This is a genomic window from Streptomyces sp. NPDC051214, assembly GCF_040682375.1.
Taxonomy (GTDB): Bacteria; Actinomycetota; Actinomycetes; order Streptomycetales; family Streptomycetaceae; genus Streptomyces.
On sequence record NZ_JBFBAT010000002.1, the window covers coordinates 564,661 to 790,718 of the forward strand.

Genomic DNA, 226,058 nt, shown 5'->3' on the forward strand with positions numbered 1-226,058 from the left:
ACCGCTGATCAGTGCCGTGGTGAGGATCGCGAAGGTCAGCTGGAACGTGGTGAAGAGGAGGGTGGGGACCGTCCCGGTGAGGGTCTGCGGGCCGATGCCCACCAGGCCGAGGTGGTCGACGCCGCCGATCAGGCCCGCGAACGCGTCATCGCCGAACGCGAGCGAGTAGCCGGCCAGCAGCCACACCACCGTGACCAGGGCGATCGAGACGAAGGACATCAGGAGCATGTTGAGGACGCTCTTCGTGCGGACCATGCCGCCGTAGAAGAGCGCGAGGCCCGGTGTCATGAGCAGGACGAGTGCGGTGGCCGCGAGCAGCCAGGCCGTGTCGCCGGTGTCGGGGCCCTCGGCCGCGGCCAGGGTGGTGAGGGAGTGCGCGTACTGCACGGACTGCACGGGGAATCTCTCCTCCGGGTGGGGGCAGAGGGAGAGCGTCACCGCCCCGCGTTTCGGAACGGGCACCCGGGCGTTTCCGGCGTGTTTCGTGTTGCGCGAGGGTTTCCGGACGCTCACGAACGGCCTGTCGGTGCCCGATCAGGGGTCCGGGAGCGCCTCGGGGTGCTGCGGCCCTCCGGCGATCAGGGAGAATGGGCGCCATGAGCGTTCGTACCGAGTCATCCGAGCCGTCCGAGGCCACCCATCGCGCCGGTTTCGCCTGCTTCGTGGGCCGCCCCAACGCGGGCAAGTCCACCCTCACGAATGCTCTGGTCGGCCAGAAGGTGGCGATCACCGCGAACCAGCCGCAGACCACGCGGCACACGGTCCGCGGCATCGTGCACCGGCCCGACGCCCAGCTGATCCTGGTGGACACCCCCGGGCTCCACAAGCCGCGCACGCTGCTCGGCGAGCGGCTCAACGACGTCGTGCGGACCACGTGGGCCGAGGTCGACGTCATCGGCTTCTGTCTGCCCGCGAACGAGAAGCTCGGCCCCGGTGACCGGTTCATCGCCAAGGAACTGGCCGGCATCAAGAAGACGCCGAAGATCGCGGTCGTGACGAAGACCGACCTCGTCGACAGCAAGACGCTCGCCGAGCAGCTCATCGCCATCGACCAGCTCGGCAAGGAGCTGGGCTTCGAGTGGGCGCAGATCGTGCCGGTCTCGGCGGTCGGCGACAAGCAGGTCCAGCTGCTCGCTGACCTGATCGTCCCGATGCTCCCGAAGAGCCCGCCGCTCTACCCCGAGGGTGACCTCACGGACGAGCCCGAGCAGGTCATGGTCGCCGAGCTGATCCGCGAGGCCGCGCTTGAAGGTGTGCGGGACGAGCTGCCGCACTCCATCGCCGTCGTGGTGGAGGAGATGCTGCCGCGCCAGGACCGGCCCGCGGACAAGCCGATGCTCGACATCCACGCGAACGTCTACATCGAGCGCCCCAGCCAGAAGGGCATCATCATCGGCCCGAAGGGCAAGCGCCTCAAGGAGGTCGGGATCAAGTCCCGCCAGCAGATCGAGGCGCTCCTGGGCACCCCGGTCTTCCTTGACCTGCACGTGAAGGTCGCCAAGGACTGGCAGCGCGACCCGAAGCAGCTCCGCAAGCTCGGCTTCTGACAGTCGGCACGCTGCTTGTTCCACTTACTCCACGCCCCTGATCCGGGTCACCAGCAGCGCCCCCGCCAAGCCGATCCCCGCCGCCATCAGATACAGCACCCGGTAGCCCCCCAAGTGCGTCACGAGTGGGGCTGCCAGGGCGGGGGCCGCTACCTGGGGGAGGGAGTTGGCGATGTTGATGACGCCCATGTCCTTGCCGCGGTCCATGGCCTTCGGCAGGACGTCCGTCATCAGGGCGAAGTCCACCGACGTGAAGACGCCGAAGCCCACGCCGAGCACCGCCGCCGCGACGATCGCGCCCGGCCAGGTCTGCCAGCCGGACAGCAGGGCCGTCGCCACCGCCATCAGGACGCCGGACCAGAGCACGAACGGTTTGCGGCGGCCCACGCGGTCCGACCAGACGCCGCCCACGACCACGGTCGCGAGCAGCGTCACGCCGTTGACCGCGGTGAGGATCAGGACGCCCTCGTCCGGGTCGGAGTAGTGCAGGCGGTCCCGCAGGTAGTAGAGGAGATAGAGCAGGACCAGGGCGTTGCTGAGGTTGATCAGGAAGCGGGTCAGCCAGGCCCACCCCAGGTCCGGGTAGCGGCGCGGGCTCAGCCAGAAGGCGCGGGCGAACGAGCGCCACGCGAACGGTGGCCTGTCCCGCGGCGCGAGGCGCAGGTCCCGGTGGCGCAGGACGTACGGGAGCACGCCCGCCAGCGTGAACACCGCGCACGCCGCGTACCCCGCGCCCACACCCCCGGCAGCCGTCGCCAGGCCCGTGCCCACGACCACGCCCAGGATCTGCGCCGCCCCCAGCCAGCCGCCCACCGCGCCCCGCTGGAGCCGCGGCACCCTGTCCGGCACGGCTGCCGTGACGGCGGCGAACGCGGCGTTCAGGGTGAGCTGGACCAGGCACCAGCCCGCCGCCATCCACCACACGGACCCGGCGGCCGAGAGCAGCAGGAGCGCCGCCGCGCCGCCCGCCGTGCCCGCCACGATCCACGGGGTACGCCGCCCGAAGCGCGACACGGTGCGGTCCGAGAGCGCCCCGAAGAGCGGGTTCGAGGCGAGGGACACCACGGCCCCCGCGCCCGCGACCCACGCGAGGACCGTCTCCTTGGAGGTGCCGGCCGGGGCCAGATCCTCCGCCTGCACGGCGAGCAGGATCTGCAGCGGGCCGTACCAGCCCACCCAGATCGCACCGTTGGCGAGCGACAGGGATGCCGTCCAGCCGCGGCCGACCCGGTCGACCGGCTCCCGCAGCGCGTCGGCCGTCATGCCCGTTGGGCCCGCAGCGTCTCGCGCAGCCACGCGTACGACGCCTTCGGGGTGCGCTCCAGGGTCGTGTGGTCGACGTGGACGAGACCGAAGCGCTGACGGTAGCCCTCCGCCCACTCGAAGTTGTCCATCAGGGACCAGACGAAGTAGCCGCGTACGTCCACTCCCTCCTCCAACGCCCGGTGCAGTGCCCGCAGATGGCCGTCGAGGTAGTCGATCCGGCGTTGGTCGTCGATGCCCTCGTACGAGCAGCCGTTCTCGGTGATCACCAACGGGGGCAGGCGGTCGCCGTACCGGTCGCGGAAGCCGGTGAGCAGTTCGGTGAGCGACTCCGGTACCACCGGCCAGCCGAAGTCCGTCACCGGGCGGCCCTCGATCTGCCGTGGCGAGAAGGGGAGTTCGGGCGGCAGGGTGAGGCCGGAGAACTCAGTCGGCGCCGCCGTTGCCGACGCCGGGAGCGGGGCGCCCACCTTGGTCGGCTGGTAGAAGTTGATCCCGTACCAGTCGACGGGCTCGGCGATGACCTTCAGGTCGGCCTCGATGTCACCGCCGCCCTGCATCAACTCCGCGATGCCGTCCGGGTATCGGCCCAGGATGAGCGGGTCCGCGAACAGGCGGTTGAGGAGGACGTCGTAGAAGTCCGCCGCCTGGGTGTCCTCGGCCGAGGACGACGCCGGCCAGGTGGGGCCGTGCGAGTTGGCGATGCCGATGTCCGTGACGCCCGCCGCGCGCAGCGCCCGTACGGCGAGACCGTGGGCGAGGAGCTGGTGGTGCGCCACCGGCAGCGCGTCGAACATGAGCTGCTGCCCGGGTGCGTGCTGGCCGAGCGCGTGACCGAGGAGGGTGTGCTCGGCGGGTTCGTTCAGGGTGATCCACTTCTTGGCGCGGTCGCCGATGCGCCCGGCCACCACCGCCGCGTACTCGGCGAAACGCTCGGCCGTGTCGCGCCGCAGCCAGCCGCCCTCATCGGCGAGGGCAAGCGGTGTGTCCCAGTGGAAGAGCGTGGGGACGGGGCTGACGCCCGCCGCGCACAGCTCGTCGACGAGGCGGTCGTAGAAGTCCAGGCCCGCGGCGCTCACCTCGCCAGCCCCGCTCGGCAGGACGCGCGGCCACGACACCGAGAAGCGGTAGGCGTCCGCGCCCAACTCGCGTATGAGCGCGACGTCTTCGCGGTAGCGGTGGTAATGGTCGCAGGCGACGGCGGCCGTCGTGCCGTCCTTCACCCGGCCCGGCACCGCCGTGAACGCGTCCCAGACCGAGGGGCCGCGTTCGTCGACGGCGCCCTCGATCTGGTGAGCCGAAGTGGACACGCCCCACACGAAGTCGCGGGGGAACTGAGGGAGTGGTTCGCGCGCATCGCTCGCTGCCATGGCCGCGATCTTCCGTACGGCCGCGTACGGAAGTCAATGGGCGTGCCTCAGAAAAGGTGAACACTTCTCACGTCTTGCGCGTTCTCCCGATTACGCCCCCTCCTTGAGGACGCGCGTGATCAGCTTGCGCTGTGGATCGGTCAGGCGGGGATCCGAGCAGTACACCGTGTGTCCGTCCACGGTGAGCTGGTAACTGAAGCCGTCCGGCACCCCTATCGGTGGCGTGCTCCGGCCCTCTGCCACGGCCTCTTCGGCCAGGGCCTGCCACTCGTGGGCATCGGGCAGACCCGAGGTGTCGACCTCGGCGTGCCGCTCGATGCCCGCGAATCCTCCCGTGCGCTTCACCTGGATACGCATGGAACCTGTCTACTCCATGGGGAGGTCGGTCGGTAGGCGGTCGGTGGGCGGGTCAGTTGGTGGGCACGCCGACCTGGGACCACGCCTTCACCACGGCGCCGTGCTCCTCGCCCTCGCCGTACTTGGCGCGCGCCGCGGCCACGGTCAGCTTCGCGAAGTCCGCGAAGGACGCGTCCTGGGCCAGCTCGCCGCCGGTCAGGACCGCGTACCAGATCTGTCCGGCCCGCTCCCACGCGTTGCCGCCGAGCGCCTCGGCCAGCAGGTAGAAGGCGTGGTTGGGGATGCCGGAGTTGATGTGCACGCCGCCGTTGTCGCGGCCCGTGCGGACGTAGTGGTCCATGTCGGCGGGCTGCGGGTCCTTGCCGAGCACGTCGTCGTCGTACGCCGTGCCCGGGGCCTTCATGGAGCGCAGCGCCTTGCCGGTCACGCGCGGGGCGAGCAGCCCGGCGCCGATCAGCCAGTCGGCCTCGGCGGCGGTCTGGCCGAGCGTGTACTGCTTGATCAGCGAGCCGAAGACGTCCGCGAAGGACTCGTTCAGGGCACCCGGCTGACCGAAGTACGTGAGGTTCGCCGTGTACTGGACCACGCCGTGCGTCAGCTCGTGGCCGATGACGTCCACCGGAATGGTGAAGTCGAGGAAGATCTCGCCGTCACCGTCGCCGAACACCATCTGCTCGCCGTTCCAGAAGGCGTTCCCGTACTTCTCGCCGTAGTGGACCGTCGCGTTCAGCGGCAGACCGCTGCCGTCGATGGAGTTGCGCTGGTACGTCTTGAGGAACAGCTCGAAGGTCGCGCCGAGGCCCGCGTACGCGCGGTTGACGGTCGCGTCCTTGCCGGGCTTCTCGCCCTCGCCGCGGGTCTTGCGGCCCGGCAGCTCGGTCTTGTGCCGGGCGTCGTAGATCGTGCGGTGCGGTTTGCTCTCCGCGGCTTCCTTGGGCAGTGAGACGGAGGGGGCGCCGATGACCGTGGTCAGACGGCGGTGGGTGCGCTCGATGGAGTCCCGTTCCAGGGTGCGGCGGGCGGGACCGGCGAGCGTGGCGTCGTCACTCTGGGCCAGAGTGTCGAGCACGTGGGGCGGAATGATGGTGCAGAAGACAGGCTCGAAGCCTGGGTTGGCGGTCATGGCGGCAATGTGGCACTGGGTCATGCCGCTGTCACTACCTGCAACCATGATTAATGAAATAGAGGTATTGATCACCTCATACCCGTTACCTGGCGGCGATCCCGCATACTGATACGCACCCGCGCACACAGCGCGGCTCGGCTAGGCTGCGGAGCATCATGCGTTACGGGCTGCTTCTCCTTAGCTGCCGCGGCGAGGGCCTGTAGTCGAGGCCGACCCCCTCCCCGCGGAGTTCGGTGTTGCTCGCGAAGCGACCGTCGGCCGTCCTTAAGGACACTCCCGAGGAGCCCCCGCATCATGGCGATCAAGCCCAATCTGCAGCGCGCCACTTCCATGCCGATCCACAAGTACGGGCAGTACGACCAGGTCGACATCCCCGACCGCACGTGGCCCGACAACCGGATCACGGTCGCTCCCCGCTGGCTCTCCACGGACCTGCGTGACGGCAATCAAGCGCTGATCGACCCGATGTCCCCCGCGCGCAAGCGCGAGATGTTCGACCTGCTGGTCCGCATGGGCTACAAGGAGATCGAGGTCGGCTTCCCCTCCTCCGGGCAGACCGACTTCGACTTCGTGCGGTCGATCATCGAGGACGGCGCGATCCCGGACGACGTCACCATCTCCGTGCTGACGCAGGCCCGCGAGGAGCTCATCTCCCGCACGGTCGAGTCGCTGGTCGGCGCCAAGCGCGCCACCGTCCACCTCTACAACGCGACCGCGCCCGTCTGGCGCGAGGTTGTCTTCCGTGGCTCTAAGGACGCGGTCAAGCAGATCGCCGTCGACGGCACGCGCCTCGTCATGGAGTACGCGGAGAAGCTGCTGGGCCCCGAGACGGTCTTCGGCTACCAGTACAGCCCCGAGATCTTCACCGACACCGAGCTGGACTTCGCCCTGGAGGTCTGCGAGGCCGTCTGCGACGTATGGCAGCCCGAAGAGGGCCGCGAGATCATCCTGAACCTGCCCGCCACGGTCGAGCGCTCGACGCCCTCCACCCACGCGGACCGCTTCGAGTGGATGTCCCGCAACCTGACCCGCCGCGAGCACGTCTGCCTGTCCGTCCACCCGCACAACGACCGCGGCACCGCCGTCGCCGCCGCCGAACTGGCCATCATGGCCGGCGCCGACCGCATCGAGGGCTGCCTGTTCGGGCAGGGCGAGCGCACCGGCAACGTCGACCTGGTCACGCTGGGCATGAACCTGTTCTCGCAGGGCGTGGACCCGCAGATCGACTTCTCCGACATCGACGAGATCCGCCGCACCGCCGAGTACTGCAACCAGATGGAGGTGCACCCGCGCCACCCGTACGCAGGTGACCTCGTCTACACCGCCTTCTCCGGCTCCCACCAGGACGCCATCAAGAAGGGCTTCGAGGCCATGGGCGTCCGGGCCGAGCAGCAGGGCAAGACCGTCGACGACATCGAGTGGGCCGTCCCGTACCTGCCCATCGACCCCAAGGACGTCGGCCGTTCGTACGAGGCCGTCATCCGCGTCAACTCGCAGTCCGGCAAGGGCGGCATCGCCTACGTCCTGCAGAACGACCACAAGCTGGACCTGCCGCGCCGCATGCAGGTCGAGTTCTCGAAGATCATCCAGACGAAGACCGACTCCGAGGGCGGCGAGGTCACGCCGGACGCGATCTGGGGCATCTTCCAGGACGAGTACCTGCCCAACCCCGAGAACCCCTGGGGACGCATCCAGGTCAAGAACGGCCAGACCACCACCGACAAGGACGGCACGGACACGCTGACCGTCGAGGCGACGGTCGACGGCGCCGACACCGTCCTGACCGGCACCGGCAACGGTCCGATCTCGGCCTTCTTCAACGCGCTGCAGGGCATCGGCATCGACGTACGCCTCCTGGACTACCAGGAGCACACGATGAGCGAAGGAGCCTCCGCGCAGGCCGCGTCGTACATCGAATGCGCCATCGGTGACAAGGTCCTGTGGGGTATCGGCATCGACCCCAATACGACACGTGCCTCGCTGAAGGCCGCGGTCTCCGCGGTGAACCGCGCCGCGCGCTGACGCCTTCCGGCCGCCGGGCAGGCCGAAAATGAGCCTGCCCGGCGATCGTCTACCGGCCATCTCTCGCACAGGGTGCTGACGCCACATCAACAATGTGGCTAACATCACGCCCAACGCGGCAATGTTGCCGGGGCGTTACGGAGGTGCGCGGTGCAGCCAGATCGGGGACGAAACGGCCGGGAATCCCGTATCTTCGCCGCGCCCGTTTCCCGCGGGCGAGTCCTGCGCAGGCGCGTGATCGGCGTGCACACGGCCTGGACCACGGTCGGGGACGGCGAGTTCTTCTGCCCCGGCTGCGGCGGCGACCGCAACTACCAGCGCCGCACGGGCAAACGCCGCTTCGTCCTGCTCGGTGTGCCGGTCCTGCCGCGCGGCGCCGCGGGCCCCATCGTCGAGTGCGCCGCCTGCGGCGACCACTTCGGCACGGACGTTCTCGGCCATCCCACCACCACACGTCTCTCGGCCATGGTGCGCGAGGCCGTGCACACCGTCGTCCTCGCCGTCCTCGCCGCGGGCGGCACCTCCTCGCGCACGACGCTCGACGCGGCCGTCGGCGCGCTGCGCGGGGCCGGCTTCGACGACTGCCGCGATGAACAGCTCGTCGCGCTCGTCGACGCGCTCGCCGCCGACACCGGACGGGCCACCGTCCCGGACTGCGGGCCCGGCCTGGCCATAGAACTCCACGAGGCGCTCGGCCCGTTGGCCCCGCACCTGGCCCCGGCCGGACGCGAGGCGCTGCTGCTCCAGGGCGCGCGGATCGCCCTCGCCGACGGCCCGTACACCCCCGCCGAGCGCGAGGTGCTCGCCACCGCGGGCGGCGCGCTGACCATCGGCGCGGACGAGGTGACGCGGCTGATGGTCGCGGCGCGGACGACGCACTTCTGACCTCAGGGGTGTAGAAGCGCTACTCCCCAGGGAGTACTGCGGCCCGGATGTCTCCCCGCGCCGTACTCCCCAACTCGCCCTCGCGCCCGACGGATCGCATCGCTCCCTCCGGAAGGGTTGGCACCGAACCTGCCAACCTGCCGGAAGGAGGCCCGTCATGCGGGCCGAACAGACCACCTCACGCCGGCGTCGAGCCGTGCCCTGGGGGCTCCTGGGGCTGTGGATCGCCGTCCTCGCGCTCGCCGGGCCCTTCGCCTCGAAACTGGCCGACACCCAGCAGGACCGCGCTGTCGACTACCTCCCCGCAAGCGCCGACTCCACCCACGTCGCCGAGCTCCAGGCCCAGTTGCCCGGCGGCGAGGCCACGGAACTCGTGCTCGTCTACCACCGTGCCAACGGTCTGACCGCCGCCGACCGCGAGACCGCGGCCGCCCAGGTCGCCGAGATCGGCCGGGACCACAAGCTGACCGGCACCCCGCGCGCCGTACCGTCCAAGGACGGCACCACGCTGATGTACCCGGTGGCGAGCAACGAACCAGGCCAGGACGAGAAGGCCAGGGACGCGCTCGTCGACGACGTACGCGAAGTCGCCGAGGGCAAGGCCGGGTTGAGCGTCGACGTGGGTGGCCCGGGGGCCCTCACCACCGATGCGGGCAAGGTCTACAACTCGCTCGGCGGGCCGCTGCTCTACACCACCGCCGCAGTGGTCGCGCTGCTCCTGATCCTCATCTACCGCAGCCCGTTCCTGTGGCTCGTGCCGCTCGCCGTGGCGGGCATGGCCGACTACCTGGCGATGGGCGTCGCGTACGGGCTGCACGAGGGCTTCGGGACGTCCGTCACCGGCCAGAGCAGCGGCGTGATGACGATCCTCGTCTTCGGCGCGGGGACCGACTACGCCCTGCTCATCGTCGCCCGCTACCGCGAGGAGCTGCGCAGGATCGAACGCCCCTACGACGCGATGGTGGCCGCGCTGAAGGGATGCGGTCCCGCCGTGCTCGCCTCGTCGGGGACGGTCGCGCTCGGCCTGTTCTGCCTGCTCGCCGCCGACCTCAACAGCAGCCGGGGCATGGGCCCACTGGGCACGGTCGGCGTGCTGTGCGCGCTCCTCGCGATGCTGACGCTGCTGCCCGCGCTCCTGGTCCTCCTCGGACGGCGCGTGTTCTGGCCGCTCGTGCCCACCTTCGGCAGCGAGCCCAAGAAGCGCCGCAGTCTCTTCTCCATGATGGGAAGCTCCGCGGGGCGCAGGCCCCGCACCGTGCTCCTGGGCGGCGCCGTGCTGCTCGGCGCGCTCGCCCTGGGGGCGTTCAGCCTGCCGGGTGCGCTGAAGCAGGAGGACTCCTTCACCAAGACACCCGACTCCGTCACCGCGATGGAGACCCTCGCGAAGGCCTACCCCGAACAGGGCACCCGGCCCCTCACCGTGATGGCCCCCGAGGACCGTGCCGCCGCGGCCCTGTCCGCCGTCAAGGACACGAAGGGCGTGGAGAGCGCGCGGCAGGGGCGCTCGGGGAAGGGCTGGACGGAGATCTCCGTGATCGCGAGGGCCGCGCCCGAGTCGGCGGCCGAGACGGCGACGATCAAGGCGCTGCGGGCCGGCCTCGACGGCTCGTACGTGGGCGGTGCCAGCGCCCAGCAGCTCGACCTGAAGGAGACGAACGACCGCGACACGATGATCATCGTGCCGCTTGTCCTCGCGGCGGTGCTGCTGATCCTGGTCGTGCTGCTCCGGTCACTCGTCGCGCCGTTGCTGCTCCTCGCCGCCGTGGTCGCGGTGTGGGGGGCCTCGCTGGGCATCGCGGGCCTCGTCTTCGAGCCGCTCCTGGGCTTCGAGGGCACCGACCCGGGACTCGGGCTGCTGTCCTTCGTCTTCCTCGTCGCCCTGGGCGTCGACTACGGCATCTTCCTGATGCACCGCATGCGGGAGGAGTCCCTCGCCGGGGCGGAGCCGAGGGAGGCCGCGCTCACCGCGCTGCGGACGACGGGCGGCGTCATCGCGTCGGCGGGTCTGGTGCTCGCGGCGACGTTCGCGGTCCTCACCAGCATGCCGCTGGTGCAACTGGTCGAGCTCGGCTTCGTGATCGCGGTCGGCGTGCTGCTCGACACGTTCCTGGTACGGACGTACCTGGTGACGAGCGCGAGCGTGGCGCTGGGGCGCAAGGTGTGGTGGCCGGGCAAGCTGTCGCGGCCCGCGACCGCCACCGACCCGGTCCCGGAAGCGGAGCCCCAACGGGTGCCTGCCTCCTGACCGTCGGCCACTTCAGGACGCCCCTTCCCTGCCGGAGGGGCGTCCTCGTACGGGAGGATGCAGCGGTGGGGAGAGAACCGCAGGTGCAGATCGGCCGGGGTCCGTCGGCGCCGCGTGGCGTGCTGCCCTTCACCGGGGCCGTGCCCGGCACCTCGCGCGCCCTGCGGGACGACGCCGTGTTCGCGGCGGGCCTCGCGGTGCTGTCCGCCCTGCTCGCGGTCTTCGTCGTGGACGGGCGCCGGCCGGACGCGCTGGGGTGGGCCCTCCTGCTCGGCGCCCACCTGCCCCTGGTGTGGCGGCGAAGCCGTCCCGTGCCCGTGCTCCTCGCCGTCGTGGCCTGCATCGCGCCCTACCACGCCGTCGATTACACCCACGTGGCCGCGGTCCCCGTCGGCATGGTCGCCCTCTACACCGTCGCCGTGTCCGGCCGTCCGCGCCGCGCCCTGATCACCGGCACCCTCGTCGTCGGCGTCACGATGTCGGTCAACGCGAGCGTGGCCCCGCACCAGGTGGCCGAGGTGCTGAGAATCGCCGGGTGGATCGTCGCGGTGCTGCTGCTCGGCGTGTACGTGCGCATCCACCGCCAGTACGTCACCTCCGTACTGGAGCGCGCCGAGCGGGCGGAACGCACGCGCGAGGAGGAGGCACGTCGGCGGGTCGCCGAGGAACGGCTGCGGGTCGCCCGCGATCTGCACGACCTGCTCGCGCACAGCATCACCCTGGTCGGCGTGCAGACCTCCGTCGCGGCCCATGTCCTGGCCGCCGATCCCGAGCGGCTCGACCGGGCGGCGGTGGCCAAGGCCCTGGACGACATCGCCGACACATGCCGCTCGGCGCGGGGCGAACTCCGGGCCACACTCGAGGTGTTGAGGGAGACGGGCACCGCGGAGGAGTCGCGAGGACCGCTGCCCGGCCTCGACGGCCTCGCCGATCTCGCGGAGGCGGCGCGTACGTCCGGGGCCGAGGTCGACCTCGCGGTACGGGAGGCCGACGCGCCGCCCGCCGTGGGCGCGGCGGCCTACCGGATCGTGCAGGAGGCGCTGACGAACGCGGTGCGGCACGGCGGGCCGGGACTCACCATCCGGGTGGGAATACGCACGGAGGGGGCCGAGCTGCGGGTGACGGTCGAGGACGACGGCCGCACCCCCGACGACCCCGCGCACACCCCCGGGTTCGGCCTCGTGGGGATGCGGGAGCGGGCCCGGAGCGTGGGCGGCACCCTGGAGGCGGGGCCTCGCTCCGAAGGCGGTTTCATGGTGTCCGCCGTACTGCCGCTGGTGCCTGTGGGAGGGCTTCGATGACGATCCGTGTGCTGCTTGCCGACGATCAGACGCTGGTACGGGCGGCCTTCGCGATGCTGGTCGAGTCCGCTCCGGACATGGAGGTGGTGGGGCAGGCGGGGACGGGGCGCGCGGCGGTCGAGCTGGCCCGCTCGGAACGGGCCGATCTCATCGTCATGGACATCCGCATGCCGGACCTGGACGGGATCGAGGCGACGCGGCTGCTCGCGCGGGACGAGGATCTGGCCGGGGTGAAGGTGCTGATGCTGACGACTTACGACACGGATGAGCATGTCGTGGAGGCGTTGCGGGCCGGGGCGTCGGGGTTTCTGGTGAAGGACACGAAGCCGGCGGAGCTGCTGGATGCGATTCGTGTCGTGGCGGCGGGGGAGTCCCTGCTGTCGCCGGGCCCGACTTCTCGGCTTGTCGCGCGGGTGTTGCGGGCGCCGGCGGAGGTTGCTCTGCCGGATGCGCTTTCCGGTCAGTTGAGCGAGCGGGAGTGTCAGGTGCTTGCGCTGGTGGCGCGGGGGCTCAACAACACGGAGATCGCGGAGCGGTTGGGGCTCAGTCCGCTGACCGCGAAGACGCACGTGAGCCGGATCATGGGGAAGCTGGGGGCCAGGGATCGGGCGCAGTTGGTGATCGTTGCGTACGAGTCGGGGTTGGTGCGGCCGGGGGTGGAAGGGGCCAGGTAGGGGCGGTCCCTGCGGGGCCTTCCCCAATCCCGCCCCTTCCCGAAACTGGGGCTCCGCCCCAGACCCCGCTCCTCAAACGCCGGAGGGGCTGAATCTTGCGGCCCTCGCGCCGAGCGAGTTTGTGGGAAGGGGCGGGGTTGGGGACTCAAAAGACCGTTACAGCAACCCCGCCCCCGCCAAGAACTTCCCCACCCGCTCAACCTCCCCGGGGGCCAGCGGAACCTGTGGCTCCGCCGTAGCGGGGCACGCAATCACGCCCCGCAGATGCAGCGCCGCCTTGAACGCGCCCAGCGCGGACGAGCTGCCCCCCATCCGCCCCGCATCCCCCACCCGCACCATCCCGAACAGCCCACACAACCGCTCCTGTTCGGACCGAGCCCGCACCCAGTCCCCCTCCCGGCAGTAGCGATACAGCCGCGCATAACCCTCGGGGTCCACGTTCCCCAAGCCCGGCACCACCCCGTCCGCCCCCATCGCCAGCGCCGAGTCCACCGTCGTCTCCGAACCCGTCAGGACGCTGAAGCCCGCGATGTCCGTCCGGCCCCGCGCCCCGAGCACCACCTCCCGGAAGTTTCCCTCGTCCCCGCTGGAGTCCTTCAGGCCGGCCAGGACGCCCTCCGCCGCCAGTTCCAGGATCAGTTCGGCGGGCAGCTTGGAGTGGACCGAGGCCGGGAGGTCGTACGCGAAGACCGGGACCGGTGAGCGCGCCGCGAGGAGGCGGAAGTGGCGCGCCATCTCCGCCGGGTGCGTGCGCGTGTAGAAGGGGGCCGTCACCACCACGCCGTCCGCCCCCGCGTCCGTGACGGAGCGGACGTGGTCCAGGACCCTGGGCGTCGCCATGTCGATCGCCCCGGCCAGGACCGGCAGTTGGCCCCCCGCATGGACCGCCACCGTCTCGATGACCTGCCTTCGCTGGGCGTCCGTCAGGTACGCCGCCTCCGACGACGAACCGAGGACGAACAGGCCGTCGACCCCGCCCGCCACCAAGTGGTCGACCAGCCTGACGAGCGACGCCGTGTCCACCTCGCGGTCCGGTGTCAGGGGCGTGCAGACGGGCGGAACGACACCGGTCAGCGGGGTGGGCAGTGTCATGGGGTCTCCCTGGGGCTCGCGTCCGTGGCGGCGGACTGGATCACTAGCTCGTGCGTGGACTGGCCGTACGGCACGGGGTGGTGGCAGCGGTAGCGGTGCCCGGACCCCGGCGTCGACTCGACGTCCGGCATGGTGGCCGCGCAGGCGTCGTCCGCCTTCCAGCACCGCGTACGGAACGGGCAGCCGCTCGGCGGGCGTGTGGCCGACGGCACCGGGCCGACGAGCGGGATCGGGTCGATGGGGTCCAGGAGGCCGGGCGTCGCGGAGAAAAGGGCCCGGGTGTACGGGTGCCGCGCCCTGTCCAGGATCTCCTCGGCCGGTGACTCCTCCACGATCCTGCCCAGGTACATGGTGATGACGCGGTCGCTCATCCGCCGCACCGTCTGGATGTCGTGCGACACGAACACCAGGGCGAGGCCGAGCCGCTCCTTCAGGTCCAGGAGGAGGTTGAGGATCTGGGCGCGCACGGAGACGTCGAGCGCGCTCGTCGGCTCGTCCGCCACCACGAGCTCCGGTTCGAGGGCCAGGGCACGCGCGATCGCCACGCGTTGACGCTGGCCGCCCGACAGCTGGCCGGGCAGGCCATCGGCCAGGACCTTGGGGAGGCCGACCAGGGACATCAACTCGCGGACGCGCGCGTCACGTTGGGCCGGTGTCCCCCTCCTGTGCACGTCCAGGGGGTCGCGGAGGATCTGGCGTACGGTCAGCCTGCGGTTCAGGGCCGTCGACGGGTCCTGGAAGATCATGCCGGTGTTGCGGCCGATCGCGGTCCGGCGCTCGGCCGGCTTCATCGTCCACAGGTCGCGTCCCCGGAAGGACACCGTCCCCGCCGTGGGCTGCTGCACCCCGACGAGCACCTTCGCGAGCGTCGACTTGCCGCACCCCGACTCGCCCACGACGCCCACCGTCTCGCCGGGCGCGATGGTCAGGTCGGCGCCGGTCAGGGCGTACACGCGCTCCCGCGAGAAGAGGCCGCCCGAGCGTGCGCGGTGCACGACGTGCGCGTCGGACAGGGAGAGGAGAGCGGTCATTTGAGGGCCTCGTTTCCCCTGGGCCGCGGCACCCGTGGCGGCTGCTGCGCCGGGTGGTGGCAGGCGATGGAATGCCGTGCCCCGCCCACGAGTTCGGGCGCCGTCGTGCGGCACACCTCGCTCGCCAGGGGGCACCGGTCCGCGAACCGGCAGCCCGCGGGGAAGTCGGCCGGCGAGGGGACGACGCCCTTGATCTGGGTCAGGCGTTCCGCCGCCGATTCGAGCGAGAGGACCGAGCCGAGCAGGCCGCGCGTGTAGTGGTGCGACGGTGCCTCGACGAGGTCCGCCGTCACGCCCGTCTCGACGATCTGGCCGCCGTACATCACCACCACGCGGTCGGTGACGTCCGCGACCAGGGCCAGGTCGTGCGAGACGAGGATCAGCGCGAAGCCCAGTTCCTCGCGCAGGCGCAGGAGGAGCTGGATGACCTGGGCCTGGACCGTGACGTCCAGGGCCGTCGTCGGTTCGTCGGCGACGATCAGTTTCGGGTCACGGGAGAGGGCCATGGCGATCAGGACGCGCTGGCGCTGGCCGCCGGAGAGTTCGTGCGGGTAGCTGCGCAGGGTGCGGTCCGGGTCGAGGCCGACCAGTTCGAGGAGTTCGACGGCCGTGCGGCGCCCTCCCCTTCGTACGACCTGCTTGAGCTGGGAGCGGACCGTCATCGCGGGGTTGAGGGAGGACAGGGCGTCCTGGTAGATCATCGCCATGTCGTGGCCGAGGAGCCGTCTGCGGACGCGCATCGGCATGCCGAGCAGTTGCTCGCCGTCGAAGGTGACCCGGCCGCCGATGCGGGCGCCCTTGGGTTCCAGGCCCATCACGGTCAGCGCGGTGAGCGACTTGCCGCAGCCCGACTCGCCCACCAGGCCGAGGACTTCGCCGGGCCGGACGTGGAAACTGATGCCGTCGACGATGTCCACGCCGCCGTGGCGGGCGTCGAAGCCGATGGTGAGGTCGGAGACCGTGAGGACCGGGGTGCCCTCCGGCAGCGGGCGCGCCCGTGCGCGCAGGCGTTCGGCCGCCTCCGTCAGGCCCGGCAGCTCGAGGACCTTGCCGCTGCCCGGCTCGGGCGCTTCGAGACGGTCCTCCTTGCGGGCCTCTCCCGGCACGTCGCGGGTCGCGGGCGCCGCCCACGCGTCCGACACGCCCTCGGAGAGGATGTTCAGGGCGAGGACCGTGATCAGCATGAGCAGGCCGGGGAAGACCGTCGCCCACCAGCCGCCGAGAAGCACCATGTTCTTGCCGTCGGCGATGACGCTGCCCCAGGACGGGTCCGGCGGCCGCACGCCCGCGCCGATGAACGACAGCGAGGCCTCGAAGACGATCGCCTCGGCGACCTGCACCGTGCAGAACACCAGGATCGGCGCCGCGCAGTTGATGGCCACGTGCTTGATCAGGATGTGCGGGGTGCGGGCGCCGACGATGCGCTCGGCGACGACATAGTCCTCGCCGTATTGATCCATCACGTTCGCGCGCACGACCCGCGCGATCGGCGGGGTGAACAGGAACGCGATGGCGCAGATCAGTACGAGGATGCCGCCCCCGAAGACCGCCACGAGGACGGCGGCGAGGGCGATCCCGGGGAACGCCATGACGATGTCCAGGCACCGCATCAGCGTCTCGTCGACCGCCTTGCGCGAGGTCGCCGCGATCGCCCCGAGCGCGGCCCCGACGACCAGGGCGAGCAGCGTCGCCCCCAGCCCGATCGCCAGGGACCAGCGCGCCCCGTACATCAGCCTGCTGAGGATGTCCCGGCCGAGGCTGTCCTGCCCCATCCAGTGGTCGGCGGTCGGGTGGCCGGTGCCGTCGGCCTGCGGCTGCTGGTCGAGCGGGTCGTGCGGGGCGATCAGCGGCGCGAGGAGCGCCACGAGGACCACCACGCCGAGCACGCCCACCGCGATGCGTGAGAGCACGGGCAGGCGGCGCAGGGAGCGCAGCCGGATGCCGGGCCGCGAGAGCCGCTCGGCCAGGGCCTTGCGCGACGTGATCATCAGGCGGTCCCCCTCAGGCGCGGATTGACCAGCAGATAGAGGATGTCCAGGACCAGGTTCACGACCACGAATCCGACGGCCGTCGTGATGACGACCCCTTGCACGACGGCCGGGTCGCCGTTCTTCACCGCGTCGATCATCAGCTTCCCCATGCCGGGCAGCGAGAAGATCGTCTCGATGACGACGGCGCCGCCGAGCAGATAGCCCACGCGCAGGCCGAGCACGGTCAGCGGGTTGATGAGGGCGTTGCGCAGGACGTTGCGGCCGACCACCACGACCGGTGGCAGACCGCTGCCGATCGCCGTCCGCACGTAGTCCTTGTCGAGTTCCTCGACCACCGCCGTGCGGATGATGCGGGTGAGGCCGGCGGCCACCGGCAGGGAGAGCGCGAAGGCGGGGAGCGTCATCGTCTTCAGCCAGCCGGTGAAGGAGTCACCGGGGTTGACGTACCCGCCGGTCGGGAACCAGCCCGCCTCCACCGCCAGGTACTGGATCATGAGCAGCGCCAGCCAGAAGCCGGGCGCCGCCACACCGGTCAGCGAGATGACGCGGATCAGCTGGTCCGGCAGCCGGTCGCGGTAGATCGCGGCGGTCACGCCGAGCAGCAGCGAGATGACCACCGCGATGCCGAGCCCCAGGAACGTCAGCTGCAGGGTGAGCGGCAGCGCGGTGGTGACCTGCTCCATCACCGGCGAGCGGGTGAGCACGCTGATGCCCATGTCGCCCTGGACCAGATCGCCGACGAACGCCACATAGCGCACCGGCAGCGGATCGAGCAGCCCGTTCTCCTCGCGGAAATCGTGCAGCTGCTCCTCGGTCGGATTGGCGCCCTGGAAGAACGCCGACGCCGGGTCGACGTCCGAGAACCGCATCACGAGGAAGACGAACAGGACGATGCCGAGCAGCAGCGGGACGAGCAGCACCAGGCGGCGGACCAGGATGCGGAGGACCGCGATCACGTCGCCCACTTCGCCTGGAGCAGGTTGATGCCGGGGTAGGGCTGGGCCTTGACGCCGGTGAGCTTCTTCGGGTCCCAGGCGGTCATCAGCTCGTTGTGGACGACCGGATAGATCACCGCCTGTTCGGCGACGGTGTCGATGTAGTCCTGGACCATGGCCTTCTTCTTGGCCGCGTCCGGCTCGCGCGTCGCCTGCTCCATGTCCTTGAAGAGCTTCTTGGCCACGGAGTTGTCCGCCCAGCGGGCGTAGCCCATCCACAGGTTCTCGGGCCCGTAGTTGTAGTGCATGATCAGATCGGGGTCGATGCCGAACTGGTTGGGATTCGATGCGGCAGCGACGACCTGATAGTCCTTCTTCTGGTCCATCTTGGTGAAGACGGCCGTGGTCTCCTGCGGGTCGAGCGTCGTCTTGACGCCGATCGCGTCCCACGAGGCCTTGATGGTCGGCAGGCAGTCGATGATCCAACTCACGTTCACCGCCATGAGGTTGATCGACAGATCCTTGACCCCTGCCTCCTCCAGAAGCTTCTTCGCCTTCTTCGGGTCGTACGCATAGACCGTCTTCGCCGGCCGGTAGGCGGGGTTGGACTCGTTGAGGAAGGAGCTCGACGCCTTGCCGTGGCCCTTCAGCGCGACCTGGATCATCTTCTCGGTGTCGATGGCGTAGTGGAGCGCCTGGCGCACGCGTACGTCGTCGAAGGGCTTGTGCGCGGTGTTGAACATCAGGAACAGGTTGTTCATCCCCGCCCCGCCCTCGACGGTGAGCCCGCCCTTCTTGAGCTGCTCGATGTTGGCGTACGGGATGTTGTCCGCGATCTCCGAGTCCGCGCTGCCGCCGGAGATCTTCGCGACGCGGGGTGCCGCGTCCACGATGGTCAGCCAGTTCATCTTCTTGAAGGCGGCCTTGCGGGGGCCGTTGTAGTCGTCGAAGGCCTCGAAGGTGGTGTTGGACTTCGGCGCGTGCGACGCCTGCTTGTACGGGCCCGAGCCCACCGCCTTGCCCTTGGTCGCCTCGTCCCAGGCGCCGGGCTTGGAGAACACGTGCTTCGGCATGATCTTGGCGAGGGAGAGCCGTGCGAGCCCGTCCGGGAACGGAAATTTCAGCTTCAGCTCAACGGAGGTCGCGTCGACCTTCTTGACCTCCTTCAGCCAGCTCTCGAAGAAGCCCTTGGCCAGCGTCTGCGTCTTCGGATCGAGAATCCGGTCGAAGACGAACACCACGTCGTCGGCGGTCACGGGCTTCCCGTCGTGCCACGTGGCGCCGGGCCGCAGCGTGAACTTCCAGGTGGTCGCCTTGACGTCGGTGGGGATCTCCGTGGCGAGCGCGGCATACGGCTCGCGGGTGAGGGGGTCGGTGTTCAGCAGACCCTCGTAGATGTGCTCGTTGCCGGCCATCGCGAAGGCAGACGCGGTCTGCGTGGGGTCCCAACTGCCGTCGTTGCCATAGCCGATGACGGCGGTGAGGGTCGAGTCACCGCCCTTGCCGCCGCCGTCCCCGGCCTCGTTCGTGGACTCGGGTCCCGAGCAGGCGGAGAGCGTGGTGGTGATGGCGGCGGCCGCGCCCAGCACACCGGTGTACTTGAGGAAGGAGCGGCGGTCCGGTGCGGGCCCGGTGTGTCCGGCGGATGCGATCGCCCCGCCGGAGCCTGTGCTGGTCGTCTGGTCGCTCACTGTGTCTCCCCTTGCTCCCTCGAGAGATCCCACGTCCTACGTCATGGTGGCGTGGCGACCATAAAAGGGGCCGGGAGGGCGGTCAAGGCCCTGGACGGGGGACTCGCGCAGACGCAGGTTGCCGAGCGCATGGGGGTGAGCAAGGGGAGGGTGTCGCCGATCGGGAGTGGGCAAGTGTCAGGTACGGACGTGCTGGCGCGGTACGTCGAAGGGCTCGACGGCCATGTGGTGACGGTCGCGGTCTTCGACGACGGGGAGCTACGAAAGGTCGGATGGCATGGGCCGGGAGCGCCTCGCCGAGCGATTACGTTCGCGGTTGTCGTCGATCGGGTACGGCGGCGACTACAACCCCGAGCAGTGGGGCCCCGAAGTCCACGCCGAGGACACGGAATTGATGCGCGAGGCGGGGGTCAATCTCGTGACGCTCGGGATCTTCTCCTGGGCGAAGACGGAACCGGCCCCGGGCACGTACGACTTCACGTGGCTCGACGGCCACATGGACCGCCTCGCGGAGGCGGGCGTCGCGGTCAGCCTGGCGACGATGACGGCGTCCCCGCCGCCATGGCTGACGCGCCTGCACCCCGACACCCTTCCGGTGACGGAGGACGGCGTACGCCTGCACCCCGGCTCGCGCCAGCACTGGTGCCCGTCGAGCCCCGTCTACCGCACGCACGCCGTACGCCTCGCGGAACGCCTGGCCACGCGCTACGGCGAGCACCCCGCGCTCGCGCTCTGGCACATCGGCAACGAATACGGCTGCCACATCGGCAACGAATACGGCTGCCACATCTCACGCCACTGCCACTGCGAGGTGTCGACGGCGGCCTTCCGCACGTGGCTGCGGGAGCGGTACGGGACGGTGGCGGCACCCAACGAGGCCTGATCGACGGACTTCTGGTCGCAGCGCTACGGCACGGAGATCCACACCCCGCGCAAGGCCCCCTCCTTCCGCAACCCGGCCCAGCAGCTCGACTACTGGCGCTTCTCCTCGGACGAGCTCCTCGCGTGCTACCTGGCGGAGAAGGAGGTCCTGACCCGCATCACCCCGCACCTCCCCGTCACCACGAACTTCGTCCCGGTGGCGAAGACCCTGGGCCTCTTCAGTTGGGCCCCGCACCTGGACGTGGTGTCGTACGACTCGTACCCGGACCCGCACGACCCGGACTCCCTCCACTGCACGGCCTTCTCGTACGACGTCATGCGCGGCCTGAAGGGCGGCCAGCCGTGGCTGCTCCTGGAACAGGCGCCGGGCGCCGTGAACTGGCGCGAGCGCAACGGCAGGAAGCCGCGCGGGGCGAGCGTGGAGGTGCGGCGTGGGGGCAACTGCAGGTAAATCCCGCCCGCGGGGGCGTTCACGTGGGATTTCGCTGCAGTGAGCGCCCCCCCGACGACGTTAGCGAGGCGTTAGTGAGACGGCGACGGATCACCAGCGGCGGCGGACAGTCTTGTTCTCACGAGCACGAACACCGCACAGAACGGGAAGACCATGTCGCACACCACCCTCCTCCACGCCCGCAAGGCCGCAGCCGCCATGGTCATCACCGTCGCCGCGTTCGGGCTCACCGCCTGCCAGGGCAGCGGAAACGACGCCTCGTCGTCCTCCGCCCCCGCGTCCGCTTCCGCGTCCGAGGCCGGGAAGAGCGGCGAGTCCGCCGCGACCGGCAAGACCGGTGCCGACTCCGCCGCCGTCAACAAGGCGTCGGGTACGCCGGCCAAGTCCGGCAAGAGCTGCACCGACCAGATCAACTACGCGGGCGACCCGCGCTCGAACGCGGAGATCAACAGCATCGGCGCCGACACCGGCACCTGCCCCACCCCCGAGAAGGGCGACAAGGCGGGCAAGAGCTGCACCGACCAGATCAACTACGCCGGTGACCCGCGCTCGAACGCGGAGATCAACAGCATCGGCGCGGACACGGGCACCTGCCCCACCCCGGAGAAGGGGGACAAGCCGGTGGGTACGCCCAACAAGCCCGGCGTCAGCTGCACCGACCAGATCGACTACGCCGGTGACTCCCGGCCGAACGCGGAGATCAACAGCATCGGCGCGGACACCGGCTACTGCCCGCCGGTCGAGAAGTAGGGGGAGCAGGGGGGCGGGAGGACGCGGCTAGACGCCGAGGTTCTCGCGGAGCGCGCCGACCACGTACTCGGGCGAGAACTCGAGGAACCAGTTCATGAACCGCAGCCCGTACTCGTCCCGCGCCCGCTCGATGATGGGGTCGGCGGCCTCGGGCGCGGTGAGACCGAACCGCTCCTCCAGCCAGGCGAGATACGCCTCGTGCCCCGAGCTGTGCTCCTCGTCGACGTCCCACTCCTCCTCGGGGAGGTACCACTCGTGGTCGATGGCCAGCAGACGGAACAGCTCCCGCAGGCCCGACGCCACCACATCGAGATCGCCTTCGTCACCGAAGAGGACGACCGGCAGCGTCGCCAGATCGGCGCGGTCGTCGCAGCGCCACAGCGCGTAGAACGACCCGGAGCCGGTGGCCTGGGCGAAGGGCACGAGCCGGTCGAGGCGGGCCCGCAGCTCCGGGGAGTCGGTCATGTCCAGCCACTGGACGAGGCCGGCATCGCGCCTGCCGTACTCATACATCTCGAACCCGTCGGAGAAGCCCGCCTTCCCCGGCCCGTCGTGGAACGCCTTGAGCAGATTCAGCTCGGGTATGGGCGAGTAGGCGTCGGGCACGGAATCTCCTCGGCGTGGGGGCAGCAGACAGAGGACGGACGCTACCGGCTCCCACTGACAGGGCTTGACCAACAGCGTGGGACCACAGCGCGGACGAAAAGGCGAGGCGGCGAGCGGTGGGCCGCGGCTACGTTGCCGCCATGCCCGAACTCCAGCGCCTGCGCGCCGATCACGCACCCGCCCTGCTCGCCTTCGAGCGCGCGAACCGCGCCTACTTCGCGCAGCACGTGCCCGACCGTGGCGACGCCTACTTCGCCGACTTCGACGCGCGGCACGCCTCCCTGCTGGCCGAACAGGACGCGGGGACCTGCCACTTCCACGTGCTGGTGGAGAGGGAGGGCGAGGGTGAGGGTGAAGAGCGGGAAGTGGTGGTGGGGCGCGTGAATCTTGTGGACGTCGCGGACGGTGAGGCCGAGCTCGGGTATCGCATCGCCGAGAGCGCGACGGGGCGTGGGCTCGCCACGGATGCGGTACGGCGGGTGTGCGGGCTCGCCGTTGCCCAGTACGGGCTGCGTTCGCTGCGCGCGGCGACGGACGTGGACAACGCCGGGTCGCGGGCGGTGCTCGTGCGTGCCGGGTTCGTGGTCGTGGGTGAGGTGGAGGCCGACGGTGAGGGGCGACGGGCCGAGGTGCGCTATCGCCGTGCGCTGGCCGCTGGTTGACACATGATCCGGTGCGCGTCAGAGTCGCGCCGGTGGAGATCAGGGATCTGAGCGAGGCCGAGCGGCGGGTGTGGGAGGCGTTTCCGCTGGGGCGAGGCGTCGACTTCCGGGAGCGGCACAGGGAACCCGCCGATGCCGGCGCGGACTGGGGCCCCGAGCGGACCGTACGGGCCGAGGTGCTGCGCGCTCTGCTCATCGACGGGCCCCGCCAGGAGGGCGAGACCCCCGTCCTGCGGCTGCACGGCGCTCGCATCACCGGCAAGCTCGACCTCGAGTACGCGGAGGTCGCCGGGGCGATTCACCTGTGGTCCTGCTACTTCGACGAGGAACTGGACCTCTACGGGGCGCAGTTGCGTCAGCTGAATCTGGGCTGGTCCGTCTTTCCCGACCTCTACGGCACGGGATTACGGGTCGACGGCTCGCTGCGCATGACCGGTGTCCGCGTACGGAGGTCCATCCGGCTCGGGGGCGCGCGGATTGCCGGGGCGGTCTTCCTCGACGGGGCGCGGCTGGGCGAGGACGGTCTGTCGGACGCCTTCGACGAACCCGTCCTCGCGCTCAACCGCGCCACCATCGACGGTGACCTCCACGCCGACGACGGCTTCACCGCCCACGGGTTGGTCCGCCTCGCGGGCGCGGTGGTCGCCGGGACCATCACCCTCAACGATGCGGTGCTCAGCAACCCGGGCGGCACAGCCTTGCATGCGGCGAACCTCAGCGCCGGGGACGATGTGCATGCGATGCGGCTCACGGCTCACGGGCGCCTCAACCTGCCGGGTGCGCGTATCCCCGGCCAGGTCAACCTGGAGGGCGCCCGCCTCTCCAACCCGGGCGGCATGGCCCTGCGCGCCAGCATCACCGGGGGCACGCTGTGGCTGGACGGAGCCGCGCCGGTCGACGGCACCGTCACACTGCGGGGCTGCCAATTCGATCTCCTGCACGTACCCCCCGAGGTCTGGCCGGACAAGGTCCGCCTCGATGGCCTGACGTACAACAGGCTCAGCCCGCACGAACCCGCCGAGCGAAGGCTTCAGGTACTGGAGCGGGACACCGAGGGCTACGTCCCCTTCGCCTACGAGCAGCTCACGGCCGCGTACCGCCGTGTCGGCGACGACGCTGCCGCTCGTACGGTCCAACTCGCCAAGCAGCGCCGCCATCGCACGACCCTGCCCTGGTACGCCAAGGCCTGGGGGTATCTCCAGGACCTCACCGTCGGCTACGGCTTCCGGCCTACGCGCGCCGCGATCTGGCTGCTCTCGCTGCTGCTGGCCGGCTCCGTCGTGTACGCGGTGCGGGAGCCGGTGGCGTTGAAGCCGAAGGAGGCGCCGGAGTTCAGCGCCGTCTTCTACACGTTGGACCTGCTGCTTCCGATCATCGACTTCGGCCAGGAGCATGCGTATGCCGCGCGGGGGGCGTTGCAGTGGTTCGGGTACGCCCTGGTCATCATGGGGTGGACCCTCGCCACGACGATTGCCGCGGGCATCACGAGGGCGATCAGTCGTCAGTAGGGGGCGTTTTTGCTGCGGGCCGGTGGGGGCTGGTCGCGCAGTTCCCCGCGCCCCTACGGGGCGCTCACCTCGGGCGGCCTCCCACGTTCCCCACAAACGCCGACCACGCTTCGGCGCGGATCAGTAGGGCGGGGCCTTGGGGGTCCTTGCTGTCGCGGACGGGGACGCTGCCGGTGAGGCCGTCGGCCACCTCGACGCAGTTGTCACCGTCACCGTCGCTGTACGTGCTCTTGCGCCAGCGGGCGTTGCTCAAGTCGTACTCGCGCATTGTCTGTAGTCCTCCGCCACCGAGTCGATGAGGGTCAGGGACGCCTCCGGCGACAGCGCGACGGCCCTGAGTAGATCGTAGGACGCCTGTACGCGCTTAACCACCGCTGGATCGTCGAGCAGGGTCCCTGAATACACCCCCTCTGTATAGACAGTTGGCGGTGCGTCCTCGAACTCCATGAGCTTGAACATCTTGCCCATCTTGGAGTGCGCCCCGGCGGCGAACGGGATCACCTGCACCAGCACCTTGTGCTCCCGCGCCATCGCCGCGAGCTGCTCCAGTTGCCCGACCATGGTGGCGGGGCCACCGACGGGAATGCACAGAGCGGTCTCGTGCACGATCGCCCAGTACACGGGTCTTGTGGCGTCCTTGAGGAGCGGGGCGCGGCTGATGCGCGCCCTGAGCAGCTCCTCGATGTACTCGTCGGAGGCCAACGGATTGCTCGCCACGAAGAGCGCTCGGGCGTACTCCGGTGTTTGCAGCAGCCCCGGAACCAGTGCCGGTTCGAACTCGCAGATCTTCGTCGCCAGCCGTTCCAGCTCCACCGCGTGCGCGAAGTACTCCGAATACGGCTGGTCCTTGATGAGCGTGCGCCACATCCGCTCGAAAAAGCCATCGGTTTGTAGAACTTCGTCGAGCCGCTGCGCAACATCCAACTGCGGTTTGCGGATTGCCTGTTCGAATTGGCCGATGTATCCGCCGGAGACAAAGACCTGCATCCCCAGTGCCGACTGGGTGAAACCGGAGACCTCGCGCCGTCTCTTCAGCTCCGCCCCGAAGAACTCCCAGGCCGCCTGACGTGAACCATTGGCCATGGCCAACCGCCTTTCGCTGCCTCGCAGTTGTAGGAGACAGACTCCTGACGAGTCTAGGTGGATTCCGTCACCGTAGGGATGCGAAGAGTGAGATCCGACGGCAAAGGGGAGCCACCCGATGGGTGAGAAGAAGGCGCACGCGCCGGTATGCGTCGAGGACGCGGAGGAGACCATGAAGGAATTGCGCACCGCACTCGCGCGGGCGGGAATTACTTTGCCGTCATTGCGGATCGACCCCACATCTTTGGCCCGGGAGGCGCCTTGCCCGATCATCGAATTGGGTGGATGCCGGGTCGAGACGGCGGCCCGCCTGGTCGCCGCGCTGGGGGTCGCGCCATGAACCTGTATCTCCCCGTCGGCGCGTACGCCGTGGACACCCGTACCGGGCAGGTCGGCAGGGTCATGGGGCACGAGGGGCCCTATGTCCAGCTGCGGCCCTTCGGTGGCGGGCGGGAGTGGGACTGTGCGCCGGACGCGCTGCGGACCGCCACGACGTCAGAGCGGCTGAGGGCGGCCACCGCCTATGCGAATGCCCGGAGTCGGGGGGAAGTGCCGTGACGTAGGGTGCGGCGCCATGGCCATATGGAAGTGGAGCAAGCCGAAGGTCGAGTCCAGATACCCGAGACCGCTCACCATGCACCAGCTCTGGATGGTGTCGCTGAGCGCGCCGGTCAGCCGGGACAAGGACGCGTCCCGGACCACCCTGTATCCGTTCACCCGCATCGACGACGGCAAGGCGCGGAAGTGGCTGGCCGAGCAGTGGGAGATCACCGCGCCCGAGCAGTTGCTCGGGCGCCTGAGCGGGCTTGCGAGTACCGGGTATCGCGCCATGGCGCAGAGGTCTGTCGGCGTCGCGCCGCTGGCCTGGGACATCGCGCTCTATGTGGACATCTCACGGCGCGGCTTCGCCTGCGGGATGCTGAGTGAGGCCGACACGTGGAACCGGCTCAAGAACGTCGTGCCGACGGTGGTGGGGACGTACTCCTCGTGGGAGGAGTACGCCGGTCACTACCTCCTGGGGAGGAAGGTCTGGCGGGACAGTCTGCAGGGCACGCAGGACGCGGACTTTCCCGCGCCGCAGGCCGCGTCCGACACCCACCTGCGCAACCTCCTGGACCCGGCGAACCGCTCCAGCGCGTGGAACCTCGCTCCCTGGGAAGCGATCAGCCGCCCCGACGTCAGCCGTACCAGGTGATGTTGCAGACGTAGACGCACTCGTGGCGCGGTAACTCCTCGCTCGGGTTCCAGTCCCAAGCCCAGTCGCTCACAGACCGGCCTCCGCTTCCGCGGTTTCCCGGATCTGACGGATCTCCGTGATCACGGCCGTGGGGTCCTGTTCGCCCGCGTCCACGATCCGCTCCAGCTCGCGCAGTCGAGCCGCGCGCTGCGGATGCCGTTCGATCGCGATGAACACGGCCCACGAGTGGATGAAGGCGCGTAGGGGGGCGAGGCTCTGCGTTTGCTGGGCGTTGGTGGTCGCCTCGAAAAGGTGCTGGGTGAGCGCGGGGGCCCGGCTGGGCGCGATGCGGGACACCGCGGCCCGCAGCGCGTCGGGTGTCAGCTCAGGCATCGGGATCAGCGGCCCGTACGGGCCGTCGGGCTGTGCGCTCACGGAGTCCTCCGGTGCGGGTGGGGGTGGGCGGACGGGGCTTCGTACGCTACCGGTCCACCGGGGGAGGTGGGCGGCATACGGGGCCGAGTGCAGCCCGGGGAGGGGCCGGTGCGACCCCCGCCACGGCTGTCGGTGCCGTACGCGAGAATGGGGCCATGAGTCTGTTCCGTGATGACGGCATCGTGCTGCGCACCCAGAAGCTGGGTGAGGCGGACCGCATCATCACGCTGCTCACCCGCAGTCACGGCCGGGTCCGTGCCGTCGCGCGCGGCGTGCGGCGCACGAAGTCCAAGTTCGGGGCGCGGCTCGAGCCCTTCTCCCATGTGGACGTGCAGTTCTTCGCGCGCGGCAGCGAACTCATCGGGCGCGGCCTGCCGTTGTGCACGCAGAGTGAGACCATCGCTCCGTACGGTGGTGGGATCGTCACGGATTACGCGCGCTACACCGCCGGCACGGCCATGCTGGAGACCGCCGAGCGGTTCACCGATCATGAGGGCGAGCCCGCCGTGCAGCAGTATCTGCTGCTCGTGGGCGGCCTGCGGACCCTCGCCAACGGTGAGCACGAACCGCATCTCATCCTCGACGCGTTCCTTCTGCGCTCCCTCGCCGTGAACGGGTACGCGCCCAGCTTCAGCTCCTGCGCGAAGTGCGGGATGCCGGGCCCGAACCGGTTCTTCTCCGTCGCCGCGGGCGGCTCCGTCTGCGTCGACTGCCGGGTGCCCGGCAGCGTCGTACCCTCGATGGAAGCCCTCGGCCTGCTCGGCGCGCTGCTCACGGGAGACTGGGAGACGGCGGACGCGTGCGAGGCACGGCATGTCAGGGAGGGCAGCGGGCTTGTTTCCGCCTATCTGCACTGGCACTTGGAGCGCGGGCTCCGCTCATTGCGGTACGTAGAGAAAACCACGTAAGCACGTAGCACGCAGCACGTCACGTACAGAGATCAGCTAGGTAGGAGAGAGCCCCCCATGGCACGACGCGGAATCCTCGGACGGTCCCGCCGTGAGTACAAGGTCCCCGAGCCGCACCCCTCGGGCGCCACACCGCCGAAGATCCCCGGCGAGCTGGTGCCGCAGCATGTGGCGATCGTCATGGACGGCAACGGCCGCTGGGCCAAGGAGCGGGGGCTGCCGCGCACGGAGGGGCACAAGGTCGGCGAGGGCGTCGTCCTGGACGTGCTCAAGGGCTGCCTGGAGATGGGCGTCAAGAACCTCTCGCTGTACGCCTTCTCCACCGAGAACTGGAAGCGCTCGCCCGACGAGGTCCGCTTCCTGATGAACTTCAACCGCGACGTCATCCGGCGCCGGCGGGATGAAATGAACGAGCTCGGCATCCGGATCCGCTGGGTGGGACGCATGCCCAAGATGTGGAAGTCCGTCGTCCAGGAGCTCCAGATCGCCCAGGAGCAGACCGTCGACAACGACGCGATGACCCTGTATTTCTGCGTGAACTACGGCGGTCGCGCGGAGATCGCGGACGCCGCGCAGGCCATCGCGCGCGATGTGGCGGCGGGCAAGCTCGACCCGTCGAAGGTGAACGAGAAGACCTTCGCCAAGTACATGTACTACCCGGACATGCCGGACGTGGACGTGTTCCTGCGCCCGAGCGGCGAGCAGCGCACGTCCAACTACCTCATCTGGCAGTCCAGTTACGCCGAGATGGTCTTCCAGGACGTGCTGTGGCCGGACTTCGACCGGCGCGACCTGTGGCGGGCCTGCCTGGAGTACGCCGGGCGCGACCGCCGCTTCGGCGGGGCGATCCCGAACGAGGAAGAGATCGCCAACAGCTAGGGCCGGACGTACCGCAGACGCCCTGTGGGCCCGCACCGAAGCCGGTGCGGGCCCACAGGGCGTTCAAGGCGTTCTGGCTACTTCTGCGCGCACTCCGCGCACGTGCCGAAGATCTCGACCGTGTGCGCCACGTTCACATACCCGTGCTCGGAGGCGATGGCCTCGGCCCACTTCTCGACCGCAGGGCCCTCGACCTCGACCGCCTTGCCGCACACCCGGCAGACCAGGTGATGGTGGTGGTCGCCGGTCGAGCAGCGGCGGTAGACCGACTCGCCCTCGTCCGTGCGGAGCACGTCGACCTCGCCGGCGTCGGCGAGGGACTGGAGCGTGCGGTAGACCGTGGTCAGGCCCACCGAATCGCCCTTGTGCTTGAGCATGTCGTGCAGGTCCTGCGCACTGCGGAACTCGTCCACCTCGCCCAGGGCCGCCGCCACAGCGGCGCGCTGCCGGGTGGATCGGCCTCGTACCGGGGGTCCCGCAGCCGTTGTCACAGGTGCCTCCTCAACTGAAAAACTCGCACGATCGCCCGCACATCTGTCATATCCCGTCGGGCCATTGTGCCAGCTCGCTCTCAGACGGTGACCTCGTCCGCCGGGCGCCGCGCCCCGGGGACGTCCTTGGCGACGTCCGCCGTACAGGTCGCGTCCGCGGTGGCCACGGTCCGTGCCCGGCGCCGGGCCAGCGGGGTCGCGAGCGCCGTCAGGACGACGAAGACGCCGATCGCCATGAGGACGATGGTCGCCCCGGGCGGCACGTCCTGGTAGTACGAGGTGACCGTGCCGGACAGTGTCACGGCGGTGCCGATGACCACCGACAGGATGAACGTCACCTTGAACGAGCGGGTGATCTGCTGGGCCGCGGCGACCGGCACCACCATCAGCGCGCTCACCAGGAGCAGGCCCACGACGCGCATCGCCACGGTGACCGTGACGGCCGCGGTGACCGCGATCAGCAGGTTCAGCGCCCGCACCGGAAGACCCGTGACCCGCGCGAACTCCTCGTCCTGGCTCACCGCGAACAGCTGCTTGCGCAGGCCGACGGTGACGAGGACCACAAAGGCCGCGAGCAGGCAGATCGCCGTGACGTCGGAGTCCGAGACCGTCGACAGCGAGCCGAAGAGGTACGAGGAGAGGTTCGCGTTGGAGCCGGTGTCCGAGAGGTTGATCAGCAGGACACCGCCCGCCATGCCGCCGTAGAAGAGCATCGCGAGGGCGATGTCGCCGCGCGTCTTGCCGTACGCCCTGATCAGCTCCATCGTCACCGCGCCGACGACGGCGATCAGCGTCGCCATCCAGACGGGGCTGGAGTTGAGCAGGAAGCCGAGGCCGACGCCCGTCATGGCGATGTGGCCGATGCCGTCGCCCATCAGGGCCTGGCGGCGCTGGACGAGGTAGATGCCGATGGCGGGGGCCGTGATGCCGACGAGCACGGCGGCGATCAGCGCCCGCTGCATGAATTCGGTCTGGAAGATTTCCATCATCAGGTCAGCAGTCCCGTCCGGATCGGCTCGTACTCGTCGGCCGAGTGCGGATGTACGTGGTCGTGGCCGGGCAGCGCGTGCTGTCCCGTGGCCTTGGGCGGCGGACCGTCGTGGGTCACGCAGCCGTCGCGCAGGACGATCGCGCGGTCGATCAGCGGCTCCAGGGCGCCGAGCTCGTGCAGCACGAGCAGGACCGTCGTCCCGGCCGCGACCTGCTCGCGCAGGGTCTGGGCGAGGATCTCCTGGCTCGCCAGGTCGACGCCCGCCATCGGCTCGTCCATGATCAGCAGCTCGGGCTCGGAGGCCAGCGCGCGGGCGATGAGCACGCGCTGGTGCTGGCCGCCGGAGAGGGCGCTCACGGAGTCCTTGGCGCGGTCGCCGAGGCCGACGAGCCCGATGGCCCGGTCGACCGCCGCGCGGTCCGCCTTGGTCGTCCAGCCGAGCTTCGTGAGCTTCGTGCGCGAGAGGCGGCCCGACGAGACGACCTCGCGGATCGTCGCGGGAACACCGCTCGCGGCCGTGGTGCGCTGCGGTACGTAGCCGATGCGGGCCCACTGCCTGAAGCGCTTCAGGGGGGTGCCGAAGAGGTTTATGTCGCCGCCGGTCAGGGGGACTTGGCCGATGACCGAGCGGACGGCGGTGGACTTGCCGGAGCCGTTCGCACCGAGCAGGGCGACGACCTCGCCGCGCCTGACCGTGAGGTCGATGCCGCGCAGGACCGGGCGCGCGCCGAGGGTGGCCGTGGCCGCCCGCACGGATATGACGGGCGGGGTGGTCTCTGCCGAGGCCGTGGCTTCCATGGCGTGCGCCTCCGATGCTGCCGCTAGCGGTTCTTTCACTTCGCGCCGAGTGCCTTCTCCAGGGCGCCGAGGTTCGACTCCATGACCTCGATGTAGTCATCGCCCTTGGACTTGTCCGTAATTCCCTCGAGGGGGTCCAGGACGGCCGTCTTGAGGCCCGCGTCGTTCGCGAGGGTCTTGGCGGTCCTGTCGCTGGCGAGGGTCTCGAAGAACACCGTGGAGACCTTGTCCTCCTTGGCGATGTCCTGGAGCTCCTTGATGCGGGCGGGGCTCGGGTCCGACTCGGGGTCGATGCCGGAGATGCCCTCCTGGTCCAGGCCGTAGCGCTCGGCGAGGTAGCCGAAGGCGGAGTGCGTGGTGATGAACGTCGTGGACTTGGTGTTCATCAGGCCGCTCTCGAACTGCGCGTTCAGGCCGTTCAACCTCTCGACCAGGGCCTTCGTGTTCTTCTTGTACGCCGCCGCGTGGTCCGGGTCGGCCTTCTCCAGCGCCTTGCCGACACCCTGGGCGACCTCGGCGTACTTCACCGGGTCGAGCCAGACGTGCGGGTCGGCGCCGGCTTCGCCCTCTTCGTCGTGGCCGTGCTCTTCCTCGGCGTGCTCTTCGCCCTCGTGGCCGTGGTCGTGACCGACGCCCGTGCCGTGCTTCTCCAGCTTGGTGAGGGTCGCGGCGTCCACGGTGTTCTCCACGCCGGACTGGCCGATGGCGTCGTCGACGGCGGGCTGGATGCCCTTGAGGTAGAGGATGACGTCCGATTCACCGAGGGTGGCGGTCTGCCTCGGGCTGAGCTCCAGGTCGTGCGGCTCGACACCCGGCTTGGTCAGGGTGTCCACGGAGACGTGATCGCCGCCGATCTCCTGGGCGAGGTACTGCATGGGGTAGAACGACGCCGTCACGCTCAGCTTGCCGTCGCCGTTCTTGTCCGCGGCGCTGGAGGAGGAGCAGGCGGTCAGGGCCGTGAGGCCGAGCACCGTGGCGGACGCGAGGGCGGCGGTGGGTATCAGGCGACGTACGTTCATGACACTCATTTTCAACAAATCTGGAAACGATTGTCAACTAGCGCTCGTCGCGGGGTCCGGCCGGAGGCCGTCGGGGACTCTCATCCGGAACCGATTTGATTAGGGGGGTAAGGCCGCCGGTAACCTGAGTCATTCGCTTCGCCCACCGTCGTAATGAAGAGAGCACCGTGGCCGCCGACAAGATCGACAGCATCGTCAGCCTGAGCAAGCGCCGTGGCTTTGTTTACCCGTGCAGTGAGATCTACGGCGGCCAGCGTGCCGCCTGGGATTACGGGCCGCTCGGCGTCGAGCTCAAGGAGAACCTCAAGCGTCAGTGGTGGCGCTACATGGTCACTTCGCGCGAGGACGTAGTCGGCATCGACTCGTCGGTGATCCTGGCCACGGAGGTCTGGCAGGCCTCGGGTCACGTCGCGACGTTCTCCGACCCGCTGACCGAGTGCCTGTCCTGCCACAAGCGTCACCGCGCCGACCACCTTGAAGAGGCGTTCGAGGCCAAGCACGGCCGTCCGCCCGAGAGCCTGGCCGAGGTCAACTGCCCGCACTGTGGCACCAAGGGCCAGTTCACCGAGCCCAAGCAGTTCTCCGGCATGCTCTCCACGCACCTCGGCCCGACGCAGGACAGCGGCTCCGTCGCCTACCTGCGTCCCGAGACCGCGCAGGGCATTTTCACCAACTTCGGCCAGGTCCAGCAGACTTCGCGCAAGAAGCCGCCGTTCGGCATCGCGCAGATGGGCAAGTCCTTCCGCAACGAGATCACGCCCGGCAACTTCATCTTCCGGACCCGCGAGTTCGAGCAGATGGAGATGGAGTTCTTCGTCAAGCCGGGCGAGGACGAGAAGTGGCAGGAGTACTGGATGGAGCAGCGCTGGAACTGGTACACCGGCCTGGGCCTGCGCGAGGAGAACATGCGCTGGTTCGAGCACCCGAAGGAGAAGCTCTCCCACTACTCCAAGCGCACCGCTGACATCGAGTACCGCTTCCAGTTCGGCGGCAGCGAGTGGGGCGAGCTCGAGGGCGTCGCCAACCGCACGGACTACGACCTCTCCGCGCACTCCAAGGCGTCGGGCCAGGACCTGTCCTACTTCGACCAGGAGGCCGGCGAGCGCTGGACTCCGTACGTCATCGAGCCCGCGGCGGGCGTCGGCCGCACCATGCTGGCCTTCCTCCTCGACTCCTACATCGAGGACGAGGCCCCGAACGCCAAGGGCAAGTTGGAGAAGCGGACGGTCATGCGCTTCGACCACCGCATCGCCCCGGTGAAGGTCGCGGTGCTCCCGCTTTCCCGCAACCCGGAGCTGTCGCCGAAGGCCAAGGGCCTGGCGACCGCCCTCCGGCAGAACTGGAACATCGAGTTCGACGACGCGGGCGCCATCGGCCGCCGCTACCGCCGCCAGGACGAGATCGGCACGCCGTACTGCGTGACGGTCGACTTCGACACCCTGGACGACAACGCGGTCACGGTCCGCGAGCGTGACTCGATGAAGCAGGAGCGCGTCTCCCTCGACCAGATCGAGGGCTACCTCGCCTCGCGCCTGGTGGGCTGCTGACGCTGGCCCCCTCGGCCGTCGGCTGAGTGAAGGTTGAAGGAAGGCCCCGGTTCCGCATACGGAACCGGGGCCTTCTGCTGCACACTGTTCGCCATGCCTTCGATGACCACGAGCAAGGTCAGCAGATGGGACCAGCACGGGCGCGCGCATGTGGTGCACGTGCGAAAGGCGGGTGTGCAGCGGCAGTTGAGCTGTGACACGTGCGCCTGGAAGAAGCGGGTGCAGTTCCTGCCGTGGCTGAAGGCGGAGGAACACCTCGCGGAGGAGCACCAGGCGACGGTGGACCCTTCGGTGCCGTGACCTTCGGATTCTCGACCAGCGGTGGTCAGCTGAAGCGCCGCACGAACGTCCGCTGCCACGGTGTCTCCACCGCTCGTGGCGCGTAGTGCTCCCGTACGTAGGCGACCGCCTCGCCGCCCGGCACTCCGTCCAGGACCGCCAGGCACGCCAACGCCGTTCCCGTACGCCCCTGTCCGCCGCCGCACGCGACCTCGACCCGCTCGGTCTCCGACCGCTGCAGGGCCTCGCGCAGGGCGGCGGCAGTCGCCGCGCGGTCGGTGGGCAGGCGGAAGTCGGGCCAGCGCAGCCAGCGGGACTCCCAGGGGACGGCGGGCGGCTCCTTGCCAAGGAGATACAGCGCGAAGTCGGGCGTCGGGCCGTCCGGCAGCGGATGGCGCAGGCCGCGGCCGCGGACGAGCCGTCCCGAGGGGAGTCGCAGTACGCCCGGTGCCGTGGGGTCCCAAGTAGCGGTCACGGCGTGAGCGTAGTGCGGGAGTCGGTGCCGGTGCCCGGCTTTTGGGGTGCGGCCTCCAGGCGTTCGGCGGTGCGCCGGGCGGTCTCCCTCGCCCAGGGGCCGCTGGTCAGGGCGCCGAGGAGGAGGACCGCGAGGCCGCAGCCCGCGATGATCCACCAGGCGGGGCGGCTGGCCTCCGTGAAGGTGGCGGCGTACGACGAGGAGCCCACCCCGGAGGCGAGGACCGCGCCGATGACGGCGACGCCGAGGGTCTGGCCGATCTGGCGGCTGGTGGAGGCGACGGCGGCGGCGACGCCGGCCTGGGAGCGGGGCATCCCGGAGACGGCGGTGTTGGTGATGGGGGCGTTCACGAAGCCGAAGCCGAGGCCGAAGAGCACGTAGCCGAGGAAGAGCGTCGCGTTCGTGGTCTCCGCGTCGAAGGCGGCGAACAGGACGCCGGACGACGTCATCGCGACACCGGCGACCAGGAGCGGGAGGCGCGGGCCCCGGCTGCCGACCAGGCGGCCCGAGAGCGGGGCGCAGACGAAGGTCATCGCGGCCATCGGCAGCATCCACACGCCCGCGTGCAGGGCGTTCAGGCCGCGTACGTTCTGGAGGTAGAGCGTGGAGAGGAAGAGGAAGCCGCCGAGCGCCGCGAAGGCGCTGACCGCGATGACGGTGGCCCCGCTGAACGGGGCGGAGCCGAAGAAGCGGAGGTCGATGAGGGGGTCGGCGCGGCGGGGCTCGTAGGCGAGCAGGCCGACGAGGGCGAGGAGCGCGGCGCCCGCGAAGGCGATGATCAGCGGCGAGGTCCAGCCTGCCGTCGGCGCCTCGATGATCGCGTACGTCAGGGCGCCGAGCAGCACCATGACCAGGAGCTGGCCCACGGGGTCGGGGCGGCGCGGCCTGGGGGCGCGGGACTCGGGGACGTAGCGGATGGTGAGGAGGAGGGCCGCGAGGCCGACCGGCAGGTTGATCCAGAAGATGGAGCGCCAGCCGACGGAGTCCACCAGGAGGCCGCCCACGAGCGGGCCCGCCGCCATGGAGATGCCGACGACGCCGCCCCAGACGCCGATGGCGCGGGCGCGTTCGCGTGGCTCGGTGAAGGTGTTGGTGATGATCGACATCGCGACCGGGTTGAGCATGGACCCGCCGACCGCCTGGGCCATCCGGAAGGCGACCAGGGACTCCAGGTTGGGCGCGAGGGAGCAGGCGACGGAGGCGACCGTGAAGATCACGAGCCCCACCTTGAAGATCTTCTGCCGCCCCACGCGGTCCGCCGTCGACCCCGCGAGCATGAGGAGCGCGGCGAGGACGAGGGTGTAGGCGTCGATGGTCCACTGCATGCCGGAGATGCTGGTCCCGAACTCCCGCGCCATCGAGGGCAGCGCGACGTTCAGAACGGTGTTGTCGAGACTGACGATGAGCAGACTCATACAACAAATCCCGAGAACAACCATGCGCCGACGGTGCGTGAGCTCTTGCTGGGGCATGAGTTCGACGGTATCCCGGGGGGATGGGCGGCGCGCTCGCCAGGGCCGCCGGGGGCGCCCCGTAAGGGGCGCGAGGAACGGCGCGAGCAACCACGACGGGCCCGCACCAGGAATGCGGCCGGCCGGAGGCGCCCTGCAGGGGCGCGGGGAACTGCGCGAGCAAGCACAGCGGACCCGCACCGGGACGGCGGCCCGCGCCCTGCAGGGCCCCGGGGCCAGAGAGACGCACCGCCCGGCAAAGGCGGGCGCAAGGGCACGCCCGCGGATGGGGGACAATAGGAGGTCTGCCCTCGCCATAGAACCGCTCGCACCGGAGGATCCCCGCGCCATGGAGCCCCAGCTTCAGATCGGCCCGCACGCCGTGCGGCCGCCCGTCGTGCTCGCCCCCATGGCGGGCATCACGAACGCGCCGTTCAGGACGCTGTGCCGGGAGTTCAGCGGCGGCAAGGGCCTCTTCGTCAGCGAGATGATCACCACTCGGGCGCTGGTCGAGCGCAACGAGAAGACCATGCAGCTGATCCACTTCGACGAGACCGAGAAGCCCCGGTCCATCCAGCTGTACGGCGTCGACCCGGCGACGGTCGGCAAGGCGGTCCGCATGATCGCCGAGGAGAACCTCGCCGATCACATCGACCTGAACTTCGGCTGCCCCGTCCCCAAGGTCACCCGCAAGGGCGGCGGCTCCGCGCTCCCGTACAAGAGGCCGCTCCTTCGCGCGATCCTCCGCGAGGCGGTCGCGGGGGCAGGTGACCTGCCCGTCACGATGAAGATGCGCAAGGGCATCAACGACGAGCACATCACCTTCCTGGACGCGGGCCGCATCGCCGTCGAGGAGGGCGTCACGGCGATCGCCCTGCACGGCCGCACCGCCGCCCAGCACTACGGCGGCACCGCCGACTGGGACGCCATCGCCCGCCTCAAGGAGCACGTCCCCGAGATCCCGGTGCTCGGTAACGGCGACATCTGGTCCGCCGACGACGCGGTGCGGATGATGAAGGAGACCGGCTGCGACGGAGTCGTCGTGGGCCGCGGCTGCCTCGGCCGCCCCTGGCTCTTCGCCGACCTGGTCGCCGCCTTCGAGGGCACGGGCGCGCCCAAGGCTCCTGACCTGCGCGAAGTCTCCAAGGTCATGCTGCGGCACGCGACCCTGCTCGGCGAGTGGATCGGCGACGAGGCGCGCGGTGTCATCGACTTCCGCAAGCACGTGGCCTGGTACCTGAAGGGCTTCGCGGTCGGCTCGGAGATGCGCAAGCGTCTCGCGATCACCTCGTCCCTCGCCGAACTGGAGGACGGGCTCGGCGAGCTGGACCTCGACCAGGCCTGGCCGACGGGCGCGGACGGCCCGCGCGGCCGCACGTCGGGCAACAACCGCGTCGTCCTGCCGGACGGCTGGCTGAAGGACCCCTACGACTGCGCGGGCATCAGCGAGGACGCGGAACTGGACACGTCGGGCGGCTGAACCGCCGCACGTGCGGGATTTGGCCTGAACACCTTTCGTGGCCAGGGTGCCGCTGCCACCCCAGCGCTGCACCCTGCCCTGCTCGGCGCGTACGCGGCCTCTGACCGGCGCGCCAATCGTCTCGTCACGCGTCCGGATACTGACATCGGGCCGCCTCAAACGGCGTGATTCTCGCCACCCCTGATAGGTCTTGCGCTCAGATGAGCGGTTTCAGGGTGACTGCACTTCTCCAAGGGGTGGCACTCAGTGCCACTGCTCGATCATTCATGAGATGAACTCACATCTGAGAATAAGCCGCTCACATGAGCGAAACCCGGGGTCTACGGGGGTTGCGTCTTCAAGAGTTGAACGAATGATCGTCCGTCCAGCTACCGCTGAGTCACTTTCGATCTACTGGCGGACGGGTGGTTACGGCCGCATGACGCACAAGTGGACGTACCCATGCGCCTTCGATCTGGGTATGTTCCTCGCCGTCAGGGCAGCCACCGAGTCCTCGAGGAGTCGAGACCCGTGTCGGAAAACAAAGATCCCCACGTAGCGCAGAACGACGCGAACGACGCGAGCGACGCGAGCGATGCGGCGGTGAAGTTCGTTTACGACTTCACCGAGGGCAACAGGAACCTCAAGGACCTTCTCGGCGGGAAGGGCGCGAACCTCGCCGAGATGACCAACCTCGGGCTGCCCGTCCCTCCGGGCTTCACGATCACCACTGAGGCCTGCAAGACCTACCTCGCCAGCGGCGAGGAGCCGGCCGAGCTGCGCGACGAGGTGAGCGCGCACCTCGACGCCCTCGAGAAGACGATGGGCAAGAAGCTCGGTCAGGCCAACGACCCGCTGCTCGTCTCGGTCCGCTCGGGCGCCAAGTTCTCGATGCCCGGGATGATGGACACCGTCCTGAACATCGGGCTCTCCGACAAGTCGGTGACCGGTCTCGCCAAGCAGTCCGGCGACGACCGCTTCGCGTGGGACTCCTACCGCCGCCTCATCCAGATGTTCGGCAAGACCGTCATGGACGTGGACGGCGAGCTCTTCGAGGACGCCCTGGAGGCCGCCAAGGCCGCCAAGAAGGTCACGGTCGACACCGACCTGGAGGCCGCGGACCTGAAGAAGCTGGTCACGAAGTTCAAGAAGATCGTCAAGACCGAGGCCGGGCGCGACTTCCCGCAGGACCCGCGCGAGCAGATGGACCTCGCCATCCGCTCGGTCTTCGAGTCGTGGAACACCGACCGCGCCAAGCTCTACCGCCGCCAGGAGCGCATCCCCGGCGACCTGGGCACCGCGGTCAACATCTGCTCGATGGTCTTCGGCAACCTCGGCCCGGACTCCGGCACGGGCGTCGCGTTCACCCGCGACCCGGCCAGCGGCCACCAGGGCGTGTACGGCGACTACCTGCAGAACGCGCAGGGCGAGGACGTGGTGGCGGGCATCCGCAACACCGTCCCGCTCGCGGAGCTCGAGCAGATCGACAAGAAGTCGTACGACCAGCTCATGCAGATCATGGAGACCCTTGAGACGCACTACAAGGACCTCTGCGACATCGAGTTCACCATCGAGCGCGGCCAGCTGTGGATGCTGCAGACCCGCGTCGGCAAGCGCACCGCGGGTGCCGCCTTCCGCATCGCGACGCAGCTCGTCGACCAGGGCCTGATCGACGAGGCCGAGGCGCTGCAGCGCGTCAACGGCGCCCAGCTCGCCCAGCTGATGTTCCCGCGCTTCGACGACACCGCGAAGGTCGAGCAGCTCGGCCGGGGCATCGCCGCGTCACCCGGTGCCGCGGTCGGCAAGGCGGTCTTCGACTCGTACACGGCCATCAAGTGGTCGCGTTCGGGCGAGAAGGTCATCCTCATCCGCCGTGAGACCAACCCGGACGACCTCGACGGCATGATCGCGGCCGAGGGCATCCTCACCTCCCGCGGCGGCAAGACCTCGCACGCGGCCGTCGTCGCCCGCGGCATGGGCAAGACCTGTGTCTGCGGCGCCGAGGAGATCGAGGTCGACACCAAGCGGCGCCGCCTGACGGCCCCCGGCGGTGTGGTCGTCGAAGAGGGCGACGTCGTCTCGATCGACGGCTCGACCGGCAAGGTCTACGCCGGTGAGGTGCCCGTCGTGCCGTCGCCGGTCGTCGAGTACTTCGAGGGCCGCATGCACGCCGGTGCCGACGACGCGGACGAGCTGGTCGGCGCCGTGCACCGCATCATGGCGTACGCGGACCGAGTACGCCGCCTCCGCGTCCGGGCCAACGCCGACAACGCGGAAGACGCGCTGCGTGCCCGCCGCTTCGGCGCCCAGGGCATCGGCCTGTGCCGCACCGAGCACATGTTCCTCGGCGAGCGCCGCGAGATGGTCGAGCGGCTGATCCTCGCTGACGCGGACGGCGAGCGCGAGGAAGCCCTCAAGGAGCTCCTGCCGCTCCAGAAGCGCGACTTCGTGGAGCTCTTCGAGGCGATGGACGGCCTTCCGGTCACCGTCCGCCTCCTGGACCCGCCGCTGCACGAGTTCCTGCCGGACATCACCGAGCTGTCCGTCCGCGTCGCCCTCGCCGAGTCCCGCAAGGACTCCAACGAGAACGACCTGCGCCTCCTCCAGGCCGTGCACCGCCTGCACGAGCAGAACCCGATGCTGGGCCTGCGCGGCGTACGCCTGGGTCTCGTGATCCCCGGCCTGTTCACCATGCAGGTACGGGCCATCGCCGAGGCCGCGGCCGAGCGCAAGAACGCCAAGGGCGACCCGCGCGCGGAGATCATGATTCCGCTCGTCGGCACCGTCCAGGAGCTGGAGATCGTCCGCGAGGAGGCCGAGCAGGTCATCGCGGAGGTCGAGGCGACGACCGGCGTGGCCCTGAAGCTGGCGCTCGGCACGATGATCGAGCTGCCGCGTGCCGCGCTCACGGCGGACCAGATCGCGGAGGCCGCCGAGTTCTTCTCCTTCGGCACGAACGACCTCACGCAGACGGTCTGGGGCTTCTCGCGCGACGACGTGGAGGCGAGCTTCTTCACGGCGTACCTGGAGAAGGGCATCTTCGGGGTCTCGCCCTTCGAGACCATCGACAAGGACGGCGTGGGCAAGCTGGTGCGGGACGCCGTGGCCGCGGGCCGCGCCACCCGCCCGGACCTGAAGCTCGGCGTCTGCGGCGAGCACGGCGGCGACCCGGAGTCCGTCCACTTCTTCCACGAGGTGGGCCTGGACTACGTCTCCTGCTCCCCGTTCCGTATCCCGGTGGCCCGCCTGGAGGCAGGCCGCGCCGCCTCCGAGTCGGCGGGCAGCGACCACCGGTAGTCCTGACGGGCCACCGGTAGAACTCCGGGACCGACGCCGTGTCCCCGACCCTCACCGATGCGGTGTCGGTCCCGGTTCACCACGAAGGGGCAGTTCCCTGTGCGGGGGAGCTGCCCCTTCGGCATGCCACGCTCGAACTCAGTCCGTTCTCGGCTCGCGGCTGTTGGCCCGGTTCTTCGCGATGTTCCGCGTCTTCTTGGTGCGGGCCGACTCGGCGACCACGGCGAGTACCGCAGGCGACGTCGACCCCTCGGCCAGGTAGCGCTGCATCCAGTCCGTGACCTCCGCCAGCTCGTCCGGTGTCGGCACGTGACCGTCCTTGACGGACAGGTAGAACTGCCAGTCCTGGATGCGGCGGCGGATGAAGTCGCGGAAGCCGTCCACGGGGAGCCGGTCGATCTCCGGCAGCAGTTCGTCCGACCACTGGCGGAACTCGGCAGGACCGCTCACCTTCCACGCGATCCTGTCCACGAGGGCGACCACCGCCGTCTTGGCCCCGCTCGCGTCGGGGTCGCGCAGGATCGTGGCCACGAGCGCGCGGTCCCGGTCGCGGCTCGGCGAGTCAGCGATCACCGAGACGACGCGGAGGTACGCGGACGTTCGGGCGTGGTCGTCCGCGACGGCCTCGTCGACGTCCACGTCGACGATCCCGGCCTCCGCCAGCAACTGGGCCACATCGGAATGCAATGTCATCGCTTCATCCCTACTTGCAGGGTTTCTTGGCGGCCTCGGCGGCCTCGCGCTGCTCCTTCGCAGCCCGCTCCTCCGCCTGGCTTCGCTTGCCGAGCTTCCTGACGGCGGTCCTGATCTGCGGCTTGAAGTGCTCCACCGCCTGCCGCTGCTTGCTCGAGAGCTCCGGCTGGTTGTGGAGGGGTTTGCCGTTCGGGCCGATCCTGACCTCGCGGCCTCCGCCACCGGTGACGTGAGCGTGCGCCGGCTTGTCGACGTCGTACTCGTGCACGACGATCTTCACGCCGTTCTTGCTGACGTCGAGGAGGGAGAGGCCGAGCGGGTCGATCCACATGAACGGGTTCGGGACGTAGTTGTGCGGCGCGAAGCCACCGGCCAGGCCGATCGGGTCGGGGGTGAGGTAGCGGGCGCTCTCGGGGTCGTAGTGCCGGAAGTAGTTGTAGTGCAGCCCCGTCTCGGGGTCGTAGTACTGGCCGGGGAAGCGCAGGGGTGTGTAGGCGGTGGCGCCCCGGTTCCAGACCGTGGTGCCCCAGAGGGTGGTCCGGGTGCGCCAGGCGATGTCGCCCTGTTCGTCGAGGAGTTCGGTCGGGGTGCCGACGAGGTCCGTGACGATGGCGTAGAAACGGGCGTCCACCTCCTCGTCGGTGAGGTGTTTGCGCTCGGTCTGGGCCAGGGGGCACAGTCCGTCATGGTCCCATGTGAGGGTCACCGATTCCGGTGCGCCCGGGGCGTGGCTCGTCTGTTCGCAGAGAGTCATGTCGTCCCAGGTGAAGTCGGTCTGTTCCGCCACGACCTGCTCCGCCACCCCCTGTTCCGTCATGCGCTGCTTGGACACGCGGCGGCCCAGCGGGTCGTAGAGGTAGCGCCACCGTGTGCCGTCGGGGGTCACCACGGAGGTGAGGCGGTCCTCCGCGTCCCAGGTGTAGCGCCAGGTGTCGGGCTTGCGGGACAGGCGGGTCTTCTGGCGCAGGGTGGTGCGGCCCGCCGCGTCGTGTTCGTAGCGGACGTTGCCCGCCGCGGTGATGCGGGTGCCGGTGTAGGTGCGTGCGCCGGTGGCCTCCTGGCCCGGCATGGGGGCCGGCCAGGAGGCGTCGGTCTGGTTGCCCGCCTTGTCATAGGCGTAGGTCTCCGTCCAGCCCGCCGCCTGGACCGCCGTGACGCGGCCTGCCGCGTCCAGGTCGAAGCGCCGCGCGCCGCCCAGCTGGTCCTCCACGCCGGTCAGATGGTCGTCGGCACGGTAGGTGTACGTACGCCGCTGGATGTGCCTGCGGCCGGGACCCGTCAGTTCCTGTTGCGTCAGGCGGCCCACGACGTCGTACCCGTTCGTCAGCGTCAGGGCCTCGCCCACCGTGCGGGTGAGTTCCCGGCCCGCCCCGTCGTGCGTGAACGCGAGCCTGCCGCCGGACGCGGTCAGTTCGGTGCAACGGCCGGCCGCGTCGTACGCCCAGGTGCTCGTCGCGCCGGACGGTGTGGTGCGGCCGGTGCGGCGGCCCAGTGCGTCGTAGGTGTGGGCCAGCGTGCGGCCGTTGACCGTTTCCGCCAGGAGACGGCCCGCCCTGTCCCGCGTCAGCGTCAGGGTCACGTCCGGGCCCACCGCCTTGGTGAGGGCGCCTGTCGCGTCGTACGTGTAGCGCGTGATCGCGGAGCCCGCCACGTTCTGCGTGACCGTCCGGCCCAGCGCGTCCCGTTCGAAGGTGATCACGTCGCCCATGGCCGTCGTACGGGACACCAACTGGCCCGCGGCGTCATGCGTGTACGTCAGGGTGCGGTCGTCGAAGTCCGTCTCCGCCACCAGGCGGCCCGCCGGGTCGTACGCGTAACTCCACGTCAGCCCCTGCGGGTTGGTGACCCTGCGGAGCTGGAGCTGGGTGTCGTGCTCGAACTCGATGCGGGCGCCGTCGGGGCCCGTGCGGGCCGCGATCAGGTCGAAGTGCGTGTACTCGTGGGTCGAGACCGCGCCCATCGCGTCCGTGTGCGAGACGCAGTTGCCCTCGCCGTCGTACGTCCACGACTCCGTCGAGCCGTCCGCCTCGGTACGCCGCGCCAGCTTGCCCTCCACCGTCCACTCCAGGCGTGTGGTCGCGCCCGTCGGGTCCGTGATCGCGGTCGGGCGGCCGAAGGCGTCGAGGGCGTAGCGGGTCACCGCGCCCAGCGGGTCGGTGACTTCCAGCGGCAGGCCCGCCGCGTTGCTGCGCAGCTCGGTGGTGTGGCCGAGGGGGTCCGTGACGGTGGACACGGCTCCGGTGGCGTCGTGGGTGAAGTGATGCGTCGTGCCGTCGGGGGCGGTCATGCTGGTGCGGTTGCCGCGCTCGTCCCATGTCTGGCGCTGGACGGCGCCGTCCGGGCCGACGATCTCGACCAGCAGGTGGAGGTCGTCGTACTCCGCCCTGGCGTACGTGCCGTCCGGACCCCGGGTCGCGATCAGGTTGCCGTGCTCGTCCCAGGTGTTCTCCGTGCGGTGCCCCAGCGCGTCGGTGCGGACGAGCAGGTCGTTCCGGCTGTTCCACTCGGTGTGGACGGTGCCGCCCAGCGGGTCCGTCTCGGACAGGAGCTGGCTGAGGTCGTTGTAGCGGTAGACGGTGGTCTCGCCGAGGGCGTCGGTGTAGCGGGTCTCCTGCTCGTCGCCGCGGTACTCGACGGTGCAGGACAGGTGGCCCGCGGTGCTCTGGCCGCGTACGCAGCGGTCTTCGTCGTCGTAGGTGAAGCGGTACCAGGTCTGGTTGCTGTCGGTCCAGGACGTGACGCGGGCCCGGTCGTCGTAGTCGAGGCGCAGCCTCAGCGCGGCCGAGTCGTGGACCTCGGCCAGATTGCCGACCTCGTCGTAGCCGTACGCGGTCACCAGCGTGCTGCCGGTCTCGGTGGCCGTGCCGGTGCCGGGGGTGAGCAGTCGCAGCGCGGTGATGCGGTGGTCGTCGGTGTCCACCGCCAGGTGGTAGCCGCCGGTATGGCGGATCGCCGTGGGGGCGCCGGTGGGGTCGCGGTCGATGTCGATGCGGTTGCCGTTGCGGTCGGTGATGGCTCGCAGCGGCAGGGTCGTAGTCGTCGTGGCCGTTGTGTCTGACGCCTCCGTCTTGCCGTCGGGCGTGACCGGCAGGAAGCGGCGGACGCGGCCGGTCTGCGGGTCCGCGACCGTGACCGTGCCAGAGGCGTCGACGGTCAGCGGCCAGCGGGGGCCGTGGGCGGGGAGCAGCGGTTCGGCGCCGGGGGAGGGGTGGGGGTAGGACAGCAGCTGGCCGTCCTCGGTGACGTAGATCAGACCTTCGTCGTCGATCTCGACCCGCTCGTCCAGCGTCGAGGCCCATGAGTCGCCGTACCAGTGGCCCCAGCGGTACGTGGACAGGTGCGTGCGGTGGAGGACGAGCGGGAGCAGGCCCGGCAGGGCGATGTCGGTCTGCTCCATGAGCATCTCGCCGGAGACCATGTCGATGGGGTCACCGTTCTTGCAACGGCCCTTGGCCGGCTTGCCCTTGCCCGCCACCTTCTTCATACCGCCCGAGAGGGCCTTGCGGAGTCCCCCGGCCCCGGAGCGCAGTCCGCGGGCCGCGGACTTGAGCCCCTTGGCCGCTCCGGCGAGGCCGCGGAGGCTGGTGAGCGCCTTCATGCCGGGGATGCAGTCCAGGGCGGCGAAGGCGACGTCGAGCAGCCCGGCTTCCCCATTCGCGTATTTATGGAGGGTGTCGGCGAGTACGACGAGGGCAGCCACGAGGACGATCGCGGCGAGGATGGGTCCGCCGATGATCATCGCGATGACGCCGAGGACGGCGACGACGACCTTGCAGACGGCGACGATGGTGTCCCAGTTGTCGGTGACCCAGTCGCCGACTTCCTCCCACCACTTACGGTTCTGGATGCCCGCGTCCGAGGCCTCTTCGAGCTTCTTCTTCGCCGTCCCGGCCGCGTTCTCACGCATCTTACGCGCGTCCTCGGCCATCTTCTTCGCCGCGTCCAGGTGGCTCTTCGCGGCGGAGACGTCCGACTTGGCCGCCGTCTGGGCCTTCTCGGCGGAGTCGGCGTTGCGGGTGGCGGCCTTGACCTTGTCCGGGTCGGGTTTGGGGACGTCTTTCCCGCTGTCCTTGTCGTCCTTGTACTTGTCGGCTTCCTTGCCCGCACGCTCCATCCAGGAGTCGGCGGAGGTCAGGCGGGACTGGGCGGCGGAGAGGCTGGTCTGCGCTTCACGGCCCTGGGCCAGGGCCTTGTCGGCCAGGGCCTGGGAGCGTTCCAGTTCGGGCCAGTAGGCGGAGAGGGCGTCGCCGGCCATTTCGTAGCTCTTCTTGAGCTTCTTCAGCTTGCCCGGGGCGTCCTCGAACTCTGCCGTGAAGGACTCCGCGGTCTTGCCCGCCCAGGTGAGGATCGCGTCCTCGCCCGCCATCCCCTTGATGTCCCGCAGCACCTTGGATACGTCGTCGGCGAAGTCGTGCAAGTTCTTCGCCAGGTTCCGGACCCGGTCCGGATCACCGGGCGTTGGGTCCTTGTCCAAGTCAAGGACATGCCAATCCGCTGGACGGTTCGACACCGAAACATTCCCCCGTTACGTCACACACGTACGTCCTGAGACGCACCAGAAGCTCATCTGGCAGTGCTCGGGCAACGTTATCCGGTCAAGCGGGCCATCTGGCGTGCGCAGATACCGCCGCTTCGGGCGTCAGCGGCGTGCCTCGCGCAGCATGATCGCCAGGGCGCGCCGTGTGGGGCATTCGCGCCAGTTGCACTGGCAGCGGGTGCAGTTCAACGCGTGGGCCAGCATTGCGCGGTACGCCAGATCCGCCGGGTCCTGCGCCGGCCCGGCAGTGCTCCTGCGCCCGCCGTGCTCCACCATGTCGACTCCGTCCAGTCTCCCCGTGCCCCGGCCGGCTCGCGGTGGCCAAGGCCTTACCGCATCACTTCCGTCGAACCGGCGCCGATGGACGCAGCGAGGAGGCATATGCGGCCGAGCACTGGGTGTGCGCACCACGAAGTGCGCCCCCTCCGTGTGCCCGGGGTGAGCGGTGGGGCTGATCGGGCGCGCCGTCTCACCCTTTCAGCGCGGTGTACCGCACCCCCGTGAGTCCCTCCGACGCCTCCCAGAGGCGTTCCGACGCCGTGTCGTTCAGGGTCCACTTCGCTCGCCAGGACCGTGCCGGTGCGCCCTGCCAGCCCAGTACCCGGGGCCCGGTGAACGAGTCGGGGCGGACCGCCGGTGCCGTGGCCGCGTACAGGGTCGGCAGCGCGCCCTTCGCCGCGGGCTGGGCCGCGACGCGGTTGCCGAGCCACATCACGCGCTCCACGACCTTGCGGCCCTCCATCCTGGGCGCCGTCGCCTGGAGGTTCGTCTGCGCGTAACCGGGGTGTGCCGCCGCGGCCACGACGCCGGAGCCCGCGGCCGCGAGGCGTCGTGCCAGCTCGTGGACGAAGAGGAGGTTCGCCGTCTTGGAGCGGGCGTAGGCGATCCAACGCCGGTAGTCGCGCTCGCTGTTGAGGTCGCCCATGTCGATGTTCGCCAGTACGTGGACGGCGCTGGACACGGTGACGACCCGGGCCCCCGGTGTCCGCAGGAGCCGGGGCAGGAGGAGGCCGGTGAGCGCGAAGTGGCCCAGGTGGTTGACCCCGAACTGCGTCTCGAAGCCGTCCGCCGTCTGCCGGTAGGGCAGCGCCATCACGCCCGCGTTGTTGACGAGGAGGTCGAGTCCGCCGCCGTTCGCGTCGTCACGGTCGTACGACTCCGCGAACTCCCGTACGGAACCCAGGTCGCCCAGGTCCAGACGCCTGAACTCCGCCTGTGCCGACGGCACTTCGGAGCGCAGTCGGACCAGTGCCCGCGTCCCCCGCTCTTCGCTGCGGCAGGCGAGCACCACGCGCGCGCCACGACGGGCGAGTTCGCGTGCGGTGACATAGCCGATGCCGCTGTTGGCGCCGGTGACCACGGCGCTGCGGCCGCTCTGGTCGGGGATGTCGCTCGCGTTCCAGCCCGTCATGACACAGCTCCCTCGGCTCTCTGCTCTCTGCTTGGGCGCACGCCTTACCCGAGAGTAGGGGTGCGAGCCCGAGGCAGGGAGGGCAGAGAGTGCGGGGAGGGTGGCGAGTCAGGCCGCGGCGCCCCCGTCGATCACCAGGTCCGCGCCCACCACCGACGCCGATTCGTCCGAGGCGAGGTACAGCACGGCGGCCGCGACCTCCGCGGTCGAGGAGACGCGGCCGAGCGGCGTCGCGCTCTTCATCCGCTCCGCTCGCCCGGCCTCGCTCTCGCCCGGACGCAGCGACATGGTGGTGTCGGACGCGCCGGGGCTCACCGCGTTGATCCGCACCCCGTCGCCGATGTGCTCGATCGCGGCGCCCTTGGTCAGCGCGGAGACGGCGGCCTTGGTGACGCCGTAGCCGATGGTGCCCGGCAGGCTGGTGTGGGCGCCGAGGTTGGAGGAGATGTTGACGATCGCCCCGCCGCCGGGCTGCGCACGCATCTGCCGCACCTCGGCCTGGAGCGCGAGCAGTACGCCGGTGACGTTGATGTCGAGCATCGTGCGCCAGTCCTCCTCGGACAGCTCCGCGACCGGCTGCCCGGCACGCAGGACGCCCGCGTTGTTGACGGCCACGTCCAGCGAGCCGAACCGCTCGACGGTGGCAGCGACGAGCGCCGCGAGGTCCTCGGAGCGCGATACGTCGGCCGGGACGGCGAGCGCCGTGCCGCCCGCGTCCTCTATGAGGCCCACGGTCTCCTTGAGGGGACCTTCGGTGCGCCCGGCGACGACGACGTTCGCGCCCTCGGCGGCGAAGGCGAGTGCCATGGCACGGCCGAGGCCGGAGCCGCCGCCGGTGACGAGGGCGGTGCGGTCGGCGAAGCGGGTGCGCGGTCCTGAAGTCATGTCACAGCTCTTTTCTTGAACGATCGGTTCAGTATCAGGGCATAAAAAAAGAGGCCAGGGAGATCGAGGAAACGGGGCTCAGTCGAGCAGGGTCAGTGCTTGTTCCGTCGCGTCCCGCACCCGCGCCGGGTCCTTCGAGGCCTTGCCGACCACGCGCACCCCTTGCATCAGGGTCAGCAGCATGCGCGCGAGGGCGAGCGGGTCGCGGCCCTCGGGGAGTTCGCCCTGCGCCTGGGCGCGGACGAGCGCGGAGTGCAGCAGCGTCTCCATGTGCTCCCAGCTGCGCTCGACGCGGCGGGACGCCGCCTCGTCGTGCGGGCCGAGCTCGGCCGCGGTGTTGGTGATGAAACAGCCGTTCAGGCGGTCCGTTTCGGAGGCCGCCTCAGCCCCGAAGCGGCGGACCACCGAGCGGACGGCGGGCAGTGCGGGGCCGGGCTGCGAGAGCTCCGCGAGCAGCCGCGGGTTCTGGGACTCGGCGTACCGCTCCAGCGCCTTCAGGTACAGGTCGTGCTTGTTGCCGAAGGTCGCGTAGAGGCTGGCGCGGCCGATGCCCAGCTCTTCGACGAGGTCGGCCATCGACGTCGCCTCGTAGCCGCGCCGCCAGAACAGCTCTAGGGCCGACTGGAGCGCGGCGTCCGGATCGAATTCCTTGGTCCTGGCCACGAGGGGAGACTAGGGCTGTCTGGAACGCTTGGTCAAGTAAATCTGTTAGGCAAGACGGACCCGGTGCGTCTGGACCGTCACCGAGTCGTCGTCCAGGCACCGCCCCGTCTCCAGGTCGAACCGCTGCTTCAGAAGCGGTGACGCGACGAACGGCCGGCCCGCCGCCGCGCCGATCAGGCCGCGCGAGAGCACCGCGGCCCCCGTGAACGGGTCACGGTTGTCGATCGCGTACGCGCGGCCCGCGCGGTCGAGGAAGAGCGCGGCCTGGCGGCCGTCGGGGAGCAGCGCGGCGATGCCGCGGCCCGGCTGGAGCTGTGCGCGGTCGCAGACCTCGAACCAGTCGTCGTCCAGGCGGAGTTGAATGCTCATCGGGATGCAGCACCTTCCAGGTCGCGGGGGCGGGAGCCGATGGAGAGCAGCGGCAGGTCCGGCTTGATCTGGTCCCGTTCCGGTACGAAGCTCACGGTCGGGTCCGGGACGTCGGGCGCGTTCACGAAGGACACGAACCGTGCGAGCCGCTCGGGGTCGTTGATGGTCTCGGACCACTCGTCGCGGTAGTGCGCGACATGGTCGGCCATCAGGGCCTCCAGCTCGTCGCAGAGACCGAGCGAGTCATGGACGACGACGTCCCGTACGTGGTCCAGGCCGCCCTCGATCCGCTCCAGCCAGGTCGAGGTGCGCTCCAGGCGGTCGGCCGTACGGATGTAGAACATCAGGAACCGGTCGATGAGGCGCACCAGTTCGGCGTCGGACAGATCCTGCGCGAGCAGGTCCGCGTGGCGGGGTGTCGCGCCGCCGTTGCCGCCCACGTACAGGTTCCAGCCGCTCGATGTGGCGATCACCCCGAAGTCCTTGGACTGGGCCTCCGCGCACTCGCGGGCGCAGCCCGAGACGGCCGACTTCAGCTTGTGCGGGGAGCGCAGGCCCCGGTAGCGCAGCTCCAGGTCGATGGCCATGCGGACCGAGTCCTGCACGCCGTAGCGGCACCAGGTCTGTCCGACGCAGGACTTCACCGTCCGCAGGGACTTGCCGTACGCGTGGCCCGACTCGAAGCCGGCGTCCACCAACCGCGTCCAGATCAGCGGCAGTTGCTCGACACGTGCGCCGAACATGTCGATGCGCTGGCCGCCGGTGATCTTCGTGTAGAGCCCGAAGTCCCGTGCCACCTCGCCAATCACGATCAGCTTGTCCGGGGTGATCTCCCCTCCCGGAATACGCGGCACGACCGAATAGGAGCCGTTCTTCTGGAGGTTGGCGAGGAAGTGGTCGTTCGTGTCCTGGAGGGATGCCTGCTCGCCTTCGAGGACGTAGCCGTCGGCGCCGATCGTCGGGGCCAGCGAGGCGATGATCGAGCCGACCGTCGGCTTGCAGGTCTCGCAGCCCTCCGTGCCACGGGCGGACTCGCGGCCGTGGGAGTCCAGGAGCCGCCGGTAGGAGGTGATCCCCAGGGTGTGGACGATCTCGTACAGCTCCTGGCGCGTCTGGGCGAAGCAGCCGCACAGGCCCTTGTCGACCTCGACGCCCGACGCCTCCAGCTCGTCGTTGACGAGCTGGCCGAGCACCTTCACGCAACTGCCGCAGCCCGTACCGGCCTTGGTGCACTTCTTCACCTCGGGCACGGTCGTGCAGTTGTGCTCGGTGACGGCGCCGCGGATGGAGCCCTTGGTGACGTTGTGGCAGGAGCAGATGACCGCCGAGTCCGGCAGCGAGGACGGGCCGAGCGCCACCGGGCCGCCCGCGCCCGCGGGAAGCACCAGTTGCTCCGGTGAGACCGGCGGCACGCTGCCGGTCATCGGCCGCAGCACGCCGTACGCCTCCGCGTCACCGACCAGGACGCCGCCGAGGAGCTCGCCGCCCGCGCCGATGACCAGCTTCTTGTACGTGCCCGAGCGCGAGTCGGAGTAGACGACGTCCAGGCAGTCCGGGGTCGCGCCGTGCGCGTCGCCGAAGGACGCGACGTCCACGCCGAGGAGCTTCAGCTTGGTGGACAGGTCGGCGCCGGTGAAGCTCGACTCCTCCGCGGCGATCGAGGCGGCGACCGTCTCGGCCATCTCGTAGCCCGGCGCGACCAGGCCGTAGACCCGGCCGTCCGACGCCAGGGCGCACTCGCCGATCGCGTACACGGCCGGGTCGCTGGTGCGGCACTGCTCGTCGACGGTGATGCCGCCGCGCTCGCCCACCGGAAGACCGCAGTCGCGGGCGAGCTGGTCGCGGGGCCGGACACCGGCCGAGAACACGACCAGATCGGTGGCGAGTTCACTGCCGTCCGACAGCTTCATCCCGCTGACGGCGCCCTCCGTGCCGACGATCTCCTGCGTGCCGACGCCCGTGTGCACGGTCAGGCCCATGCCGGTGATGGTGCGCAGGAGCGCGGCGCCGCCCCCTTCGTCGACCTGCACGGGCATCAGGCGCGGCGCGAACTCGACCACGTGCGTGTCGAGTCCGAGCCCGCGCAGTGCGCCCGCCGCCTCCAGGCCGAGCAGCCCGCCGCCGACGACGACGCCGGTCGTGGCGTACGTCTTCGCGTACTCCTCGATGGCGAGCAGGTCCTCGATGGTGCGGTAGACGAAACAGCCCGTGGTGTCCTTGCCCGGCACCGGCGGCACGAAGGGGAAGGAGCCGGTCGCGAGGACGAGGGTGTCGTAGGCGAAGGTCTGCCCCGAGCGTGCCGTGACGGTCTTCGCCTCGCGGTCGACGGTCTCGGCCGGGTCGCCGACGTACAGCTCGATGCCGTGCTTCTCGATGAACTCCGGGTCCGTGAGGGAGAGTTCGTCGGGCGTGCGGCCCGCGAAGTACGAGGTGAGCTGGACGCGGTCGTAGGCGGGCCGCGGCTCCTCGCACAGGACGACCACGCGGTGGTGGTCGGTGAGGCCGCGGGCGGCGATGGCCTCGAGGAAGCGCTGGCCGACCATGCCGTGCCCGACAAGGACGATGGTGTTGTCGTGCGCGCCGTGTCGGGGGCTGGGGGTGTCCGTGGGCATCTCAGAGGCCTCCGTCGTGGGTGAGCAGGTGGAGCAGGGGGCTGCCGTCGTCGGGCAGCGGGTCGTCGGCCTCCCAGGCGCGGGCGAGCGCGCCGACGGCGGTCAGCTCGCCGAGCAAAACGCCGCCGACGAGCCGGTCACCGCGCACGACGACCTTGCGGTACGTGCCACGGGTGGCGTCAGCGAGCTGGACGACGTCGTCGTCGGGCCGGTGCTCGGGGTCACCGAAGGCCGCCAGGTCCAGGGGAGCGGAACCGGGGCGTCCGTTGTGCAGGGTGAGGCGGGTGAGGGCGCGGGTGCCGGAGTAGGGGCGCGCGTCCCGGGGGGAGAGCAGGGCGTCCGCCAGGGCGTCGGCCTGTTCCAGCGCGGGCGCCGCGAGGCAGCGGGTCTCGCCGGAGTGCTCGGCGCAGTCGCCGATGGCGCGGATGTGCGGGTCGGAGGTGCGCAGCTCGTCGTCGACGACGATGCCGCGGCGCACGTCGAGGCCCGCGGCCTGCGCGAGCCCCGTGCGGGGGCGGACGCCGCAGGCGAGGACGGTGACGTCGGTGCCGAGTACGTAGCCGTCGGCGAGCTCCACGGATCGGACGGCGCCGTCGGACTGCCGTACGCCGCGCACGCGGCACTCGGTGTGCACCTCCACCCCGAGGTCGGTGAGGTGCTGGTGCACGAGCGCGCTCGCGGCGGGGTCGAGCTGGCGCTCCATGAGGCGGTCGCCCTGCTGGGTGAGGACGACCTGGGCACCGCGCACGGCCAGCGCGCGAGCGGCCGATACGCCGAGGAGGCCGCCGCCGATGACGACGACGCGGGTGCCTGGGTCCGGCCGCACGGCCTCGGACAGGGCGAGACAGTCCGCCATCGTGCGGAAGGCGTGCACGCCGCGCGGCAGTTCGGTGGCGCCGGGCTCGAAGAGGCCGCGCAGGGGTGGGAGCACGGGGTTCGAGCCGGTCGCGAGGACGAGCGTGCCGTACGGGACGACGCTGCCGTCCGCGCAGTGCACGACCCGGTCCTCGCGGTCGACGCGGACGGCGCGGGTGCGGAGGAACTCACCGGGGACGGGCGGGAGGCCGATGACCCCGGCGCCGAGGCGCCCGGAGAGGACGTCGGCGAGGAGCACGCGGTTGTACGGTGCGTGCGGCTCCTCCCCGATGAGGGTGACGGCGCGGGTTCCGTCGCCGGAGCCCCCGAACCGCTGAGCGAGGCGGACGCCGGCGAGGCCGCCGCCGATCACCACCACGGGGGGCGCGGGGCTCGGGGTCGATGAGGTCATGTACGGCAGCGTGCGGGGGCGGTGTTACCCGGCGGCATCCTGACTGTTTCCCTGCGGGAACGCTGCGCTCAGCGGGGGCCGGGGTGGGGTGTGAGGGTGCCCCGCGTCCTGCTCTGGCCGAACAAGCCCTTCCCGCCCACCCGCCCGTTCACCCCGCATCCGATCCTGGACGAACAGGCCTTCCCGCCCACCCGCCCGATTGCCCCGTAGACGCCTTGTGAACGAACAGGACTTAACCCTCGTTGAGGCCATCCTCAAGGGGGCCTTAAGGATCAGCCGTGTGCGGCTGACCAGGCGTTTTTCCGGTCGCCCTGTGTCTAGTCTGCGGCCGTGACCATCGACGTGACCGCAACCCGACCCGACGCGCACCCCGCGCCGTCCGTTCCGCCGATTCGCGTCACCCCCGCTGCCCTGCGCAACGGGATCCTCGGCACGGCGCTCGCCGTCACCGCGCTCTGGGCCGTGCAGGTCGAACCCTCGGCCCGGCTCGACGTGCTCTTCGCGACCGGCGCCCACCTCACCGGCCTGCTCGCCGGGTACGGCGTCCTCGTCATGCTCTTCCTGATGGCCCGCGTCCCCCCGGTCGAGCACGGGGTCGGCGCCGACCGGCTCGCCCGGCTGCACGCCCGGGGCGGCCGCCACGTCCTCACCCTGTGTCTGGCCCACGCCCTGCTCGCCCTGTGCGGATACGCCGCCCACGCCGGCACCGACCTCCTCAGCGCCGGCCTCGACCTGCTCGGCTACCCGGGCCTCGCCCTCGCCGCCGTCGGCACGTCCCTGCTCGTCGCCGTCGGTGTCACCTCGGCGCGTGCGATGCGGCGCCGCGTCCCGCACGAGACCTGGCGGGCCGTGCACCTGCTGACCTACCTCGGCGTGGCGCTCGGCTTCGTGCACCAGCTCGCGGGGCCCGACGTGGCGGGCAGCATCCTGACGGTGTGGCTCTGGTCGATGCTGCACGCCACGGTGGCCGTACTCCTCGTCTGGTACCGCGTCGTCGTGCCCGTGCGCCAGGCGCTGCGGCACAGCCTGCGCGTCATCGACGTACGCGACGAAGGACCCGGTGTCGTGTCGGTCGTGATGCAGGGCATCGGGCTCGACGAACTGCGCGCCGAACCCGGGCAGTTCTTCCGCTGGCGCTTCCTGCGGCGCAGGCTCTGGCGCACCGCGCTGCCGTTCTCGCTGTCCGCGCCCGTGCGCGACGACACCCTCCGGATCACCGTGAAGGCCCTCGGCGACCACACGCGGCGGATGCGGCGCCTGAAGCCCGGGACGCGGGTCCTCGCCACCGGGCCCTTCGGGGCGCTGACCGCCCACCGGCGTACGCGGCGGAAGGTGCTGCTGCTCGCGGGCGGGGTGGGGATCACCCCGATGCGGGCGCTGTTCGAGACGCTGCCCGGCGGGCCCGGGGACCTCACGCTCCTCTACCGGGCGGGCAGCGCGGAGCAGCTCGTGCTGCGGGCGGAGCTGGAGGCGATCGCCCGGAGCAGGGGAGCGGGGCTGCACTATCTGCTCGGCCGGTCCGACGCCTCGTTCGATCCGCTCGCCCCGCAGGCCCTGCGCAACCTGATCCCGGACCTCGCCGAGCACGACGTCTACCTGTGCGGGCCGCCCGGAATGGCCGCATCGGCCACCGTGTCGCTCGTACGGGCCGGAGTGCCCCAGGAGCGCATCCACGCCGAGTGCTTCACCTTCTGAGAGTCATAGGTTTCTTGAACCCTGGAGAGGGGCTGACGTGGGACGTCACCGCAAACCCGTGGGCCCGGCCCTGAGCCCCACCCCGCAGGCGCGCCGCAGACTGGCGGCGGGCCTCGCCGGAGCGAGCGCGCTGGTCGCCACCGTGCTCGCCCTCACGGTCGACCCGGCGGGGCCACCGGCCCCCGACCGCGCCCCGGCGGGCGTCCCCGCACCTCAGGCGGCGCCCTGATGAGGGGCAACGAAACCTCTGAAGTCCCTCAACTCTCCCTCTTTTCATGGACGGCGTGATCAGCCCCTCCATAAGGTCGCGATCATGCCCGACATATCTCTGACCACCGTCGTCGTCTTCTGTGTCGCCGCACTCGCGGCCGGCTGGATCGACGCGGTGGTGGGCGGCGGCGGGCTCCTCCTGCTGCCCGCCCTGCTCCTCGGCCTGCCGGCCGGGACCCCGGCCGCGCACGCCCTCGGGACGAACAAGGCCGTGGCCATCGTCGGGACGACCGGTGCCGCGGTGACCTACGTCAGGAAGACGCCGGTCGACGTGCCCACCGCCGTGCGGATCGGCCTGGCCGCGCTCGCGGGATCCATGGGCGGCGCCTTCTTCGCCGCCGGCATGAGCACCGAGGTGCTGAAGCCCGTGATCATGGTGGTGCTGCTCGGCGTCGGCGCCTTCGTCATCTTCAGGCCCGCCTTCGGCACCGCGCCCTCCGCGCGCCCCGCCTCGCCGAAGCGCATCCTCGCCGCCATCGGCCTCGCGGGCCTCGGCATCGGGTTCTACGACGGCCTCATCGGGCCCGGCACCGGCACTTTCCTGGTGCTCGCGCTGACCGCCGTGCTCCACCTCGACCTGGTGTCCGCCTCCGCCACCGCCAAGATCGTCAACTGCTGTACCAACGCGGGCGCCCTCGCGATGTTCGCCTGGCAGGGCGCGGTCCTGTGGCAGCTGGCCGCGCTGATGGCCGTCTTCAACCTCGCGGGCGGCATGTTCGGGGCGCACACCGCCCTGAAGAAGGGCAGTGGCTTCGTACGGATCGTGCTGCTCACCACCGTGTTCGGGCTCGTGGCGAAGATGGCGTACGAGCAGTGGTTCGCGTAGCAATGCCCGGGGCGGGGCCGGCCGCACCCCGCGGCCGGTCGCGGATCAGCGACGCACGCCCGTCAGGTGCGCGAACACCACGACGTTGCCCTCGTACCCCGTCTTCTTCGAGTAGCCGCCGCCGCACGTGATCACCCGCAGCTCCGGCCGGTCCGCCGCCCCGTACACCTTGGCGTCCGGGAACTTCTTCGCGTCGTAGACCTCGTTCGCGTCGACGGTGAACACCGCGACGCTGCCGTCCCTGCGTTCGATCTCGATGGTGCGGCCCCGGGTCAGACCGCCCAGGTCGTAGAAGACGGACGGGCCGTCCGCGTTGTCGACGTGCCCCGCCACGACGGCGGTGCCGGTCTCGCCCGGCGTGGTCCCCGACTCGTACCAGCCCGCGAGATTCGTCTTCTTCGGCGGCGGTACGTCGAGGCTGCCCTGTGGCGTCAGGCCGAGCCCCATGAGGGGCGCGTCGATCCGGAGAGAGGGAATCCGGATCCGGTCGGGCGGGGACGGGGGCAGCGCCGCGGCACCCGGGGCGTCGCCGGACCGGGGGTGGGCCGAAGCGGCCTGCTCGGCGGACGGCTGCGGCGGGGGATGGGACTCCGTGCCGTTGTGCAGCAGCCACGCGCCGGAGCACAGGGCAAGCACGGTGACCGCGCCTATGGCGGAGTTGACGGCCTTCCCGCCGGGCTGCCTTCTGCCGGGCTGTTTCCCGCCGGGGTGCTTGCCCCCGGGCTGCTTCCTGCCGGGATTCTTCCTGCGCGTCAATCGACTCGTCCCCCTCAGGGTTCGGGGAGGCCGGTCCCCGCATCCCCCTCCGGATCCACGAGGGACCGGTGGACCCGGAGAGGGAGGGGGCTGGCGGTACCGGTGGACAGCGGAGGGTGTCCGTCAGATCCTGTCGCCTCTCGCCCGGCGATGCAGGAGCCAGGTACCGCCCGCGGCGGCGACGGCGAGCGCCGCCACTCCCGCCGCGGTCTGCACGGGGTCGGGGCCGAGAGCGCCGCCGACCCCCGTCTTCACATGGCCCTTCGGGGCCACCTGCTGCTCGTCGCGGGCGGCGGCGGTGGAGGTGATCGTCACGACCAGGTCGCCCGCCACCTGCTTGCCGTCCGCGCCGGATCCCGAGCACTGCGCGGCGATCTCGTAGGTGCCGGGCTGGGCCGACGGCGGCACCTCGAACGTGCCGGTCGCGTTCTCCTTCTGCGTGTCCGGGGCGAGCGTGAAGGTGCCGGCGCCGACCGCGCTCGCGTCGCCCGTGGCGGTCCCGTCGCTGCCGCAGGCGGTGGTGTCCACGGTGACCGTGGAGCCCGGCATGACGGTGGACGGGTGGACCTCGAGGCCGCCCCCCGCGTCGCGCGCGGCGGCCGCGGCGGGGGGTGCCAGCAGGGCCGCCGATGCGACGGCGAGCGCGGCAGTGGTCAGCAGGCGGGCTTTGCGCATCGTGCTTGCTCCTCCGAGGGGCCATCAGAGGGCACGGCCCGCGGCACCTCCAAGTGCCGCTGCGTCGGTCGAACCCCGCTGTACCGAGGTAAGTGGCACTCGGCGGCGCACGCCTCCTGAGCAGCTGTCAGAAACTGTGTGGCGGAGCGGCTTCCGACCCTTCGGCGGGAACATTCCAGCAGGTCACTCGGCGTGTCGCCGAGCAGTGTCCGAAGGGGGCGCGGGGCGCCTGTGAATGGGTGACCCCAGGGCTGACCGGATGCCTCTGAGCGACCTCGGCTCGGCTCGGCGCAGGCCGACCTGATCCCGCCTCAGACGGCGTCCCAGGGAACGTCGGCGTAGAGCTCCGCCAGTGTCGTCATCAGCTTCTCGTCGACCGCGAAACCGGTGTCGTCGATCCGCCGCACCGGCGCGATGCCGCGCGCGTTGGTGACGAAGGCGGCCGCGTACGAGGAGAGGCCGGCGAGCGTGACAGGGGCCCGGCGCGTGGGGATTCCGGCGGCCCGGAGGCGTGCTTCGAGCAGCTGCATGGTGATGCCTTTCAGGCAAGGGGCGTCGGGCCAGACGACCCCGGTGCCGTCGTGGAAGCCGATGTTCGTGACGGCGCCCTCGCTGATGGTGCCGTCGGGGCCGGTGAGCAGCGCGTCGTCGAAGCCCGCGCGCCGGGCGAGCTCCCCGTGGCGGGCCTGGCCGAAGCCGCCGATGTGCTTGATGTGCGGGAAGGGCCGCTGGTAGGGGACGGACCGCAGGGCCTGCGGGCTCCGGGACATCTCGCCCGGCGCCCGGACGGTGACCGTCACGGACGGCTCGCCGTCGGGTGCGTGGACGTGGACGCGTACGGAGGCGTCGGTGATGTCGTCGCGGAGCACGTGCCGGATGAGCCCGCGCACGTGCTCGGCGCCCAGCTCCCGGTCGAACAGCTCGCGGGTGGCCGCGTCGAGCCGCTCCAGATGCAGCCCGAGTCCGCGCGTCGCGCCATTCCTGACCTGCATCGCGGTGAAGTGCCCCACGCCACCGAGCGCGGCCCACAACAGCCGGTCCGCGGTGACGTCCCGCCCGTCGATCTCGATGCGGTGCAGGGGCGGCTGAGTCGTCGTCATGGCCGCCACCGTACGACGCCTTCGCCAGTGGCCGACGCCCCCCGAGAAACTCCCCGACAGTCCCGCTTGACCTCAACCTAGGTTGAGCAACGAGGCTCCTCTCATGACCCAGAACACGCGTACCGCTGATTCCACGTCCACCGCCACGTCCACCGCGACCTTCTCCGGCGCGTCCGCCGCACCCCTGCGCGTCGCCGTGATCATCGGGAGCAACCGCGAGGGCCGCTTCGGGCCGATCGTCGCCGACTGGCTGCTCGCGCGGATCGGGGAGCGGGCGGACTTCGAGGTGGACGTCATCGACCTGGCCGACTCCCACCTGCCGACCGCGCTCTCCTACAACCCGTCACCCGAGACCCTCGCCGAACTCGGCAAGGTCACGCCGAAGCTGGCCGCCGCCGACGCCTTCGTCGTCCTCACCCCCGAGTACAACCACTCCTACCCCGCCTCCCTCAAGAGCCTCATCGACTGGCACAACGCCGAGTGGCAGGCCAAGCCCCTCGCCTTCGTCTCGTACGGCGGGCTCTCCGGCGGCCTGCGCGCGGTCGAGCACCTGCGCCCGGTCTTCGCCGAACTGCACACCATGACGATTCGCGACACCGTCTCCTTCCACAACGCGGGCGGCCTCTTCGCCGACGACGGCACCCACAAGGACCCGACGGCCGCGAACGCCGCCGCCAAGTCGATGCTCGACCAGCTCCACTGGTGGGCGTGGGCCCTCCGCAGCGCCAAGGAGGCCCGGCCGTACGGCAATTGAGGGTGCGCGGGGTCGCGCGAGGTCAGGCCTCCGGCAGGCGCACCGTCGCCACCGCGCCGCCGCTCTCCGCGTTGCGCAGCTCCACCCGCGCGCCGATCGCCTGGGCCTGGCCGAACGCGATGGTCAGGCCCAGGCCCGTGCCCTGGCCGCGCTCGCGGGCACCGGTCTGGAAGCGCCGCGGGCCGTCCTTGAGGAGATGCTCGGGGAAGCCGGGGCCGTGGTCGCTGACCGTGACCACGGGCCCGGCCACCCGCACGTCGACCGGCCCGGCACCGTGCCTGCGGGCGTTGGCGACGAGGTTGGCGATGATCCGCTCCAGACGGCGCGCGTCGGTACGGACGAGCGTGTCGCCCGAGCCGTCTGCTCCGCTCTCTGCTGTCGTCGCGAACCGCACCGCACATCCCGACCGCTGCACGATGCCCTCCGTGAGCGCGCGCAGCGGATGCGTGCCCAGGTCGGGGCGTTCCATCTCCGCGTCGAGCCGCGCCACTTCGAGCAGGTCCTCGGTGAGGGTGCGCAGGGCGAGCACCCGGTCGCGCACCAGCTCCGTGGGGCGGCTCTGCGGCAGCAGTTCGGCCGCCGTGTGCAGGCCGGTCAGCGGCGTGCGCAGCTCATGGGCGACGTCGGCGGTGAAGCGCTGCTCGGCCTCGAGCCGCTGCTGCAGGGACGCCGCCATCGTGTCGACGGCGGCGGCCAGTTCGGCCACCTCGTCCTTGCCCGGCCGGCTGCCCGGCACACGCGGATGGTCGATACGGGCGTCCAGATCGCCCTCGCTGATGCGGCGCGCGGTGGCCGCCGCGGTCCGCAGCTCGCGGCTGAGGCGGCTGGCGAGCGCGGCGCCGCCAAGGGCCGCGAGGATGACGACGACGACCCCCGAAACAAGGAGCTGCCGGTCGAACTCCGCCATCTCTGCGGCCTGTTCGGTCAGCGCCTCGCGCACCGAGAGCACATGGCCGCCCACGGGGCGCGCCGCCCACACGACGGGGTGCTCGGCGCCCATGTCGAGATACGTGGTCCGCCGCCCGTCCAGCGCGGCGGCCCGCAGCGACGCCGGCAGGTCGGGCGCGTCGAGGGCGGCGTCCGTACGGGCGTCCCCGGCGGTGTCGACCTGCCCCGTCAGCTCGTACAGCTGACGCACCCGCACGAGCTGCGCGGTCGCCCCCGACCTGGCGTTCTCGGAGACCTGTTCGAGTCGCGCCTGGTGGACGAGGACCCCGATGGCGACGGCCACGACCGCGCAGCCGAGCGCGAGCAGCGCGGCGATCTTCCAGCGCAGACCGAGGGCGTTGAGCGCGGCGCGGGTGCGCCGGCCGATGCCTCTCACCTCGGCCCGCCCGTGCCGCGCGAGGGCTCCGGAGTGGGCGTCGGGCTGGGCGTCGGCGCCGGGGAGCCGTCGGAACCGGCGTCGTCGTTCTTGTGGTCCTTGGCGTCGCTCTCGTAGTTCTTGGTGTCGCTCACCGTCGACATCCGCACGCCGTCCCAGTGGAACCGCACGGCCTGCTGGCCGCCGTCCGCGCACGAGCTGCGCACCAGCAGATCCTTGCCGAGCGTCTCGATGCTCACGCGCCTCCCGGAGGTGAACAGGACCGGGTAGACGCGCCCGTCGCGCTCCTCGTAGACGGACAGGACGCTGCGGCCGCTCTCCGTGTCGGCGGCCACGAGCAGCTCGGGGCGCCCGTCGCCGGTCAGGTCCGTCAGGAGCGGCGGCCGCAGTCCGGCCTGCCCGGGGCGGTCGATCTCGCTGCGGTCGGCGAGCGGCTTCATCCGCGGGTCGGCCCGCAGGATTTCGCGGAAGTCCTGCGTGCGCAGCCCGTCCTTGCCCAGCTTCGGCAGCTCCTCCAGGGCTTGTGGCGGCGGCTGGTGGGTGGCGGTGTCGGCGCCGGGCGCCTCGGGTGACGTGCTCGACCAGGCGGGCCAGAGGGGCTGGGGGCGCGGCTGCACGGACACGGACGGCGCGGGCTCACCGGCGTCGAGCCCGTCCACGCTGCCGCATCCGGCCAGCACGACGGCCGCCGTGGCGGTGAGGACGGCGGCACGGCGCAGGAGGCGGCGGCGGTGGGCGCGGGAAAGGTTCATGGCTCCGTCGACGGTAGGAAGCACGCGTCACGGAATCCGGGAGATTGTGTAACAGACAGGGGCATGCGGGGTGGAAACGCGGGATTCGGGACCTTCGGCCTGGCCGGTGGCCCCATCGGCATCGGCCGGTGGCCGCCCCGGGGAGAATCGACGCATGACGTCGACGTACGAAACCGGCTCCGGGGCGGAGTCCGGCTCCGGCCGGGCAACGGTCCTCACCGTGCTGACCACGACCGACACCGCACAGAAGGCGGAGGACCTCGCGAGCGGTGCGGTGGCCGCCAGGGTCGCCGCGTGCGCGCAGATCGTCGGGCCCGTCACCTCCGTCTACCGGTGGGAGGGCGCCGTCGAGACCGCCCGCGAGTGGCAGATCCTGTTCAAGACGGCCGCCGCACGCTACGAGGCCCTGGAGACCTGGCTGACCGAGGCCCACGACTACGACACCCCAGAGATCATCGCGACGCCGGTCGTGCGGGGGAGCGCGGCCTACCTGGAGTGGGTGGTGCGGGAGACCACCGGATGACGCGGGAGGGCGGCCGGCTGCCGTTCTTCGTGTACGGGACGCTGCGGCCGGGGGAGCGCAACCACGACGTCCATCTGCGCGGCGGCATCGAGACGGAGCGGCCGGCCCGGCTCCCGGGGGCGGTTCTCTACGAGGGCCCCGGCTATCCGTACCTGGTGGAAGGCCCCGAAGGCGGTCCTGTCTACGGCGAGTTGATCACGGCGACCCCTTCCGCGTACGACCGGCTCCTCGCCGCCCTCGACGTACTGGAGGAGTACGCGCCCGGCGACCCCCGCAACCTCTACGAGCGCGTGGAGCGCGAGGTGATCCTCCTGGACGGGGCTCCGGCGAACGCGTGGGTGTACGTGGCGGCGCCGCGAGTGGCGGCGCGGCTGAGGGCGTCGGGGGCGGTGATCGGGGGAGGGGACTGGGTGTCGTTCCGGTCCGGCCGCTGAGGCGCGGCGGTAACGCACTTTGTGCAGCTCAAACGCCTGCAACTCGATCTGGTGGACTGAATCACCCGTGCGAGCGACCCACGCGAAGCGCATGATCACCAAGGGTTGTCGCTGTGGGACTCTCCGTGTGCACCAGTCGGTGCGCGAGTCGGTGCGTGAGCACCACGTCCTCAGCAGGAGTTGCCCCATGAGCCTTCGCCGTTCGCTGCCGGCCCTCGTCGGCGCCGTAGCCCTCACCCTCGGCCTCCCCGTGGCGGCCGCCGCGTCCGCTCACGCCCCGGCCGCCGTCATGAACCCCTGCGGGTTCTACGAGACGGGCAGCGACGCGTTCTACAACCACTGCACGGGCGACGGCTCGCACGTCGTCATCAAGGTGGAGGTGGCCATGGCCCCCGACTACGAGCGCTGTGTGGGTCCGGGCAAGCTCTGGCTCGGTTCGGCGAGCAAGATCCAGGGCGCGCACTACGTGGGACGCACCTGCTGACCCTCACCCTCTGACCGCGGGCCGGGCGGTTTCCCCCGGCCCGCTGTCATGCCCGGCCCCCGGCCCGTTCGAGCCGCACCGCGCACACCTTGAACTCCGGCATCCGCGAGACCGGGTCGAGCGCCGGATTGGTCAGGGAGTTGGCCCGGCCCTCGCCCGGCCAGTGGAACGGCATGAAGACCGTGTCGGAGCGGATCGCGGTGGTGATCCGCGCCGGGGCCACGGCCCGCCCCCGCCGCGAGACGACGGTCAGCGGCTCGCCCTCCTCGACCTCGAGGCGCGCGGCGAGCCGCGGATGCAGCTCCACGAAGGGCCCGGGGGCGGCGGAGTTGAGCTCGTCGACGCGGCGCGTCTGGGCCCCCGACTGATACTGCGCGAGGACCCGCCCGGTGGTCAGGAGCACGGGATACTCCGCGTCCGGCTCCTCGGCGGCGCCGCGATGGGCCACCGGCACGAACCGCGCCCGCCCGTCCACGGTGGCGAACCCGTCGAGGAACAGGCGCGGGGTGCCGGGGTGTTCGGCCTGCGCCGTCTCGGGGGCCTCGACCGCGGGGCAGGGCCAGAACACCCCCTCCCCGTTGCCCTCCTTCAGGCGTGCGTACGAGATCCCCGAGTAGTCCGCCACGCCACCCGCGCTCGCCCGGCGCAGCTCCTCGAAGACCTCCTCCGGGTCCGTCGGGAAACCCTTCTCGTGGCCCAGGTGCGCGGCGAGACCGTGCAGCACGTCCAGGTCGCTGCGTACGCCGTCGGGAGCGCTCACCGCCTTGCGGCGCAGCAGCACCCGCCCCTCCAGGTTCGTCACCGTGCCCGTCTCCTCGGCCCACTGCGTCACCGGCAGCACGACATCGGCCAGTTGGGCCGTCTCGGAGAGCACCACGTCGGCCACGGCCAGGAAGTCGAGCGACCGCAGGCGCTCCTCCACATGCGCGGCGCGCGGCGCCGAGACGACCGGGTTGGAGCCCATCAGGAGCAGTGCCCTGATGTCCCCGCCGAGCGCGTCGAGCAGCTCGTACGCGGACCGGCCGGGACCCGGGAGCGAGTCCGGGTCGACGCCCCACACCCCCGCCACATGCGCCCGCGCCGCCGGGTCCGTCAGCTTGCGGTAGCCGGGCAACTGGTCGGCCTTCTGACCGTGTTCCCGACCGCCCTGGCCGTTGCCCTGCCCGGTCAGGCAGCCGTACCCGGCGAGCGGGCGGCCCGCGTTGCCGGTCGCCAGGCAGAGGTTGATCCACGCGCCCACCGTGTCCGTCCCCTTGGACTGCTGCTCGGGTCCGCGCGCGGTGAGCACCATCGCGGTCTCGGCGCCGCAGAACATCGCTGCCGCGTCCCGCAGTCGGGGCACGGGGATGCCGCTGATCCGCTCCACGTACTCCGGCCAGTGCGCCATCGCCGCCGCCCGCGCGTCCTCCCAGCCGGTCGTCCGCTCCTCGATGAACGCCTCGTCCGTCCGGCCCTCGGCCACCACCAGATGCAGCAGGCCGAGCGCGAGGGCGAGGTCGGTGCCGGGGCGCGGCGCCAGATGCAGGTCGGCCTGCTCGGCGGTGCGGGTCCTGCGCGGGTCGACGACGATCAGCTTGCCGCCGTTCTCCTTCAGCTCCGTCAGATAGCGCAGCGCGGGCGGCATCGTCTCGGCGAGGTTCGACCCGACGAGGATCACGCAGCCGGTGCGCGGGATGTCCTCCAGGGGGAACGGCAGACCGCGGTCGAGCCCGAAGGCCCGCTGCCCCGCCGCTGCCGCCGACGACATGCAGAACCGGCCGTTGTAGTCGATCTGCGACGTGCCGAGCGCCACCCGCGCGAACTTCCCCAGGGCGTACGCCTTCTCGTTGGTCAGACCCCCGCCGCCGAACACTCCGCACGCGTCCGCGCCATGTTCCGTACCCGTGCGGGAAAGGCCCTCGGCGACGCGGGCGACGGCCTCCTCCCAGGTGGCCGGTTCGAGCCGGCCCGTGGCGTGGGATCGGATGAGTGGCTCGGTCAGGCGCACCCGGGAGGAGAGCACAGCGGGCGCCGTGCGGCCCTTGCCGCACAGCGCGCCCCCGTTCACGGGGAACTCGGGACGCTCCACGACCTCCGTGCCGCCGGGCCCGGTGGTCAGGCCCATCCCGCATTGCAGCGCGCAGTACGGACAGTGGGTGGGCGTCGCCTTGGTGTGCATACGACCCAGCTTCCGCCGCGCTTGTTACACCCCCCGACGCCATCGGGTTACACACGCGGTAACCCAACCTCAGCAAGCTCGGCCCCCCACTGTGAGCCGCCGCGCCCGTTTTGGGGGCGCGGGGAACGGCGCGAGGACGGTCGTGCCCCTTCAGGGGCGCGGGGAACTGCGCGAGGACGGACCACGACCCGCACCCGGGGGACGACCGGAACAAGGCAGACGCACCCCCGCTCCCCGCCAAAGGCCAGCGCTAGCGAGCCGCGGCCAGGGCCCGGTCCACGCCCGGCTCCCGGGGCCCGAGGAACCGCGGATCCGGTCGAAACGCCGAGTCCACCGCCGCCTTGCCGGCCGCGAACAGCTCCCTCGCGCCGCCGTAGTACCAGGTCGCGTCGTGTTTGGCGTCGACCCCGACCCCGTACGACGAGACGCCCGCCGCGCGGCACAGCGCGACGGCCCTGCGTATGTGGAAGCCCTGGCTGATCAGCACCGCCCGGTCCACGCCGAACACCTTCTTGGCGCGCACGCACGAGTCCCAGGTGTCGAAGCCCGCGTAATCACTGACGATCCGCCGCCCCGGCACCCCGTGCTCGGTCAGATAGGCGCGCATGGCGTCCGGCTCGTCGTACTCCTCGCGGCTGTTGTCGCCGGTGACCAGGACGACCTCTATCCGCCCCGCCTCGTACAACTCCGCCGCCGCGTCGAGACGGTGCGCGAGATACGGCGAGGGCTCGCCCTTCCACAGGCCGGCGCCGAAGACCACCGCGACCCGCGTGCGCGGCACGTCGGCGGTCGTGTGCAACCGTCCCTCCGCCGTCACGAACAGCCAGGTCGCGGGCAGCAGAGCCACCACGCAGAGGGCCATGAAGGTCTGCACGGCCCGCCGCTGCCCCTGCCGCGTCCGCGGCACCCGCACCCGTGGCACCCGCACCCGCGGCAGTCGCATCCACGGCGACCGCGTCCACCCCGGACGCCTCACCCACCCAGGACGCTTCATCCCGTTCCCCGTTCCCCCGTGCCCCCGGCCGGATCCCCCCGATCCGATCACTGCCCCCAACGGTAAGCGACCGCACTGACAACGTTGCGCCGCCGACGGTGAGCCAGGCCGAAAGGACCCGTCACCGGCACGCAACGCGACCGAAACGCCCCGCGGTCATCCTCGGTCCATGACGCCGTGGAATCCATGTCGCGACGAGCCCGGCAGCACCCCTCTCGAAAGTACGGCGCACCTCATGAACCGGATCACCAGCCAGCTCGGCAGCCAGCTCGCCCTCGTCTCGCTCGACGGCAGGCGCCGCCCCGCCCCGCGGCGCCCCGCATCGGCGCCCGACCTCGTCGTGGTTGCCCACGGCAGCCGTGACCCCCGCGCCCTCGCCACCGTCACGGCGCTCCTGGCACGGGTCCGTGAGCTGCGGCCCGGCCTCACCGTGCGCCTCGGCCACATCGAGCTGAACGAACCCCTGCTCGGCGACACCCTCGCCGAGTCCGACGGCTCCGCCGTCCTCGTGCCGCTGCTGCTCAGCCGCGGCTACCACGTCAAGCACGACATCCCCGAGGCCGCGGCCCTGGCCCCGCACCTCGACACGCGCCTCGCCGCCGCGCTCGGCCCGCATTCTCTGCTGGTCGACGCGCTGCACGACCGGCTCGTCGAGGCGGGCTGGCCTGCCGAGCGCGGCCGGGCCGCCCGGCGCACCGGCGGCGTGGTCCTCGCCGCGGCCGGCTCCCGCGACCCCGACTCCGCCACGGACACCCGGCGCACGGCGGAGCTCCTCGCCCAGCGGCTCGGCGTACCGGTGATTCCCGCGTACGCCACGCCGACCGCGGCCGCCCCGCTCAGCGTGGCCGCCGCGGTGCGCGCCCTCGCCGCACGTGGCCGCCACCGCACCGCCGTGGCCTCGTACTTCACCGCGCCCGGCCGCTTCGCCACGCAGTGCGCCGACGCCGCCCCCTGGATCGCGTCGGCCCCGCTTGGCGACCACCCGGCGATGGCCCAGCTCCTCCTGCACCGCTACGACAAGGCCCGCGCGACCACGCCCGCCACTCCCGCCACCTCCGCCACGCACCTGCCGCCCCGTCAGCTGACCTCCGCCTGACCGTCGCCTGTCGGCCACCGAGGTGCCCTGAAGCCCTCTTTGTCACTCCTTGCGTTTACTGTCGGTGCATGGAAGGCACTGCACCGAACGGGTACGACGAAGAGGCGGCCTATGACAAGGCCGCCGTCGAGCGATGGGCCACCGAGCCCGACAAGAGGCCGGGGCGCACCGCCTTCCAACGGGACCGCGCGCGCGTCCTGCACTCCTCCGCGCTGCGCCGCCTCGCCGGGAAGACCCAGGTGGTCACCCCCGGCACGCGCAGCAACGAGGCGTGGGACGCCAGTGCCCGCACCCGCCTGACGCACTCCCTGGAGTGCGCCCAGGTCGGCCGCGAGCTCGGCGCCGCCCTCGGCTGCGACCCGGACCTGGTGGAGACCGCCTGCCTCTCGCACGACATGGGCCACCCGCCGTTCGGCCACAACGGCGAGCAGGCGTTGAACGAGGTCGCCGAGAGCTGCGGCGGCTTCGAGGGCAACGCCCAGTCCCTGCGCCTGCTCACCCGCATCGAGCCGAAGCGCTTCGTGAGAAGCGAGGAGACGGACGAACTGGTCGGCGTGGGGCTCAACCTCACCCGGGCCGCCCTGGACGCCGCCACCAAGTACCCCTGGCCGCGCGGCGCCCACCCCACCGACCCGGACTCGCCCAAGTTCGGGGTCTACGAGGACGACCGGCCGGTCTTCGACTGGGTCCGCAAGGAGGCCCCAGGGCGCCGCACCTGCTTCGAGGCCCAGGTCATGGACTGGTCGGACGACGTGGCGTACTCGGTGCACGACATCGAGGACGGCCTGCACGCCGGGCACCTCGACCCGAACCTCCTGCACGCCGAGCCCGAGCGCCGGGACATCTTCGCCGTCGCCATCGGCCGCTATGTGCCCGCGGACACCGACCCCGAAGAGCTCTCCGAGGCCCTCGACCGCCTCCTGGACCAGGAGTGGTGGCCGCATGGGTACGACGGCTCGGCGATCGCCCAGGGCCGCCTGAAGGACGCCACCAGCCAGCTCATCGGCCACTTCTGCCTCGCCGCCGAGACCGCCACCCGCCTGCGGTACGGCAAGGGCCCCCTCACGCGGTACGCGGCCGAACTGGTCGTCCCGCGCGAGGCCCGCCACGAGTGCGCGGTCCTCAAGGCCGTCGCCGACCGGTATGTGATGCAGCGCCCCGCCCAGGAGCGGCTGCGCGCGGATCAGCGGATCGTCGTCGCCGAGCTGGCCGAGGCGCTCACGGCACGGGCCCCCGAAGGTCTCGACCCGCAGTTCCGCGCGCTGTACGACACGGCGCCCGACGACCGCGCGGCCCTGCGCGTGGTCGTCGACCAGATCGCGTCCCTCACGGACGCCGCCGCGCGTTCCCTGCACGCGCGGCTCACGGCGAGACAGAGCTGACATATGCGGAATGAGCCGATCGACCACGGGGCGTGACGAAAACTGGCCGGATCGGGCCGCAACCCCTTCCCGCATCACGCTCCGTGCGGGACGCTCCCCTGACGGCAAGGCTTTGAGGAGGCATCAAGTGGTCGACGCGGATCAGACGTTCGTCATTGTCGGAGGAGGACTCGCGGGCGCGAAAGCGGCCGAGACGCTCCGGTCGGAGGGCTTCACCGGCCGGGTGATCCTCATCGGCGACGAACGCGACCACCCGTACGAGCGCCCGCCCCTGTCGAAGGGATACCTCCTGGGCAAGGAGGAGCGCGACAGCGTCTTCGTCCACGAACCCTCCTGGTACGCGCAGTCGGACGTGGAGCTGCATCTCGGCCAGACCGTCGTCTCCATCGACCGCGAGGCCAAGGCCGTCCGCCTCGGTGACCGCGACGTCATCCACTACGACAAGCTGCTGCTCGCCACGGGAGCGGAGCCGCGCCGCCTCGACGTCCCCGGCACCGGCCTGGTCGGCGTGCACCACCTGCGCCGCCTCGCGCACGCCGACCGGCTGCGCCAGGTCCTTTCCGGTCTCGGCCGGGACAACGGCCACCTGGTGATCGCCGGAGCCGGCTGGATCGGCCTCGAGGTCGCCGCCGCCGCGCGGACGTACGGCGCGGAGGTCACCGTCGTCGAGCCGCAGGCCACCCCGCTGCACGCGGTCCTCGGCCCGGAGATCGGCCAGATGTTCACCGACCTGCACGCCGAGCACGGGGTGCGCTTCCACTTCGGCGCCACGCTCACCGAGATCGCGGGGGAGGACGGCCTGGTCCTGGCGGCCCGCACGGACGACGGCGAGGAGCACCCGGCACACGACGTGCTCGCCGCGATCGGCGCGGCCCCGCGCACCGGGCTCGCCGAGGCTGCGGGCCTGGAGATCGCCGACCGCACGCACGGCGGCGGTGTCGTGGTCGACGCCTCGCTGCGGACCTCGGACCCGGACATCTTCGCGGCGGGCGACGTGGCCGCCGTCCAGCATCCGCTCTTCGACACCAGGCTGCGCGTGGAGCACTGGGCGAACGCCCTGAACGGCGGTCCGGCCGCGGCCCGCGCGATGCTCGGCCAGGACGTGACGTACGACCGCGTGCCCTACTTCTTCTCGGACCAGTACGACGTGGGCCTGGAGTACTCGGGGTGGGCGCCGCCGGGTACGTACGACCAGGTCGTGGTCCGAGGCGACGCGGGGAAGCGGGAGTTCGTCGCCTTCTGGCTGAGCGAGGGCCGGGTCCTTGCCGGGATGAACGTGAATGTGTGGGACGTCACGGACCCGATCCAGAGGCTGATCCGCGCGGGCGCGCGGCCGCCCGCCGAGGCCCTCTCCGACCCGTCCGTCCCCCTGGAGTCGCTGCTCGGGTGACGGGCCGGGCGGGAGTGTCACAGCAGGGCCGTAGTATTCCTACGTGGCAGGCAGGATCAATGACGAGGACGTGAAGGCGGTTCGGGACGCGGTCCCGATCGACGCCGTGGTCTCCGACTACCTCCAGCTGCGGAACGCGGGCGGAGGCAACCTCAAGGGCCTGTGCCCCTTCCACGACGAGAAGTCACCGTCCTTCCAGGTCAGCCCCAGCAAGGGTCTCTTCCACTGCTTCGGCTGCCAGGAAGGCGGCGACACGATCGCCTTCGTGATGAAGATCGACCACCTCACCTTCTCGGAGACGGTCGAGCGCCTCGCCGCCCAGGCGGGCATCACCCTGCGGTACGAGGAGGGTGGGTACAACCCCACGAGCCAGCGCGGCGAGCGCATCCGTCTGGTCGAGGCCCACAAGATCGCCGCTCAGTTCTACGTGGACCAGCTGGAGAGCCCCGAGGCCGAGATCGGCCGGAAGTTCCTGGCCGAGCGCGGCTTCGACCAGGCAGCGGCGGCGCACTTCGGTGTCGGCTACAGCCCCGCGGGCTGGGACCACCTCACCCGGTTCCTGCGCGGCAAGGGCTTCACCGACAAGGAGCTGGTCCTCTCCGGCATCTCCCAGGAGGGCCGCCGCGGCCCCATCGACCGCTTCCGCGGCCGCCTGATGTGGCCGATCCGCGACATCAGCGGCGAGGTCGTCGGCTTCGGCGCGCGCAAGCTGCGCGACGACGACAACGGCCCCAAGTACCTCAACACCCCCGAGACGCCGATCTACAAGAAGGGCCAGGTGCTCTACGGGGTCGACCTGGCCAAGAAGGAGATCGCCAAGACCTCCCGCGCGGTCGTCGTCGAGGGGTACACGGACGTCATGGCCTGTCACCTCGCCGGTGTCACCACGGCCATCGCGACCTGCGGCACCGCCTTCGGCGGCGACCACATCAAGATCCTGCGCCGCCTCCTGATGGACAACGGCTCGGCGCGGGTGATCTTCACCTTCGACGGTGACGCGGCAGGCCAGAAGGCCGCCCTGCGCGCCTTCGAGGACGACCAGAAGTTCGCCGCCGAGACGTACATCGCCATCGCGCCCGAGGGCATGGACCCCTGCGAGCTGCGCCTCGCCAAGGGGGACTCGGCGGTCGCCGACCTCGTGGAACCCCGCACGCCGCTCTTCGAGTTCGCGCTGCGCCAGATCGTCGCCCGCTACGACCTGGAGACCCCGGCGGGCCGCGCCGCCGCCCTGGACGAGGCGGCGCCGGTCGTGGCCCGCATCAAGAACAGCGGCGCGCAGCACGAGGTGGCCGTCCAGCTCGCCGGGATGCTCGGCATCCTGGACACCCAGTTCGTGGTCAAGCGCGTGGCCCAGCTCGCGCGTTGGGCCCGCGACCGGGGTGGCAGGGGCCCGGCCCCGCAGCAAGGCCCACCCCGTGGCCAGCAGTACGCGCCGTCTGTGCCCGCAGGGCCCTCCGGCCCCGCGCTCACCCTGCGCAGCCCCGCCCACCGCACCGAGCGCGAGCTGCTCAAGCTGGCCCTGCAGCGCCCGGAACTGGTCTCCCCGGCCTTCGACGCGTACGGCGTGGACGAGTTCACCGCGCCGCCGTACGCGGCGGTGCGCCGGTGCGTCGAGGAAGCGGGCGGCGCCGAGGCGGGCATCCCCGAACCGCAGACCTACCTCGCCCGTGTCCTGGACGCCGCGCCGGACGACACGGTCCGCGCCATGGTCACCGAACTGGCCGTCGAGGCGATCCTGCGCAAGCAGGTGGACGAGATCTACGCGGGCATGCAGCTCGTCCAGGTCAGGCTGCGCGCCGTGGACCGCCGTATCCGTGACGTCCAGGGCAGCCTGACCCGCCTGAGCGCCCAGGGCGACCCCGCACAACTGGCCGCGGTCCAGAACGAGTTGTGGATCCTCCAGCAGTACGCCCAGGCCCTCCGCGAACGCGGCGCCGACGCACTCTGAGGTTCGTCCGACGGCTGATTGGTTACCCGTCGGGTAACCGATCGGTCACGCACCGGACTCAAAAAGTCACCGCACGCCCCTCGTGGCGGCCGTGTGTCGTACCCCACACTGGGGTGCGGTGCCTGAGTCCTCGGAGCGCGGCCGGCCCGCAGACAGCGGATGCGGAACCGGTACACCCGCGATTCCACACATCGTGTTCGGGACGGACAGCGGCGAGGCCGTGGAAGCCGATCCCGCTGTACCGCTGCCGCACGCCTCAGCAGCGATCATCATGGAGGTCGCCCCCGTGCAGACCCAGACCCTCAGCCAGAGCGAGACCGCCGTTGCCGCGGAAGCGGAGGCAGCGGCGGATACGGACGTCATCGCGGCCGTGCCGCAGCAGGGCCGCCCCGCACGGCACCCGGAGGCGGGTCACGAAAGCCCCGGGGTCCAGGCGGCCCCCGAGCCCCCGGACGCCCCGGAGGCACTCGAACCGGACAGCGGCGAGCTGCCCCTGCCGCCCGCGCCCCGCAGCCGCGCCGACACCGGCGGCCCCTCATCCGACCTGTTCCGCCAGTATCTGCGCGAGATCGGCCGCATCCCCCTGCTCACCGCGGCGGAGGAAGTGGAACTGGCGCGCGGCGTCGAGGCCGGCCTGTTCGCCGAGGAGAAGCTGCGCCTCGCCACCGACCTGGACTCGCAACTCGCTCTTGACCTGGACAAGTTGGTGGTCGCAGGGCGGATGGCCAAGCGCCGCCTGATCGAGGCCAACCTCCGCCTGGTCGTCTCCGTCGCCAAGCGGTACGTCGGGCGCGGACTGACCATGCTCGACCTCGTCCAGGAGGGAAACCTGGGCCTGATCAGGGCGGTCGAGAAGTTCGACTACGCCCGCGGCTACAAGTTCTCCACGTACGCGACCTGGTGGATCCGTCAGGCGATGTCGCGGGCCCTCGCCGACCAGGCCCGCACCATCCGCGTCCCCGTGCACGTCGTGGAGCTCATCAACCGCGTCGTCCGCGTCCAGCGCCGCATGCTCCAGGAGCGGGGCTACGAACCGACGCCCGAAGAGGTCGCCGCGCACCTCGACCTGCCGCACGAGCGGGTCAGCGAGGTCCTTCGCCTGGCCCAGGAGCCGGTGTCGCTGCACGCGCCCGTGGGCGAGGAGGACGACGTCGCGCTCGGCGACCTCATCGAGGACGGCGACGCGACGAGCCCCGTCGAGTCGGCGGCCTTCCTCCTGCTGCGCGAGCACCTGGAGGCGGTCCTGTCCACGCTCGGCGAGCGCGAACGCAAGGTGGTCCAGCTGCGCTACGGCCTCGCCGACGGCAGGCCCCGCACCCTGGAGGAGATAGGACGCATCTTCGGCGTGACACGCGAACGCATCCGCCAGATCGAGTCCAAGACCCTCAACAAGCTGCGGGACCACGCCTTCGCGGACCAGCTCAGGGGCTATCTGGACTAGCCCCCGTGCAGGAGCTAGTCGACCTCGGCCACCGCCTGCGCGAACTGAGCCGCGTACAGACGCGCGTACGCGCCCTCGGCGGCCAGCAGGTCGTCATGCGTGCCCTGCTCCACGATCGACCCGTTCTCCATCACCAGGATGGTGTCCGCGTCGCGGATCGTGGAGAGACGGTGCGCGATGACGAACGAGGTCCGCCCGTGGGCGAGCCGCGCCATCGCCTTCTGGATGAGCACCTCCGTACGGGTGTCGACCGAGCTGGTCGCCTCGTCGAGGACCAGGATCACCGGGTCGGAGAGGAACGCCCGCGCGATCGTGATGAGCTGCTTCTCGCCCGCGCTCACCCCCGTGCCCTCATCGTCGATGACCGTGTCGTAGCCGTCGGGCAGGGTGCGGCAGAAGCGGTCGGCGTGGGCCGCCCGCGCCGCCTCCTCGATCTCCTCACGCGTGACGTCCTTGGCCGCTCCGTACGCGATGTTCTCCGCGATGGTGCCGCCGAACAGCCAGGTGTCCTGGAGCACCATGCCGATGCCGGACCGCAGTTCGTCGCGTGACATCTCCGCTATGTCGACGCCGTCGAGCGTGATGCGCCCGCCGGTGACCTCGTAGAACCGCATGAGGAGATTGACCAGCGTGGTCTTGCCCGCGCCGGTCGGGCCGACGATGGCCACCGTGTGGCCGGGCTCCACCTTCAGGGACAGGTCCTCGATGAGCGGCTTGTCCTTCTCGTAGCGGAAGGACACCTGCTCCATCTCGACCCGGCCGCGCGGCTGGTCGGGACGCATCCCGGGCACCGGGTCGGCGTCCTGCTCCTCGGCGTCGAGCAGTTCGAAGACCCGTTCGGCGGAGGCGACACCGGACTGCACCAGGTTCGCCATCGAGGCGACCTGTGTGAGCGGCATCGAGAACTGCCGCGAGTACTGGATGAAGGCCTGCACGTCACCGATGGACAGGGCGCCGGACGCGACCCTGAGGCCGCCCACCACGGCCACGAGCACGTAGTTGAGGTTCGACATGAAGAACATCAGCGGCTGCATGGCCCCGCTGTTGAACTGCGCCTTGAAACCGGCCTCGTACAGCGCGTCGTTCTGCTCGGCGAACGCCTTCGCCGACTCCTCCTGGCGCCCGAAGACCTTCACCAGGGTGTGCCCGGTGTACATCTCCTCGATGTGCGCGTTGAGCTTGCCGGTGGACTTCCACTGCTGCACGAACTGCGGCTGCGACCGCTTGCCGACCTTCGTCGCCACGAAGAACGACAGCGGCACGGTGACCAGTGCCACCAGGGCGAGCAGCGGCGAGACGTAGAACATCATCACCAGGACGCCGACGATGGTGAGCAGCGAGTTCACCAGCTGGCCCATGGTCTGCTGGAGGGTCTGGCCGATGTTGTCGAGGTCGTTCGTCGCCCGGCTGAGCACCTCACCGCGCTGCCGCTTGTCGAAGTACGACAGCGGAAGCCGCGACAGCTTCTCCTGTACGTCGCCGCGCATCCGGAAGACGGTCTTGTTGATGGCGCGGTTCGAGAGCCGTGTCGAGATCATCATGAGCAGACCGGCGATCAGGAACGTCACCAGGGCGAGGAGCAGCACCTCGCCCACGGCGTCGAAGTCGATGCCCTGTCCCGGCGTGAAGTCGACCCCGGAGAGCATGTCGGCCATTCCGCCGTCGCCCTTGTCGCGCAGGCCCTCGATGGCCTGCTCCTTGGTGATCCCGTCGGGCATGTCACGGCCGACGATGCCCGCGAAGAGCAGGTCGGTCGCCTTGCCGAGGATCTTCGGGCCGAGCACGGTGAGCGCCACGCTGAGCACGCCGGCGGCGATCATCCCGTACATCGTGGTGCGCTCTGGCTTGAACTGCGCGAGGAGCCGTCTGCCGGACCCCTTGAAGTCGATGGACCGGGCGTCCGGTCCCGTCATCATCATCCGTCCGCCCGGACCGGCCATCACGCGGCCTCCGCTTCCGTCAGCTGGGAGAGCACGATCTCCCGGTAGGTCTCGTTGCTCTCCATCAGCTCCTGATGGCGTCCCGTCCCCACGACCCGGCCCTCGTCCAGGACGATGATGCGGTCGGCGTCCCTGATCGTCGCCACGCGCTGGGCGACGATCACGACGGTCGCCTCGGCGGTCTCGCGGCCGAGCGCGGCCCGCAGGGCGGCGTCCGTGGCGTAGTCCAGGGCTGAGAAGGAGTCGTCGAAGAGATAGATCTCGGGGCGCTGTACGAGTGTCCTCGCGATCGCCAGGCGCTGGCGCTGACCGCCGGAGACGTTCGTGCCGCCCTGCGAGATGGGCGCGCCCAGACCTTCCTCGAGGCTCTCGACGAAGCCCTTGGCCTGGGCCACTTCGAGCGCGTGCCAGAGCTCCTCGTCGGTCGCGTCGGGGTTTCCGTAACGGAGGTTGGTGGCGACCGTGCCGGCGAAGAGGTACGGCTTCTGCGGCACGAGGCCCACGGTCCGCGCGAGCAGCGCGGGCTCGATGGTGTGTACGGGCACGCCGTCCACCAGGACCTCGCCCTCGGTGGCGTCGATGAGCCGCGGCACCAGGCTGAGCAGCGTCGACTTGCCGCTGCCGGTCGACCCGATCACGGCGGTCGTCTCACCGGGCCGGGCGACCAGGCCGACGGCCTTCAGGACGGGCTCCTCGGCACCGGGGTAGCGGAAGCCCGCGTCGCGGATCTCCAGGTGGCCGTGGCGCCGCAGCTCCGTCACGGGGGAGGCCGGGGGCACCACGCTGCTCTCGGTGTCCAGGACCTCCTCGATGCGCTCGGCGCAGACCTCGGCGCGCGGCACCATCATGAACATGAAGGTGGCCATCATCACGGACATCACGATCTGCATCAGATACGCGAGGAACGCGGTGAGCGCCCCGATCTGCATGCCTCCGCTGTCGATGCGGTGCGCGCCGAACCACACCACGGCGATCGACGAGATGTTCACGACGGTCATGACGATCGGGAACATCAGGGCGAGCAGCTTGCCGGTGCCGAGCGACACGTCGGTCAGCTCGGCGTTGGCCTTCCGGAAGCGGTCCTTCTCGTACGCGTCGCGGACGAAGGCGCGGATGACGCGGTTGCCGGTGATCTGCTCGCGCAGCACGCGGTTCACCGTGTCCAGGCGCTCCTGCATCGTGCGGAAGAGCGGGCGAAGGCGCTTCACGATCAGGCTGACGCAGACCGCGAGGACGGGCACGACGGCGACGAGGATGCCTGAGAGCGGTACGTCGAGGCCGAGCGCCATGACGATGCCGCCGACGCACATGATCGGCGCCGACACCATCAGCGTGAACGACATCAGGACCAGCATCTGCACCTGCTGGACGTCGTTCGTGGTCCTGGTGATCAGCGACGGCGCGCCGAACTGCCCCAACTCCCGTGCGGAGAACGACTGCACGCGGTCGAAGACGGCGGCCCGGACGTCGCGGCCGAGCGCGGACGCGGTGCGGGCGCCGTAGTAGACGGCGCCCACGTTGCAGACCACCTGGGCGACGGTGACGGCGATCATGATGCCGCCGAACGACAGGATGTAGCCCGTGTCGCCCTTCACGACACCCTCGTCGATGATGTCGGCGTTGAGCGTGGGCAGGTAGAGCGAGGCGCACGTCTGCAGGAACTGCAGCAGCACCAGCAGGGCGATGGGCTTCTTGTACGGGCTGAGGTGGGCCCGCAGGAGTCGTATGAGCATGGTCTCTTCGAGAGGCGTGGGCGGGATCTGCAGCGGGCGCCCCTATCCTCCGGTACCGCACCCGGGGGCGTGCAACCGATTAAGTCATGACCCGGTAAAAAGTTTGTCCGGGTCAAGAACTAGGTGCGCTCCTCAGGAGCCGCTCGCCGCGAGCGCCCCAGGATGAGCCTGCTCCCGCACCGTTCGGTACTGCTGGCGCACCGCCTGGCCCACGGCCAGTTCCTCGCCCGGCTCGAATATCTGCGCGGCCGCGCCCTGCCAGTACGGCAGTTGGCCGTTCAGCGCCCAGGCCGCCTGCCGCGCCGCACCGATCGCCGCGTAGTCCGCGGGCTGCGGCACCACGACCTGCGTGCCGAACAGCATCGGCGCCGCCGCCTGCACCGCGGGCAGCTCGGCCGCCGCGCCGAGCAGGAAGACCCGGCGCACCTCCACGCCCCGCGACCGCAGTACGTCAAGGGCGTCCCCGAGCCCGCACAGCATGCCCTCGAAGGCCGCCCGCGCCAGATGCTCCGGCCGCATCGACTCGCGCCGCAGCCCGGTCAGGGTGCCCGCGGCGTGCGGCAGGTTCGGCGTCTTCTCGCCCTCCAGGTACGGCAGAAGCACGAGCCCGTGCGCACCCGGCGTCGACTTCATGGCCAGCTCCGAGAGCCCCTCCAGATCAGGCACCCCCAGCATCTCGGCCGCGCCGCGCAGCACCCGCACGGCGTTCAGCGTGTGCACCACGGGCAGATGCATGCCGGTGGCGTCCGCGAGCGAGGTGATCGTCCCGCTCGCGTCGACCAGGGCCTCGTGGTGCACGGCCATGACGGACCCCGAAGCACCCAGCGAGACGACCGCGTCGCCCTGCTGGACCCCGAGCCCGAACGCCGCCGCCATCGTCTCGCCGGTACCCGCCGAGATCAGCAGCCCCTCGGGCGTCGTCCCCGCCGGCTCGGCGGGGCCGATCACCTCCGGCAGCATCGCCTGGTGGCCGAGCGCCAGTTCCACGAGATCGGGGCGGTACGTGCCCGTCGCCGCCGACCAGTAGCCGGTGCCGGAGGCCCCGCCCCGGTCGCTCGTGCGCCGCGCGGGCCGCCCGAGGAGCTGCCACACCAGCCAGTCGTGCGCCTGCATGAGAGAGGCGACGCGCCGCGCCGCCTCCGGTTCGTTCTTCGCCAGCCAGCGCAGCTTCGTCACGGGGTGCGCCGCCTGCGGCACGCATCCGACGGCCTGCGCCCAGGCCTCGCGGCTGCCGAGCCCGTCGATCAGATCGGCGGCCGCGACCTGCGCCCGCCGGTCGTTGCCGACCAGCGCGGGCCGCACGGTGTTGCCGTGCTGGTCCAGGGGGACGACCGCGTTCTGCTGCGCGGAGACGCCGATGGCCTGTACGCCTTCGAGCAGCCCGCCGCCCGCCGCCTCGCCGAGCGAGAGCAGCCACGCCTGCGGATCCACGTCCGACGGACGGCCCGCGCCATCGGGGCCCTCCGTCGGATGCGGGGCATAGCCCTGCTTGAGTACGGCGCCCGTGTCCGCGTCACAGACCACGATGCGCGTGAAATCGGGCGAACTGTCCAACCCTGCGACTATCCCCATGCCTGGAATTCTGCCGCACCGCGCGACGTGACCCGTACCTCAGCTCCCGGGGACCGCCCCCGTCACGTGTTGCTGGTGCCCCAGTCGTCCTCACCGCTGCCCTGCCCGCGCTCGCGCAGCGACCGCACGCGGTCGGCCACCGAGTCCGGGACCCGGTCCCCGACCTTCTCGGACACGGTGTGGAAGGCCTTGCCCGCCACGTCGCGGCCCTGCTGCGTCGCGGACTCCACGGTGTTGCGCACCGCCGGGTTCTGCGCGAACTCGCGGGCGGACTTCCTCAGCTTCTCGTAGCGCTCGCGGCCTGCACGGGTACCGAGCACGTACCCGAGAGCCAGTCCCGCGACGAATGTGAGCCGGTAGCGCATGGCTGCCACCCTTCCCTTGCCTCGGCATCGATCGTCTGTTCGCTCATCTGCTGCCCTGTGTGGGCGGTGGGGATACCGATTGGCGGAGCACCCCCCTGCTTGCGCTAATGTATGTGTCGCAGCGACCGCCCGCCGCCTGGAGAGTTCCCAGGTAGCTGCGTTCGATGCAACGAGACGATCCCCTGTAGCTCAATTGGCAGAGCAGCCGGCTGTTAACCGGCAGGTTACTGGTTCGAGTCCAGTCGGGGGAGCTCGGTCTCCTGTAGCTCAATTGGCAGAGCAGCCGGCTGTTAACCGGCAGGTTACTGGTTCGAGTCCAGTCGGGAGAGCTTGTGAGAAGGACCCTTGGGATTGCCCTCAAGGGTCCTTTTTCGTGCCTGGTGGAACCATCGGGGCAGCCCTGCGGTCCTCATGGTCGAGCGAAGCCGACCATCCGAAGCAGGAGATCGTATGAGCGGCTATGCTGCGGCAGACGGCGCGCACAAATGTGCGCGACGCGCCGTTAGGGGCGGTAGCTCAGCCGGTTAGAGCAGCGGACTCATAATCCGTCGGCCGTGGGTTCGAGTCCCACCCGCCCCACCGAAGCGCTGGGGCGCAGGAACGATTCCACCTGCGTCAGCAGCGCAAACCTCCCCGTCCTGGCTTCAGACCAGGGATTCGGGGCAGCAGGGCCTCATGAAGATATTGATCGTCCTGGTCGTCATCGGTCTGGCCGCAGCCTGGTACCTGCAATCGCGGAAGCGCCGTTGAACGCGCACGCCGGATCCGCGGCGGCCGCGCCGGTCGCCGTGCATCCGCCGTCGGGCACCGGAGGCCGCCGGGTGACGGTCCGGGGGGAGATCCTCGGCCTCGCGCACTGTGACGCGGACGTGGTCGAGTTCCTGCGCCTCGCCGGGCTGCCGGACGCCGAGGACTTCCTGGACGATCCCGAGTGGGTGAAGTGGCGCGGAGGGCGGGCCCACCACTACGAAGCGGCCTCCGCCTAGAGAGGTGCCTGCCAGGTGGCTGTCGTGCCCGATCCGACACCGTCCGTCGTGCCGTCGTCGTAGACCGTCAGGCGTACGCCCGTCCGGCCGTCCGGCAGAGTCGCCCTCGCATCCACCGCCACCTCGATGCGGGTGACGTCGGGGCGGCGGGACGCGGCGGCGAGGGCGCGGCGCAGGGCTGCCAGGAGGTGGCCCGCCGTCGGCTCCGTGACGCGGGCGTCGACGGCTCCGGTGAAGTGCACCGAGGGCTGGACGCCGACCACCGCCGCCGCGCCCGCCGTCTCGCGGAGCACCTTGCCGCGGAACGTGGTCGGGGCGTCGGCCGGTGGCTGCTGGAGCGCGAAGATCGCCGTGCGGACCTCCTGGATGGTGGACTCCAGCTCGTCCACGGCCTGGTCGAGGGTGGACTCCACCTGCGGCGACGTGTCCCTGCGCCGGGTCGACTCCAGCATCATGCCCGTCGCGAAGAGCCGCTGGACGACGAGGTCGTGCAGGTCGCGGGCGATGCGGTCGCGGTCCTCGAACACCGCGAGGCGCTGCCTGCTCTGCTGGGCGTCGGCCAGCACGAGGGCCAGCGCGGCTTGTGAGGCGAACTGGGTGGCGAGCAGACGCTCCACGGAGGTGTACGCGCGCTCACCCCTGCGGCGGGGCAGCGCGAGCGTCCCGATGAGCCGTCCGCCCGCCTGCAGCGGCAGCATCATGCTGGGCCCGAAGTTGGTCCGTACGTGCGTGGTCATCCGGGGGTCGGTCGCGGAGTCCTCGACGAACACCGGCTCGCCCCCGAGGAGTTGTTCCAGGACCGCGCTGCCGGGCTCGATGGTCGTGCCGATGAGGTCGTTCTGGAGGGCGCTCGGGTGGGCGCCCGCGTCGCTCGGGGGCGTGACGCCGTCCTCTTCCTCCGTCGCCGCCGCGACGATCCGCATGCCGCCCTGGTCCGTGGGCTGCAGGATCACCCCCGCCGACGCGCTCGCCAGGATGCGGGCCTGCTCGGCGACCGTCAGGAGCGCGTCGGCCGCCGGTTCGCCGGTGAGCAGGGCCGTGGTGACCGCGGCGGCGCCGTCGATCCACCGCTCGCGCTGCCTGGCCGCCTCGTACAGGCGGGCGTTGCCGATCGCGATGCCCGCCTGGCTCGCCAGGACGCGGAGCAGTTGCAGGTCGGCCTCGGTGAAGCGGCCCTCGCGCTTCTCGGTGAGGTAGAGATTGCCGAACGCCTCGTCGTGGACGTGCACCGGGACGCCCAGGAAGCTGTGCATCTCCGGGTGCTCGGGCGGTACGCCGCACGAGCGGGGGTCCGCCGTCAGGTCGTCCAGGATGAGCGGCTTCGGCTCGCGGATCAGGGTGCCCAGGAGGCCCGAGTGGCCGTCGGGCAGGGGGCCGATGCGCTCCCGCTCGGCCGCGGTCAGGCCCGCCGTGAACAGGTCCGTCAGCTTGCCGGGCCCGGGGTCGATGACACCCAGCGCGCCGTACCGCGCGCTGGTCAGCTCGGTCGCGCTCTCCACGATGTGCTGGAGCGTGGTGTGCAGTTCGAGGTCCGAGCCCACGCCGAGGACCGCGTCCAGGAGAGGCACCAGGGAGAGGGGCAGGTCGTCGCCGTTCATCGCGCGGCGACCCACGCCTTCGCCACCGGGCCGGTCAACATGACCATCAGGTGCCCGCGCCGAGCCCGGTCAGCCGGAGAGCGGGTTGAGGACCAGCGGCTGGATCTTGCCCTCCAGCATCGCCCCGAGCCCGAGCACCGCGCACACGTCCGGGCGTTCGGCGATCTGCACCGGCATCCCCGTCGCGTCCCGCAGCATCTGGTCGAGGCCCGGGAGCAGCGCGCTGCCGCCGACCATCATGATCCCGCGGTCGGCCAGGTCGGCGACCAGGTCGGGCGGGCAGTCCCGCAGCACCTTGCCGATGCCGTCGAGCACGGCGGTGAGCGGCGTGTGGATCGCCTCGCGGACGGCGGCGGTGTCCACGTGCACCGAGCGGGCCAGGCCCGTGGCGACGTCACGGCCGTGGATCTCGGTCGACTCGGGACCCTGCTGGGTGAGGCCGTTGCCGCGCAGGGCCAGCTGGAGCGGACGTACCGACTGGCTGGGGAGCATCAGCTCGTGGTGGTGGCGCAGGTGCTGGACGATCGCGTTGTCGATGGCCTCGCCGCCGACCGGAATCCGCTGGGCCGTCACGATCGATCCGAGGGACAGCACCGCGACCTGCGTCGTCGCGGCACCGCACACCAGGATCATCGTCGCCTCCGGCTGCTCGACGGGCAGCCCGCAGCCGACCGCGGCCGCGATGAGCGTGTCCACCAGCTCGACCCTGCGCGCCCCGAGCCCCACCATCGTCTCGACGGCGGCGCGCTGGGCCAGCGGGTCAGCGTCGTGCGGCGTGCAGGCGGCGGCGCGCAGCCGGGGCTTGCGGCGCAGGGTGCGGCGGAGCTTCTCGCCCAGGAGGTGGCGCAGCATGCGCTGGGCCATCTCGATGTCGACGACGGTGCCGCCGGAGACCGGCCGCACGACGCGGATGTAGCCCGGCGTACGTCCCGTCATCTGCTCGGCGAACTGGCCGACCGCGATGAGCGCGCCCGTCCGTGTGTTCACGGCGGCGGCACTGGGTTCGTCGACGACGAGACCGGCGCCCTTCACGAACACCCGGGTCCTCGCGGCACCCAGGTCGACGGCGATGTGGCAGCGGCGCAACTGCTCCAGACTGACGGTCATGGCAGATCCTCCCGAGAGCGCAGACCGTACGGACCGTCGGACGACGGTCCCATCTCGCATCGTGCGGTGGCCGCGGGCGGCGCGCGCGTTGGGCTGAGCCGGGTGGGGTGCCGCCGCACGGGTGGTCTTGATCGCGTCGCGGGCGGCGCAGTTAGCATCCCGTGTGACGCATACGCCCCCGGAAGAAGACGAAGCCGACGGCTCCCGCATACCCGGAGCTGCCGACGGCCCCCCGCTGTCCCCGCTACCAGTGGAGCCCCAGGGGCCCGTCGAGAAAAGGCGGATACTCGCCGATCTGACGCCTTTGCGTACGTCCGTCGACTACCGCCGTCTCTGGGCCGGCAACACGATCTCCTGGATCGGCCAGGCGATGACCGCGCTCGCGGTCTCCCTCCAGGTCTACGACATCACGCACTCCAGCTTCTCGGTCGGCCTGGTGGGGCTCTTCTCGCTGGTCCCCCTGGTCGTGTTCGGCCTGTACGGGGGCGCCATCGCGGACACCGTGGACCGGCGCAAGCTCGGCCTCTACTCGTCGCTCGGCTCGTGCGGGCTCTCCGTCGCCCTGGCCGCGGGGGCGTTCGCGGGCTTCCACCACGTGTGGTTCCTGTACTCCGTGGTCGCGCTGCAGGCGGTCTGCGGCGCGCTGAACTCGCCGGCGCGGTCCTCGATGATCCCGCGGCTCCTGCCGCCGGAGCAGTTGCCCGCGGCCAACGCGCTGTCGTCGATCACGACGACGGGCGGCACGATGCTCGGCCCCATGCTGGGCGGCCTCATCGTCGGCCTGTGGGGATACCAGGCCGCGTACGCGGTGGACGCGGTGGCCTTCAGCGCGTCCCTGTACGCGATGTGGCGGCTGCCGGCGATGCGGCCCGAGGGGTCGGGGGCGGGCGCGAAGCGGGCGTCCGTGCTCGACGGGCTGCGGTTCCTCGCCACCCGGCCGAACCTGCGGATGACGTTCTTCTCGGACCTGTGCGCGATGGTGTTCGCGCACCCGCGGGCGCTGTTCCCCGCGGTGGCGGTGGTGTGGTTCGGGGGCGACGCGAAGACGGTGGGCCTGCTCGTCGCGGCGCCCGCGGTGGGGGCGCTGCTCGGCGCGGTGTTCTCCGGCTGGCTGGGGCGGATCCGGCGGCACGGTCTGGCGATCCTGTTCGCGGTGGCCGGGTGGGGCACGGCGATCGCCGTCTTCGGCCTGACCCGGAATCTGTGGCTCGGGCTGTTCTTCCTCGCGGTGGCGGGCTGTGCGGACACCATCTCGATGGTGTTCCGGAGCACGATGCTCCAGGCGGCCGTGCCGGACGAGATGCGGGGCCGGCTGCAGGGCGTCTTCATCGTGGTCGTGGCGGGCGGACCGCGGCTCGGGGACTTCATCGCGGGGTCGGTGGGGGACCTGGGGTCGCCCTCGTTGGCGGTGGTGGGAGGCGGCATCGCGTGCGTCGTGGCCGTGGGGCTGCTGGCCCTGCGCTGGCGAGGCTTCGCCCGCTACGACGCGAGGGCGCCGGAGGCGTAGGGGCGGTCAGGGGTGGGGCAGCATGTCCGGCAGGTGTGACAAGTCGCTGATCGTCGTGTGGGCGCCGGTTGCCGTGAGGCGTTCGCGGGCCTTGGGGCTCGGGGCGTATCCGATGAAGGCGACGCCCAGGCTTCGCGCGGCGGCCGCCTCCGCCGTCGTGGAGCCGACCATCACGCAGCGGTCCGCCGGGATGCCCAACTGCTCCAGCGCGCGGCGCGGGCAGTCGGGGTCGGGCATGAGGAGGGTGAGGTCCGAGGTACGGCCGTGGATCTCGACCTCGGGGAGGTGAAGTCCCTTGGCGCCCAGATAGGCCACCACCGCCCGCGGCGACGTGTCGGTGACGACGGCAAGACGAAGGGCCCTCTCCGGCTGGGCCAGGGTGCGCAGGACGGACGCGACGTACGGCTCCGGCTTCGCGGTGAGCGCGGCCTGCATCTCGATCTCCTCCAGGCGCAGGCGCAGTTCCTCGGCCAGCGTGCGGTGCCGGGCGAAGGGGCGCAGCACGTCCATGGGGTGGACGCGGTCGGCCGTGCCGCCCCGCGTGGAACCCCCGGGCAGGAGGGGCGTGCCGGCCAGCGCCGCCTCGGGGTCACGCCGCTCGGCGATCAGGGCGGTGAGGGCGCGGGCGGCATGCCGGGCGGACTGGTCCGAGTAGAGCCGGGCGAGGGTCCCGTCGAAGCCGAGGAGGACGGCTTCGACGATCGCCGGCAGCGGGGCGGGGGGCGGCTCGGTGGACACCTCGCAGTACCAGTCGTCGGACTGCGGGACCGGATCGAACCGGTGCGGCAGACGGCCCGAGCGGGTCAGGCGCTGGTGCAGGTCGTTGGAGACGATCACGACGGCGCGTCTGCCGTCGCGCCCGAGCAGATGACGCGGCCCGGACGGGATCGTCGGCGCCGAGACCGTCGGGTCCGGCTCATGGGTGAAGGTGACCCCCAGCCCGAGCACGGGGAAGGCCTCCAGCGCGGCCGGGAGTTCGTTGACCGTCGTGGTCAGTACGTGCAGGACGTGCACCTCGGGGGCCACGGTCACGTCCCAGCCGCGGGGGCGGGAACGCATCGCGAACTGATCGGGGGTGATGCCGCCCCGGATGAGGAGGTGGGAGATCTCCCGGCCCAGGTTCTGCCGTACGTCCTCCTGGCTTCCCGCCGGGCGCGCGAGGTACTCGAAGGTGAGGGTGGTCGGCGGGGTCACCGGCTGGTCGTCCGCGGTCTCCCGCTGGACGCCGAGGTCGTCGAGCTGGTCGCTGGGGAGTTCCTCCTGGGGGGCCGGCACCTCGTCCTCGGTGGCGGGGAACTCGCGGAGGAGTTCGGTCAGTTCCGTCTGCTCCTGTTCGGTGGCGCCGAGCTCCCGGTTCAGCTCCAGCCGCGCGTGGAGCAGGGACTGGCGGAGACGGTTGATCTCGGCGCGGGTGGCGCGGGCCGCCGGGCCGGGCACGCCTTCCAGGGGGGTGCCGCGCCACAGGTCGAGGGCGGCCCCGACCAGCTCGCGGGCCCGGACGAAGTCCCCCGCGAAACGGGCGTCACGGGCGTCGTCGTGCAGCCGCTGGAAACGGAACAGGTCGACGACGTCGGGGCCTGTCGGGAGGGCCAGCGCGTACGTGCCGCTCCCCGCCACCACGGAGTCGGGACCCAGCGCGTTGCGCAGGCGGGAGGCGTAGGTCCCGAGCAGCCGGGGCGCGTCCGCGGGCCTGTCGCCCCCGCCCCACATGCCGTGGAGCAGCTCGTCGTGGGGCACGTCTCGCCCGCGCCCGAGCAGCAGCATGCAGAGCATGGCCTGCTCGCGGGCGGACCCGGTGGCGAGGGGTCGGCCGCCGCGGGCGACGCGGAGAGGACCCAGCAGGGAGTACGTGCGTTCGTGCGACGCGGGCGTGGAGAGCTGGGTGAGCCGCTGGAGGGCCTGGCTCCGGCGCCCGGGGTCGGCGGAGCCGAGATCCGTGACGGCCGAGAGGAGCGCCTCGCCCAGGCCACCGGGCTCATTAACACCACCGGGATCGCCCAGGCCACCGGGCTCATCAACGCCACCGGGCTCGACGGCACCACCGGGATCGCCGAGGCCTGGCCTCAGACGCGAGCTCACCTCGTCGATGCCCTCCACGGCAACCTCGCCGGCCCCCGTGTACATCTGGCGTACGAGGCGCCCGAGTGCGGCGAGGTCGGCCCGGCAGCTCTCCTCGCCGTAGGGGATGAGGGTGAAGCCGCAGAGCACGGCGCCCCCGTGCGGCGGGAGCCGCACGAAGTCAGGGGAGAGGGCGCCGTGGGTCATGCCCGCGGTGTGCAGGGCGGAGACCGCGCGGGCGAGGGGCGGGACCAGGTCGAGGAGGAGGTGGGTGGGCAGGCCGTCCGGGTGGTCCGCCAAAAGTTCCGCGAGGTTGCGGCCCTCGATGAAATCCATGACCACGTACGGGACTTCGCCGTTCGCGTAGTCCCGTACGGCCGCCACCTGCGCATGACGGAACCGGGACAGTTGCCGCGCCGCCCGCGTGAAGTCGCCACGGAGCCACTGCGGCGCCTGGGGGTAGCGCTGCACCACCACGGGCTCGCCGCCCCGGCGCAGATCCTCCGCGAGCCACACGCTGCCGCTCTGCCCGATCCTCCGCACCATCCGGTAGCGGTCGCCGAGCAGCTGCGGCCCCCGGCCCCCGCCCAGCTGCCGCACACTGTCCGGAGTGACCGTCGCGAAGGGCTCGCCCGCCGGAGTTTCCGGCCCGGCGCCCCCGCCGGATGCCGCCACCGCCCGCAGTTCCCCCGGTGCCGTTCCCGCCCGCTCGTCGATCAGTCCGCCGACCCGGGCGAGCAGCTCCCGCGTGCGTCCCCGCGCGGTACGGGGAAGCGTACGGAGCAGCAAGTCCCGTACCCCGTCCCGGAATTCATAGGACCCGGCGTCCCCGCCCGAGGAAAGCATCCCGCTGAGGATCACCTCCGCCAGATGCTGCGGACGCGGGCGCTCCTCCACCGCGGCCTGGACGAGCCGCATCACCGGCAACTGCGCCTCGCCCACCGCGAGATGACCCGCGAGGCGGAACGCCTCGGGCGACGCGGTGGAGCGGAAGCGGAGCACGAGGTCCTCGGGCGAGGCCCGGGTGACGTCCTCGGCGGCGGCCTCGGCGCCCGGGGGCGCCTGACCCAGCCACCCCACCGCCCCCGGCACCCGCGCCCCGCCCGCCACCAGCGCCGCCCAGTGGGAGAGCCACGTCCCGGCGGGTTCGAGGACCGGGACCGGCACCGCTTCGCCGGGCGGCGCCTCCGAGGCGGCGTACGGCGTGAAGGCGAGGGCCGCGGACGGCGCCGCCGGGTGCGGGGCCGAGAGGGAGCCCGGGGTCGTGGGCAGAGCCGTGGTGCGCCAGAGGCGTTCCGGGAGTGGCTGGATCACGGCCACCGGCTGGTGCGCGGCCCAGCGGCGCAGCGTGCGGTACCAGCGGGTGCCCGCAGCGCCTGCGCGCCACTGCGGGCCCATGCAGTCGCTGATCACCAGGGTGACCGTGCGGCCCGCCGCGGGGGCGTGCGCCGCCTGGGGCGGGACCGTGCCGTCCGCCTCCGCGCGGTGCAGCTCCACCGTGCGGAAGATGCCGGACTGGGCGAGCGCCGTGTGGAGTTCGTGGACCAGGGGGCGCCAGATCGGCATGGTGGGGCCCGCGTCATGCACCAGGCACAGGCGCAGCCAGCGTTCCTCGGCGGGACGCAGGACCGGCAGCCAGCCGCGCGGGTGGCCGCCCAGGCGGGCGATGCGGTCGGCCGTGGCCTCCTCGTCGATGACCTGGCCCACCGGGGAGGGGACGCGGCGCTTCAGGGGACGGAGAGCGCGTTGCAGGGTGAGGGGGTGCGTCACCATCGGGGGGACGGGGACCCGGACCGGGGTGTGGTCCGCTGCTTCCGTTGCCGGTGCGTCGGAGGCGCGTGACGGGTCCTCGGGGGAAGCGGAGGCCGCCGACGCGTCTCCGTCGGGCCGGGCGGGCAGCAGGAGCGGCACCCGGTCGTCCGGCGCGGGAGCAGGGGCGGGATCGGCCGGGCGCGGAGTCGGCGACGGGCTCACCTGCGGTGGCGTGGGTTCCGTCGGCGCCGCGTCGGCGGAGGCTTCCGGCCGCGTCGGATCGGCGCCCTCCATCTGCCCCGCGAGCCAGAGGAGTTCGGCCAGCTCGGTCGACGTGGGGCGTGACCCGGCCGCCGCCTCCGCGAGGAGATCGGCGAGCCGCGCGACGGGGCCCCGGCGGCCGGGCGCGTCAGAGTGCATCGGGACCCCGCTCAGCTGTCTGCGTCAGGCCGGGCGTCAAGTGCGCTGCGGGCACGTCGCGGGTACGCATGCCGGTGTTCGCCCTGCCGGTGTTCGCCCCGCCGGTCAGGCGGCGGGCGGGGAGAGGATGGGGCCCGAGGCCGCGCGCGTCAGAGGGCATCGGGGCCCGGATCCGCGGCCTGCGTCAGATAGGGCATCAGCTGCCGCGCGAGTTCGTCGCGCGACCCCGCGTCGACCCCCGCCGCGCCGGTCAGGTAGATCGCGTTCAGGAGCTGGTCCGTGGCGAGTTCGCCGCCGGTGCCGCGCTCCAGGAAGCGGGCGATGAGCGTGCGGGCGTAGGCGTCGGGTTCGCCGAGGTGGGCCCGGACGATCTCCTCCAGGTGCTCGTCGCGGGGCTGGCGCAGGCGCAGCGTGACGCAGCGGCGCAGGAACGCGGGCGGGAACTCGCGCTCGCCGTTGCTGGTGAGGACGACGAAGGGGAAGGCCCGGCAGCGCACGCGGCCGCGCTCGACGGTCACCGGGTCGTCCGAGCCGTCGGCCAGGAGGGCCGCCTTCGGGGTGTGCTTGGCGATCCGTACCAGCTCGGGGATCTCGTACTGGCCCTCCTCCAGGATGTTCAGGAGGTCGTTGGGCAGGTCCAGGTCGCTCTTGTCGATCTCGTCGATGAGCAGGGCGCGCGGGCGTTCGTAGGGGAGGAGCGCCGTGCCGAGCGGGCCGAGGCGGAGGTGGTCCTCGACGCCCGCGCCGTCCCGCGCCGCCTTGGCCCGGGGGGCGCGCCCCGCCGCGTACAGGCGCGACAGCGGGTCGTACTGGTAGAGGCCGTCGTGCAGGGCGCTGCGGCTCGTGATGTTCCAGCGCAGCACCGGGCCGAGGCCCAACTCCCGTGCCACCGCGTACGCGAGGCTCGACTTGCCGCTGCCGGGCGGGCCCGTCACCAGGAGCGGACGCCGCAAGTACAGCGCCGCGTTGACCAGTTGGACGCAGGTCTCCGTGGCCCGGTACGTGTGCGCGCGGTGGACGCGGTCCGGGGAGGTCGCCGAGCCGTCGTCCGAGGGCGTGTCGAGGACCGGGCCGCCGTCGAAGGCGCGCCAGGGCGGCGGCGGAGGCAGCCGGGTGATCCCGTCGTGGGGCTCGTTCGTGCCGGTGTAGACGGGCCACAGGGACATGATCGGGGTTCTCCGTATTCCTGCGTCGGGAGGTGGGCTCAGGCGACGGGGGAGTGGTGGTGGGCGGCGGGTGTGTCGGGGAAGCAGCGCGGGTCGTCCCAGAGGAGCTGGACGTCCCTCGCCCAGTGGGTGTCCGGCTCGTCCGAAGCCTCCGCGGCCTCCCGCAGCGTGAGGATGGTGCGCGGGAGTTCGGCGGGCGCGTGCCCCTCGACGTGGGCGGCGATGCGGTCCAGGAAGTCGGAGCCCGCGCAGGTCGTGTCGTCGTGGTGGCCGGGGTCCTCGCAGCCCGTGCGCGGCCACAGGATGACCGGGACCGGCACGGTGAGCGAGACATCGAAGTGCGTCACGTCGGCGTCGGGGCCGGCGCGTTCGGCGCGTGGCGGGGCGGCGAACCCGGCCAGGTCGGCGCCGTCGCGCCGCAGCCTGCCCCACAGCTTGTTGGGTTTCTCCTCGGTGCCGCACTCCACGCGGTGCAGGACGGTCGCCGGGCCGTCGTCCAGGTGCTCCCACCTGCGGGCGAGCCGGTGCCGCAGACCGCCCTTGCGGCGCGACCGGTCGGTCACGACGAGGGGGTACGAGCAGCCGAGCGGGGTCGGGTCGTCGGCCCCGCACTCCCACCGGGCCACCGGCCAGTTGAGCAGCGCGCGGGGCAGCACGAAGGCCAGCAACTCGTCGGTTCCGGGGGTGATATGGGAGAAGGCGTCGTCGACGCGCTCCTGGACGTACGCGCGCACGCGCCCCGCGGGCAGGGTGTGCGAGCCCACGGGGTGGCGCAGCCCCTCGCGGTAGGCGGACACCTCGACCAGGAGCTGGTCGTCGCCCGCGCCGCTGTGGTCGATCTCGACGAGGATGGGCGACCAGGCGGGCGGCTCCCCCGGCTCCCCCGGCTGCCCAGGCTTCGGCGGGGCAGGGGCCGCGGGCGCTTCGAGCAGGCCCGCGAGACGGTCGGCGAGGCGCGTCACCGCGTCCGGGTCATCGACCTCCCAGAGGATGTACCAGGCCGCCGACCACAGCGAGCCGAAGCCCTCCGGCGGCACGGGCGGCCCGAGCGGGCCCACCGCGTCGCGGTACAGCCGCTCCGGGTCACGGGCGACGCCCGTGTCCGCCGCCCGGTCCACCAGGGCGCGCAGCCGCTCCTTCGCGGGTCGCCGATGGCCGGGGATGGGGACCAGGTCGCCGAGCGGGGGCCAGTAGCGTGCCATGACGGAGGTGGGCAGCATCCGTCCGTTGCGTACGCCGCTGGAAGCGCGGGCGGCGGCCGACACCATGCCCACCACGCGGTTGCTGTCCGCGAGGGTCACCGCCGCGCCGCTGAACCCCGGCGCCAGGGGCTGTCCGTGCGCGCTCCACGCCTCCAGCTGGACCCACTCGTCGGCGATCCGCTGGGCGGCGGTGGCGCGGTACTCGGCGAGGGTGCCCTCGGGGTAGCCCTTGGGGAATCCGTACACCAGGAGCCGGGGGCGGGGTTCGGCGTACGCGTCGTCGGGCGCCGCGAACTCGGCGGGCCGCACCGGCACCGTGTGCGCGAGCTCCAGGACGGCGAGGTCTCCCAGGTCGCCGCCGTGTCCGTTCCAGCCGCCGTGCGCCCCGACGACGGCGCTCACGACGCCGACATCACCGCGGTGGGGAAAGGAGACGGTGATCGGCGCGCCGCTGCCGCGGACCACGTGCGCACAGGTCAGCACGTGCCGCTCGGACACGAGGAACCCCGCCCCGATCTCGCTTCCGCACGCGATGCGGGCATGCCACGATGCGCTGCTCATGGGGCGGGGGTGGCCTCCGCCGTGGTCGCGGCGGCGGGCCCGTCCGGGGTCCAGGCGAGGCGCACCACCAAGTGGCCCTCTGCCGTGCCCTTGACGATCACCGCGCCCGCCTCCGCCGACATCCGCACGCCGAACTCGATCTCCACCGAGTCCGGGCGCAGGCTGCCGTCACGGAACACCCGCAGCGCGGACTCCGCGGCCGCGCGGGCTCCGGCGAGCGACTCCTCGAAGGTGCGGACCGCGCGGGAGGGGCCTTCGCCGCGCGAGATGAGGTGGGAGCCGTGCGTGTCCTCCACGTCGGCCATGACGACCCGTGTGCCGTCGTCGGTGGTGAACTCCACCAGATCGTCCATCAATGCCCCCGTCGCACCCTGTCGCGTCTGCCAACCGCATTGTTACGGAAGGGCCTTGCGGCTGTCACCCGCGCCCCGGGCACCGGACGCGCACGGGTGAGGCTGGCGGAAAGGTGCCCTGGCGGCTTCCCGCCAGCACCCGTCAACACCCCCGCAACACAAGCCCCCCGACACTTTTCGCAGCACCCGGGAGCCACCCCCGCCCGGGTCCGACGAAGAGAGGGCACCCATGACCCGATCCCCCGCGTGGCGAAGAGCCAGGCTGCTGCCTGCCGTCGGCCTCGCGTTCGCGCTGCTGCCGGCCGGGCAGGCCGCCACCGCGGCTCCTTCCGCCGCGCCGCAAGGGCGGGCCACCCCCGCCGCGCGCGCCGCCCACACGGTCACCCTGGTGACCGGCGACAAGGTCACCGTGACGGAACTCGGCGGCGGCAAGAGGACCGTCACCGTCGACCGGCCCGCCGGGGCCCCCGGAGCCGTCCGGAGCGAGATCACGGGGGACCGCATCACCGTCGTACCGGACGAGGCGCGGCCCTACCTGAGCGCGGGCACCCTCGACGCGCGGCTCTTCGACGTGACGGAGCTGATACGCCAGGGGCTCGGGGACGAGAAGGGCGGCGCGCTGCCGCTCATCGTCACGTACGGCAAGAACGCCCGCCGGGACTCAGGACCGGCAACGCCCCGTGGCGCCGACAAGGTGCGTGCGCTGCCCAGCGTGGGCGGCCTGGCGGTGAAGGCGGCCGAGCCGGGGACCTTTTGGCGGGACGTCGCTCCGGATGCGGCTCCGGATTCCGCTCCGGGATCCGGCAAGTCGGCGCGTACGAAAGCGGGTTCGGGCGGGGGCCTCGCTGACGGCATCGACAAGATCTGGCTCGACGGCCGGGTCGAGGCCGACATGGCGCAGAGCAACGAGCAGATCGGCACCCCCAAGGCCTGGGAGGCCGGGCTCACCGGCAAGGGCGTGAAGGTGGCCGTCCTCGACACGGGCGTGGACGCGGGCCACCCCGGTCTCAAGGGCCGGGTGGACGCCACCAAGAGCTTCATCCCGGGCGAGGAGGTCGCCGACCGCAACGGTCACGGCACCCATGTGGCGTCGACCGTCGGCGGCAGCGGCGCCGAGTCCGAGGCCGACAAGGAGAGGGGTGTGGCGCCGGGCGCCGCGCTCTCCGTCGGCAAGGTGCTCAGCGACGAGGGCTCCGGCAGCGAGTCGCAGATCATCGCCGGCATGGAGTGGGCGTCCAAGGACGTCGGCGCCAAGGTCGTGTCGATGAGCCTCGGTTCGCAGGAGGCGAGCGACGGCACCGACCCGATGGCGGCCGCGGTCAACACCCTCTCCAAGGAGACCGGCGCCCTCTTCGTCATCGCCGCGGGCAACACCGGCGCCCCCTCCTCGATCGGCTCGCCCGGTGCGGCGGACTCCGCGCTGACCGTCGGTGCCGTCGACTCCGCCGACAAGGCCGCCTACTTCACGAGCCAGGGCCCGCGCGCCGGCGACAACGCCCTCAAGCCGGACCTGTCCGCGCCGGGCGTCGACATCCTCGCCGCCCGCTCCCAACTCACCGAAGGTGAGGGCTACTACACCGAGATGAGCGGCACGTCGATGGCGACGCCGCACATCGCGGGCGTGGCCGCCCTGCTCGCCGAGAAGCACCCCGACTGGAGCGGGGACCGCCTCAAGGACGCCCTGATGTCGACGTCCACGCGACTGGACGCGTCGGCGTACGAGCTGGGCGCGGGGCGGGTCAGCGTGCCCGACGCGATCGACGCGCGGGTCACCGCGACCGGCAGCGCCGACCTCGGCTCCTACTCCTGGCCGTACGAGGACAACAAGCCCGTCACCAGGACGCTGACGTACACGAACGCCTCCGACGCGGCGGTGGAGCTGAGCCTCGCCGCCGAAGGAGCGGCCGAGGGTGTCGCCACCCTCGCCGACAAGACGCTGACCGTCCCCGCGCACGGCACCGCGTCGACCACGGTGACCGGCGACGGCGCGAAGGCGGCCGTCGGCAACACCAGTGGCCGCATCGTCGCGAGCGCTGCCGGGAAGCCTGTCGCGCACACCGCGTTCGGCCTGGTCAAGGAGGAGGAGCGGTACACGCTCACCGTCCACGTCAAGGACCGCGACGGCGCCGCGACCGGAGCCGGCCTCGTCTACCAGCGGCTCGCGGAGCAGGTCGACCCCGTCCAGACGGAGGTCGGTGCGTCCGGCACGCTTGAGCTGCGCCTGAAGCCCGGCACGTACGCGCTCTCCTCCTTCCTCGACGTGCGCGGCGGCAACGGCAAGGACTCCCTGGGTCTTGGCTTCCTCGCCGCGCCCGAGATCGTCCTCGACAAGGACCGCGAAGTCACGCTCGACGGGCGCACGTTGCGCGAGATCGGCGTGGACGTCGGCAAGCGCACGGAGACCCGCCAGCTCCTGATGGAGTACGACCGCCGCGCGAACGGCGCCGTTCTGCAGGGCGCGGTCCAGGTGCCGGTCAAGTACGACAGCGTCTTCGCGGCGCCCACCGAGAAGGTGACCGACGGCAGCTTCGAGTACCGCACCGTCTGGCGCCTCGGCAAGCCGTCCCTGGACGTCAAGGGCCTCGGCGAGGTGGTCGCCCAGCCCGGCGGCACGGTGGGCGACGGCCGGAGCAGACTGCGGATCGTGGACGTGGGCGGCGGCACGGCGGCCGAGTACGCGGGCAAGGACGTCAAGGGCAAGGCCGTGATCGCGCGGCGCGACCCCGGATCGGACGCGACGCCCGCGCAGCTCGGTCAGGCGGCCCAGGACGCGGGGGTGAAGGCGCTGTTCGTGACGGACGACGCGCCGGGCAGGCTCAACGCCTGGTTCGGCACGGACGACAACGCGGACCGGCCGCTGCGGATCGGCACGGTCAACGCCGCCGACGGCGCGCGGCTGCGGGCGGCTGCGAAGGCGGGCCGGACCGTGGAGACGACGGCGACCTCACGCACCCCGTACGTCTACGACGTCTCGGAGGGCCACAAGGGTGCGGTGCCCCGCGACCTGACGTACGAGCCGTCGAAGCGTGAACTGGCCGTCCTGGACACGAAGTTTCACGCGGTGAAGCCCGTCGCGGGCGGCGAGTTCCGCTACTCCCTGACCGACACCTTCGAGGTGGGGATCGGCTTCCAGGAGAAGATCGACTATCCGGTGGAGCGGACGGATTACGCGTCCACGGGAACCGGCCAGCTGTGGCACGAGTCGGTGTCGGTCGGTCCGGGCGTCCTGGAGGAGCGGAGCGGCCTGGTCGCCTACCGGGGCGGCAAGCACGGCGAGCTGAACTGGTTCAGGCCCGTGTGGCACCCGTGGCTGGGCACGGGCCTTGGCTGGGGCCAGCAGCGGACCGGGAACGACCTGGAGTTCAACGTCCCCGGGTGGGGCGATTCCGGGCCCGACCACACGGGGTTCGGTGACGTGTGGAACGACGAATCGATGACGCAGTTCACCGAGGTCCACGCGGACGGGAAGCTGGTCGACCGGCGCCGGAGCTCGGCGGCGTACGCATGGGACGCGAGCCCGGAGCCGACGGCGTACAAGGTCGTGACGGACACGACGCTCGACCCTCAGCGGTGGCGCCTGGCCACGAAGGGCCACTCCGAGTGGACCTTCACGTCGAAGGAGACGCCGAGCGACCGCAAGACCTTCCTGCCGCTCCTCAACCTCGGCTTCGACGTGGACACGGACCTCGCGGGTGACGTGCGGGGTGGCCGGAGCGTGCCGGTGGGGATCTTCTCCGAGTACGTCAAGGGCGCGCCGGACACCGGGACCATCGGCGGCGGCAAGCTCGAGGTGTCGTACGACGACGGGAAGAGCTGGACCGGGGTGAAGCTGGACCGGGACGGCACGAAGGCGGCCTGGAGCGGGAGGCTGAAGGTGCCCGGTTCCGCCGAGTTCATCTCGTTGCGGGCCTCGGCCAAGGACGACCGGGGCGGCTCCGTCACGCAGGAGATCGTGCGGGCCGTCGGGGTGAAGTAGCCGACGGAGGGCCGGACGCGGCGACGCCGCCTCCCCTGGGACGGGGGAGGCGGCGTCGCTGTGAGTACCTCTGGGTGACGTCAGACCAGCCAGCCGAGGAAGTGGGCGATACCGGCGACGACGTCAGTGATGATGTTCATGGTGGTGCTTCTCCTTGTGGGACTTTCAGGATGTTCCAACTCCCGGACCCCGTATGGGACATGAGCCGGGAGCGCTGTAACTACGGTCTGCAGCCCGTCGCTTGCGCACCGTAATCATCGTCAATCACAGAGGCCACATGCAATCTCTGGCGTGACGATCACCTGTTCCAGGGAACATCTGCTCCCCTGTTCGCATCTTGTCGGGGGCACGTCCAGAAGTTGTTAGCCTGCGGGGCGAATAATCGAGCCCAGGAGGCCCAGTGTCACCCGACCGCCCCACGATCGCCCTGGTCACCAGCAGGCCTCAGCTGGAGACCGGCCTCGACCGTGACCTCCCCGAGCTGGCACGCTCGCTCGGCGCGGCGGACGCCGATGTCACCACCGTCTCCTGGGACGACCCGGAGGTCGACTGGGAGCGGTTCGACCTCGTCGTCATCCGGTCCGCCTGGGACTACAGCGAGCGCGTCGCCGAGTTCGTGGCCTGGGCGGGACGGGTCGCGCGGCTCACGGTCCTGGCCAACCCGGCCTCCGTGGTGCGGTGGAACACCGACAAGCGGTACCTCGCGGAACTCGATGCGGCGGGGGTCCCCGTCGTGCCGACCCGCTATCTGGCACCCGGCGACCCGCTGGAGATCCCCGACGACGGCGAGTTCGTCGTCAAGCCCACCGCCGGAGCGGGCGCACGCAATGCCGCCCGGTACGAGAAGGGTGAGTACGACGCCGCCGTACGGCACATCGAGCGCATGCACGGCGAGGGCCTGACCGCGATGGTGCAGCCCTACATGCCGGGCATCGACGAGACCGGCGAACGCGCGCTCGTCCACGTCGGTGGACGGTTCCTGCACGCCGTGCAGAAGGGCGCGGTGCTCGCGCCGGGCGCTGCGTACGACGACGAGAAGATGCCGCACCCCGATCTGCGCCCCTGGCAGCCGACCGCCGCCGAACTCGACGTCGCCGAGCGGGCGTTGGCCGCGGTGCCGGGCTCGCCCGAGCTGCTGTACGCGCGCGTGGACCTCGTCGACGACGCCGACGGCGCGCCCGTGGTCATGGAGCTCGAACTCGTCGAGCCGAACCTCTTCCTCTTCCTGCACGAGGACTCGCTGCCCGCGGTCACCGAGGAGATCCTCACCGCGGCCGGGTAAGCCGGGTAAGCCCGGTAAATGAGGTGGACGTGGCGTCGCAGGCGTGCATACCCTGCCGCCATGTCCAGTCCCGAGTCCGACAGACTCCAGCCACCGGCCGGCATGACCGGTGGCTCTCTCACACGTCACCGGACCCATCGCCGCAGCGCGGACTGACCTTCCCCTTTTTTTCTCCTTGGCGCGGCCGCCGCACGGCTGAGCCGCCGCCTTGTCGACCCCTGACGTGGGTGCGGAGTCTTCTCATGCCATTCGCTCTCTACATGCTCGGACTTGCCGTCTTCGCGCAAGGCACATCCGAGTTCATGCTCTCCGGTCTCGGCCCCGACATCGCCGCCGACCTCGACGTGTCTCTCTCGACCGCCGGAACCCTGACCTCGGCCTTCGCCGTCGGCATGGTCGTCGGCGCGCCGCTGATGGCCGTACTCGGCCGCCGTCGGCCACCCAGGACCGCACTGCTGGCCTTCCTGGTCACCTTCCTGCTCGTCCACGTCGTGGGCGCGCTGACCACCAGCTTCGCCGTGCTGCTCGCGACCCGCGTCGTCGGCGCGCTCGCCAACGCCGGGTTCCTCGCGGTGGCCCTGGTCGCCGCCGTCGGCATGGTCGAGCCGCACGCCAAGGGGCGGGCCACGTCGGTCCTGCTCGGCGGCGTCACCCTCGCCTGCGTCGCGGGAGTGCCGGGCGGCGCGCTGCTCGGGCAGTCCTGGGGGTGGCGGTCCGCGTTCTGGGCGGTGGCCCTCGTCTCGGTGCCCGCCGTCCTCGCGATCCTGCGGTCCGTGCCCGCCGGCGCTCCCGCCGCCACGCAGGCCGACACCCGCGCGGAGCTGCGGTCCCTGCGCGAGCCACGGCTCATGGTGACGCTGCTGCTCGGGGCGCTGGTGAACGGCGCGACCTTCTGTACGTTCACCTACCTCTCGCCGGTGATCACGGACGTCACCGGCTTCTCCGAGAGCTGGGTGCCCGCGCTCCTCGCGCTCTTCGGCGTCGGGTCGTTCATCGGGGTCACCGTCTCGGGGCGGTTCGCGGACGCGCGGCCCGTCCCGTTCCTCCTCACGGGCGCGGTGGCGCTGCTCGCGGGATGGGCGCTCCTCGCGCTGACCGCGGGGAACCCGGTGGCGGCGGTCGTGCTCGTCCTCGTCCAGGGCGCGCTGTCCTTCGGCGTCGGCTCGGCGCTGATCACCCAGGCGCTGTACGCGGCGAGCGGCGCCCCCACGCTCTCCGGCGGCTTCGCCACGGCCGCGCTGAACGTGGGGGCCGCGATCGGTCCCGTGGGCGGCGGCATCGCCCTCGCGGTGGGACTCGGCCACCGCTCGCCGCTGTGGGTCAGCGCGCTGCTCGTGGCGCTCGCGCTCGTGGTGGGGGCGGTGGCGCTCCTGCGCGGGAGAGGTCAGGGGCCGTCCGGGAACGACAGCCGCTGGAGCAGCCCCCAGGTGAACTCCGCGACGCAGCGCCGCGGCTGACCGGCGCTGTCCGGCGCGGTGAAGGCGAGCCGCCAGCGCGTGGGTGCCGTGCCCTCCATCGGGCGGGCCGGCGGAAACGCGCGGGCGGCCTCGTCGACCGTGCACGACCAGGGGGTGAGGTCGTCGAGAGTGTGGAGCGCGGGCCCCGGGGCGCCGGGCGCGCGGATCAGCCACTCGTTCCACACCGCGCCGTTCGGTGCGCGAAGGACCTCGAAGCGCAGGTCGGGCCAGAGCGGCACCGGCCACAACAGGGCCTCGCACTCCAGGTCGCCGATGTGGCGGGTCACGGTGGCCTCGGGCGGGCCGAGGACCGAGCGGTAGCGGGAGGCGGCGCCGCGCGAACGGGGCGAGCGGGACATCGCCTGCCAGCGGCGGTTGGCCTCGCGCATGTCCGCGACGGAGGCGCCGAGCTCGTGGCGGGCCGCCTCCACCAGGTCCGGGTGGTGGTCGGCCATGCGGCGCAACAGGACAAGCTGGAAGGCGAGCGGGGTGAACGGGCCCGATGACCGGGGGCCGGAGGCGGAGCTAGCGGACATGGGCCCCATGGTCGCGCACCGTCGCGGCTCCCGGGCGGCGCCCGTCGGGAAGGAAGAGGACGGAGTTGACGTACCGGGGCCTGCGCGGCGTGAGCACCCGGCGAAGAAGGCCTTGCGAGACGACGTACGACGTGTCGTCCTGGTGCGCCTCCAGGTCGAAGTCGGCGAGCGGCAGCCAGGTGTGATGGGGCAGGACCCAGCCCTCGTAACCATGGTGCCGGGTGAGCAGCTCGACGATCGGCTTGATCGGCTGGATGCGGGACTCCAGCTCGATGAAGAGGGCGGGCCGGTCTCGGGTCAGCAGAGCGTGGGCGCCGTGCAGGACGGGGAGTTCGTTGCCGTCCACGTCGATCTTGATGAAGTCGACGTCGCGCAGGCCGAGCCCGTCCAGGGTGAGACAGGGCACCTCGACCGCCTTGGCGTGGATGTCCCTGCGGATGAGCGAGGAGACCCCGCGGTCCCCGCGGTCGCCCTGCGGCAGCCAGAGCCGTGCCGTGCCGGGGCGGTCGGTGGCCGCGGCCTGGATCACCCGGACGTTGCCGGGCGTGGAGGTCTCCAGGAGCCTGGCCAGATGCGGCACGGGCTCCACGGTCACCACGCGGCGCGCACGCGAGGCAAGGCGGCGCGACCAGGGGCCGTACCAGCCGCCGACGTCGACCGCCGTGCCGCAGTCGCGCGGGCAGAGGTCGGCGAGGCGGGCCAGCTCCGGTTCGAAGCGGGGGTAGACGAGCCGGGCCAGGGAGGCGATGAGCCGGGCGGGGAGGTGCGGGGCGAGGCGGGCGGCCACGGTCTTGTGGGGGTTCGCCCCGGTCTCGCTGGGGCCCGTCACGGGGAGATCCGCTTCAGGAGCTGCTCGTGCTCGTCCTCGGATATCTGCTCTCCCGACGACGGCAGGAGCTGCGGTATGCCGTCGATGATCGGGTAGCGGCGGCGCAGCCGCGGGTTGTAGAGGACCTCGTCCGGCACGAGGGGTTCCGCGGGCTCCAGAAGGTGCAGCGGGCCCTTGTCCAGCGGACAGGCGAGGATCTTCAAAAGCGGGTCTTCGGGGTTCATCAGCTGGTCAACTCCTTGGTCGGGGGCGTCGGTTGAGGGGGCGGCGCGTCATGCTTGGGCATGGCGAGGAGCACGGAGACCGCGAGCGCGGTGCCCGCGATCCGCAGGGCGAGCCGCAGCGGCTCGTCCGGCAGCGGCTCGCCGAACGCCAGCGTGCCGAGTACCGCGGTGAACAGCGCCGTAACCGTCGTGCACACGGGGACGATGAGCGAGGCCCGGCAGCGCTGCAGCGCGGCCTGGGACATGATCAGGCCGAACGCGCCGGTGAACATCAGGAGATACGGGTACGGGGAGGCGAGCAGGTCGAGCAGCGCCGAGCCGAGTTCCTGCGTGGTCAGATAGCTGGACACGCCCTTGATGGCCAGCGAGCTGACCCCGTAGAGCAGGCCGACGGCGACCCCGTACTCGACGCCCGTCGTCGGCAGCCGGTGCCGGTGCTTCGCACGGCGCTCGGCCGATCCGTACAGCAGGACCCCCGCCGCGAGCGACGGCAGACAGACCGTGAGGACCAGCGCGACGGGCGCTCCGTGGCTCACGGTGTCCGCCTCCTCGTCCAGCGAGAGGACCACCATGAGCAGCGCGGCGAGGATGGCCCCGACGGCGTACCGCTCGCGCCCCGACGTCTGCTCGCCGAGCAGCACGGAGGAGAGCAGCAGCAGGAGCACGAGCCCGGAGACGAAGATGCCCTGCGCGGCGGCGATCGGCAGCGTCCGGTAGACGGCGAGCTGCGCGCCGAACCCGGCGGCGAGCGCGAGCGATCCGCCGATCCACAGCGGGCTGGAGACGACTTGCCTGAGCAACCGTGCCGGTTTGCGCACGCTGACCGACGGCATCGCCGTCAGGGCCCGTTTCTCCAGGACGAACCCGGTGCTGTAGAGGACGTTCGCGAGGAGAGCGGCGGTCACACCCCACCACATGGCGTTACGTCCTTCGGGCGTGCAGCAGCAGGATCGACGAGGCGCTCGGCACGGCGCACGCGAGCCGGTCCAGGGCGCGCAGCGGACGCGGTACGCCGTGGAAGGGCGCACCCGCGACGCGCACCACGTCGAAGCCGGACGCGGCGACGAACTCCCGCAGCGCGCGGGCGGTGTAGAGCCGCAGGTGTCCGACGACCTCGCTCCCCGGGCGGCCGTGGATGCCGCGCAGGCTGACCTCGGAGAAGACGGGCTGGACCCCCGCGAGCAGGAGCCCGCGGTTGTACCAGGCGGCGAGGTTGGGCGTGGACAGCATCAGATGGCCCCCTGGCCTGAGCACTCTTCTCAGCTCGTCCAGGGCGCTGTCGGGGTCGACGAGATGCTCGATGACCTCGCTGAACAGCACGGCGTCCGCGGAACCGTCGGCGAACGGGAGCCCGCCGTCGGTGAGTTCACCGCGTACGACGTACGGCAGATGCGCGTGCGCCCGCTTGAGGGCGTCCTGGGACCAGTCGACGCCGACGACGCGATGCCCCGCCAGGAGCGGGGCGGCGGTCGCGGCCGCGGTGCCGTCGCCGCAGCCGATGTCGAGGACGACGGCCGTACGGGCGGTGGCGGGGCCGATGGCGTCGGCGAGCATCCGCGCCTGACGCAGGCTGCGGGCGTCGCCGGAGGCCACGGGGACGGAGGGGTCCTCGTAGAAGTCCCGCAGGTCGCGGGGTGCGGTGCTGGTGCCGGTCAAGGTTTCTTCCCCTCCTCCGTGGGCTCCGTGGGCTCCGTGTGCTCCGTGGCGTGGAGGTAGTGCTCGAAGAGGTCGCGCAGGTGCGCCCCGTCGCCGCTGCTGAGCAGGGTCTTCGACCAGCGCAGCGCCACGTGCAGCCGACCCGCGGTGGACGCCGTGGTCACGGTCAGACCGCGGGGCAGCCGGGCGGGCGCGGAGAACCACACGGCGTGCGCGCGGCCGGCGTCGCCGAAGTCCAGGGAGTACGGGACGCGGCCGATGTTGCTGAGCAGCGTGGTGGACGTCCAGGGCGCGGCGGCTCTGCGCAGGCCACGCGTCACGGCGGCCCTGAGGGTGACGGGCAGGACGGGCGAGGTCAGGAGGGCGGCTCCGCGGCCGAGTTGGGGCCGGGAGAGGGCCTTGAGCGCGCGGGTGCGGTCGGCCGTGCGGCGCAGAAGCGCCCCGATGTCCTCCGGGCTCCACTCCTCGGAGGTCAACTCGGCGGCGCTGAAGGGGACTTCGACGAGCCGGGTGCCGTTCCCGATGGGCATGTCCATGCTGCGGGGCCGGTCGTCGACGGGCATGGTGATCCGGAACGGCTTCGGCCGCGCGCCGTGCTCCCGGTTCCAGTGCGCGATCATCAGGGCGGTCGCCACCATGAGCTGGTCGTTCACGGTGAACGGCGCGCCCTTGGGCCGCCGGGGCACGGGCAGCTCGGCGACGAGCATGCCGTTGCCGGGAGAGGGCTCGGGCGTCCCGCGCGAGACCCTGGCAGGAGGCGCCCACCCGGAGGGCGCGTCCCCCACGTCCACCGCGCTCTCGGCATCGGGGGACGTGGGCGTGCGCGACGGGGGAGCGGCGGGCGAGTTGTCCTGCCCGCCGTACAGCTCGGCGGCGGTGGCAAGCACCCGGAGGCAGGCGGGTCCGTCGAGGGCGGTGTGATTGATGGTGAGGAAGAGGACACTGCCGTCACCCTTGCCGGAGGCCACCGTGTCGCCGCCGTCCCCCTCCTGCGCGATCACCTCCAGGCGGATCGGCGGGGAAGCCGACAGCGGTGGGGCCTCGGAGAGGGAGCGGGTGCGGGCCTTCTTGAGGGCGTCGCGTTCCGGCGCCGGGAACGTCACCACCTCCACGTCCGGCTCCGCCGTCAGCTCCCATTCGTAGCGACGGCGGTACCAGGGCCCCCGCGCCTCCCGCATCAGAATGCGCGGGTGGCGGCGCAGGGCCTCGTCGAACGCGGCCTTCAGGCGGGCCGGGTCCGGGGTGCCGGGCAGGTGGACCTCGATGTGTACCGTCTCCGGCTCCTCCTCCTGGAGGCAGTGCCGGGCGACCTCGTCGACGACGGGGAACGGCACGCGCTGCGGAGGCCGTTCGGGTCCGTCGGCGTGACGCGCCGGGTGATCGAGTGCGGTCATCGGTCGGTGTCCTCCCCGGAGGTGGACGGCGCCGCGGCTCCCGCGAGCCCCTCCGATTTCCTTGGCCCGCGCCGCCTGAAGCGCGTGGTCCGCGTGGTCCGCGCACCCGGCGGTGCCGGTTCCGGCTGGGCCGCCGCGGGGCCCCTGGCCGAGATGGTCGAACTGGTGGCCCGCGGGTCGCCGCCCGCGTCGGAGCCCGCGTCGGCACCGGGCCCGCTCTCCCCGCGCTTGCGGCGCGGCAGCGGAGTCGTCCCCAGGTCCCGGTCAGGCCCCGGCGACGGTGTGCCACCGCTCACCGGGGGAGGCGGCATCACCGGGGGAGCGGCGGGCGGAGGCTGGTGCGGAGGCGGCTCGTACGGAGCGAACTCGCCGCCGCCACCGGGTCCCGCGGCAGTCGCGGTGGTCCCCTCCTGGGCACCCTTCACACTCACCAGCGCCGCGAACAGGGCGATCAGCGCGAGCAGCTGGGCGAGGGGGCCGAACGCGCCCTCGTCAGCCGTGCTCGGCTCACCCGCACCGATGGCCGCCGCGATCCCCGCCCCGGCCATCGCCACGAAGGCGAGCGGCACGAGCAGTGCGTGACGGCGCCAGGCGAGCAGCGCGAGCGCCGGCACGAGCAGCGCGAACCAGCCCGCGATCACCACGCCCACCAGGGTCAGCGCGACCGTGCCCAGGATCAGGCCCGGGGCGGGCGGCGCCAGGTCCGGACCGTCCGGGTTCGGCTCGCGGCGCTTGATCAGGACAAGCGCGATCAGGGCGAGGATGCCCACACCGCCGCCGATCAGGCCGATCTCGTAGATCCGCGAGGGCTCGTAGGAGAGCTTGACCGTGCCGCCCTCACCCTTGGGGACCAGGAAGCCCTGCTGCCAGCCGTCCAGACGTACGGACGACAGCTCCTTGCCGTTGAGCGTCGCCTTCCAGCCGTCGTTGATGTTCTCGAAGGTCGAGAGGTACGAGGCCGAACCCGCGCCCACCGACACCTCGCGCCGGTCGCCGAGCCAGTCCTTGATGTCCAGGGAGCGTGACTCCTCGTCGATCGCTCCCGGCGTCCCCTGCGTCATCGAGACGTCCATGAGGGCGAGCGGGCCCCCGTCCCCGGCCTCGACGGTGTGCTTGCCCGCGCCGAGCGACAGGGTCGTGTTCTCCGAGCCGCGCGAGCAGAGCGTCACCTCGATGGGCCGCCGCTCGATGAGGTCCCGTACGGAACCCTTCGCGCTCGTCGCGTGCAGCTTGCCGTCGACGGCGAGCACCGGGCCCTCACCGCAGGCGAGTTCGAACTTCTTGGACGCCGCCGGCTGCTTCGTCCGGAACTTGTCGAGCGCCGGGACGTAGACCTCGGTGAGGCCCACCGGCAGCTGCAGTTCCTTGTCCGCCACCGGGTTGTGGACCGCCAGCGGCGCGGTCTCGGTGATGGTGATGGTCAGCTCGTCCGTGGTGATCGGCGGGAAACGCGTGTTGCCGTTCTCGTCGACGCCGGCGATCGCCGCGCCGTCCGGGGAGCTGATCTCGACCTTCTCGGGCCGGGTCGAGAGCCCGCCCGCGGCCGGCAGGACGACCTCGCCGACCGGCACCTTGCCCTTCCACTTCAGGTGCACCACGGGCCTGTCGCCGGCGATCCACGCCGTCGTCAGGTCGCCGTCCGTGAGGTTGCGCGGCGAGAGACCGCCGCCGAGCCTCGACGTGGAGTCGGCGCTCGCGATGATCTGGTCCTGCTGCTCGGGCGCCACCTTGTAGAGCAGCTCGTCGAGCTCGGACCCCGCCACGGGGAGCGCGCTCGCCTTCACCTCGTACTCGCCCTCGGCCGGAGTGGTGAAGCGGCGGTGCAGCCCCGACTCGGTGTTCACCGGCGAAAGGGCGCTCGGGTCGGAGGCGCGGTGCATCGAGTACGTCGTGGCGTCGGCGCCCTCGGCGGGCGTCCTGGCCTGGGACCCGGTGTCCGTGGGCAGTTGCAGCAGCTTCGTCACGCGCACACCCGGAACGGTGATCTCCGAGAACCCGGCGCCGGTCAGGCCCTCGTGGCCGATCTCCGCGTCCAGGATGGTGAGCTTCAGCCAGCTCGAGTCACCCTCGGGCGCCTTGATGCTCTGACGCATGCCGTTGGGCTTCAGCGAACTCGTGCGGCTGCCCTGCTCCGTCTCCACGCGCACCTTGGTGGGCGCGGCCCGCACGCCTTCCTGCGGCAGCGGCGTGACCCGGAGCATGGACGGAATCGACTCCTTGGCCCGGAACTCGGCCTTGATCCACGCGCCCTTCGGCTTTCCGGGGCTCCCCTCGGCCCATGACGTGGCCGGGTTGCTGTCGAAGGCGTTCACGGGGTCGTACTGCGGCAGGTGGAAGAGCCAGTTGCCGTAGCTGGACGCCGTCACGGACTTCGCGCCGCGCAGGTAAGCCGTCGTCTGGTGCTCGATCCCGGTGGTGGGCAGGATCTGGTGCGGCTTCTTGCCCGGCTCCTGTAGGGCCCCGCTCGCGTTGCGTTCGTCCGGCGTGTAGGTGTACGAGGTGTTGGAGCTGACCAGGCCGAAGCGGGTGTCCGCGCGGCGCAGGCCGTCACCGACCGCCTGCAGACCGGGAGTTCCGACGCCCGGGTGGTTGTCGCCCGTCAGGACGGAGGGGCGGTCGCGCATCGAGGGGTCGGCGGACAGCTGGAGCAGCGCCTCGGGGCCACCGCTCACCACGGCCGTGTTCGAGACGGGCTTGATCCCGGCCTGGCCGGGCCGCTCGGCGCCCGTGCCCGGTGCGTAGATCTCCACCGCGCGCTCACGCGGGTAGAGGCCCTCGACCTGGAGGGGCGTGTCCTTCGGGATGATCCCGCCGGTCTGTGTCGGACCGAAGCCGGTGACCCGCTTGAAGCCGGACTCCTCGAGGGTCCGCTTCACGGTCGCGGACGGCACGTTGCCGACCTGGTCGGGGTCGAGGTCATTGCGTACGACGACGTAGTACAGGCCCGCACGCGTCAGATAGTCCTGCAGACCCGGGACCGCGCCGCCGGTCGTGAGCGCCTGCTCCACCGCGTCCATCGCGCGCCGGTTGCCGGGCGTGCCGAACGGGACGTAGTCCCGCTGCGCCCAGCGCGACTCGGCGAGCACGTCGAGGGGCTGGTCGATGGGCGAGCCCCAGGTGTAGATGCCGTGCGCGGTGGCGGGCACCACGAGCGCGCGGGAGTCGGGGGAGTACTTCTTCAGCCAGTCGCCCGTCGCCTCCCAGTAGTCGGGCAGCTTCTGGAACGAGCCGGGCTGCAGGATCGAGCCGTTCAGGTAGGGGAAGGCGAGACCCGGCAGCACGAGCAGGGCGGCGATCAGCGGGGCGAACTTGCGCCCGCGCACCGGCCGCGCCCCGCGTGCCTGTGCGGCCACGCCCACGAGGTGCATCAGGCCGAAGACCAGCGCGAGCGCGAGGCCCGTCTGGAACTTGTAGATGTTGCGGAAGGGGACGAGCCCGCCGTTCAGCCACGACTGCACCGTCTCGTGGAAGGGCGCGCCGAACGAGCCGCCGTATCCCGCGAGGGTGATCAGCGCGACCGAGAGCACGGTCAGGACGAGCCAGCGCCGCTCGGGCAGGTCACGCCGCGCGAGCCCGGCGAGGCCCAGTGCGGCGGCGAACGCCGAGCAGACCACGACGATCACGGACGTCGCGACCGTCCATCCCGCGGGCAGCCACGCCTCGCCGAAGTGCAGATAGGCGACCCAGTTGCCGGCGCCGCGCAGGGTCTCCGTGGCCGACATCGTGCCGGTGGTCGTGGCGGAGTTCTCCACGTAGGGCAGGAAGTTCTCGCCGTAGATGCCGAGCATCAGGAGCGGCACCACCCACCAGGCGGTGGCGAGGATGACTCCGGGCACCCACCAGGTGATCAGCTTCCGCTTGCGGGGGCCGTTCGGTCTCGACAGGAGATACAGGCCCACCGGAAGGAGGGACGCCAACGTCGCCGCCGCGTTCACGCCGCCCATGAAGGGGATGAAGAGCGCCGAGCGCAGGGCCGCCGAGCGCGCGCTGATGCGGTCGTTCGTCAGCGGGAGCAGCACCCACGGCAGGAGGGCGCCGGGCAGCGCCGCCGCCGACGTCGATCCGACGACGATCGTGAAGGTCGGCCACAGGGCGTACGCCACCGCGCCGAGCAGCCGGCTCGCGCTGCTGCCTATGTTCAGCCGCTCCGCGAGCCGCAGCGCACCCCAGAAGGCGGTCGCCACGATCAGCGAGAGCCAGAGGCGCTCCGCGAGCCACACGGGGAGCTGGACGAGGTCGGCCGAGCCGTAGAACGGCAGCATCGGCCACGTGTAGCCGACGTACTGGTCCTGGATGCCGCCGAATCCGCCCCGGTCGTGCCAGAGCTGGCCCAGGTCGGAGAGGAACTGCCAGGGGTCGACGGCGACCCCCAGCTTCGTGTCGAACGTCATCCGCCCCGGCTTCACGGCCAGGAAGAGGACGAACACCACGGCCCAGAACCCGAGCAGCCAGCGCTTGGAGCGCGGGCCTCTGCCGGGTTCGGGGGCGTCAGCCGTCGGCCGGACTGCCGCCGGGGGTGGAGCCTGGACCGTGGTCATGGACACCGCCTGAGGATGAGAAGGAGATTCCAGGTGGCGAACTCGCGTACACCCGGCACTTTGGTGATGCCACTGGCCAGGAACGGCCAGTAGCGGGACCGTGCGGACACGACGGACACGTCTTCCCTCGCCCGCACTTGGCGCAGGGTCGGGCCGACGTGGTGAGCGAAGAGGTTCTCGCCGAGCGTGTGTTTGGCTGCTTTACCGGTACGTCGTTCATAGCGGGCGCGCCCACGGGCGCCGCCCAGGTAGTGCCAGGGCGCCCACTCGTGGCCGCCCCACGGCGAGTACCAGTTGGTGAAGGAGACATAGATCAGGCCGCCCGGCCTGGTCACCCGCACCATCTCGCTGAGGAACGTCTGCGGGTCGTCCACGTGCTCGAGGACGTTGGAGGAGAAGGTGACGTCGGCGACGCCGTCCGCCAGCGGGAGCAGATACCCGTCGGCGACGACGGAGCCCTCCGGCGGCTTGGCTCCCAGCTCGGCCGGGTCCGGCTCGAACAGGAAACTCTGGGCGCCGCGGCGCCGGAACTCCTCGGTGAAATAGCCACCGCCGCCGCCGACATCGACGACGACACGGCCCTTGACCGGTCCGTAGGCCTCGACCTGGTCGGCGGCGTCACGGGCGAGCAGGGTGTAACACCGCTCGGGCTCTTGCTGCTCGCGCAGGAAGGCCCGGAAGAGGGTGGCGGATCGGCGCAGGGACGGGTCCTTCACGTGGACCCCTGGGCTGCCTGGTGCGTGACGATCGCCTCGGAGGCCACCGCCTGGAACTCGCGCACGGAGTTGGCCCACCGGTAGCTGGTGGCCCGTTCGCCCGCCGCCTTGCCGAAGGTCTCGCGGCGCTCGGTGCTCAGCGCCAGGGTGCACCAGGCGGCGGCGAAGGAACTCTCGCCCCGGGCGAGCAGCCCGGTCACGCCGTCCTCGATGGAGTCACGTACGCCCGGTACGTCGAAGCCGATGGCCGGGGTCGAGCGCGTCGCCGCCTCGGTGATCACCAGGCCCCAGCCCTCCACGGCGGAGGGGTGCAGGAGCATCCACGCCTCGCAGAGCAGCCGGTGCTTCTCGGCCTCGGAGACATGGCCCTTGAACTCGACGCCGGGTCCCGCGATCTGTTCGAGCCTGCCGCGCTCGGGTCCGTCGCCCACGATCACCAGGCGTCCGCCGGTGACGGGCCTGACCCGCTCCCAGAGGCGGAGCAGCAGATCGATGCGCTTGTACTCGACGAGCCGTCCCATCGCCAGGAACATCGGCTCGTCCGAGCGGGGGTGGAGCGGACCCGGCTCCTCGACCCCGTTGTGGACTATGCGTATGCGCTCACGGTCGACGCCTATCGCACGCAGCGCGGTGGCCGTCGACGGCGAGACGGCCACCAGGAGATTGCCGCGCTGGGCACCGGAGAGCGACCAGTGTTCGAGTCTTCGGCCGAGCCGGGCCGCGGGGGCGAGGGCACCCTGGAAGCGCATCCCCCACAGATCGGTGTGCACGTGGTTGACCAGGCACAGCGTGGGCCCGCGGTGCCACAGCGGCGCCAGGTACGGCATGCCGTTGCAGACCTCGACGAGGAGGTCGCAGTCGCCGACCTGCCGGGTGAAGGCGGAGCGCGAGCGCAGATAGTGCCCGAGGTCCCCGCCCGCCGACACGACGCGGTAGTCACGGAAGGCCGCAGGGCCTCCGCACAGGAGGGTGACCTGATGGCCGAGCTTGCTCAGGCCGTCGGCCAGCCGGTCGACGAGCAGTTCGGATCCGCCCGCGGCCGGATTCGCCAGGTCGCGCCGGGCGAGAAAAACGATCCGGCGCGGCTGCGGGGGAGGTGCCGGTAGCCGTTGCGCGACCCGCGGGGTTGCGGCGCGCAGCGGAGAAGGCACGTGCTGGGGCATGCGTGCTCCAACTCGTCAGGGTGCGGAACCGTGAGGTCGCTATGGGGGGTTGCACCGTTCGGGGGTCGCTTGCGGAGGTGCTGTGCTGTGACTGTGCGGGGCTGGTGCGGGGGCGGTGCGGGGACTGTGCTGGGGTGGGACCGTTAGTTTTCGCCGCAGTGTTCGACGCGGCTACTCACCGAAGTGACAACTTTCGGGGTTTCAACTGCTGACGTCTCATCACATCGTGGTGGGTTGCAGGGCGGTTGGTGACGTATCGCTATTCGGACCGCTCGGCTCCGCCGCGGAACCCGGCCCTCCGGGCCCTTGCGCCCCACGGTCGGAACGCCGTCCGCGCAGAACGAGAACGCCTCCCGCGAGGGTGAGCAGCGCACCCAGCACACCCGCACCGACCGGCAGCGTCTCGCCCAGGAGCTTCAGCCGGCTGCTGTCGTCGTCCGCGAGCTTGACCTGCGCCTTCTGGGTCTTCTCGGTGAACGCGATGCGCTTGCTCTCGAGCAGCACCGTCGCGTCCTTGTCCGAGCCGGGCGCGCGCAGCGTCTTGCGGGGGCCGATCGCCGCGTAGATGATCCGGCCCGTGCGCTTGTCGGCGACCAGCTCGACGCCGTGGTTGGAGTACCACTCCTCGGCGAGCACGTTGCTGCGCTTGGGCTGCCCCACCAGGCGGCCCGGCACCAGACGGGTCCCGGTCTTGGCGGGCTTCACCTTGGCGGTGAAGCGGTAGCCCTCGTAGCCCTGGATCTTCTTCGTGCCCCGGAAGGTCAGCGGGACGGTCGCGCCGAGGGTGTTGTCCCACCACACGTAGGAGCGTCGCTCCACGTCGAAGGGGAACTTGAGGTAGGCCTCGCCCTCGAAGTAGGGCTTCTCGTCGCAGCAGTGCACCGGCTTGTTCGTCTCGCGGTCGGTGACCCAGCGCTCCTGCGTGAACTGGAGCGCGTCGTGCGGGTTCGAGGCCGGCAGCGACTTGTCCGGATCGACGGACGTGACCACGTCCCAGACGGCGTGCTCGCTGTTGCTGTCGTCGACGTCGCCGCGTACCTGGCGCGTGATCGTGAGGTTCTTGTTATGGACCGTCTTGATCTTCCCGGTGTCGAAATAGCTTCCTTTGCCCTCGAACACGGTGGTGGTGTCGATGTCGACGGGCGTGCGTTTCGCCCGTGGCTCGACGTACCACGCGAGCATCGGGGCCAGGACGAGCAGAAAAACGCCGATTCCGAGCAGGATCAGCGAGAGGGGTGAGGCTGTGCGGCGCATCCGGCACTCCTGGTGGCGGGTGAGAAGTGTTACCGAGCCGTAGGGGCCGGAACGCTAGGCGGACCCTTGACGAAGTGTCAATGCGTTGATGAAACTGTGCACCAACCGGGTGGGGCCGGTGAGGGACTGTGCGCACGGGCTATCCGCGCGACCTGGGTGGGGACGACCTCCAGCAGAGAGGCTGACCCTGACATGCACCGATTGCTCGCCGCCGGTCTGACCGTCGTAGCCGCCGCGGCACTCGCCGTGGCCGCCTCGTTCGGCGTCGTCGCGCTCCTGAACGCGACCCCGGAACAGCCCAACACCCCCCTCGTGCACTACGAGACTGCCCCGCGGGGACAGTGAGTGACCGTGCCCGTGACCGAGAGCCAGGGGTCACTTTCCGTCCGCTCCGCCTGGCGCGACGTACCGCCCCTGCAGGTGCGCCGGTTCGCCGCGCTCGCCCTGGACGAGGTGCCCGCCCTGGCGCAGGACATCCTGCGGCAGATCCGCTCCGAGTACCCCGGCCTGCCCGTCGTCCTCGACGACTCGGGCGAACCCATGGCGCTCATCGGCATACGCCGTGCCCTGGAGGGGTTCGTCCAGCAGATCGCCTCCGCCGAGGGCGGGCGGCCGTGCTACCCCCTTGAGGTCTTCCAGGAATTCGGCAGGGGCGAGGGCCTGCACGGCCGCAGCCTCGACTCGCTCCAGGCGATCTACCGCCTCGGCGTACGGCTCGCCTGGCGCCGCCTGGCCGAGATAGGTCAGCAGATCGAGATCCCGCCGCCGGCCATGTACGAACTGGCCGAGTCGGGCTTCGAGTATCTGGACGGCCTGGTCGACCAGTCCGTCCGCGGATACGCCGAGGCCGCGGCCCGGCAGGCGGGCGAGAGGCTGCGCCTGCAGCGCAAGCTGATGGACCTGCTGCTCTCCGAGCGGCGCGGGGACCCCGGGGCGTCGGCTCCGGTCGACTTCGGTCACTCCTCCGGCGCCTCCGCCGCACCGGGACAGCCCGGAGCCCGCAGCGCCCTCGACGAACGGGCGGCCCGCGTGGGCTGGCAGCTGCCCGAGCGGGTCGCCGTCGGGGTGCTCCTGCGCCCCGCGAGGGAGGCCGTGGCGCCCGCCGTCGGCCAGGGCGTGCTGCTCGACATGGAGACGGAACAGCCCCGCATGGTCGTCCCCGACCCCGACGCGGCGGGCCGTCCCGAGCTCCTGCGGCGCGCCATGGCCGGCTGGTCCGGCGCGATCGGGCCGCCCGTGCCCCTTGCCGACGCGGCGAAGTCGCTGCGCTGGGCGCAGGCCGCGGTCCGCCTGATGGAACGCGGACTGCTGCCCTCCGGTGAGGTCCTGCACTGCACCGAGCACACCGAGGCCCTGGTCCTGCTTCAGCCCGAGGAGCTCATCGAGGACCTGGCCCGCCGCTGCCTGGCGCCGCTCGCGCACTGCGGGCCCGCGCACGGCCGCCGGCTTGCCGAGACCCTGCTCGCCTGGCTGGAGACGCGGGGCGGCGCACCGGAGGTCGCGGCCCGCCTCGGGGTGCACCCGCAGACGGTGCGCTACCGCCTGCGGCAGATCAGGGAACTGTGGGGAGACGAGGTCGACGACCCGGACCGCCGCTTCGAGCTCGAACTGGTCCTCAGGGCACGGCGGTTGAGGGGAGAACTGGGCCGCGCGGGCTGAGGCGCACGGCCCAGGCTCCCGGAGCCGTGCTTGCGGGTAGCCTGCCGCAATGGTCGCAATCGACATCGCGGTACGCGCGCAGGCAGCACTCGGCGAGGGCCCCACCTGGGACTCCGCCGCCAAGCGGCTCATCTGGGTGGACATCCTGAGCTCACGCGTCCACACGTACGACCCGTCGAGCGGGCACCGCTCGGTCCTGGCCACCGAGCAGCACGTGGGCGCCGCGAAGCCGCGCGCGGGCGGCGGCCTCGTGGTCAACCTCCGGGACGGCGTGGGCCTTTACGACGCGATGGCCGACGGCGGCGCATTCCGCTGGCTGCACCGCGAGGTCGTGCCGGGCCGCCGGGGAAACGACGCGGCGGTCGCTCCCGACGGGGCGCTGTGGGCGGGCACGATGCGTTACGACGAGGGGAAGGGCGGCGGCAATCTGATCCGGCTGACCGGTGACGGCGCATGGGACGACGTCCTTTCCCGTATCTCCGTCAGCAACGGCATCGGCTGGAGCCCGGACGGCCGGCTCATGTACTACATCGACACCCCGACGCGCCGCATCGACGTCGTGGAACTGCGCGACGACCAACTCCCGCGCTCCAGGCGGCCCTTGGTGACGATCGAGGCCGACGCCGGATACCCCGACGGCCTCACCGTCGACGCCGACGGCTGTATCTGGGTCGCCCTGTGGGACGGCGCCGCCATCCGCCGTCACACCCCGACCGGCGCCCTGGACCGGGTGATCGAGCTGCCGGTGGCCCGCCCGACCGCGTGCGCGTTCGGCGGCGCGGGGCTGCGCGACCTCTACATCACCTCCGCCCGTACGGGACTTGAGGCGCCGCACCCCCTGTCCGGGTCGGTGCTCGTGCTCCCGGACGCGGGGCAGGGCGTGGCGCAGGCGGCGTTCGCCGGATAGGGGCTGATCAGGCGGTTTGCCGTACATCGGCCGCACATCGGACGTCCGCGCCGCTGGAACATTCGATTCCGCACACAACCTTCACGGCAGCGGCTTCCTCTGTCACCCGTGGCTCACTTAGCCTCCATGCCTCATGGACTACTGCCACCCGTGCCACAGGCACCTCAACGGCGCCCTGGCCTGCCCGGGGTGCGGCACCCCGGCCGACGCCTGCCGTGAGTACGCGGAGGCGGTCGCCGCGCAGGACGACGCGCCGGGTTCCGAGCGCCCGTACGACGACGAGGCGCCGCGCGGCAGGAGCCGCCGCCGGGAGCGGGGGCGCCGGGCGGCGCACCGTCGCAGGCGCCGCAAGATCCTCCTGGTCACCGCCGGGCTCGCGCTCGCGGCCGGTGGCCTGAGCCTGGCCGAGCTCGGCATCGAGGGGCCGTCGGAGGAACCGGCGGCGGCGTCCGCGCCGGACGCGGAGGCGAGCCGGTCCGCGTCCGGGAAGCCGACGGACCCGGGCGGCGGGGCGACCACGGGCGACGGTGCCACGTCGGCGACACCCTCGGCGTCGGCATCCGCGACGGGCGAGGAGTCCAAGAAGGCCAAGGACGGCAAAGGCGGCAAGGGCGAAGAGGGCGACAAGGACGGCGAGGAGACGCAGGAAGCCGGCCAGCAGCCGGACGCGACCACTCCGGGCACGACCTCCGCGCCGGACGCACCGGACTCGCCCGATGCGCCGGGCACTCCCGGGACCTCAGGCCCCACCACGCCACCGCCGAGCTCGCAGCAGCCGGACCCGACCCCCGAACCGGAGCCGTCGAAGACGTGCGACCGCTTCCTGTGGTGGTGCACGTAAGAAAGGCTCGTCCGGTGGGGCACGTAAGGGCCGTCAGGCCGCGGTGTCCTCGCCGATCATCCTGCGCAGCAGGGCCCGCAGCGAGAGCCGTTCCTCCCGGGAGAGCTCGGCCAGTGGCTCCCGCGCGAAGTCCAGCGAATCGCGCAGGCTGCGGGCGACCTGGAGGCCCTCGTCCGTCGGCGCCGCGAGCTTCACGCGGCGGTCGGCCGGGTCGGGCCGCCGCTCGACGAGGCCGCGTGCCTCGAGACGGTCGATGATCCCCGTGATGTTCGACGGCTCGCACTTCAGCTTCTTCGCTATGCGACGCATGGGCAGCGGCTCGAGGGACAGCAGTCCAAGTACGCGCGCCTGCGCCCCGGTGAGGGCGTGCTTGCCCGCCGCGGCGTCGTACTCCTCGTGGTAGCGCGCGACGACCGTGCCGATGAGCTCGACGACTTCGAGCGTCAGGGGGTCCGTGCGCGGGGTGCGGGAGCTGCTGGTGGCCATGCGCTCCAGGCTACCCCGATACTTGACATGGTGAAATATGTAGGCGCATGGTTGTTTCACAACCTGAAGCATTTCCACGATGTCAGCCTGTCGGCAACGGCAGCCTGAGCAGGAGGAGGACGCCCGCATGTCCGTCACCCCCGAGGCCCCCGGGTCCGCGCAGCTCCCCGCCGTCAGCCGCGAGTGGCACCTCGTGCGCCGCCCGCACGGCTGGCCGGTCCCGGAGGACTTCGCGCTGCGCGAGGCCCCCGTGACCGCCCCGAGCGACGGCCAGGTCGTGGTCCGCAACCTGCACTTCTCCGTGGACCCGTACATGCGGGGCCGGATGAACGACGTGAAGTCGTACACCCCGCCGTTCAAGCTGGACGAGCCCATGCAGGGCGGTGCGGTCGGTGAGGTCATCGCGTCGAACGCCGACGGCCTGGCCGTGGGCGACCACGTCCTGCACTTCGCGGGCTGGCGCGACTACGCGACCGTCCCGGCCAAGCACGCCGTGAAGGTGGACCCGCAGGCCGCGCCGCTCTCGGCGTACCTCGGTGTGCTCGGCATGCCGGGCCTGACGGCCTACGCGGGCCTCTTCGAGGTCGCCTCCTTCAAGGAGGGTGACGCGGTGTTCGTCTCCGGCGCCGCGGGCGCCGTCGGTTCCCAGGTCGGCCAGATGGCCAAGCTCAAGGGTGCCTCGCGCGTCATCGGCTCGGCGGGCTCGGACGAGAAGGTGAAGCACCTCGTCGAGGAGCTCGGCTTCGACGCCGCGTTCAACTACAAGGACCCGCGCCCGGTCGTGGAGCAGCTGAAGGAGGCGGCCCCCGACGGCATCGACGTCTACTTCGACAACGTCGGCGGCGAGCACCTCGAAGCGGCCATCAGCCGCATGAACGTGCACGGCCGCGCCACCATCTGCGGCATGATCGCCGCCTACAACGACACCGAGCCGACGCCGGGCCCGCGCAACATGGCCATGATCATCGGCAAGCGCCTGCGTCTGCAGGGCATCCTCGTCGGGGACCACGAGAACCTCCAGCCGCAGTTCGTCGAGGAGGTCGGCGCGTGGATCCGCTCCGGCGAGCTCAAGTACAACGAGACCTTCGTCGAGGGCGTGGAGAACGGCGTCGAGGCCTTCCTCGGCATGCTGCGCGGCGAGAACACCGGAAAGATGGTCGTTTCCCTCGCCTGAGAGTGGTGAGCCGGTGAGGTGAGGGCGACGGGCGGTGGCCGGAGCAGGTGGCCGCCGACCGTCGTTTTCCGTCATCCGATAAAGTAATTCCACATTGTCGCGACTGTGGGCGCGCATCGCGGAACATCTCAGGAGGAACCGGCACTTATGTCCATCCAGCAGATCGACGTCAAGTACACCGCCGTCGCCACCGCCGAGAACGGCCGTGACGGCCGCGTCGCCACCGATGACGGCAAGCTCGACGTCGTCGTCAACCCGCCGAAGGAGATGGGCGGCAGCGGCGCAGGAACCAACCCCGAGCAGCTCTTCGCCGCGGGCTACAGCGCCTGCTTCCAGGGCGCCCTCGGCGTGGTCGCCCGCAAGGAGAACGCCGACATCTCCGGCTCGACCGTGACCGCCAAGGTCGGCATAGGCCAGAACGAGGCCGGCGGCTTCGGCCTGGAGGTCGCGATCACCGCCTCCATCCCGAACGTGGACGCGGCCACCGCGCAGTCCCTGATCGAGAAGGCGCACCAGGTGTGCCCGTACTCCAACGCCACGCGCGGCAACATCAAGGTGGAGCTCGCGGTCGCCTGATCGCCTCTTCGCGTACGTGAGGGAGGGCGGCACCCCGGACAGGGGCGCCGCCCTCCCTCACGTGACCGCGGCGGTGTGGACCGCCCGCACGAGCCGCTCCTCCTCCGGGGCCGGGCTCCCGGGGAAGGGGAAGCGGCGCCGCGTGTACCCGTAGGCGAGCCCGCTGCGCGGATCGGCGAACGCCTGCGAGCCGCCCACGCCCCTGTGCCCGATGGTCCCCGCGCCGAGGAACGGATGCCAGGCCTCGGCGACGTTCTGGAACCCCACCCCGTACGACTTGTGGGCCCGCGCCACCAGGTCGAACCCGTTGGAATGGATCTGCCCGACCTCGGCCACGGTGTCCGGCTTCAGGAGCGGCTCCCGCCCGTCGAGCCCGCCGACCGCTGCCGCGTACATCATGGCGAGCCCGCGCGCGGAGGCGACACCGCCGACGGACGCGGGCCCTTTGGCGCGCACCAGGCGGGAGTTGGGGAGCGACTCCAGGTCGGCGGGGTGAGGACCGTTGCGGTTGAAGGCGATGGAGTTCAGGGTGTCGGGCTGCGGCGGCTGCGCGTCGACGAGGGCGCGCTCCGAGGGGGAGGGAATCGCCGGCAGCACGGAGCGGAAGCGGGGTTCGAGGGCTTCCGGAAGCCCAAGGAAGAAGTCCAGACCGAACGGGGCACGGACCCGCTCCTCGTACACCTCCTGCAAGGTGTGCCCGGTGGCCCGGAACACGACCTCACCGGCCAGTGCCCCGACGGACAGCGCGTGATAGCCGAAGGCGGTGCCGGGACGCCAGTAGGGCCGCTGGGCCGCGAGTCGGGCGGCGATGGCGCGGTCGTCGGCGACCTCCTCCGGACTGAAGCCGCCGTCGGTGCCGACGACGCCCGCGCGGTGGGAGAGAAGCTCCCGGAGCGTGATGCCATCCTTGCCCTGGCCGCCGAACTCCGGCCAGTAGTGGGCGACTTCGCGGTCCAGCTCCAGGGTTCCGTCCTGGACGAGCAGCGCCATGACGAGATGGGCCGCGCCCTTCGTGGAGGAGTAGACCCCGAAGAGGGTGTCCCCGTCGGTGTCGGGCCCCACCCACAGATCGACGACCTGCTCCCCTCGTACGAACGCGGAAAGCTGCGCGGCGTGGTCGGGCTTCTCTCCGGCGAGTACGCGGGTGAACTCGTCCCGTACGGCTTCGTATCCCGGGGCGGTGGTGCCTTGCACTTTGGTCTCACGAGTCATGCTTTTCGAATCCCCTAACCGCCCCTTCCCAGAAACCTGCTGGCGCAGGGGCCCCGTGCGTACCGTCATCACCGGCTTCGCCGAGTTCGTCCTCAAACGCCGGACGGGCTGAACCACTCAGCCCGGCCGGCGTTTGAGGCCATCTTGTCGGGGGTCCAGGGGGCGGAGCCCCATGGTTTCGGGAAGGGGTGCCCGCGCGCGGAGCGCGCTAATGGGTGCAGCGGGGAAAGCCCCGCAGGGACCGCTCTAGCCCCCGCTCACACTCAGCAGCGCCCGCCCCACCTGCGGGAACACCCCCTTCGGGTGGTCCCGGAACAAGGGCTCCGTGCCGAACAGGACAACACGCGCCCCCGCAGCAGCCCCACTCACCACAGAAGGCTGCCCCGCAGCGTCAGCGGGACCACCAGCCCCACCCTCCGCGGCACGCCAATGCCCGGAAACCAGCGGATTCCCACCCCCATAGGACTGATCAACCCGCACCCCACTCCCCAGCCCCTTGAACCACATGGGCGAGTAGACGAACGAGTGCGACACCGCACCCCCGGTGACAGGCCCCCCGGAGTTCACCACCCGCACCACACCATTCGCGTCCCCGTTCCCAGAGACCGCCTCAACGGAAAGCAGCTTCGCGTCCGAGTTCAGCGAGGCCCCCTCCGAGCCACGCCCGACAAGCCCGCCGCCCCCGGCGAGGAACGAGTCGAGCCCGGCCTTCGCCCCCGCGTTCAGCTCCCCGTACGAAAGCCCGGCCGACACGAACAGCGCGTCCGCACCCGACTTCTTCCAGTCGAACCCGGCGTTGAGGACCTCCGTCGAAACCGGCACCACGTCGAAGTTCATCTCCCGCAGCGCGAACAGCTCCCCGGGAGTGACGGCCGCCGCGACCCGCGTGGGACGGACCACCGCGCCGCCCTTCGTCTTCGTCGCGTCGAAGGCGACGTCGTACTTCTTCGCCGCGGCGACCGCGGCGCCCCGCGCCGACGAGGGCAGGATCACGCTGCCGTCGTCGGCCCGCCGCACGGAAGTCCCGTGTGCGAGCAGCCAGTTGAGCGCGGCGACCTCGCGCGCGTCGTCGAGCCGCAGCCGAAGAGATCCCCGCGAGGCGACATGGCCGACCCTCGACGCGGAGTCCACCCCACGCGACCGCACCCCGGACAGCGAGCCGCCCTTCACCGAGTCCACCGTCGCGCCCCACAACCGCCCGAGGCTCCACCCCGAGATGTCGTACATGGTGGACACCTTGTCGCTGATGTCCCGCCCGTCGGCGAGCATCACATTCGCGAGCCCACGCTTGGGCTGACGCATGTCGATGACGTACGAGCCCTCGGCGTACGACTTCCCGCCGAGCCTGAAGTCCCGCGTGGCCCTGCGGACTTCGACGTCGTTGTCGAGCAGGTGCTCCACAAGACGCGAGGCCGCCGCAGCCGAGCGCTGCCCGCGTTCACCCTTCTCCTTGCCCCGCGGAATCACGTACGCACGCGGGAAATCAGTCGTGTAGACGTCCTCCGGACCGATGCCGGGCACCCCGGGCACGGTCTCCGGAGAGACCGGCACCTGCTTCGCGCCCACGGCGCCCCGCCGGAACGTCTCGATCTGGTCGGCGATCACCGAAGTGCGGTGCTCCTGCGTGTACGTGAGCGTCGCCGACATGGCCGCGCCCGCGATGTCGACGTTGATCGCGGATCGCCGCCGCAGCTCGGGCACCGGAAGCTCGTCGTACTCGTCGTTGTTGACGGTCATCGGGAACTCGATGGTGTGCGCGGCGACCGTGCCGTGGAACGGCATGTACTGCGGGGTGAAGATCGGCGGCCAGTCGTCCCAGCCCTCTTCCTGGTCGCGGAAGGGGATGATCGCCGGCTCGACGCCGTCCTTCTCGGGGGTGTAGCCGAGGCCGTTGACCGCGGCTTCCATGCCGAGGGCGTTGGCGTAGGTGTTCTTCAGGAAGAGGTCGTACTCGTAGTTCTCGCCGTGCGGGGGAGTCGTCGGCTCGATCAGCGTGCCGTTGACGTACCCGTGCAGATCGATCATGACCGCGGGCTGCTTGTCGATCGCGATCTGCCGCATCGCGCGCGCCTCGGGCTGCGACGCGGTGATGAAGTCGCGGTTGAGGTCGAAGCCGTTGGCGTTGGCGCGGGTGCCCGCGATGCGGCCGTCGGGATTGGCCGTGACGTTGAAGTAGAGCCGGTTGTGCGCGAGCAGATCCTTCGTTTTGCCGTCCTTGGCCTTCGCGAGCTTCTCGATGAGCTTGAGGGCGGCGTCCGTGCCCTCCCACTCGTTGCCGTGGATGTTGTTGTTGATGAAGACCGGTGTCTTGTACGAGGACTTGACCGCCGGATCCTTCGCGGCGGTGCCGGGCTCGTTCTCGATGAGGTCGCGCATCCGCTCCTGGCGGGCGGTCTCCTTGGCCGACTCGGGGGAGGTGACGGTCACCAGATAGAGCTGGTGCCCGCCCGCCGAACGGCCCGCGATCTCCACGCTGACCCGGTCGCCGATGCCCTGGATGTCATTCAGCTTCGGCGCGAGGGAGTGATAGGGGGCAAGACCCAGTTTTATCGACTTGTCATCAGGATTCGTGGGAGGTGGGGTGAGCTTCTGCTCGCGGGGATAGCCGCGGTCTTTCCCGCCGCGACCGGAGTCGAGACCGGGGGTTTCGGAGGTTCCCAGAGCCCGGTCGGCGGCGCTCTCCGGGCCTTTCGCGGCCCGTTCCGTACTGCTGAGGGGCGAGCCCTCGCGGAGGATGTCGCGGCCGCCCGGACCGGGGTCGGCGGTCGCGCTGCCGGGGACGACGGTGGTGAACAGAAGAGCGCCCGCCGAGGCGAGGGTGGTGAGCAGAACGGGTCTGGATGGCCGGGATATGCCCATACGTACCTCCGGGAAAGAAGTCGGTACGCGTGGTCTACCGGTTCAACCACCGCGCAACAAGAGGGCCTTCACCTCCCTTCGCCCCCAGGCGTCCCGTGGACCGCAGGGCCGTGACCGGCGGATAGGCTGTGCGGCATGCGTGATCTGGGACGTGGCTTCGGCTATTTGATGAAGGGCCAGCGCTGGGTCGCCCAGCACGGCAAGCAGTACGGAGTCGGCCTGCTGCCCGGCCTGATCACCCTGCTTCTCTACGCGGCCGCGCTCGTCGCGCTCGCGCTGTGGGGCACGGACATCGTCGGCTGGGCCACGCCGTTCGCCGACGACTGGTCCTCGCCGTGGACCGGCCTGTTCCGCGGCTTCCTCACGGGGCTCCTCTTCGCGCTCGCGCTCCTCCTGTCGGTCGTCACCTTCACGGCGGTGACGCTCCTGGTGGGCCAGCCCTTCTACGAGTCGCTCTCGGAGAAGGTCGACATCTCCGTCTCCGGGTTCGCCCCCGAGTCGGGCCTGCCGCTCTGGCGCGAACTGTGGATCTCCGCCCGCGACAGCCTCCGCATCGTCGTCCGCGCCCTGGTCTGGGGCATCCTGCTCTTCGCCCTCGGCTTCATCCCGGTCGTCGGCCAGACCGTCGTCCCGGTGATCGGCTTCTGCGTGACGGGCTTCTTCCTGGTGGAGGAGCTGACGGCGGTGGCGCTGCAGCGCCGGGGCGTCGAGGCCCGCGAACGCCTCGCGCTGCTGCGCGCCCGCAGGCTGATGGCGTGGGGCTTCGGCACTCCGCTCGCGGTGGCCTTCCTGGTGCCGTTCGTCGCCGTGTTCCTGATGCCGGGGGCGGTCGCCGGCGCGACGCTCATGGCGCGGGAGCTGCTCGGCGAGGACACCGGCCGAGCCCCGGACGACGACGACCCCCGGGGCGCGGCCGACCCCGCCGCCCCCGGCGGACCGCAGGCCGCTACCGGCGGGCGTTCATAGCCGTCGTCAGGATCTCGCGCACCTGGGCGATGATGTCGAGCCGGTTCTGCACGAACTCGGGATCGGTGACCGCGCCCGTGGCCGGGTCGGTGTTGCCCGCCCCGAACTGCAGGACCGGCGTGTGCACATGGCCGCCGGGCAGCCGGTCGTGCAGCCCGAGGCGGTCGCGAAGGAGCGTCGCCCGGTAGGCGATCTCGTTCGACAGGTAGTTGCCGCCGCCGCCCTCGCGGGCCGTCGAACCGGCGGTGGGCCCGTCCGGGCGGACCACGGGAGCACTCTGGCCCGCCGGGATCTCGGTCACCGACGTGTTGTCCCGCACCGGGAAGCGGCCCGTGTCGGCGCTCACGATCTCCTTGTACGGGAGCGTCGTGGACGTCCACTGGGGCTGCGTGGCCGGGTCGGTGACCGGGACGGTCTCGGTGCGCGAGAGGTTCTCGTTGTCCGGGAATCCGCCTCGCCAGGCCCCGTTGGTCCGCTCGATGTCGAAGCGTCCCACCCGGCCCTGACTGATGGTGGTGAAGAGGTCGACACGGGGGAGGTGGGCGCGCAGGGTGTTCTCGACCGTGCCCTGGGCGAAGTCGTCCCAGCGGACGGGGAAGACGGCGGTCTCCACGCGGGCGGGCCCGTCGGCGGTCTCGATGACGGCGCCGTCCAGCGCCAGGGCGGTGGCGCCCGACGGGTTGCTGATGCGGACGTCACGGTCGAGCGTGAAGGGGTCGAAGCCGGTGACGAGGATGCGCTTGAGGCGGTGGCCCGCGCGGTCCTTCTGCGGGTAGCGGATGGAGTCGTGCCCACGCGAGGCGTTCTCCAACGCCCGTATGAGCCGCTCGTGCCGGGCCTTGCTCAGCCCGAACCGGCTCGGCTCCCACTGCCGGAGCTCCCGCGTCATCCCGAGCCGGGCCCAGTACAGCGGCCGGTCGTCGTCCCGGCTCAGGTCCGCCTTCCCCACCGCGGGGCCCCGCCCCTGCGCCCGGTCGACGGCACGCCGCCACAGGGCGTCTCCCTGCCGTACGACGACGCGCTTGGCCTCGGCGTACGAGTGGGCGCGGTCGAGGGCGCGCGCGAACTCGGGTGCCACGGAGTCGAATCCGCTGCGGCGCAGGATCTCCTGCGGCGCCGCCCGGTCGAGGCGCTGTTCCTCGGCGGTCGCGGCGGTCGCGGCGGGCGCGGTGGTCGCCGACGCGGGCACCGCGGCGAGGGAGAGCAGCAGGGTGACACCGAGCGCGGCGAGCCGAGGGGAGACGGTGGGCGTGAGTGACACGGGAGTCCTTCCGTGGCCGGTGGGGGTGATCGCAGTATTCCGGCAGGAAGGCGGCGTTCGCTAGAGCCCTAGCGGTCCACGGCAGCCCGATGCCCGCGCAGGGCCTCGAGGAACGGCTCGACCGCGGGCGGCGCCGCCCGGCCGCGCACGGTCGCCGCATACACGGCCCGGGGCGGCACGTCCTCGGCGTGCACCGGGACCAGGGTGATGTCGGGGCGTACGGACTCGGCGGCGAGCGCGGGCACGAGGGCGACCCCGAGCCCCGCGGCCACATAGCCCTGCTTGGCGGTCCACTCGGCGACGACATGGGCGACCCGGGGGCGGAAACCGTGCCGGTGTGCCTCCTCGAGGAGGGTCCCCCCGACGTCCGCGCTGCCCGATATCCACTCCTCTCCGGCGAGCTGGGACAGCCGCACCGACGCCTGGCCCGCCAGCGGATGCGCCGGAGGAAGCGCGACGTACAGCCCCTCGTCCAGGAGGTGATGCAGTTCGAACGCGCCGAGGTCGCCGCTGAGCGCGCCGCCCGTCGAGGAGACGAGCGCGAGGTCGAGCTCGCCGGCCCCGAGACGGGCGAGCAGCCCTGGAGTCAGCCCCTCCTCGCGGATGAGCCGCACGCCGGGGTGCCGGGCACGGAAGGCCGCGATGGCCCGTGGCACGAGCGCCGCGTCGGCCGTCGCGAACGCCCCGAAGCGCAGGGTCCCGCCGGTCAGGTCGCGCAGTGACGCCAACTCCCGCTGCATGGCGCGCAGTCGGGCCACGGTCTCCTCGGCGTGCGGCAGGAGCGTGCGGCCGTGCGCGGTCAGGCGCACGCCGCGTGGCAGCCGGTCGAAGAGCGGGGCGCCGCCGAGCGCCGCCTCGAGCGAGGAGATCTGCCGCGAGACGGCGGACTGCGTCCAGCCGAGGGTGCGCGCCGCCACGGTGAAGGACCCGTGCCGCGCGACGTCCAGGAAGACGCGGAGCCAGACGGTGGAGAGGTCGGGCGGGGCCGGGTCCAGGGCCATTCGTGCGGTATGCGGTTCGGGCATGGAAGGCATGCTAGACATTCGCTTGTCGCATCACGTGCCCGGCCCTAGCGTCGAAGCCATGGAGAAGATCGCGTTTCTGGGACTGGGACACATGGGCGCGCCGATGGCGCGCCAACTCCTCGCGGCAGGGCACCCGTTGACGGTCTGGAACCGGACCGCCGGGAAGGCAGAGCCACTGGCGGGGGAGGGGGCACGGCTCGCCGCCGGCCCCGCGGACGCGGTGCGTGACGCCGATGTCGTCATCACCATGCTGGCGGGCCCCGAAGCGGTGCGTGCCGTCGCCGACGCCGTCGTGCCGGAGTTGCGGGCGGGGGTCCACTGGGCGGAGATGTCCACCGTCGGGCCCGATGTCGTACGGGAGTTGGCGGCGAGGGTGCCGGCCGGCGTGACCCTCGTCGACGCGCCCGTCATGGGCAGCACGGACAAGGCGGCGGCGGGGCGGCTCGGCATCCTCGCGGGGGGTGCGGCGGACGGGATCGAGCACATCCTGGCCCGCTTCGGCCCGGTGACCCGTACGGGCCCGCTCGGCTCGGGAGCCGCCCTGAAGCTCGTCGTCAACAGCGCCGTCATCGGGGGCGTGGCCCTCGTGGCGGAGGCGATGCGGCTGGCGGACGCGCTGGGCCTCGACGAGGAGACGGCCAAGGAGGCGCTCGCGGGCGGGCCGCTCGGCGGCGCGGTGAACCGGGCCTTCGCCACCGGCGTGCACTTCGGCAGCGACCTCGCCGTGAAGGACGTGACGCTCGCGACCGAGGTCACCGGCCTGCCCGTGATGGAAGCGGTCCTCGGCCACTACCAGGCTGCCGCCGCCGACCCGGAGGTCGTCCACGAGGACATCGCGCGGGCGGTCGCCCACATCCGCGCCCGGAAGAACCACTAGTCACGACCAAGGAGGAGCAGCCCGCACCATGAACATCACCATCGACAACCCCGCTTCCGCGCCCCAGCCCCTGGGCCCCTACTCCCAGGTCGCCCGTGTCGAACTGGACGGCGGGGGCGCCCTGTTGTACCTCTCGGGGCAGATCGCCGGGGGCGACGACGTCGCCGCCCAGAGCCGCGGCATCTTCGAGACCCTGTCCGCCCTCCTTACGGCGCACGGCGCGACGCTCGACGACGTCATCAACATCCGTACGTTCATGACGGACCTCGGCGACCTGCCCCGATACGCCGCCGTACGCGCCCAGTTCCTCACCGCGACGCCGCCCACCAGCACGACGGTCGAGGTGCCGCGGCTTTTCCGGCCGGAGGCGCTCATCGAGATCGACGTCGTGGCGGCCGTACCACCGGCCTGATCACTCGCTCTTGGCGCCCAGAAGGCCGAGGAAATCCCTGAACGCCCCCGCCATGTCCACCGATTCGGGGTCCAGGAGCCACTGGTACTGCAGCCCGTCCATCACCGCGACGAGGAGGGGCGCCGCCGCCTCCGGGGTGAGGCCGCCGGGGAGCCGCTCCCCGTACTCCGCACGCAGTACCGCGGCGAACTTCGCCCGCACCGATCCGTACCGCTCGGTGAAGTACTCCCGTACCGGGTGCCCGTCCGTGACGCTCTCGCCGAGCAGTGCGGAGAAGGTCTGGATGATGCCGGGGCGCATCGCGTTGTAGTCGACGAGCGAGCCGAGCAGGTCGAGGCGGATCTCGTTCGCCGGTACCGCGTCCCACTGGTCGCGGGCCTCGAGGACGGCGACGAGCAGGGCGTCCTTCGTGGGGAAGTAGTGCAGCAGGCCCTGCTGGGTGAGCCCGACCCGCTCGGCGACGGCGCCCAGGCTCGCGCCCCGGTAGCCCCGCTCGGCGATCACCTCGAGCGCGGCCCGGAGGATCTCCGCGCGCCGCTCCTCGCTTCTGGCCCTGGTCGCCATGGTCTCTGCCCTTCACGCTCTCGGTCCTGCCCGCGGGACGACCGTACGTCATGCCCTGTCAAATATAACGTCCAGATTACGAAAACTACCTACCTACAGGTAAACGAGGCAGGATGGAGGGAACGTACGGAACGGACTTCGACGACGCAGGCGACTTCAACGAGGAGGTACCGCCATGGCGGGAACCCAGGCCCCCGGGACCACACAGGCCGACCAGGCGCGCGAGGCGGTCGTGGAGGCCGCGCTCGCCCGGCTTGACCTGGACGCCAAGGCCCGGCTGCTCGGCGGGCGCGACATGTGGTCGCTGCACGCGCTCCCCGAGATCGGCCTGGCGTCCCTCGTGATGTCGGACGGCCCGATCGGCGTGCGCGGCACCCGGTGGACCGCGGACGACCCGTCCATCGCCCTGCCGTCCCCGACCGCGCTGGCCGCCACCTGGGACCAGGACCTCGCCCGTCGCGCGGGCACCCTCCTGGCCCAGGAGGCCCGCCGCAAGGGCGTCCACGTCCTGCTCGCGCCCACCGTGAACCTGCACCGCTCGCCGCTGGGCGGCCGGCACTTCGAGGCGTACAGCGAGGACCCGTATCTGACCGGCGTCATCGGCACCGGCTACGTCCAGGGCGTGCAGTCGGGCGGCGTCGGCACGACCGTCAAGCACTTCGTCGCGAACGACGCCGAGACCGACCGCTTCACCGTCGACAACAAGGTCGGCGCGCGAGCCCTGCGCGAGCTGTACCTCGCGCCCTTCGAGGCGATCGTCGCTCACGCCCACCCTTGGGGCATCATGACCGCCTACAACCAGGTCAACGGATCGACGATGACCGAGCACCGCTATCTGGTCAACGAGGTCCTGCGCGGCGAGTGGGGCTTCGACGGCTACAACGTCTCCGACTGGATGGCCGCCCGCTCGACCACCGGCGCCATCGACGGCGGCCTCGACGTCGCCATGCCGGGCCCGCGGACCGTGTACGGCGACGCGCTCGCCGAAGCGGTGCGCGGCGGCCGGGTCAAGGAGGCGACGGTCGACGAGGCCGTCCGCAACGTCCTGCGGCTCGCCGCCCGCGTCGGCATCCTCGAAGGCGCCGAGCCCGTGGTCACCGAGCTGCCCGCCGAGATCGACGGCGAGGCGCTCGCCCGTGAGATCACCCGCCGCGCCTTCGTCCTCGTGCGCAACGAGAACGACACGCTGCCGCTGCGGCCCGCCGCGTCCGTCGCCCTCATCGGCGCCGCCGCACGCGACGCCCGCGTCCTCGGCGGCGGCTCCGCCACCGTCTTCCCCGCCCGCGTCGTCTCCCCGCTGGAGGGCCTGACGGCGGCACTCGGCGAGGACGCCCTGACGTACGCCGTCGGGGCCGACCCGAGCGACGAACTCGCCCCCGCGGACAAGGGCTTCGAGCTGCGCGCCGTCTGCCGCGACGCGAACGGCGACGTCCTCGGCGAGGGCAACCTCCCCACCGGCCAGGTCCAGTGGATCGGCGACGACCTGCCCGACGGCGTCACGCACGAGACGATGGCCTCCATCGAGGTCGTCGGCAGGTTCACGCCCCGCGAGAGCGGCGAGCACTCCTTCGGCACGCGCGGCCTGGGCACCTTCACGCTTCGGGTCGGCGGCGATGTCGTCTTCGAGGGGACCGAGGGGATGGGCGCCGCGTCCGACCCCTTCGAGGCGTTCTTCGGCTCACCGGTCGAGCGGGCCAAGGTGACCCTGACGGCGGGCGAGACGGTCGAGGTCTCGCTCTTCCACCCGCTCGACAAGGAGTACAAGGCGCCGCTTCCCGGCGTGGTCTTCTCCTTCGTGCACCTGGGCCCGCGGCGCGACCCCGACGAGCTGATCGCCGAGGCCGTCGAGGCGGCGCGCGGCGCGGACACCGCCGTCGTGGTCGTCGCCACCACCGAACGCGTCGAGTCCGAGGGCTTCGACCGCAAGGACCTGCGGCTCCCGGGCCGCCAGTTCGACCTGGTGCGCGCGGTGGCCGCGGCCAACCCCCGCACGGTCGTGGTCGTCAACTCCGGCTCCCCGGTGGAGCTTCCGTGGCGCGACGACGTGGCGGCGGTGCTGCTCGGCTGGTTCCCGGGGCAGGAGGGCGGCGCCGCGCTCGCCGACGTGCTGCTCGGCGCCCAGGAGCCGGGCGGACGGCTGCCCACCACGTGGGGCTCCTTCGCGGACGCGCCGGTCACCCAGGTCACCCCGGCCGACGGTGAACTCGCCTACACCGAGGGCGTGTTCATCGGCTACCGCGCCTGGGAGAGGTCGGGCGCCACCCCCGCCTACGCCTTCGGCCACGGCCTCGGCTACACCGACTGGACGTACGAGTCCCTCGACGTCCAGGGCACGACAGCCACCGTCCGCCTCCGCAACTCCGGTCCGCGCGCGGGCCGCGAAGTCGTCCAGGTCTACCTCGCCCCGACCGCCGCCGACGGCAACCGCCCGGCCCGCTGGCTCGCGGGCTTCGCGGGGGTCGAGGCAGCGCCCGGCGAGAGCGTGGAGGCGCGGATCGAACTCCCCCGCCGCGCCTTCGAGATCTGGGACGAGGAAGCCAACGCCTGGTCCCGGCAAAGCGGTTCGTACGAGGTCCAGGCGGGCCGCTCGATCGCCGACCTCAGGCTGAGCGAGACGATCGCCGTCTGACACTCCGCGCGCTAACGCACCGAGAAGCCGTACACCGTCTCCGACGCGTACACCCCACCCGGCCGCAGCACCGTCCGCGGAAACTCCGGCCGGTTGGGGGAGTCGGGGAAGTGCTGCGTCTCCAGGGCGACGCCGGCCCCCGGGCCGAACGGCAGCGGCTCCTCGAAGTGGTCCGCCGTGTAGAGCTGCAGGCCCGGCTCCGTCGTCGCCACGGTCAGCACACGCCCGGACGCCGGATCACTCAGCTCGGCCACCTCGACGGGCCGCGCGGTGAGCCCCTTGTCGAGCACGTAGTTGTGGTCGATCCCGGCCCCGACCTTCCGCGCCTCCCGGAAGTCGAACCGCGTCCCGTCGACGTCCTCGTACACCCCCGTGGGAATCTGCGCCCCGTCCGTCGGCGTGATGCGCGCCGCGTCGATCCGCAGCTCGTGCCCGCCCGCGCTGCCGCTCCCGGCGCCCGCGAGGTTCCAGTACGTGTGGTTGGTGAGGTTCACGACCGTCGGGGCGTCGGTCGTCGCCTCGTACGCGATCCGCAGCGCGCCGGACTCGTCCAGCGAGTACGTCACCGACACCGCGAGCCGCCCGGGATAGCCCTCCTCGCCGTCCGGGCTCACCCGGGAGAGCCGCACCCCGTGCGCGACCTCCGCCGCGTCCCACACCCGCTTGTCGAAACCGGCCGTGCCGCCGTGCAGCGCGTTGGGCTCGTTGTTCCGCGCCAAGCGGTACGTCCGGCCGTCGAGGGTGAACTCACCGCCCGCGATCCGGTTCGCGTACCGGCCCACCAGCGCCCCGAAGTACGGTCCCGGATGGTCGAGATAGTCCTGGAGGCCGTCGAAGCCGAGCGCCACCGGCTCGCGCCGCCCCGACCGGTCGGGAACTTCCGCCGACTGGATGATGCCGCCGTACGTCAGGACGCGTACCCGCACCCCGCCCCTTTCCAGGGTCAAGCGATGGACGGGCGTGCCGTCGGGGAGCGTCCCGAAGAGTTCACTGCGCATGATCGCGACCCTACGCCGGGCCGCGGTGACCTCAGGCCCCGGGATCCTTGGGGTTCTTGGCCTTCACCTGCCGGTAGGCCAGCTCGGCGAGCCGCGACTGGCCGTCCTTGCTGGGGTGGAACCAGTCCCACCGGCTCAACTGGTCGCCGTCGAAGCGGTAGTCGAAGACCGCCCCGCCGTCGTACCGGCAGCGCAGGTCCTTGGCGCACACGTCCTTGAGCACGTCGTTGTACGCGACCACGCGGTTCTGCACGTTGGCACGCCGCTGCGTCGCCGCCGCGTCCCGCGCGTCCGGGTCCGCCAGCATCGAGGCGCAGATGCCCAGCTTCCAGATCTGCTTGCCCAGCGCGTTCGTGCGCCCCTGGGACCAGAGCCGCTTCAGGTCCGGCACGGAGGTCACGTACACCTGGGTCTTGGGCAGCTCGCGCCGCAGCGTGCGCATCGCCTCCTCGAAGTCCGCGCGGAACTCGTCGACCGGCGTCATGGAATCCACGCTGGGCCGGCACGCGTCGTTCGCGCCCGCCATCACCGTGATCAGCTCGGGCCGTTCGACCGCGGCCTGCTCGACCTGCGCGGGGAGGTCCGCCATACGGGCGCCGGTCTTGGCGTGGTTCCAGCTGTGCCCGGCGGCCCGCTCCTTGCCCAGGAGCCGGGTGGCGAGGCTGCGCACCTCGGAGTCCGTGCCGGTCGCCCAGGACGCCTCGGGGCAGTCGGCGAGCACCGAGCAGGCGTCGAAGCCGCGGGTGATGGAGTCGCCGACGGCCGCCAGGGAGTCCGGGCTCGTGTCCCAGACCGGGGTGGGCTTGGGGGACGGCTTCTGCGCCGATGGTCCCTGGGGCGCGGGGGAGTCGCCGCCGGAGGCGTCGCACGCCGTGAGCGCGGTGGCGCCGAGAAGAACCGCCGTCGCCATGGCGACGGCGGCACGCGAGCGGTGCCTTCGGTTCCGCATCCCGGGTCCCCCTCTGTTGCCGTAGACCGATCCACTGCCGTAGGCCGACCGCGCCCCCACAGACCCCCGGCCGGGTGAAGCCTGGGCGATTCCTGGCCTTGGGGCCGACCGTACGTCACACTCCTTGTTCCGCCGCACGGTAGCCTCGCCACCCAGTGGCACCCTGTTCTTCCGGTTCCGCTAAATTACATCACGTCACATCTGTCCCGTTTTCGGGAGTTTCCCGATTTCAGGGCGACAACGCTCGGCACGGGCGCGAGGCCGCTGGGGAAGGCGAACCTCGACCCACACTGGAGGTCCCGGTGACGACACGTGGAGTTCTTTACGTGCACTCCGCACCGCGCGCGCTGTGTCCGCACGTCGAATGGGCAGTCGCGGGCGTACTCGGCGCGCGCGTCAACCTCGACTGGATCAGGCAGCCCGCCGCGCCCGGCACCTGGAGATCCGAGTTCTCCTGGCGTGGCTCGGTGGGCACCGCGTCCAAACTCGCCTCGGCCCTGCGCGGCTGGCAGCTGCTGCGCTTCGAGGTCACGTCCGAGCCGTGCCCCACGGCCGAGGGCGAGCGGTACAGCGCCACGCCCGAACTCGGGATCTTCCACGCGGTCACCGGCATCCACGGCGACATCCTGATCCCGGAGGACCGCCTGCGCGCCGCACTGGCCCGCTCCCAGGCCGGCGAGAGCGACCTGGAGGGCGAGCTGGCCAAGCTGCTCGGCAAGCCCTGGGACGACGAACTCGAGCCTTTCCGGTACGCGGGCGAGGGCGCCCCGGTCCGCTGGCTGCACCAAGTCGTCTGACACGGCCCCGGCTGTACGACGAAGGGCCCCCACCAAGCGGTGGGGGCCCTTCCTCGTACAGGTGAGTGCTCAGATGGTCCTGAACGCGAGCACCACGTTGTGGCCGCCGAAGCCGAACGAGTCGTTCAGCGCCGCGATCCTGCCCTCGGGCAGGGCGCGGGCCTCGTCGCGGATGATGTCCGCGTCGACCTCGGGGTCGAGGTTCTCGATGTTGATCGTCGGCGGGGCCATGCGGTGCTTCAGCGCGAGAACCGTGGCCACGGTCTCCACGCCGCCCGCGCCACCGAGCAGGTGACCGGTCATCGACTTCGTGGAGGCGATCGCCATGTGGTCCACGTCGTCGCCGAACGCCTTGCGCAGCGCCTTGATCTCGGCGACATCACCCTGCGGCGTCGAGGTCGCGTGCGCGTTCACGTGCACGATCTCGGCGGGCTTGAGGTCCGTGCCGTCGACGAGGTTCTGCAGCGCCGCCGCGATGCCGTTGCCGGAGGGCTCGGGCTGGGTGATGTGGTGGGCGTCGGCCGAGATGCCCTGGCCGACCGCCTCCGCGTAGATCTTCGCGCCGCGGGCCCTGGCGTGCTCCTCGGACTCGAGGATGATCACGCCGGCGCCCTCGCCGAGCACGAAGCCGTTGCGGTCGACGTCGTAGGGGCGCGAGGCGCCCGCCGGGTCGTCGTTGTTCTTGGACATCGCCATCATGTTGCCGAACGCGACGATCGGCAGCGGGTGGATCGCGGCCTCCGTGCCACCCGCGACGACGACGTCGGCGCGGCCGGTGCGGATCATCTCGATCGCGTAGCCGATGGCCTCGGCGCCCGAGGCGCACGCCGACACGGGGGTGTGCACACCCGCGTGGGCGCCCAGCTCGATGCCGACGTTGGCCGACGGCGAGTTGGGCATCAGCATCGGCACGGTGTGCGGGGAGACGCGGCGTACGCCCTTCTCCTTGAGCACGTCGTACTGGTCGAGCAGGGTGGTCACGCCGCCGATGCCGGAGGCGATGACCGCGCCCAGGCGGTGCGGGTCGACGGACGTGTCCTCGCCGGCCTTCGCGGTGTAACCCGCGTCGGCCCAGGCCTCCTTGGCCGCGATCAGCGCGAACTGCGCCGAACGGTCCAGCTTGCGGGCCTGCGGACGGGGAATGACCTCGCCCGGCTCGACCGCGATCTGGCCCGCGATACGGACCGGAAGCTCGGCCGCCCACTCCTGCTCGAGAAGGCGTACACCGGAACGGCCCGCGAGCAGACCTTCCCAGGTCGAGGCTGCGTCGCCACCCAGCGGTGTGGTTGCGCCGATACCGGTGACGACCACGGTGCGATTGGTCGAGTTCACAGGAAATTTCTCCACGGTGTTGAGGGGATCAGCGGCGCCACCGCCGGGTGGCGACAGCAGTGCAGCCTGGTCAGGCGGCCTGGTGCTTGAGGATGTAGCTGGTCGCGTCGCCGACCGTCTTGAGGTTCTTGACGTCGTCGTCCGGGATCTTGACGTCGAAGCGCTCTTCGGCGGCGACGACGACCTCGACCATGGACAGCGAGTCGACGTCCAGGTCGTCGGTGAAGGACTTGCCCAGCTCGACGTCCTCGACCGGGATGCCGGCGATCTCGTTCACGATCTCGGCGAGACCGTCAACGATCTCCTTCTCAGTGGCGGCCATGTTGGCGCTCCTTCTATGTGTCCAGAGGGTGTGGCGCCCGCCGCGGAAGCGGCAGGTTGGTTTACAGCCGTACGGATCGGATGATCCGGACGACATGCCTAGGGGAGGGTAACGACCGTGGCGGCGTACACGAGACCCGCCCCGAAGCCGATGACGAGCGCGGTGTCGCCGCTCTTCGCCTCGCCGGTGGCCAGGAGCCGCTCCATCGCGAGCGGGATCGAGGCTGCCGACGTGTTGCCGGTGGTGCGCACGTCACGGGCGACCGTGACGTGTTCCGGCAGTTTCAGAGTCTTCACCATCGAGTCGATGATCCGCTCGTTGGCCTGGTGCGGGATGAAGACATCCAGGTCGTCCGCGGTGATTCCGGCCGCGTCCAGCGCCTGCTGGGCGACCTTCGCCATCTCGAACACGGCCCAGCGGAACACCGCCTGGCCCTCCTGCGTGATCGCAGGGAACTTGATGTTGCCCTTGCTGTCGAGCGGCAGCTTCGAGACATCGCCGACGTGCAGGTCGTTCCACGACACGGTCTGCTTGATGGTCTCGGACTTGTCGCCCTCGCTGCCCCAGACGGTGGGACCGATCTGCGGCTCGGTGGCCGGACCGACGATCACGGCGCCCGCGCCGTCACCGAACAGGAAGGCCGTCGCGCGGTCCTCCAGGTCGGTCAGGTCGCTCAGCCGCTCCACGCCGATGACCAGGACGTACTCCGCGGAGCCATCGGTGATCATGCCCTTGGCGAGCGTCAGACCGTAGCCGAAGCCGGCGCAGCCCGCGGAGATGTCGAAGGCGGCGGGCTTGCCCGCGCCGATCTTGTCCGCGATCTCGGTCGCGATGGCCGGGGTCTGCTTGAAGTGCGAGACGGTCGAGACGACGACCGCGCCGATCTGCTCCGGGGCGATGCCCGCGTCGGCGATCGCCTTGCCGGAGGCCTCGACGGACATCGCGGCCACGGTCTCCTCGTCGGAGGCCCAGTGGCGGGTCGCGATGCCGGAGCGGGAGCGGATCCACTCGTCGGACGAGTCGATCGTCTCGAGGATCACCTCGTTGGGCACGACACGGGTCGGGCGGTAGCCGCCGACACCCATGATGCGCGCGTACGGGGCGCCCTTACTGGGCTTGATCTTCGACATGCTCTCCTGGCTCCTTCTCAGGCACCCGCCGCGTCGGCGGCGGATGCGGTGTCGGCGATGAGCTCAGATGCGGCGTCGAGGTCGTCGGGGGTCTTCAGGGCCACCGTCCGCACCCCGGGCAGGGCACGCTTGGCGAGGCCGGTGAGCGTGCCACCGGGGCACAGCTCGATCAGCGCCGTGGCGCCCAGGTCCTTGAACGTCTCCATGCAGAGGTCCCAGCGCACCGGGTTGGCCACCTGGCCGACCAGACGGGACACGACGTCCGCGCCGGTCGCCACGGCCTGGCCGTCGCGGTTCGAGACGTACGTCAGCTTCGGGTCGGCCGGGTCGAGGGCCTTGGCGGCCTCTTCGAGGGTGGCGACCGCGGGTGCCATGTGGTGCGTGTGGAACGCGCCCGCCACCTTCAACGGTACGACGCGGCGGACGCCTTCGGGCTTGTCCTCGGCGAGCGCCGCGATCTGCTCGGCGGTGCCCGCGGCGACGATCTGGCCGGCGCCGTTCACGTTCGCCGGCGTCAGGCCGAGCTTCTCCAGGTGCGGGATGGTGACCTCGGGGTCGCCGCCGAGCAGCGCCGCCATGCCGGTCTCCGTGATCGCGGCGGCGTCGGCCATGGCCAGACCCCGCTTGCGCACGAGGCCGAGCGCGGCCTCCTCGGTGAGCACACCGGCGTACGCGGCGGCGGTGATCTCACCGACGCTGTGTCCCGCGACCGCGCCGGGCCTGTGCGCGGCGAGGGCGTCACTGAGTGCCGCGGCGGAGAGCAGACCGGCGGCCACGAGGAGGGGCTGGGCCACGGCGGTGTCGCGGATCGCGTCCGCGTCGGCCTGCGTGCCGTAGTGGGCAAGGTCGAGCCCGATGGCGTCCGACCAGGCACCGATGCGGTCGGCCGCACCGGGAAGGTCGAGCCAGGGAGTCAGGAAGCCGGGCGTCTGAGCGCCTTGGCCGGGAGCGACGAGTACGAGCACTCTCACACTCTCTCTTGTGGACGGTGGAAGCCGCCCGTGGGGACAGGGACGAAGAACCGCTGGGGGAATTGTAGAGGCCCGACAAAATCCTACGGTTGGAGATCTCCGTCGGCCAGACGCCCCAGGATCAGCGCGATCCGCAGCGTGAATGCGGAGCGCACATCGGAGGGTGACCAGCCGGTGACGTCAGTCACACGTCGCAGCCGGTAGCGCACGGTGTTGGGGTGCACGAAGAGCATCCGGGCGGCGCCTTCGAGACTGCTGGCCTGTTCCAGATAGACGCTGAGCGTCTCCAGGAGCGCGGAGCCGGCTTCCTCCAGTGGTCTGTAGATCTCCTCCACCAACTGCTCGCGCGCGGCGGGATCGCTCGCGATCGCGCGCTCCGGCAGGAGATCGTCCGCCAGAACGGGGCGCGGGGCGTCCTGCCAGGCGGCACAGGCCTTGAGCCCGGCGGCCGCGGCCTGCGCGGACCGGGTGGCGGCAAGCAGGTCGGGGACGATGGGCCCGGCGACGACGGGGCCGGCCGCGTACGGGCCGATCAGACCCTTGGCGACCTGCAGCGGATTGTCGCTGCCGCCCGCGATGACGACCAGACGGTCGCCGAGCACACCGGTCAGGACCTGCAGCTTGGCATGCCGCGCGGCGCGGCGGATGGCCTCGACGGTGAGCTCGCTGTCGCCGTCGGGCGCGGTGCCGAGGACGACGCAGACATGCTCGGGGGAGTTCCAGCCGAGCGCGGCGGCCCTGCTCACCGCCCCCTCGTCGGCCTCACCGGAGAGCACGGCGTTCACGACCAGCGACTCGAGACGGGCATCCCAGGCACCGCGTGCCTCGGCGGCCTGCGCGTAGACCTGCGCCGTGGCGAAGGCGATCTCGCGCGCGTACACGAGGAGCGCCTCGCGCAGGATGGACTCGTCTCCCGGTGCCGCGATCTCGTCGACCGCGGACTCCATCACCTCGATCGTCGTACGCACCATCTCCACGGTCTGGCGCAGGGTGATCGCCCTGGTCAGCTCGCGGGGGGCGGTGCCGAAGACGTCGGTGGAGATGGCCTGGGGGGTGTCGGGGTGGCGGAACCACTCGGTGAAGGCGGCGATGCCTGCCTGCGCCACCAGTCCGATCCAGGAGCGGTTCTCCGGAGGCATGGCCCGGTACCAGGACAGCGTCTCGTCCATGCGCGCGATGGCCTGCGCCGCGAGGCTGCCGGATGACTGTTCCAGGCGCTTCAGCGTGGCTGAGTGCGCGTGAGCCTTCCGGTGCGCGTCCTGACGAGCGGCTTCCTCGTGGCGCGCGGCTTCCTCGTGGGCTGCCTGATGGGCGTCCTGGCGGGCTTCGTTCGCAGAAGGTTCGGGCACGGGGACAAGACTGCCTTATCGGGACGGGGGAGTGCGGTGCCGGGTCTAACGTGGGGTGTGTGATTGATGTACGGCGCTCCGGCGATCGGTACCGCGGCGGGGAGCCCGGCGCCGGTATCGAGACCTTCCACGCCTTCTCCTTCGGGCCGCACTACGACCCGGACAACCTCCGCTTCGGCGCGGTCCTGGCCTGCAACGAAGAGCGTCTGGCGCCCGGCGCGGGCTTCGACGAACACCCGCACAGCCACACCGAGATCGTGACCTGGGTGGTGGAGGGCGAACTGACGCACCGCGACTCGGCGGGGCATGCCTCGGTGGTCCGCCCCGGCGACGTCCAGCACCTGAGCGCGGCCGGCGGTGTCCGGCATGTGGAACGCAACGACGGCGACGACCCGTTGGTCTTCGTGCAGATGTGGCTGTCCCCGCTGCGTCCCGGCGGCGACCCGGCCTACGAGGTGGTCCACGGCATCGCGGACTCCACTCCGTACGCGGTCCCGGCCGCGGGCGCGCTCCTGCACGTCCGCAGACTCGCCGCGGGCGAACGCACCGCCATCCCGGACGCCCCCTTCGCATACGTCCACGTCGTACGCGGCGAAGTCCACGTGGCCACCGAAACCCTGACCCCGGGCGACGCGGCCCGCATCACGAACGGCGAGGCCCTGGAGGCAGTGGCGGGAGCCGGGGGCGCGGCGGAACTGCTGGTGTGGGAGATGACGGGCTGAGCCGCCTTCCCCCCCTCAGGCTGCGGGGCACGGCCAGGCCCGCGCAGGCGCCTCTCAAAGCTCGAAGAGCACCGCGTCTCTTAGAGCTCGGAGAGCACCGCGTCCGTGAAGGGGGGCCACGCCTCGGCGGCCCACGGTCCGAACGCCCGGTCCGCCAGAGCGACACACGCCGCCCCCGCATCGGGATCGACCCAGAGGAACGTCCCGGCCTGCCCGAAGTGCCCGAACGTCCGGGGCGACGAAGAACTCCCGGTCCAGTGAGGCGACTTCGAGTCCCGGATCTCGAACCCGAGCCCCCAGTCGTTGGGGCTCTGATGCCCGTACCCGGGAAGCACACCCTTGAGCCCCGGATACGCCACGGACATCGCCTCGGCCACCGTCCGCGCGTCGAGCAACCGCGGCGCCTGCACCTCGGCCGCGAACTTCACCAGGTCGTCGACGGTGGACACTCCGTCCTTGGCGGGCGAAGCCCCTCCGTCGAGCGTCGTGGACGTCATCCCGAGCGGCTCGAGCACCGCCTGCCGCAGATACTCCCCGAAGGGAATGTCCGTCGCCTTGGCGATGTGATCCCCGAGCACCTCGAACCCCGAGTTCGAGTACAGCCGCCGCGTCCCTGCGGGCGCCGTCACCCGGTGCTCGTCGAACGCGAGACCACTGGTGTGCGCAAGGAGATGCCGCACCGTCGAACCCTCGGGCCCGGCGGGCTCATCGAGCTCGACCGCCCCCTCTTCGTACGCCACAAGGGCCGCGTACGCCGCCAGCGGCTTGGTGACCGAAGCGAGCGCGAAACGGTGCCCGGTGGGTCCGTGCGCCCCGACGACCGTGCCGTCCGCGCGCACGACGGCGGCGGCAGCGGTGGGGACCGGCCAGTTCTCGATCAACGCCAGGCTCTGCATGCTGACGAGCCTATGCGCCTCACAGGCTCAGCCGCATCGAGGGGTCAGGCTTGCGCACGAAGCCGAGCGAGGCATACAGCGGCTCGGCCTCCGCCGACGCATTGAGATCCACACTCCCCGCACCACGCTCCCGGAACCAGTCGAGCAGCACCTCCATGCACGCCCGCGCATACCCACGCCGCCGCTGGTCCGGGTCGGTGGCCACGCTGAACACATGGCCGATGACGCCCCGCGGATTGCCCGCCCGACCGATGCGGTAGTCCAGCGTTCCCACCACCAGCGCCGCGAGCTTGCCGGGCCGGCCAGGGCAGTCGACGACGAAGGCGGCGAAGTCACCCTCGGGATCGGCAAGTTTGTCCCGGACGACGGGCAGGGACTCGGCATGCCAGCCGGTGTCGGACTCGGCGGCGGCCGCCGAGCCGGTGGCGAAAATCGAGTCGATCATCACCTGCCGCAACCTGATCAGTTCCTCGGCATCATCCGGCGTGGCACGGCGTACAACACTCATGATCGGCACCGTAGCCACCGCGGGAAGCGGCGTCCCCCGATTTTCCGAGGGTTTGTTTCCGTCACATATTTCCTCCTGGTTCCGCTTGCTTAGAGCGCACTCCAAGGTTCTAGCGTGGTGGTCATGACGGTGATGGAGACCGAGACGACCCGCACAAAGGGCCCCGCGCAGGGCGCGACCGCAGCGCCCCCGGACGCCGCCGGCAGCACCGAAAGCTCCGCCGCCACCACTACCGGCCCCGGCACCGGCCCCGGCACGGGCACCGGCCCCGACACCGGCACCGGCACCGGTGCTGATGCCTGCGCCTCGGCACCCACCACACACCCCCGCCCGACCGGGCAGGACCACTACACGATCAGCGAGGTCGTCGCCTTCATCGGCCTGACCGCGCACACCTTGCGCTGGTACGAGCGGATCGGCCTGATGCCGCACATCGACCGCTCCCACACGGGCCAGCGCCGCTACCGCAACCGCGACCTGGACTGGCTCACCTTCGTCGGCAAGCTCCGCCTGACCGGCATGCCGGTGGCGGACATGGTCCGCTACGCCGAGCTGGTGCGCGAGGGCGACCACACCTTCACCGAGCGCCACGAGCTCCTCGAACAGACCCGCCGTGACGTCCGCACCCGCATAGCGGAACTGCAGGACACGCTCGCCGTGCTCGACTACAAGATCAACTTTTACGCTGACGCCCGCCCGGCGTCGGAGAGGCACTGACACCGATGACCTCAGAGACACCCAAGCCCCCCACGTCGACCGGCTCCCTCGGCGGAACCCCTGAACCGATCGCGAAGGTGCAGCTCGGCACAGGCGGCCCCGAAGTCGGCGTCCAGGGACTCGGCTGCATGGGCATGAGCTTCGCCTACGGCCCCACCGACGCCGAAGAGGCCCGAGCGACCCTGGAACGAGCCCTCGAACTGGGCGTCACCTTCTACGACACGGCTGACGCCTACGCCGCCGGTGAGAACGAGAAGTTCCTCGCCCCCTTCCTCAAGGCCCACCGCGACGAGGTCGTCCTCGCCACCAAGTTCGCCCTGGCCATCGACCCGAACGACTCGACCAAGCGGATCATCAACAACGACCCCGCCTACATCCGCGCCTGCGTCGACGCCAGCCTCCAACGCCTGGGCGTGGACGTCATCGACGTCTACTACATGCACCGCCGCAACCCCCAGGTGCCGATCGAGGAAACGGTCGGCGTGATGGCCGAACTCGTCGCCGCCGGCAAGGTCAAGCACCTCGGCCTCAGCGAGGTCACCGGCCCCGAACTCCGCGCCGCCCACGCCGTCCATCCCATCGCCGCCCTTCAGTCGGAGTGGTCGCTCTTCAGCCGTGACATCGAGCAGGGCGTGGTCCCCGCCGCCGCCGAACTCGGTGTCGCCCTCGTCCCCTACTCCCCGCTCGGCCGCGGCTTCCTCACCGGCTCGTTCGTCAGCGCCGACAAGGAACTCGGCAAGGACGACTTCCGCCGCCAGCAGCCCCGCTTCACGGGAGACAACGCCGCCGCCAACGCGGCCCTCCTCGAACCCGTCCGCACCGTCGCCGAAGCCCATGGCGCGAGCCTCGGCCAGGTCGCGCTGGCCTGGGTCCAACAGCAGGCCCAGGTACGCGGACTGGCCGTCGTCCCCATCCCCGGCACCCGCAAGCGCACCCGAGTCGAGGAGAACACCGCGGCCACCCACCTCGCACTCACCCCCGCCGACCTCGCTCTCCTGGACCCCATCGCCACCCAGGTGGCAGGCGACCGCTACGCCGACATGACCTTCACCTCGGCCGGCCGAGAGTAGCCACAGACGGGCCACCCCGAGGGGCGCAGACCCGCCCGCCCCTGCCCGCCCCTCGGGTCCCGCGATCCCGCCGTTCACGCCAGCCCCAGGGCGAACACCGCGAACCCGGCCGCCAAGAGCCCGGCGAGGACCCTTCGCGGGGGTGTGGCGCGCTTCCACGGAGATTCGAAGCCGCGGGTGTAGCGGCCTATCAGCAGCAGGATCCCTCCGAAGACCGGCAGCCAGGCGATCCGGGCGGCTATCCAAGCCCAGCTGTCCGGTCCCGCCGTCAGCCCTGGCACCGTGCCGCCGAGGAACGATGCGGGCACGGCCGCCGCGAGCATCGCGGTCTGGTGCCAGCAAAGGATCGTCATCGCCGACAGATTGATCACCACCACCGGCGCCCACAGGGCGGGCCTGCGCAGCAACTTTCCGATGCGATCCCGCAGCAGGATCGCCGCGCCACTCTGCGCGGCGGCCAGCGCCAGGACCAGCAGCGACGGTGGGTGGGAGTTCGTCCGGGCCTCGCCAGGGACCCCCACCATCGACGCCGGGTAGTGGAAGACGAACAGCAGGGCGGCGAAGAGGGCTGTCCCCCCGACGAGCAGCAGCCACGCCCCACGCCTGCCCAGCTTCCTCTCGCCCCAACTGACGCCCAGTTGGTAGGCGAACATCCAGCCGGGCAGCAGATTCAACAGGCTCAGCCAGGACGGCATGGCGTCCCCGAGCGGGCCGTAGCGCAGGAAGTCGACGACGGCGACCGAGCCGAGCAGCGGCGCCGCGGCCCAGGCACCGAGCCGCTCGGCGGCCTTGATGCACCAGGGCGTGAGCGCGGTGATCACCGCGTAGATCCCCACGAACCACAGCGGCTGTATCACCAGCGTGGACCCCGTGCGCAGAGTCGTGCCCGGCACCCCCATCGCGTACAGCAGGGGGATCAACGCGGCCCAGACGGCTGTCACGCCTAGGACCGGACGTCCCAGGCGCGCCACGCGCCCGTGAAGCCAGCGCCTCGTCGACTCCCCGCGCGCCGCGGCCCGCCGGTACGACAGGACAGAGGCATAGCCGCCCACCAAGAAGAAGATGCCGAGCATCTGCAGCACCCAACTCAGCGGCGCGAAGAACCCGAACGACTCCAGAGGGCTCGCGTTGTGCAGTGCGCCGTCCGCGTCGCGCGTGAATCCGCCGAGCAGCCAGTGCCCGATCGGCACGGCGAGCAGGGCGAGCGCTCGCAACCCGTCTATGGCCCGGTCACGATGCGCGGGCGTCTTGGCGTCGATCGCCGAAGCCGCCTTGCGCAGGCTGGTCAGTGCGTTGAGGCTCATGGCCGCTCTCCGATGGGGCGGGCCTCGACGGAAGACGCACTTCCGCCGGTGCCGTTGTTGCCGAGGTTGCCGATGTCAGGGGTGCCGGGGGCAGCGGTCTCCGCGATGGCGGCGAAGGCCTGGAGGGAGTCCGTCCCCGGGGCGAAGTAGCCGGTGTGCCCCTTGGCTCGCTCCGCGGGAACGCGTCGGGCGCCGAACCCCGGATCGGCCGGGTCCTCGCCATGGCCGAGGCCGAACAGCTCGACGTTCGGCACGTCACCGATCCAGTCGCTGTCGTCCTTGGCCGCCCACACGCGGGCGGAGGTGCGCAGCTCGGCCACGCTGTCCGCACGCATGCCGGGGGAGCCGAGCACCACCAGGTCGGATGCCGGGAGTTGCGGGGCCGCCAGGCCGCACACCACCGAGCCGTAGCTGTGGCAGAACACGGCGGGGCGTGGCGTGCCGGTCGCCGTCAGACCTTGCGCGAACCGTGCGAGCCGTGGCGCACCCGCCTGTGCCAGGCGCCCCGTCGCGGCGTCGGGGCCGAGGCCGACCGGGGTGGTGTACCCGACCCACGCCACCACGGCCGTGTCGTCGCCCGCCGCGGCGCGCAGGGAGCGTGCCATCCCGGCCGGTGTGCCGTACTCGTCGTTCGAGCGGTCGAAGGTGCTCAGGTCCATGTCCGACCCCGGCACGACCACGGATACGTGGCGGGCTCTCGCCAAGTCCCCGTACACCTCCGCTACTTGTCCCCGGCCACGCGGATCGAACGCGAGTATCTGCCGGCCGGGGCGCAGGAGCTCCTCGTATCGCGACACAAGGGCTCGGGAGCGCTCATGGTCCTGCGGGGTGAGGCTCGGGTCGCTCTCGCGGTTCTGCTCACGGGCGCTTTCGGCCTTGAGGTAGCGGGAGTTGGCCTCGAAGCGCAGCGCGCTCGGGGCTCCGTCCAGGTTGCCGACGACCGAGGGGTGCCGTGCAGCCAGCCTGTGCTGCTGCACCTCGCTCAACGAGTGGAAGAACGCTGTGACCCGGGCGGGGGACGCGGCCACCGGATCAGGCAGCCGGACCCCCCACGTATGGTCCGCACGCCAGGCCTGGGTGCCTGGCGGTGGGCCCGTGATCGGCTGCTGCTCGTTGCCGACCGCCCAGCCGGTCGTACCCGCCACGATCGTCGTCGTGAGCGCCGCGGCGATCAGTGTCCGCTTGCTGCGGGTCTTCCAGCTCCCGCGGGCTTTCCAAGAACGAAGGCGCATGGCCCGTCTCCCTCCCCAACTCGTGGCACGCTCTGGCGTGACGAGGGAAAAGTAGGGAGACGGTGCCTGTCGGCACCTCACACTGGGGAGCCAACTTGCAGGTCATACCGGGGTATGTGCAGCTCATACCTCGGTATGGGGGCGAGGGTTCTACTGCTCTCCGGGGGTGACCAGCCCTGACTCATAGGCGAAGATCACGGCCTGTGCGCGGTCCCGCAGGTCCAGCTTGGACAGCACCTTGCCGATATGGGTCTTCACGGTCTGCTCGGCGAGGACCAGCCGCTCGGCGATCTCCTGGTTGGACAGACCGCGCGCGATCAGCACCAATACCTCGGTCTCACGCGCCGTCAGGCCGTTCAGCCGCAGCGACTGATCGGTGCGCGGCCGCTGCTTGGCGAAGTCCGTGATCAGGCGACGGGTCACGGACGGAGCGAGCAGTGCGTCGCCCGCCGCCACCACGCGCACCGCCGAGATCAGATCGGCGGGCGGGGCGTCCTTGAGGAGGAACCCCGATGCTCCGGCGCGCAGCGCCTCGTACACGTAGTCGTCCACGTCGAAGGTGGTGAGCATCAGCACCTTCGGCACGTGGACCACGCCGGGTGGTGGGTCCAACAGGGCACGTGCCGCGTTGAGTCCGTCCATCTCCGGCATCCGGACGTCCATCAGGACGACATCGGGGTGGGTGTTGCGGCTGACGTCGACACCGGCCTTGCCGTTCGGTGCCTGGCCCACGACGTCGATGTCGCTCTGGGCCGAAAGGAGTGCGGCGAAGCCGGCCCGCACCATGTTCTGGTCATCGACGATGATCACGCGGATGGTCATGCGGTGCCGGATTCCTTCGTGCTGAGGGGGAGTTGGGCCGCCACACGGAACCCGCCGTCGGGCAGCGGCCCGGCGTCGACCGTGCCGCCGACCAACCGTACGCGTTCGCGCATGCCCACGAGCCCGTGACCTGTGCCGCTGTGCTCCAACGAGTCGGGTGCCTTGGTGGGCGGGCCGTTGACCACGAGGATCAGCAGATGCTCCTCGTCCAGGGTCACGGTGATGGTGGTGCGTGCTCCCGGCGCGTGCCGCATCACGTTCGACAGGGCTTCCTGGACGATGCGGTAGGCGGACAGGTCGACGGCCGGGGTGACGTCGGCCAGTTCGGTGAGCACCGACAGCTCGGGACGCGACAGGTCGATCGGTATGCCGGCCCGCACCGTGGCCTCCACCAGATGCGGCAGTCGGCTGAGCCCCGGCTGCGGGGCCCGCTCGCCGGTTGTGTCCTCGCTGCGCAGCACGGCGAGCAACCGCCGCATCTCGGTGAGGGATTCACGGGCGCTCGCCGCGATGCTCCCGAACTCCGCTCGCGCCGCGTCCGGAAGACCGACGAGGCGGTAGGGCGCGGAATCGGCCTGCACCGTGATCACCGACATGTGGTGGGCGACCACGTCGTGCAACTCCCGGGCGATGCGGGCTCGTTCTTCCAGGAGCGTGCGCTGGGAGCGCTCGGCCTCGCTGATCGTCTCCTGCTCGACGAGTCTGCGCTGTGCGTCGCCGCGCTCGCGCAGCAGCGCGCCGAGCAGCAGCGCGACGCCGCTCAGCACGATCAGGAGCACGCTGGTGTCCTGGCTGCCGTCGTCGCGGAACGCCCCGAGGACGAGGCTCACCACGACGGTGACCAGCCAGATTCCCAGGAGGGTGCGGCGACTTTCGCGCAGGGACAGCAGAAGACACACGACCACGTAACCCACGATGATCATGGCCGTCCACGGGGCGGGGCGGTCGTCGCCCAGGGACAGCGTCACGATCGCCCCGAGGATGTCCGCGGCGATGATGATGCACCAGGCGGCCAACGGCCGGCTGACCGCCAGCAGCAGCGGCGCGGCCTGGGCGACCCCGAGGGCGCCCGCCAGGCCGCCGCTCACCCCGTAGTCGTTCGTCAGCACCTGCGTGGTGACCGGGATGAGCACCGCGACGAAACCCAGCGCGGTGATCATGGGGAGCAGTCGCATCCAGCGCCTGGGCGCCCGCGCGAGAGGTGGCTCCGTCCGCCCGGCGGGCGTCGAGAGGAAGGCCCCTGCCCTGCCGAGCGCTTCCCGGACGCCGGCGGCCGCACGGCGAGAAGCGGCCCGGCGCCCGTCCGGCTCGGTGGCCGGTGGGCGGGGGTCCTGGTCAGGTGGTGTCGTTGCGCTGCTCATTGCTCGATCAGCGTAGGCAAGAAGCACGCCCCGCGCCGTCGTACCGCGGAGCTGACCCGCACCTCATACCCAGGTACCAACCAGGCGCCCCGCGATACCCAGGTATGACCCGGCCCGGGACCCCACGGCCCCGCCGAACGACAGCTCCGCCAGGTCACAGCTCGGCCAGGTCACAGCTCCGCCAGCAGCTCGGCCTTCTTCATGGTGAATTCCTCGTCCGTCAGCAGACCGGACTGGTGCAGCTCACCGAGGTGCCGGATGCGCTCCGCGATGTCCGCCGGGTCGCGACGGGCCACCGGAGCGTTGACAGGGACCGTGCCGGGTGTCAGGGCCGCGCCCGACGACCGCACCGCGGCGAGCACCGACGCCGCGAACGGCAGCGACTCGTGCACCGGCCCGTACCCGAGGCCGAACACGACGGCCGCGGGATCCTGGTCCGCCTGGGCGGGCTGGGCGACCGGGGTCTCACGGCGCAGCAGTCGCAGATGGCCCTCGAAGACCTCGGGGGAGCGCCACTCGACGCCGCTCAGGTCCGTCACCAGGAAACTCTGGTCGCCGGCTTTCCACTTCGCGGACGAAGCGCCCGTCCAGAACCACCGGAAGGCCACCGACTTGCCGTCGAAGGACGCCTTCCCGTCGTACGCCTTGAACTGCAGCGGAGTCTCCGGGGCGGCCACCAGGTAGCGGTCCGGGGGCCCGCAGTCGCCCTCCGAGAGCTGGGCCCGCAGCTCGTCCGCGTAGTACTCGGCGAGCGTCTCCCGCTCGGCGGGCAGCACGAGTCGATACGGGTCGCAGCCGTCCTTGAGCTGGCCCGCGGCCGCCTCCATCAGCGGATCGGCCCCCGGTCTCGGCACGGCGTGCAGGACGACCGTCCCGCGCTTGCCAGGAGTCAGTGTCACCGCCGCGATCGCCTCGTGAGGGATGCGGCGTTCGCCGAGCGCCTGAAGGAGCTTCGGCGTGCGGATCCCCCGTTCGAAGCGGATGAGCACGGAGTCGGACTCGAACTCCCAGGCGGCATGAAATCCGGCCAGTACGTCACCCATGCGGCTCATCGTAGGCGGCACGCGCGCCTCCGTCCCTCCTGCGGCGTGCCGCTGTTTTGTCGATTTCTACGCGCGTCAGGCCACTGTCGCGCCGGAAAATTCCTTCCGGCAGGTGTCATCCCCGCTCGCACACTGCACCGAGCGGTATGAACCGATGCCGATGTCGGCGAAGTTCTTGAGGCTCTCCGTACCCGGCTCGAAATAGCCGGTGTGGCCGATCGCGCCGCGCGCGGAGAGCACGCGGGCGCCGAAGTCCCGGGAGACGGGGTCAGCACCGTGGCCGAGCCCGCCGACCTCCATGTTTGGCACATCCTGGATCCAGTCGTCGCCGTCCCTTGTGGCCCAGATCCGGGCTCCTGTGCCCAGCTGTGTCGCCGTGTCCGCGCGCATGCCGGGACTGCCCGCGACCGCGATGTCGGAAACGCGGGAGGGCAGCTGTCGTGCGGCGACCCCGCACACCACCGAGCCGTAGCTGTGGCAGTACAGCGCGACGGGCGAATGCCCCGGCAGGCCACGGACCAGGGAATTGAGCCGGATCGCGCCCTCATCGGCACGCATGGACGTGGCGGCGTCGACACCGAGTCCGACGGGCGCGGTGTAGTCGGCCCAGGCGATCACGGCGGTACGCGCGCGTGGGCTCGCCGAGTGCTCCGCGCCGTACAGGGCCTTCGCCATGCCGACAGGCGCCGAGTACTTGCGGTTCGTCCGCTCGAAGGTCAGCACGTTCGTGTCCACGCCCGGCACCACGACCGACACCCTGGAGGCCCGGTCGAGGTTGCCGAAGACCTCGGCGATGCGCCCCGTCCCCATGGGGTCGAAGGACAGCACCTGCCGCCCCGGGCGCATCATCACGCCGAAGCGCTTCATTCTTCGCTCCGCCTCCTGTTGCCCGACAAGGGAGAGCCGGTTGTCGTGCATGCGCTGTCGCTCGGTCTTGCGCGCTTGCCCCAGGGCGATGTGGTTCGCGCGATATCGCAGCTCTACGGGGGCACCGTTCATGTTGCCGACCGCAAGGGGATAGCGGGTGGCGAGGCGGGTGCGCTGTTGCGCGTCGAGCGACGCGAAGAAGTGGGCGAGCTTGCCGGCCGGGGCGCCGGCGTCGGGCAGGTCCCGTCCACCGATGTGACCGCGCTCCCAGGCGGAGAGCGAGGCCGCGAGCGGCGATGCGGCGTCCTTGTGGTGGCGTACCGCTGTCCAGCCCGTGGTCGCGAGCATGACGAACACGACGGCGAGCGCAAGCAGTGCGCGCCAGGCGTTGAGTTGAGGGGAGGAGTCGAAGGAAGTCACTACGGAACACCCTAGGAGAATCGTGATGCCTACCGTGCACCGGGTGAGGCAGATCACGTTTCCTCTGGGGTAATTGAGGCATAGCGGGCGCACTTTGGGCGCTTTCGTCACGCTCCGTAGGTGGCGCATGAGCGCTGTGCGCCCGCGCGTACCGCTACTGACGGTGCATCAATCAAACACGTAACGTGTTGATTTGTTCGACGGGTCGGTCCGTCGGGTGACCCGCCCTGGGGTGTGCGCGGCGTCACTCCGAGCGCCAGTTCTCCGTCAACGCAGGTCCCAGATGGTCGAGATAGGTCTCGGTGATCGCGCGGATCGATTCCACGCTCGAGTCCTCGCCCGCGCCCCACAGTCGCCCGGTCACGCGCATCACGCCGCTGAAAGCGGCCACCACCACGCGCGGTCGTGGGTCGGTGTCCAGGTCGAGCCCCTCACGCTCGGCGATCACGCACGCGATCTCCTCCTCCATCTCGATGGAGCGGCGCAGGTGGGCGGCGAGCAAGGAAGGGGTGGACTCGATCATCTGGTAGGTCCGCATGTGCAGTTCGACCGGGACGACCTCTTCGATGGACCGGCCCATCGCGTCCCAGGCCCCGAGGACGGCACCGCGCAGCGCCACGAACGGTGTTTCGTCGGCGGGGCGTTCGCGCAGCGTCTCCACGAACCGCCGCTCCACCATCTCCTGTACGGCGAAGGCGGTCTCCTGCTTGTTGGCGAAGTACCGGAAGAACGTGCGCTGGGAGACGTCGACCGCCTCGGCGATCTCGTCGACCGTCGTCTCCTCGAACCCCTTGGTGGTGAAGAGCTCCAGCGCGGCGCGCAACAGCGCGTCACGGGTGCGCTGCTTCTTGCGCTCGCGCAGGCCGGGCCGAGAGGGCTCGACGGACATGTCTCCGGAGGTCTCGGCCTGCGGTTTCGCGGGGTCCGCCGCTCGCTGCTCGGTCCTCACGCCATGACCCTCTTTCCACCGTTCTGACCAGCTCACCATACCTGTGAGCTACGTGACAGTTACCGACTTGTGAATTGGTTTGTCAACTGTCAGCGGCTGACACTAGCCTCGAACGCATGACTAGTCAGATCACCGTCGACAAGGCGGACAAGGAGCCGGAGCCGTCGTCCGCTCCGGCCCCGGCCAAGGGGCTCCGCGGCCACCCTTGGCTGACGCTCTTCTCCGTCGCGATCGGCGTGATGATGGTCGCCCTGGACGGCACCATCGTGGCGATCGCCAATCCGGCCATCGCCAAGGACCTCGGCACCTCCATGGCCGGAGTCCAGTGGATCACCAACGGCTACCTCCTCGCGCTCGCCGTCGCGCTGATCACCGCCGGCAAGCTCGGTGACCGGTTCGGCCACCGTCAGACCTTCCTGATAGGCGTGGCGGGCTTCGCCCTCGCCTCGGGCGCCATCGGGTTCTCCAGCAGCGTCGGCCTGGTCGTCGCCTTCCGTGTGCTCCAGGGCCTCTTCGGAGCGCTGCTCATGCCGGCCGCGCTCGGTCTGCTGCGCGCCACCTTCCCCGCCGAGAAGCTGAACATGGCGATCGGCATCTGGGGCATGGTCATCGGCGCCTCGACCGCGGGCGGCCCCATCGTCGGCGGTCTGCTCGTCGAGCACGTCAGCTGGCAGTCCGTGTTCTTCATCAACGTGCCGGTCGGCGTCATCGCGCTCGTCCTCGGCCTGGTGATCCTCAAGGACCACCGCGCGGAGAACGCGCCGAAGTCCTTCGACATCCCCGGCATCGTCCTGCTGTCGGGCGGCATGTTCGCGCTGATCCTGGCCCTCATCAAGGGCTCGGAGTGGGGTTGGGGCGGCTCCACGACGCTGCTCTTCCTCGCCGGTGCCGTGGTTCTCTTCGTGCTCTTCGCCTTCTGGGAGACGAAGGTCAAGGAACCGCTCATCCCGCTGGGCATGTTCAAGTCCGTGCCGCTGTCCGCGGGCGTGGTGCTCATGATCCTGATGGCGTTCGCCTTCATGGGCGGCCTGTTCTTCGTCACGTTCTATCTGCAGAACGTGCATGGGATGAGCCCCGTCGACAGCGGTCTGCACCTCCTGCCGCTGACGGCCATGATGATCGTGGCCTCGCCGATCGCCGGCGCGCTCATCACCAAGTTCGGCCCGCGCGTCCCGCTCGTCGGCGGCATGGTGGCCACGGCCGTCGCGATGTTCGGCATGTCCACGATGACGACGGACACCGCGACGCTGCCGATGTCGCTCTGGCTCGGACTGCTCGGCCTCGGCCTCGCGCCCGTGATGGTGGGAGCCACCGAGGTCATCGTCGGCAACGCCCCGCTGGAGCTGTCCGGCGTGGCAGGCGGCCTCCAGCAAGCCGGCATGCAGGTCGGCGGCGCGCTCGGCACGGCCGTGCTCGGTGCGGTGATGGCCGCCCGGGTCGACAAGGACCTTCCCGCGAACTGGGCGGACGCCAAGCTTCCGCCCATGACGCCGGACCAGCTCGACCAGGCGTCCGCCGCGATCGAGATGGGCGGGGCCCCGGTCCCGCCGAAGGCGCCGGAGCCGGTCGCCGAGGCGATCACCTCGGTCGCGCATGACACGTTCGTGTCCGGCATGGGCCTGGCCTTCACCGTCGCCGGTGTCGTCGCCGTCGTCGCGGCCCTGGTCGCCACGGCGACCAAGCGAGGAGCCAACGCCGACGCGGGCGCCGGAGTCGGGCACATCTAGCCGCGCCCCCATCCGGCGGCGAGTACCTGTCAGGGCTCGCATCCAGGCACGCGTCAGGCACACGTCAGGCACGCATCGCGCACGCATCAGGGAAAGCCCCTCAGGGTCAAACTGGGGGGCTTTCGCCTATCTGGGTGACGCACATCCGTACCCCTTCCGACGGAGCTAGCGAGTGGGTCACAGTTCTGGCAAGTGATCCACACGACACGGGAGTTGATGCAGATGCGTACGTCCAAGCCCACGACCTTCGCCGTGGCCGCGCTCGCCACAGTGATCCTCACCCCCGCACACGCCGGAGCCACGACACCGGCCACACAGGCCGGCCTCGCGACACCCGCGAAGCACGCCGGGGCCGCCGCGCCACCCTCGCTCGCCGGGTGCGGGCCGGGGGAGCTCTGCCTGTGGGGCAAGGCGAAGTTCAAAGGGGCCCGACAGACGTACGAGCTGTCCGAGATCGACATCGAGAGCTGTGTAGCGCTGCCGGAGGGGGGGCAGCGCTCAAGCGATCGCCAACCGCACCGGCCGGCCGGTCACCACGTATCAATCCGCGGAGTGCGGCGAGACGGGCGAGTTCGACACATATCCGGGGGGTGGCACCTGGGTCCCCGAATCGCCCTATCGCGTACGGGCGTTCAAGGTCTGGGAGTCCTGACAGGAGGCACCACCCCGACCTGAGGAGCACCCTCGGCCGGAGCGGCGGCACCGGCACCCGCACCCGCACCTGCACCCGCCCCCGCATCCGGCCCGGCACCGGCACCCGCACCGGCACCCGCACCCGCCTCCGCCACGTCAGGCTCTGCCCCGCCCGACAGCGCGGTCACCTGTGCCCTCAGGGCTCGCACCTCCGTCGTCAGCGCCTCGATCGCCGCCGTCTGGCGCCGCTCCTCGACGTCGTCCCGGTCGAAGCGCGAGATGAACCAGGCCGCGATGTTGGCGGTGACCACACCCAGAAGCGCGATGCCCGACAGCATCAGCCCGACCGCGAGGATGCGGCCGAGCCCGGTCGTCGGCGCGTGATCGCCGTAGCCGACGGTGGTCATCGTGGTGAAGGACCACCACACCGCGTCGCCAAGGGTCTTGATGTTGCCGTTCGGTGACTCCCGCTCCACCGAGAGAACGGCCAGCGAACCGAACATGAGGAGGCCCACGACAGCGCCGGCGACGTAGGTCGTCAGCTGAATCTGCGACGCCATCCGGGCCCGGCGCCCGACCAGCAGCAGAGTCGAGACCAGCCGCAGCAACCGCAGCGGCTGCAGCATCGGGAGGAGGACAGCACAGAGGTCGAGCCAGTGCGAGCGGACGAACTGCTTGCGGTGGTCGGTGAGATAGAGGCGTACGAGGTAGTCGACGGCGAACGAAGCCCAGACGATCCACTCCACCACCGTGCAGGCGGTTCCGACGCTCTTGCTCGCGTCGGGCACCACGATGGGCACGGCATAGGCGACGGCGAAGGCCACCGCGAGCACGAGCAGCGGAGTCTGGGTGCGTAGCTCCCAACGGAGTTGTGCCGGCCGGTGCTTTTCGGGCGCTTCCATGCGCGCATCGTAGGAAACGCCGGAGGGCGGCGGGAGCCACCGCCCCACCGCCCTCCGAACGTCCTACGTGCTACAGGTGCCGCGTGCTACAGGTGCCGCGCGACCATGCGGCCACGGCTATCGCCGTAAGGCGCGCATGGCCTAGGCGTCGCCTCCGGCAGCGCCCGGGTCGGCCGCCGTGACGTCGAGCAGCTGGTAGCGGTCGATGGCCTGCTTCAGCACGGAGCGGTCGAGCTTGCCCTCGCGGGCCAGCTCGGTGAGCACGCCGACCACGATCGACTGGGCGTCGATGTGGAAGAAGCGGCGGGCCGCACCGCGGGTGTCCGCGAAGCCGAAGCCGTCGGCGCCCAGCGACTGGTAGGTGCCGGGGACCCAGCGGGAGATCTGGTCGGGGACGCTCCGCATCCAGTCGGAGACGGCCACGAACGGGCCCTCGGCGCCGGACAGCTTCTGCGTCACGTACGGGGTGCGCTGCTCCTCCTCGGGGTGCAGGAGGTTGTGGCGCTCCACGTCGACCGCCTCGCGGCGCAGTTCGTTCCAGGAGGTCGCCGACCAGACGTCCGCCTTGACGTTCCACTCCGAGGCGAGGATCTGCTGGGCCTCGACCGCCCACGGGACCGCGACACCGGAGGCGAGGATCTGGGCCGGGATGGCGCCCTGCTCGCCCGTCTTGAAGCGGTAGATGCCCTTGAGGATGCCGTCGACGTCCACATCGGCGGGCTCGGCCGGGTGCTGGATCGGCTCGTTGTAGACGGTGAGGTAGTAGAAGACGTCCTCGCTGTCGGGGCCGTACATCCGGCGCAGGCCGTCCTTGACGATGTGCGCGATCTCGTAGCCGAAGGCCGGGTCGTAGGCGACGCAGCCCGGGTTGGTCGAGGCGAGCAGCTGCGAGTGGCCGTCCGCGTGCTGGAGGCCCTCGCCGGTCAGCGTCGTGCGGCCGGCGGTGGCGCCCAGGACGAAGCCGCGGGCCAGCTGGTCGGCCATCTGCCAGAACTGGTCGCCGGTGCGCTGGAAACCGAACATCGAGTAGAAGACGTACACGGGGATCAGCGGTTCGCCGTGGGTGGCGTAGGCCGAGCCCGCGGCGATCAGCGAGGCCGTGCAGCCGGCCTCGGAGATGCCGTCGTGCAGCATCTGGCCGGTCGGGGACTCCTTGTAGGCGAGGAGCAGCTCGCGGTCGACGGCCTCGTACTGCTGGCCGAGCGGGTTGTAGATCTTCGCGCTCGGGAAGAAGGCGTCCATGCCGAAGGTGCGGTACTCGTCGGGGGCGATCAGCACGAAGCGCTTGCCGATCTCCTTGTCCCGCATGAGGTCCTTCAGGATGCGGACGAACGCCATGGTCGTGGCGATCGACTGCTGACCCGAGCCCTTCTTCGCGGTCGCGTACGTCTTGTCCTCGGGGAGCGGGAGGGGCTTGGCGCGGACGACGCGGGTCGGGACGTAACCGCCGAGGCCCTGGCGGCGGTCGTGCATGTACTGGATCTCTTCCGAGTCACGGCCCGGGTGGTAGTACGGCGGGGCGCCGCCCTCCAGCTGCTTGTCCGTGATCGGGATGTGCAGGCGGTCGCGGAAGCCCTTGAGGTCGTCGACCGTCAGCTTCTTCATCTGGTGGGTGGCGTTGCGGCCCTCGAAGTTCGGGCCGAGCGTCCAGCCCTTGACCGTCTGCGCCAGGATGACGGTCGGCTGGCCCTTGTGGGCCTTGGCGGCCGCGTACGCCGCGTAGACCTTCTTGTGGTCGTGGCCGCCGCGGCCCAGGTGCAGGATCTGCTCGTCGGTCATGTTCTCGACCATGGAGCGCAGGCGGTGGTCGTCGCCGAAGAAGTGCTCACGGATGTACGAGCCGGTCTCGGTCGCGTACGTCTGGAACTGGCCGTCGGGCGTGGTGTTGAGCCGGTTGACCAGGACGCCGTCGCGGTCCTGGGCGAGCAGCGGGTCCCAGCTGCGGTCCCAGACCAGCTTGATGACGTTCCAGCCGGCGCCGCGGAACTGCGACTCCAGTTCCTGGATGATCTTGCCGTTGCCGCGCACCGGACCGTCGAGGCGCTGGAGGTTGCAGTTGACGACGAAGGTCAGGTTGTCCAGGCCCTCGCGGGCGGCGATGGAGAGCTGGCCGAGCGACTCGGGCTCGTCCATCTCGCCGTCACCGAGGTAGGCCCAGACGTGCGACTTGGAGGTGTCGGCGATGCCGCGCGCCTCCATGTAGCGGTTCATCCGCGCCTGGAAGATCGCGCCGAGCGGGCCGAGGCCCATCGAGACGGTCGGGAACTCCCAGAAGTCCGGCATCAGACGCGGGTGCGGGTAGGACGAAAGCCCGTTCGGGGCCTTCGACTTCTCCTGGCGGAACGCGTCGAGCTGCTGCTCGGAGAGCCGGTCGAGGAGGAACGCGCGGGCGTAGATGCCGGGGGACGCGTGCCCCTGGAAGAAGATCTGGTCGCCGCCGTCGCCCTCGTCCTTGCCGCGGAAGAAGTGGTTGAAGCCCACGTCGTAGAGCGAGGCCGAGGAGGCGAAGGTGGCGATGTGGCCGCCGACCCCGATGCCGGGACGCTGGGCGCGCGACACCATCACCGCGGCGTTCCAGCGGGTCGCGTTCAGGACCTTGCGCTCGATCTCCTCGTTGCCGGGGAAGAACGGCTCGTCCTTGGTGGCGATCGTGTTGATGTAGTCCGTGCTGCGCATCTCGGGCACGGCGACGCGCTTCTCGCGCGCGCGTTCGATGAGCCGGAGCATCAGGTAGCGGGCCCGCTCGCGGCCGCGTTCGTCGACCGCGGCATCGAGGGAGTCGAGCCACTCCTGGGTCTCTTCGGGATCGAAGTCCGGGACCTGACTCGGCAGGCCGCCAATGATGATCGGGTTGCGATCGGATCCGGAAGCCACGCTGTTCCTTCGCTGTTGGGGCTTTCGCCTGGGTTCTGCCTGGCTGTGAGACGTTCCCCATCGTGTACCGCGTAGACGCAATCGTCATCTCTACTGAGGGGTAACCGACGGGTCCGCCCGGCGGCCCTGGGGTAGGCTCGACCAAATCGCAACGATACGCCCATCCCGCCTAGCCGGTTCGTAAGACCGTTCGGACCTCAGTTCCGATCGGTGTCGCGCGAGCGAAGTGCGAGCGGAGCAGGATCTGGCAGGTGGGCCTTGAGTTGCGGCGACACGGCCGGGAACGTCACCGTTTCAGCGGTCTTGACGGCCGGGTACTTGCGCGATCCGGCCCGTCCGTGTGGACTACCGCCAATGTCCCGCGCACGCGCGTGGATGAAGGCATTCCCGAAAACATGATCAGGAGGCAAGCCGTGAGCGCGACCGCGGACCACGCGGAGGAGCGGACCAACCCTGCCGCGAGGCTGGGTTTCCAGCCCGAGCAGGTGGTCCAGGAGATCGGCTACGACGACGATGTCGATCAGGAGCTCCGCGAGGCCATTGAAGGGGTGATCGGCAGTGAGCTCGTCGACGAGGACTACGACGACACTGCTGACGCCGTGGTGCTGTGGTTCCGCGAGGACGACGGCGACCTGACGGATGCGCTGGTGGACGCCACCCAGCTGATCGAAGAAGGCGGCGACCTCTGGCTGATGACGCCCAAGACAGGCCGTGACGGCTATGTCGAGCCGAGCGACATCAACGAAGCAGCCCAGACCGCCGGCCTCGCTCAGACCAAGAGCATCAACGCGGGCAAGGACTGGACGGGCAGCCGTCTGGTCACGCCGAAGGCGGCAGCCAAGAAGCGGTGAAGCTGCCGCTCAGGCAGCAGGAAGTCGACTGAGCCAATCGCCGTGAGCCCCCACCGACGCAAGCCGGTGGGGGCTCACGCGTGCGTGTGGGGGCGCGAGCGTCGCGCGGAAGGCGCCCGCCCTGCGGGGTGAGGCGCCCGCCCTGCGGGGTGATCGGACGAAACGTCCGTTGCGTAGGGTGGTCATCACCCGAACAGCCCCACCGAAGGGATGCGAACTCATGGCGCTCGCCGGCATCGCGACCGACACCAAGGCCCCGGACTTCGAGCTGAAGGACAATCACGGCCGGACCGTGCGGCTGTCGGACTTCCGCGGCGAGAAGAACGTGGTGCTGCTCTTCTATCCGTTCGCGTTCACCGGTGTGTGCACGGGCGAGCTCTGCGCGCTGCGCGACGAGCTGCCGAAGTTCGTCAACGACGACACCCAGCTCCTCGCCGTCTCGAACGACTCCATCCACACCCTGCGCGTCTTCGCCGAACAGGAGGGCCTGGAGTACCCGCTGCTCTCCGATTTCTGGCCGCACGGCGAGGCGTCGCGCGCCTACGGAGTCTTCGACGAGGACAAGGGCTGCGCGGTGCGCGGCACGTTCATCATCGACAAGGAGGGTGTGGTGCGCTGGACTGTCGTGAACGGCCTGCCGGACGCCCGCGATCTGAACGACTACGTCAAGGCGCTCGGCACCCTGTGATTCCTCAGGGGTGACACCCTGTGATTCTTCAGGTGCAGAGCCTGTGGCGGCCGGGAACCGGTCACTAGGATCCACTCGTTGATCCGATGGCAAAGCACGACTGGGGCTCCCCGCCCCTGGACATCAATTTGGGAGGATTTGTGGGAGTCAGCCTCAGCAAGGGCGGCAACGTATCGCTGAGCAAGGAGGCCCCCGGCCTGACCGCGGTTCTGGTCGGCCTGGGCTGGGATGTCCGTACCACCACCGGTACGGACTTCGACCTCGACGCCAGCGCCATCCTGACGAATGCCGAGGGCAAGGTCAGCAGCGACGGCAACTTCGTGTTCTTCAACAACCTGAAGAGCCCGGACGGGTCCGTCGAGCACACCGGTGACAACACCACCGGTGAGGGCGAGGGCGACGACGAGGCGATCAAGGTCGACCTGGCCGCCGTCCCGGCCGACGTGGACAAGATCGTCTTCCCGGTCTCGATCTACGACGCCGAGACCCGCCAACAGTCGTTCGGCCAGGTCCGCAACGCGTTCATCCGCGTCGTGAACCAGGCGGGCGGCGCGGAGATCGCGCGGTACGACCTCTCCGAGGACGCCTCGACGGAGACCGCGATGGTCTTCGGCGAGCTGTACCGCAACGGAGCGGAGTGGAAGTTCCGCGCCGTCGGCCAGGGCTACGCCTCGGGCCTGCGCGGCATCGCGCAGGACTTCGGCGTCAACGTCTGAGCCGAGTAACGCCCTCCGCCTGTCGTCCGGCGCCGCACACCACGAGTGCGGCGCCGGACGCGCTCACCATTCTTGATCTCGAACCACGGGGAGGACCACATCATGGGCGTCACGCTCGCCAAGGGAGGCAACGTCTCCCTCTCCAAGGCCGCACCGAACCTCACGCAGGTACTGATCGGCCTCGGCTGGGACGCGCGCTCCACGACCGGCGCACCCTTCGACCTCGACGCCAGCGCGCTGATGTGCAACTCGGGCCGGGTCATCGGCGACGAGTGGTTCGTCTTCTACAACAACCTGAAGAGCCCGGACGGCTCCGTCGAACACACCGGCGACAACCTCACGGGTGAGGGTGACGGTGACGACGAGTCGCTCCTGATCGACCTCTCCAAGGTTCCGGTCAACTGCGACAAGATCGTCTTCCCTGTCTCGATCCATGAGGCGGACAACCGTGGCCAGACGTTCGGCCAGGTCAGCAACGCTTTCATCCGCGTGGTCAACCAAGCCGACCACCAGGAGTTGGCGCGTTACGACCTCTCCGAGGACGCCTCCACGGAGACCGCGATGATCTTCGGCGAGGTGTACCGCTATGGCGGGGAGTGGAAGTTCCGTGCCGTTGGGCAGGGGTACGCGTCGGGTCTGCGGGGCATCGCTCTAGACTTCGGGGTCAATGTTTCGTAAAGCCGGGGACCGGCGCGGGGGAGACCGCTAAACGGGAGCCCGTACACACACGATTGGGTAGCCAGTGCTTCTGAAAACCTTCGGCTGGTCGTTCGCGGTTACCGCGCTCGGCCTGGTCGCGGCGGTGTTCTACGGGGGGTGGACCGGTTTCGGGATCGTGGCGATCCTGTCCATCCTCGAGATCTCGCTGTCCTTCGACAACGCGGTGGTCAACGCCGGGATCCTGAAGAAGATGAGTGCCTTCTGGCAGAAGATCTTCCTCACCATCGGTGTGCTGATCGCCGTTTTCGGCATGCGGCTCGTTTTCCCCGTCGCGATCGTGGCCATCAGCGCCAAGATCGGCCCGATCGAGGCTGTGCGTCTCGCGCTCAACGACAAGGACCAGTACCAGCAGCTGGTGACCGACGCTCACCCGTCGATCGCCGCGTTCGGTGGCATGTTCCTGTTGATGATCTTCCTCGACTTCATTTTCGAGGACCGTGACATCAAGTGGCTCGGCTGGCTCGAGCGCCCGCTGGCCAAGCTCGGCAAGATCGACATGCTGTCGGCCTGCATCGCGCTCATCGTCCTGATGATCGCCGCGATGACCGTCGCCACCAACGCCCACCAGCACGGCGGCACACATGTGGACAAGGCGGAGACGGTGCTGCTCTCCGGCGTCGCCGGTCTCATCACCTATCTCATCGTGGGCGGACTCTCCGGGTTCTTCGAGAACAAACTCGAGGAAGAGGAGGAGCGCGAGCACGAGGAGGAGGAAGAGGCCAGGAAGAGCGGCAAGAAGGTTCCTGCCGTCGTCATGGCCGGCAAGGCCGCGTTCTTCATGTTCCTCTACCTCGAGGTCCTGGACGCGTCGTTCTCCTTCGACGGCGTCATCGGTGCCTTCGCCATCACCAACGACATCGTCCTGATGGCGCTCGGCCTGGGCATCGGCGCGATGTACGTCCGTTCGCTCACCGTCTACCTGGTCCGCCAGGGCACCCTCGACGACTACGTCTACCTCGAGCACGGCGCGCACTACGCGATCGGCGCCCTCGCCGCGATCCTGCTCATCACGATCCAGTACGAGATCCACGAGGTCATCACCGGCCTCGTCGGTGTCGTCCTGATCGCCTGGTCCTTCATCTCCTCCGTCATGCGCAACAAGCGCATCGCGGCCGAGGAGGGCAAGGGCTCGGGCTCGGACGAGAAGACCGAGGTTCCTTCCGGCGTCTGACGCGGGGTCCGACCCGTCCCCGGAGTGTGACGCGGGGCCGAGTGAGGAACGCTTCTGAGCGGGGCGGCCATCGAGGACGAGTCCTCCTGGCCGCCCCGTCGCATTCGTAAGGGGCCCCTGGGGCTCCGGCACTTTTTTGGGGGCGGCGATGTCCTTCTGGGACGGTTTGTGGCGTGGGCGCTCGATGGACTACGAGTCGGGCAGCGCGGCGACGAACTCCATCGAACTCACGAAGCGGCACCCGACGGTCTCGCTCAACAAACAGGGCGCGGCCACCGGCAATCTCCGGGTCAACCTCTCCTGGCAGATGCGTACGTCCGACATCATCGGCAAGCCCAAGGGCGGCGGCCTGCTGCGGCATCCCTTCCGGATGTTCCAGCCCGACGTGGTGCAGGCGCACACCCAGGGCGTGGTCAACGTCGACCTCGACCTCGGCTGTCTGTACGAGACGGTGGACGGCGCCAAGGGCGTCGTACAGCCGCTGGGCAGCTTCTTCGGGGACCTGAACGCGCCGCCGTACGTGAAGCTCAGCGGCGACGACCGGTTCGGTTCGCCGTCGGGCGAGACGATCTACGTGAACCTGGACCACCGTGAGTCGATCAAGAGGCTGCTCTTCTTCGCGTACATCTACGACCAGACGCCCGCCTTCGACCGCACGCACGCCAAGGTGACGCTCTACCCCAGCAACGGACCGCGGATCGAGATCGACCTGGACGAGCGCCAGCCGCAGGCCCGCTCCTGCGCGATATTCACGCTGGAGAACGTCAAGGACGAGCTGGTCGTGCGCCGTGAGGTGAAGTTCGTGTACGGCTTCCAGGCCGAGCTCGACCGGCTGTACGGCTGGGGGCTGCAGTGGGGCCGCGGCTACAAGACGAAAGTCGGCGGCGCCTGAAGCGCCTCACCGGCCCCGCGTGCCCGGCCCGCCCCGCGCCCTCAGCGTGCGAGGAACTGCGGCCCCTGCGGCGGCAGCCGGAAGTTCGGGTCGGGCATCGGGGCCACGGGCTGCGGATAGCCGTAACTGGGCTGCGGGACCGGCGCCGCGTGCGCGGGCGCGTGCTGCGGGTAGCCGTAGGACGGCTGCGGGGCGGGCTGGTGGCGCGGCGGCTCGGGAGGGTAGCCGTACGAGGGCTGCGGGGCCGGGGCGGGGAAGGGCTGCGGAGGCGGAGCCTGCGTGGCGGGCGCGGGCAGCGGCCGGCGCTGGGGATGCGGCTGCGGGAGCGAGGCCTCGGTCGTCGGCTCGGGCACCGCCTCGGACTCGTCCACGGAGATGCCGAAGTCGCCGGCCAGACCCTCCAGGCCGTTCAGATATCCCTCGCCCAGGGCGCGGAACTTCCAGACGTCGCCGCGGCGGTAGAGCTCGCCGCAGATCAGGGCCGTCTCGGCGCCCGTCTGCGGGGTGATGTCGAAGTAGGCGAGCGGTTCGGCCTCGGACGCGCCCGCGTCGTACAGCAGGATGCGCAGCGCGCGTACGTTCTCGAAGGCGACGTTTTCGGCGGACGCGACGAGCAGGACTCGGTTCACCGCGGGATCCAGGCCCGCCATGTCCGTCTGGATCGTGTCGGTCAGGCCCTCGGAGAGGCCCTGCGAGACGCGCTTCTTGCCAAGCCGCCACACCGTCCCGGACGGGTGGCGTGGCTGGTTGTAGAAGACGAAGTCCTCATCGGACCGGACGCGGCCGTCGGCGCCGAGCAACAGGGCCGACGCGTCGACGTCCGGGACGCCCTGCCCGGGGGTCCAGCGCAGCACGGCGCGGACGGCCGTGGCTTCGAGCGGGACGTTCGACCCCTTCAACATCGCGTGCGTCATGCGGTCATCCTGCCTTCCCGGGTTTGGACGGGACAACGCGGGGGTGACGGTGTGTGGCCTGTGTGTCTGTCATGGCCGAGTTACTTGAATTTCATGCCCGTGGGGAACCCTTGACACCCGTCCCTACGTACTATTACCGGCCACATCACGTCGGGTCGCGCCGACGAGTACAGGGGAAATCATGCGTCATTTCGGGCATATAGCCCCAGAGGTGCGACAGCGTCTCTTCCATCGGGAGCCGTGCGCCTTCACCGCGGACGCCTCCCCGCGCCTGCTCGCCGCCGCCCTGGGAGCCACGCTCTACAGCCCGGCCACGCGCCCCCGCCTCGCCGACGACATCCTGAAGCAGGCGGGCCGTGGCGTGATCTCGATGGTCCTCTGCCTCGAGGACTCGATCGATGACGCCGAGGTCGTCGGCGCCGAGGAGAACCTGGTCAGGCAGTTCGCCGACCTGGCCGAGCGGGACGGCGCGGAGCCGCCGCTCCTCTTCATCCGGGTCCGCGCCCCCGAACAGATAGCCGACCTGGCGGCCCGCCTCGGACCCGGCATCCGGCTCCTCTCCGGATTCGTGCTGCCCAAGTTCACCGAGGAGCGTGGTGTCGCCTTCCTGGAGTCGCTCGCCGCGGCGGAAGCCGCCACCGGCCGCCGGCTCTTCGCGATGCCCGTCCTCGAATCGGCCGAGCTGCTGCACCTGGAGAGCCGCTCCGAGACCCTCGCCGGGATCGCCCGCACCGTCGACAAGTACCGCGAGCGGGTGCTCGCGCTGCGCCTCGGCGTCACCGACTTCTGCTCGGCGTACGGACTGCGCAGACCGCCCCACATGACCGCGTACGACGTCCACATCGTGGCCTCCGTCATCGCCGACGTCGTCAACCACCTCGGCAGGGCCGACGGCACGGGCTTCACCGTGACCGGCCCGGTGTGGGAGTACTTCCGCGCCCAGGAGCGCATGTTCAAGCCGCAGCTGCGCCGCAGTCCCTTCCTGGAGGGCCGTGCGGAAGAACTGCGCCAGGCGCTCATCGAGCACGACATCGACGGGCTGCTGCGCGAGATCGAGCTCGACCGGGCCAACGGCCTGCTCGGCAAGACCTGCATCCACCCCTCGCACGTGCTGCCCGTGCACGCGCTCTCGGTCGTCAGCCACGAGGAGTTCAGCGACGCCGAGGACATCCTGCGCCCCGACCGGGACGGCGGCGGGGTCATGCGCTCGGCGTACACGAACAAGATGAACGAGGTGAAGCCGCACCGCGCCTGGGCCGAGCGGACCCTCCAGCGCGCCGAGGTCTTCGGCGTCGCCCGCGAGGACATCGGCTTCGTGGAGCTGCTCACCGCCGGGCTCTCCGGCTGACCACCGGGACTCCCCCGACTACTCCGGCTGAACGTAAGGACTGTGCGAGGACTGTGAACGACGACGTGGTGGAGCCGGCGACGGTGTGGTCAGGGGCGTGGGTCGCCGAGCGGCTCGGCGTGGAACTGGCCGGGGACGAGGGGTTGAGCGACCTGCTCGGCCTCGCCCTGCGCCGCAACCCGAAACGGGCGCACCTCCTGGTGTCCAACGTCCTGGGCAAGCATGTGCCGCAACTGCCCTCCGTCGTGTACGCGGCCGGGCGTGACCTCGGTGTTCGCGTGCGCGCGCTCCTGGGCGACGCGGAGGCCCGGCGCGCGGTCGTGCTCGGGTACGCGGAGACGGCGACCGGCCTCGGGCACTGCGTCGCGGACGGCATCGGCCTCGCGCCCTACCTGCACTCCACGCGCCGCCCCGTCGACTCCGTGCGCCGGGCGGGCGGCTTCGAGGAGAGCCACTCGCACGCGACCTCGCACCTGCTGCTCCCCGAGGACCCCCGGCTGCTCACCAGGGACGGCCCGCTGGTGCTCGTCGACGACGAGTTCTCCACCGGCAACACGGTCCTCAACACCATCCGCGCCCTGCACGACCTGCACCCGCGCGAGCGGTACGTCATCGTGGCCCTCGTCGACATGCGCTCCCCGCGGGACCAGGGCCGCCTGGCGGACTTCGCCCGGGAGATCGGCGCGCGGGTCGACCTCATCACCACGGCGTCCGGCACCGTGAGCCTCCCGGACGGCGTCCTGGAGAAGGGCCAGGCGCTGGTCGAGGAGTACGAGGCCTCGGCGCTCCCCGCCCCGCGCAAGGAGGGCGGCTCCGTCACCCGGGTCGACATCGGCTGGCCCGCGGGGGTGCCGGACGGCGGGCGCCACGGGTTCGCCCCCGAGCACCGGACGGCGCTCGAGGCGGCGCTGCCGGGGATGGCCGACCGCCTCGCCGAGGCGCTGGTTCCGGCAGCCGGCCCGGAGGGCGGTGCGGGTCCCGCCCGCGTTCCCGCCCGCGTCCTCGTGCTCGGCTTCGAGGAGCTGATGTACGCGCCGCTGGCCCTGGGCGTGGCCCTCGAGGAGCGGCTGCCCGCCGGGAGCACGGAGGTGCGGTACTCCACCACCACCCGCTCGCCCGTCCTCGCCGTCGACGACCCCGGCTACGCGATACGCAGCCGCCTCGCCTTCCCCGCCCACGACGCACCCGCCGACGGACCGGGCGACAGGTACGCGTACAACGTCGCGGGCGGCGGCTTCGACGCGATCGTCCTCGTCGTCGACTCCGTGGCCGACCGGCCCGAACTCCACGCCCCCGAGGGCCTGTTGGCGCAGCTCGCCGCGCACGCCCCGCAGGTGCTGCTCGCCGTCGTGCCCTCGTACGTCCCCGAGCAGACCCCCGAGCAGACCCCTGAGCACGTCCCCGAAAGGCCCTCCATGCTGCCCGAGCCCCTCCGCGGCCCCGCCTTCTCCTCGTACGCGGCCGAAGACGTCGGCTGGCTGCTCCAGGATCTCTCGGACGTACGTCTTGAGGCGCCCACCGAGGAGCGCGAGGAGGCGATACAGAGCGGTGGCGCGCACTACGCCGAGTCGCTGCCGGTCGAGTACCAGCCGAGCCCGCAGTACCAAAAGCTGTTCCGTGCCGCCCTCGGCACCTCCGCCGCCCGTATCGCGCAGGCCGTCGGCACCGTCACCGAGACCGTGCTCGCCGAACGGCCGTCCCGCCCCGTGCTCGTCTCCCTCGCCCGCGCCGGCACGCCCGTCGGTGTGCTGATGCGGCGCTGGGCGCAGCACCGGCACGGCCTGGACCTGCCGCACTACGCCGTGTCGATCGTCCGCGGCCGCGGCATCGACGCCAACGCGCTGCGGTGGCTCGCCGCCCACCACGACCCGGCCGACGTCGTCTTCGTCGACGGCTGGACGGGCAAGGGCGCGATCACGCGTGAACTCGCCGAAGCGGTGAGGGAGTTCGAGGAGTCCGGCGGTCCCGTCGGCTTCAACCCGGAGATCGCGGTGCTCGCCGACCCCGGATCCTGCGTGCGCACCTACGGCACCCGCGAGGACTTCCTCATCCCCTCGGCCTGCCTCAACTCGACTGTGTCCGGCCTGATTTCGCGCACCGTGCTGCGCGCGGACCTCGTCGGGCCCGACGACTTCCACGGCGCGAAGTTCTACCGCGAACTCGCCGACGGCGACGTCTCCCTCGACTTCCTCGACGCCATCACGGCCCGCTTCGACGAGGTCACCGACGCCGTCGACGTCCAGGTCAAGGAGCTGCTCTCGGCCGACAGGGCGCCGACCTGGGAGGGCTGGGCAGCGGTGGAGCGGATCAGCGAGGAGTACGGCATCCACGACGTGAACCTGGTCAAGCCCGGCGTCGGCGAGACGACCCGCGTCCTGCTGCGGCGCGTTCCCTGGAAGATCCTGGCGCGCGCGGGAGCGGGCGCCGACCTCGATCACGTACGACTCCTCGCGGAGCAGCGGGGCGTGCCGGTCGAGGAAGTGGACGAACTCCCCTACACCTGTGTCGGACTGATCCACCCTCAGTTCACGCGCGGAGCCACCGGCACGGACGGCAAGGCGGTGGCCTCCAAGTGACTACGTCTCCCAAGGTCCTGGTCGCGAGCGACCTCGACCGCACCCTCATCTACTCGGCCGCGGCCCTCGGTCTGACCATGCCCGACGCCCAGGCACCGCGCCTGCTCTGCGTCGAGGTGTACGAGAGCAAGCCGCTGTCGTACGTCACCGAGGCCGCCGCCGGTCTCCTGGACGAGGTGGGCCGCCGCACGGTCTTCGTGCCGACCACCACGCGGACGCGCGAGCAGTACGGGCGCATCCATCTGCCGGGCCCCGCACCGGAGTTCGCGATCTGCGCCAACGGCGGACACCTGCTGGTGGACGGGGTGTCCGACCCCGCGTGGCGCGCGGACGTGGACCGGCGGCTCGCCGCCGAGTGCGCCTCGCTCGACGAGGTCCGCGCGCACATGGTGCGCACCGCCGACCCGGCCTGGCTCCTGAAGGAGCGGGTGGCCGAGGATCTCTTCGCCTATCTGGTCGTCGAGCGTTCCCTGCTGCCGAAGGAGTGGGTCAAGGAGCTCGCGGTGTGGGCGGAGGAGCGCGGCTGGACCGTCTCGCTGCAGGGCCGCAAGATCTACGCCGTGCCGAAGCCGTTGACCAAGAGCGCGGCGGTGCGTGAGGTGGCCCGGCGTATCGGCGCGGACGAGATCCTCGCCGCCGGTGACTCGCTCCTCGACGCCGATCTGCTGCTCGCCGCCGATCGTTCCTGGCGGCCGGGGCACGGCGAACTCGCGGACACGGGCTGGACGGCGCCGGGGCTCACCGTGCTGCCGGAACGGGGGGTCGCGGCGGGGGAGGAGATCCTGCGCAGGTTCCTCGGCCGCGATCTTGCCGACGGCTGACCACTGGTGGACCCCCTGCCGCTAGCCTTGGCCCATGCCCCGATACGAATACCGCTGCCGTTCCTGTGGCGACACCTTTGAGCTGAGCCGCCCGATGGCCGAGTCCGCCGCCCCCGCCGCCCCCGCGGCCTGCCCCGCAGGCCACGAGGACACGGTAAAGCTGCTGTCCACCGTGGCCGTCGGAGGCACAACCTCGACACCTGCTCCCGCCCCGGGCGGCGGAGGCGGAGGGGGCTGCTGTGGCGGAGGCTGCTGCGGTTAGCGGTCGGTCGATCTGCCTGGGGGACTGCTTGCGGGTGGGCGTTCTGCGGGAGGGCGCCCAGCGGTAGGGCGCTAGCGGTCCACGGTCCCGGGCCCGCCCCGGGCGGTGGTGGCGGCGGAGGCGGCTGCTGCGGCTTGCGGGCCCGTCGGTCTGCTTGTTGGTGGGCGGCCTGTGCGAGGTCTGCCTGCGGGAGTGCGCTCTGCGAGAGGGCGCTAGCGCACCGTGGTCCCGGGCCCGCCCCGGGCGGCGGAGGCCGCGGTGGCGGCTGCTGTGGCCGAGGCTGCTGCGGCTAGCAGGCCGGTCGGTCTGCTTGCGGGCGGTCTGCCTGCGGGAGGCGCCCAGCGGGAGGGCGCGCTAGCGCGCCACTGTCCCGGGCCGCCCCGGGCGGCGGTTGCTGCGGCTCGTGGGCCGGTTGGTCTGCCTCCGGGCGGTTGCCTGCGCGAGGCCCGCTGCGGGAGGGCGCCCAGTGGGAGGGCGCTAGCGCACCACCGTCCCGGGTCCCGCTCCCAGCAGTTCGAGTTCCGCGCGCGTGGGTGCCCCTTCCCAGTCCCCGTGCGTTGCCACGGCGAAGGCGCCCGTGGTCACCGCTCGGTCCAGGCGTCCCGTCAGGTCCTCCCCGTCGAGCAGCGCCGACAGGTATCCGGCGACGAACGCGTCCCCCGCGCCCACGGCGTCCACCGCCCGCACCGGGCGTGCCGGGGCGTACAGCTCCCCGGCGGCGTCGTATGTGGTGGCCCCGTCGGCGCCGAGCTTGACGACGACCTCGCGGACGCCCTGCGCGAGGAGCACCCCGGCCAGGGCGGAGGCCTCACCGGCGTCCTTCGTCTCCGGTACGCACAGCGGCAGTTCGTCGTCCGACGCGATGAGGACATCCACGTACGGCATCCAGGTGCGCATGACTGCCGCGGACTCCTCCGCGCTCCACAGCCGTGAGCGGAAGTTGACGTCGAGGCAGACCGTCGTGCCGTGCTCCCGGGCCAGTTCGAGGGCGCGGCGGCACGCGTCGCGTGCGGACGGGCCGAGGGCCGGGGTGATGCCGGTCAGGTGCAGGACACGGGGCGAGCCGGAGGACGCGAAGGCGGCCTCGACCGCCGTCGCCGCGAGGCGTGAACCGGCCGAGCCCGCGCGGTAGTAGTGCACGCGGGTCACCTCCGGCAGCCGGGGCTCGAAGAGGATCAGGCCCGTGGGCGCGTCCGGATCACGTGTGGCGGCGCTGACGTCGACGCCTTCGGCCCGCAGCGTGCGCAGCACCAGCTCGCCCGCCTCGTCGTCGCCGACCGCGCCCGCCCACCGCGCCGCGTGGCCAAGGCGCGCGAGGCCGATGGCCACGTTCGACTCGGCGCCCGCGACGGACACGTCCATCGAACCGCCCAGCTTCAGCGGACCGCTGCCGCGCAGGGCGACCATGCTCTCGCCCAGGGTGAGGACGTCGGCGGCACTCCCGGGAGCCATGGCGCTCATCGGCCCGACCCCGTGACCGCCACGAACCGCGCCGCGCGCTTGCGCAGCGCGTCCAGGTCGCCGCCGTCCGCCGCGTCCCCGATCAGCGGGGAGCCGACTCCGACCGCGACCGCGCCGAGCGCCAGATACTCCTCGGCGGCGGCCGCGTCCACGCCGCCCACCGGTACGAAGGGGAGGTCGGGGAAGGGGGCTCGCAGTGCCTTGAGGTAGGCGGGGCCGCCCATCGCCGACGCGGGGAAGATCTTCAGCGCGGTGGCGCCGGCGGCGCTCGCCGCGATCACGTCGGTGGGGGTCAGGACTCCGGCCGCCACGGGCAGTTCACGGCGCAGGGCCTTGTCCACCCCGGCTCCGAGGCCCGGCGTCACGATCAGGTTCGCCCCCGCGTCCGCAGCCCGCCGTGCGTCGTCCGCCGTGAGGACCGTGCCCGCGCCGAGCCAGGCCGCACCGCCCAGTTCAGCGCGTGCCCGCCGCAGGACGCCCAGGGTGTCCGCGCCGCTGAGGGAGACCTCGACGAGCGGCACACCGGACTCGACGAGCGCCATGACCGTCCGGAAGGAGGCTTCCGCGTCGGTGCCGCGCACGATGGCGACGAGGCGCCGGGTCCGCAGGGCTGAACTGAAGGCAGTGGTGAGGTCGGACATGCCCCAAGGCTCGCACAGGGGGCTCAGCGTCCCTGCTCAGGGTGGTGAGCCGCAGAGGGGTGAGCTCCAGAGCGGTCAGCCCCAGGGTGGCGTGCCCGCCAGTACGGGTTGTCGTGCGGCAGGGCCGAGCCGACCCGCCCGTACATCCCGAAGATCATCAGCAGGACGCCCACCACGAAGCTGAACAGCACGTTCTGGATGCGGAAGGCGAGGAAGTTGAAGCTTGTGTCCAGGAGGGCGAGGTTGACGAAGCCGCTGAGGATGAAGGCGCAGCCGAGAACCATGTTGAGCGTCGACGCGAAGTTGCCGCCGATCACCATGCCGGCGAGCAGGATCAGCCCTACGCAGATCGACAGAACGCTGAGCGCGCCGTTGGTGTTCAGACCGGCGACGGTGTCGCCCCCGGTGTCGAAGAAGCCGACCTTGTCGATCAGGCCGAGGATGCCGAACGCGATCAGGACGAGCCCCATCAGGCCCGCTCCGACGCGGTAGATCGTGCTGAGACGGTGGTCGACGGGCAGGTGTTCGTTCAGCGTGACGCGCCGTCTGGGCCGCTTCGTCCCTGAGTGAAGTACATGCGTGGCCATGTCCGCCTCCCGATGTCGGCGTACGTAGCTCCAGGATCCGCCCGCGGGCCACGGACCGCCACCAGGCGCCCCCGGGGACCGCCCGCCTTGGGCCTCAGGCCCCTTGTCCGCGCTCCTCCCTGATCTGGGTGACCACGCGGCCCACCGCCTGCCGCACGCCTTCGGTCTCGGTCAAAAAATGCCAGTAGTCCGGGTGGCGCCCCTCCAGGGAGGCCACCGCGCGGTCCAGGCGGGCGACGGACTCGTCCAGCGGGCGGGCGTGCCGCTGCTCCGGGGTCTGGCGCCCCGCCATGGCCAGGCGCTGGGCGTCGCGGATCGCGAAGCGGGTGCGCTCGATCTCCTGCTGGGGGTCCTTCGCCACCGCGTTCAGCCGGTGCAGCCGGTCGCCGGCGGCCGAGACCGCCTCGTCCGTCGAGTTCAGCAGCGCGCGGACCGTCGAGAGCAGGGAGGTGGCGTCCGGCCAGCGCTGCTCGTCGCGCGCCTGACGGGCTTCCTCGAGCTTGATCTCGGCCTGGCGCACATTCTCGGCGGCCTGGTCCGGCACGCGCTGGAGGTCCTGCCAGCAGGCGACGGTGAAGCGCCGCCGCAGCTCGCTGAGGACCGGCTCGACCTGGCCGCTGCGGGTGGTGAGGGCCTGCGCGCGCGTACGCAGCGAGACCAGGCGGCGGTCTATCTCGGCGGCACGCTCGGGCAGCCGCTCGGCCTCGGCCCGCACGGCTTCGGCGTCCCGCAGGACACGGTCGGCGCGCTGCAGCGTCTGGGGCACGCCGTGCTGTCCCGCTCCTTGGTTGAGCTTGGTCAGCTCGGGCCCGAGGGCGGCCAGACGGGCGGCGAGATCGTCGGCCTTGAGCCCGGCGCCTCGCACGGCGTCGAGGGCGTTGCTGGCGGCGAGGAGGGTCTGGCGGGCGCGCTCGACGGCCGGGGCGAGCCGGGCGAGCTGGGTCTCCGCCTTGTCGAGCAACGGGCCGAGCCCCTGCTGGAACCGGTCCAGGTCCTGCTTGGCCTTGTCCAGCTCGGCCTTGGCCTCGGTGAGCTCGGTCCGCGCACGGGCGGCGACGGAGACCTCCAGGTCGTCGCGGTCGAGATCATGGGCGTCCACCGCGCTGATGTACTGGTGGCTCGCCTCGTCGATGCGCCGCCCGATGGCCTCGAAGTCGGACACGGCACGCCGGGCGGCGGGCGTGGAGTCGACGGCGACGATGGTCTCGATGGAGATGCGCAGGTCCCGCTGGGCGGTGTCCAGCTCGTAGAACGCCGCGGCCGCCGCGTCCTTGGCGGCCTGTGCGTCGGCCCGCACGCTCTCCCCGCGCCCGCCGAACCACCGCCGGGTGCCGCCGCCCGCGAAGGCAGCGGGGAGGGCGAGGGCGAGAAGGGGGAGAGGCAGGAGGGCGAGCGCCACCGCGTCGCGCAGAGGGCTCGGGCGGACACCGGGGCGGGAACGAGGTGCGGGGCGGGAGCCAGGTGCGGGGCGGGAACGAGGCCGCACGCTCCCGCAGCGACGTACATCCTCGTCAGGCAGTGCTGATCCACTCGACGTGTCCGGTGTGTACGGCTGCGAAGGTGTCGCCGTCACTATCCCTCTCCCGTGCTGTCATCCGCCTTGCCCGGTGTCACATTCTCCCACCGGTTAATGACGAACACACGGGCCTGTTAGTTCGCGCTGCGCACCGAGACTTTGCCGTCTTCGCTGCGGGCGGACACCTGGGGCGTTGCATCACTGCCGGTGAGGGCGGAAACATCATGCCCCCACCGGCCGGGGAGCCGCTCCCGTACGGGTTTGCGGCCCCGGGCCACAGTCAAGGTAGGCTGTCGAAACATCCCGGGCGCGTAGCTCAGCGGTAGAGCGCTGCCCTTACAAGGCAGATGTCGGCGGTTCGAAACCGTCCGCGCCCACAGTGACGCCGTGCAGGCAAGCGGCAGGACCGGCCTTCCACCCCTCGATCGGGTGGGGGGCCGGTTTTCGTGTGCGGGGGTCTGGGGCGTCGTGCGCGGGGCCCTGGCGCGTCAGGTCTCGACCTGGGGGCTGGGTGTCCAGCCGGGCTCCGAGTGGCTGTCGTTCGTCGGTTTGACCGTTCCGGCCCTCAACTGGGCCTGGAGTTCCTCGATCTCCTGCCGCATGGCCTTCAGCTGCTCGTAGGTGTCGAAGAGGTAGCGGACCTTGGTGCGCAGCGTCAGCGGGTCGATGGGCTTGAGGGCCACGTCGGCCACGCCGAGCAGGAAGGCGGCCGCAGCGACCTCGCGGCTGACGTCGAAACCGGTCAGCAGGACGATGGGTATGGCGCGTGTCTGGTCCAGGCGCCGTACGTAGCGCACGACGTCGAGGCCGCTCACGCCCGGCATGCGCACATCGAGCAGGATGAGCCCGACGTCCCCGCGCAGCACCACTCTGAGCGCGTCGTCGCCGTTGGTGGCGCTCACCAGCGGATAGCCGAGAGGGGCCAGCGCGCTCTCCAGCGCGAACAGGGTGTCTTTGTGGTCATCGACGACGAGGATCACGGATCGGCTCTGCATGGATGGGGCCCCCTCTCTCAACAACCACGTTATGCCGAAGTCGAGTTGGAGAGTCCCTTCGTTACCGCAGGGCTAAACCTGAGTTCAGGACGGCGGCAACAGAAGCACCGGAAGTCCCGGCAGCATCAACGGATGCCGCCTGCGCCCGCGTTGAGGCGGGCGCGGACGGCATCGGAACGCGACGGAGCCGGACGGCCTGACGATTCAGCCGGTGCTTTCGCAAAACGGCTAATGCTTTTGCGCTACGGCTGGTTGCCCCCTGCCTTCGCGTACTCCTGGGCCATGCCTCCCGCGAAGTCGTACACCACGACCTGCTCCTCGCCGACCACCCAGGCGTCGTGGCCGGGCGGGCACACGAAGACGTCACCCGGTCCGACCTCGGCCTCGCCCCCGTCGTCCATGCGGACGTGCATCCGCCCCGCGACGACATAGGCGTTGTGGTGGATCTGGCAGCTCTCGGTGCCCGCGAGCGGGGCGACGGATTCGGACCAGCGCCAGCCGGGCTCGAAGGTGCCCACGGCGAAGTCGAGTCCTGTGAGATGTACGGCTTCGAGGTGTCCGCGCGGGAAATCGCGTCGCTCGTCCGGCTTTTCGACCGCCTTGACCTCGATCATGACAACTTCCTCCGTCCGGGCCCTGCCCACACGTACCGGAGTCAGTCGGAGCCGCCGCGGGGCCCACGGCCGACGTCATCACCAGCCGACCCCTTTCCTTCCATCGTCCGCCCGCGGACCGGAGGGCGCCACTTCGAGGTTGCCGCCCGATCGATCGGGTGGTCGTACAGAACTTCGGGGATCTTGGGTGAGTTGAAGGGTTCGGCATGGCCTGTGTGGGGCCCTCGCCGGAAAGGATTCATCTCATGAAGATCGCCAAGGCCACCGCCGGTCTCCTCGGTGTCGGGCTCGCTCTGGGGACGGCCTCCGCCGCGCACGGCGCGTCGGTTGTGGAGGACGTCAAGAACCCCCTCGACCAGGTCGCCGTCGACCCGGCCACCGGGGAGCTGCGGGCGAACAACCCCTCGGCTCTCACGTCCCCGGTCGACAACGCGGCGCAGGGCGTGGCGCAGAGCGCCGTCGCGCTGCTCGGGGGGCTGCCGGCCGCGCCGCTCGGAGGGCTTCCCGTCGGGGCGCCGCTCGGAGGCTGAGGCGGGGCGGCGCGCAGTAGGGAACGGCGGTGGGCGGTGACGTCGCATTGGTGGGGGCGGTCACCCGCTGGCGACCGCCCGTTCAGCGGCCGGAACCCGGGTGTGTGCGCTTGTACCTGCGGTCCCAGCGCTCCTGGCGTTCCTTGCGGATGCGGTAGTCGCGGTAGGTCTTGGGGAAGCCGCCGCCTCCGCCACCCCCGCCCCCACCGCCTCCTCCGGCACCAGGGGCCGCGCCCGCGCCGCTTCCGCTGCTGCTCTTGCCTGAGCCCCCGCGGTCGTACTGCTGGACCATGAAGAAGACGAGCGCCGCAGCGGCCAGCCACAGAAGTGGCTGACTGAAACCCAGGCCGACCAGTGCAAGGAGCAGGACGACCAACCAGAAATTCATGGCAGCACCTCCTCGGCGTAGGGGGAGTCAACGCCCGCCGTCACCCGGTGTCAATGACTTTCTCGTGGATGTGTTTGAGCCGTGCGCGCGCCGCCACCGCGTCGGGTCCCGTCACCTGTTCCCAGAAGCGGTGACAAGTGACAAACACCGCCAACTCCCGCTCCCGGGCCCGGAGTTTCTCGACCTCCGCCTGTTCGTCCGGGGTCCAGCCGGGGGAGGCCGGGCGCTCCACCTTCCGCCAGCCGTGGTCGTCGCTGAAGCCGTCGAGGGGCGTGACCGACCAGGGGAGCCGCTTCAGCAGGGCCAGGAGCTCGGCCCGGACCTGGTGCAGTTCCTCCTGACCCGCGAGGAGGTCGTCCGGAAAGTCGTATGCAGGGGTTGCAGGCACCCCGTAATGCTACTCCTGTTCGAATTACGAGTGCGAGCGCTTCCGTAGCGACACGACTTCCGGCACGGCTGTGGACACGACGTCCGGCACGACTTCCCGTGCGCGGCTCACTCGCGGCAAGCTGTAAGCATGTGCCGCAGCATCAAGACGCTCCGTCCGCCCGCCATCCCCGAGGACGCCACCGAGGAGGAGGTCCGGGCCGCAGCGCTCCAGTACGTGCGCAAGGTCTCGGGGTTCCGTGCCCCGGCCGCGCACAACCGCGAGGTCTTCGACCGTGCCGTGGACGCGGTCGCCGAAGCCACCGCCGAGCTGCTCGCCGGGCTCGAGGTGCGCGGAGGCAAACCGCGGGCCGCCGAGCAGGCGTCCGAGGAAGCCCCGGCGGCCTAGTTCGCCGCGGTCGCCGCGGTTGCCGTACCAGGCGTGCCCGCCGGGCCCGCGCCCGTCGCGGTACGCGGCCGGCGGACCAGGAACGCCGCCCCCGCGCCCGCCGCGAACAGCGCGAGCAGGGAGACGCCCGTGGCCAGCCACGTCGCGCCGAGCCACTGCGCGCCGAAGTAGCCGAGCGCGACGCTGTACCCGGCCCAGGCCACGCCCGCGAGGGCCGACCAGGGCAGGAACTCGCGCACCTTGCGGTGTGCGGCTCCTGCCGCGAGCGAGACGATCGAGCGGCCCGCGGGGGCGAAGCGCGCGATGACGACCAAGGCGCCGCCACCCCGGGAGAGTGCCGTGCCGAGTCGCTCCTGCGCGGTGGTGAGGCGGCGCGAGCGGGCGATGGCGCGGCCCAGACGTTCGTTGCCGCGCCAGGCCAGGCGGTATACGGCCAGGTCGCCGAGGACCGAGGCGGTGGCCGCGCAGAGCAGCAGGAGCAGGATGTCGGGGACCGCGTGCGGCACGCTCTGCGCGCTGGTGCCCGCCGCGGCGGCCGCCGTGGCCGCCGTGATGACCAGGACGCCGCTCGGCAGCACGGGCACGACGATGTCGAAGAGCACGGAGAGCGCGACCACCGCGTAGATCCACGGGCTGCTGGTCAGTGAGCCCAGATTCTCAAGCACCGAAAATTCCCCGTAACTCCCCGGCCGACGACTTGCCTGCCGCGACGTCGCGGGGGAGCGGCAGGGGCGGCTTGGTGACAGCTGTACAGCGTACGCCGCGCTCTCCCGCGGAGATCCACGGGGGGCTCATATGTTCGCTACCTCACGTTCACCCGGCTGCCGCCCCCGATGGGGCATACGACGCCGAAGTCCCGTACCAACATCATCACCAACTCAAGCGACCGGCAGGTCGGCGGACGGTACGGAAGGAGCGGGGCGATGGTGGCAGGAATGCTCGCCGGGGCCGTGGCCACGGCGGTGCTCGCAGCGGGCGGTGGCGTCGGCGGAGGCGCGGCCGGCGAGGGTGCGCCCTTTTACGAGATGAAGGTCGGGGGGCGGTTCGCGCCGCCCGCGGCCTCCATGTACGTGTGGGCGGTCACCTACGACACGAAGCTGGTCCCCGCCGGGTCCCAGATCGAGATCGAGCAGAGCGGCAGGCCGAACGACATGTCGGTCACGCTCCGGGTGAAGGGAATGCAGCCTGGCCATGCGTACGGCGCGCACGTCCACCAGAAGCCGTGCGGCGTCGACCCCGAAGCGGCGGGCGGGCACTACCAGCACCGCAAGGACCCGGTCCAGCCTTCCGAGGACCCGGCCTACGTGAACGCGGAGAACGAGGTGTGGCTGGACTTCACCTCGGGCACGGACGGCTCGGGCACGGCGACGGCCCGCCATGACTGGGAGTTCCGGCCGGGCGAGGCCAGGTCCGTCGTGCTGCACCGCGAGCGGGGCGGCGCGGGGGAGCGGGTGGCGTGCTTCACGGTGCCGTTCCTTCCCACCCACTGACGCCATCGGGGACCCGACGGTCCTCGGGGCGTGACGGGGTCTGACCGTGCGACGGCGCCCCCTTCCTCGTACGCGTACGAGGAAGGGGGCGCCGTTTTTTGCGCAGGTGCGCCTGAGCGCGCGTCCGCGTCAGGCGGCCACCGGGGTCCGCTCCGGGGCGCCCTTGTCCGCGCTCTCGCCGCGCGCGGCGAAGAGCCGGTCGAGGCCGAGCGCGCCCGAGCCGGTGAAGACGAGCAGAAGCATGGCCCAGCAGAAGATCGCGGAGGCCTCGCCGCCGTTCTGCATCGGCCACAGGGCCTCCGGCTGGTGCACCTTGAAGTAGGCGTACGCCATCGAGCCCGACGAGATGAACGCGGCGGCGCGGGTGCCGAGGCCGAGGGCGACCAGGCCGCCGCCGATCAGCTGGATGACGGCCGCGTACCAGCCGGGCCAGGTGCCCGCGTCGACCGTGCCGCCGCCCATCGCGCCACCGAGCACTCCGAAGAGCGAGGCGGCGCCGTGGCAGGCGAAGAGCAGGCCGATGACGATGCGGAAAAGCCCGAGGGCGTAGGGCTGGGCGCTGTTGAGACGTCCAGTCATGGTGGGGGACTCCTTCGGTTTTTGGGGACGGTAACCGAGTGGAGGCCCAAGGTTAGGTGAACCTAATCAATGCTTGCAAGTTCAACATCTGGCCATTCGGGCGATTCCACTTCCCCCGCGGACGGGATCACTCCCCGCGCCGACGGGATCCTCGCGACGCCCGCCGCCGTCCGCAGTACGGCCCGCGCCACCGCGTCCGCGTCCGACAAGGTCACCGAGTCGACGCCCGGCCGGGCCCCGGCCGCCGTCACCCAGTGCACACCCTCGGTGGGCACCCCGAACGCGAACCTCCGTGCGTGTGAACGGCCTTGACGATCAATCAGGTGATAGGGGCGGGGAGTGACGTCGACGCCTCCGGTTTCGTGGCCGTCGACGACGTGGGCGCGGCACTGCCCCGTCCGCAGGAGCTGCCCGAGCAGTTCGTCCGCGGTGCGCCGCACGTCGGGTTCGGGAAGCCGGGCCTCGATCACTGTGGTGACGGACACAGCCGACCCCGGTACGTCGGGGGAGTGCGCGAGATACGCCCCGTCCGCGGTGGGGCGCACATCGAGACGCGGGCCCAGCACCTCGACGACGCCCGCCTCGATGAGCGCGGTCAGCTCCTCGATGCGGCGCCGGGGCGGGCCGATCGAGAGGTAGGCGTTGAGCGGTGTGTACCAGCGGTCCAGGTGCTCGCGGCGCGAGATACCGGACAGGCCGCCGTGGTCGAGGATCAGGCGGAGTTCGTTGCGCAGGTCGCGCAGCACGTCCAGGGCGGACTTCAGCGGGCTCGCGACATTGCCGAGCGCGGCCTGCGCGGTGTCCTCGCGCAGATACGCGAGCAGCCAGGCGCGGAAGTCGTCCGGGGAACGGAAATTACGGCCGGAATGCGGCTGCGCGAGGCGGTCCCAGGACCAGCGCGCGGCCTCGGGGACCCCGAACTCGGCCAGTGTCAGCTCTTCTTGAGGGCTGCGGTGCGGCGCCGCGAGGAAGGCGTTCCGGAACTCCTCGCCGCGCCCGGCGGGATGGACGAGGGCGGCGTAGTAGACCGTCTCGACCTCCTTGGCGACCAGCGGCCATATCTCGTCGAGGAAGTCCGGGGCGTCGCCGCTGTCCGCGCGCTTGCGGAACCGGGCTATGACGTCGGGGGTCAGGACGAGCGGCTCATGCCGTCCGTACGGGCCCTTCGCGTTGTCGCCGCGCGCCTGGTACGGGATGCCGCGCCGCGACCCCGCGTACAGCTTCGGCTCGTGCCCCGAGGGCTGATAGCGCAGCCCGCCCCCTGGCGCTGGTACGAAGCGTCCGCCGCGTGCCTGCGTCAGGAGCGCCATGTGGTCGAAGAAGTTGAGGCCGAGCCCACGCAGCAGGACGTGCTCGCCGGGGGCGATGGCCGAGAGGTCCACGTCGGCGGGGTTGGCCGGCGGTATGTGGCGCAGGCCGTGCCGCGCGGCGTGCGCGGCGAACTGTTCCTGCGCGCTGTCGCCCACCGCGGGGAGGTGCCCCTGGGCGAGGACGACGGCGCTGAGCCCGGAGAGTGCGCGGCCGCTGTCGAGCACGAGGGACTGCGGGCCGTCGCTCGGTCCGTCGAGCCGCACAGCGCGTGCCGCGTGCACCTCGACCCGGACCGACCCGGGGGCGGCGCGCAGGGTTTCGGCGAAGACCCACTCCAGATAGCGGCCGTAGCAGGCGCGCGTCGGGTAGTCGTCAGGGCCGAGTCCCGGCGCGTGCCCGGCGGCGGCCCACGCGTACAGGCTCGGCCCCGGCCGGATCGGTCCGGCGCAGTCGACGCTCTCGTCGGTGAAGAGGGTCACCTGGGAGGCGACCGTGTTCATGAGCAGCTCGGGCGGCTGGGCGGTCCGCCAGACGCGTCCCGGTCCCGGGGGCGAGGGGTCGACGACGTGAACCGTCAGCCGTGCCCCCGGCGGCAGCAGTTCGGCCGCCGAGGCACAGAGGCGCTCGAGGACACTCGTCCCGCGGGGCCCCGCGCCGACGACGGCGACTGCGACTGAGGCTGGGTCTGCGACTGGGCCTGCGACGTCGTGGTCCGGTGCGGCCGATGCGGATGGTGCGGACAAAGGCGTGACTCCCGGGCATTGCAGGGGGCGGTGGGGGGATGTGGGGGATCTGTGGGGTGTTGGGGGCGGTGGAAGCGGACGGTCCGCCTCATCATGCCGCCGCGGCACCGCAAGGCGAACCCCGCAGCGGAGGATCACCGGGCGGGTGTGTCCTGTGTCACGTGAGGTGTGTGAAGCGCCGGTGCCCTATGAGGGGTTATGGAAAATAAAGGTGCGTCCTCCGCGTCACGAAAGCTGTGACTCCTGGGTCGTCTTCAGGTGGGTGCCGACGCCCTTCACCACCTGCGCCTGGTCCAGGCGTACGTGCGCCGAGCGGCCCCGCAAGGTCAGCGTCATGAGCTGGTTGCCGAACCAGGGCCCGCCCGTCTTGCGCCAGTTGATGGCCGCTGGTGCCGAACGGCCGTGACGTACGAAGCGACGGCCCAGCGCCCGCCCCACCCTGCTCCAGCCGAAGTGGAAGCCCAGCTTTATCGACGCGGGGATGGAGTTGTGGACGGGGGAACACGTCAGCTGCAGGACGCGGGATTCGGGGCCGCCGCCGTCCGGCCACGTGGGTTCCGCGATGTACGCGTGGTGGACGTCGCCGGAGAGCACGCACACCGTCGCCGGGGCGCCGGGCCCCGTGCCCGCCTCGGCGATCAGGGACGTCAGCGCGTCGAAGGACGCGGGGAACGCCGCCCAGTGCTCCAGGTCCGAACGCCTGCGCAGGTTCTCGCCGAAGCGGGCCCAGCGCGCGCCGCGCTCGCCACGGCACAGCGCGGCGTTCCAGCCCTCGGCGTCATGGATGAGGTGCGGCAGGAGCCAGGGCAGCGACGTGCCGATCAGAAGGTGGTCGTAGCCACCACCCGTGCTGCCCGAGCCGCCTTCACCGCCCATGCCACTTGCGCCGCCCACACCGTCCAGCGCCTGCTGGCGCAGCCAGCGGGCCTCCTCCGGGTCGATCATCGCGCGGTTCTGCTCGTCCAGGACACGCGCCGCCCGTGTGTCGATCATGAGCAGGCGTACGCGGCCGAAGTCCCGGCGGTAGCTCCACCGGGTCGCCCCGGGATCGGCGTCCGACGCGGAGGCGAAGGCGCGCAGCGCGTCCGTGCCGTCGGGCGTCGAGCGCAGCGTGGCGTACAGCTCGTCGCGTTCGAGCTCGGCGGGCGGCAGGTTGCCGATGTGCTGGTAGACCCAGTACGACATGAGCCCGCTCAGCACGCGCTCCCGCCACCAGGGTGTCGCGCGCATCTCGGCGAGCCAGGCCTCGCTGGTGTTCCAGTCGTCTATGACGTCGTGGTCGTCGAAGATCATGCAGCTGGGCACGGTGGACAGCAGCCACCGCACCTCGGGGTCGAGCCACGATTCGTAGTAGAGGTGGGTGTACTCCTCGTAGTCCGCGACCTGGTCGCCCGGCGGGTCGGCCAGGTTCCTGCGGGCCGCGAGCCAGCGCCGCGTCGCCTCGGAGGTGTTGTCCGCGTACACCTGGTCGCCCAGGAGGAGCAGGACGTCCGGGCGGTCGGCGGGCGTGCCGGTGGCGATGCGGGCGGCGAGGGTGTCGAGGGCGTCGGGCCCGACGGGATCGTGCTCGTCGCTCGGCGGGGCGGCCCAGCGGCAGGACCCGAAGGTGACCCGGAGTGCCTCGTCGTTGCCGCCCCCCTCGCCTGTGCCGTCGCCCGGCGTGCGGATGGTGCTCGGCGGGAAGGGCGAGTCCGGCAGCGGCCACACCGGGGCGCCGCTGTCGCCGAGCCGCACCTCGTACGCGGTCTCCGTGCCCGGCCGCAGCCCGGTGACCGGGATGAGCGCGTAGTGATGGCCCGCGATCTGGAACGTGTTCGCCGTGCCCTTGGCGCCGTCGGCGCACCGCACCTCGGCGGTGCAGGGACGGTCGGCCTCGACCCAGACCGTCGCCGTCGAACCGTCGACATACCTCAGCAGCGGACCCAGGCGCAGCCGTGCCACGATGATCACTCTCCTCCGTCGCCCCGTACGGTACGGAACGACGGAGGCCGGTGGGGAGGTTCCGGGGATTCCCGCTGGTTACAGGCCGGTGACCTCACCGCTCATGCGAGCCGGTGGTTTCCCGAGATCTCCCGTGGTCGCAGCAGCCGGTCTCAGCAGCCGATCCCAGCAGCCGGTCTCAGCAGCCGTTGAGGACCGACGCCAGCTTGGTCTTCTCCGCCGCGTTCACCGTCAGGCCGTAGTGGTGCTTCACGTCCACCCACATCCGGGCGTAGTAGCAGTGGTACGACGTGGTGGGCGGCATCCACTCCGCCGGGTCCTGGTCGCCCTTGCTCTGGTTGACGTTGTCGGTGACGGCGATCAGCTGGGGGCGGCTGAGATCGTTGGCGAAACCTTCCCGCTTGGCGGTGGTCCAGCCGCTCGCGCCGGACTTCCAGGCCTCGGAGAGCGGGACCACGTGGTCGATGTCGACGTCAGAGGCGGCCGTCCAGGTGCCGCCGTCATACGGGGACTTCCAGGTGCCGGACGTGGCCGCGCAGCTGGAGTCCTGCTGGACGTTCGTGCCGTCGCGCTTGAGGACGACCTCGCGGGTGTTGCAGGCGCCGGACTGGGTGCTCCAGTGCGGGAATTTCTCGCGGCTGTAGCCGTCGGACGAGCCCTCGGCCTTCTCGGTGAGCTGGCCCAGGTAGGTGCGGGCGGTGGCGGCGGAGACCGGCGCCGGGGGAGCGGCCTGGGCGGGCGCGCCGGTGAGGAGGGCCGCCGCGGAGGTGAAAGCGGTCAGGGCGGTGATCGTGGCGAGACGTCGACGCGCGTAGACAGCGGACATGCGAACTCCCTTGATGTGGGGGGATGTTGGCCGGTGAGGCGGCCATGCTGACGCGGTGGGGTTTCCTGTGGATGTGCGTCGAGTGACAGGGTCGCGTCAATCAGGTGGTCAGTTCAAGAGTTCTGGCGCTGTGTCATGTGCATTCACACGTACGGGAGTTGGGTCGGGTGACCTGGATCACATGCCGGGGGGTCGAAAGGCCCTGGTCCGGGGTGTTCGTACGTCCCGTACGATGGATGGCGCAGAAGGGGAGTAGCTCTTCGCCGGACCGTCGACATACTGCTCAGCTCGCCTGAGCCGGCGCCCGGAGGCAGACCCCGTCGTTCCATGCGGTGTACCGCCATGGACCGGGTCGGCCAGCGAGACCTTCGGCAAGCAGTGCCCGACGTACATGACCGTGTACGTCCGTGTGTGCTGCCGTGCCGAGGTGTCGTACGTGAGGTACAGATGGCTCTCGGTGGGGCAGCCCCGACCGATTGAGGAACCTTGATCAGCATCAGCGTGACGGCGCTCGTCTTCGGCGTCGTCTTCCTTGCCGAACTCCCGGACAAGACAGCGCTGGCCGGGCTCGTCCTCGGGACGCGCTACCGCGCCTCGTACGTCTTCGCCGGGGTCGCGGCCGCCTTCGTCGTCCATGTCGTGCTCGCCGTGGCGGCGGGCAGCGTGCTGACGCTCCTGCCGCAGCAACTGCTTCACGCGCTCACCGGCGTCCTCTTCCTCGGCGGGGCGGCGATGCTGCTCCTGAAGGGCGGCGAGGACGAGGAAGAGGTCCGTGAGCCCAAGGACCAGAGCTTCTGGAAGGTCTCCGGCGCGGGGTTCATGCTGATCCTGGTCGCGGAGTTCGGTGACCTGACGCAGATCATGACCGCGAACCTGGCCGCGCGGTACGACGATCCGCTCTCCGTGGGCCTCGGCGCGGTGCTCGCGCTGTGGGCGGTGGCCGGGCTCGGCATCGTCGGCGGAAAGGCGCTGATGAAGCGCGTGCCGCTGTCGCTCATCACCAAGATCGCGGCGCTGCTGATGCTGGGGCTCGGGGTGTGGAGCCTGTACGAGGCGATTGCCTGAGCTGCCCGCTCGATTGCCTGAGCTGCCGACGCGATCCGGGTGCCCCGGGGCTGGGGGGCCCTGCAAGGGGTGTGACCTGCGGTGCTGGCGTCTGCTGGCCCCTTTTTGTATCGTGGAGAAACAAAGTGGCTCCGCCCGTGTTCCCTGACCGGCGGGCGGAGCTGCCTTGATTCTTTCCCCGCGACATCTCTGCACCTCCCTCTGTGCTCTGGAGTACGCCGATGACGGCTGAGACCGCCTCTGTTCTGACCGCCCGGGCTCTCCTTCTGGACATGGACGGGACCCTCGTCAACTCCGACGCGGTGGTCGAGCGCTGCTGGCGGCGCTGGTCCGAGCGGCACGGGCTCGACTTCGACGAGGTCATCAAGGTCGTCCACGGACGCCAGGGGTACGCCTCGATGGCGGTGCTGCTGCCGGAGCGGCCCATGGAGGAGAACTACGCGGAGAACCGCGAGATGCTGGCCGCCGAGACCGCCGACATGGAGGGCGTCGTCCCGGTGCCGGGCGCCGCGGCCTTCCTGGCCTCCCTGGAGGGGCTTCCGCACGCGCTCGTGACGTCCGCCGACGTGCCCCTGTCCAACGGGCGGATGGCCGCGGCCGGGCTGCCGCTGCCGGCCGCGCGGATCACCGCGGAGAGCGTCAGCGCGAGCAAGCCCGACCCCGAGGGGTTCCTCAAGGGCGCCGCCGAGCTGGGCTTCGACCCCGCCGACTGCGTCGTGTTCGAGGACTCCGGCGCGGGGATAGCCGCGGGGCTCGCGGCAGGCATGCGGGTCGTGGGGATCGGCCCCCGGGCCGGGGAGTTCGGGCCCACCGTGCATGTCGCCGACCTGACGGAGGTACGGGTGGAGCCGGTCGAGGGCGGCGGGATGCGGCTCAGCTTCGGCTGAGCATCGGTCGGTCTTTGGTCGTCGGTCTTTGGCCTTCGGCCTTTGGTTGGCCTGCTGCTTCCGCTCGGCTGTGCGGCTGTTGGCTGCGGGCTTCGGCGCCTTGCACCCTTGTGGTGCGGGGCGCTTTTTGTTTCCGCCCTACGGCTCCCTCGTCTCCGCCTCCAATGCCGCCCGCGTCTCCTCCCCGTAGACCCCCCTGCCGTCGCCGTGCGTCGCGCGGGCGTACTGGTAGCGGGCCACCGCGTCTTCCACCTGGCTGTCGTACGTGCCGTCCGGCTCGTCCATGTAGAGGTACAGCTGTTGCAGGCGTTCCTGGAGTTCCGCGACCTCCGCGCCCCTGTCGCCGCGGCGCAGGACGCGGTCGGCCTTGGGTTCCGCCGGTTCCACCGAGCCCGTCGCCCGTGCCGTCGAGCGGCTCGGCGGGCGCGTGGACCGCGGCTTCGGCGAGGCCGAGTGCGACGGCGTGGGGGACGGGCTCGCCTTGGGTGAGGCGGACGATGACGGGGATGTGGACGGGGACGCCGAGGGGCCCGCGGACGGCGTCGTGGGTCGTGGTGCCTTCGAGGTGGACTCGGACGGGCCGGTCACCGGGCGGGTCGGCACGTCCGGCAGGGCCTGCTCCCGCTGCGGCTTGTCGGGCGAGAGCAGTACCGCGGCGAGCACCGCCACGGCCACCACCGCCACCACGGCGCTCACGGCCGCGTACAAGCCCGCACGCCCGCGCCGCGGCGCCGGTCCGGCGTCGTACGGCGGAGGAGGCGGGGCGTCGTCCGTTTCCGGTGCTGAGAGGGTCCCGCCCTCGCCCCGCGCGAACAGCCCCACGTCCGCCGAGCGTGGCGGAGCCGCGGCCTCCGGCGGGAGAGCCTGGGCGGGGACCGGGCCGGGCTCCGGCGCCGGCTCCTCCGCGAGGCCGGGCTCCGGCAACGTCACGTACGGACGGATCCGCAGCGGATCGAAGTCCTCCGCCGCGGCCGCGTCCGCGGACCTCGCGTCACGCGCCGCGTCCGCGGCCCGTTCCGTACAGCCGCAGGCAGGCGCGGTGCCCGGTGCGCGCGACGCACCGCATTCAGGACACCGCCGGTCCTCCCGGTCGTCCCCGGGCCCGCCGTCCGGACGTCTTTCCGTGCTGCTCACTCTTCGTACCCCACCCCTAGAGAACTCCAGCGATTATGCAGACCCAGGCTTCAACAGGCCATAACGGGTCACACGGACCAGGATGGAGAGGGAGAGCCCTCGCAGGACACGCGGGAGTCCTCAGGAGGTGTCCATGACGCAGGACGTCAGCGCCCGCCCCGAGGGGCCGGAGCCAGATCCCGTTCCCGTCCCCGGGCCACCGGACGAGCACGCGCACGGCGGCGTACTGGTCTCCATCGGTGCGCTGCTGCTCGGCATGCTGCTCGCCGCCCTCGACCAGACCATCGTCTCGACCGCGCTGCCCACCATCGTCAGCGAGCTCGGCGGCATGGAACACCTCTCCTGGGTCGTCACCGCGTATCTGCTCGCCGCGACGGCCGCGACGCCGCTCTGGGGCAAGCTCGGCGACCAGTACGGCCGCAAGAGGCTGTTCCAGCTGGCCATCGTGATCTTCCTGGTCAGCTCGGCGCTCTGCGGCATGGCGCAGAACATGCCGCAGCTCATCGGCTTCCGCGCGCTCCAGGGAATCGGCGGCGGCGGTCTGATGGTCCTGTCGATGGCGATCGTCGGTGACATCGTCTCGCCGCGCGAACGCGGCAAATATCAGGGCCTGTTCGGTGCGGTCTTCGGCGCGACGAGCGTCCTCGGGCCGCTGCTCGGCGGCCTCTTCACCGAGCATCTCAGCTGGCGCTGGGTCTTCTACGTCAACCTCCCGATCGGTGTCGTCGCGCTCATCGTCATCGCCGCGGCCCTGCACATCCCGGTGCGCTCGACGAAGCACGTCATCGACTACCTCGGCACCTTCCTGATCGCGGCCGTCGCCACCTGCCTGGTCCTCGTCGCCTCGCTCGGCGGCACCACCTGGGGCTGGGGATCGCCGCAGATCATCGTGCTCGCCGTGCTCGGCGTCGTGCTCGCCGCGGCCTTCGTGGCCATCGAGCGCAGGGCGGCCGAACCGGTCATCCCGATGAAACTGTTCCGGGTCAGGACGTTCACGCTCTCCGCGATCATCAGCTTCGTGGTCGGCTTCGCGATGTTCGGCGCGATGACCTATCTGCCGACGTTCCTGCAGGTCGTCCAGGGTGTCTCGCCGACGATGTCGGGCGTGCACATGCTGCCGATGGTGATCGGCATGCTGATCTCGTCGACCGCGTCCGGCCAGATCGTCAGCCGTACGGGCCGCTGGAAGGTGTTCCCGGTCGCGGGCACCGGCATCACGGCCCTGGGCCTGCTCCTCCTGCACCAGCTGAACGAGAACAGCGGCACGGGCGAGATGAGCGCCTACTTCTTCGTCTTCGGCTTCGGGCTCGGCCTGGTCATGCAGGTCCTGGTGTTGATCGTGCAGAACGCCGTCCCGTACGGGGATCTGGGCGTCGCCACGTCCGGCGCGACGTTCTTCCGCTCCATCGGAGCCTCGTTCGGAGTCGCCATCTTCGGCACGATCTTCGCCAACCGGCTCGTCACCAAGCTGGACGACGCCGTGGCGGGGCAGCAACTGCCGCCCGGCGTCAGCGCGGACTCCCTCAAGGCGGACCCGCGCAACATCGCCGAACTCCCGGCGGCGGTGCGGCCCGGCGTCGTCCACGCGTACGCCTCGTCCATCACGGACGTCTTCCTGTACGCGGCGCCGGTGGCCCTCGTCGCCTTCGTCCTGGCCTGGTTCCTGCGCGAGGACAAGCTGCGCGGCTCGGTCACGGCACCTGATCCGACGCAGACGCTCGCCAGCAATCCCGTCGAGCGTTCGTCGTACGACGAGGTGGCGCGGGCACTCTCCGTCCTCGGCACGCGGGAGGGCCGTCGCGAGATCTACGTACGCATCACCGAGCGCGCGGGCTACGACCTGCTGCCCGGCGCCAGCTGGCTCCTGCTGCGGATCAGCCGCCACGGCCACGTCGAACCGGCGAGGCTCGCCGAGCGCACCACCGTGCCCCTGTCCGTGATCACGGCGGCGTCCCGCCAGGTCGAGGAGCGCGGGCTCGCCCGACGCCAGGGCATGGGCCTGACGCTGACCGACGAGGGCCGGGCAGTGGTCGCCAGGCTCGCAAGGGCCCGCGAGGAGTCCCTGGCCGAGCTGCTCGGCGACTGGTGGGGACCCGACCGGCCCACCGACCTGGTCAAGCTCGTCGAGGAGCTCGGCGCCGAGATGTGCGGCTCCGACGCCGAACAGCCGCACAACGGCAGGCCACCACGGCGCGGGGTGGCGGCCTGAGCGGCGCCGCCACCTCGCTCTCACGTCCGCGTGCGGGTCAGGTCAGACTGGTGCGCCGGTTCAGGTCAGTTTCTTCGCATCCAGCTTCTTCGCGTACCAGCACTCGGCGTACATCCGCTCGGTGAGCGGCTCGCTCTCCTCGTAGCCGTGCCGGGCGTAGAGCGCCCTGGCCTCGACGAGGTCGAGGCGGGTGTCGAGGACGATGCGCTCGGCGCCGAGCGCGCGGGCGGCGTCCTCGGCGGCGGCGAGGAGGAGCGCGGCGCCGCCCTTGCCGCGCATGTCCTCGCGGACGAAGACGCGCTTGAGCTCGGCGGTGGGAGGGCCGGGTAGTTCCCGCAGATCGTCCGTGAGGCGCACTCCGGCCGTACCCGCGGGCTCACCTCCGTACCGGGCGACAAGGAGTGTGCCGGTGGGCGGGCGCAGGTCGTCGCCGGTCTCCGCCGCGACCTCGCGTTCCAGCTCTCCGGGGTCGGTCCTGCGCCCTTCGTGGAGGAGGTAGTACCGGTCGCTCACCTCGGTGTAGTACGCGCGCCAGAGTGCGGCGGCGACGGGGGAGTCGACGGCCTCGGGGGCGATGGTCCAGGAGGCGGTGTCCGGGGTGCTGTGCGCGATGCGGGTGGTCATGGGGCCATTGTCGGGACGCGACTGCCGTGCCCCGCAAGCGAATTAGGGGCGGGGTGGGGCGGCTTGGCCGGGGTGGTCAGTCCTTGCGCCCGGTGGCGGCGATGCTGACGCCGAGCCCGATCATGGTGAGCCCGCCGACGCCGCCGACGGTCGAGAGGCGCCGCGGCGAGTGCGCGAACCAGCCGCGCGCGGTGGCCGCGACCAGACCCCACACGCTGTCGGACGCCAGGGCGATGGCGTTGAAGACCAGGCCGAGCAGCAGCATCTGCAGCATGACGTGCCCCTGCTCGCGGTCGACGAACTGCGGCAGCACGGCGGCGAAGAAGACGATGGTCTTGGGGTTGGCCACACCGACGGCGAACCCCTCCCACAACGTACGGAGCCCACTGTGGGCGGGGGCCTCGCCGGTGAACGCGGCGTGCAGCGAGCCGCGTTGGCGGACCGCCTTGACCCCCAGATACACCAGGTACGCGGCGCCCAGCAGCTTCAGCGCCGTGAACACGACGACGGAGCGCTCCACGACGGTGCCGACCCCGAGGGCGACGGCGACCACGAGCACGTACGCACCGATCGTGTTCCCCACCACGGAGGTCAGCGCGGCCCGGCGCCCCTGCGCCAGCGCCCGCCCGATCACGAACAGGACGCTGGGCCCGGGAATCACGATGAGCAGAAACGACATGGCGGCGAAGGCGAGTATCCGGTCGGAGGACATCATGCCCTCATGGCACCACGGGCCGGGCGCGGGCCGGTACCGCTTTTCCCCTTGCCCCACCGCCCGACCGTGAGCCTCGGGGCGCGGCCTCCGGGAGCGCCCGCTAACCCTTGGGCGCGGCCTGCTGGACGACCTCGAACGACCATACGGCGGCACTGCTCGACGCGGGCTTGGGGCGCTCTCCGCCGGCTGCGGCGCCGCCGCCCTGGTGCGCGGCCTTCATCGGGCCCTCCATCCACGCCTGGAAGGACTCCTCGTCACGCCAGCGCGTGTAGACGAGGTAGTCGTCGGTCCCTTCGATGGGGCGGAGCAGCTCGAACCATTCGAAGCCGTCCGAGTTCTCGACGGCGCCGGCGCGGGACGCGAAGCGCTTCTCCAGGGTTTCCCGCTGCTCGGCGGGAACGGTCAGCACGTTGATCTTGACGATGCTCATGGGGTCATCCTGCCGCAGGGGCGCCGCGGATCGAGGGGGCGGGGTGTCGCGTCCGCTGCGTCTTAGGCGGTCAGTGCGTGGAGGACCTCGAGGACGTTGGCTTGTCGGGTGCGGTTGGGCGGTCGGTGAAGATCGTGAGGTGCCATGCGCCGTTCGTGCGCACCATGCTGAAGGTGTCGTGCACGCTTTTGCCGGACTTCTCTTGTGCCGTCAGTTCTGCCGAGCCGACGTCCGGGCCCATGTCGAGGTCGACCTGGATTTTCGTGACCGAGAGGTCGCGGCCGCCCTTGTCGGCGAGGATTCGGCGGGCCTCGTTGCGGGCGCGGGAGTCGTCGGGGACGCCGCCCACCTCGATCAGGTGGTCCGCGTCGCGGGTGTTGAGTGCCTCCACGTAGGACTTAACTGCCGTGCGGGCAGCCTGTTTTAGGGTCGTGGTGTCGCCGGAGGCTGTGGCCGTGGAGTCGCATGCCGTCAGTAGCGCCGCTGCCGCGAGTGTCGCGGCCAGGGCGGCGGAGGCGAGGGTCGCGGATGCGCGGGTGCGGCGATTCATGTCGGCCTAGCTTCCGGCCGGGTGGCGGGCGCGCCAGGCTTGGGCCATCTCGTCCACGTCGAACGGCTTCAGGCCCAGGGGCGGGCCCGGGGGTGGCCGGCGCAGGGCCTCGGTGATCTTGGTGTTGAGGTCTGTCACGAGCTTGCGGGCGGCTTGTTCGGAGGGGGCGTCCGGCGCCGCGGCCAGGACGTCCTCGGCCTCCTTGCGCAGGGCGAGCGTCGGGGGGAGGTGGGAGAGGCCCTCGCGGGCCATCTTCTGCTTGATCCACCACTGCTCGTCGTGTGACGTGGTGTTCAGTTCTGCCGGCAGCGGCTTGCCGCGGCCCTTCAGGGTGGCGAAGTCGCCCCGCTCCTCGGTCTCGCGGATCTGTTTGTCGATCCACGACTCGAAGCTGACCTCAGGTGGTTTCCGTTCAGTCATGCGTCCATTGTTCCAGGCGACCGTGCGGTCACGTGAGGTGCGCCATAGGATGCGGCGGCGCGGGGGCGTGTGCGGCCGTCGCGCTTTCTGGACGCCGAGAGCTGGGGGAGCGTACGTGCTGGAGCTGACCATGGCCTCGATGGCCGGGGCGGACGAGGGGGCGACCGCGGGCATGCTCATGGCTGACGCCCCGAGCGCGCCGGGTTCCGTGCTGCGGGTGGGGCGCGATCGTGGGGTGTGCCGTCTTGTGCCGCCGGACGACTGGCTGTTCGTCTCGCGCACGCATCTGGAGTTCCGCTGCGGGCCCGACGGGGCCTGGACCGTGACGTGGGTGCGTGGGTCGCATCCCGAGCCCGCATCGGAGGTGCGGCTCAGTGTGGGCGGGGTGCCGGCGCCCCTTGAGTACGGGGGGACGGCTCCGCTGCCCAGGGAGGGGTCCGGTGATGTCGTCATCCAGGACCGGGCCGGGCCTCGCAGTGTGAACGTCGGGTTCTTTGTGGAGGGTTGAGGCCGGTTGGTGGGTCGGCCGCCGGGTGGTGGGTGAGGGCTCAGTCCAGTACTCGGGCCAGGGCCAGGCCGTCGTAGCCCTTCGTGCCCACCGTCTGCAAGGCCGTCCCGGTCAACTTCGGGTGATCGGCGATGAGTTGCAGCGCCTCGCGGGTGCCCCGCACGCCGGGGTCGGTGCTGTCCGCGTCGGCCACCGCGCCGCTCCGTACGACGTTGTCGACGATGATGAGGCTGCCGGGGCGGGTGAGCTTGAGCGACCACTCCACGTAGCGCGGGTTGTTGACCTTGTCGGCGTCGATGAAGACCAGGTCGAAGGGGGCCGCCTCCTCGGCCACGAGCGCGGCGAGCGAGTCGAGTGCCGGGCCCACCCGGACCTCGGTGAGCTTGTCGAGGCCGGCGCGGGCGAGGTTGCCGCGGGCCACGTCGGCGTGGGCCGGGGAGTACTCCAGGGTGATCAGGTGGCCGTCCGCGGGCAGGGCGCGGGCCAGCCAGATGGTGCTGTAGCCGCCGAGGGTGCCGATCTCCAGGATGCGGTGTGCGCCCTGGATCTGGGCGAGGAGCTGGAGCAGCTTGCCCTGGTTCGGCGCGACGCTGATCTGCGGCAGGCCTGCGGCGTCGCTGTCGTGCAGGGCCGCGGCGAGCGCCTCGTCGGCGGGGGTGAGGAGGTCGGCGAAGTAGGTGTCCACCGCGGTCCATTGCTGCTGGGGCATGGGGGCCTTTCCGGGGCGATCGGCACTCTTTAGGTTCGCTAACGATGTTAGTGGAGGGCGGGGTCGATTGTCAGCGGGGACTCGCCTCCGCCGAACCCCCCTCAATCGCCGGCCCCGACCCCGGCAACGGGCGGCCCGCGCTTTCCGTCATGAACCAGACCGCGATGCCGCCCACCACGGCCGCCGCCATCATGTAGTACGCGGGCATCATCATGTTTCCCGTCGCTCCGATCAGCGCCGTCACCACCAGCGGTGTCGTGCCTCCGAAGATCGAGACGGAGATGTTGAAGCCGATGGAGAGCGAGCCGTAGCGGACCTTGGTCGGGAAGAGGGCGGGGAGCGTCGACGGCATCGAGGCCGTGAAGCAGACCAGGAGCAGGCCGAGTGCCGCCATGCCGAGACCGATCGCCCAGAGCGACCCCTGGCGGATCAGGAGCAGGGCGGGGACGGACAGGAGCAGGAAGCCCACGCAGCCTGCCGCGATCACGGGGCGGCGGCCCACCCGGTCGGTCAGCGCGCCCGCGAACGGCTGGACGCACATCATCAGCGCCATCACGGCGAGCACGACGAGCAGCCCGTGCGTCTCGTCGTACTTCAGCTCGCTCGTCAGATAGCTCGGCATGTACGAGAGCAGCATGTAGTCCGTGACGTTGAAGACCAGGACCAGGCCCATGCAGAGGAGGAGGGCCTTCCACTGGCCCGTCACCATCTCGCGCAGCCGCACCTTCGGGCGTGACTGCTCGTCCTTGTGCGCCTTGGCGAGCTCCGCGGCGAACGCCGGGGTCTCCTCCAGCTTCATCCGCAGGTACAGGCCGATCAGACCCATCGGACCCGCGATCAGGAACGGGATGCGCCAGCCCCAGGAGAGGAGGTCGTCGGTGGAGAGGAGGGCCGTCATCAGGGTGACCAGGCCCGCGCCGCCGATGTAGCCCGCGAGGGTGCCGAACTCGAGCCAGCTGCCGAGGAAGCCGCGCTTCTTGTCGGGGGCGTACTCGGCGATGAAGGTGGAGGCACCCGCGTACTCGCCGCCCGTCGAGAAGCCCTGCACCAGGCGGGCGAGCAGGAGCAGGATCGGGGCGCCCACGCCGATCGTCGCGTACGACGGGATCAGGCCGATCGCGAACGTGCCCGCGGCCATCATGATCATGGTGAGCGCGAGGATCTTCTGGCGGCCGATGCGGTCACCGAGCGGGCCGAAGACCATGCCGCCCAGCGGGCGGATCAGGAAGGCCGCCGCGAAGGCGCCGAAGGTGGAGAGCAGCTGGGCCGTGGGGTTGCCCGAGGGGAAGAAGACCTTGCCGAGCGTCACGGCGATGTAGCTGTAGACGCCGAAGTCGAACCACTCCATCGCGTTGCCGAGCGCCGCCGCCTTCACTGCCCGCTTGACCAGCGCCGGGTCGACGACCGTGACCTCCTGCTGGGCGTCCGAGGGGGCGTCCGACGGGGTGCCCGACGGGGCCGGGCCGGACGGAGGGGCCTGCGTGCGCGAGGTCTGCGGGGGAACGGGTGCGACGGATGCGGCTGCCGGCAAGGGTTCGCTCGCCTGCCTCTCGGTTGACGACAAGGACAGGGCCGCCCGGCGAGGGGCGGCCCGCAAGCGACCATAGGTGTAGACGGCACCATTACGTTCGGTGCCCGGTCAGCCGCATACTGTCCGGAATGTGGCGCTATGCAGGGCGAATGGATCTACCCCCGGCGGTGACCGGAAGGCGTACTTGTGATCTATGTCGCGGCGCACGCAAGGAACCGCGCGCAGGGGGCCGGGGCGTTGTTCCATGGATGTGAGAGGGACGGTCTGTGGAGATCTGGTCGTCGAACGGACAAAGCGGGCTGGTTGGGAAGTCTGCGCGAAAGCCGGTAGAAAGCGGTGTGGCTGCCAGGTGAAATGGGGGTGTCGCGCGTCTCACCAGAGGGCGCGAGCCCTTCGGGTCCGACCGCACACCTCGGGGCCGACGGAGAACTCACGGGACCGACCGGACGTTGGGACCGAACAGAGACGACGAGCGGGCGGGAGGGCCGACGGGGCGTGGCGAATGTCGAGCACGGAGGACCGGGAAATGCCTTTGGGACGGGGGGACCCGGCACACCGACGACGCGGATCGGGGCGGTCCGTGTCGCCCTCTGGCTGATCGCTGCAGTACTCGCGGTGCGACAGGCGGCCGTCGTCCTGCGTACGCCGAAAGGCGAGCGGCTCATCGACCTGGAGACCTGGATCGGCCCGGACGGCGTCCTGCATGTGAACGGCTCGTTCTACGACGCGGACAAGTTCACCGGCACCCCCTTCGCGGGACTCGTGCTCAAACCGTTCTCCCGCGCGGCCGAGCAGGCGCTCGGCTGGGGCTGGACGTTCGGCACGCTGATCCTGGTCGTGATCCTCGGGCTCGTCGCCGCCCGCGCCCTGCCACAGCCCGTCTCCCGGCGCACCTCGCTGCTCGCCGCGCCCGTCGCGATCTGTCTCCTGATGCTGTCGCTGCCGGTGCGCAACACCCTGTATCTGGGCCAGACCAGCATCTTCCCCGTGCTCCTCGTCCTGCTCGGGTGCTTCGCGGTCCGCGGGGAACGCGCCAGCGGCGTCCTCATCGGCATCGGGGCCGCGCTCCAGCCCACGCTGCTGCTCTTCGCCGCCCTCTTCTGGTTCACCGGCCGCAGGCGGGCCACCGCGTCCACCGGCGCCACCTTCCTCGCCATCACCGCGCTCGCCTGGGCCGCGATGCCGCACGACTCGTGGACGTACTGGATACACCACATCGCGGGCGCGGGCCTCGGCGCGAGTCCGGCCGGTCTCGCCAACCAGTCGCTGCACGGCGCCCTGCTCCGGTTCGGCCTCGAAGGGCCGCTGGAGATCGGGCTGTACGTGGCCCTGGGCGCGGTGGTCGTCTGGTTCGGCCTGCGCCGGGCCGTGCGCTACGCCAAGGACGGGCAACTGCTGCTCGCCGTCGCGATCACCGGCTGTGTCGCCGTCGCCGTGTCCCCGACGACCTGGCAGCACCAGCTCCTGTGGGTGCTGCTCGCGGTGGTCGGCCGGGCCGGGAAGAAGCAGTCCGACCGGTACATGTGGCCCGTCGCCGTCGTCCTCGTCTCGACGCTGCCGGCGAAGATGATGCTGCCGAACATGCCGGTCGTGGAGCCCATCCGCGACAACGTCGTCCTGATCGCCGCGCTCGCCGCCGCCACGGTGGTGCCGTTCCTGTCCCGTACCGACCCGCGGTACCAGGAGCCCGTCCCCACCGACTACGCCAGGCCCGCGCCCGCGCGCTTCAGCTGGGTGCCGCTGCTGCCGTTCTGGCGGCGGGTCACCACCCGGCCGAACCTCCTGCTCGAACTGCTCCTGATCCGCGTCGGCTACTCCGCCTACCAGCAGGCACGCCTCGCCGCGACGGGCGGCACCAACTCGGGCGGACGGGCCACCGCCGAACACCACGGCGAGCAGGTCCACGCCATCGAGCAGTTTCTGCGGATCGACATCGAGCACTGGGTCAACCACGCGGTGGTGAAGGTCAGTTGGCTCGAGGAGTTCTTCAACTTCTACTACACCTCGTTCCACTTCGTGGTGCCGCTGACCGTCCTCGGCGTGCTCTACGTCCGGCGCCCCGCCGACTACCGCTGGGCGCGCTCGGCCCTCGGCTTCGCCACGCTCCTCGCGCTCGTCGGGTTCTGGCTCTACCCGCTGGCCCCGCCGCGCCTGATGCCCGAGCTCGGCTTCATCGACACGGTGCACGGCGTGCAGGACTTCACCCAGCCGGACTACGGCACGCTGACCGCGCTCACCAACCAGTACGCGGCGATGCCCTCGCTGCACTTCGGCTGGTCGCTGTGGTGCGGTGTGGTGATCGTGATGCTCGCGCCGAAGTGGTGGATGAAGGCCCTGGGCCTGCTGCATCCGCTGTGCACGGTCGCCGCGATCGTCGCCACCGGCAATCACTGGGTCCTGGACGCGGTGGGCGGCGCGGCCGTCGTCGGCGCGGGCTTCGGCATCGGCTACCTGCTGGCCGGGCCCCGGGTGGGCAAAAACCTGCGGGTGGCGACGGGCGCGGAGCCGGTCTCGGACGCGCAGCCGGTCACGGGCGCGGGACAGGTCACGGACGCCGGGCAGGTCACGGGCCCGAAGCCGGTCATCGACATGACGAAGGGCTCGGCGAAGGACCGTACCCCGAGCTGATCGTGTACGTGCCCGGGGTGGAGACCGTCAGCCGGGTGAACTCGCCGTGCCGCTCCAGGCAGGCCCCCTCGGCCCGGAGCCACGGCGAGTACACCAGGCGCAGCGTCACCGGCCCGCGCGTGGGCACGCGCACCACCATGGCCGACCCGGTGGACTTCACGACGGCCGCCGGCTTCGACACCATCGGCACCGCGTTCTTCACCCGGAACACCCGCCAGTTCGCGTCCCGCCACACCGGTTCGAGCCACTTGGGGCCACTGGCGACCAGGGCCGCCTCGTCCTCGGCGAACCCGTCCGGCTTGCCCGACGGCAGCACCACATAGCCGACGGCCCACTTGTCCAGCCACGCCCGGTAGGTGGTGGCCGAGAACGACCCGTCGTAGAAGAGGCGCCCGCGCTCGATGTCGAGCTGCCGGTTCCAGCCGCGCGCCATGTTCACGTACGGCGCCAGGGCCGTGGCCTCGCGGTGATTGCGGGCCGGGACCACCTCCACGCGGCCCCGGTCGGCGCCGAGCCGCTCCAGCTCCCGCACCACGCCCTTGGTGTCGGCTGCCCACTTCGGCACGGCCGTCGACACCGTCAGGTCGTCCGCGGTCTTCTGCCCGACCCAGGCAGAGGAGAGGATGAGCGCGACCGTGAGCACGACGCGGCGGGCGCGGGTCAGGGCCGGCATCAGGAGCGCGCCGAGCAGCGCTGCGGGCGCGAGCAGCTCGGCCAGGCGCTCCACGTTCGTGCCGATCGGGGACGGGATGAGGTAGGTCAGGACCGTCCCGGCCGCGTACACCGCGGCCCCCCACCGCAGCACACGCCACTCGCGCGGAGCCGCCACGATGAGCGCGAGGCTGAAGAGCACGGGCGGGAAGATCCGGTCGAACGGCATCAGGTGCTCGCCGGAGAAGGGGAAGAGCGCGGTGGTGATCCCCACCACCAGTACCGGCGGCACCGTCAGCGCCGCGGCCCGTCCCCAGTCACGTACGAGGAAGTAGGCGGCGCCCGCCACCACGAGGAAGAGTCCCGCCACGGGGCTGGACATGGTGGCGAGCGCCGCGCACACCACGGCGGCCCCCACCCGCCGCTCGCGCACGAGGACCAGGCACGCCGCGAACCCGAAGGCGATGCCGAGCGCGAACGTCGTGCGCCCGGACGCGACGTTGCACCACACCGCCAGCGAGGCGAGCACCGCGGGCCACAGCGGGCGCCGCATCCCGGTGCGTTCGACGAGCGCGGCGACCAGCCAGGCTCCGGCGACACCCGACACCACCGTCACGGTCTTCACGCCCACGGCGGCCATCAAGTAGGGCGCGATCAGGCTGTAGTTGGCGGTGTGCATGCCGCCGTACCAGAACAGGCCGTACGCCGCGGCCCCGTGCTCCGAGGCGAACCGCGCCCACGCCTCCTGGGCCGCCAGGTCGCCGCCACCGGTGGCGAGGAACGCCGCCCACACCGCGTACAGCGGCAGCGTGGGCAGCGTGGCGAGGAGCGGCACCCGGTGGCGCCGGCAGAAGGCGCGGAGGGAGGTCTTCCGCTCATTGGGTGTGCTGCCCGACGGCGCGACGGAGAGACCTGCGGAGACCACGGCGACCGTTTCCGTTCGAAGTCTTGGAAAGGCAAGGTTCACTTCTCAAGACGCGCCACGCAACGGAAACGTTGGCTTCGGCGCAAAAGCTCCGGGGGAGGCCCGGGGAGGCAGGGGCAGGGCGTGGGTGGAGTTGCCCCTGCCTCCCCGGCGGCGGGTCAGCCGGTCGTGACCTGCAGTTCCTTGACGCCGTTCAGCCAGGCCGAGCGGAGCCTGCGGGGGTCGGAGACCAGACGGAGGTCGGGCAGCGCGTCCGCGATCGCGTTGAAGATGAGGTTGATCTCCAGGACCGCGAGCGACTTGCCGAGGCAGAAGTGCGGGCCTCCGCCGCCGAACCCGAGGTGCGGGTTCGGGTCGCGGGTGATGTCGAACGTCATCGGGTCGTCGAAGACCTCGGGGTCGTTGTTGGCCGAGGAGTAGAAGATGCCGACGCGGTCGCCCTGCTTGATCTTCGCGTCGCCGATCTCGGTGTCCTGCGTCGCGGTGCGCTGGAAGGAGACGACGGGGGTGGCCCAGCGCACGATCTCCTCGGCGGTGGTCTCGGGGCGCTCGCGCTTGAAGAGCTCCCACTGCTCCGGGTGGGTGAGGAAGGCGTGCATGCCGTGGGTGATGGCGTTGCGGGTCGTCTCGTTGCCGGCCACCGCGAGCAGGATCACGAAGAAGCCGAACTCGTCGGAGGAGAGGTTGCCCTCGTCCTCGGCGGCCACCAGCTGGCTGACGATGTCCTTGGCCGGGCACTCCTTGCGGGCCGCGGCGAGGTTCATCGCGTACGAGACGATCTCCATGGCCGCCTCGGCGCCGACCTCCTCGGTGATCGCGTACTCCGGGTCGTCGTAGGCCGCCATCTTGTTGGACCAGTCGAAGATCTTCGTACGGTCGTCCTGGGGCACGCCGATGAGCTCGGCGATCGCCTGGAGGGGAAGTTCCACGGCGACGTTCGTGACGAAGTCGAAGGAGCCGTCGGCCGCGGCGTTCGCCAGGGCCGTCTCGACGATGGAGCCCGCGCGGTGGCGCAGGGCGTCCTCCAGGGAGCGTATGGCGCGGGGGGTGAAGCCGCGCTGCACGATCTGGCGGACCCGGGTGTGCTCGGGCGGGTCCATGTTCAGCATGATCAGCTTCTGGACCTCGATCTGGTCGCGGCTGATCGTCTCGTTGAACCGGATGACCGCGGTGTTGAGGTTGGAGGAGAACAACTCCGGGTGTGTGGAGACGTACTTGACGTCGGCGTGCCGCGTGACGGCCCAGTAGCCCGCGTCGTCGAAGCCGGAGATGCGGGGCGGCTGGGCGATCCAGCGCACCGGTTCCGTCTGCCGCAGCTGGGCGAACTCCGGGTGGGGAACGCGCTCTTGGAGCAGGTCGGGGTCGGTGAAGTCGAACCCGTCGGGCAGCGCTGGACAGGGCATCGGCAACTCCAGGAGTTCAGGTCTTTCATCTCTGTAGCTTTCCTGACGGTCCATCAGGAGATGCCCCGCAAGGTAGTAACGGGTTCTACAAGAGGCAAGGCCCGCGACGGGATCCCTTTCGTGCAGGTAGTGCGCAAGGTGCGTGCAAGCCCCTTGCGGTGCCGGGGTCGCGCTCAGCAGACTGCTTGCAGAACTAGAACGCGTACTAGTTCTCCGCGTGGGTGCCGGGACACTCGCGCGGGATGTGGATGGAGAGGACGCCCATGGCCGCGGAACCTGTCATCGTCGAAGCCGTACGCACCCCCATAGGTAAGCGCGGCGGCGCGCTCGCCAATCTCCACCCCGCCTATCTGCTCGGCGAGACCTACCGCGAGCTCCTCGGCCGCACGGGCATCCACGCCGACTGCGTCGAGCAGATCGTGGGCGGCACGGTCACCCACGCCGGGGAGCAGTCCATGAACCCGGCGCGCACGGCCTGGCTCACGATGGGCCTTCCGTACGAGACCGCCGCGACGACGGTGGACTGTCAGTGCGGCTCGTCGCAGCAGGCGAGCCACATGGTCGCCAACATGGTCGCGGCCGGTGTCATCGACGTGGGCATCAGCTGCGGCGTCGAGGCCATGTCGCGGGTGCCGCTGGGGTCGGGCTCCAAGCACGGCCCCGGCAAGCCGTTCCCCGAGGAGTGGAACGTCGACCTGCCCAACCAGTTCGAGGCGGCCGAGCGGATCGCCCGTCATCGCGGCCTGACGAGGGAGAACGTCGACTCGCTCGGCCTCATCTCGCAGGAGCGCGCCGCGACCGCCTGGGCCGAGGAGCGCTTCAAACGCGAGACCTTCGCCGTCCAGGTCCCCACGACGGAGGAGGAGCAGGCCGCGGGGCAGGGCATGTGGCGCCTCGTCGACCGGGACGAGGGGCTGCGGGACACCACGATGGAGGGCCTCGAGCGGCTCAAGCCGGTGATGCCGACCGCCGTGCACACCGCGGGCAACTCCTCGCAGATCTCGGACGGCGCCGCGGCGATCATGTGGGCGTCGAAGCGGATGGCGCGGGCCCTGAAGCTGCGGCCGCGCGCGCGGATCGTGGCGCAGGCCCTGGTGGGCGCCGATCCGCACTTCCATCTGGACGGTCCGATCGACGCGACGCGGGCGGTGCTCGGCAAGGCGGGGATGTCCCTGAAGGACATCGACCTCGTGGAGATCAACGAGGCCTTCGCGTCGGTGGTCCTGAGCTGGGCGCAGGTCTTCGAGCAGGACCTGGAGAAGGTGAACGTGAACGGGGGCGCGATCGCGCTGGGGCATCCCGTGGGGGCGACGGGGGCGCGGCTCATCACGACGGCCCTGCATGAGCTCGAACGGCGGGACAAGGAGTTCGCGCTGATCACGATGTGCGCGGGCGGGGCGGTGGCGACGGGGACGATCATTCAGCGGCTCTGATGCGCTGAGCGATGTTGCGCTGAGCGATGTCTGGCACGGATACGACGAAGGCGGCCACCCCCTCGCCGGGGGCGGCCGCCTTCGTGTGCTTCAGGAGTTCCTCGCGGCTCAGTAGGAGCCGTTGGCCTGCCAGTGGTTCCAGGCGCCGACCGGACTGCCGTAGCGGTCGTTCATGTAGTCGAGGCCCCACTTGATCTGGGTCTCGGGGTTGGTCTTCCAGTCCGAGCCCGCCGACGCCATCTTCGAGGCGGGCAGGGCCTGGACGAGGCCGTAGGCGCCGGAGGAGGCGTTCGTGGCCTTGGGGTTCCAGCCGCTCTCGTGCTCCACGATCTTGCTGAACGCCTTGTACTGGGCGGGGTCCGGGATCATCTTCTTCGCGATCGCCTGGGCCGAGGAGGGCGCCGCGGCGGGAGCGGCGGCCGGAGCCGCGGCCTTCGCCGCCGTGGGGGCGGCGGCCTGGGCCGCGCCCGCGCTGAACACCATGCCGGTCGTGGCGACGGCCACGGCGGCACCGGTGAGGGCCTTCTTCGGGGTGGCGATACGGCGGAGGAGCGTGGCGGACAAAGCGTGGCCTTCCGTGGGGGACATGGTGTCGCGGGCATGCCGTGGACCACGAGGATGTGGCCGGGGGAATGCGTCGGCGCCGGGGGCCTTGCGACCGGCGGCGCCGTGCGACTCGATCCAGAGAAACAGGGCTGCCGCGTCTCCGCAATGACCCCTTTTACTAGTGGATGTCGCATGTGTGCGGAAGGCCCCTCGTGTGATCTGGCTCTCAATCCGCAGGTCAGGGGATGTTTTGACGCGTACGCGCCAGCGGGCCATCTCTACGGCCCGCCCTAGTAGAGGACGAAAGTACTGTGGGCCGCCTCACCGCGAAGGACCCCTTCGGGCGACGGAGAGCCACCGGACGCTTACGCCTTTGGACCGTCAAATGTGACTTGGGCCTCGAACGCGGCCCGGCGCGTGGCCCGGCGCAGCGCCTTCAGGACGGCGGGGCCGAGGGCGAGGCTCAGGAGCACGGTCACCACGGCGCGGGGGAGGTCCCAGCCCAGCGAGGTCGCCAGACAGTACGCGACGAAACGGCCCAGGTTGTCGCCGACGGGGTCGCCGGGCACGAAGGAGACGCCGGTCGCGAGGCCGCCGAGGTAGGGCCAGCCCTGCAGATTCATCACGGTTCCGTACAGGACGGACGACACGGCCCCGTAGGCGGCGAGCAGCCACAGCTCCCCGCGCCCGCGCAGGGTGTCGGGTCCCGGCAGCAGCCCCGCCCCCATGCACACCCACCCCATGGACAGCATCTGGAACGGCATCCACGGACCGACGCCACCGGTCAGGAGCGCGGAGGCGAACATGGACACGGCGCCGAGCACGAACCCGAACCCCGGCCCGAGCACGCGCCCGCTGAGCACCATCAGGAAGAACATCGGCTCGATCCCGGCCGTCCCCGCCCCCAGCGGCCGCAGCGCGGCACCGGCCGCGGCGAGCACCCCCAGCATCGCGATGGCCTTCGCGTCGAGACCGACGTCGGCGATGGTCGCCACGACGACGGCGAGCAGAAGCGGCAGCAGCGCCGCGAACAGCCAGGGCGCGTCCTGCGCGTGTGCGCTCAGCCCTGACTCCCCGCCCGCGATCAGCGGCCACCCGAAGGCCACCACGCCGACCGCGCTGACGAGCGCGAGGGCGCCGATCGAGCGTGGCCCCAGGCGGATGGGGCGGGCCTGGCGGGCCAGGGGGGAACTGCTCATGGGGTACCGCCCTCGGCACCGAGCGCGTCCCGTACCTCCGTGACCGTCAGCCACTTCTGCGGGGCGAGGATCTTGGTGGTCTGGGGGGCGAAGGAGGGGGAGGAGACCACGATGTCGGAGGTCGGGCCGTCGGCGACGATCTCCCCGTCGGCGAGGATCGCGACCCGGTGGGCCAGTTCCGCGGCCAGCTCCACGTCGTGCGTGGCGAGGACGATCGCGTGGCCTTCGGCGGCGAGACCGCGCAGGAGCGTGACCAGGCGGGCCTTGGCCGCGTAGTCGAGGCCACGGGTCGGCTCGTCCAGAAGGAGCAGCGGCGGGCGGGCGGTCAGCACGATCGCCAGGGCCAGGGTGAGGCGCTGGCCCTCGGAGAGGTCGCGGGGGTGGGTGTCGTCCGCGATGCCGGGCAGCAGTCCGCTGACCAGCGCGCGGCAGGTGCCGGGCTCCGCTCCCGCGTCGTGGTCGGCGGCCGTGCACTCGGCGGCCACCGTGTCCGCGTAGAGGAGGTCACGCGGCTCCTGGGGGACCAGGCCCACGTGCCGGATCAGTTCGCGGGGTCCTGTGCGGTGGGCGACCGCGCCGCCGACGCGGACCGAGCCCGCCGCCGGTTCCAGCAGGCCCACCAAGGTGGACAGGAGCGTGGACTTCCCGGCGCCGTTGCGGCCCATCAGGGCCACCGTCTCGCCTGCGGAGACCGTGAGGTCCACGCGGCGCAGGGCCTCCACCCGGCCCCGGCGCACGGCCAGACCCGTGACGCTCGCGGCGGCGGCTTCCGGGGCATCCGTCTTCTTCGTACGCCTGAAGAGGCTCGGGCGGCCCGCCGCCGGTCGTACGGCCGTGACCTCCTCCCGCGGTTCGGCCCCGGCCAGCCGCTCCCGCAGTGCGCCGGCCTTCCGCCGGGCGTCCCGCACCGTCAGCGGCAGCGGGGACCAGCCCGCGAGGCGGCCGAGACCCACCACCGGCGGGAACACCGGCGACACGGCCATCAGCGAGGCGGGGTCGCCGAGCACGGGCGGCTCGCCCGGCGCCGCGAGCAGCAGGACCTGGTCGGCGTACTGCACGACCCGCTCCAAGCGGTGCTCGGCCATCAGGACCGTCGTGCCCAGGTCGTGCACCAGGCGCTGCAGTACGGCGAGGACCTCCTCGGCGGCGGCCGGGTCGAGGGCGGACGTCGGCTCGTCCAGGACGAGGACCTCGGGGTGCGGTGTGAGCACCGAGCCGATGGCGACGCGCTGCTGCTGGCCGCCGGAGAGCGTGGCGATGGGCCGGTCGCGCAGATCGGCGAGGCCGAGGAGGTCGAGGGTCTCCTCGACGCGGCGGCGCATCACGTCGGGGGCGAGCCCGAGCGACTCCATCCCGTACGCCAGCTCGTCCTCGACCGTGTCCGTCACGAAGTGCGAGAGCGGGTCCTGGCCCACCGTGCCGACGACATCGGCGAGTTCCCGCGGCTTGTGGGTCCGCGTGTCGCGTCCCGCCACCGTCACCCGGCCCCGCAGCGTGCCCCCGGTGAAGTGCGGCACGAGCCCGCTCACCGTGCCGAGCAGCGTCGACTTGCCGACCCCGGAAGGCCCGACGAGGAGCACCAACTCACCCTCGGGAACAGCGAGATCGACCCCGCGCACGGTGGGCCCCGCGGCCCCTTCGTACGTCACGGAGACATCCTCGAAGCGGATCATGAGGGCTCCTCGGGGGGAGGCGGGGTGGCGGAATCGGGGGTCGCGGCAGCGGACTCGGCACCGACGGCGGGCGCGGAAGCGGCCTGCCTGGCGGGCGGCTGATCCCTGGCGGGCGGCTGCTGTCTGGCAGGTGGCTGCTCTCCGGCGGGTGCCGTCTGCCGGGCGGGTGCCGGCTCTCCGGCGGAGGGCGGCTCTCCGGCGGGTGCGGCTTGCCGGGTGGGCGGCTGTTCTTCGGCAGGTGTCGGCTCTCCGGCGGGTGCGGCTTGCCGGGTGGGCGGCTGTTCTCCGGCAGGTGTCGGCTCTCCGGCGGGTGCGGCTTGCCGGGTGGGCGGCTGTTCTCCGGCAGGTGTCGGCTCCCCTGCGGGTGCGGCCTGCCGGGCGGGCATCTGCTTTCCGGCAGGTGTCGGCTCCCGGGCGGGTGTCGGCTCTCCGGCGGATGTCGGCTCTCCGGCGGGTGCCGGTGATGCCTTTGTCGCGGGTGTGGGCCTCCGCTTTTCCGCAGGTACAGGCGCCGCCTCACCCGTCGGCACCGGTGCCACGAACGCGGGCAGCAGCCCGATGAGGACGGCCAGTGCGGGCCACAGCGGCAGCGTCGGCGCGGTCAGGGGGACGACCCCGGGGTGCAGGGCGGCCGTGTCGTACGCGGCGGCCCAGAGCGTCAGGCCTGCCACCGCGATGCCCGACCCGGCGACGAGCCAGGCGCGTACGCCCCACGTGTCGGGGCGGTAGCGGGTGCGCACGGAGCGCCGGCCGCCGAGGCGGAGCCCGGCGAGGGCGGCGACGAGGCCGACGGCGAGCACGGGCAGGCCGTACCTCGTGCCGTCCGCCGTGAGCAGGCCGTACGTGCCCACGCAGACGCCCATCAGGCCGCCGAGCGTCAGGGCCGCCGTCGCCCTGCGCACCCCGGCCGGAACCGGCGCGCTGCGGCCGAAGCCGCGCGCGTCCATCGCGGCGGCCAGCGCGACCGACCGCTCAAGGGCGCCCTCGAGGACGGGCAGCCCGACCTGGAGCAGTCCCCGGATGCCCTTGTCGGCGCGTCCGCGAAGACGCCGCGCGGCGCGAAGGCGCTGCACGTCCATGATCAGGTTCGGTGCGAACGTCATCGCGACGACGATGGCGACCCCCACCTCGTACAGCGCGCCCGGCAGCGACTTGAGCAGCCGTGCCGGACTGGCCAGGGCGTTGGCGGCGCCGACGCAGATGAGGAGACCGGCCAGGCGCACCCCGTCGTAGAGCGCGAAGAGCAGCCCCTCGGCCGTCACCCGGCCCCCGATCCGCACCCCCTTCGCCCAGTCGGGCAGCGGCACCTCGGGGAGCGTCACGATGACGTGCGTACCGGGGATGGGGGAACCGAGGACGACGGCGAAGACCAGCCGGATCGCGATCACGACGAGGCCCAGCTTCACGAAGGCGCCGTACGACCGCGCCCACGGGGCCGAGGTCCGGCGGGCCGCGACGACATAGCCCGCGACGCCGATGAGGAGACCGATCAGCAGGGGGTTGGTGGTGCGCGACGCCGCGACGCCGAGCCCGAGCGCCCACACCCACCAGGCGCCGGGATGCAGCGCGTTGCTCCGGTGCGCCTGGGGGGCCAGGCGCCTGCGCAGCGCACCGGGAGCGGTGCTCGGGTGGTCGGTCATCGTGCGGTCAGCCGCGTCGGCGGCGTGCCTGCCAGAGGGCGGCCCCGCCGAGCAGGGCGATGGCGGCCACGCCCGCGATCAGACCGACGGAGGGGCCACCGGAGCCGCTCTCCTCGTCGCTCGCGGCCGGCTTCTTCTCCGTGGCGTCGGACTCGCCGTTGCCCGAGACCTGCTCGCCGCAGCCCGACTTCGGATAGTCCGCGATGGCGCACAGCAGGGCGTTGCTGTCGTAGCGCAGGGGCTTGGCGACCGCGGCGAGCGCGTCCGCGCTGGTCGCGTCGTCCGCGATCTGAGCGCAGGCCGTACGCGCCTTCGGCGGGCTCTCCCCGTCGGGGGCGTCGCCCGGCGTGCCGAAGTCGATGACCAGGGCGATCCGCTTGCGGTCGTCCTTGGCGGGGGTCTTGGCGCAGATCGTGTCGAAGTCGGCGGCGCCGCGCGGCTTCGCGGCGTCCTTCGAGTCGGCGGACACGGCGAACCGGAAGCCCTGGACGGCCCCGTCGTCGGGGCGCGCGGTGCTCGGCCCCTGGCTCGCGTACGCCCAGCTGGAACCGTCCCGGTCCCAGAAGGACCAGTAGCGGTACCCGGCGGCCTGCGCGGGGGCGGCGGTGAGGACACCGAGCAGGGCGGCGAAGAGCGCCCCGATCACCAGGCGCCCGCACCGCGCGCGACCCCGCGTCACAGCTGCTGCTTCTTCTTGTTGCCGCTGTAGAGGAAGCCGATGCCGATGCCGGCGACCATGCCGACGCCGATGATCCACCAGATGCTCACGCCGCCGTCGTCGCTGTCCTTCTTCTCGTCGGCGGCCTTCTCCGTCGCCTGCGGGGCGGGCCCCTGTGCGCCCAGCTGCTTGACCAGGTCCGCGCCGCCGAAGTCACGCGGGTCCAGGCCGGCGGCGCGGGCGGCGAAGATCAGATGGGCGTAGGCGGCGGGGCCGGACTTCTCGGCCCACTGCGCGGAGTTCTTCGCCAGCCACTGGGCCGACTTCTCGGCCTGCTCCGGCTGACCGGCCGCGGCGAGCGCGAGCACGGAGTCGGCGGTGTTGCCGAGGTCGGGCATGTTCTTGGCGCCGGGCATCGACGACATCAGGTGGTCGTCGCCCTTGGCGAGCGTCTTCAGGAGGTAGCCCGTGCCGTTCGACGCCGCCTGCTCGGCGGTGTCGGCCTTCGCGCACTTCGGGGCGGCTTCCTTCTTCTTGGCCGCGTCCACGACCAGGCCCTTGCCGTGCGCGCCGAGGACGCCGGCCGCGGTGGCGTCCGCGTTCGGCGAGAGCTTGCCGGACTTGACGTCGGCGAGGCCGAAGGCGCCGCCGTCCTTGCCACAGCTCATCGCGAGGGCGGGCAGCGCGTCGTACGGGGACTTGCCGTCCTGCGACTTCACCGACTGCGGCTTCTCGCCCGCCGCGACGAGCGCGCCGATGACGATGCCGGTGGAGTTGGCGTCCGAGTCCATGCCGGGGCTGTAGCCCCAGCCGCCGTCCTGGTTCTGCACGGACTTCAGCCAGTCGACGCTCTTGCCGACCGTCTTCTGCTGGCCGCCGAGCGCGGCGAGCGCCTGCACGGCCGACGCCGTCGCGTTGCTGTCGAACATCGTCTTGGAGCCGCAGGGCTCGCCCGCGTCGGGGCGGTAGGCGGCGTAACCGCCGTTCGTGCACTGCTGCCCGGTGAGCCAGTCGACGGACTTCGCGGCGGGCTTCACGCCGACGGAGTCCTGGGCGAGCAGGGCGTACGACTGCCGGAACACCCCGTCGAACTTGGGGTCCGCGTCGCCGTACAGACCGGAGGGCAGCTTGGCGGAGGGCGACGGGGACGCGGTGTCCGCGAAGGCGGCCGGGGCGGCGGCCGAACCGAACACGGCGACGGCGGCCAGGACCGCTGCGCTGCGGCGAACGTTCATGATGCGGCGGGTGCCTCTCCCTGCGGGGGAGCGGGGCAGCACGGGCGCGTGCGGGCACGGGCACCGGGCGGCTCCGGCTCCGTATACCTCGACGGTGCCGGTCATCGGCGGTTCCGATGACGCGAGCCGGTCACGTTCCGTACGAGGCGATCCGGCTCTCCACCGGTCCTGAGGACCGTGGATCACGGCTGCGGGTCAGCGCCGGATTCGCACCGGCTTCCCCCCGTACGGGCATGATGACGACGGGGCCACTCTACCGGCCCGTAGGGGACGGGCCCCGAGGCGGCCGCCCCCGGCAGGAGGTCACACCGCGCGGTACCGCACGGGATCGTGGCCCACCGCCTCCGCGCGCCCCAGCTTCACCAGGCGCCGCACATGGGCCTCGGCCTCGGAGACCGCGATGTTCCGCGAGCCGTAGCGGATCTGGGCCCAGGGGCGGTTCCACTCCATCTGCTCGGCGAGCTGCCAGGGGGTGAGGGGCTCGGCGAGGAGGGCGAGCAGATCCGTCAGGCGCTCCTCGTGGTGGGCCAGGATCTCTTGGACGCGCCCCGGGGCGTCGGTGAACGCGTACTGGTGGGCCGGGAGCACCTCGGCGACCCCCAGGCGGCCGATGCGCTCCAGGGAGTCGAGGTAGTCGCCGAGCGGATCGGTCACGGTCTCGTCGTCGGGGTCTTCGTACAGGCCGATGTGCGGGGTGATCCCGGGCAGGAGATGGTCGCCGGAGAACAGGCGGCCGTGGCCGGGCAGTCGCGCCGGGTGCTCCTCCTCCAGGTGCAGGCAGACGTGGCCGGGCGTGTGGCCGGGGGTCCAGATCGCGCGGAGCCTGCGCCCAGGCAGTTCGAGGAGCTCGCCGGGGGTGATGCCGCGGTCGGGGAGCGCGGCGGCCAGGCCGGGCAGCCGGGGTGCGCGGCCCGCGTCACGGGCGGCGAGGAGAGGGGCCAGATGGTCGGCGGGGGCACCCGCGGCCGTCAGCTTCTCCACCATGTAGTCGAACCAGCGGGCGGGCGGCCCGGTCCGGGTGCGGCGCACGACCGAGGCGTCCGCCTCGTGCATCGCGATCCACGCGCCCGACGCCTCGCGGACCTTGGCCGACAGGCCGTGGTGGTCGGGGTGGTGGTGGGTGATGACGACGCCGTGCACCGCGTCGGGGGACGTGCCGCAGGCCGCGAGGCCCTCGGCGAGTGCGTCCCAGGAGGTGGGGTCGTCCCAGCCCGTGTCGACGAGGACGGGGCCGGCGTCCGTGTCCAGGAGGTGGACGAGGGTGAAGCCCAGCGGGTTGTCGGGGATGGGGACCTTGATGCTCCATACGCCCCCGCCGTGCTCGGTCACCTGCGGTTCGGTCACCTGCGTCATCGGGCGCCCTCTTCTTCTCTCGTTCGTCGCTCGACCGTAACTAGAACTGGTTCCAATGATCGCCTAAGTCGACCGTTTCAACAGGCTACTTGAGCCTTGCCCTCCGTGGACTAGTGGAACTAGAACTGGTATCAGTTCTGAAACAGTGTCAGAAAGCGTGCCGCGCAGGCGGATTCCCGCAGGAGGCAGTCACCATGACCGAGCTCGTGGAACACGGACAGCTGTTCATCGGCGGGGAGTTGGTGGACCCCCACGGCAAGGACGTCATCGAGGTGGTCTCGCCGCACACCGGCCAGGTCTTCGCACGGGTGCCGCACGCCGCGCCCGCCGACGTCGACCGGGCCGTCGCCACCGCGCGCAAGGCGTTCGACGAGGGCCCCTGGCCCCGGATGACCCTCGACGAGCGGATCGAGGTCGTCACCAGGATCAAGGACGCGTTCGCCGTGCGGCACGAGGAGATCGCCCGCGTCATCAGCTCCCAGAACGGCACCCCGTACACGTCGAGCGTGATGGTGCAGGCCCTCGCCGCGATGATGGTCTGGGACTCGGCGCTCACGGTCGCGAAGAACTTCACGTACGAGGAGGCGCGCGACGGCGCCCTCGGCAAGATCCTGGTCCGGCGCGAGCCGGTCGGCGTGGTGGCGGCCGTGGTCCCGTGGAACGTCCCGCAGTTCACCGCGGCGGCCAAGCTGGCGCCCGCGCTGCTCGCCGGGTGCCCGGTGATCCTCAAGACCTCGCCCGAGACGCCGCTCGACGCGTACATCCTCGCCGACATCGCCACCGAGGCGGGGCTGCCGCAGGGCGTGCTCTCGATCATCTCGGCCGACCGCGAGGTGAGCGAGTACCTCGTGGGGCACCCCGGCGTCGACAAGGTGTCCTTCACCGGCTCCGTCGGCGCGGGCAAGCGCGTCATGGAGGTCGCGGCCCGCAACCTCACGCGCGTGACACTGGAGTTGGGCGGCAAGTCGGCCGCGGTGATCCTGCCGGACGCGGACGCTTCGGCGGCGGTCGCCGGCATCGTCCCCTTCGCCTGGATGATCAACGGCCAGGCGTGCGTGGCCCAGACCCGCATCCTCGTGCCGCACTCCCGCCACGACGAGTTCGCCGAGGCCTTCGCCGCCGCGGCCGCCGCGCTCAAGGTCGGCGACCCGCTCGACCCGGAGACCGAACTGGGCCCGCTGGTCGCCAAGCGCCAGCAGCAGCGCTCGCTCGACTACATCCGCATCGGCCAGGAGGAGGGCGCCAAGATCCTCACGGGCGGCGGGCGTCCGGCCGGGTTCGACGAGGGGTGGTACGTCGAGCCGACCCTCTTCGGCGGCGTCGACAACTCGATGCGCATCGCCCGCGAGGAGATCTTCGGCCCGGTCATCTGTCTGCTCCCGTACGGCGACGAGAGCGAGGCCGTGAAGATCGCCAACGACTCCGACTACGGGCTCAGCGGCAGCGTCTGGACGGCGGACACGGAGCGCGGCATCGACATCGCGCGGCGGGTGCGCACCGGCACGTACTCGGTGAACACCTTCAGCCTCGACATGCTCGGACCGTTCGGCGGCTACAAGAACTCCGGCCTCGGGCGGGAGTTCGGGCCCGAGGGGTACGGCGAGTACTTCGAGCACAAGATGATCCACCTGCCCGCGGGGTACGGGGGGGCGGGTGCCTGATGGGCGACCGCTGGCACGTCGAGGTGGACCGGTCGGTCTGCATCGGCTCCGGGATGTGCGTGATCACGGCGCCGGGCGGCTTCACGCTCGACTCCGCCCGTCAGTCGCACCCTCAGGACCCCGAGACCGACGCCAACGAGAAAGTGCTCGAAGCGGCCGAGGGGTGTCCGGTCGAGGCGATCACCATCACGTTGTCCGGCAGCGGGGAGGTCGTCTTCCCGCCGGAGGACTGAGGGGGTCCGCTCCTGCGGCGGAATTTACTTGTGTGACGCCCTCTGAGCCGAATTGTGTACGTTCTGCGGACGTTATGTGTGCTCGAAAGTGTGCGAACAGGACTTTACCCATGCGTTCCGCATGCCCGATCGATGACATCCGTGACTGTCCGTCCCCTTTGCGGCCTGGAACTCTCTGAGCCAGACCACATGGGGAGGAGACGTTCGTGGACAAGCGGTACGAGGTCTACTGTCTGGCGGACAGGCACTTCTACGAGACTCCGGACCGCTTGTCCGTGGGCAAGAGCGCCCCTGAGTTCGAGACCGCGGGCCGGGCCGTGCCGCCGGGCTGGCGGTCGGTGCGCAAGGGGGACTGGCTCTCGCTCATCCCGCTCGGCGCCGACGGGGAGCCGCGCCCCACGCCCGCCCAGGGCTGGAAGGTCCACGCCTCCGCGACCCTGGACAACGCCGACCGCATCGGCGCGATCATCTGGGACCACTGCGTCGAGCGCGGCATCCCCTTCAAGTTCGTGCCCGCCGCCCACCTCCTGCACCTGCGCAACAGCAAGTACGCGGGCCGCGACAACAGCGGCAAGTTCGCCACGATCTACCCGGACGACGAGACACAACTGCAGTCCGTCCTCACCGAGTTGGGCAAGCGCCTCGAAGGGTTCGACGGGCCCTACATCCTGACCGACCTGCGCTGGGAAGAAGGGCCGCTCTACGTCAGGTACGGGGCCTTCACCCGGCGCATGTGCGACAACGGCAAGGGCACGCTCGTGCCCGCCGTCGAGAACGCCGAGGGCACGCTCGTCCCCGACTCCCGCGACCCGGCCTTCCGGGTGCCCGACTGGGTGGAGCTGCCCGCGTTCCTCGCACCCCAGCTGGCCGCCCGCAACACCACCACCGTCGGCGACCTGCCGTACCGCATCGAGAAGGCCCTGCACTTCTCCAACGGCGGCGGGGTCTACGCCGGCACCGACACCCGCGACGGCCGCAAGGTCGTCCTCAAGGAGGGCAGGCCGCACGCCGGTCTCGCCGCGGGCGGAGCCGACGCCGTCGCCCGGCTCGAACGCGAGAAGGCCGCCCTGGACAAGCTCTCCGGACTCGGTGTCGCCCCCGAGGTCAGGGACTGGTTCCTGCTCGGCGACCACCGCTTCCTGGTCATGGACTTCCTCGAGGGAACCACCCTCAACTCCTTCTTCGCGCACCGGCATCCGCTCCTGGTCAGCCGGCCCGACCCCCAGGCCATCGCCGACTACACGGCCTGGGCGCTGCGCATGCACCGCTGCGTCGAGGAAGCCGTCACCGCCGTGCACGCACGCGGCGTCGTCTTCAACGACCTGCACCTCTTCAACATCATGGTCGCGCCCGACGAACAGTCCGTTGCGCTCCTCGACTTCGAGGCCGCCGGCACCGTGGGCGACTCCGGGCGCCAGGTCATGGCACACCCCGGGTTCGTCGCGCCGCCGGACCGCACCGGCGCGGACGTCGACCGCTACGCCCTCGCGTGTCTGCGGCTCGCCCTCTTCCTGCCGGTCACCTCGCTGCTCGCCGTCGACCGCGGCAAGGCCGCGCACCTCGCCGAGATGATCGCCGCCGAATTCCCGGACGTACCGCAGGAGTTCCTCGCCGAGGCGGTGGCGGAGATCCAGCGCCCCGGCACGGGCGAGCAGGCGCCGGTCCTGCGGGCGGGAGCGCCGGAAGCCCTGGGGGAGGGCGTCCCGAAGGGGGACAGGGCCGGCGCCGCCAGGACGGCGGGGGCGGCCACCGTCTTCGTCGACCCCGCCGACTGGCCCCACAGCCGCGACTCGATGGTCAAGGCCATCCTCGCCTCGGCCACCCCCGAGCGCGACGACCGGCTCTTCCCCGGTGACATCGCCCAGTTCACCGACGGCGGCGGACTCGGCATCGCGCACGGCGCGGCCGGAGTGCTGCTCGCCCTCGCCGAGAGCGGCGGGGAACGCTACGAGGAAGGCGAGCGCTGGCTCCTGAAGCACACCGAGCCCGCCACACCCGGCACCCCCCTCGGCCTCAACGACGGCCTCGCCGGCATCGCCCACGTACTCGACCGGCTCGGTCACCGCACCCGCGCGCTCGACCTGATGGAGACCGTCCTGAGGGAGAACTGGCAGCGGCTCCCCTCCGACCTGCACGGCGGCCTCGCCGGCCTCGGCCTCGCCCTCGACGCCCTCGCCCACAGCACCGGCGAGGAGGCCCTGGCCCAACACGCGCTCCGTGCGGCACAGTTGCTGGCCCAGCGGCTCACCTCCGACAGCCCGCCGAACGCGCGGCCGCGGGCCGGGCTGCTCCACGGCGCCACCGGCCCGGCCCTCCTCTTCCTGCGGCTCTACGAGCGCAGCGGCGACACCGCGCTCCTCGACCTGGCGGCACACGCCCTGCGCGCGGACCTCTCCCGGTGCGTGACGCGGGCGGACGGCGCCGTCCAGGTGGACGAGGGCTGGCGGGCCATGCCCTACCTCGGCGACGGCAGCGTGGGCATCGGCATGGTCCTCGACGACTACCTCGCACACCGGGACGACGCCGGGTTCGAGGAGGCGCGGACGGGCATCCTGGCCGCCGCGCGCTCCCGCTTCTGCGTCCAGCCGGGCCTGTACCAGGGGCGGGCCGGACTGCTGCTCCACCTCAGCCGCAGCACCGCGCCGGGCATCACGCCCGGGGACATCGACGGGCAGATCGCGGCACTGGGCTGGTTCTCCATGTCCTACGAGGGCCAACTCGCCTTTCCCGGAAACCAGATGATGCGCCTGTCGATGGACCTGCACACCGGCACGGCGGGCGCCCTCGTCGCCCTCGGTGCCGCGCTCGGCGGGAGCGACGCGCACATCCCCTTCCTGCCGCCGCTCCGGCGGCCCCAGAGCCGGTCCCGCGCTTCAGCGGGGTCGTGACACCACCCAAAAAGGAACACTACGTCCCCAAAAGAGAGGGAAGATCATGACGCTTCTCGACCTGCAGAGCATGGAGTCCGACGAGATGACCGGTGGCGGCGGCGGTGGCGGCGGCGAGAGCACGGCCAGCCTGCTGCTCTGCTGGAGCGAGGTCAGCCTGGTCATCTGTCTGTGACGCGCATCCGCGCGTAACCGGCACGGCATCAGACGGCCCGGGCGGTGCCTCCTCCAAGGGGGCCCGCCCGGGTCCGCCAGCGTCGGCCGCCGAGGCGGGGACGCCCGGCGGCGGACACGAGACCTGTGAGGACCCGGACCGCATGGCGACCACGACCCACCGTCTCCGTCCTCGTCCGCCCGCATCCGATCCTCCGCACGCGTCCACCACTCTGCCCGCGTCCGACACGGGTCTGCTGCGCGAGGCGACCCGCCACAGCGCCGCCCGCTGTGCGGCGCTCTTGCTGTGTGCCGCCGGGGGCGCGGGGGCCGGCCTGCTGCTGCCGTTCGCCATCGGCCGCGCCCTGGACGCCGTGCTCGCCGGACATGCCGCCGGCCGCGTCGGCGCCGACGCCACCCGCTGGATCCTCGTGTGCGCGGCGCTCATCGGCGCCAGAGCCGTGCTCGACGCCGTGGACGGCGTCCTCACCGCGACCACCAACGCCCGCACCACCGCCTGGCTGCGCGCCCACCTGACCCGCCACGTCCTCGCCGTCGGCCCCCGCACCACCGCACGCTTCGCCCCCGGCGACCTGGTGGCCCGCCTCGTCGACAACGCGGCGCACGCGGGCGTCGCGCCCGCCACGCTCGCCGGGCTTCTCGCTGCCCTGGTCGTGCCCGTCGGGGCCGTGGTGGCACTCGCCCTGATCGACGCCTGGCTCGCCGTGGCGTTCATCGCCGGGGCGCCCGTACTCGTCCTGCTCCTCCGGGCGTTCACCCGCGCCACCTCCGACTGCGTGACGCGCTACCAGCAGGTCCAGGGTGACATCGCGGGCCGTCTCAGCGAGGCGGTCGGCGGGGCCAGGACCATCGCGGCCGCGCACACCGAGGACAAGGAGGCCCGGCGCGTCCTCGGGCCGCTGCCCGAACTCTCCCGGCACGGACACCGTATGTGGCGCGTCCAGGGCCGCTCCCAGTCACAGGCGGCCGCGGTCGCTCCCCTCCTGCAGATCGCCGTCGTCGCGGTCGCGGGCCATCTGGTGATGGGGGACCGCATCTCCGTCGGCGAGTTGCTGGCCGCGTCCCGGTACGCGGTGCTCGCCACCGGCATCGGCATGCTCGTCGGCCAGTTGGGGGCCCTGGTGCGGGCCAAGGCCGCGGCGCGCCGCCTGGGAGAGGTGCTCGCGGAACCCTCTGCTACGTACGGCGACGCGGAACTCCCGCCCGGGGGCGGCCTGTTGGAGCTACGAGGGGTCAAGGTGACCCGCGGTGAGCGCACCGTGCTGGACGGCGTGGACCTGACCGTCCCCGCGGGCCGCACGCTCGCCGTGGTCGGCCGCTCCGGCGCGGGCAAGTCGCTCCTGGCGTCCGTCGCGGGCCGGCTCGCCGACCCCGACGAAGGGGACGTATGCCTGGACGGCGTCCCGCTGCGTGCGCTCGGCCGCGAGGAGCTGCGCCGCGAGGTCGGCTACGCCTTCGAGCGGCCCGCGCTCCTCGGCACGACCCTGGAGGGCACCATCGGCTTCGGCGCCCCGCGTCCGACGCCGTCCCGCATCCGTGCGGCGGCCCGCGCGGCCCACGCGGAGCCCTTCATCACGCGCCTCCCCGACGGCTACGCCACACCCTGCGCCGACGCGCCCCTCTCCGGCGGTGAGGCCCAACGCCTGGGCCTGGCACGGGCGTTCGCGCGAGGCGGCCGGATCCTGATCCTGGACGACGCGATGTCGAGCCTCGACACGGTGACCGAACACCACATAGCCGAGGCCCTGCTCCACCACACCCCGCACCGCAGCCGCCTGATCATCGCCCACCGCGCGGCGACGGCGGCCCGCGCGGACGTGGTCGCCTGGCTGGACGGCGGCCGGATCCGGGCGGTGGGGACGCACGCGGAGCTGTGGGAGCGGGCGGAGTACAGGGAGGTGTTCGGCGCGTGAGGAAAGCTTCTGGCGGCCGGGCGGCGGGCGGATCGGCGGTGTCGGCCTTCTCGGTGCAGCCGGGTACCTACCGGCGCGGCGCGCGGTTCCTTCTGCGCCGGTGGCCGGTGGTGCTGCGGCTCGCCCTCTGGTCCGTCCTGGAGACCGGCCAGACCTTCCTCACCGGATACGCCCTCGCACGCGCTCTGGACGACGGGTTCCTCGCGGGGCGCGAGGCGGTCGGCCTCGGGTGGCTCGGCGCCGCCGGGCTCGGCGTGATCGTGGCCGCGTACGGCACGGGGCGGGTGTTCCGCGCCATGGCCGACCTCGTGGAACCGCTGCGCGACACCCTCGTACGACAGGTCGTGGGCCGGGGGCTGCGGGAGGCCGACGGAGCCTCCGTGTCCCGGCTCACCCAGCAGGTGGAGATCGCCAGGGACACCTTCGCGGGTCTGGTCCTGGTGTCCCGCTCCTTCGTCTTCACGGCGGCGGGCGCGCTGATCGGCCTGTTCTCGCTGGCCCCGCTCCTCGTCCTGGTCGTCGCGCCACCGCTGCTCGCCGGAATCGCCCTGTTCGTGGCGAGCCTGCGGCCGCTGGCGCGGCGCCAAGAGGAGTTCCTCGTCGCCGACGAGGGCATCGCGGGTCAACTGGGCACGGTCGCACCGGGGTTGCGTGACGTCGCCGCCGCCGGCGCGGAACAGGACGTGGCCGAAGACCTCGACCGGGGTATCGCCGCGGAGTACGCGGCGGCCGGTTCCCTCGCCCGCTGGGGCATCCTGCGCACGGCGGCCCTCGTGACCGGCGGCCAGCTCCCGCTCGTCCTGCTCCTCGCCACGGCCCCCTGGCTACTGAACAACGGCGTCACACCGGGCGCCCTCGTGGGCGCGATCGCCTACGTCACCCAGGCCCTGCTCCCGGCCCTCCACAACCTGATCCAGGGCTTGGGCACAAGCGGCTCCCGCCTGGCCATCGTCCTACGCCGCCTGACGTGGGCCCCGGAGCCGACGGAGGAATCCGAGCCGCCGGGGCCGAAAGAGGCTGCCGCCGCCCACGACACGGCAGGGGCAGCCGCCGGAACATCTGCACGCGGCGGCGCGCCGTCACGGGCCAGCGGGCCCACTTCAGGCGGGACGCCAGCTGCGGGCGAGGGGCTTGCCTATGGCGGGGGGCCTGCCGCTGGCGGGACGCCTGCCTGCGGCGGGGTGCCTGTTCCTGGCGGGATGTCTGCCTCCGGCGGGGCGTCTGTCCCTGGCGAGGCGTCTGCCTCCGGCGGGGCGTGCGTCCCTGGCGGGGCGCCTGCCCCCAATGGGGCGCCTCTCCCCGACACGACGTCTCCCCCCGGCCGAACGGTTCTCCCTGGCCGGGAGCCTTCTCCCGGTGCACCCCCCGCGCCCGGCCAAGCCCGCTCCCCTCACGTGCCCCCCGCCCTCCAGCTCTCCTCCGTCACCTTCGCCTACGGCCCCCAAGCCGAGCCCGTCCTGCGCGATCTCTCGCTCACCGTCCCTCGCGGTGGGCATCTGGCTGTCGTCGGGCCCAGTGGGATCGGGAAGTCCACCCTTGCCGGGCTTGTGGCCGGGGTGCTTGAGGTCGGGAGTGGGGTCGTTCGTGTCGACGGGCGGTCCGTGCGGGGGCAAGAGGCCGTCGGGCGGCGGGTGTTGATACCGCAGGAGGCCTACGTCTTCAGTGGCACGGTGCGTCAGAACCTGGAGTACCTGCGGGAGGACGCCGTCAGCGACGCGGAGTTGCTGGCCGCCGCGCGAGCCGTCGGGCTCAGCGCGGTGATCGAGCGGCTCGGCGGTCTCGCCGCCCCCCTCGACCCCGCCGCGCTCTCCGCCGGCGAGCGCCAGCTCATCGCGCTGACCCGCGCCCATGTCTCGTACGCGCCCCTCGCCCTGCTCGACGAGGCGACCTGCCACCTCGACCCGGTGGCGGAGGCCCGCGCCGAGCGGGCCTTCGCGGCGCGGCCGGGCGGCACCCTCGTGGTGATCGCCCACCGCATCAGCTCGGCACGCCGCGCCGACCGGATCCTGGTGATGGACGGAACGTACGCCGTGTGCGGACGCCACGAGGAGCTGCTCGGCAGCTCCCCCCTCTACCGCGAGCTCTCCGGCAACTGGGGGCCGGCGAACGGGGACCTACACCCAGCCCTCGACCCGCGAGATCCGGATCGCGTCGATCCTGTTCCGCGCCCCGGTCTTGCGGGTGATCGCGGCCATGTAGTTGCGCACCGTCCCGTTCGTCAGATGCAGGCGGTGCGCGATCTCGGCGACGGGCGCGCCCCCGGCGGCCAGTGAGAGCACCAGTAACTCCCGTGCGGTGAGCGGCATCTGAGCTGCCTTCAGGAAGCCGAACCCCAGCGTCTCGTCCACGAACCGCCGGCCGGCGGCCACCTGTCTTATCCCGGTGAGCAGCCGGTCCGGCGGGCTCGCCTTGTCCACGTATCCGAGGGCCCCCGCATCCATGCAGCGGCGGAGCAGCCCCGGCCGGTTGCCGGACACCAGGACGAGGAGCGGGCAGCCGAGGCCGCCGGAGACGGGATGGGACTGCTCCCCGAACTCGGCGGACGCATGGGCCACGTCGCCCTCGGGGTCGACCACGCAGACGTCGGGACGCACCGCCCCCGTACGGTCGCGGGCGTTGTGCCACGGTGCATGGGAGACCTCCAGGTCCGGCTCACGGGCGAGGCGTTCGGCCAGAGCCGATCGCAGAAGGCAGGCGTCGTGCACGAGAAGTACCCGGATCACGCTTGGTTCCTCCAGGTTCCCGCTTGAGGTCCCGATGGCTTCGTACAGCACGTAGCCATTCATAGCGGCGCCGACGGCTCGTACGGACGCGATAACTGGCCAAGCGGGACCAAGGAGAGGCTCAGGGGCGCAACGGCCGGGAGCGCGTGCGCCCCCCATGCAACGGTTCGGGGGTTAGGCGTCACGGGTTCCCGGGCAAACGGGGCGGCGCACAGATCGACCCCCGCTCGGCCCTACGCAGCGCCTCTACGCAGCCCCTACGCGGCCTCGGGAGACGTCAGGTCGATGAGGCGGCACACCATCTCGATGTCGATCTTGACCTGCGCGATCGAGGCCCGCCCCGAGAGCCAGGTGATCAGCGCCGAGTGCCAAGTGTGCTCGATGACCCGGACCGCCGAGAGCTGCTCGGGGGTCGGCGCGTCCGCAAGGCCCATCGCGTCCAGGATGATCGCCGTGGTCAGCCGCGAGACCGTGTCCACCTCGGGGCTCACGGAGCGGTCGGCGAACGTCAGCGCCCTGACCATCGCGTCCGCCAGGTGCGGCTCGCGCTGCAGGGCACGGAAGGCCCGCATCAGCGTCTCGGCGCACCGCTCGGCGGGCGTCTCACCCGCGGGCGGGCGCTTACGGATGGTGGTGTGCATGTGCTGCAGCTGGTCCTGCATGGTCGCGACCAGCAGATGCACCTTGGAGGGGAAGTAGCGGTACAGCGTGCCGAGGGCGACGCTGGAGGACTCGGCGACCTCGCGCATCTGCACCGCGTCGAACCCGCCCCTGCTCGCGAGTTGGGCGCTCGCGTGCAGGATGCGGCGGCGGCGCGCCTCCTGCCGCTCGGTCAGGGGCGGCGACGCCGGATCAGCTGCTGCGACTTCCGCTGCCTTGGCTTCCGCTGTCATATGTCCCGTTGTTCCGTCGTCCCGATCGGGTTACGTGGTGGGCCAGCATGGCAGGGCGCCTGCCGTGGCGCGAATCACCTGATCCGGGCCTTACAGCGCGGCTACCTGCCGGTAGATTCAATGCTCGTTCAGCGATCATTCAACGATCAAGTCTGAAACTTGTTCTAGATTACCGTCCCGGCGTAACCTCGCGGACAACCGCAGGAAGAAGGGGGCCGAGAGTGACCGCTGAGGCCATGGAGGCGGGCCCCCGGACGGGGCCGCACGCCGATGGTGATCGTCCGTTGCGCATCGCTCTCCTCACGTACAAGGGCAACCCGTTCTGCGGGGGCCAGGGCGTCTACGTACGTCACCTCTCGCGCGAGCTGGCCCGCCTCGGCCACAGCGTCGAGGTGATCGGCGCACAGCCCTACCCCGTCCTGGACGAGGGCCTCGAAGGCCTCGGGCTCACCGAGCTGCCGAGCCTCGACCTCTACCGCTCGCCCGACCCCTTCCGCACGCCCAGGCGCGCCGAGTACCGCGACTGGGTCGACGCGCTCGAAGTGGCGACGATGTGGACCGGCGGCTTCCCGGAACCCGCGACGTTCAGCCTGCGCGCCCGCCGCCATCTGCGGGCCAGGCGGGGCGAGTTCGACGTCGTGCACGACAACCAGACGCTCGGATACGGCCTGTTGGGCGACCTCGGGGCCCCGCTCGTCTCCACGATCCACCACCCCATCACCGTGGACCGCCGCCTCGAGCTCGACGCGGCGCCCGACTGGCGCCGCCGCATGTCCGTGCGCCGCTGGTACGCGTTCACGCGCATGCAGAAGCGCGTGGCCCGCCGCCTGCCGTCCGTACTCACCGTCTCCGGCACGTCGCGCCAGGAGATCGTGGACCACCTCGGCGTACGCGAGGACCGCATCAGCGTCGTGCACATCGGCGCCGACACCGACCTCTTCTCGCCGGACCCCTCGATCCCCGAGGTGCCCGGACGCATCGTCACGACGTCCAGTGCGGACGTCCCGCTCAAGGGCCTCATCCACCTCGTGGAGGCGCTGGCCAAGGTCCGCGCCGAGAACCCCGCCGCCCACCTCGTCGTCGTCGGCAAGCGCGCCGAGGACGGCCCCGTGGCGCAGGCCATCGAGCGGTACGGCCTCGAGGGCGCCATCGAGTTCGTCAAGGGCATCACCGACCAGGAGCTGGTGGACCTGGTCCGCTCGGCCGAGGTCGCCTGCGTCCCTTCCCTCTACGAGGGCTTCTCGCTCCCCGCGGCCGAGGCCATGGCCACCGGGACGCCCCTCCTCGCGACGACCGGCGGCGCGATCCCCGAGGTCGCGGGGCCGGACGGCGAGACCTGCCTGGCGGTACGCCCCGCCGACCCCGGCGCGCTCGCCGCCGGACTGAACCGGCTGCTCGGCGACCCGGAGCTGCGGGCCCGCCTCGGCGCCGCCGGGCGTGAGCGGGTTCTCGCCAAATTCACCTGGGCCCGCGCCGCCCAGGGCACCGCAGAGCTGTACCGCGCGGCGATCGCCACCAACGCGGCCCCGCAATCCGGCCGCCCCCCGGCCACCACCCCGACGTACTCCGGGAGCCATCGCTGATGCTGACCGTCGACTTCACCCGCTTCCCGCTCGCCGCGGGCGACCGCGTCCTCGACCTGGGCTGCGGCGCGGGCCGGCACGCCTTCGAGTGTTACCGGCGGGGGGCCCAGGTGGTGGCCCTCGACCAGAACGCCGAGGAGATCCGCGAGGTCGCCAAGTGGTTCGCCGCGATGAAGGAGGCCGGCGAGGCACCCGCGGGCGCGACCGCCACCGCGATGGAGGGTGACGCGCTCAACCTGCCCTTCCCCGACGCCTCGTTCGACGTCGTGATCATCTCCGAGGTGATGGAGCACATCCCCGACGACAAGGGCGTACTCGCGGAGATGGTCCGCGTCCTCAAGCCCGGCGGCCGCATCGCGGTCACCGTCCCGCGCTACGGCCCCGAGAAGATCTGCTGGGCCCTGTCGGACGCCTACCACGAGGTCGAGGGCGGTCACATCCGCATCTACAAGGCGGACGAACTCCTCGGCCGGATGCGCGAGGCGGGCCTGAAGCCGTACGGCACGCACCACGCGCACGCGCTGCACGCGCCGTACTGGTGGCTGAAGTGCGCGTTCGGCGTGGACAACGACAAGGCGCTGCCGGTGCGGGCGTACCACAAGCTCCTCGTCTGGGACATCATGAAGAAACCGCTGGCCACGAAGGTGGCGGAGCAGTTGCTCAACCCGGTCGTGGGCAAGAGTTTCGTGGCGTACGCGACGAAGCCGCACCTGCCGAAGGCCGACGCGAAGACCGACGCGTGACGAGCCCGGAGCGGACGGAACACCTGGTCCTGCCGGGCGTCCTGACGGCGGATCAGGCCACGCGGACGGTCCGCGGGATTCTCGCGGTCCAGCGCGAGGACGGCGCGATCCCGTGGTTCCGCGGCCACCACCTCGACCCCTGGGACCACACCGAGGCCGCCATGGCCCTGGACGCGGCGGGCGAGCACGCGGCCGCCGCCCGCGCCTACGACTGGCTGGCGCGGCACCAGAATCCGGACGGGTCCTGGTACGCGGCGTACGCCGACGGTGACCCGCACGACGTGACGGACCGGGGCCGCGAGACGAACTTCTGCGCGTACATCGCCGTGGGCGTCTGGCACCACTACCTCTCGACCGGCGACGACACCTTCCTGGACCGCTTGTGGCCGACGGTGGTGGGCGCGATCGAGTTCGTGCTCGCCCTCCAGCAGCAGGGCGGGCAGATCGGCTGGAAGCGTGAGCAGGACGGGACACCGGTCGACGACGCGCTCCTGACGGGCAGTTCGTCGATCCACCAGGCGCTGCGGTGCGCCCTGGCGATCGCCGAGCAACGCGAAGAACCGCAACCGGACTGGGAGCTCGCGACCGGCGCGCTGGCCCACGCGATCCAGAGCCACCCCGAGCGCTTCCTCGACAAGGACCGCTACTCGATGGACTGGTACTACCCGGTCCTCGGCGGCGCGCTCACGGGCGCGAAGGCCAAGTCCCGCATGGAGGAGGGCTGGGACCGCTTCGTGGTGCCGGACCTCGGCGTGCGCTGCGTCATCCCCAACAACTGGGTGACGGGCGGCGAGAGCGCCGAACTCGCCCTGGCCCTCTGGGTGTTGGGCGAATCGGACCGCGCCCTGGAGATCCTCCAGTCGATCCAGCACCTGCGCGACCCGGAGACCGGCCTGTACTGGACGGGCTACGTCTTCGACGACGGGGCGATCTGGCCGGAGGAACTCACCACATGGACGGCGGGCTCCCTGCTGCTCGCGGTGGCGGCCCTCGGCGGCGACGAGGCCACCTGCGCGGTCTTCTCGGGCGAACGCCTCCCCGTGGGCCTGACCCCGGAGTGCTGCGGCGCCGCCACAGGGGGGCAGTAGCGGCGCCACAGCGGCGCCGCTGCCGGGGGGTGACAGCGGCGACCGGGGTGGTACGTACGGGCTCCTCCGCTCAGTAGCGGCGGAGGCGTCCTGCGATGGCGTGGCCCACGAAGACGTAGACCAGTGCCGCGAGGCCATAACCGCAGACCACGCGGGCCCAGGCCTCGTCGAATGTGAACAGATCGTGTGACCAGCCGGCCAGCCAGCGGGCCACGTCGTGGATGAACTGGACGAGGTCGTTGGCGCGGTTCGCGTCCAACAGATACATGAGGATCCACAGGCCGAGGATGATGGCCATCACGTCGGCGACGATGACGATGACCCTCGCTGCGGTGCTACCACGTGCTTGTCGGGTGGACATAAAGACCGTGTACCTGGCCCGGCCCGGTTGAAACCCGGACGGGCTCGCCCGAGTGGCGGTCCCCGCCGACCGGGGTGAGGCTGCCGGGAGAGCTGTCCGCAGGCTGTCCACCCCCCGGAGGTCCCCGTGTTGCCGTCCGCCGCGACCGTACGCCGGTCTCTCGTCGCCCCTGTGCTGTGCGGTGCCCTGATCGCGGGGGCGACCGGGTGCGGGGGTGACGACGCGGACGCGGCGGCGCCCTCATCGGCGCCGTCGAGTTCGAGCTCCGCCGAGAAGCAGAAGTTCGCCAAGACGCGGTTCGTGGCGAACGCCGGGATCGCCGCCGGGGCGACCTACCAGTGGATCGTGAAGCCCTTCCGCGCCGGCAAGTTCAAGAAGGGCGCCGACGGGCGCAAGTTCGCCCTGATCAAGGCGGGCCTCGCCGGCACCCTCGCCTACAACCGCCTGAAGGCGGCGTCGAAGAACGCGAAGGGCGACCCGGCGCTGGCCAAGGCGGTGGCTCCGCTGACGGCGGGCATCGACGCCCTCAAGGACCTGCCGTCCAAGCTCCGCAAGGGCGACTCCACGGACTCGGTCGTGAACTCCTTCGACGACGTCATCAACCAGGTGAAGGACGCGGGGAAGGGCGCGGGCGCGGAGGTCAAGGACAAGGTGCCTTCGGCGGGGGAGCTGGCGAAGGGGTAGGCGCAGGCACCGAGGGCGTCGTCAAAGGCCGGACGGGCTGAGCTACCGCACCAGCTCGGCCAGCGTCCGCAGCGTGAGACGGTCCGGCGCCAGTACCAGCAGATCCGTGACGGGGCCCTTCCGCCACAACTCAAGCCGCTCCGCGATGCGTTCCCGCGGGCCGACCAACGAGATCTCGTCGGCGAAAGCGTCCGGAACCGCCAGGACCGCCTCTTCCCGGCGCCCCGCCAGAAACAGCTCCTGAATGCGCCGGGCCTCCGCCTCGAACCCCATCCGCGCCATCAGATCTGCATGAAAGTTCCGCGCGGAGTGCCCCATCCCCCCGATATAGAACCCCAGCATCGCCTTGACCGGAAGCAGGCCCTCCGCAACGTCGTCGCAGACCTTCGCCCGCGCCATGGGCGCGACCATGAAGCCCTCGGGTGCGCCTTCCAGCGAGGCCTCGTACACATCCGCCCGCATCGGTGACCAGTAGAGCGGCAGCCAGCCGTCCGCGATCCGCGCCGTCTGCGCGATGTTCTTCGGCCCCTCCGCACCGAGCAGCACCGGCAGATCCGCCCGCAGCGGATGCGTGATCGGCTTCAGGGGTTTGCCCAGGCCGCTGCCGTCCTCCCCCTGGTAGGGGTGGGAGTGGAAGCGCCCGCCAAGCGCCACCGGCCCCTCCCGCCGAAGCACCTGGCGGATGACGTCCACGTACTCCCGCGTCGCGGTCAGCGGCGACTTCGGGAACGGCCGTCCGTACCACCCCTCCACCACCTGCGGCCCGGAGAGCCCGAGCCCGAGCATCATCCGCCCACCGGACAGGTGGTCCAGGGTCAGCGCGTGCATCGCCGTCGTCACCGGCGACCGCGCCGCCATCTGTACGACCGCCGTACCCAGCTTGATCCGTGAGGTCTGCGCCGCGATCCAGGTCAGCGGGGTGAAGGCATCGGAACCCCACGCCTCGGCCGTCCACACGGAGTCGTATCCGAGCCGCTCGGCCTCCTGCGCGAGTGCCACGTGCCCGGGGTCGGGCCCGCGCCCCCAGTAGCCGAGTGCGAGTCCCAGGCGCATGCCCATACCCCGATCCTTTCTGACGGTGCGTCAGTTCGGTGCAGGATCGCGACTGTACGACAACGGCCCCCCGCCCGGAAGGGCGAGGGGCCGCGAGGTGTCGCGAGGTACGCGAGCGATCAGCCGCGCTGAATCCCCGTGGTGTCCTGCAGCACGCCACGACGGCCGTCCTGCGTCTGGGCCACCAGGCCGGGACCGCGCTGCTCGACGGCCAAGTACCAGGTGCCGGGCGCCAGTTCGGCGATCGGCGTCGGCGAACCGTCCTCCGCGTACAGCGGACGCGGCACCGGCACGGCGAACCAGAACGGCGAGAAGTCACCGGTGGCCTGCGCCTGCCCGGGAGGCGGCGTCTGCTGCTGCGGCTGACCGGGCTGACCCGGCTGGGCGCCGAAGGGCTGACCCTGCTGCGGCTGACCCGGCTGGGCACCGTACGGCTGCCCCTGCTGCGGCTGGCCCGCACCCGGGTACCCGTACCCACCCTGCGGCTGACCGCCGTAGGGCTGGGGGGTGGGGCGGGGGGCGCCGACGAGGGGGGCCTTGAGCGCCGGAACCAGTGCCGTCGCGACCGCGGCAGCGGCCAGGACCAGGGCGGCGATCAGGCCGAGGATGAGGCCGATGCCGGCCTCGGGGCCGCCGGAGCCACCGCTCAGGCTGTTGTCGAAGAAGAAGCCGTAGGACTGGTCGGCATCGAAGATCGCACCGATCGAGCTCCAGGCGGCGGCGATGGTGAAGGCAACGCCGAGCTGGCCGAGATCGAGGCCCGCGACCTTGCGCGGCTGCGGAAGCGCACGGCCCACGACGATGAGCGCGGCACCGATGATCCCGAGCAGGTACACGCTCAGCAGCAGGTTGCCGTTCTCCCAGGCGTTGGGAAGCTTGTCGCTGTCGCCGCCGTCGGCGTCAAGGGTGTTGAGGAACGATGCGATGAAGAGCAACACCGCTGCCCCGATCACCACGCCGTCGCCTCGAGTGAGAGAGCGGATATTCACTTCAGGTCCTTCGTAAGTCGTCTCGTCGGTGGAGGCGTCGCTCGCCCCAAGGTCGTGGTGCTGAGCGCGGGGATGGCCCCCCATCGTACGGAGGACATTATCGTTCACGCCGCTGGGGTGTCTGCTCGGGATAAAGACCAACCAACCCGTTATCCCCGACGAACCAACCCGTTATCCGCGCAGAAAGCTCACGATTCCGTCGGAGATCCCCTGCGCCGCCTTCTGCCGCCAGGCACCGCTGGTGAGCAACGCCTCGTCCTTCGCGTCGCGCATGTTGCCGCACTCGATGAAGACCTTCGGGACGGTGGAGAGGTTGAGTCCGCCCAGGTCCTTGCGCACGTCGAGGCCGGTGCCGTCGCCGACGTAGTTGGAAGGGGCGCTGCCGGTCGCCCGGAGGAATGTGCCCGCGATGCGCTCGCCCAAGTCGCGCGACGGGACGACGATCTCCGAGGTGTCCGCGGCGCCGGACTTCACCGATGCGGGAAGGATCACATGGAAGCCGCGGTTGCCCGCGGCCGATCCGTCGGCGTGCACGGAGATGACGGCGTCCGCGTGGGCGTTGTTGCCGATGCGGGCGCGCTCGTCGACGCAGGGCCCCCAGGGGCGGTCGCCGTCCTGCGTGAACTTGACCGTGGCGCCCTGCTTCTCGAGCAGCGTGCGCAGGCGGCGCGAGACGTCGAGGGTGAACTGGGCCTCGCTGTAACCGTTGTTGGTGGAGGTGCCCGTCGTGTCGCACTCCTTGCGGTGCGTGCCGACGTTGACGAGGCGGTTGATCTCGGCGGTGTGCTTGCCGTTGCCCGTGTTGTGACCGGGGTCGACGACGACCACCTTGCCCTTGAGCGGCCCGGAGGCGGCGGGGCGGGTGGAGGATTTCGGGGGCTTCGACGCGCTCGGCTCGTCGCTCGCGTCGTCGTCGCCCTTGTCACCCTTGCCGTCGTCCTTCTCGGAGGCGGACGGGGAGGGCGCGGCGGAGGACGAGTCCTGCGCGGACTGGCTCGTGGAGGGAAGCGTTCTGGGTGGCTGACTGCCGCCGGGTCCGCTCGTCGCCTCGTAGATGAGCCATCCCGCGAGGGCCGTCGGCACCAGCGCGGCGAGCGTCACCGTGAGAGGGCCGCCGGTGAAACGGCGGGGCGGGCGTGGGGGCTGGCTGTCCGGACCTACGTACGACACGAGAGCCACCTTACGGGCCGTTCACGTGCTCCGCAGGCTCCGTGAATTCTCCGCCCCTTCCGTGTCAGAGGCGATCTGTCCGCCCCCGTTCGCACCGTGTGTGAGACGCGTGTGAGACGGGGCGGCCCCAGCTCGGTGACTCCACCACCGGCCAGGGCCTGAGTCCGAACCCTGATCACAACAGGAGACAGACCTATGCCAGACCGTACCTTCAGCGACCCCGTACGCGATCTCCTCGCGGCCATCAGCGAGACCCTCACCCTCCCCACCCCGGCCTACACCGTCGAGGACCTCTGCAAGTACGAGACCGCCGTCACCCAGCGGACGCACCTCATCCAACTGGCGATCCGCGACATCCTCGCCGACGACACCCACGGGGCGCAGTGGGAGGCCGACTACCTGCGCCGCCACGGTACCGGGCCGGTCCGGTACCGGACCTCAGAGCAGTGGCTCGCCGACCTGGAGCAGGCCCCTGCCGCAGACACCGCCGAGGCCGGTGAGGGCCAGTGAGCGCCGAGCCCCGCACCGTCACCCTCGTCACCGTCGACCGCGGCCCGGTGACCATCCCCGAACCCGCATGGTGCGCCGGACACAGCCACCACGACCCCCGCACCACGTACGCCGAGATCATCCACAGCGGCCCGGACATCGCCCTCACCTTCCGGAACGCCACCCTGCTCACCGCGAGCATCGTCCAGTCGCCGCACGCCAGCCGCTCCGAGTACCGGCTCGGCGGCCGCATCGAGGGCGCCTCGGTGTTCCCGCTCGGCGAGACCCTCGACCCGATGGGCCTGTACGACTTGGCCGCCGACCTCGTCAGCTACGCCGCTGGTCTGCGCCGCCTTGCCGTGGAGTTGAACGAGATCTTCCTCGGCGGTGAGCGATGAGCCAGCGTGACCCTCTCCTGTGGGCCGCGCTCCTCGCGGTCCTCGTCGTCCTCGCCTCGGCCGAGTACGACCTCGCGCGCGCCTGCGGCTTCGGCCAGTACGTAGCCGCTGGTGTCCCGGCCGCGCTCGACATCTACGCGGTACGCGCGCTGCGGGCCCGCCGAGACGTCCTGGTGGTCGTTGCCGCGCTGATCGCGGTGAACGGCGCGAGTCACCTGGTGGCGTCCGAGCTGCTGCCGGTGAACGTGCCGCTCGTCGTCGCGGTGTCGGCCATCGCGCCGCTCGTACTGTGGCGTGTCCACCGGCTCAGCGAGGTCACCACACCGGCCGTTGCGGAACCGGTGGCGGCCGTCGGTGGGCAGATGCCGGAACCGAGTTCCGCCCCGGTGGAATCAGCGGAACCGATCACCGTGGAGCGGGCCCCCGAGCCCTTCGACACCGCACCTACCGTGCCGCTCCTCGGCCCCTGGACACCCGTGGCGGAACTGCGGGGCGGAACCAGCGGAACCGAGGGCGGAACCGGCGCTGACCTGCTCGGCGATCACTTCGCGGACGCCCACAACGTGATCACTGAACCGGTGGCGGAACCAGCACCGGAACCGGGTTCCGCCCCCGAGCCTGAGAGCGGAACCGGCGCCGAGGACATTGAGACCGTCGACAGCAGCAACACCACGTTCGCGGCCCGCGTCGCCACCGTGCGGCACTGGCTCCAGGACGAGCCGGAACTCACCGGAACCGAGATCGGAACCAGGCTCGGCGTCTCCGACGGATACGGCCGGCGCCTGCTCCGCACCGCGCGGGACGACTCGTGATCCTCGCCGGATTCTTCGCGCTCGCCGCTCTCGCCGCCCTGCTCGGCCTCGCCCTGGTCGACGTCCGCACCGTGCCACCGATCACCGGCACGTGCGCCCTCATCCTCACTCTGGCCGCGCTCGCCGTGGCCGTCCTCCGCTGAAGGAACCCACCGTGAACTACGTGACGTTCGGCGGCGTGACCGTCGGACTCTGCATCCTCGGCTACCAGTTGATGTCCTGGTGGCCCGGCCGCAAGTCCCTGATGAAAGACCCCCTCAAGCACGCGTCCAAGCTGCTCCCGTTCCTCCTGTCCTGGTGCTACGGCTGCCTCACCACCCTCGGTATCGGTGGCCTCATCGGCACCGCATCCAGCTCGGTCCTGGGCTTGTCCAACTGGCTCGGGGACGCGGCCCTCGTCTGGGGGGTCGGGGAGTCTGCCGGGCAGTTGGCCGGGGCCAAGACTTTCGTCCCGCTGTCCACGCCCGGCGGGGCCCTGGTCCTGATCGCCACCGCCGTGTTCGCCGCCGCGATGAAGAAGGCCGGTGACGAGACGCGCGGCCAGCTGAAGCGCGGCGCGTGGTGCGGCATCACCCTCGGCACGAGTGCGGGGGTCGCGGGGTTCGCCGCGGTGCCGCTCGCGCAGGCCGCGAACTGGTGCGGCGAGCACGTCTATCGGGCGTTCTGATGATGGCCAAGGAGGAGCCGGTCGAGGAGCCGGGGGAGCCGAGCCGGACGGCCGGCGGATGCGTGCTCCTGGTCCTCGCGGTCGTCCTGGTCGCGGTGGTGTTCATGGTCTCGCCCACGGTCGGGCTGCTCGCGTTGTGGGCGGTCGGGACTCTGCTGCTGTGGCGGGCCGCACGGCGTATGTCCGTTTCGTCGGCCACTCCCCCACCGAGAGGGGTGGCCCCCGATTCCGACATCGATGCAGCTCGCA

The 226,058-nt window shown here is 71.2% G+C and carries 199 protein-coding genes, 4 tRNA genes, 4 pseudogenes and 1 riboswitch (2 of these 208 only partly in view); of the genes and pseudogenes, 91 read left to right on the top strand and 116 right to left on the bottom strand.

The window, feature by feature from the left end; translation table 11 throughout:
• On the bottom strand, nucleotides 1-396 hold the beginning of the coding sequence (locus tag AB0M70_RS06900; RefSeq protein ID WP_365817117.1) for an ammonium transporter. Its footprint begins 915 nt before the window's first position; only the first 396 of its 1,311 coding nucleotides appear in the window; the start codon lies at nucleotides 394-396; its stop codon lies off the left edge, out of view.
• Nucleotides 397-587: 191 nt separating this feature from the next.
• On the opposite strand from AB0M70_RS06900, the gene era reads away from it, so the two are divergent.
• Nucleotides 588-1,547: a GTPase Era gene (gene era, locus AB0M70_RS06905; RefSeq protein ID WP_363208624.1), complete on the top strand. Its 960-nt coding sequence runs from the start codon at nucleotides 588-590 to the stop codon at nucleotides 1,545-1,547.
• Between the two features lie 24 nt (nucleotides 1,548-1,571).
• On the opposite strand, the gene AB0M70_RS06910 is transcribed toward era, so the two are convergent.
• The 4 genes from AB0M70_RS06910 to AB0M70_RS06925 all read right to left on the bottom strand — a co-directional run bounded on the left by AB0M70_RS06910 (nucleotide 1,572) and on the right by AB0M70_RS06925 (nucleotide 5,660).
• On the bottom strand, nucleotides 1,572-2,810 hold the full coding sequence (locus tag AB0M70_RS06910; RefSeq protein ID WP_365817594.1) for an MFS transporter: 1,239 nt from the start codon (nucleotides 2,808-2,810) through the stop codon (nucleotides 1,572-1,574).
• A complete protein-coding gene (locus AB0M70_RS06915; protein ID WP_365817119.1) occupies nucleotides 2,807-4,180 on the bottom strand; it encodes a GH1 family beta-glucosidase in 1,374 nt (457 codons plus the stop codon). The genes AB0M70_RS06910 and AB0M70_RS06915 overlap by 4 nt, the downstream gene beginning before the upstream one ends.
• Nucleotides 4,181-4,270: 90 nt before the next feature.
• Nucleotides 4,271-4,537 carry a protealysin inhibitor emfourin gene (locus AB0M70_RS06920; protein WP_365817121.1) on the bottom strand — a complete coding sequence of 89 codons (267 nt, stop codon included), beginning with the start codon at nucleotides 4,535-4,537 and terminating at the stop codon, nucleotides 4,271-4,273.
• Nucleotides 4,538-4,589: 52 nt separating this feature from the next.
• On the bottom strand, nucleotides 4,590-5,660 hold the full coding sequence (locus AB0M70_RS06925; RefSeq protein ID WP_365817123.1) for a M4 family metallopeptidase: 1,071 nt from the start codon (nucleotides 5,658-5,660) through the stop codon (nucleotides 4,590-4,592).
• A 297-nt stretch (nucleotides 5,661-5,957) separates the two neighbouring features.
• Between AB0M70_RS06925 and leuA the strand changes: the two genes are divergently transcribed.
• The 5 genes from leuA (at nucleotide 5,958) to AB0M70_RS06950 (ending at nucleotide 12,790) form a co-directional block, all read left to right on the top strand.
• On the top strand, nucleotides 5,958-7,685 hold the full coding sequence (gene leuA, locus AB0M70_RS06930) for a 2-isopropylmalate synthase (protein WP_365817125.1): 1,728 nt from the start codon (nucleotides 5,958-5,960) through the stop codon (nucleotides 7,683-7,685).
• Nucleotides 7,686-7,874: 189 nt separating this feature from the next.
• Nucleotides 7,875-8,570 (top strand): TerB family tellurite resistance protein, encoded by a 696-nt coding sequence (locus tag AB0M70_RS06935; RefSeq protein WP_365817596.1) that lies wholly within the window; start codon nucleotides 7,875-7,877, stop codon nucleotides 8,568-8,570.
• Nucleotides 8,571-8,727: 157 nt separating this feature from the next.
• Nucleotides 8,728-10,815, top strand: a complete 2,088-nt coding sequence (locus AB0M70_RS06940) for an MMPL family transporter (protein WP_365817127.1) — start codon at nucleotides 8,728-8,730, stop codon at nucleotides 10,813-10,815.
• A gap of 119 nt (nucleotides 10,816-10,934) precedes the next feature.
• Entirely contained in the window at nucleotides 10,935-12,116 is a 1,182-nt protein-coding gene (locus AB0M70_RS06945; RefSeq protein WP_365817597.1) for a histidine kinase, read from the top strand.
• Nucleotides 12,113-12,790 (top strand): response regulator transcription factor, encoded by a 678-nt coding sequence (locus AB0M70_RS06950; protein ID WP_365817130.1) that lies wholly within the window; start codon nucleotides 12,113-12,115, stop codon nucleotides 12,788-12,790. Before AB0M70_RS06945 ends, AB0M70_RS06950 begins: the two co-directional genes overlap by 4 nt.
• A 156-nt stretch (nucleotides 12,791-12,946) precedes the next feature.
• On the opposite strand, the gene AB0M70_RS06955 is transcribed toward AB0M70_RS06950, so the two are convergent.
• The 5 genes from AB0M70_RS06955 to AB0M70_RS06975 are packed head-to-tail and all read right to left on the bottom strand — an operon-like array spanning nucleotide 12,947 to nucleotide 19,491.
• A complete protein-coding gene (locus AB0M70_RS06955) occupies nucleotides 12,947-13,882 on the bottom strand; it encodes a dihydrodipicolinate synthase family protein (protein WP_365817132.1) in 936 nt (311 codons plus the stop codon).
• Nucleotides 13,879-14,913 (bottom strand): ABC transporter ATP-binding protein, encoded by a 1,035-nt coding sequence (locus AB0M70_RS06960; protein WP_365817134.1) that lies wholly within the window; start codon nucleotides 14,911-14,913, stop codon nucleotides 13,879-13,881. The genes AB0M70_RS06955 and AB0M70_RS06960 overlap by 4 nt, the downstream gene beginning before the upstream one ends.
• A complete protein-coding gene (locus AB0M70_RS06965) occupies nucleotides 14,910-16,901 on the bottom strand; it encodes a dipeptide/oligopeptide/nickel ABC transporter permease/ATP-binding protein (RefSeq protein ID WP_365817136.1) in 1,992 nt (663 codons plus the stop codon). The genes AB0M70_RS06960 and AB0M70_RS06965 overlap by 4 nt, the downstream gene beginning before the upstream one ends.
• Nucleotides 16,901-17,860, bottom strand: a complete 960-nt coding sequence (locus AB0M70_RS06970) for an ABC transporter permease (RefSeq protein WP_365817138.1) — start codon at nucleotides 17,858-17,860, stop codon at nucleotides 16,901-16,903. The genes AB0M70_RS06965 and AB0M70_RS06970 overlap by 1 nt, the downstream gene beginning before the upstream one ends.
• Nucleotides 17,857-19,491: an ABC transporter substrate-binding protein gene (locus AB0M70_RS06975; protein WP_365817599.1), complete on the bottom strand. Its 1,635-nt coding sequence runs from the start codon at nucleotides 19,489-19,491 to the stop codon at nucleotides 17,857-17,859. The genes AB0M70_RS06970 and AB0M70_RS06975 overlap by 4 nt, the downstream gene beginning before the upstream one ends.
• 316 nt (nucleotides 19,492-19,807) lie before the next feature.
• On the opposite strand from AB0M70_RS06975, the pseudogene AB0M70_RS06980 reads away from it, so the two are divergent.
• Together AB0M70_RS06980 and AB0M70_RS06985 are read left to right on the top strand one after the other, a co-directional pair.
• Nucleotides 19,808-20,824, top strand: a pseudogene (locus tag AB0M70_RS06980) (beta-galactosidase); the annotation flags it as partial.
• Nucleotides 20,825-21,016: 192 nt separating this feature from the next.
• The gene (locus AB0M70_RS06985; protein ID WP_365817140.1) at nucleotides 21,017-21,613 is read left to right on the top strand and encodes a hypothetical protein; all 597 of its coding nucleotides are present in this window, start codon (nucleotides 21,017-21,019) and stop codon (nucleotides 21,611-21,613) included.
• Between the two features lie 27 nt (nucleotides 21,614-21,640).
• Here AB0M70_RS06985 and AB0M70_RS06990 read toward each other — a convergent pair whose 3' ends face one another.
• Nucleotides 21,641-22,219 (bottom strand): hypothetical protein, encoded by a 579-nt coding sequence (locus AB0M70_RS06990; RefSeq protein WP_365817142.1) that lies wholly within the window; start codon nucleotides 22,217-22,219, stop codon nucleotides 21,641-21,643.
• 140 nt (nucleotides 22,220-22,359) lie between these two features.
• Between AB0M70_RS06990 and AB0M70_RS06995 the strand changes: the two genes are divergently transcribed.
• Both AB0M70_RS06995 and AB0M70_RS07000 read left to right on the top strand, forming a co-directional pair.
• Complete coding sequence (locus AB0M70_RS06995) at nucleotides 22,360-22,881, top strand: GNAT family N-acetyltransferase (protein WP_365817144.1); 522 nt, start codon at nucleotides 22,360-22,362, stop codon at nucleotides 22,879-22,881.
• Between the two features lie 32 nt (nucleotides 22,882-22,913).
• Nucleotides 22,914-24,389 (top strand): membrane-associated oxidoreductase, encoded by a 1,476-nt coding sequence (locus AB0M70_RS07000; RefSeq protein WP_365817146.1) that lies wholly within the window; start codon nucleotides 22,914-22,916, stop codon nucleotides 24,387-24,389.
• A 64-nt stretch (nucleotides 24,390-24,453) separates the two neighbouring features.
• On the opposite strand, the gene AB0M70_RS07005 is transcribed toward AB0M70_RS07000, so the two are convergent.
• Complete coding sequence (locus tag AB0M70_RS07005; protein ID WP_365817148.1) at nucleotides 24,454-24,657, bottom strand: DUF397 domain-containing protein; 204 nt, start codon at nucleotides 24,655-24,657, stop codon at nucleotides 24,454-24,456.
• Complete coding sequence (locus AB0M70_RS07010) at nucleotides 24,639-25,472, bottom strand: helix-turn-helix transcriptional regulator (RefSeq protein ID WP_365817150.1); 834 nt, start codon at nucleotides 25,470-25,472, stop codon at nucleotides 24,639-24,641. Before AB0M70_RS07010 ends, AB0M70_RS07005 begins: the two co-directional genes overlap by 19 nt.
• Nucleotides 25,473-25,590: 118 nt before the next feature.
• Between AB0M70_RS07010 and AB0M70_RS07015 the strand changes: the two genes are divergently transcribed.
• The 3 genes from AB0M70_RS07015 to AB0M70_RS07025 are packed head-to-tail and all read left to right on the top strand — an operon-like array spanning nucleotide 25,591 to nucleotide 26,667.
• The gene (locus tag AB0M70_RS07015) at nucleotides 25,591-25,812 is read left to right on the top strand and encodes a hypothetical protein (protein WP_365817152.1); all 222 of its coding nucleotides are present in this window, start codon (nucleotides 25,591-25,593) and stop codon (nucleotides 25,810-25,812) included.
• Nucleotides 25,809-26,030, top strand: coding sequence for a hypothetical protein (locus AB0M70_RS07020; RefSeq protein ID WP_365817154.1), 222 nt, complete (start codon nucleotides 25,809-25,811; stop codon nucleotides 26,028-26,030). Before AB0M70_RS07015 ends, AB0M70_RS07020 begins: the two co-directional genes overlap by 4 nt.
• A 16-nt stretch (nucleotides 26,031-26,046) precedes the next feature.
• A complete protein-coding gene (locus AB0M70_RS07025; protein WP_365817156.1) occupies nucleotides 26,047-26,667 on the top strand; it encodes a DUF1266 domain-containing protein in 621 nt (206 codons plus the stop codon).
• Nucleotides 26,668-26,736: 69 nt separating this feature from the next.
• Here AB0M70_RS07025 and AB0M70_RS07030 read toward each other — a convergent pair whose 3' ends face one another.
• Nucleotides 26,737-27,084: a DUF6247 family protein gene (locus tag AB0M70_RS07030; protein ID WP_365817158.1), complete on the bottom strand. Its 348-nt coding sequence runs from the start codon at nucleotides 27,082-27,084 to the stop codon at nucleotides 26,737-26,739.
• 155 nt (nucleotides 27,085-27,239) lie between these two features.
• Here AB0M70_RS07030 and recO point away from each other — a divergent pair, with 155 nt between their 5' ends.
• On the top strand, nucleotides 27,240-27,992 hold the full coding sequence (gene recO / locus AB0M70_RS07035; RefSeq protein WP_365817160.1) for a DNA repair protein RecO: 753 nt from the start codon (nucleotides 27,240-27,242) through the stop codon (nucleotides 27,990-27,992).
• Nucleotides 27,993-28,049: 57 nt separating this feature from the next.
• Nucleotides 28,050-28,871: an isoprenyl transferase gene (locus AB0M70_RS07040; protein ID WP_365817162.1), complete on the top strand. Its 822-nt coding sequence runs from the start codon at nucleotides 28,050-28,052 to the stop codon at nucleotides 28,869-28,871.
• Nucleotides 28,872-28,948: 77 nt separating this feature from the next.
• On the opposite strand, the gene AB0M70_RS07045 is transcribed toward AB0M70_RS07040, so the two are convergent.
• The 4 genes from AB0M70_RS07045 to AB0M70_RS07060 all read right to left on the bottom strand — a co-directional run bounded on the left by AB0M70_RS07045 (nucleotide 28,949) and on the right by AB0M70_RS07060 (nucleotide 32,170).
• Nucleotides 28,949-29,362, bottom strand: a complete 414-nt coding sequence (locus AB0M70_RS07045) for a transcriptional repressor (RefSeq protein WP_190081029.1) — start codon at nucleotides 29,360-29,362, stop codon at nucleotides 28,949-28,951.
• Between the two features lie 80 nt (nucleotides 29,363-29,442).
• Nucleotides 29,443-30,351 carry a metal ABC transporter permease gene (locus AB0M70_RS07050; RefSeq protein ID WP_365817164.1) on the bottom strand — a complete coding sequence of 303 codons (909 nt, stop codon included), beginning with the start codon at nucleotides 30,349-30,351 and terminating at the stop codon, nucleotides 29,443-29,445.
• A complete protein-coding gene (locus tag AB0M70_RS07055; protein ID WP_365817166.1) occupies nucleotides 30,351-31,151 on the bottom strand; it encodes a metal ABC transporter ATP-binding protein in 801 nt (266 codons plus the stop codon). Before AB0M70_RS07055 ends, AB0M70_RS07050 begins: the two co-directional genes overlap by 1 nt.
• Nucleotides 31,152-31,186: 35 nt before the next feature.
• Nucleotides 31,187-32,170: a metal ABC transporter substrate-binding protein gene (locus tag AB0M70_RS07060; protein ID WP_365817169.1), complete on the bottom strand. Its 984-nt coding sequence runs from the start codon at nucleotides 32,168-32,170 to the stop codon at nucleotides 31,187-31,189.
• A 167-nt stretch (nucleotides 32,171-32,337) separates the two neighbouring features.
• On the opposite strand from AB0M70_RS07060, the gene AB0M70_RS07065 reads away from it, so the two are divergent.
• Both AB0M70_RS07065 and AB0M70_RS07070 read left to right on the top strand, forming a co-directional pair.
• Nucleotides 32,338-33,717, top strand: a complete 1,380-nt coding sequence (locus AB0M70_RS07065) for a glycine--tRNA ligase (RefSeq protein ID WP_363208595.1) — start codon at nucleotides 32,338-32,340, stop codon at nucleotides 33,715-33,717.
• 93 nt (nucleotides 33,718-33,810) lie between these two features.
• Complete coding sequence (locus AB0M70_RS07070) at nucleotides 33,811-34,017, top strand: hypothetical protein (RefSeq protein ID WP_363208594.1); 207 nt, start codon at nucleotides 33,811-33,813, stop codon at nucleotides 34,015-34,017.
• 25 nt (nucleotides 34,018-34,042) lie between these two features.
• Here AB0M70_RS07070 and AB0M70_RS07075 read toward each other — a convergent pair whose 3' ends face one another.
• The gene (locus AB0M70_RS07075) at nucleotides 34,043-34,471 is read right to left on the bottom strand and encodes a protein-tyrosine phosphatase family protein (protein ID WP_365817172.1); all 429 of its coding nucleotides are present in this window, start codon (nucleotides 34,469-34,471) and stop codon (nucleotides 34,043-34,045) included.
• Complete coding sequence (locus AB0M70_RS07080) at nucleotides 34,468-35,943, bottom strand: MFS transporter (RefSeq protein ID WP_365817175.1); 1,476 nt, start codon at nucleotides 35,941-35,943, stop codon at nucleotides 34,468-34,470. Before AB0M70_RS07080 ends, AB0M70_RS07075 begins: the two co-directional genes overlap by 4 nt.
• Nucleotides 35,944-36,271: 328 nt before the next feature.
• On the opposite strand from AB0M70_RS07080, the gene dusB reads away from it, so the two are divergent.
• Both dusB and ppdK read left to right on the top strand, forming a co-directional pair.
• Nucleotides 36,272-37,402, top strand: a complete 1,131-nt coding sequence (dusB, locus tag AB0M70_RS07085) for a tRNA dihydrouridine synthase DusB (RefSeq protein WP_363208591.1) — start codon at nucleotides 36,272-36,274, stop codon at nucleotides 37,400-37,402.
• A gap of 582 nt (nucleotides 37,403-37,984) precedes the next feature.
• The gene (gene ppdK / locus AB0M70_RS07090; RefSeq protein ID WP_365817601.1) at nucleotides 37,985-40,678 is read left to right on the top strand and encodes a pyruvate, phosphate dikinase; all 2,694 of its coding nucleotides are present in this window, start codon (nucleotides 37,985-37,987) and stop codon (nucleotides 40,676-40,678) included.
• 138 nt (nucleotides 40,679-40,816) lie between these two features.
• On the opposite strand, the gene AB0M70_RS07095 is transcribed toward ppdK, so the two are convergent.
• The 8 genes from AB0M70_RS07095 to AB0M70_RS07130 form a co-directional block, all read right to left on the bottom strand.
• The gene (locus AB0M70_RS07095) at nucleotides 40,817-41,371 is read right to left on the bottom strand and encodes a hypothetical protein (protein ID WP_365817177.1); all 555 of its coding nucleotides are present in this window, start codon (nucleotides 41,369-41,371) and stop codon (nucleotides 40,817-40,819) included.
• A gap of 10 nt (nucleotides 41,372-41,381) precedes the next feature.
• Entirely contained in the window at nucleotides 41,382-45,845 is a 4,464-nt protein-coding gene (locus AB0M70_RS07100) for an RHS repeat-associated core domain-containing protein (protein ID WP_365817179.1), read from the bottom strand.
• A 532-nt stretch (nucleotides 45,846-46,377) separates the two neighbouring features.
• Nucleotides 46,378-47,319 (bottom strand): oxidoreductase, encoded by a 942-nt coding sequence (locus AB0M70_RS07105; protein WP_365817181.1) that lies wholly within the window; start codon nucleotides 47,317-47,319, stop codon nucleotides 46,378-46,380.
• A 108-nt stretch (nucleotides 47,320-47,427) separates the two neighbouring features.
• Complete coding sequence (locus tag AB0M70_RS07110) at nucleotides 47,428-48,204, bottom strand: SDR family oxidoreductase (protein ID WP_365817183.1); 777 nt, start codon at nucleotides 48,202-48,204, stop codon at nucleotides 47,428-47,430.
• Nucleotides 48,205-48,282: 78 nt separating this feature from the next.
• Entirely contained in the window at nucleotides 48,283-48,867 is a 585-nt protein-coding gene (locus tag AB0M70_RS07115) for a TetR/AcrR family transcriptional regulator (RefSeq protein WP_365817185.1), read from the bottom strand.
• A 45-nt stretch (nucleotides 48,868-48,912) separates the two neighbouring features.
• Nucleotides 48,913-49,236 (bottom strand): nitrite reductase small subunit NirD, encoded by a 324-nt coding sequence (nirD, locus tag AB0M70_RS07120; RefSeq protein ID WP_365817187.1) that lies wholly within the window; start codon nucleotides 49,234-49,236, stop codon nucleotides 48,913-48,915.
• Nucleotides 49,233-51,848 carry a nitrite reductase large subunit NirB gene (gene nirB, locus AB0M70_RS07125; protein ID WP_365817189.1) on the bottom strand — a complete coding sequence of 872 codons (2,616 nt, stop codon included), beginning with the start codon at nucleotides 51,846-51,848 and terminating at the stop codon, nucleotides 49,233-49,235. Before nirB ends, nirD begins: the two co-directional genes overlap by 4 nt.
• A 1-nt stretch (nucleotide 51,849) precedes the next feature.
• Nucleotides 51,850-53,115, bottom strand: coding sequence for an FAD-dependent oxidoreductase (locus AB0M70_RS07130; RefSeq protein WP_365817191.1), 1,266 nt, complete (start codon nucleotides 53,113-53,115; stop codon nucleotides 51,850-51,852).
• A gap of 330 nt (nucleotides 53,116-53,445) precedes the next feature.
• On the opposite strand from AB0M70_RS07130, the gene AB0M70_RS07135 reads away from it, so the two are divergent.
• The 3 genes from AB0M70_RS07135 (at nucleotide 53,446) to AB0M70_RS07145 (ending at nucleotide 55,906) form a co-directional block, all read left to right on the top strand.
• Nucleotides 53,446-54,810: a ferredoxin reductase family protein gene (locus tag AB0M70_RS07135; RefSeq protein ID WP_365817193.1), complete on the top strand. Its 1,365-nt coding sequence runs from the start codon at nucleotides 53,446-53,448 to the stop codon at nucleotides 54,808-54,810.
• A 37-nt stretch (nucleotides 54,811-54,847) separates the two neighbouring features.
• Nucleotides 54,848-55,039, top strand: coding sequence for a hypothetical protein (locus AB0M70_RS07140; protein ID WP_365817195.1), 192 nt, complete (start codon nucleotides 54,848-54,850; stop codon nucleotides 55,037-55,039).
• An 84-nt stretch (nucleotides 55,040-55,123) separates the two neighbouring features.
• Nucleotides 55,124-55,906, top strand: a complete 783-nt coding sequence (locus AB0M70_RS07145) for a TSUP family transporter (RefSeq protein ID WP_365817198.1) — start codon at nucleotides 55,124-55,126, stop codon at nucleotides 55,904-55,906.
• Nucleotides 55,907-55,951: 45 nt separating this feature from the next.
• Here the strand turns inward: AB0M70_RS07145 and AB0M70_RS07150 are convergent, their stop codons facing one another.
• From AB0M70_RS07150 to AB0M70_RS07160, 3 genes are all read right to left on the bottom strand, one after another.
• Nucleotides 55,952-56,557, bottom strand: a complete 606-nt coding sequence (locus AB0M70_RS07150; RefSeq protein ID WP_365817603.1) for a class F sortase — start codon at nucleotides 56,555-56,557, stop codon at nucleotides 55,952-55,954.
• Nucleotides 56,558-56,785: 228 nt separating this feature from the next.
• Nucleotides 56,786-57,337, bottom strand: a complete 552-nt coding sequence (locus AB0M70_RS07155) for a hypothetical protein (protein WP_365817200.1) — start codon at nucleotides 57,335-57,337, stop codon at nucleotides 56,786-56,788.
• A 311-nt stretch (nucleotides 57,338-57,648) separates the two neighbouring features.
• Nucleotides 57,649-58,437, bottom strand: a complete 789-nt coding sequence (locus AB0M70_RS07160; protein ID WP_365817202.1) for an aminotransferase class IV family protein — start codon at nucleotides 58,435-58,437, stop codon at nucleotides 57,649-57,651.
• A 103-nt stretch (nucleotides 58,438-58,540) separates the two neighbouring features.
• On the opposite strand from AB0M70_RS07160, the gene AB0M70_RS07165 reads away from it, so the two are divergent.
• On the top strand, nucleotides 58,541-59,191 hold the full coding sequence (locus AB0M70_RS07165; RefSeq protein ID WP_365817204.1) for an NAD(P)H-dependent oxidoreductase: 651 nt from the start codon (nucleotides 58,541-58,543) through the stop codon (nucleotides 59,189-59,191).
• Nucleotides 59,192-59,213: 22 nt separating this feature from the next.
• Here AB0M70_RS07165 and AB0M70_RS07170 read toward each other — a convergent pair whose 3' ends face one another.
• Entirely contained in the window at nucleotides 59,214-60,515 is a 1,302-nt protein-coding gene (locus AB0M70_RS07170) for a HAMP domain-containing sensor histidine kinase (RefSeq protein ID WP_365817206.1), read from the bottom strand.
• A complete protein-coding gene (locus AB0M70_RS07175; protein WP_365817208.1) occupies nucleotides 60,512-61,267 on the bottom strand; it encodes a hypothetical protein in 756 nt (251 codons plus the stop codon). Before AB0M70_RS07175 ends, AB0M70_RS07170 begins: the two co-directional genes overlap by 4 nt.
• Nucleotides 61,268-61,421: 154 nt before the next feature.
• Here AB0M70_RS07175 and cutA point away from each other — a divergent pair, with 154 nt between their 5' ends.
• From cutA to AB0M70_RS07190, 3 genes are all read left to right on the top strand, one after another.
• Nucleotides 61,422-61,790, top strand: a complete 369-nt coding sequence (cutA, locus tag AB0M70_RS07180; protein WP_365817210.1) for a divalent-cation tolerance protein CutA — start codon at nucleotides 61,422-61,424, stop codon at nucleotides 61,788-61,790.
• Nucleotides 61,787-62,224 (top strand): gamma-glutamylcyclotransferase family protein, encoded by a 438-nt coding sequence (locus AB0M70_RS07185; RefSeq protein ID WP_365817212.1) that lies wholly within the window; start codon nucleotides 61,787-61,789, stop codon nucleotides 62,222-62,224. The genes cutA and AB0M70_RS07185 overlap by 4 nt, the downstream gene beginning before the upstream one ends.
• Before the next feature lie 187 nt (nucleotides 62,225-62,411).
• Entirely contained in the window at nucleotides 62,412-62,708 is a 297-nt protein-coding gene (locus tag AB0M70_RS07190; RefSeq protein WP_363208570.1) for a DUF6355 family natural product biosynthesis protein, read from the top strand.
• Nucleotides 62,709-62,754: 46 nt separating this feature from the next.
• Here AB0M70_RS07190 and AB0M70_RS07195 read toward each other — a convergent pair whose 3' ends face one another.
• Entirely contained in the window at nucleotides 62,755-64,866 is a 2,112-nt protein-coding gene (locus AB0M70_RS07195) for a molybdopterin oxidoreductase family protein (protein WP_365817214.1), read from the bottom strand.
• A gap of 250 nt (nucleotides 64,867-65,116) precedes the next feature.
• Nucleotides 65,117-65,809 (bottom strand): ElyC/SanA/YdcF family protein, encoded by a 693-nt coding sequence (locus AB0M70_RS07200; RefSeq protein WP_365817216.1) that lies wholly within the window; start codon nucleotides 65,807-65,809, stop codon nucleotides 65,117-65,119.
• 286 nt (nucleotides 65,810-66,095) lie between these two features.
• Between AB0M70_RS07200 and AB0M70_RS07205 the strand changes: the two genes are divergently transcribed.
• The 5 genes from AB0M70_RS07205 (at nucleotide 66,096) to AB0M70_RS07225 (ending at nucleotide 73,117) form a co-directional block, all read left to right on the top strand.
• On the top strand, nucleotides 66,096-66,956 hold the full coding sequence (locus AB0M70_RS07205; protein WP_365817218.1) for a sirohydrochlorin chelatase: 861 nt from the start codon (nucleotides 66,096-66,098) through the stop codon (nucleotides 66,954-66,956).
• A gap of 68 nt (nucleotides 66,957-67,024) precedes the next feature.
• Nucleotides 67,025-68,338 (top strand): deoxyguanosinetriphosphate triphosphohydrolase, encoded by a 1,314-nt coding sequence (locus AB0M70_RS07210; protein WP_365817220.1) that lies wholly within the window; start codon nucleotides 67,025-67,027, stop codon nucleotides 68,336-68,338.
• A gap of 127 nt (nucleotides 68,339-68,465) precedes the next feature.
• Nucleotides 68,466-69,728, top strand: coding sequence for an FAD-dependent oxidoreductase (locus AB0M70_RS07215; RefSeq protein ID WP_365817222.1), 1,263 nt, complete (start codon nucleotides 68,466-68,468; stop codon nucleotides 69,726-69,728).
• A gap of 43 nt (nucleotides 69,729-69,771) precedes the next feature.
• Nucleotides 69,772-71,676 (top strand): DNA primase, encoded by a 1,905-nt coding sequence (gene dnaG, locus AB0M70_RS07220; protein WP_365817225.1) that lies wholly within the window; start codon nucleotides 69,772-69,774, stop codon nucleotides 71,674-71,676.
• A 118-nt stretch (nucleotides 71,677-71,794) separates the two neighbouring features.
• Complete coding sequence (locus tag AB0M70_RS07225; protein WP_365817227.1) at nucleotides 71,795-73,117, top strand: RNA polymerase sigma factor; 1,323 nt, start codon at nucleotides 71,795-71,797, stop codon at nucleotides 73,115-73,117.
• Between the two features lie 14 nt (nucleotides 73,118-73,131).
• Here the strand turns inward: AB0M70_RS07225 and AB0M70_RS07230 are convergent, their stop codons facing one another.
• From AB0M70_RS07230 to AB0M70_RS07245, 4 genes are all read right to left on the bottom strand, one after another.
• A complete protein-coding gene (locus tag AB0M70_RS07230) occupies nucleotides 73,132-75,057 on the bottom strand; it encodes an ABC transporter ATP-binding protein (protein ID WP_365817229.1) in 1,926 nt (641 codons plus the stop codon).
• Entirely contained in the window at nucleotides 75,057-76,790 is a 1,734-nt protein-coding gene (locus AB0M70_RS07235) for an ABC transporter ATP-binding protein (protein WP_365817231.1), read from the bottom strand. The genes AB0M70_RS07230 and AB0M70_RS07235 overlap by 1 nt, the downstream gene beginning before the upstream one ends.
• Nucleotides 76,791-76,922: 132 nt before the next feature.
• The gene (locus tag AB0M70_RS07240; RefSeq protein ID WP_365817233.1) at nucleotides 76,923-78,362 is read right to left on the bottom strand and encodes an FGGY family carbohydrate kinase; all 1,440 of its coding nucleotides are present in this window, start codon (nucleotides 78,360-78,362) and stop codon (nucleotides 76,923-76,925) included.
• Nucleotides 78,363-78,424: 62 nt separating this feature from the next.
• The gene (locus tag AB0M70_RS07245) at nucleotides 78,425-78,727 is read right to left on the bottom strand and encodes a YtxH domain-containing protein (protein WP_363208559.1); all 303 of its coding nucleotides are present in this window, start codon (nucleotides 78,725-78,727) and stop codon (nucleotides 78,425-78,427) included.
• A 178-nt stretch (nucleotides 78,728-78,905) separates the two neighbouring features.
• Between AB0M70_RS07245 and AB0M70_RS07250 the strand changes: the two genes are divergently transcribed.
• From AB0M70_RS07250 to AB0M70_RS07265, 4 genes are all read left to right on the top strand, one after another.
• Nucleotides 78,906-78,978: transfer RNA gene (locus tag AB0M70_RS07250), tRNA-Asn, on the top strand.
• A 5-nt stretch (nucleotides 78,979-78,983) separates the two neighbouring features.
• Nucleotides 78,984-79,056 (top strand) — tRNA-Asn (locus AB0M70_RS07255).
• Nucleotides 79,057-79,232: 176 nt separating this feature from the next.
• A tRNA-Ile gene (locus AB0M70_RS07260) sits at nucleotides 79,233-79,306 on the top strand.
• 167 nt (nucleotides 79,307-79,473) lie between these two features.
• The gene (locus AB0M70_RS07265) at nucleotides 79,474-79,713 is read left to right on the top strand and encodes a hypothetical protein (protein ID WP_365817235.1); all 240 of its coding nucleotides are present in this window, start codon (nucleotides 79,474-79,476) and stop codon (nucleotides 79,711-79,713) included.
• On the opposite strand, the gene AB0M70_RS07270 is transcribed toward AB0M70_RS07265, so the two are convergent.
• Complete coding sequence (locus AB0M70_RS07270; RefSeq protein WP_365817237.1) at nucleotides 79,710-81,311, bottom strand: GAF domain-containing protein; 1,602 nt, start codon at nucleotides 81,309-81,311, stop codon at nucleotides 79,710-79,712. The genes AB0M70_RS07265 and AB0M70_RS07270 overlap by 4 nt on opposite strands.
• 69 nt (nucleotides 81,312-81,380) lie before the next feature.
• A complete protein-coding gene (locus tag AB0M70_RS07275; RefSeq protein ID WP_363208556.1) occupies nucleotides 81,381-82,418 on the bottom strand; it encodes a rod shape-determining protein in 1,038 nt (345 codons plus the stop codon).
• A gap of 250 nt (nucleotides 82,419-82,668) precedes the next feature.
• On the opposite strand from AB0M70_RS07275, the gene AB0M70_RS07280 reads away from it, so the two are divergent.
• Nucleotides 82,669-83,925 carry an MFS transporter gene (locus tag AB0M70_RS07280; protein WP_365817240.1) on the top strand — a complete coding sequence of 419 codons (1,257 nt, stop codon included), beginning with the start codon at nucleotides 82,669-82,671 and terminating at the stop codon, nucleotides 83,923-83,925.
• Between the two features lie 6 nt (nucleotides 83,926-83,931).
• Here AB0M70_RS07280 and AB0M70_RS07285 read toward each other — a convergent pair whose 3' ends face one another.
• The 4 genes from AB0M70_RS07285 to AB0M70_RS07300 all read right to left on the bottom strand — a co-directional run bounded on the left by AB0M70_RS07285 (nucleotide 83,932) and on the right by AB0M70_RS07300 (nucleotide 91,437).
• Nucleotides 83,932-88,155 carry an SAV_2336 N-terminal domain-related protein gene (locus tag AB0M70_RS07285; RefSeq protein ID WP_365817242.1) on the bottom strand — a complete coding sequence of 1,408 codons (4,224 nt, stop codon included), beginning with the start codon at nucleotides 88,153-88,155 and terminating at the stop codon, nucleotides 83,932-83,934.
• Nucleotides 88,156-88,304: 149 nt separating this feature from the next.
• A complete protein-coding gene (locus tag AB0M70_RS07290; RefSeq protein ID WP_365817244.1) occupies nucleotides 88,305-89,321 on the bottom strand; it encodes a MoxR family ATPase in 1,017 nt (338 codons plus the stop codon).
• A gap of 38 nt (nucleotides 89,322-89,359) precedes the next feature.
• Nucleotides 89,360-91,084, bottom strand: a complete 1,725-nt coding sequence (locus AB0M70_RS07295) for a trypsin-like peptidase domain-containing protein (RefSeq protein WP_365817246.1) — start codon at nucleotides 91,082-91,084, stop codon at nucleotides 89,360-89,362.
• Complete coding sequence (locus tag AB0M70_RS07300) at nucleotides 91,081-91,437, bottom strand: CU044_2847 family protein (RefSeq protein ID WP_365817248.1); 357 nt, start codon at nucleotides 91,435-91,437, stop codon at nucleotides 91,081-91,083. Before AB0M70_RS07300 ends, AB0M70_RS07295 begins: the two co-directional genes overlap by 4 nt.
• A 229-nt stretch (nucleotides 91,438-91,666) precedes the next feature.
• On the opposite strand from AB0M70_RS07300, the gene AB0M70_RS07305 reads away from it, so the two are divergent.
• The 3 genes from AB0M70_RS07305 (at nucleotide 91,667) to AB0M70_RS07315 (ending at nucleotide 98,152) form a co-directional block, all read left to right on the top strand.
• A complete protein-coding gene (locus AB0M70_RS07305) occupies nucleotides 91,667-95,413 on the top strand; it encodes a S8 family serine peptidase (protein WP_365817250.1) in 3,747 nt (1,248 codons plus the stop codon).
• 400 nt (nucleotides 95,414-95,813) lie between these two features.
• Nucleotides 95,814-96,695 carry a hypothetical protein gene (locus tag AB0M70_RS07310; RefSeq protein WP_365817252.1) on the top strand — a complete coding sequence of 294 codons (882 nt, stop codon included), beginning with the start codon at nucleotides 95,814-95,816 and terminating at the stop codon, nucleotides 96,693-96,695.
• Nucleotides 96,696-96,937: 242 nt separating this feature from the next.
• Nucleotides 96,938-98,152 (top strand): Cmx/CmrA family chloramphenicol efflux MFS transporter, encoded by a 1,215-nt coding sequence (locus AB0M70_RS07315; protein WP_365817254.1) that lies wholly within the window; start codon nucleotides 96,938-96,940, stop codon nucleotides 98,150-98,152.
• On the opposite strand, the gene AB0M70_RS07320 is transcribed toward AB0M70_RS07315, so the two are convergent.
• The 10 genes from AB0M70_RS07320 to AB0M70_RS07365 all read right to left on the bottom strand — a co-directional run bounded on the left by AB0M70_RS07320 (nucleotide 98,080) and on the right by AB0M70_RS07365 (nucleotide 110,462).
• Nucleotides 98,080-98,688 carry a hypothetical protein gene (locus tag AB0M70_RS07320; protein ID WP_365817256.1) on the bottom strand — a complete coding sequence of 203 codons (609 nt, stop codon included), beginning with the start codon at nucleotides 98,686-98,688 and terminating at the stop codon, nucleotides 98,080-98,082. The genes AB0M70_RS07315 and AB0M70_RS07320 overlap by 73 nt on opposite strands.
• Nucleotides 98,678-99,517 (bottom strand): FkbM family methyltransferase, encoded by an 840-nt coding sequence (locus AB0M70_RS07325; RefSeq protein WP_365817258.1) that lies wholly within the window; start codon nucleotides 99,515-99,517, stop codon nucleotides 98,678-98,680. The genes AB0M70_RS07320 and AB0M70_RS07325 overlap by 11 nt, the downstream gene beginning before the upstream one ends.
• Entirely contained in the window at nucleotides 99,514-99,741 is a 228-nt protein-coding gene (locus AB0M70_RS07330; protein ID WP_363208541.1) for a Trm112 family protein, read from the bottom strand. Before AB0M70_RS07330 ends, AB0M70_RS07325 begins: the two co-directional genes overlap by 4 nt.
• Entirely contained in the window at nucleotides 99,741-100,646 is a 906-nt protein-coding gene (locus tag AB0M70_RS07335) for a hypothetical protein (protein ID WP_365817605.1), read from the bottom strand. Before AB0M70_RS07335 ends, AB0M70_RS07330 begins: the two co-directional genes overlap by 1 nt.
• 16 nt (nucleotides 100,647-100,662) lie before the next feature.
• Nucleotides 100,663-101,397 (bottom strand): class I SAM-dependent methyltransferase, encoded by a 735-nt coding sequence (locus tag AB0M70_RS07340; RefSeq protein ID WP_365817260.1) that lies wholly within the window; start codon nucleotides 101,395-101,397, stop codon nucleotides 100,663-100,665.
• Entirely contained in the window at nucleotides 101,394-102,791 is a 1,398-nt protein-coding gene (locus AB0M70_RS07345; protein ID WP_365817262.1) for a condensation protein, read from the bottom strand. The genes AB0M70_RS07340 and AB0M70_RS07345 overlap by 4 nt, the downstream gene beginning before the upstream one ends.
• Nucleotides 102,788-107,329, bottom strand: coding sequence for a DUF3367 domain-containing protein (locus AB0M70_RS07350; RefSeq protein WP_365817264.1), 4,542 nt, complete (start codon nucleotides 107,327-107,329; stop codon nucleotides 102,788-102,790). The genes AB0M70_RS07345 and AB0M70_RS07350 overlap by 4 nt, the downstream gene beginning before the upstream one ends.
• Nucleotides 107,326-108,045 (bottom strand): class I SAM-dependent methyltransferase, encoded by a 720-nt coding sequence (locus AB0M70_RS07355; protein WP_365817266.1) that lies wholly within the window; start codon nucleotides 108,043-108,045, stop codon nucleotides 107,326-107,328. The genes AB0M70_RS07350 and AB0M70_RS07355 overlap by 4 nt, the downstream gene beginning before the upstream one ends.
• Nucleotides 108,042-109,208: a glycosyltransferase family 4 protein gene (locus AB0M70_RS07360; protein ID WP_365817268.1), complete on the bottom strand. Its 1,167-nt coding sequence runs from the start codon at nucleotides 109,206-109,208 to the stop codon at nucleotides 108,042-108,044. The genes AB0M70_RS07355 and AB0M70_RS07360 overlap by 4 nt, the downstream gene beginning before the upstream one ends.
• Nucleotides 109,209-109,427: 219 nt before the next feature.
• Nucleotides 109,428-110,462 (bottom strand): DUF3068 domain-containing protein, encoded by a 1,035-nt coding sequence (locus tag AB0M70_RS07365; RefSeq protein WP_365817270.1) that lies wholly within the window; start codon nucleotides 110,460-110,462, stop codon nucleotides 109,428-109,430.
• Nucleotides 110,463-110,654: 192 nt separating this feature from the next.
• On the opposite strand from AB0M70_RS07365, the gene AB0M70_RS07370 reads away from it, so the two are divergent.
• The 4 genes from AB0M70_RS07370 to AB0M70_RS07385 all read left to right on the top strand — a co-directional run bounded on the left by AB0M70_RS07370 (nucleotide 110,655) and on the right by AB0M70_RS07385 (nucleotide 113,869).
• Entirely contained in the window at nucleotides 110,655-110,807 is a 153-nt protein-coding gene (locus AB0M70_RS07370; RefSeq protein ID WP_365817272.1) for a hypothetical protein, read from the top strand.
• A gap of 12 nt (nucleotides 110,808-110,819) precedes the next feature.
• Nucleotides 110,820-112,121: a helix-turn-helix domain-containing protein gene (locus AB0M70_RS07375; protein WP_365817607.1), complete on the top strand. Its 1,302-nt coding sequence runs from the start codon at nucleotides 110,820-110,822 to the stop codon at nucleotides 112,119-112,121.
• A gap of 49 nt (nucleotides 112,122-112,170) precedes the next feature.
• A complete protein-coding gene (locus AB0M70_RS07380; RefSeq protein WP_365817275.1) occupies nucleotides 112,171-113,028 on the top strand; it encodes an SMP-30/gluconolactonase/LRE family protein in 858 nt (285 codons plus the stop codon).
• A gap of 133 nt (nucleotides 113,029-113,161) precedes the next feature.
• Complete coding sequence (locus AB0M70_RS07385; protein WP_365817277.1) at nucleotides 113,162-113,869, top strand: hypothetical protein; 708 nt, start codon at nucleotides 113,162-113,164, stop codon at nucleotides 113,867-113,869.
• Between the two features lie 33 nt (nucleotides 113,870-113,902).
• Here AB0M70_RS07385 and AB0M70_RS07390 read toward each other — a convergent pair whose 3' ends face one another.
• On the bottom strand, nucleotides 113,903-114,355 hold the full coding sequence (locus AB0M70_RS07390; protein ID WP_365817279.1) for a MarR family transcriptional regulator: 453 nt from the start codon (nucleotides 114,353-114,355) through the stop codon (nucleotides 113,903-113,905).
• A 127-nt stretch (nucleotides 114,356-114,482) separates the two neighbouring features.
• On the opposite strand from AB0M70_RS07390, the gene AB0M70_RS07395 reads away from it, so the two are divergent.
• Nucleotides 114,483-115,529, top strand: a complete 1,047-nt coding sequence (locus AB0M70_RS07395; protein ID WP_365817281.1) for an NADP-dependent oxidoreductase — start codon at nucleotides 114,483-114,485, stop codon at nucleotides 115,527-115,529.
• Nucleotides 115,530-115,676: 147 nt separating this feature from the next.
• Nucleotides 115,677-116,105 carry an organic hydroperoxide resistance protein gene (locus tag AB0M70_RS07400; RefSeq protein WP_365817283.1) on the top strand — a complete coding sequence of 143 codons (429 nt, stop codon included), beginning with the start codon at nucleotides 115,677-115,679 and terminating at the stop codon, nucleotides 116,103-116,105.
• Nucleotides 116,106-116,162: 57 nt separating this feature from the next.
• On the opposite strand, the gene AB0M70_RS07405 is transcribed toward AB0M70_RS07400, so the two are convergent.
• Both AB0M70_RS07405 and AB0M70_RS07410 read right to left on the bottom strand, forming a co-directional pair.
• Entirely contained in the window at nucleotides 116,163-117,317 is a 1,155-nt protein-coding gene (locus AB0M70_RS07405) for a serine hydrolase domain-containing protein (protein ID WP_365817285.1), read from the bottom strand.
• A gap of 246 nt (nucleotides 117,318-117,563) precedes the next feature.
• Complete coding sequence (locus AB0M70_RS07410; protein WP_365817287.1) at nucleotides 117,564-120,176, bottom strand: M14 family zinc carboxypeptidase; 2,613 nt, start codon at nucleotides 120,174-120,176, stop codon at nucleotides 117,564-117,566.
• Between the two features lie 135 nt (nucleotides 120,177-120,311).
• On the opposite strand from AB0M70_RS07410, the gene AB0M70_RS07415 reads away from it, so the two are divergent.
• Nucleotides 120,312-121,142 (top strand): EI24 domain-containing protein, encoded by an 831-nt coding sequence (locus AB0M70_RS07415; protein WP_365817289.1) that lies wholly within the window; start codon nucleotides 120,312-120,314, stop codon nucleotides 121,140-121,142.
• Here AB0M70_RS07415 and AB0M70_RS07420 read toward each other — a convergent pair.
• Together AB0M70_RS07420 and AB0M70_RS07425 are read right to left on the bottom strand one after the other, a co-directional pair.
• Nucleotides 121,123-122,403 carry a pyroglutamyl peptidase gene (locus AB0M70_RS07420; RefSeq protein ID WP_365817291.1) on the bottom strand — a complete coding sequence of 427 codons (1,281 nt, stop codon included), beginning with the start codon at nucleotides 122,401-122,403 and terminating at the stop codon, nucleotides 121,123-121,125. The genes AB0M70_RS07415 and AB0M70_RS07420 overlap by 20 nt on opposite strands.
• 68 nt (nucleotides 122,404-122,471) lie before the next feature.
• Nucleotides 122,472-123,428, bottom strand: coding sequence for a LysR family transcriptional regulator (locus AB0M70_RS07425; RefSeq protein WP_365817293.1), 957 nt, complete (start codon nucleotides 123,426-123,428; stop codon nucleotides 122,472-122,474).
• Nucleotides 123,429-123,486: 58 nt separating this feature from the next.
• Here AB0M70_RS07425 and AB0M70_RS07430 point away from each other — a divergent pair, with 58 nt between their 5' ends.
• Both AB0M70_RS07430 and AB0M70_RS07435 read left to right on the top strand, forming a co-directional pair.
• Complete coding sequence (locus AB0M70_RS07430) at nucleotides 123,487-124,305, top strand: NAD(P)-dependent oxidoreductase (RefSeq protein ID WP_365817295.1); 819 nt, start codon at nucleotides 123,487-123,489, stop codon at nucleotides 124,303-124,305.
• A gap of 28 nt (nucleotides 124,306-124,333) precedes the next feature.
• Nucleotides 124,334-124,717 (top strand): RidA family protein, encoded by a 384-nt coding sequence (locus AB0M70_RS07435; RefSeq protein WP_365817297.1) that lies wholly within the window; start codon nucleotides 124,334-124,336, stop codon nucleotides 124,715-124,717.
• Here the strand turns inward: AB0M70_RS07435 and AB0M70_RS07440 are convergent, their stop codons facing one another.
• Nucleotides 124,718-125,281 carry a TetR/AcrR family transcriptional regulator gene (locus tag AB0M70_RS07440; RefSeq protein ID WP_365817299.1) on the bottom strand — a complete coding sequence of 188 codons (564 nt, stop codon included), beginning with the start codon at nucleotides 125,279-125,281 and terminating at the stop codon, nucleotides 124,718-124,720. It lies immediately after the preceding gene.
• 175 nt (nucleotides 125,282-125,456) lie between these two features.
• Here AB0M70_RS07440 and AB0M70_RS07445 point away from each other — a divergent pair, with 175 nt between their 5' ends.
• Nucleotides 125,457-127,910: a glycoside hydrolase family 3 C-terminal domain-containing protein gene (locus AB0M70_RS07445; protein ID WP_365817301.1), complete on the top strand. Its 2,454-nt coding sequence runs from the start codon at nucleotides 125,457-125,459 to the stop codon at nucleotides 127,908-127,910.
• Between the two features lie 11 nt (nucleotides 127,911-127,921).
• Here AB0M70_RS07445 and AB0M70_RS07450 read toward each other — a convergent pair whose 3' ends face one another.
• Both AB0M70_RS07450 and AB0M70_RS07455 read right to left on the bottom strand, forming a co-directional pair.
• Nucleotides 127,922-128,908, bottom strand: a complete 987-nt coding sequence (locus AB0M70_RS07450) for an aldose epimerase family protein (protein ID WP_365817303.1) — start codon at nucleotides 128,906-128,908, stop codon at nucleotides 127,922-127,924.
• A 31-nt stretch (nucleotides 128,909-128,939) separates the two neighbouring features.
• On the bottom strand, nucleotides 128,940-129,857 hold the full coding sequence (locus AB0M70_RS07455; protein WP_365817305.1) for an SGNH/GDSL hydrolase family protein: 918 nt from the start codon (nucleotides 129,855-129,857) through the stop codon (nucleotides 128,940-128,942).
• A gap of 302 nt (nucleotides 129,858-130,159) precedes the next feature.
• Here AB0M70_RS07455 and AB0M70_RS07460 point away from each other — a divergent pair, with 302 nt between their 5' ends.
• Entirely contained in the window at nucleotides 130,160-130,654 is a 495-nt protein-coding gene (locus AB0M70_RS07460) for a DUF3145 domain-containing protein (RefSeq protein WP_365817306.1), read from the top strand.
• A gap of 69 nt (nucleotides 130,655-130,723) precedes the next feature.
• Here AB0M70_RS07460 and fabF read toward each other — a convergent pair whose 3' ends face one another.
• From fabF to fasR, 5 genes are all read right to left on the bottom strand, one after another.
• Nucleotides 130,724-131,986 carry a beta-ketoacyl-ACP synthase II gene (gene fabF / locus AB0M70_RS07465; protein ID WP_365817308.1) on the bottom strand — a complete coding sequence of 421 codons (1,263 nt, stop codon included), beginning with the start codon at nucleotides 131,984-131,986 and terminating at the stop codon, nucleotides 130,724-130,726.
• Nucleotides 131,987-132,056: 70 nt separating this feature from the next.
• A complete protein-coding gene (locus AB0M70_RS07470) occupies nucleotides 132,057-132,308 on the bottom strand; it encodes an acyl carrier protein (RefSeq protein WP_363208517.1) in 252 nt (83 codons plus the stop codon).
• A 98-nt stretch (nucleotides 132,309-132,406) separates the two neighbouring features.
• Nucleotides 132,407-133,438 (bottom strand): ketoacyl-ACP synthase III, encoded by a 1,032-nt coding sequence (locus tag AB0M70_RS07475; RefSeq protein WP_365817310.1) that lies wholly within the window; start codon nucleotides 133,436-133,438, stop codon nucleotides 132,407-132,409.
• A 17-nt stretch (nucleotides 133,439-133,455) separates the two neighbouring features.
• Nucleotides 133,456-134,403: an ACP S-malonyltransferase gene (locus tag AB0M70_RS07480; protein WP_365817312.1), complete on the bottom strand. Its 948-nt coding sequence runs from the start codon at nucleotides 134,401-134,403 to the stop codon at nucleotides 133,456-133,458.
• A gap of 89 nt (nucleotides 134,404-134,492) precedes the next feature.
• Entirely contained in the window at nucleotides 134,493-135,632 is a 1,140-nt protein-coding gene (fasR, locus tag AB0M70_RS07485) for a fatty acid biosynthesis transcriptional regulator FasR (protein ID WP_363208710.1), read from the bottom strand.
• Nucleotides 135,633-135,817: 185 nt separating this feature from the next.
• On the opposite strand from fasR, the gene AB0M70_RS07490 reads away from it, so the two are divergent.
• Nucleotides 135,818-136,480 carry a pirin family protein gene (locus AB0M70_RS07490; protein WP_365817315.1) on the top strand — a complete coding sequence of 221 codons (663 nt, stop codon included), beginning with the start codon at nucleotides 135,818-135,820 and terminating at the stop codon, nucleotides 136,478-136,480.
• 80 nt (nucleotides 136,481-136,560) lie between these two features.
• On the opposite strand, the gene AB0M70_RS07495 is transcribed toward AB0M70_RS07490, so the two are convergent.
• The gene (locus AB0M70_RS07495; RefSeq protein ID WP_365817317.1) at nucleotides 136,561-137,376 is read right to left on the bottom strand and encodes a serine hydrolase domain-containing protein; all 816 of its coding nucleotides are present in this window, start codon (nucleotides 137,374-137,376) and stop codon (nucleotides 136,561-136,563) included.
• Between the two features lie 19 nt (nucleotides 137,377-137,395).
• Nucleotides 137,396-137,884 carry a GNAT family N-acetyltransferase gene (locus AB0M70_RS07500; RefSeq protein ID WP_365817319.1) on the bottom strand — a complete coding sequence of 163 codons (489 nt, stop codon included), beginning with the start codon at nucleotides 137,882-137,884 and terminating at the stop codon, nucleotides 137,396-137,398.
• A 123-nt stretch (nucleotides 137,885-138,007) separates the two neighbouring features.
• Here AB0M70_RS07500 and AB0M70_RS07505 point away from each other — a divergent pair, with 123 nt between their 5' ends.
• Both AB0M70_RS07505 and AB0M70_RS07510 read left to right on the top strand, forming a co-directional pair.
• The gene (locus AB0M70_RS07505) at nucleotides 138,008-138,601 is read left to right on the top strand and encodes a MerR family transcriptional regulator (protein ID WP_365817321.1); all 594 of its coding nucleotides are present in this window, start codon (nucleotides 138,008-138,010) and stop codon (nucleotides 138,599-138,601) included.
• 128 nt (nucleotides 138,602-138,729) lie between these two features.
• Nucleotides 138,730-139,671 (top strand): aldo/keto reductase, encoded by a 942-nt coding sequence (locus tag AB0M70_RS07510; RefSeq protein ID WP_365817609.1) that lies wholly within the window; start codon nucleotides 138,730-138,732, stop codon nucleotides 139,669-139,671.
• A gap of 74 nt (nucleotides 139,672-139,745) precedes the next feature.
• Here the strand turns inward: AB0M70_RS07510 and AB0M70_RS07515 are convergent, their stop codons facing one another.
• The 7 genes from AB0M70_RS07515 to AB0M70_RS07545 form a co-directional block, all read right to left on the bottom strand.
• Nucleotides 139,746-140,975, bottom strand: coding sequence for an acyltransferase (locus AB0M70_RS07515; protein WP_365817323.1), 1,230 nt, complete (start codon nucleotides 140,973-140,975; stop codon nucleotides 139,746-139,748).
• On the bottom strand, nucleotides 140,972-142,207 hold the full coding sequence (locus AB0M70_RS07520) for an alpha/beta hydrolase (protein ID WP_365817325.1): 1,236 nt from the start codon (nucleotides 142,205-142,207) through the stop codon (nucleotides 140,972-140,974). Before AB0M70_RS07520 ends, AB0M70_RS07515 begins: the two co-directional genes overlap by 4 nt.
• A gap of 150 nt (nucleotides 142,208-142,357) precedes the next feature.
• Entirely contained in the window at nucleotides 142,358-143,029 is a 672-nt protein-coding gene (locus AB0M70_RS07525) for a response regulator transcription factor (protein ID WP_365817327.1), read from the bottom strand.
• On the bottom strand, nucleotides 143,026-144,390 hold the full coding sequence (locus AB0M70_RS07530) for a histidine kinase (protein ID WP_365817329.1): 1,365 nt from the start codon (nucleotides 144,388-144,390) through the stop codon (nucleotides 143,026-143,028). The genes AB0M70_RS07525 and AB0M70_RS07530 overlap by 4 nt, the downstream gene beginning before the upstream one ends.
• A 170-nt stretch (nucleotides 144,391-144,560) precedes the next feature.
• A complete protein-coding gene (locus tag AB0M70_RS07535; RefSeq protein ID WP_365817611.1) occupies nucleotides 144,561-145,442 on the bottom strand; it encodes a DUF4429 domain-containing protein in 882 nt (293 codons plus the stop codon).
• Between the two features lie 66 nt (nucleotides 145,443-145,508).
• Nucleotides 145,509-146,720, bottom strand: coding sequence for an alpha/beta hydrolase (locus AB0M70_RS07540; protein WP_365817331.1), 1,212 nt, complete (start codon nucleotides 146,718-146,720; stop codon nucleotides 145,509-145,511).
• A gap of 244 nt (nucleotides 146,721-146,964) precedes the next feature.
• Nucleotides 146,965-147,609, bottom strand: coding sequence for a TetR family transcriptional regulator (locus AB0M70_RS07545; protein ID WP_365817613.1), 645 nt, complete (start codon nucleotides 147,607-147,609; stop codon nucleotides 146,965-146,967).
• Between the two features lie 176 nt (nucleotides 147,610-147,785).
• Here AB0M70_RS07545 and AB0M70_RS07550 point away from each other — a divergent pair, with 176 nt between their 5' ends.
• Together AB0M70_RS07550 and AB0M70_RS07555 are read left to right on the top strand one after the other, a co-directional pair.
• Nucleotides 147,786-149,396, top strand: a complete 1,611-nt coding sequence (locus tag AB0M70_RS07550) for an MFS transporter (RefSeq protein ID WP_365817333.1) — start codon at nucleotides 147,786-147,788, stop codon at nucleotides 149,394-149,396.
• Nucleotides 149,397-149,618: 222 nt separating this feature from the next.
• Nucleotides 149,619-150,048, top strand: a pseudogene (locus AB0M70_RS07555) (peptidase inhibitor family I36 protein).
• Here AB0M70_RS07555 and AB0M70_RS07560 read toward each other — a convergent pair.
• On the bottom strand, nucleotides 150,029-150,931 hold the full coding sequence (locus AB0M70_RS07560; protein WP_365817335.1) for a potassium channel family protein: 903 nt from the start codon (nucleotides 150,929-150,931) through the stop codon (nucleotides 150,029-150,031). The pseudogene AB0M70_RS07555 and the gene AB0M70_RS07560 sit on opposite strands and share 20 nt — an antisense overlap.
• A 141-nt stretch (nucleotides 150,932-151,072) precedes the next feature.
• Nucleotides 151,073-153,805: a pyruvate dehydrogenase (acetyl-transferring), homodimeric type gene (aceE, locus tag AB0M70_RS07565; RefSeq protein WP_365817337.1), complete on the bottom strand. Its 2,733-nt coding sequence runs from the start codon at nucleotides 153,803-153,805 to the stop codon at nucleotides 151,073-151,075.
• 413 nt (nucleotides 153,806-154,218) lie between these two features.
• Here aceE and AB0M70_RS07570 point away from each other — a divergent pair, with 413 nt between their 5' ends.
• From AB0M70_RS07570 to AB0M70_RS07595, 6 genes are all read left to right on the top strand, one after another.
• A complete protein-coding gene (locus tag AB0M70_RS07570) occupies nucleotides 154,219-154,656 on the top strand; it encodes a DUF3052 domain-containing protein (protein WP_361189495.1) in 438 nt (145 codons plus the stop codon).
• 220 nt (nucleotides 154,657-154,876) lie between these two features.
• Entirely contained in the window at nucleotides 154,877-155,344 is a 468-nt protein-coding gene (locus AB0M70_RS07575) for a peroxiredoxin (protein WP_363208502.1), read from the top strand.
• 140 nt (nucleotides 155,345-155,484) lie between these two features.
• Entirely contained in the window at nucleotides 155,485-156,060 is a 576-nt protein-coding gene (locus tag AB0M70_RS07580) for a TerD family protein (protein ID WP_361827689.1), read from the top strand.
• A gap of 102 nt (nucleotides 156,061-156,162) precedes the next feature.
• Nucleotides 156,163-156,738 (top strand): TerD family protein, encoded by a 576-nt coding sequence (locus tag AB0M70_RS07585; protein ID WP_365817340.1) that lies wholly within the window; start codon nucleotides 156,163-156,165, stop codon nucleotides 156,736-156,738.
• Between the two features lie 64 nt (nucleotides 156,739-156,802).
• Entirely contained in the window at nucleotides 156,803-157,951 is a 1,149-nt protein-coding gene (locus tag AB0M70_RS07590) for a DUF475 domain-containing protein (RefSeq protein ID WP_365817342.1), read from the top strand.
• Between the two features lie 148 nt (nucleotides 157,952-158,099).
• Nucleotides 158,100-158,843, top strand: a complete 744-nt coding sequence (locus AB0M70_RS07595) for a Tellurium resistance (protein ID WP_363208500.1) — start codon at nucleotides 158,100-158,102, stop codon at nucleotides 158,841-158,843.
• Between the two features lie 41 nt (nucleotides 158,844-158,884).
• Here the strand turns inward: AB0M70_RS07595 and AB0M70_RS07600 are convergent, their stop codons facing one another.
• Nucleotides 158,885-159,757 carry a TerD family protein gene (locus AB0M70_RS07600; protein WP_365817344.1) on the bottom strand — a complete coding sequence of 291 codons (873 nt, stop codon included), beginning with the start codon at nucleotides 159,755-159,757 and terminating at the stop codon, nucleotides 158,885-158,887.
• A 181-nt stretch (nucleotides 159,758-159,938) separates the two neighbouring features.
• Between AB0M70_RS07600 and AB0M70_RS07605 the strand changes: the two genes are divergently transcribed.
• The 4 genes from AB0M70_RS07605 to AB0M70_RS07620 are packed head-to-tail and all read left to right on the top strand — an operon-like array spanning nucleotide 159,939 to nucleotide 164,764.
• Nucleotides 159,939-161,105 carry an HpcH/HpaI aldolase/citrate lyase family protein gene (locus AB0M70_RS07605; RefSeq protein WP_365817346.1) on the top strand — a complete coding sequence of 389 codons (1,167 nt, stop codon included), beginning with the start codon at nucleotides 159,939-159,941 and terminating at the stop codon, nucleotides 161,103-161,105.
• Nucleotides 161,106-161,158: 53 nt separating this feature from the next.
• A complete protein-coding gene (locus AB0M70_RS07610) occupies nucleotides 161,159-163,681 on the top strand; it encodes a phosphoribosyltransferase (protein ID WP_365817348.1) in 2,523 nt (840 codons plus the stop codon).
• On the top strand, nucleotides 163,678-164,502 hold the full coding sequence (locus AB0M70_RS07615) for an HAD family hydrolase (RefSeq protein ID WP_365817350.1): 825 nt from the start codon (nucleotides 163,678-163,680) through the stop codon (nucleotides 164,500-164,502). The genes AB0M70_RS07610 and AB0M70_RS07615 overlap by 4 nt, the downstream gene beginning before the upstream one ends.
• Before the next feature lie 34 nt (nucleotides 164,503-164,536).
• Nucleotides 164,537-164,764, top strand: a complete 228-nt coding sequence (locus AB0M70_RS07620; RefSeq protein WP_365817352.1) for an FmdB family zinc ribbon protein — start codon at nucleotides 164,537-164,539, stop codon at nucleotides 164,762-164,764.
• 477 nt (nucleotides 164,765-165,241) lie between these two features.
• On the opposite strand, the gene AB0M70_RS07625 is transcribed toward AB0M70_RS07620, so the two are convergent.
• The 4 genes from AB0M70_RS07625 to AB0M70_RS07640 form a co-directional block, all read right to left on the bottom strand.
• Complete coding sequence (locus tag AB0M70_RS07625; protein WP_365817354.1) at nucleotides 165,242-166,225, bottom strand: sugar kinase; 984 nt, start codon at nucleotides 166,223-166,225, stop codon at nucleotides 165,242-165,244.
• Nucleotides 166,222-166,866 carry a bifunctional 4-hydroxy-2-oxoglutarate aldolase/2-dehydro-3-deoxy-phosphogluconate aldolase gene (locus tag AB0M70_RS07630; protein ID WP_365817356.1) on the bottom strand — a complete coding sequence of 215 codons (645 nt, stop codon included), beginning with the start codon at nucleotides 166,864-166,866 and terminating at the stop codon, nucleotides 166,222-166,224. Before AB0M70_RS07630 ends, AB0M70_RS07625 begins: the two co-directional genes overlap by 4 nt.
• Before the next feature lie 23 nt (nucleotides 166,867-166,889).
• On the bottom strand, nucleotides 166,890-167,453 hold the full coding sequence (locus tag AB0M70_RS07635; protein ID WP_365817358.1) for a DUF4383 domain-containing protein: 564 nt from the start codon (nucleotides 167,451-167,453) through the stop codon (nucleotides 166,890-166,892).
• Between the two features lie 94 nt (nucleotides 167,454-167,547).
• A complete protein-coding gene (locus AB0M70_RS07640; RefSeq protein WP_365817615.1) occupies nucleotides 167,548-168,864 on the bottom strand; it encodes a hypothetical protein in 1,317 nt (438 codons plus the stop codon).
• Nucleotides 168,865-169,274: 410 nt separating this feature from the next.
• Between AB0M70_RS07640 and AB0M70_RS07645 the strand changes: the two genes are divergently transcribed.
• A tRNA-Val gene (locus AB0M70_RS07645) sits at nucleotides 169,275-169,346 on the top strand.
• 111 nt (nucleotides 169,347-169,457) lie between these two features.
• On the opposite strand, the gene AB0M70_RS07650 is transcribed toward AB0M70_RS07645, so the two are convergent.
• Complete coding sequence (locus AB0M70_RS07650) at nucleotides 169,458-169,964, bottom strand: response regulator (protein ID WP_365817360.1); 507 nt, start codon at nucleotides 169,962-169,964, stop codon at nucleotides 169,458-169,460.
• Nucleotides 169,965-170,206: 242 nt separating this feature from the next.
• On the bottom strand, nucleotides 170,207-170,578 hold the full coding sequence (locus tag AB0M70_RS07655; RefSeq protein WP_365817362.1) for a cupin domain-containing protein: 372 nt from the start codon (nucleotides 170,576-170,578) through the stop codon (nucleotides 170,207-170,209).
• A gap of 245 nt (nucleotides 170,579-170,823) precedes the next feature.
• On the opposite strand from AB0M70_RS07655, the gene AB0M70_RS07660 reads away from it, so the two are divergent.
• A complete protein-coding gene (locus AB0M70_RS07660) occupies nucleotides 170,824-171,108 on the top strand; it encodes a hypothetical protein (protein WP_365817364.1) in 285 nt (94 codons plus the stop codon).
• An 82-nt stretch (nucleotides 171,109-171,190) separates the two neighbouring features.
• On the opposite strand, the gene AB0M70_RS07665 is transcribed toward AB0M70_RS07660, so the two are convergent.
• Nucleotides 171,191-171,496 carry a hypothetical protein gene (locus AB0M70_RS07665; protein ID WP_363208486.1) on the bottom strand — a complete coding sequence of 102 codons (306 nt, stop codon included), beginning with the start codon at nucleotides 171,494-171,496 and terminating at the stop codon, nucleotides 171,191-171,193.
• Nucleotides 171,497-171,536: 40 nt separating this feature from the next.
• The gene (locus AB0M70_RS07670) at nucleotides 171,537-171,884 is read right to left on the bottom strand and encodes a hypothetical protein (protein WP_365817366.1); all 348 of its coding nucleotides are present in this window, start codon (nucleotides 171,882-171,884) and stop codon (nucleotides 171,537-171,539) included.
• Nucleotides 171,885-172,013: 129 nt separating this feature from the next.
• Between AB0M70_RS07670 and AB0M70_RS07675 the strand changes: the two genes are divergently transcribed.
• On the top strand, nucleotides 172,014-172,271 hold the full coding sequence (locus AB0M70_RS07675; protein ID WP_365817368.1) for a DUF2277 domain-containing protein: 258 nt from the start codon (nucleotides 172,014-172,016) through the stop codon (nucleotides 172,269-172,271).
• Here the strand turns inward: AB0M70_RS07675 and AB0M70_RS07680 are convergent.
• Nucleotides 172,268-172,936 (bottom strand): VTT domain-containing protein, encoded by a 669-nt coding sequence (locus AB0M70_RS07680; RefSeq protein WP_365817370.1) that lies wholly within the window; start codon nucleotides 172,934-172,936, stop codon nucleotides 172,268-172,270. The genes AB0M70_RS07675 and AB0M70_RS07680 overlap by 4 nt on opposite strands.
• Nucleotides 172,937-173,194: 258 nt before the next feature.
• Here AB0M70_RS07680 and AB0M70_RS07685 point away from each other — a divergent pair, with 258 nt between their 5' ends.
• Nucleotides 173,195-173,761: a superoxide dismutase family protein gene (locus AB0M70_RS07685; RefSeq protein ID WP_365817373.1), complete on the top strand. Its 567-nt coding sequence runs from the start codon at nucleotides 173,195-173,197 to the stop codon at nucleotides 173,759-173,761.
• A gap of 129 nt (nucleotides 173,762-173,890) precedes the next feature.
• On the opposite strand, the gene AB0M70_RS07690 is transcribed toward AB0M70_RS07685, so the two are convergent.
• The 4 genes from AB0M70_RS07690 to AB0M70_RS07705 form a co-directional block, all read right to left on the bottom strand.
• A complete protein-coding gene (locus AB0M70_RS07690; protein ID WP_365817375.1) occupies nucleotides 173,891-174,340 on the bottom strand; it encodes a DoxX family protein in 450 nt (149 codons plus the stop codon).
• 62 nt (nucleotides 174,341-174,402) lie between these two features.
• Nucleotides 174,403-176,394: an FAD/NAD(P)-binding protein gene (locus AB0M70_RS07695; protein WP_365817377.1), complete on the bottom strand. Its 1,992-nt coding sequence runs from the start codon at nucleotides 176,392-176,394 to the stop codon at nucleotides 174,403-174,405.
• 225 nt (nucleotides 176,395-176,619) lie between these two features.
• Nucleotides 176,620-178,335 (bottom strand): alkaline phosphatase D family protein, encoded by a 1,716-nt coding sequence (locus AB0M70_RS07700; RefSeq protein ID WP_365817379.1) that lies wholly within the window; start codon nucleotides 178,333-178,335, stop codon nucleotides 176,620-176,622.
• A 178-nt stretch (nucleotides 178,336-178,513) separates the two neighbouring features.
• Entirely contained in the window at nucleotides 178,514-179,161 is a 648-nt protein-coding gene (locus AB0M70_RS07705) for an HNH endonuclease family protein (protein WP_365817381.1), read from the bottom strand.
• Nucleotides 179,162-179,647: 486 nt separating this feature from the next.
• Between AB0M70_RS07705 and AB0M70_RS07710 the strand changes: the two genes are divergently transcribed.
• Together AB0M70_RS07710 and AB0M70_RS07715 are read left to right on the top strand one after the other, a co-directional pair.
• Nucleotides 179,648-180,226: a TMEM165/GDT1 family protein gene (locus tag AB0M70_RS07710; RefSeq protein ID WP_363208477.1), complete on the top strand. Its 579-nt coding sequence runs from the start codon at nucleotides 179,648-179,650 to the stop codon at nucleotides 180,224-180,226.
• 221 nt (nucleotides 180,227-180,447) lie between these two features.
• The gene (locus AB0M70_RS07715) at nucleotides 180,448-181,113 is read left to right on the top strand and encodes an HAD-IA family hydrolase (protein ID WP_365817383.1); all 666 of its coding nucleotides are present in this window, start codon (nucleotides 180,448-180,450) and stop codon (nucleotides 181,111-181,113) included.
• A gap of 138 nt (nucleotides 181,114-181,251) precedes the next feature.
• Here the strand turns inward: AB0M70_RS07715 and AB0M70_RS07720 are convergent, their stop codons facing one another.
• The gene (locus AB0M70_RS07720; RefSeq protein ID WP_365817386.1) at nucleotides 181,252-182,247 is read right to left on the bottom strand and encodes a peptidoglycan-binding domain-containing protein; all 996 of its coding nucleotides are present in this window, start codon (nucleotides 182,245-182,247) and stop codon (nucleotides 181,252-181,254) included.
• A 133-nt stretch (nucleotides 182,248-182,380) separates the two neighbouring features.
• Here AB0M70_RS07720 and AB0M70_RS07725 point away from each other — a divergent pair, with 133 nt between their 5' ends.
• Entirely contained in the window at nucleotides 182,381-184,456 is a 2,076-nt protein-coding gene (locus AB0M70_RS07725) for an MDR family MFS transporter (protein ID WP_365817388.1), read from the top strand.
• Between the two features lie 60 nt (nucleotides 184,457-184,516).
• Here AB0M70_RS07725 and AB0M70_RS07730 read toward each other — a convergent pair whose 3' ends face one another.
• The 5 genes from AB0M70_RS07730 to AB0M70_RS07750 form a co-directional block, all read right to left on the bottom strand.
• Nucleotides 184,517-185,080: a GNAT family N-acetyltransferase gene (locus tag AB0M70_RS07730; protein WP_365817390.1), complete on the bottom strand. Its 564-nt coding sequence runs from the start codon at nucleotides 185,078-185,080 to the stop codon at nucleotides 184,517-184,519.
• 76 nt (nucleotides 185,081-185,156) lie between these two features.
• Entirely contained in the window at nucleotides 185,157-185,795 is a 639-nt protein-coding gene (locus AB0M70_RS07735; RefSeq protein WP_365817392.1) for a LysE family translocator, read from the bottom strand.
• Nucleotides 185,796-185,895: 100 nt separating this feature from the next.
• Nucleotides 185,896-186,225, bottom strand: a complete 330-nt coding sequence (locus tag AB0M70_RS07740) for an antibiotic biosynthesis monooxygenase (protein ID WP_365817394.1) — start codon at nucleotides 186,223-186,225, stop codon at nucleotides 185,896-185,898.
• A 70-nt stretch (nucleotides 186,226-186,295) separates the two neighbouring features.
• Complete coding sequence (locus tag AB0M70_RS07745) at nucleotides 186,296-186,775, bottom strand: hypothetical protein (RefSeq protein ID WP_365817396.1); 480 nt, start codon at nucleotides 186,773-186,775, stop codon at nucleotides 186,296-186,298.
• Nucleotides 186,776-186,781: 6 nt separating this feature from the next.
• A complete protein-coding gene (locus AB0M70_RS07750; protein ID WP_365817398.1) occupies nucleotides 186,782-187,195 on the bottom strand; it encodes a DUF1992 domain-containing protein in 414 nt (137 codons plus the stop codon).
• Between the two features lie 115 nt (nucleotides 187,196-187,310).
• Here AB0M70_RS07750 and AB0M70_RS07755 point away from each other — a divergent pair, with 115 nt between their 5' ends.
• Complete coding sequence (locus AB0M70_RS07755) at nucleotides 187,311-187,703, top strand: hypothetical protein (protein ID WP_365817400.1); 393 nt, start codon at nucleotides 187,311-187,313, stop codon at nucleotides 187,701-187,703.
• Between the two features lie 40 nt (nucleotides 187,704-187,743).
• Here AB0M70_RS07755 and AB0M70_RS07760 read toward each other — a convergent pair whose 3' ends face one another.
• Complete coding sequence (locus AB0M70_RS07760) at nucleotides 187,744-188,412, bottom strand: O-methyltransferase (RefSeq protein WP_365817402.1); 669 nt, start codon at nucleotides 188,410-188,412, stop codon at nucleotides 187,744-187,746.
• Between the two features lie 70 nt (nucleotides 188,413-188,482).
• On the bottom strand, nucleotides 188,483-189,943 hold the full coding sequence (proP, locus tag AB0M70_RS07765) for a glycine betaine/L-proline transporter ProP (RefSeq protein ID WP_365817404.1): 1,461 nt from the start codon (nucleotides 189,941-189,943) through the stop codon (nucleotides 188,483-188,485).
• Nucleotides 189,944-190,438: 495 nt separating this feature from the next.
• Between proP and AB0M70_RS07770 the strand changes: the two genes are divergently transcribed.
• Entirely contained in the window at nucleotides 190,439-192,571 is a 2,133-nt protein-coding gene (locus AB0M70_RS07770; RefSeq protein ID WP_365817406.1) for a bifunctional glycosyltransferase 87/phosphatase PAP2 family protein, read from the top strand.
• Here the strand turns inward: AB0M70_RS07770 and AB0M70_RS07775 are convergent.
• On the bottom strand, nucleotides 192,525-194,147 hold the full coding sequence (locus tag AB0M70_RS07775; protein ID WP_365817408.1) for a hypothetical protein: 1,623 nt from the start codon (nucleotides 194,145-194,147) through the stop codon (nucleotides 192,525-192,527). The genes AB0M70_RS07770 and AB0M70_RS07775 overlap by 47 nt on opposite strands.
• 158 nt (nucleotides 194,148-194,305) lie before the next feature.
• Entirely contained in the window at nucleotides 194,306-195,550 is a 1,245-nt protein-coding gene (locus tag AB0M70_RS07780) for a cytochrome P450 (protein ID WP_365817410.1), read from the bottom strand.
• A 263-nt stretch (nucleotides 195,551-195,813) separates the two neighbouring features.
• Between AB0M70_RS07780 and AB0M70_RS07785 the strand changes: the two genes are divergently transcribed.
• Nucleotides 195,814-196,983, top strand: coding sequence for a steroid 3-ketoacyl-CoA thiolase (locus tag AB0M70_RS07785; RefSeq protein WP_365817412.1), 1,170 nt, complete (start codon nucleotides 195,814-195,816; stop codon nucleotides 196,981-196,983).
• Nucleotides 196,984-197,091: 108 nt separating this feature from the next.
• On the opposite strand, the gene AB0M70_RS07790 is transcribed toward AB0M70_RS07785, so the two are convergent.
• The 7 genes and pseudogenes from AB0M70_RS07790 to AB0M70_RS07820 form a co-directional block, all read right to left on the bottom strand.
• Nucleotides 197,092-197,547 carry a transglycosylase SLT domain-containing protein gene (locus AB0M70_RS07790; RefSeq protein WP_365817414.1) on the bottom strand — a complete coding sequence of 152 codons (456 nt, stop codon included), beginning with the start codon at nucleotides 197,545-197,547 and terminating at the stop codon, nucleotides 197,092-197,094.
• A gap of 347 nt (nucleotides 197,548-197,894) precedes the next feature.
• The gene (locus AB0M70_RS07795; protein ID WP_365817416.1) at nucleotides 197,895-198,728 is read right to left on the bottom strand and encodes an ECF transporter S component; all 834 of its coding nucleotides are present in this window, start codon (nucleotides 198,726-198,728) and stop codon (nucleotides 197,895-197,897) included.
• On the bottom strand, nucleotides 198,725-200,401 hold the full coding sequence (locus AB0M70_RS07800; protein ID WP_365817418.1) for an ATP-binding cassette domain-containing protein: 1,677 nt from the start codon (nucleotides 200,399-200,401) through the stop codon (nucleotides 198,725-198,727). Before AB0M70_RS07800 ends, AB0M70_RS07795 begins: the two co-directional genes overlap by 4 nt.
• Nucleotides 200,402-200,925: 524 nt before the next feature.
• Nucleotides 200,926-202,041, bottom strand: a pseudogene (locus AB0M70_RS07805) (energy-coupling factor transporter transmembrane component T); the annotation flags it as partial.
• A 7-nt stretch (nucleotides 202,042-202,048) separates the two neighbouring features.
• A complete protein-coding gene (locus tag AB0M70_RS07810; protein WP_365817419.1) occupies nucleotides 202,049-202,720 on the bottom strand; it encodes an SCO2322 family protein in 672 nt (223 codons plus the stop codon).
• Nucleotides 202,717-203,934, bottom strand: coding sequence for a prenyltransferase/squalene oxidase repeat-containing protein (locus AB0M70_RS07815; RefSeq protein ID WP_365817421.1), 1,218 nt, complete (start codon nucleotides 203,932-203,934; stop codon nucleotides 202,717-202,719). Before AB0M70_RS07815 ends, AB0M70_RS07810 begins: the two co-directional genes overlap by 4 nt.
• A 127-nt stretch (nucleotides 203,935-204,061) precedes the next feature.
• Nucleotides 204,062-204,202: riboswitch (cobalamin riboswitch) on the bottom strand.
• Nucleotides 204,203-204,237: 35 nt separating this feature from the next.
• A complete protein-coding gene (locus AB0M70_RS07820; RefSeq protein ID WP_365817423.1) occupies nucleotides 204,238-205,287 on the bottom strand; it encodes an MBL fold metallo-hydrolase in 1,050 nt (349 codons plus the stop codon).
• 194 nt (nucleotides 205,288-205,481) lie between these two features.
• Here AB0M70_RS07820 and AB0M70_RS07825 point away from each other — a divergent pair, with 194 nt between their 5' ends.
• From AB0M70_RS07825 to AB0M70_RS07850, 6 genes are all read left to right on the top strand, one after another.
• Nucleotides 205,482-206,948, top strand: a complete 1,467-nt coding sequence (locus tag AB0M70_RS07825) for an aldehyde dehydrogenase (protein WP_365817425.1) — start codon at nucleotides 205,482-205,484, stop codon at nucleotides 206,946-206,948.
• Nucleotides 206,948-207,181, top strand: a complete 234-nt coding sequence (locus AB0M70_RS07830; RefSeq protein WP_365817427.1) for a ferredoxin — start codon at nucleotides 206,948-206,950, stop codon at nucleotides 207,179-207,181. The genes AB0M70_RS07825 and AB0M70_RS07830 overlap by 1 nt, the downstream gene beginning before the upstream one ends.
• Before the next feature lie 206 nt (nucleotides 207,182-207,387).
• On the top strand, nucleotides 207,388-210,069 hold the full coding sequence (gene lanKC / locus AB0M70_RS07835) for a class III lanthionine synthetase LanKC (protein ID WP_365817429.1): 2,682 nt from the start codon (nucleotides 207,388-207,390) through the stop codon (nucleotides 210,067-210,069).
• 46 nt (nucleotides 210,070-210,115) lie between these two features.
• Nucleotides 210,116-210,244: a SapB/AmfS family lanthipeptide gene (locus AB0M70_RS07840; protein ID WP_365817431.1), complete on the top strand. Its 129-nt coding sequence runs from the start codon at nucleotides 210,116-210,118 to the stop codon at nucleotides 210,242-210,244.
• A 142-nt stretch (nucleotides 210,245-210,386) separates the two neighbouring features.
• Nucleotides 210,387-212,156, top strand: a complete 1,770-nt coding sequence (locus tag AB0M70_RS07845; protein WP_365817433.1) for an ABC transporter ATP-binding protein — start codon at nucleotides 210,387-210,389, stop codon at nucleotides 212,154-212,156.
• On the top strand, nucleotides 212,153-214,429 hold the full coding sequence (locus tag AB0M70_RS07850; RefSeq protein WP_365817435.1) for an ABC transporter ATP-binding protein: 2,277 nt from the start codon (nucleotides 212,153-212,155) through the stop codon (nucleotides 214,427-214,429). The genes AB0M70_RS07845 and AB0M70_RS07850 overlap by 4 nt, the downstream gene beginning before the upstream one ends.
• Here the strand turns inward: AB0M70_RS07850 and AB0M70_RS07855 are convergent.
• Nucleotides 214,355-215,038: pseudogene (locus AB0M70_RS07855) on the bottom strand (response regulator transcription factor); the annotation flags it as partial. The gene AB0M70_RS07850 and the pseudogene AB0M70_RS07855 overlap by 75 nt on opposite strands.
• 98 nt (nucleotides 215,039-215,136) lie before the next feature.
• Nucleotides 215,137-215,772, bottom strand: a complete 636-nt coding sequence (locus AB0M70_RS07860; RefSeq protein ID WP_365817437.1) for a TetR family transcriptional regulator — start codon at nucleotides 215,770-215,772, stop codon at nucleotides 215,137-215,139.
• Nucleotides 215,773-215,993: 221 nt separating this feature from the next.
• Between AB0M70_RS07860 and AB0M70_RS07865 the strand changes: the two genes are divergently transcribed.
• From AB0M70_RS07865 to AB0M70_RS07875, 3 genes are read left to right on the top strand one after another with little or no spacing between them, the layout of a single operon-like run.
• The gene (locus tag AB0M70_RS07865; RefSeq protein ID WP_365817439.1) at nucleotides 215,994-217,355 is read left to right on the top strand and encodes a glycosyltransferase family 4 protein; all 1,362 of its coding nucleotides are present in this window, start codon (nucleotides 215,994-215,996) and stop codon (nucleotides 217,353-217,355) included.
• Nucleotides 217,355-218,098 carry a class I SAM-dependent methyltransferase gene (locus AB0M70_RS07870; protein ID WP_365817441.1) on the top strand — a complete coding sequence of 248 codons (744 nt, stop codon included), beginning with the start codon at nucleotides 217,355-217,357 and terminating at the stop codon, nucleotides 218,096-218,098. Before AB0M70_RS07865 ends, AB0M70_RS07870 begins: the two co-directional genes overlap by 1 nt.
• Nucleotides 218,095-219,186, top strand: coding sequence for a prenyltransferase (locus AB0M70_RS07875; protein ID WP_365817443.1), 1,092 nt, complete (start codon nucleotides 218,095-218,097; stop codon nucleotides 219,184-219,186). Before AB0M70_RS07870 ends, AB0M70_RS07875 begins: the two co-directional genes overlap by 4 nt.
• Before the next feature lie 70 nt (nucleotides 219,187-219,256).
• Here the strand turns inward: AB0M70_RS07875 and AB0M70_RS07880 are convergent, their stop codons facing one another.
• Nucleotides 219,257-219,547 carry a hypothetical protein gene (locus AB0M70_RS07880; RefSeq protein ID WP_361189676.1) on the bottom strand — a complete coding sequence of 97 codons (291 nt, stop codon included), beginning with the start codon at nucleotides 219,545-219,547 and terminating at the stop codon, nucleotides 219,257-219,259.
• A gap of 129 nt (nucleotides 219,548-219,676) precedes the next feature.
• On the opposite strand from AB0M70_RS07880, the gene AB0M70_RS07885 reads away from it, so the two are divergent.
• Entirely contained in the window at nucleotides 219,677-220,231 is a 555-nt protein-coding gene (locus tag AB0M70_RS07885) for a hypothetical protein (protein ID WP_365817617.1), read from the top strand.
• Between the two features lie 42 nt (nucleotides 220,232-220,273).
• Here the strand turns inward: AB0M70_RS07885 and AB0M70_RS07890 are convergent, their stop codons facing one another.
• The 3 genes from AB0M70_RS07890 to AB0M70_RS07900 all read right to left on the bottom strand — a co-directional run bounded on the left by AB0M70_RS07890 (nucleotide 220,274) and on the right by AB0M70_RS07900 (nucleotide 223,443).
• Nucleotides 220,274-221,284 (bottom strand): LLM class F420-dependent oxidoreductase, encoded by a 1,011-nt coding sequence (locus AB0M70_RS07890; protein ID WP_365817445.1) that lies wholly within the window; start codon nucleotides 221,282-221,284, stop codon nucleotides 220,274-220,276.
• A 119-nt stretch (nucleotides 221,285-221,403) separates the two neighbouring features.
• A complete protein-coding gene (locus AB0M70_RS07895; RefSeq protein ID WP_365817447.1) occupies nucleotides 221,404-222,273 on the bottom strand; it encodes a hypothetical protein in 870 nt (289 codons plus the stop codon).
• A gap of 171 nt (nucleotides 222,274-222,444) precedes the next feature.
• Nucleotides 222,445-223,443 (bottom strand): N-acetylmuramoyl-L-alanine amidase, encoded by a 999-nt coding sequence (locus tag AB0M70_RS07900; protein WP_365817449.1) that lies wholly within the window; start codon nucleotides 223,441-223,443, stop codon nucleotides 222,445-222,447.
• A gap of 195 nt (nucleotides 223,444-223,638) precedes the next feature.
• Between AB0M70_RS07900 and AB0M70_RS07905 the strand changes: the two genes are divergently transcribed.
• The 6 genes in view from AB0M70_RS07905 to AB0M70_RS07930 are tightly spaced (at most 11 nt apart) and all read left to right on the top strand, a layout consistent with a single transcriptional unit that may run on beyond the window.
• Nucleotides 223,639-223,953: a hypothetical protein gene (locus AB0M70_RS07905; RefSeq protein ID WP_365817451.1), complete on the top strand. Its 315-nt coding sequence runs from the start codon at nucleotides 223,639-223,641 to the stop codon at nucleotides 223,951-223,953.
• On the top strand, nucleotides 223,950-224,330 hold the full coding sequence (locus tag AB0M70_RS07910) for a hypothetical protein (protein ID WP_365817453.1): 381 nt from the start codon (nucleotides 223,950-223,952) through the stop codon (nucleotides 224,328-224,330). The genes AB0M70_RS07905 and AB0M70_RS07910 overlap by 4 nt, the downstream gene beginning before the upstream one ends.
• Nucleotides 224,327-225,142, top strand: coding sequence for a hypothetical protein (locus AB0M70_RS07915; protein WP_365817455.1), 816 nt, complete (start codon nucleotides 224,327-224,329; stop codon nucleotides 225,140-225,142). Before AB0M70_RS07910 ends, AB0M70_RS07915 begins: the two co-directional genes overlap by 4 nt.
• Nucleotides 225,139-225,285: a hypothetical protein gene (locus tag AB0M70_RS07920; RefSeq protein WP_365817457.1), complete on the top strand. Its 147-nt coding sequence runs from the start codon at nucleotides 225,139-225,141 to the stop codon at nucleotides 225,283-225,285. Before AB0M70_RS07915 ends, AB0M70_RS07920 begins: the two co-directional genes overlap by 4 nt.
• 11 nt (nucleotides 225,286-225,296) lie before the next feature.
• Nucleotides 225,297-225,809: a hypothetical protein gene (locus tag AB0M70_RS07925; RefSeq protein ID WP_365817459.1), complete on the top strand. Its 513-nt coding sequence runs from the start codon at nucleotides 225,297-225,299 to the stop codon at nucleotides 225,807-225,809.
• Nucleotides 225,809-226,058, top strand: the 5' portion of a protein-coding gene (locus tag AB0M70_RS07930) for a hypothetical protein (RefSeq protein WP_365817461.1). Its footprint extends 101 nt past the window's final position; only the first 250 of its 351 coding nucleotides appear in the window; the start codon lies at nucleotides 225,809-225,811; its stop codon lies beyond the right edge, outside the window. Before AB0M70_RS07925 ends, AB0M70_RS07930 begins: the two co-directional genes overlap by 1 nt.

Excerpts from the sequence above, each read along its gene's own strand:
- AB0M70_RS07750 (WP_365817398.1), bottom strand. The coding sequence starts at position 187,195 with ATGACTGAACGGAAACCACCTGAGGTCAGCTTCGAGTCGTGGATCGAC.
- AB0M70_RS06925 (WP_365817123.1), bottom strand. The coding sequence starts at position 5,660 with ATGACCGCCAACCCAGGCTTCGAGCCTGTCTTCTGCACCATCATTCCG.
- AB0M70_RS07795 (WP_365817416.1), bottom strand. The coding sequence starts at position 198,728 with ATGAGCAGTTCCCCCCTGGCCCGCCAGGCCCGCCCCATCCGCCTGGGG.
- AB0M70_RS07820 (WP_365817423.1), bottom strand. The coding sequence starts at position 205,287 with ATGACGCAGGTGACCGAACCGCAGGTGACCGAGCACGGCGGGGGCGTA.
- AB0M70_RS07685 (WP_365817373.1), top strand. The coding sequence starts at position 173,195 with ATGGTGGCAGGAATGCTCGCCGGGGCCGTGGCCACGGCGGTGCTCGCA.
- AB0M70_RS07285 (WP_365817242.1), bottom strand. The coding sequence starts at position 88,155 with ATGCACTCTGACGCGCCCGGCCGCCGGGGCCCCGTCGCGCGGCTCGCC.
- AB0M70_RS07880 (WP_361189676.1), bottom strand. The coding sequence starts at position 219,547 with ATGTCCACCCGACAAGCACGTGGTAGCACCGCAGCGAGGGTCATCGTC.
- AB0M70_RS07400 (WP_365817283.1), top strand. The coding sequence starts at position 115,677 with ATGTCCATCCAGCAGATCGACGTCAAGTACACCGCCGTCGCCACCGCC.
- AB0M70_RS07500 (WP_365817319.1), bottom strand. The coding sequence starts at position 137,884 with ATGAGTGTTGTACGCCGTGCCACGCCGGATGATGCCGAGGAACTGATC.
- AB0M70_RS07055 (WP_365817166.1), bottom strand. The coding sequence starts at position 31,151 with ATGGAAGCCACGGCCTCGGCAGAGACCACCCCGCCCGTCATATCCGTG.
- AB0M70_RS07145 (WP_365817198.1), top strand. The coding sequence starts at position 55,124 with ATGCCCGACATATCTCTGACCACCGTCGTCGTCTTCTGTGTCGCCGCA.
- AB0M70_RS07165 (WP_365817204.1), top strand. The coding sequence starts at position 58,541 with ATGACCCAGAACACGCGTACCGCTGATTCCACGTCCACCGCCACGTCC.
- AB0M70_RS07015 (WP_365817152.1), top strand. The coding sequence starts at position 25,591 with ATGGGTGAGAAGAAGGCGCACGCGCCGGTATGCGTCGAGGACGCGGAG.
- AB0M70_RS07130 (WP_365817191.1), bottom strand. The coding sequence starts at position 53,115 with ATGACCTCATCGACCCCGAGCCCCGCGCCCCCCGTGGTGGTGATCGGC.
- AB0M70_RS07350 (WP_365817264.1), bottom strand. The coding sequence starts at position 107,329 with ATGACCACGGTCCAGGCTCCACCCCCGGCGGCAGTCCGGCCGACGGCT.
- AB0M70_RS07190 (WP_363208570.1), top strand. The coding sequence starts at position 62,412 with ATGAGCCTTCGCCGTTCGCTGCCGGCCCTCGTCGGCGCCGTAGCCCTC.
- AB0M70_RS07390 (WP_365817279.1), bottom strand. The coding sequence starts at position 114,355 with ATGGCCACCAGCAGCTCCCGCACCCCGCGCACGGACCCCCTGACGCTC.
- AB0M70_RS07635 (WP_365817358.1), bottom strand. The coding sequence starts at position 167,453 with ATGGCCACGCATGTACTTCACTCAGGGACGAAGCGGCCCAGACGGCGC.
- AB0M70_RS06920 (WP_365817121.1), bottom strand. The coding sequence starts at position 4,537 with ATGCGTATCCAGGTGAAGCGCACGGGAGGATTCGCGGGCATCGAGCGG.
- AB0M70_RS07840 (WP_365817431.1), top strand. The coding sequence starts at position 210,116 with ATGACGCTTCTCGACCTGCAGAGCATGGAGTCCGACGAGATGACCGGT.
- AB0M70_RS07505 (WP_365817321.1), top strand. The coding sequence starts at position 138,008 with ATGACGGTGATGGAGACCGAGACGACCCGCACAAAGGGCCCCGCGCAG.
- AB0M70_RS07890 (WP_365817445.1), bottom strand. The coding sequence starts at position 221,284 with ATGCGCCTGGGACTCGCACTCGGCTACTGGGGGCGCGGGCCCGACCCC.
- AB0M70_RS07050 (WP_365817164.1), bottom strand. The coding sequence starts at position 30,351 with ATGATGGAAATCTTCCAGACCGAATTCATGCAGCGGGCGCTGATCGCC.
- AB0M70_RS07675 (WP_365817368.1), top strand. The coding sequence starts at position 172,014 with ATGTGCCGCAGCATCAAGACGCTCCGTCCGCCCGCCATCCCCGAGGAC.
- AB0M70_RS07495 (WP_365817317.1), bottom strand. The coding sequence starts at position 137,376 with ATGCAGAGCCTGGCGTTGATCGAGAACTGGCCGGTCCCCACCGCTGCC.
- AB0M70_RS07515 (WP_365817323.1), bottom strand. The coding sequence starts at position 140,975 with ATGAGCCTCAACGCACTGACCAGCCTGCGCAAGGCGGCTTCGGCGATC.
- AB0M70_RS07160 (WP_365817202.1), bottom strand. The coding sequence starts at position 58,437 with ATGACGACGACTCAGCCGCCCCTGCACCGCATCGAGATCGACGGGCGG.
- AB0M70_RS06940 (WP_365817127.1), top strand. The coding sequence starts at position 8,728 with ATGCGGGCCGAACAGACCACCTCACGCCGGCGTCGAGCCGTGCCCTGG.
- nirB (WP_365817189.1), bottom strand. The coding sequence starts at position 51,848 with ATGCCCACGGACACCCCCAGCCCCCGACACGGCGCGCACGACAACACC.
- AB0M70_RS07560 (WP_365817335.1), bottom strand. The coding sequence starts at position 150,931 with ATGGAAGCGCCCGAAAAGCACCGGCCGGCACAACTCCGTTGGGAGCTA.
- AB0M70_RS07235 (WP_365817231.1), bottom strand. The coding sequence starts at position 76,790 with ATGCTCATACGACTCCTGCGGGCCCACCTCAGCCCGTACAAGAAGCCC.
- AB0M70_RS07870 (WP_365817441.1), top strand. The coding sequence starts at position 217,355 with ATGCTGACCGTCGACTTCACCCGCTTCCCGCTCGCCGCGGGCGACCGC.
- AB0M70_RS07800 (WP_365817418.1), bottom strand. The coding sequence starts at position 200,401 with ATGATCCGCTTCGAGGATGTCTCCGTGACGTACGAAGGGGCCGCGGGG.
- AB0M70_RS07735 (WP_365817392.1), bottom strand. The coding sequence starts at position 185,795 with ATGATGTCCTCCGACCGGATACTCGCCTTCGCCGCCATGTCGTTTCTG.
- AB0M70_RS07520 (WP_365817325.1), bottom strand. The coding sequence starts at position 142,207 with ATGCGCCTTCGTTCTTGGAAAGCCCGCGGGAGCTGGAAGACCCGCAGC.
- AB0M70_RS07010 (WP_365817150.1), bottom strand. The coding sequence starts at position 25,472 with ATGGCCAATGGTTCACGTCAGGCGGCCTGGGAGTTCTTCGGGGCGGAG.
- AB0M70_RS07270 (WP_365817237.1), bottom strand. The coding sequence starts at position 81,311 with ATGAACGGCGACGACCTGCCCCTCTCCCTGGTGCCTCTCCTGGACGCG.
- AB0M70_RS07110 (WP_365817183.1), bottom strand. The coding sequence starts at position 48,204 with ATGACTTCAGGACCGCGCACCCGCTTCGCCGACCGCACCGCCCTCGTC.
- AB0M70_RS07245 (WP_363208559.1), bottom strand. The coding sequence starts at position 78,727 with ATGCGCTACCGGCTCACATTCGTCGCGGGACTGGCTCTCGGGTACGTG.
- AB0M70_RS07185 (WP_365817212.1), top strand. The coding sequence starts at position 61,787 with ATGACGCGGGAGGGCGGCCGGCTGCCGTTCTTCGTGTACGGGACGCTG.
- AB0M70_RS07395 (WP_365817281.1), top strand. The coding sequence starts at position 114,483 with ATGTCCGTCACCCCCGAGGCCCCCGGGTCCGCGCAGCTCCCCGCCGTC.
- AB0M70_RS07665 (WP_363208486.1), bottom strand. The coding sequence starts at position 171,496 with ATGAATTTCTGGTTGGTCGTCCTGCTCCTTGCACTGGTCGGCCTGGGT.
- AB0M70_RS07705 (WP_365817381.1), bottom strand. The coding sequence starts at position 179,161 with ATGTCCGCTGTCTACGCGCGTCGACGTCTCGCCACGATCACCGCCCTG.
- AB0M70_RS07630 (WP_365817356.1), bottom strand. The coding sequence starts at position 166,866 with ATGTCCGACCTCACCACTGCCTTCAGTTCAGCCCTGCGGACCCGGCGC.
- AB0M70_RS06910 (WP_365817594.1), bottom strand. The coding sequence starts at position 2,810 with ATGACGGCCGACGCGCTGCGGGAGCCGGTCGACCGGGTCGGCCGCGGC.
- leuA (WP_365817125.1), top strand. The coding sequence starts at position 5,958 with ATGGCGATCAAGCCCAATCTGCAGCGCGCCACTTCCATGCCGATCCAC.
- AB0M70_RS07240 (WP_365817233.1), bottom strand. The coding sequence starts at position 78,362 with ATGGGGATAGTCGCAGGGTTGGACAGTTCGCCCGATTTCACGCGCATC.
- AB0M70_RS06950 (WP_365817130.1), top strand. The coding sequence starts at position 12,113 with ATGACGATCCGTGTGCTGCTTGCCGACGATCAGACGCTGGTACGGGCG.
- AB0M70_RS07365 (WP_365817270.1), bottom strand. The coding sequence starts at position 110,462 with ATGCGCCGCACAGCCTCACCCCTCTCGCTGATCCTGCTCGGAATCGGC.
- AB0M70_RS07230 (WP_365817229.1), bottom strand. The coding sequence starts at position 75,057 with ATGGCCGGTCCGGGCGGACGGATGATGATGACGGGACCGGACGCCCGG.
- AB0M70_RS07290 (WP_365817244.1), bottom strand. The coding sequence starts at position 89,321 with ATGTCCCTGTGGCCCGTCTACACCGGCACGAACGAGCCCCACGACGGG.
- AB0M70_RS07205 (WP_365817218.1), top strand. The coding sequence starts at position 66,096 with ATGAACCGGATCACCAGCCAGCTCGGCAGCCAGCTCGCCCTCGTCTCG.
- AB0M70_RS07595 (WP_363208500.1), top strand. The coding sequence starts at position 158,100 with ATGTCCTTCTGGGACGGTTTGTGGCGTGGGCGCTCGATGGACTACGAG.
- AB0M70_RS07780 (WP_365817410.1), bottom strand. The coding sequence starts at position 195,550 with ATGCCCTGTCCAGCGCTGCCCGACGGGTTCGACTTCACCGACCCCGAC.
- AB0M70_RS07315 (WP_365817254.1), top strand. The coding sequence starts at position 96,938 with ATGCCATTCGCTCTCTACATGCTCGGACTTGCCGTCTTCGCGCAAGGC.
- AB0M70_RS06965 (WP_365817136.1), bottom strand. The coding sequence starts at position 16,901 with ATGATCACGTCGCGCAAGGCCCTGGCCGAGCGGCTCTCGCGGCCCGGC.
- AB0M70_RS07825 (WP_365817425.1), top strand. The coding sequence starts at position 205,482 with ATGACCGAGCTCGTGGAACACGGACAGCTGTTCATCGGCGGGGAGTTG.
- AB0M70_RS07445 (WP_365817301.1), top strand. The coding sequence starts at position 125,457 with ATGGCGGGAACCCAGGCCCCCGGGACCACACAGGCCGACCAGGCGCGC.
- AB0M70_RS07545 (WP_365817613.1), bottom strand. The coding sequence starts at position 147,609 with ATGTCCGTCGAGCCCTCTCGGCCCGGCCTGCGCGAGCGCAAGAAGCAG.
- AB0M70_RS07155 (WP_365817200.1), bottom strand. The coding sequence starts at position 57,337 with ATGCGCAAAGCCCGCCTGCTGACCACTGCCGCGCTCGCCGTCGCATCG.
- AB0M70_RS07430 (WP_365817295.1), top strand. The coding sequence starts at position 123,487 with ATGGAGAAGATCGCGTTTCTGGGACTGGGACACATGGGCGCGCCGATG.
- AB0M70_RS07830 (WP_365817427.1), top strand. The coding sequence starts at position 206,948 with ATGGGCGACCGCTGGCACGTCGAGGTGGACCGGTCGGTCTGCATCGGC.
- AB0M70_RS07305 (WP_365817250.1), top strand. The coding sequence starts at position 91,667 with ATGACCCGATCCCCCGCGTGGCGAAGAGCCAGGCTGCTGCCTGCCGTC.
- AB0M70_RS07860 (WP_365817437.1), bottom strand. The coding sequence starts at position 215,772 with ATGACAGCGGAAGCCAAGGCAGCGGAAGTCGCAGCAGCTGATCCGGCG.
- AB0M70_RS07620 (WP_365817352.1), top strand. The coding sequence starts at position 164,537 with ATGCCCCGATACGAATACCGCTGCCGTTCCTGTGGCGACACCTTTGAG.
- AB0M70_RS07300 (WP_365817248.1), bottom strand. The coding sequence starts at position 91,437 with ATGGACGATCTGGTGGAGTTCACCACCGACGACGGCACACGGGTCGTC.
- AB0M70_RS06995 (WP_365817144.1), top strand. The coding sequence starts at position 22,360 with ATGCCCGAACTCCAGCGCCTGCGCGCCGATCACGCACCCGCCCTGCTC.
- AB0M70_RS07370 (WP_365817272.1), top strand. The coding sequence starts at position 110,655 with ATGCACCGATTGCTCGCCGCCGGTCTGACCGTCGTAGCCGCCGCGGCA.
- AB0M70_RS07095 (WP_365817177.1), bottom strand. The coding sequence starts at position 41,371 with ATGACATTGCATTCCGATGTGGCCCAGTTGCTGGCGGAGGCCGGGATC.
- AB0M70_RS07550 (WP_365817333.1), top strand. The coding sequence starts at position 147,786 with ATGACTAGTCAGATCACCGTCGACAAGGCGGACAAGGAGCCGGAGCCG.
- AB0M70_RS07725 (WP_365817388.1), top strand. The coding sequence starts at position 182,381 with ATGACGCAGGACGTCAGCGCCCGCCCCGAGGGGCCGGAGCCAGATCCC.
- AB0M70_RS07060 (WP_365817169.1), bottom strand. The coding sequence starts at position 32,170 with ATGAACGTACGTCGCCTGATACCCACCGCCGCCCTCGCGTCCGCCACG.
- AB0M70_RS06960 (WP_365817134.1), bottom strand. The coding sequence starts at position 14,913 with ATGACCGCTCTCCTCTCCCTGTCCGACGCGCACGTCGTGCACCGCGCA.
- AB0M70_RS07585 (WP_365817340.1), top strand. The coding sequence starts at position 156,163 with ATGGGCGTCACGCTCGCCAAGGGAGGCAACGTCTCCCTCTCCAAGGCC.
- AB0M70_RS07655 (WP_365817362.1), bottom strand. The coding sequence starts at position 170,578 with ATGATCGAGGTCAAGGCGGTCGAAAAGCCGGACGAGCGACGCGATTTC.
- AB0M70_RS07210 (WP_365817220.1), top strand. The coding sequence starts at position 67,025 with ATGGAAGGCACTGCACCGAACGGGTACGACGAAGAGGCGGCCTATGAC.
- AB0M70_RS07760 (WP_365817402.1), bottom strand. The coding sequence starts at position 188,412 with ATGCCCCAGCAGCAATGGACCGCGGTGGACACCTACTTCGCCGACCTC.
- AB0M70_RS07435 (WP_365817297.1), top strand. The coding sequence starts at position 124,334 with ATGAACATCACCATCGACAACCCCGCTTCCGCGCCCCAGCCCCTGGGC.
- AB0M70_RS07025 (WP_365817156.1), top strand. The coding sequence starts at position 26,047 with ATGGCCATATGGAAGTGGAGCAAGCCGAAGGTCGAGTCCAGATACCCG.
- AB0M70_RS07470 (WP_363208517.1), bottom strand. The coding sequence starts at position 132,308 with ATGGCCGCCACTGAGAAGGAGATCGTTGACGGTCTCGCCGAGATCGTG.
- AB0M70_RS07195 (WP_365817214.1), bottom strand. The coding sequence starts at position 64,866 with ATGCACACCAAGGCGACGCCCACCCACTGTCCGTACTGCGCGCTGCAA.
- AB0M70_RS07745 (WP_365817396.1), bottom strand. The coding sequence starts at position 186,775 with ATGAATCGCCGCACCCGCGCATCCGCGACCCTCGCCTCCGCCGCCCTG.
- AB0M70_RS07295 (WP_365817246.1), bottom strand. The coding sequence starts at position 91,084 with ATGAGCAGCGCATCGTGGCATGCCCGCATCGCGTGCGGAAGCGAGATC.
- AB0M70_RS07080 (WP_365817175.1), bottom strand. The coding sequence starts at position 35,943 with ATGCCCCAGCAAGAGCTCACGCACCGTCGGCGCATGGTTGTTCTCGGG.
- AB0M70_RS07415 (WP_365817289.1), top strand. The coding sequence starts at position 120,312 with ATGCGTGATCTGGGACGTGGCTTCGGCTATTTGATGAAGGGCCAGCGC.
- AB0M70_RS07380 (WP_365817275.1), top strand. The coding sequence starts at position 112,171 with ATGGTCGCAATCGACATCGCGGTACGCGCGCAGGCAGCACTCGGCGAG.
- AB0M70_RS07320 (WP_365817256.1), bottom strand. The coding sequence starts at position 98,688 with ATGTCCGCTAGCTCCGCCTCCGGCCCCCGGTCATCGGGCCCGTTCACC.
- AB0M70_RS07915 (WP_365817455.1), top strand. The coding sequence starts at position 224,327 with ATGAGCCAGCGTGACCCTCTCCTGTGGGCCGCGCTCCTCGCGGTCCTC.
- AB0M70_RS07070 (WP_363208594.1), top strand. The coding sequence starts at position 33,811 with ATGCCTTCGATGACCACGAGCAAGGTCAGCAGATGGGACCAGCACGGG.
- dusB (WP_363208591.1), top strand. The coding sequence starts at position 36,272 with ATGGAGCCCCAGCTTCAGATCGGCCCGCACGCCGTGCGGCCGCCCGTC.
- AB0M70_RS07625 (WP_365817354.1), bottom strand. The coding sequence starts at position 166,225 with ATGAGCGCCATGGCTCCCGGGAGTGCCGCCGACGTCCTCACCCTGGGC.
- AB0M70_RS07605 (WP_365817346.1), top strand. The coding sequence starts at position 159,939 with ATGCGTCATTTCGGGCATATAGCCCCAGAGGTGCGACAGCGTCTCTTC.
- AB0M70_RS07715 (WP_365817383.1), top strand. The coding sequence starts at position 180,448 with ATGACGGCTGAGACCGCCTCTGTTCTGACCGCCCGGGCTCTCCTTCTG.
- AB0M70_RS06915 (WP_365817119.1), bottom strand. The coding sequence starts at position 4,180 with ATGGCAGCGAGCGATGCGCGCGAACCACTCCCTCAGTTCCCCCGCGAC.
- AB0M70_RS07200 (WP_365817216.1), bottom strand. The coding sequence starts at position 65,809 with ATGCGACTGCCGCGGGTGCGGGTGCCACGGGTGCGGGTGCCGCGGACG.
- cutA (WP_365817210.1), top strand. The coding sequence starts at position 61,422 with ATGACGTCGACGTACGAAACCGGCTCCGGGGCGGAGTCCGGCTCCGGC.
- AB0M70_RS07785 (WP_365817412.1), top strand. The coding sequence starts at position 195,814 with ATGGCCGCGGAACCTGTCATCGTCGAAGCCGTACGCACCCCCATAGGT.
- AB0M70_RS07600 (WP_365817344.1), bottom strand. The coding sequence starts at position 159,757 with ATGACGCACGCGATGTTGAAGGGGTCGAACGTCCCGCTCGAAGCCACG.
- AB0M70_RS07525 (WP_365817327.1), bottom strand. The coding sequence starts at position 143,029 with ATGACCATCCGCGTGATCATCGTCGATGACCAGAACATGGTGCGGGCC.
- AB0M70_RS07345 (WP_365817262.1), bottom strand. The coding sequence starts at position 102,791 with ATGACCGCACTCGATCACCCGGCGCGTCACGCCGACGGACCCGAACGG.
- AB0M70_RS07330 (WP_363208541.1), bottom strand. The coding sequence starts at position 99,741 with ATGAACCCCGAAGACCCGCTTTTGAAGATCCTCGCCTGTCCGCTGGAC.
- recO (WP_365817160.1), top strand. The coding sequence starts at position 27,240 with ATGAGTCTGTTCCGTGATGACGGCATCGTGCTGCGCACCCAGAAGCTG.
- AB0M70_RS06955 (WP_365817132.1), bottom strand. The coding sequence starts at position 13,882 with ATGACACTGCCCACCCCGCTGACCGGTGTCGTTCCGCCCGTCTGCACG.
- AB0M70_RS07275 (WP_363208556.1), bottom strand. The coding sequence starts at position 82,418 with ATGACCGTCAGTCTGGAGCAGTTGCGCCGCTGCCACATCGCCGTCGAC.
- AB0M70_RS07040 (WP_365817162.1), top strand. The coding sequence starts at position 28,050 with ATGGCACGACGCGGAATCCTCGGACGGTCCCGCCGTGAGTACAAGGTC.
- AB0M70_RS07475 (WP_365817310.1), bottom strand. The coding sequence starts at position 133,438 with ATGTCGAAGATCAAGCCCAGTAAGGGCGCCCCGTACGCGCGCATCATG.
- era (WP_363208624.1), top strand. The coding sequence starts at position 588 with ATGGGCGCCATGAGCGTTCGTACCGAGTCATCCGAGCCGTCCGAGGCC.
- AB0M70_RS07530 (WP_365817329.1), bottom strand. The coding sequence starts at position 144,390 with ATGAGCAGCGCAACGACACCACCTGACCAGGACCCCCGCCCACCGGCC.
- AB0M70_RS07905 (WP_365817451.1), top strand. The coding sequence starts at position 223,639 with ATGCCAGACCGTACCTTCAGCGACCCCGTACGCGATCTCCTCGCGGCC.
- AB0M70_RS07535 (WP_365817611.1), bottom strand. The coding sequence starts at position 145,442 with ATGAGCCGCATGGGTGACGTACTGGCCGGATTTCATGCCGCCTGGGAG.
- AB0M70_RS07450 (WP_365817303.1), bottom strand. The coding sequence starts at position 128,908 with ATGCGCAGTGAACTCTTCGGGACGCTCCCCGACGGCACGCCCGTCCAT.
- AB0M70_RS07815 (WP_365817421.1), bottom strand. The coding sequence starts at position 203,934 with ATGAACGTTCGCCGCAGCGCAGCGGTCCTGGCCGCCGTCGCCGTGTTC.
- AB0M70_RS07575 (WP_363208502.1), top strand. The coding sequence starts at position 154,877 with ATGGCGCTCGCCGGCATCGCGACCGACACCAAGGCCCCGGACTTCGAG.
- AB0M70_RS07455 (WP_365817305.1), bottom strand. The coding sequence starts at position 129,857 with ATGCGGAACCGAAGGCACCGCTCGCGTGCCGCCGTCGCCATGGCGACG.
- nirD (WP_365817187.1), bottom strand. The coding sequence starts at position 49,236 with ATGAGCATTCAACTCCGCCTGGACGACGACTGGTTCGAGGTCTGCGAC.
- AB0M70_RS06985 (WP_365817140.1), top strand. The coding sequence starts at position 21,017 with ATGTCGCACACCACCCTCCTCCACGCCCGCAAGGCCGCAGCCGCCATG.
- AB0M70_RS07650 (WP_365817360.1), bottom strand. The coding sequence starts at position 169,964 with ATGCAGAGCCGATCCGTGATCCTCGTCGTCGATGACCACAAAGACACC.
- AB0M70_RS07730 (WP_365817390.1), bottom strand. The coding sequence starts at position 185,080 with ATGACCACCCGCATCGCGCACAGCACCCCGGACACCGCCTCCTGGACC.
- AB0M70_RS07360 (WP_365817268.1), bottom strand. The coding sequence starts at position 109,208 with ATGCCCCAGCACGTGCCTTCTCCGCTGCGCGCCGCAACCCCGCGGGTC.
- AB0M70_RS07405 (WP_365817285.1), bottom strand. The coding sequence starts at position 117,317 with ATGACTCGTGAGACCAAAGTGCAAGGCACCACCGCCCCGGGATACGAA.
- AB0M70_RS07410 (WP_365817287.1), bottom strand. The coding sequence starts at position 120,176 with ATGGGCATATCCCGGCCATCCAGACCCGTTCTGCTCACCACCCTCGCC.
- AB0M70_RS07385 (WP_365817277.1), top strand. The coding sequence starts at position 113,162 with ATGGACTACTGCCACCCGTGCCACAGGCACCTCAACGGCGCCCTGGCC.
- AB0M70_RS07690 (WP_365817375.1), bottom strand. The coding sequence starts at position 174,340 with ATGACTGGACGTCTCAACAGCGCCCAGCCCTACGCCCTCGGGCTTTTC.
- AB0M70_RS07020 (WP_365817154.1), top strand. The coding sequence starts at position 25,809 with ATGAACCTGTATCTCCCCGTCGGCGCGTACGCCGTGGACACCCGTACC.
- AB0M70_RS07425 (WP_365817293.1), bottom strand. The coding sequence starts at position 123,428 with ATGCCCGAACCGCATACCGCACGAATGGCCCTGGACCCGGCCCCGCCC.
- AB0M70_RS07510 (WP_365817609.1), top strand. The coding sequence starts at position 138,730 with ATGGGCATGAGCTTCGCCTACGGCCCCACCGACGCCGAAGAGGCCCGA.
- AB0M70_RS07740 (WP_365817394.1), bottom strand. The coding sequence starts at position 186,225 with ATGAGCATCGTCAAGATCAACGTGCTGACCGTTCCCGCCGAGCAGCGG.
- AB0M70_RS07440 (WP_365817299.1), bottom strand. The coding sequence starts at position 125,281 with ATGGCGACCAGGGCCAGAAGCGAGGAGCGGCGCGCGGAGATCCTCCGG.
- AB0M70_RS07660 (WP_365817364.1), top strand. The coding sequence starts at position 170,824 with ATGAAGATCGCCAAGGCCACCGCCGGTCTCCTCGGTGTCGGGCTCGCT.
- AB0M70_RS07105 (WP_365817181.1), bottom strand. The coding sequence starts at position 47,319 with ATGACGGGCTGGAACGCGAGCGACATCCCCGACCAGAGCGGCCGCAGC.
- AB0M70_RS07005 (WP_365817148.1), bottom strand. The coding sequence starts at position 24,657 with ATGCGCGAGTACGACTTGAGCAACGCCCGCTGGCGCAAGAGCACGTAC.
- AB0M70_RS07175 (WP_365817208.1), bottom strand. The coding sequence starts at position 61,267 with ATGAACCTTTCCCGCGCCCACCGCCGCCGCCTCCTGCGCCGTGCCGCC.
- AB0M70_RS07845 (WP_365817433.1), top strand. The coding sequence starts at position 210,387 with ATGGCGACCACGACCCACCGTCTCCGTCCTCGTCCGCCCGCATCCGAT.